The sequence below is a fragment of the Candidatus Poriferisodalis sp. genome (genome assembly GCF_965215815.1).
GTDB lineage: Bacteria > Actinomycetota > Acidimicrobiia > Acidimicrobiales > Poriferisodalaceae > Poriferisodalis.
In genome coordinates this window covers 2,413,802-2,644,487 of record NZ_CBDCEO010000013.1, presented here as the reverse complement: position 1 = coordinate 2,644,487, position 230,686 = coordinate 2,413,802, and the positions used below count along the sequence as shown (strand labels likewise).

The 230,686-nt window shown below is 65.7% G+C and carries 182 protein-coding genes, 1 tRNA gene, 1 other RNA gene and 1 pseudogene (2 of these 185 cut by a window edge); 86 read left to right on the top strand and 99 right to left on the bottom strand.

The annotated features are described in order from the left end of the window. The 11 genes from ACOOHB_RS21860 to ACOOHB_RS21810 all read right to left on the bottom strand — a co-directional run. On the bottom strand, nucleotides 1-603 hold the start of the coding sequence (locus ACOOHB_RS21860; RefSeq protein ID WP_420446891.1) for an acetate--CoA ligase family protein. It extends 1,671 nt beyond the left edge of the window; only the first 603 of its 2,274 coding nucleotides appear in the window; it begins with the start codon at nucleotides 601-603; the stop codon falls past the left edge of the window. Nucleotides 604-716: 113 nt separating this feature from the next. Next, nucleotides 717-1,883, bottom strand: coding sequence for an acyl-CoA dehydrogenase family protein (locus ACOOHB_RS21855; protein WP_420446890.1), 1,167 nt, complete (start codon nucleotides 1,881-1,883; stop codon nucleotides 717-719). A gap of 66 nt (nucleotides 1,884-1,949) precedes the next feature. Continuing rightward, the gene (locus ACOOHB_RS21850) at nucleotides 1,950-3,452 is read right to left on the bottom strand and encodes a 3-hydroxyacyl-CoA dehydrogenase NAD-binding domain-containing protein (RefSeq protein WP_420446889.1); all 1,503 of its coding nucleotides are present in this window, start codon (nucleotides 3,450-3,452) and stop codon (nucleotides 1,950-1,952) included. Between the two features lie 14 nt (nucleotides 3,453-3,466). Beyond that, nucleotides 3,467-4,747 (bottom strand): amidase, encoded by a 1,281-nt coding sequence (locus tag ACOOHB_RS21845; protein ID WP_420446956.1) that lies wholly within the window; start codon nucleotides 4,745-4,747, stop codon nucleotides 3,467-3,469. A gap of 54 nt (nucleotides 4,748-4,801) precedes the next feature. Then, complete coding sequence (locus tag ACOOHB_RS21840; RefSeq protein ID WP_420446888.1) at nucleotides 4,802-4,936, bottom strand: hypothetical protein; 135 nt, start codon at nucleotides 4,934-4,936, stop codon at nucleotides 4,802-4,804. Nucleotides 4,937-5,024: 88 nt separating this feature from the next. Further along, the gene (locus ACOOHB_RS21835) at nucleotides 5,025-5,789 is read right to left on the bottom strand and encodes a hypothetical protein (protein ID WP_420446887.1); all 765 of its coding nucleotides are present in this window, start codon (nucleotides 5,787-5,789) and stop codon (nucleotides 5,025-5,027) included. Beyond that, a complete protein-coding gene (locus ACOOHB_RS21830; protein WP_420446886.1) occupies nucleotides 5,758-9,216 on the bottom strand; it encodes a hypothetical protein in 3,459 nt (1,152 codons plus the stop codon). The genes ACOOHB_RS21835 and ACOOHB_RS21830 overlap by 32 nt, the downstream gene beginning before the upstream one ends. Next, nucleotides 9,213-10,466, bottom strand: coding sequence for an ATP-binding protein (locus ACOOHB_RS21825; RefSeq protein WP_420446885.1), 1,254 nt, complete (start codon nucleotides 10,464-10,466; stop codon nucleotides 9,213-9,215). Before ACOOHB_RS21825 ends, ACOOHB_RS21830 begins: the two co-directional genes overlap by 4 nt. A 119-nt stretch (nucleotides 10,467-10,585) precedes the next feature. Beyond that, nucleotides 10,586-10,987, bottom strand: coding sequence for a type II toxin-antitoxin system VapC family toxin (locus ACOOHB_RS21820; RefSeq protein WP_420446884.1), 402 nt, complete (start codon nucleotides 10,985-10,987; stop codon nucleotides 10,586-10,588). Beyond that, nucleotides 10,984-11,226, bottom strand: coding sequence for a FitA-like ribbon-helix-helix domain-containing protein (locus ACOOHB_RS21815; RefSeq protein WP_420446883.1), 243 nt, complete (start codon nucleotides 11,224-11,226; stop codon nucleotides 10,984-10,986). The genes ACOOHB_RS21820 and ACOOHB_RS21815 overlap by 4 nt, the downstream gene beginning before the upstream one ends. A 129-nt stretch (nucleotides 11,227-11,355) precedes the next feature. After that, entirely contained in the window at nucleotides 11,356-12,171 is an 816-nt protein-coding gene (locus ACOOHB_RS21810) for an enoyl-CoA hydratase-related protein (RefSeq protein WP_420446882.1), read from the bottom strand. Between the two features lie 187 nt (nucleotides 12,172-12,358). Between ACOOHB_RS21810 and ACOOHB_RS21805 the strand changes: the two genes are divergently transcribed. The 3 genes from ACOOHB_RS21805 to ACOOHB_RS21795 all read left to right on the top strand — a co-directional run bounded on the left by ACOOHB_RS21805 (nucleotide 12,359) and on the right by ACOOHB_RS21795 (nucleotide 14,566). Next, nucleotides 12,359-13,099 (top strand): dienelactone hydrolase family protein, encoded by a 741-nt coding sequence (locus ACOOHB_RS21805; RefSeq protein WP_420446881.1) that lies wholly within the window; start codon nucleotides 12,359-12,361, stop codon nucleotides 13,097-13,099. Between the two features lie 69 nt (nucleotides 13,100-13,168). After that, on the top strand, nucleotides 13,169-13,903 hold the full coding sequence (locus ACOOHB_RS21800) for an SCO6745 family protein (RefSeq protein ID WP_420446880.1): 735 nt from the start codon (nucleotides 13,169-13,171) through the stop codon (nucleotides 13,901-13,903). Between the two features lie 9 nt (nucleotides 13,904-13,912). Then, complete coding sequence (locus tag ACOOHB_RS21795) at nucleotides 13,913-14,566, top strand: nitroreductase family protein (protein WP_420446879.1); 654 nt, start codon at nucleotides 13,913-13,915, stop codon at nucleotides 14,564-14,566. Nucleotides 14,567-14,585: 19 nt separating this feature from the next. Here the strand turns inward: ACOOHB_RS21795 and ACOOHB_RS21790 are convergent, their stop codons facing one another. Then, entirely contained in the window at nucleotides 14,586-16,259 is a 1,674-nt protein-coding gene (locus tag ACOOHB_RS21790) for an L-histidine N(alpha)-methyltransferase (RefSeq protein WP_420446878.1), read from the bottom strand. Between the two features lie 312 nt (nucleotides 16,260-16,571). Between ACOOHB_RS21790 and ACOOHB_RS21785 the strand changes: the two genes are divergently transcribed. Continuing rightward, on the top strand, nucleotides 16,572-20,030 hold the full coding sequence (locus tag ACOOHB_RS21785; protein ID WP_420446877.1) for a carboxyl transferase domain-containing protein: 3,459 nt from the start codon (nucleotides 16,572-16,574) through the stop codon (nucleotides 20,028-20,030). 43 nt (nucleotides 20,031-20,073) lie between these two features. On the opposite strand, the gene ACOOHB_RS21780 is transcribed toward ACOOHB_RS21785, so the two are convergent. From ACOOHB_RS21780 to ACOOHB_RS21765, 4 genes are all read right to left on the bottom strand, one after another. Next, on the bottom strand, nucleotides 20,074-22,647 hold the full coding sequence (locus tag ACOOHB_RS21780; protein ID WP_420446876.1) for a CaiB/BaiF CoA transferase family protein: 2,574 nt from the start codon (nucleotides 22,645-22,647) through the stop codon (nucleotides 20,074-20,076). A gap of 77 nt (nucleotides 22,648-22,724) precedes the next feature. After that, a complete protein-coding gene (locus ACOOHB_RS21775) occupies nucleotides 22,725-25,280 on the bottom strand; it encodes a CaiB/BaiF CoA transferase family protein (protein WP_420446875.1) in 2,556 nt (851 codons plus the stop codon). Nucleotides 25,281-25,365: 85 nt separating this feature from the next. Then, the gene (locus ACOOHB_RS21770; protein ID WP_420446874.1) at nucleotides 25,366-26,307 is read right to left on the bottom strand and encodes a hypothetical protein; all 942 of its coding nucleotides are present in this window, start codon (nucleotides 26,305-26,307) and stop codon (nucleotides 25,366-25,368) included. 9 nt (nucleotides 26,308-26,316) lie between these two features. Continuing rightward, nucleotides 26,317-26,835: a hypothetical protein gene (locus ACOOHB_RS21765; RefSeq protein ID WP_420446873.1), complete on the bottom strand. Its 519-nt coding sequence runs from the start codon at nucleotides 26,833-26,835 to the stop codon at nucleotides 26,317-26,319. 585 nt (nucleotides 26,836-27,420) lie between these two features. Here ACOOHB_RS21765 and ACOOHB_RS21760 point away from each other — a divergent pair. Further along, on the top strand, nucleotides 27,421-29,412 hold the full coding sequence (locus tag ACOOHB_RS21760) for a polysaccharide deacetylase family protein (RefSeq protein WP_420446872.1): 1,992 nt from the start codon (nucleotides 27,421-27,423) through the stop codon (nucleotides 29,410-29,412). A gap of 170 nt (nucleotides 29,413-29,582) precedes the next feature. Here ACOOHB_RS21760 and ACOOHB_RS21755 read toward each other — a convergent pair whose 3' ends face one another. Continuing rightward, nucleotides 29,583-30,938 carry an LLM class flavin-dependent oxidoreductase gene (locus tag ACOOHB_RS21755; RefSeq protein ID WP_420446871.1) on the bottom strand — a complete coding sequence of 452 codons (1,356 nt, stop codon included), beginning with the start codon at nucleotides 30,936-30,938 and terminating at the stop codon, nucleotides 29,583-29,585. A 67-nt stretch (nucleotides 30,939-31,005) separates the two neighbouring features. Here ACOOHB_RS21755 and ACOOHB_RS21750 point away from each other — a divergent pair, with 67 nt between their 5' ends. Together ACOOHB_RS21750 and ACOOHB_RS21745 are read left to right on the top strand one after the other, a co-directional pair. Continuing rightward, complete coding sequence (locus ACOOHB_RS21750; protein WP_420446870.1) at nucleotides 31,006-31,773, top strand: NUDIX hydrolase; 768 nt, start codon at nucleotides 31,006-31,008, stop codon at nucleotides 31,771-31,773. 215 nt (nucleotides 31,774-31,988) lie between these two features. Then, the gene (locus ACOOHB_RS21745; RefSeq protein WP_420446869.1) at nucleotides 31,989-35,489 is read left to right on the top strand and encodes a cadherin domain-containing protein; all 3,501 of its coding nucleotides are present in this window, start codon (nucleotides 31,989-31,991) and stop codon (nucleotides 35,487-35,489) included. A 160-nt stretch (nucleotides 35,490-35,649) separates the two neighbouring features. Here the strand turns inward: ACOOHB_RS21745 and ACOOHB_RS21740 are convergent, their stop codons facing one another. Both ACOOHB_RS21740 and ACOOHB_RS21735 read right to left on the bottom strand, forming a co-directional pair. Continuing rightward, nucleotides 35,650-36,966, bottom strand: coding sequence for an NAD(P)/FAD-dependent oxidoreductase (locus ACOOHB_RS21740; protein WP_420446868.1), 1,317 nt, complete (start codon nucleotides 36,964-36,966; stop codon nucleotides 35,650-35,652). A gap of 72 nt (nucleotides 36,967-37,038) precedes the next feature. Next, the gene (locus ACOOHB_RS21735; protein ID WP_420446867.1) at nucleotides 37,039-38,487 is read right to left on the bottom strand and encodes an aminopeptidase P N-terminal domain-containing protein; all 1,449 of its coding nucleotides are present in this window, start codon (nucleotides 38,485-38,487) and stop codon (nucleotides 37,039-37,041) included. A gap of 59 nt (nucleotides 38,488-38,546) precedes the next feature. Between ACOOHB_RS21735 and ACOOHB_RS21730 the strand changes: the two genes are divergently transcribed. After that, on the top strand, nucleotides 38,547-40,082 hold the full coding sequence (locus tag ACOOHB_RS21730; RefSeq protein WP_420446866.1) for an acyl-CoA carboxylase subunit beta: 1,536 nt from the start codon (nucleotides 38,547-38,549) through the stop codon (nucleotides 40,080-40,082). Between the two features lie 7 nt (nucleotides 40,083-40,089). Here ACOOHB_RS21730 and ACOOHB_RS21725 read toward each other — a convergent pair whose 3' ends face one another. The 8 genes from ACOOHB_RS21725 to ACOOHB_RS21690 all read right to left on the bottom strand — a co-directional run bounded on the left by ACOOHB_RS21725 (nucleotide 40,090) and on the right by ACOOHB_RS21690 (nucleotide 49,059). Next, complete coding sequence (locus ACOOHB_RS21725) at nucleotides 40,090-41,913, bottom strand: alpha-E domain-containing protein (RefSeq protein ID WP_420446865.1); 1,824 nt, start codon at nucleotides 41,911-41,913, stop codon at nucleotides 40,090-40,092. Then, a complete protein-coding gene (locus ACOOHB_RS21720) occupies nucleotides 41,910-43,397 on the bottom strand; it encodes a circularly permuted type 2 ATP-grasp protein (protein ID WP_420446864.1) in 1,488 nt (495 codons plus the stop codon). Before ACOOHB_RS21720 ends, ACOOHB_RS21725 begins: the two co-directional genes overlap by 4 nt. Nucleotides 43,398-43,456: 59 nt before the next feature. Continuing rightward, a complete protein-coding gene (locus ACOOHB_RS21715; RefSeq protein WP_420446863.1) occupies nucleotides 43,457-44,404 on the bottom strand; it encodes a Gfo/Idh/MocA family oxidoreductase in 948 nt (315 codons plus the stop codon). Nucleotides 44,405-44,424: 20 nt separating this feature from the next. Further along, complete coding sequence (locus ACOOHB_RS21710) at nucleotides 44,425-45,303, bottom strand: amidohydrolase family protein (protein ID WP_420446862.1); 879 nt, start codon at nucleotides 45,301-45,303, stop codon at nucleotides 44,425-44,427. Beyond that, a complete protein-coding gene (locus tag ACOOHB_RS21705) occupies nucleotides 45,303-46,379 on the bottom strand; it encodes a 4-oxalomesaconate tautomerase (protein WP_420446861.1) in 1,077 nt (358 codons plus the stop codon). The genes ACOOHB_RS21710 and ACOOHB_RS21705 overlap by 1 nt, the downstream gene beginning before the upstream one ends. Nucleotides 46,380-46,403: 24 nt before the next feature. Next, the gene (locus ACOOHB_RS21700) at nucleotides 46,404-47,231 is read right to left on the bottom strand and encodes an MBL fold metallo-hydrolase (protein ID WP_420446860.1); all 828 of its coding nucleotides are present in this window, start codon (nucleotides 47,229-47,231) and stop codon (nucleotides 46,404-46,406) included. A 104-nt stretch (nucleotides 47,232-47,335) separates the two neighbouring features. Next, on the bottom strand, nucleotides 47,336-48,019 hold the full coding sequence (locus tag ACOOHB_RS21695; RefSeq protein WP_420446859.1) for a 4-carboxy-4-hydroxy-2-oxoadipate aldolase/oxaloacetate decarboxylase: 684 nt from the start codon (nucleotides 48,017-48,019) through the stop codon (nucleotides 47,336-47,338). Continuing rightward, entirely contained in the window at nucleotides 48,019-49,059 is a 1,041-nt protein-coding gene (locus tag ACOOHB_RS21690) for an amidohydrolase family protein (RefSeq protein ID WP_420446858.1), read from the bottom strand. Before ACOOHB_RS21690 ends, ACOOHB_RS21695 begins: the two co-directional genes overlap by 1 nt. Nucleotides 49,060-49,213: 154 nt before the next feature. On the opposite strand from ACOOHB_RS21690, the gene ACOOHB_RS21685 reads away from it, so the two are divergent. Beyond that, entirely contained in the window at nucleotides 49,214-50,938 is a 1,725-nt protein-coding gene (locus ACOOHB_RS21685) for a thiamine pyrophosphate-requiring protein (protein ID WP_420446857.1), read from the top strand. A 41-nt stretch (nucleotides 50,939-50,979) separates the two neighbouring features. Here ACOOHB_RS21685 and ACOOHB_RS21680 read toward each other — a convergent pair whose 3' ends face one another. Together ACOOHB_RS21680 and ACOOHB_RS21675 are read right to left on the bottom strand one after the other, a co-directional pair. Then, nucleotides 50,980-51,252, bottom strand: a complete 273-nt coding sequence (locus ACOOHB_RS21680; protein ID WP_420446856.1) for a ribbon-helix-helix protein, CopG family — start codon at nucleotides 51,250-51,252, stop codon at nucleotides 50,980-50,982. Continuing rightward, complete coding sequence (locus ACOOHB_RS21675) at nucleotides 51,249-51,512, bottom strand: hypothetical protein (RefSeq protein WP_420446855.1); 264 nt, start codon at nucleotides 51,510-51,512, stop codon at nucleotides 51,249-51,251. Before ACOOHB_RS21675 ends, ACOOHB_RS21680 begins: the two co-directional genes overlap by 4 nt. A gap of 105 nt (nucleotides 51,513-51,617) precedes the next feature. Between ACOOHB_RS21675 and ACOOHB_RS21670 the strand changes: the two genes are divergently transcribed. Then, a complete protein-coding gene (locus ACOOHB_RS21670) occupies nucleotides 51,618-52,481 on the top strand; it encodes an alpha/beta fold hydrolase (protein WP_420446854.1) in 864 nt (287 codons plus the stop codon). Between the two features lie 18 nt (nucleotides 52,482-52,499). Here ACOOHB_RS21670 and ACOOHB_RS21665 read toward each other — a convergent pair. After that, nucleotides 52,500-52,573: transfer RNA gene (locus tag ACOOHB_RS21665), tRNA-Val, on the bottom strand. 67 nt (nucleotides 52,574-52,640) lie between these two features. On the opposite strand from ACOOHB_RS21665, the gene ACOOHB_RS21660 reads away from it, so the two are divergent. Continuing rightward, nucleotides 52,641-53,951 carry a cytochrome P450 gene (locus ACOOHB_RS21660; protein WP_420446853.1) on the top strand — a complete coding sequence of 437 codons (1,311 nt, stop codon included), beginning with the start codon at nucleotides 52,641-52,643 and terminating at the stop codon, nucleotides 53,949-53,951. Nucleotides 53,952-53,971: 20 nt separating this feature from the next. On the opposite strand, the gene ACOOHB_RS21655 is transcribed toward ACOOHB_RS21660, so the two are convergent. Genes ACOOHB_RS21655 through ACOOHB_RS21640 form a run of 4 tightly spaced genes read right to left on the bottom strand, consistent with a single transcriptional unit; the run spans nucleotide 53,972 to nucleotide 57,452 of the window. Next, entirely contained in the window at nucleotides 53,972-55,756 is a 1,785-nt protein-coding gene (locus ACOOHB_RS21655) for a CotH kinase family protein (protein WP_420446852.1), read from the bottom strand. A 50-nt stretch (nucleotides 55,757-55,806) separates the two neighbouring features. Continuing rightward, nucleotides 55,807-56,961, bottom strand: coding sequence for a 4-oxalomesaconate tautomerase (locus ACOOHB_RS21650; RefSeq protein WP_420446851.1), 1,155 nt, complete (start codon nucleotides 56,959-56,961; stop codon nucleotides 55,807-55,809). Between the two features lie 60 nt (nucleotides 56,962-57,021). Then, nucleotides 57,022-57,252 (bottom strand): type II toxin-antitoxin system HicB family antitoxin, encoded by a 231-nt coding sequence (locus tag ACOOHB_RS21645; RefSeq protein WP_420446850.1) that lies wholly within the window; start codon nucleotides 57,250-57,252, stop codon nucleotides 57,022-57,024. Beyond that, a complete protein-coding gene (locus tag ACOOHB_RS21640) occupies nucleotides 57,249-57,452 on the bottom strand; it encodes a type II toxin-antitoxin system HicA family toxin (RefSeq protein ID WP_420446849.1) in 204 nt (67 codons plus the stop codon). Before ACOOHB_RS21640 ends, ACOOHB_RS21645 begins: the two co-directional genes overlap by 4 nt. Before the next feature lie 98 nt (nucleotides 57,453-57,550). Between ACOOHB_RS21640 and ACOOHB_RS21635 the strand changes: the two genes are divergently transcribed. The 4 genes from ACOOHB_RS21635 to ACOOHB_RS21620 are packed head-to-tail and all read left to right on the top strand — an operon-like array spanning nucleotide 57,551 to nucleotide 61,880. Further along, nucleotides 57,551-58,603 (top strand): LLM class F420-dependent oxidoreductase, encoded by a 1,053-nt coding sequence (locus ACOOHB_RS21635; RefSeq protein WP_420446848.1) that lies wholly within the window; start codon nucleotides 57,551-57,553, stop codon nucleotides 58,601-58,603. A 13-nt stretch (nucleotides 58,604-58,616) separates the two neighbouring features. Then, on the top strand, nucleotides 58,617-59,375 hold the full coding sequence (locus ACOOHB_RS21630; protein WP_420446847.1) for an SDR family NAD(P)-dependent oxidoreductase: 759 nt from the start codon (nucleotides 58,617-58,619) through the stop codon (nucleotides 59,373-59,375). 48 nt (nucleotides 59,376-59,423) lie between these two features. Then, complete coding sequence (locus ACOOHB_RS21625; RefSeq protein WP_420446846.1) at nucleotides 59,424-61,010, top strand: sulfatase; 1,587 nt, start codon at nucleotides 59,424-59,426, stop codon at nucleotides 61,008-61,010. A 24-nt stretch (nucleotides 61,011-61,034) separates the two neighbouring features. Beyond that, the gene (locus ACOOHB_RS21620; RefSeq protein ID WP_420446845.1) at nucleotides 61,035-61,880 is read left to right on the top strand and encodes a VOC family protein; all 846 of its coding nucleotides are present in this window, start codon (nucleotides 61,035-61,037) and stop codon (nucleotides 61,878-61,880) included. On the opposite strand, the gene ACOOHB_RS21615 is transcribed toward ACOOHB_RS21620, so the two are convergent. After that, nucleotides 61,881-62,630: a J domain-containing protein gene (locus ACOOHB_RS21615; protein ID WP_420446844.1), complete on the bottom strand. Its 750-nt coding sequence runs from the start codon at nucleotides 62,628-62,630 to the stop codon at nucleotides 61,881-61,883. Nucleotides 62,631-62,782: 152 nt separating this feature from the next. On the opposite strand from ACOOHB_RS21615, the gene ACOOHB_RS21610 reads away from it, so the two are divergent. The 3 genes from ACOOHB_RS21610 (at nucleotide 62,783) to ACOOHB_RS21600 (ending at nucleotide 68,048) form a co-directional block, all read left to right on the top strand. After that, complete coding sequence (locus ACOOHB_RS21610) at nucleotides 62,783-64,270, top strand: acetyl-CoA acetyltransferase (RefSeq protein ID WP_420446843.1); 1,488 nt, start codon at nucleotides 62,783-62,785, stop codon at nucleotides 64,268-64,270. A gap of 160 nt (nucleotides 64,271-64,430) precedes the next feature. Next, the gene (ppk1, locus tag ACOOHB_RS21605; protein WP_420446842.1) at nucleotides 64,431-66,533 is read left to right on the top strand and encodes a polyphosphate kinase 1; all 2,103 of its coding nucleotides are present in this window, start codon (nucleotides 64,431-64,433) and stop codon (nucleotides 66,531-66,533) included. A 180-nt stretch (nucleotides 66,534-66,713) separates the two neighbouring features. After that, nucleotides 66,714-68,048 carry an IS1380 family transposase gene (locus tag ACOOHB_RS21600; RefSeq protein ID WP_420446841.1) on the top strand — a complete coding sequence of 445 codons (1,335 nt, stop codon included), beginning with the start codon at nucleotides 66,714-66,716 and terminating at the stop codon, nucleotides 68,046-68,048. Between the two features lie 273 nt (nucleotides 68,049-68,321). On the opposite strand, the gene ACOOHB_RS21595 is transcribed toward ACOOHB_RS21600, so the two are convergent. After that, nucleotides 68,322-68,906 carry a hypothetical protein gene (locus tag ACOOHB_RS21595; RefSeq protein ID WP_420446840.1) on the bottom strand — a complete coding sequence of 195 codons (585 nt, stop codon included), beginning with the start codon at nucleotides 68,904-68,906 and terminating at the stop codon, nucleotides 68,322-68,324. 243 nt (nucleotides 68,907-69,149) lie between these two features. Between ACOOHB_RS21595 and ACOOHB_RS21590 the strand changes: the two genes are divergently transcribed. After that, nucleotides 69,150-70,886 (top strand): cell wall-binding repeat-containing protein, encoded by a 1,737-nt coding sequence (locus ACOOHB_RS21590; protein WP_420446839.1) that lies wholly within the window; start codon nucleotides 69,150-69,152, stop codon nucleotides 70,884-70,886. Nucleotides 70,887-71,355: 469 nt separating this feature from the next. Here the strand turns inward: ACOOHB_RS21590 and ACOOHB_RS21585 are convergent, their stop codons facing one another. Further along, nucleotides 71,356-73,029 (bottom strand): hypothetical protein, encoded by a 1,674-nt coding sequence (locus ACOOHB_RS21585; protein WP_420446838.1) that lies wholly within the window; start codon nucleotides 73,027-73,029, stop codon nucleotides 71,356-71,358. A gap of 482 nt (nucleotides 73,030-73,511) precedes the next feature. Then, a complete protein-coding gene (locus tag ACOOHB_RS21580; RefSeq protein WP_420446837.1) occupies nucleotides 73,512-74,219 on the bottom strand; it encodes a transposase family protein in 708 nt (235 codons plus the stop codon). Nucleotides 74,220-74,346: 127 nt separating this feature from the next. On the opposite strand from ACOOHB_RS21580, the gene ACOOHB_RS21575 reads away from it, so the two are divergent. Both ACOOHB_RS21575 and ACOOHB_RS21570 read left to right on the top strand, forming a co-directional pair. Then, on the top strand, nucleotides 74,347-76,995 hold the full coding sequence (locus ACOOHB_RS21575) for a cadherin-like beta sandwich domain-containing protein (RefSeq protein ID WP_420446836.1): 2,649 nt from the start codon (nucleotides 74,347-74,349) through the stop codon (nucleotides 76,993-76,995). Beyond that, nucleotides 76,947-78,188 (top strand): PPC domain-containing protein, encoded by a 1,242-nt coding sequence (locus ACOOHB_RS21570; RefSeq protein WP_420446835.1) that lies wholly within the window; start codon nucleotides 76,947-76,949, stop codon nucleotides 78,186-78,188. The genes ACOOHB_RS21575 and ACOOHB_RS21570 overlap by 49 nt, the downstream gene beginning before the upstream one ends. Nucleotides 78,189-78,418: 230 nt before the next feature. Here the strand turns inward: ACOOHB_RS21570 and ACOOHB_RS21565 are convergent, their stop codons facing one another. Beyond that, nucleotides 78,419-79,714 carry a fibronectin type III domain-containing protein gene (locus ACOOHB_RS21565; protein ID WP_420446834.1) on the bottom strand — a complete coding sequence of 432 codons (1,296 nt, stop codon included), beginning with the start codon at nucleotides 79,712-79,714 and terminating at the stop codon, nucleotides 78,419-78,421. A 164-nt stretch (nucleotides 79,715-79,878) separates the two neighbouring features. On the opposite strand from ACOOHB_RS21565, the gene ACOOHB_RS21560 reads away from it, so the two are divergent. The 4 genes and pseudogenes from ACOOHB_RS21560 (at nucleotide 79,879) to ACOOHB_RS21545 (ending at nucleotide 83,025) form a co-directional block, all read left to right on the top strand. Beyond that, nucleotides 79,879-80,040: a hypothetical protein gene (locus ACOOHB_RS21560; RefSeq protein WP_420446833.1), complete on the top strand. Its 162-nt coding sequence runs from the start codon at nucleotides 79,879-79,881 to the stop codon at nucleotides 80,038-80,040. A 215-nt stretch (nucleotides 80,041-80,255) separates the two neighbouring features. Beyond that, complete coding sequence (locus tag ACOOHB_RS21555; RefSeq protein WP_420446832.1) at nucleotides 80,256-81,449, top strand: ISL3 family transposase; 1,194 nt, start codon at nucleotides 80,256-80,258, stop codon at nucleotides 81,447-81,449. A 187-nt stretch (nucleotides 81,450-81,636) separates the two neighbouring features. Beyond that, entirely contained in the window at nucleotides 81,637-81,960 is a 324-nt protein-coding gene (locus ACOOHB_RS21550; RefSeq protein ID WP_420446831.1) for a hypothetical protein, read from the top strand. Between the two features lie 151 nt (nucleotides 81,961-82,111). Next, a pseudogene (locus ACOOHB_RS21545) lies at nucleotides 82,112-83,025 on the top strand (IS481 family transposase). 18 nt (nucleotides 83,026-83,043) lie between these two features. On the opposite strand, the gene ACOOHB_RS21540 reads toward ACOOHB_RS21545, so the two are convergent. The 4 genes from ACOOHB_RS21540 to ACOOHB_RS21525 form a co-directional block, all read right to left on the bottom strand. Continuing rightward, nucleotides 83,044-83,952 (bottom strand): IS982 family transposase, encoded by a 909-nt coding sequence (locus tag ACOOHB_RS21540; protein ID WP_420446830.1) that lies wholly within the window; start codon nucleotides 83,950-83,952, stop codon nucleotides 83,044-83,046. 180 nt (nucleotides 83,953-84,132) lie between these two features. Then, nucleotides 84,133-85,362, bottom strand: a complete 1,230-nt coding sequence (locus tag ACOOHB_RS21535) for a pentapeptide repeat-containing protein (protein WP_420446829.1) — start codon at nucleotides 85,360-85,362, stop codon at nucleotides 84,133-84,135. Nucleotides 85,363-85,505: 143 nt separating this feature from the next. Continuing rightward, nucleotides 85,506-85,922, bottom strand: a complete 417-nt coding sequence (locus ACOOHB_RS21530; RefSeq protein ID WP_420446828.1) for a twitching motility protein PilT — start codon at nucleotides 85,920-85,922, stop codon at nucleotides 85,506-85,508. Next, nucleotides 85,919-86,368, bottom strand: coding sequence for a hypothetical protein (locus ACOOHB_RS21525; RefSeq protein WP_420446827.1), 450 nt, complete (start codon nucleotides 86,366-86,368; stop codon nucleotides 85,919-85,921). The genes ACOOHB_RS21530 and ACOOHB_RS21525 overlap by 4 nt, the downstream gene beginning before the upstream one ends. Nucleotides 86,369-86,828: 460 nt before the next feature. Here ACOOHB_RS21525 and ACOOHB_RS21520 point away from each other — a divergent pair, with 460 nt between their 5' ends. The 4 genes from ACOOHB_RS21520 (at nucleotide 86,829) to ACOOHB_RS21505 (ending at nucleotide 92,746) form a co-directional block, all read left to right on the top strand. Next, complete coding sequence (locus ACOOHB_RS21520; RefSeq protein ID WP_420446826.1) at nucleotides 86,829-88,178, top strand: IS1380 family transposase; 1,350 nt, start codon at nucleotides 86,829-86,831, stop codon at nucleotides 88,176-88,178. Nucleotides 88,179-88,602: 424 nt separating this feature from the next. After that, on the top strand, nucleotides 88,603-90,318 hold the full coding sequence (leuA, locus tag ACOOHB_RS21515; protein ID WP_420446825.1) for a 2-isopropylmalate synthase: 1,716 nt from the start codon (nucleotides 88,603-88,605) through the stop codon (nucleotides 90,316-90,318). A gap of 74 nt (nucleotides 90,319-90,392) precedes the next feature. Continuing rightward, on the top strand, nucleotides 90,393-91,064 hold the full coding sequence (locus tag ACOOHB_RS21510) for an alpha/beta fold hydrolase (protein WP_420446955.1): 672 nt from the start codon (nucleotides 90,393-90,395) through the stop codon (nucleotides 91,062-91,064). After that, nucleotides 91,061-92,746 carry a Mur ligase family protein gene (locus ACOOHB_RS21505; protein WP_420446824.1) on the top strand — a complete coding sequence of 562 codons (1,686 nt, stop codon included), beginning with the start codon at nucleotides 91,061-91,063 and terminating at the stop codon, nucleotides 92,744-92,746. The genes ACOOHB_RS21510 and ACOOHB_RS21505 overlap by 4 nt, the downstream gene beginning before the upstream one ends. Before the next feature lie 91 nt (nucleotides 92,747-92,837). On the opposite strand, the gene ACOOHB_RS21500 is transcribed toward ACOOHB_RS21505, so the two are convergent. After that, nucleotides 92,838-99,782: a cadherin domain-containing protein gene (locus ACOOHB_RS21500; RefSeq protein ID WP_420446823.1), complete on the bottom strand. Its 6,945-nt coding sequence runs from the start codon at nucleotides 99,780-99,782 to the stop codon at nucleotides 92,838-92,840. 308 nt (nucleotides 99,783-100,090) lie between these two features. On the opposite strand from ACOOHB_RS21500, the gene ACOOHB_RS21495 reads away from it, so the two are divergent. The 8 genes from ACOOHB_RS21495 to ACOOHB_RS21460 all read left to right on the top strand — a co-directional run bounded on the left by ACOOHB_RS21495 (nucleotide 100,091) and on the right by ACOOHB_RS21460 (nucleotide 111,355). Continuing rightward, complete coding sequence (locus ACOOHB_RS21495) at nucleotides 100,091-101,215, top strand: D-alanine--D-alanine ligase family protein (protein ID WP_420446822.1); 1,125 nt, start codon at nucleotides 100,091-100,093, stop codon at nucleotides 101,213-101,215. Between the two features lie 2 nt (nucleotides 101,216-101,217). Then, the gene (locus tag ACOOHB_RS21490) at nucleotides 101,218-102,213 is read left to right on the top strand and encodes a hypothetical protein (protein WP_420446821.1); all 996 of its coding nucleotides are present in this window, start codon (nucleotides 101,218-101,220) and stop codon (nucleotides 102,211-102,213) included. Between the two features lie 64 nt (nucleotides 102,214-102,277). Next, nucleotides 102,278-104,674, top strand: coding sequence for an HAD-IB family hydrolase (locus ACOOHB_RS21485; RefSeq protein ID WP_420446820.1), 2,397 nt, complete (start codon nucleotides 102,278-102,280; stop codon nucleotides 104,672-104,674). Beyond that, on the top strand, nucleotides 104,671-106,260 hold the full coding sequence (locus ACOOHB_RS21480) for a lactate racemase domain-containing protein (RefSeq protein ID WP_420446819.1): 1,590 nt from the start codon (nucleotides 104,671-104,673) through the stop codon (nucleotides 106,258-106,260). The genes ACOOHB_RS21485 and ACOOHB_RS21480 overlap by 4 nt, the downstream gene beginning before the upstream one ends. A gap of 91 nt (nucleotides 106,261-106,351) precedes the next feature. After that, nucleotides 106,352-107,338: a lysophospholipid acyltransferase family protein gene (locus ACOOHB_RS21475; RefSeq protein WP_420446818.1), complete on the top strand. Its 987-nt coding sequence runs from the start codon at nucleotides 106,352-106,354 to the stop codon at nucleotides 107,336-107,338. 66 nt (nucleotides 107,339-107,404) lie between these two features. Next, nucleotides 107,405-109,309: an ABC transporter ATP-binding protein gene (locus ACOOHB_RS21470; protein WP_420446954.1), complete on the top strand. Its 1,905-nt coding sequence runs from the start codon at nucleotides 107,405-107,407 to the stop codon at nucleotides 109,307-109,309. Continuing rightward, entirely contained in the window at nucleotides 109,299-110,186 is an 888-nt protein-coding gene (locus ACOOHB_RS21465; RefSeq protein WP_420446817.1) for a M15 family metallopeptidase, read from the top strand. The genes ACOOHB_RS21470 and ACOOHB_RS21465 overlap by 11 nt, the downstream gene beginning before the upstream one ends. Before the next feature lie 80 nt (nucleotides 110,187-110,266). Continuing rightward, nucleotides 110,267-111,355 (top strand): class I SAM-dependent methyltransferase, encoded by a 1,089-nt coding sequence (locus tag ACOOHB_RS21460; protein WP_420446816.1) that lies wholly within the window; start codon nucleotides 110,267-110,269, stop codon nucleotides 111,353-111,355. On the opposite strand, the gene ACOOHB_RS21455 is transcribed toward ACOOHB_RS21460, so the two are convergent. Then, nucleotides 111,337-113,124, bottom strand: a complete 1,788-nt coding sequence (locus tag ACOOHB_RS21455; protein ID WP_420446815.1) for a solute carrier family 23 protein — start codon at nucleotides 113,122-113,124, stop codon at nucleotides 111,337-111,339. The genes ACOOHB_RS21460 and ACOOHB_RS21455 overlap by 19 nt on opposite strands. A 181-nt stretch (nucleotides 113,125-113,305) precedes the next feature. Between ACOOHB_RS21455 and ACOOHB_RS21450 the strand changes: the two genes are divergently transcribed. From ACOOHB_RS21450 to ACOOHB_RS21435, 4 genes are all read left to right on the top strand, one after another. Continuing rightward, complete coding sequence (locus ACOOHB_RS21450; protein WP_420446814.1) at nucleotides 113,306-115,585, top strand: aconitate hydratase; 2,280 nt, start codon at nucleotides 113,306-113,308, stop codon at nucleotides 115,583-115,585. Nucleotides 115,586-115,940: 355 nt separating this feature from the next. Continuing rightward, nucleotides 115,941-116,858 (top strand): LysR family transcriptional regulator, encoded by a 918-nt coding sequence (locus tag ACOOHB_RS21445; protein WP_420446813.1) that lies wholly within the window; start codon nucleotides 115,941-115,943, stop codon nucleotides 116,856-116,858. Between the two features lie 63 nt (nucleotides 116,859-116,921). Beyond that, nucleotides 116,922-118,259, top strand: coding sequence for an acyl-CoA carboxylase subunit beta (locus tag ACOOHB_RS21440; protein ID WP_420446812.1), 1,338 nt, complete (start codon nucleotides 116,922-116,924; stop codon nucleotides 118,257-118,259). A gap of 85 nt (nucleotides 118,260-118,344) precedes the next feature. Next, a complete protein-coding gene (locus tag ACOOHB_RS21435) occupies nucleotides 118,345-119,616 on the top strand; it encodes a citrate synthase (protein WP_420446811.1) in 1,272 nt (423 codons plus the stop codon). 33 nt (nucleotides 119,617-119,649) lie between these two features. Here the strand turns inward: ACOOHB_RS21435 and ACOOHB_RS21430 are convergent, their stop codons facing one another. Then, nucleotides 119,650-120,633 carry an NAD(P)H-quinone oxidoreductase gene (locus ACOOHB_RS21430; RefSeq protein WP_420446810.1) on the bottom strand — a complete coding sequence of 328 codons (984 nt, stop codon included), beginning with the start codon at nucleotides 120,631-120,633 and terminating at the stop codon, nucleotides 119,650-119,652. Between the two features lie 41 nt (nucleotides 120,634-120,674). Here ACOOHB_RS21430 and ACOOHB_RS21425 point away from each other — a divergent pair, with 41 nt between their 5' ends. Both ACOOHB_RS21425 and ACOOHB_RS21420 read left to right on the top strand, forming a co-directional pair. Then, entirely contained in the window at nucleotides 120,675-121,466 is a 792-nt protein-coding gene (locus ACOOHB_RS21425) for a tyrosine-protein phosphatase (RefSeq protein ID WP_420446809.1), read from the top strand. A gap of 54 nt (nucleotides 121,467-121,520) precedes the next feature. Further along, nucleotides 121,521-122,363, top strand: a complete 843-nt coding sequence (locus ACOOHB_RS21420; RefSeq protein ID WP_420446808.1) for an acyl-CoA dehydrogenase family protein — start codon at nucleotides 121,521-121,523, stop codon at nucleotides 122,361-122,363. A gap of 14 nt (nucleotides 122,364-122,377) precedes the next feature. Here ACOOHB_RS21420 and ACOOHB_RS21415 read toward each other — a convergent pair whose 3' ends face one another. Continuing rightward, complete coding sequence (locus tag ACOOHB_RS21415; protein WP_420446807.1) at nucleotides 122,378-123,253, bottom strand: MBL fold metallo-hydrolase; 876 nt, start codon at nucleotides 123,251-123,253, stop codon at nucleotides 122,378-122,380. A 195-nt stretch (nucleotides 123,254-123,448) separates the two neighbouring features. Between ACOOHB_RS21415 and ACOOHB_RS21410 the strand changes: the two genes are divergently transcribed. Beyond that, nucleotides 123,449-123,895, top strand: a complete 447-nt coding sequence (locus tag ACOOHB_RS21410) for a PGPGW domain-containing protein (protein WP_420446806.1) — start codon at nucleotides 123,449-123,451, stop codon at nucleotides 123,893-123,895. Between the two features lie 114 nt (nucleotides 123,896-124,009). Here the strand turns inward: ACOOHB_RS21410 and ACOOHB_RS21405 are convergent, their stop codons facing one another. Then, nucleotides 124,010-125,659, bottom strand: a complete 1,650-nt coding sequence (locus ACOOHB_RS21405; protein WP_420446805.1) for a fumarate hydratase — start codon at nucleotides 125,657-125,659, stop codon at nucleotides 124,010-124,012. Nucleotides 125,660-125,722: 63 nt separating this feature from the next. On the opposite strand from ACOOHB_RS21405, the gene ACOOHB_RS21400 reads away from it, so the two are divergent. The 3 genes from ACOOHB_RS21400 to ACOOHB_RS21390 all read left to right on the top strand — a co-directional run bounded on the left by ACOOHB_RS21400 (nucleotide 125,723) and on the right by ACOOHB_RS21390 (nucleotide 128,843). Continuing rightward, nucleotides 125,723-126,112 carry a VOC family protein gene (locus ACOOHB_RS21400; protein WP_420446804.1) on the top strand — a complete coding sequence of 130 codons (390 nt, stop codon included), beginning with the start codon at nucleotides 125,723-125,725 and terminating at the stop codon, nucleotides 126,110-126,112. A gap of 83 nt (nucleotides 126,113-126,195) precedes the next feature. After that, on the top strand, nucleotides 126,196-127,569 hold the full coding sequence (locus ACOOHB_RS21395) for a replication-associated recombination protein A (protein WP_420446803.1): 1,374 nt from the start codon (nucleotides 126,196-126,198) through the stop codon (nucleotides 127,567-127,569). Nucleotides 127,570-127,664: 95 nt separating this feature from the next. Next, on the top strand, nucleotides 127,665-128,843 hold the full coding sequence (locus ACOOHB_RS21390) for a phytanoyl-CoA dioxygenase family protein (RefSeq protein ID WP_420446802.1): 1,179 nt from the start codon (nucleotides 127,665-127,667) through the stop codon (nucleotides 128,841-128,843). A gap of 46 nt (nucleotides 128,844-128,889) precedes the next feature. On the opposite strand, the gene ACOOHB_RS21385 is transcribed toward ACOOHB_RS21390, so the two are convergent. Beyond that, entirely contained in the window at nucleotides 128,890-129,939 is a 1,050-nt protein-coding gene (locus tag ACOOHB_RS21385) for an ABC transporter ATP-binding protein (RefSeq protein ID WP_420446801.1), read from the bottom strand. Nucleotides 129,940-130,082: 143 nt separating this feature from the next. On the opposite strand from ACOOHB_RS21385, the gene ACOOHB_RS21380 reads away from it, so the two are divergent. Continuing rightward, on the top strand, nucleotides 130,083-130,847 hold the full coding sequence (locus tag ACOOHB_RS21380) for an SDR family NAD(P)-dependent oxidoreductase (RefSeq protein ID WP_420446800.1): 765 nt from the start codon (nucleotides 130,083-130,085) through the stop codon (nucleotides 130,845-130,847). Between the two features lie 22 nt (nucleotides 130,848-130,869). Here ACOOHB_RS21380 and ACOOHB_RS21375 read toward each other — a convergent pair whose 3' ends face one another. Continuing rightward, the gene (locus ACOOHB_RS21375; protein ID WP_420446799.1) at nucleotides 130,870-131,118 is read right to left on the bottom strand and encodes a hypothetical protein; all 249 of its coding nucleotides are present in this window, start codon (nucleotides 131,116-131,118) and stop codon (nucleotides 130,870-130,872) included. 33 nt (nucleotides 131,119-131,151) lie between these two features. After that, entirely contained in the window at nucleotides 131,152-132,048 is an 897-nt protein-coding gene (locus ACOOHB_RS21370) for a 50S ribosomal protein L11 methyltransferase (protein ID WP_420446798.1), read from the bottom strand. A gap of 104 nt (nucleotides 132,049-132,152) precedes the next feature. Between ACOOHB_RS21370 and ssrA the strand changes: the two genes are divergently transcribed. The 5 genes from ssrA to ACOOHB_RS21345 all read left to right on the top strand — a co-directional run bounded on the left by ssrA (nucleotide 132,153) and on the right by ACOOHB_RS21345 (nucleotide 140,773). Next, nucleotides 132,153-132,515: a transfer-messenger RNA gene (ssrA, locus tag ACOOHB_RS21365) on the top strand. 139 nt (nucleotides 132,516-132,654) lie between these two features. Then, the gene (locus ACOOHB_RS21360) at nucleotides 132,655-134,763 is read left to right on the top strand and encodes a type I restriction-modification system subunit M (RefSeq protein WP_420446797.1); all 2,109 of its coding nucleotides are present in this window, start codon (nucleotides 132,655-132,657) and stop codon (nucleotides 134,761-134,763) included. Continuing rightward, entirely contained in the window at nucleotides 134,760-136,103 is a 1,344-nt protein-coding gene (locus tag ACOOHB_RS21355; RefSeq protein ID WP_420446796.1) for a restriction endonuclease subunit S, read from the top strand. The genes ACOOHB_RS21360 and ACOOHB_RS21355 overlap by 4 nt, the downstream gene beginning before the upstream one ends. Beyond that, a complete protein-coding gene (locus ACOOHB_RS21350; protein ID WP_420446795.1) occupies nucleotides 136,103-139,180 on the top strand; it encodes a type I restriction endonuclease subunit R in 3,078 nt (1,025 codons plus the stop codon). Before ACOOHB_RS21355 ends, ACOOHB_RS21350 begins: the two co-directional genes overlap by 1 nt. Nucleotides 139,181-139,198: 18 nt before the next feature. Continuing rightward, nucleotides 139,199-140,773 carry an AAA family ATPase gene (locus ACOOHB_RS21345; RefSeq protein WP_420446794.1) on the top strand — a complete coding sequence of 525 codons (1,575 nt, stop codon included), beginning with the start codon at nucleotides 139,199-139,201 and terminating at the stop codon, nucleotides 140,771-140,773. 76 nt (nucleotides 140,774-140,849) lie between these two features. Here ACOOHB_RS21345 and ACOOHB_RS21340 read toward each other — a convergent pair whose 3' ends face one another. Beyond that, nucleotides 140,850-141,314, bottom strand: coding sequence for a hypothetical protein (locus tag ACOOHB_RS21340; protein ID WP_420446793.1), 465 nt, complete (start codon nucleotides 141,312-141,314; stop codon nucleotides 140,850-140,852). Nucleotides 141,315-141,385: 71 nt separating this feature from the next. After that, complete coding sequence (locus tag ACOOHB_RS21335; protein ID WP_420446792.1) at nucleotides 141,386-141,616, bottom strand: hypothetical protein; 231 nt, start codon at nucleotides 141,614-141,616, stop codon at nucleotides 141,386-141,388. A gap of 131 nt (nucleotides 141,617-141,747) precedes the next feature. Here ACOOHB_RS21335 and ACOOHB_RS21330 point away from each other — a divergent pair, with 131 nt between their 5' ends. Beyond that, complete coding sequence (locus tag ACOOHB_RS21330; protein WP_420446791.1) at nucleotides 141,748-143,049, top strand: helix-turn-helix domain-containing protein; 1,302 nt, start codon at nucleotides 141,748-141,750, stop codon at nucleotides 143,047-143,049. Between the two features lie 70 nt (nucleotides 143,050-143,119). On the opposite strand, the gene ACOOHB_RS21325 is transcribed toward ACOOHB_RS21330, so the two are convergent. After that, on the bottom strand, nucleotides 143,120-143,512 hold the full coding sequence (locus ACOOHB_RS21325; protein WP_420446790.1) for a hypothetical protein: 393 nt from the start codon (nucleotides 143,510-143,512) through the stop codon (nucleotides 143,120-143,122). Nucleotides 143,513-143,779: 267 nt separating this feature from the next. On the opposite strand from ACOOHB_RS21325, the gene ACOOHB_RS21320 reads away from it, so the two are divergent. The 5 genes from ACOOHB_RS21320 (at nucleotide 143,780) to ACOOHB_RS21300 (ending at nucleotide 146,957) form a co-directional block, all read left to right on the top strand. Beyond that, on the top strand, nucleotides 143,780-144,994 hold the full coding sequence (locus ACOOHB_RS21320) for a helix-turn-helix domain-containing protein (protein ID WP_420446789.1): 1,215 nt from the start codon (nucleotides 143,780-143,782) through the stop codon (nucleotides 144,992-144,994). A 476-nt stretch (nucleotides 144,995-145,470) separates the two neighbouring features. After that, nucleotides 145,471-145,650, top strand: coding sequence for a hypothetical protein (locus tag ACOOHB_RS21315; RefSeq protein ID WP_420446788.1), 180 nt, complete (start codon nucleotides 145,471-145,473; stop codon nucleotides 145,648-145,650). Nucleotides 145,651-145,928: 278 nt separating this feature from the next. Further along, nucleotides 145,929-146,450, top strand: coding sequence for a hypothetical protein (locus ACOOHB_RS21310; RefSeq protein WP_420446787.1), 522 nt, complete (start codon nucleotides 145,929-145,931; stop codon nucleotides 146,448-146,450). Next, nucleotides 146,447-146,812 (top strand): hypothetical protein, encoded by a 366-nt coding sequence (locus tag ACOOHB_RS21305; RefSeq protein ID WP_420446786.1) that lies wholly within the window; start codon nucleotides 146,447-146,449, stop codon nucleotides 146,810-146,812. The genes ACOOHB_RS21310 and ACOOHB_RS21305 overlap by 4 nt, the downstream gene beginning before the upstream one ends. Continuing rightward, nucleotides 146,802-146,957 (top strand): hypothetical protein, encoded by a 156-nt coding sequence (locus ACOOHB_RS21300; RefSeq protein ID WP_420446785.1) that lies wholly within the window; start codon nucleotides 146,802-146,804, stop codon nucleotides 146,955-146,957. The genes ACOOHB_RS21305 and ACOOHB_RS21300 overlap by 11 nt, the downstream gene beginning before the upstream one ends. 88 nt (nucleotides 146,958-147,045) lie before the next feature. Here ACOOHB_RS21300 and ACOOHB_RS21295 read toward each other — a convergent pair whose 3' ends face one another. Further along, the gene (locus tag ACOOHB_RS21295; RefSeq protein ID WP_420446784.1) at nucleotides 147,046-148,542 is read right to left on the bottom strand and encodes a hypothetical protein; all 1,497 of its coding nucleotides are present in this window, start codon (nucleotides 148,540-148,542) and stop codon (nucleotides 147,046-147,048) included. Between the two features lie 765 nt (nucleotides 148,543-149,307). Between ACOOHB_RS21295 and ACOOHB_RS21290 the strand changes: the two genes are divergently transcribed. After that, nucleotides 149,308-149,736 (top strand): hypothetical protein, encoded by a 429-nt coding sequence (locus tag ACOOHB_RS21290; RefSeq protein ID WP_420446783.1) that lies wholly within the window; start codon nucleotides 149,308-149,310, stop codon nucleotides 149,734-149,736. A 70-nt stretch (nucleotides 149,737-149,806) separates the two neighbouring features. Here the strand turns inward: ACOOHB_RS21290 and ACOOHB_RS21285 are convergent, their stop codons facing one another. Then, the gene (locus tag ACOOHB_RS21285) at nucleotides 149,807-151,153 is read right to left on the bottom strand and encodes an IS1380 family transposase (protein WP_420446782.1); all 1,347 of its coding nucleotides are present in this window, start codon (nucleotides 151,151-151,153) and stop codon (nucleotides 149,807-149,809) included. Nucleotides 151,154-151,968: 815 nt separating this feature from the next. On the opposite strand from ACOOHB_RS21285, the gene ACOOHB_RS21280 reads away from it, so the two are divergent. Then, entirely contained in the window at nucleotides 151,969-152,136 is a 168-nt protein-coding gene (locus ACOOHB_RS21280) for a hypothetical protein (protein WP_420446781.1), read from the top strand. 392 nt (nucleotides 152,137-152,528) lie between these two features. On the opposite strand, the gene ACOOHB_RS21275 is transcribed toward ACOOHB_RS21280, so the two are convergent. The 3 genes from ACOOHB_RS21275 to ACOOHB_RS21265 form a co-directional block, all read right to left on the bottom strand. Further along, nucleotides 152,529-152,912 (bottom strand): hypothetical protein, encoded by a 384-nt coding sequence (locus tag ACOOHB_RS21275; protein WP_420446780.1) that lies wholly within the window; start codon nucleotides 152,910-152,912, stop codon nucleotides 152,529-152,531. Between the two features lie 651 nt (nucleotides 152,913-153,563). After that, nucleotides 153,564-153,854, bottom strand: coding sequence for a helix-turn-helix domain-containing protein (locus tag ACOOHB_RS21270; RefSeq protein WP_420446779.1), 291 nt, complete (start codon nucleotides 153,852-153,854; stop codon nucleotides 153,564-153,566). Nucleotides 153,855-153,902: 48 nt separating this feature from the next. Then, nucleotides 153,903-154,079 (bottom strand): hypothetical protein, encoded by a 177-nt coding sequence (locus ACOOHB_RS21265; RefSeq protein WP_420446778.1) that lies wholly within the window; start codon nucleotides 154,077-154,079, stop codon nucleotides 153,903-153,905. 109 nt (nucleotides 154,080-154,188) lie between these two features. Between ACOOHB_RS21265 and ACOOHB_RS21260 the strand changes: the two genes are divergently transcribed. After that, on the top strand, nucleotides 154,189-154,743 hold the full coding sequence (locus ACOOHB_RS21260; protein ID WP_420446777.1) for a hypothetical protein: 555 nt from the start codon (nucleotides 154,189-154,191) through the stop codon (nucleotides 154,741-154,743). A gap of 81 nt (nucleotides 154,744-154,824) precedes the next feature. Here ACOOHB_RS21260 and ACOOHB_RS21255 read toward each other — a convergent pair whose 3' ends face one another. Both ACOOHB_RS21255 and ACOOHB_RS21250 read right to left on the bottom strand, forming a co-directional pair. Then, a complete protein-coding gene (locus tag ACOOHB_RS21255; protein WP_420446776.1) occupies nucleotides 154,825-155,931 on the bottom strand; it encodes a hypothetical protein in 1,107 nt (368 codons plus the stop codon). A 2-nt stretch (nucleotides 155,932-155,933) separates the two neighbouring features. Continuing rightward, nucleotides 155,934-156,863: a DNA-methyltransferase gene (locus tag ACOOHB_RS21250; protein ID WP_420446775.1), complete on the bottom strand. Its 930-nt coding sequence runs from the start codon at nucleotides 156,861-156,863 to the stop codon at nucleotides 155,934-155,936. 198 nt (nucleotides 156,864-157,061) lie between these two features. On the opposite strand from ACOOHB_RS21250, the gene ACOOHB_RS21245 reads away from it, so the two are divergent. Beyond that, nucleotides 157,062-157,487 (top strand): PPOX class F420-dependent oxidoreductase, encoded by a 426-nt coding sequence (locus ACOOHB_RS21245; RefSeq protein ID WP_420446774.1) that lies wholly within the window; start codon nucleotides 157,062-157,064, stop codon nucleotides 157,485-157,487. A gap of 104 nt (nucleotides 157,488-157,591) precedes the next feature. Here the strand turns inward: ACOOHB_RS21245 and ACOOHB_RS21240 are convergent, their stop codons facing one another. The 4 genes from ACOOHB_RS21240 to ACOOHB_RS21225 all read right to left on the bottom strand — a co-directional run bounded on the left by ACOOHB_RS21240 (nucleotide 157,592) and on the right by ACOOHB_RS21225 (nucleotide 160,162). Then, a complete protein-coding gene (locus ACOOHB_RS21240) occupies nucleotides 157,592-158,485 on the bottom strand; it encodes an alpha/beta fold hydrolase (protein ID WP_420446773.1) in 894 nt (297 codons plus the stop codon). Between the two features lie 43 nt (nucleotides 158,486-158,528). Next, entirely contained in the window at nucleotides 158,529-158,654 is a 126-nt protein-coding gene (locus ACOOHB_RS21235; protein ID WP_420446772.1) for a hypothetical protein, read from the bottom strand. Between the two features lie 155 nt (nucleotides 158,655-158,809). Continuing rightward, nucleotides 158,810-159,634: a hypothetical protein gene (locus ACOOHB_RS21230; protein ID WP_420446771.1), complete on the bottom strand. Its 825-nt coding sequence runs from the start codon at nucleotides 159,632-159,634 to the stop codon at nucleotides 158,810-158,812. A 75-nt stretch (nucleotides 159,635-159,709) separates the two neighbouring features. Then, complete coding sequence (locus ACOOHB_RS21225; protein WP_420446770.1) at nucleotides 159,710-160,162, bottom strand: SRPBCC family protein; 453 nt, start codon at nucleotides 160,160-160,162, stop codon at nucleotides 159,710-159,712. 133 nt (nucleotides 160,163-160,295) lie between these two features. Between ACOOHB_RS21225 and ACOOHB_RS21220 the strand changes: the two genes are divergently transcribed. Next, entirely contained in the window at nucleotides 160,296-160,541 is a 246-nt protein-coding gene (locus ACOOHB_RS21220; protein WP_420446769.1) for a hypothetical protein, read from the top strand. Here ACOOHB_RS21220 and ACOOHB_RS21215 read toward each other — a convergent pair. After that, a complete protein-coding gene (locus ACOOHB_RS21215; RefSeq protein WP_420446768.1) occupies nucleotides 160,538-162,373 on the bottom strand; it encodes an HNH endonuclease in 1,836 nt (611 codons plus the stop codon). The genes ACOOHB_RS21220 and ACOOHB_RS21215 overlap by 4 nt on opposite strands. A gap of 21 nt (nucleotides 162,374-162,394) precedes the next feature. Here ACOOHB_RS21215 and ACOOHB_RS21210 point away from each other — a divergent pair, with 21 nt between their 5' ends. Next, nucleotides 162,395-162,763, top strand: coding sequence for an aromatic-ring-hydroxylating dioxygenase subunit beta (locus tag ACOOHB_RS21210; protein WP_420446767.1), 369 nt, complete (start codon nucleotides 162,395-162,397; stop codon nucleotides 162,761-162,763). 21 nt (nucleotides 162,764-162,784) lie between these two features. Here ACOOHB_RS21210 and ACOOHB_RS21205 read toward each other — a convergent pair whose 3' ends face one another. Continuing rightward, nucleotides 162,785-174,628, bottom strand: a complete 11,844-nt coding sequence (locus tag ACOOHB_RS21205) for a choice-of-anchor R domain-containing protein (protein ID WP_420446766.1) — start codon at nucleotides 174,626-174,628, stop codon at nucleotides 162,785-162,787. A 168-nt stretch (nucleotides 174,629-174,796) separates the two neighbouring features. Between ACOOHB_RS21205 and ACOOHB_RS21200 the strand changes: the two genes are divergently transcribed. Both ACOOHB_RS21200 and ACOOHB_RS21195 read left to right on the top strand, forming a co-directional pair. Beyond that, nucleotides 174,797-175,075: a hypothetical protein gene (locus ACOOHB_RS21200; RefSeq protein WP_420446765.1), complete on the top strand. Its 279-nt coding sequence runs from the start codon at nucleotides 174,797-174,799 to the stop codon at nucleotides 175,073-175,075. A gap of 217 nt (nucleotides 175,076-175,292) precedes the next feature. Next, a complete protein-coding gene (locus tag ACOOHB_RS21195; protein ID WP_420446764.1) occupies nucleotides 175,293-175,634 on the top strand; it encodes a hypothetical protein in 342 nt (113 codons plus the stop codon). A 46-nt stretch (nucleotides 175,635-175,680) separates the two neighbouring features. Here the strand turns inward: ACOOHB_RS21195 and ACOOHB_RS21190 are convergent, their stop codons facing one another. The 4 genes from ACOOHB_RS21190 to ACOOHB_RS21175 form a co-directional block, all read right to left on the bottom strand. Further along, nucleotides 175,681-176,022, bottom strand: coding sequence for a hypothetical protein (locus ACOOHB_RS21190; protein WP_420446763.1), 342 nt, complete (start codon nucleotides 176,020-176,022; stop codon nucleotides 175,681-175,683). Nucleotides 176,023-176,262: 240 nt separating this feature from the next. Beyond that, a complete protein-coding gene (locus ACOOHB_RS21185) occupies nucleotides 176,263-176,673 on the bottom strand; it encodes a type II toxin-antitoxin system VapC family toxin (RefSeq protein WP_420446762.1) in 411 nt (136 codons plus the stop codon). A gap of 3 nt (nucleotides 176,674-176,676) precedes the next feature. Then, on the bottom strand, nucleotides 176,677-176,979 hold the full coding sequence (locus ACOOHB_RS21180) for a type II toxin-antitoxin system Phd/YefM family antitoxin (protein WP_420446761.1): 303 nt from the start codon (nucleotides 176,977-176,979) through the stop codon (nucleotides 176,677-176,679). A gap of 36 nt (nucleotides 176,980-177,015) precedes the next feature. Next, nucleotides 177,016-177,291, bottom strand: a complete 276-nt coding sequence (locus tag ACOOHB_RS21175) for a hypothetical protein (RefSeq protein WP_420446760.1) — start codon at nucleotides 177,289-177,291, stop codon at nucleotides 177,016-177,018. A 314-nt stretch (nucleotides 177,292-177,605) separates the two neighbouring features. Here ACOOHB_RS21175 and ACOOHB_RS21170 point away from each other — a divergent pair, with 314 nt between their 5' ends. From ACOOHB_RS21170 to ACOOHB_RS21145, 6 genes are all read left to right on the top strand, one after another. After that, nucleotides 177,606-178,550, top strand: coding sequence for an ABC transporter permease (locus ACOOHB_RS21170; RefSeq protein ID WP_420446759.1), 945 nt, complete (start codon nucleotides 177,606-177,608; stop codon nucleotides 178,548-178,550). A 182-nt stretch (nucleotides 178,551-178,732) separates the two neighbouring features. Beyond that, nucleotides 178,733-179,524: an ABC transporter permease gene (locus tag ACOOHB_RS21165; RefSeq protein WP_420446758.1), complete on the top strand. Its 792-nt coding sequence runs from the start codon at nucleotides 178,733-178,735 to the stop codon at nucleotides 179,522-179,524. Further along, the gene (locus tag ACOOHB_RS21160) at nucleotides 179,521-181,617 is read left to right on the top strand and encodes a dipeptide ABC transporter ATP-binding protein (RefSeq protein WP_420446757.1); all 2,097 of its coding nucleotides are present in this window, start codon (nucleotides 179,521-179,523) and stop codon (nucleotides 181,615-181,617) included. The genes ACOOHB_RS21165 and ACOOHB_RS21160 overlap by 4 nt, the downstream gene beginning before the upstream one ends. After that, nucleotides 181,614-183,002 carry a transaminase gene (locus ACOOHB_RS21155; RefSeq protein ID WP_420446756.1) on the top strand — a complete coding sequence of 463 codons (1,389 nt, stop codon included), beginning with the start codon at nucleotides 181,614-181,616 and terminating at the stop codon, nucleotides 183,000-183,002. The genes ACOOHB_RS21160 and ACOOHB_RS21155 overlap by 4 nt, the downstream gene beginning before the upstream one ends. Nucleotides 183,003-183,205: 203 nt before the next feature. Continuing rightward, nucleotides 183,206-184,819, top strand: a complete 1,614-nt coding sequence (locus ACOOHB_RS21150) for an ABC transporter substrate-binding protein (protein ID WP_420446755.1) — start codon at nucleotides 183,206-183,208, stop codon at nucleotides 184,817-184,819. A gap of 231 nt (nucleotides 184,820-185,050) precedes the next feature. After that, nucleotides 185,051-185,503, top strand: a complete 453-nt coding sequence (locus ACOOHB_RS21145; protein WP_420446754.1) for a nitroreductase/quinone reductase family protein — start codon at nucleotides 185,051-185,053, stop codon at nucleotides 185,501-185,503. A gap of 30 nt (nucleotides 185,504-185,533) precedes the next feature. On the opposite strand, the gene ACOOHB_RS21140 is transcribed toward ACOOHB_RS21145, so the two are convergent. Together ACOOHB_RS21140 and ACOOHB_RS21135 are read right to left on the bottom strand one after the other, a co-directional pair. Then, nucleotides 185,534-185,851 carry a formate/nitrite transporter family protein gene (locus tag ACOOHB_RS21140; RefSeq protein ID WP_420446753.1) on the bottom strand — a complete coding sequence of 106 codons (318 nt, stop codon included), beginning with the start codon at nucleotides 185,849-185,851 and terminating at the stop codon, nucleotides 185,534-185,536. A 68-nt stretch (nucleotides 185,852-185,919) separates the two neighbouring features. Beyond that, nucleotides 185,920-187,236, bottom strand: coding sequence for a CynX/NimT family MFS transporter (locus tag ACOOHB_RS21135; protein WP_420446752.1), 1,317 nt, complete (start codon nucleotides 187,234-187,236; stop codon nucleotides 185,920-185,922). A gap of 149 nt (nucleotides 187,237-187,385) precedes the next feature. Between ACOOHB_RS21135 and ACOOHB_RS21130 the strand changes: the two genes are divergently transcribed. Beyond that, nucleotides 187,386-188,000 carry a PQ-loop domain-containing transporter gene (locus ACOOHB_RS21130; protein WP_420446751.1) on the top strand — a complete coding sequence of 205 codons (615 nt, stop codon included), beginning with the start codon at nucleotides 187,386-187,388 and terminating at the stop codon, nucleotides 187,998-188,000. 22 nt (nucleotides 188,001-188,022) lie between these two features. Here the strand turns inward: ACOOHB_RS21130 and ACOOHB_RS21125 are convergent, their stop codons facing one another. Then, on the bottom strand, nucleotides 188,023-188,490 hold the full coding sequence (locus tag ACOOHB_RS21125) for a hypothetical protein (protein ID WP_420446750.1): 468 nt from the start codon (nucleotides 188,488-188,490) through the stop codon (nucleotides 188,023-188,025). Between the two features lie 206 nt (nucleotides 188,491-188,696). Here ACOOHB_RS21125 and ACOOHB_RS21120 point away from each other — a divergent pair, with 206 nt between their 5' ends. Then, complete coding sequence (locus ACOOHB_RS21120; RefSeq protein ID WP_420446749.1) at nucleotides 188,697-189,761, top strand: cell wall-binding repeat-containing protein; 1,065 nt, start codon at nucleotides 188,697-188,699, stop codon at nucleotides 189,759-189,761. A gap of 37 nt (nucleotides 189,762-189,798) precedes the next feature. Here ACOOHB_RS21120 and ACOOHB_RS21115 read toward each other — a convergent pair whose 3' ends face one another. From ACOOHB_RS21115 to ACOOHB_RS21100, 4 genes are all read right to left on the bottom strand, one after another. Further along, the gene (locus ACOOHB_RS21115) at nucleotides 189,799-190,935 is read right to left on the bottom strand and encodes a Fic family protein (protein ID WP_420446748.1); all 1,137 of its coding nucleotides are present in this window, start codon (nucleotides 190,933-190,935) and stop codon (nucleotides 189,799-189,801) included. Between the two features lie 827 nt (nucleotides 190,936-191,762). After that, nucleotides 191,763-192,122 carry a type II toxin-antitoxin system PemK/MazF family toxin gene (locus ACOOHB_RS21110; protein WP_420446747.1) on the bottom strand — a complete coding sequence of 120 codons (360 nt, stop codon included), beginning with the start codon at nucleotides 192,120-192,122 and terminating at the stop codon, nucleotides 191,763-191,765. After that, nucleotides 192,122-192,355, bottom strand: coding sequence for a ChpI protein (locus tag ACOOHB_RS21105; protein WP_420446746.1), 234 nt, complete (start codon nucleotides 192,353-192,355; stop codon nucleotides 192,122-192,124). Before ACOOHB_RS21105 ends, ACOOHB_RS21110 begins: the two co-directional genes overlap by 1 nt. A 53-nt stretch (nucleotides 192,356-192,408) precedes the next feature. Continuing rightward, nucleotides 192,409-192,663, bottom strand: a complete 255-nt coding sequence (locus tag ACOOHB_RS21100) for a hypothetical protein (protein ID WP_420446745.1) — start codon at nucleotides 192,661-192,663, stop codon at nucleotides 192,409-192,411. Nucleotides 192,664-192,784: 121 nt separating this feature from the next. On the opposite strand from ACOOHB_RS21100, the gene ACOOHB_RS21095 reads away from it, so the two are divergent. Further along, nucleotides 192,785-193,606: an indole-3-glycerol phosphate synthase TrpC gene (locus tag ACOOHB_RS21095; protein WP_420446744.1), complete on the top strand. Its 822-nt coding sequence runs from the start codon at nucleotides 192,785-192,787 to the stop codon at nucleotides 193,604-193,606. 11 nt (nucleotides 193,607-193,617) lie between these two features. Here ACOOHB_RS21095 and ACOOHB_RS21090 read toward each other — a convergent pair whose 3' ends face one another. Together ACOOHB_RS21090 and ACOOHB_RS21085 are read right to left on the bottom strand one after the other, a co-directional pair. Continuing rightward, the gene (locus tag ACOOHB_RS21090; RefSeq protein ID WP_420446743.1) at nucleotides 193,618-193,842 is read right to left on the bottom strand and encodes a peroxiredoxin family protein; all 225 of its coding nucleotides are present in this window, start codon (nucleotides 193,840-193,842) and stop codon (nucleotides 193,618-193,620) included. A 69-nt stretch (nucleotides 193,843-193,911) separates the two neighbouring features. Then, a complete protein-coding gene (locus ACOOHB_RS21085; protein ID WP_420446742.1) occupies nucleotides 193,912-194,640 on the bottom strand; it encodes a hypothetical protein in 729 nt (242 codons plus the stop codon). 64 nt (nucleotides 194,641-194,704) lie between these two features. On the opposite strand from ACOOHB_RS21085, the gene ACOOHB_RS21080 reads away from it, so the two are divergent. From ACOOHB_RS21080 to ACOOHB_RS21055, 6 genes are all read left to right on the top strand, one after another. Further along, nucleotides 194,705-195,187, top strand: coding sequence for a 2'-5' RNA ligase family protein (locus ACOOHB_RS21080; RefSeq protein ID WP_420446741.1), 483 nt, complete (start codon nucleotides 194,705-194,707; stop codon nucleotides 195,185-195,187). Between the two features lie 145 nt (nucleotides 195,188-195,332). Beyond that, nucleotides 195,333-195,833, top strand: a complete 501-nt coding sequence (locus ACOOHB_RS21075) for a VOC family protein (protein WP_420446740.1) — start codon at nucleotides 195,333-195,335, stop codon at nucleotides 195,831-195,833. A gap of 18 nt (nucleotides 195,834-195,851) precedes the next feature. Next, a complete protein-coding gene (locus ACOOHB_RS21070) occupies nucleotides 195,852-196,976 on the top strand; it encodes an alpha/beta hydrolase family protein (RefSeq protein WP_420446739.1) in 1,125 nt (374 codons plus the stop codon). A 266-nt stretch (nucleotides 196,977-197,242) separates the two neighbouring features. After that, a complete protein-coding gene (locus ACOOHB_RS21065; RefSeq protein WP_420446738.1) occupies nucleotides 197,243-198,775 on the top strand; it encodes a DUF222 domain-containing protein in 1,533 nt (510 codons plus the stop codon). Between the two features lie 63 nt (nucleotides 198,776-198,838). Continuing rightward, on the top strand, nucleotides 198,839-199,627 hold the full coding sequence (locus ACOOHB_RS21060; protein ID WP_420446737.1) for a dienelactone hydrolase family protein: 789 nt from the start codon (nucleotides 198,839-198,841) through the stop codon (nucleotides 199,625-199,627). Nucleotides 199,628-199,651: 24 nt separating this feature from the next. After that, nucleotides 199,652-200,776, top strand: coding sequence for an acyl-CoA dehydrogenase family protein (locus ACOOHB_RS21055; RefSeq protein WP_420446736.1), 1,125 nt, complete (start codon nucleotides 199,652-199,654; stop codon nucleotides 200,774-200,776). Nucleotides 200,777-200,819: 43 nt separating this feature from the next. Here the strand turns inward: ACOOHB_RS21055 and ACOOHB_RS21050 are convergent, their stop codons facing one another. Continuing rightward, on the bottom strand, nucleotides 200,820-201,155 hold the full coding sequence (locus ACOOHB_RS21050) for a metallopeptidase family protein (protein WP_420446953.1): 336 nt from the start codon (nucleotides 201,153-201,155) through the stop codon (nucleotides 200,820-200,822). Nucleotides 201,156-201,296: 141 nt separating this feature from the next. Between ACOOHB_RS21050 and ACOOHB_RS21045 the strand changes: the two genes are divergently transcribed. Next, entirely contained in the window at nucleotides 201,297-201,908 is a 612-nt protein-coding gene (locus ACOOHB_RS21045; protein ID WP_420446735.1) for an EthD domain-containing protein, read from the top strand. A 66-nt stretch (nucleotides 201,909-201,974) separates the two neighbouring features. Continuing rightward, nucleotides 201,975-203,273 (top strand): MFS transporter, encoded by a 1,299-nt coding sequence (locus ACOOHB_RS21040; RefSeq protein WP_420446734.1) that lies wholly within the window; start codon nucleotides 201,975-201,977, stop codon nucleotides 203,271-203,273. Between the two features lie 5 nt (nucleotides 203,274-203,278). Here ACOOHB_RS21040 and ACOOHB_RS21035 read toward each other — a convergent pair whose 3' ends face one another. The 13 genes from ACOOHB_RS21035 to manB all read right to left on the bottom strand — a co-directional run bounded on the left by ACOOHB_RS21035 (nucleotide 203,279) and on the right by manB (nucleotide 216,321). Beyond that, a complete protein-coding gene (locus ACOOHB_RS21035; protein WP_420446733.1) occupies nucleotides 203,279-203,629 on the bottom strand; it encodes a CoA transferase in 351 nt (116 codons plus the stop codon). 65 nt (nucleotides 203,630-203,694) lie between these two features. After that, entirely contained in the window at nucleotides 203,695-203,907 is a 213-nt protein-coding gene (locus ACOOHB_RS21030; protein ID WP_420446732.1) for a hypothetical protein, read from the bottom strand. 27 nt (nucleotides 203,908-203,934) lie between these two features. After that, on the bottom strand, nucleotides 203,935-204,834 hold the full coding sequence (locus ACOOHB_RS21025; protein WP_420446731.1) for a crotonase/enoyl-CoA hydratase family protein: 900 nt from the start codon (nucleotides 204,832-204,834) through the stop codon (nucleotides 203,935-203,937). Between the two features lie 95 nt (nucleotides 204,835-204,929). Beyond that, a complete protein-coding gene (locus ACOOHB_RS21020) occupies nucleotides 204,930-205,823 on the bottom strand; it encodes a cell division protein FtsX (RefSeq protein ID WP_420446730.1) in 894 nt (297 codons plus the stop codon). After that, nucleotides 205,820-206,554, bottom strand: coding sequence for a cell division ATP-binding protein FtsE (gene ftsE / locus ACOOHB_RS21015; protein ID WP_420446729.1), 735 nt, complete (start codon nucleotides 206,552-206,554; stop codon nucleotides 205,820-205,822). The genes ACOOHB_RS21020 and ftsE overlap by 4 nt, the downstream gene beginning before the upstream one ends. Before the next feature lie 116 nt (nucleotides 206,555-206,670). After that, the gene (gene prfB / locus ACOOHB_RS21010) at nucleotides 206,671-207,792 is read right to left on the bottom strand and encodes a peptide chain release factor 2 (RefSeq protein ID WP_420446952.1); all 1,122 of its coding nucleotides are present in this window, start codon (nucleotides 207,790-207,792) and stop codon (nucleotides 206,671-206,673) included. A gap of 21 nt (nucleotides 207,793-207,813) precedes the next feature. Further along, the gene (gene secA, locus ACOOHB_RS21005; RefSeq protein ID WP_420446728.1) at nucleotides 207,814-210,600 is read right to left on the bottom strand and encodes a preprotein translocase subunit SecA; all 2,787 of its coding nucleotides are present in this window, start codon (nucleotides 210,598-210,600) and stop codon (nucleotides 207,814-207,816) included. A gap of 92 nt (nucleotides 210,601-210,692) precedes the next feature. Then, the gene (gene hpf, locus ACOOHB_RS21000) at nucleotides 210,693-211,355 is read right to left on the bottom strand and encodes a ribosome hibernation-promoting factor, HPF/YfiA family (protein ID WP_420446727.1); all 663 of its coding nucleotides are present in this window, start codon (nucleotides 211,353-211,355) and stop codon (nucleotides 210,693-210,695) included. Nucleotide 211,356: 1 nt separating this feature from the next. Next, nucleotides 211,357-212,001 (bottom strand): ComF family protein, encoded by a 645-nt coding sequence (locus ACOOHB_RS20995; protein WP_420446726.1) that lies wholly within the window; start codon nucleotides 211,999-212,001, stop codon nucleotides 211,357-211,359. 50 nt (nucleotides 212,002-212,051) lie between these two features. Then, nucleotides 212,052-213,518 carry an adenosylhomocysteinase gene (gene ahcY, locus ACOOHB_RS20990; RefSeq protein ID WP_420446725.1) on the bottom strand — a complete coding sequence of 489 codons (1,467 nt, stop codon included), beginning with the start codon at nucleotides 213,516-213,518 and terminating at the stop codon, nucleotides 212,052-212,054. A gap of 13 nt (nucleotides 213,519-213,531) precedes the next feature. Continuing rightward, a complete protein-coding gene (locus ACOOHB_RS20985; protein WP_420446724.1) occupies nucleotides 213,532-214,617 on the bottom strand; it encodes an SIS domain-containing protein in 1,086 nt (361 codons plus the stop codon). Nucleotides 214,618-214,663: 46 nt separating this feature from the next. Continuing rightward, complete coding sequence (locus ACOOHB_RS20980; protein ID WP_420446723.1) at nucleotides 214,664-214,900, bottom strand: Trm112 family protein; 237 nt, start codon at nucleotides 214,898-214,900, stop codon at nucleotides 214,664-214,666. A 62-nt stretch (nucleotides 214,901-214,962) separates the two neighbouring features. Continuing rightward, the gene (manB, locus tag ACOOHB_RS20975; protein WP_420446722.1) at nucleotides 214,963-216,321 is read right to left on the bottom strand and encodes a phosphomannomutase/phosphoglucomutase; all 1,359 of its coding nucleotides are present in this window, start codon (nucleotides 216,319-216,321) and stop codon (nucleotides 214,963-214,965) included. A gap of 215 nt (nucleotides 216,322-216,536) precedes the next feature. Here manB and ACOOHB_RS20970 point away from each other — a divergent pair, with 215 nt between their 5' ends. Beyond that, on the top strand, nucleotides 216,537-218,144 hold the full coding sequence (locus ACOOHB_RS20970; protein ID WP_420446721.1) for a KamA family radical SAM protein: 1,608 nt from the start codon (nucleotides 216,537-216,539) through the stop codon (nucleotides 218,142-218,144). 5 nt (nucleotides 218,145-218,149) lie between these two features. Here the strand turns inward: ACOOHB_RS20970 and ACOOHB_RS20965 are convergent, their stop codons facing one another. Further along, nucleotides 218,150-221,503 carry a glycosyltransferase gene (locus ACOOHB_RS20965; RefSeq protein WP_420446720.1) on the bottom strand — a complete coding sequence of 1,118 codons (3,354 nt, stop codon included), beginning with the start codon at nucleotides 221,501-221,503 and terminating at the stop codon, nucleotides 218,150-218,152. Nucleotides 221,504-221,604: 101 nt separating this feature from the next. On the opposite strand from ACOOHB_RS20965, the gene ftsH reads away from it, so the two are divergent. After that, nucleotides 221,605-223,692 (top strand): ATP-dependent zinc metalloprotease FtsH, encoded by a 2,088-nt coding sequence (gene ftsH / locus ACOOHB_RS20960; protein ID WP_420446719.1) that lies wholly within the window; start codon nucleotides 221,605-221,607, stop codon nucleotides 223,690-223,692. Here ftsH and ACOOHB_RS20955 read toward each other — a convergent pair. The 4 genes in view from ACOOHB_RS20955 to ACOOHB_RS20940 are tightly spaced (at most 26 nt apart) and all read right to left on the bottom strand, a layout consistent with a single transcriptional unit that may run on beyond the window. Continuing rightward, complete coding sequence (locus ACOOHB_RS20955; RefSeq protein WP_420446718.1) at nucleotides 223,689-224,132, bottom strand: hypothetical protein; 444 nt, start codon at nucleotides 224,130-224,132, stop codon at nucleotides 223,689-223,691. The genes ftsH and ACOOHB_RS20955 overlap by 4 nt on opposite strands. A gap of 7 nt (nucleotides 224,133-224,139) precedes the next feature. Next, complete coding sequence (locus tag ACOOHB_RS20950; RefSeq protein ID WP_420446717.1) at nucleotides 224,140-225,831, bottom strand: hypothetical protein; 1,692 nt, start codon at nucleotides 225,829-225,831, stop codon at nucleotides 224,140-224,142. Further along, nucleotides 225,828-229,064, bottom strand: coding sequence for a hypothetical protein (locus ACOOHB_RS20945; RefSeq protein WP_420446716.1), 3,237 nt, complete (start codon nucleotides 229,062-229,064; stop codon nucleotides 225,828-225,830). The genes ACOOHB_RS20950 and ACOOHB_RS20945 overlap by 4 nt, the downstream gene beginning before the upstream one ends. Nucleotides 229,065-229,090: 26 nt before the next feature. Continuing rightward, nucleotides 229,091-230,686, bottom strand: partial view of a SpoIID/LytB domain-containing protein gene (locus ACOOHB_RS20940; protein WP_420446715.1) — the 3' portion only. Its footprint extends 570 nt past the window's final position; only the last 1,596 of its 2,166 coding nucleotides appear in the window; the start codon falls outside the window, past its right edge; it ends in the stop codon at nucleotides 229,091-229,093.

Here is a 230,686-nt window from a genome sequence, read left to right as displayed (position 1 = left end):
GGTGACGGCCGGATCGGCCACCAACGTCTCGGTTGACTCGGCCAGGCCCACATCGGCCTGGTTGCCCAGTGCCAGCACATGGGCGACCGCAAGGCCACGCCGCGCCATCGTGAGGTTCACCGCGACGTTGCCGCTCTGGCTGACTAAGGCGACGCCGCGCTCGCACCGGGCCAGCCCGTGCACGTCGGGCCACAGCGCAGCGCCGGTGACCGCCGACAGCGTGCCGTAGCAGTTGGGGCCTACCAGCGGCATGCCAGCGGCAGCTTCGACCAGTTCGCGTTGTGCCGCCGCTCCGGTGTCGCCGGTTTCGGCAAAGCCCGAGGCGTAGCACACGGCCGCGCCTGTCCCTGCGGCGGCCAGCTCTCGCACGACGTCTGTGGCGGTGTCGCGGGCCACGGCCACGAAGGCAGCGTCAGCGACACCGGGCAACTCGGCGACCGACCCAACCGTGAGTGCGCCGCGCAGCTCGCGGCGGGGATTGATCCCCCACATCTCGCCGTCGAAGCCGAACGAACGGCTGGCTTCGATGGCCAATTCGGCCGCGGCTCCGCCGATGAATGCCAGCGACCGCGGTCGCAGCAGCCGGTCGAGCCGTTCGCTCACCGCTTGCTCACTGCCCGCATTCGGTCCGCAGGCCAAGTACTCACCGCCCGCATTCTGTCCCTATTCCGCCCGCCCAGCGGACGCATTCCGCCCGCCGGCCGCTCGGCCACGGTTCAGGAGCCCAGCGGGCGCAGCATGTCGCGGGACACGATGTGTCGCTGGATCTCGCTGGTCCCGTCCCAGATCCGATCGACGCGAGCGTCGCGCCAGATGCGCTCCAGCGGCAGCTCGTCCATCAAGCCCATGCCGCCGAGGATCTGGATCGCCTCATCAGAGACGAACTGCAACATCTCGGTGGCCGACAGCTTGGCCATTGCGGCGTCGGCGTCGGTCATCTCGCCTCTCGCCGACAGCCAGGCGGCCCGGTAGGTCATGAGCTCGGCCTCGGCCAAGCGCAGACGCATGTCCGCGAGCTTGAACGACACCCCCTGGAAGCGGCCGATGCGCTGCCCGAACTGCTTCCGGTTGGCGGCCCAGTCCAGCGCAACTGCGAGTGCTCGGTCGGCTCGCCCCAAACACGTGGACGCCACCTGCAGGCGAGTACTGCCGAGCCATTCGTTGGCAACGTCGAAGCCCCGATGCTCGGAGCCCAGCAGGTTGGCTGCGGGCACCCGGGCGTCATCGAAGTTCAAGATGAGGTTGTGGTAGCCCCGATTGGACACGCTGTTGTAGCCCGGCAACCGTTCCACGCCAGGAGTGTCGAAGTCCACCAGCAGCGACGAGATCAGCTTGCGGGGCGCACGACCATCTGCTCCGGCCTCGGTGCCGGTGGCCGCGAACAGGATCACGTAGTCCGCCAAGTCGGCGTGGCTGATGAAGTGCTTGGTGCCGTTCACCACGTAGTCGTCGCCTCGGCGCTCGGCCCGGCAGGTCATGCCCCGCAGGTCGGAGCCGGCGCCCGGTTCGCTCATCGCCAGGCATTCCACCCGCTCGCCGCGCACGGTCGGCAGCAGGTATTCCTCCACCTGGTCTCCGGCGCAGGCCCGCAGGATGTTCGACGGTCGCGCCACGATGTACTGCAGCGCGTAGCCGGTCCAGCCGAAGACCCGCTCGGCCATGGACAACGTCAGGTCGTCCAGTCCCCCGCCACCTAGCTCTTCGGGCATGTTGCCCGCATAGATGCCGGCCGCAAGGGACCGTTCGCGAATCTGCTGCACCAGCTCGGGCCGCACCTGTCCGGTGCGTTCCACCTCGTCCTCATGCGGCGCCAGCTCGCGGTTCACGAAGGCGCGCACGGTGTCGACCACCATCTGCTGGTCGTCGTCGATGGAGAAATCCAAGGGGTGCTCCTGTTGTCGTGGTCGTGCCGGCGTGGTTTGGGTCTCAGGGTGGCGCGTGCTTGGGCGTCAACCGGCGGGAATGGACATGCGCCGGCCTGCCTGAGGCGGCGCGGCCATCGGGGCGTGGGCGGCGGTGATGGCGGCAACAGCCGCTGCTGGGCCCGCCAGCGCGGGCACCGCGCGCCCGGCCTCGGTGTTCACATGCAAGAGCATCTGCTCTGTCGTGCACAGCAGCTCGTCACTGTGGCCTCGGTACATGGCATGGAAGATATGGAGCCGCTTCGCATCGCTGCCCAGCACCTGAGTGGTCACCCGCAACGGCTCGCCCAGGGAGGCCTCGCGCAGGTAGTTGATGTGGGTTTCGGCCGTGTAGTACGAGTGGCCGGCCGCGCGATAGTCCTCGTCGATGCCCAGGTAGCGAAACAGCATGTCCGACGCCCAGCCGAAGGCGGTGAGGAACGCCGCTTCGGTCATGTGGCCGTTGTAGTCCACCCAGTCCGGCTCGACGACGGTCGAGTACAGCTCGAGCGGAGCGGCGACATGCGCGCCCGGCGTCCAGGGTTCGTCGGTGACGCCGGCTTCGAGGATGCGGGCTTCGCGCTCTGCCACGAGGCGGCCGGCGCCGATGTCGCTGGGGCGCAGCGCCCGCATCACCGACAGCAGGCAGTCGTCGCGCAGCTGCTCCAGCTCGGCGATGGACCGTCCGGCGGCCTGGGCCTCACAACCGCTCTCCATCGCCGCCACCAGCTCGGGGGTCAATTCGGGCGCCTCCAGATGGGTCCACGGCAGCTTCAGCGCCGGTCCGAACTGGCGGAGCATGTGGCCCATGCCGCCCTCGCCGCCGGCTAGGTGGAATGTCAGGTTGGTGCCCATCGCGGCCCACCGCAGGCCGGGCCCGTAAGTGATGGCGTCGTCCAGCTCGGCGGTGGTGGCCACGCCGTCATTCACCAAGTGCAGCACCTCTCGCCACAGCGCCTCCTGGAGGCGGTCCGACAGGTAGCCCTCGATCTCGTTGCGCACGACAAGCGGGTGCATGACCAGGTCGTGGTAGTGCGCGACTGCGGCGTCCACCACGGCGGGGCTGGTGGCGTCGCCTGGCACCACCTCCACCAGTGGCAGCAGGTACACCGGGTTGAACGGATGGCCAATGATGATGCGCTCGCTGTGTCGGCAGCCGTCGGCGAGGCGTGACGGCAACAGCCCTGAAGAACTGCTGGCGATCACGGTGTCAGGCGCAGCGGCTGCGGCAAGGCGGCGAAGCAGAGGGAGCTTTACCGACTCTGCCTCGGGGGCGCTCTCCTGCACCCAGTCGGAGGCGGCCGCCATCTCCTCAGCAGAGTCGGCCCAGCCCAGACGGTCCGGGTCGGCGCCGGGAAACAGCCCGAGGCGCGTCGCCGAGGGCCAAGCTCGCTCCACGGCTTCCCGCAGCCGGGACTCAGCGCCGTCGGCCGGATCCCAGGCGATCACGTCGTGACCCCGGGCGAGCACACGCACCGCCCACCCCGCGCCGATGACGCCCGTTCCCGCCAGCCCAATCGTGCGGGCCGATCTGGTGGGCACAGCAGTCATGCTCTCGATCCCAATCAGGCGGTGACCGTGGGCCGGCGATGGCTCCAGGGGGCGGCTTGTTCCATCTGTGCGGCAACGCGCAGCAGTACATCTTCGCGGCCGGGTGCAGCCACTAGTTGCACGCCAATCGGCAAGCCCTCGGGCGACATGCCTTCGGGAGTTCCCAGCGGCAATGAGATGGCGGGCTGACCGGTGACGTTGAACTGGGGCAGATACGGCGTCACCCGTGCCAGTCGTCTGGTCAGGGTCCGTTCGTCGCCGTCGACGAGATAGCCGACGCGGGGCGGAACAATGCCCAGCGTGGGCGTCAACAGCAGGTCGAATCCGTCGCCATTGCCGGGTTCAGCGTTCCACCAGGTGACCATTTGGCGTGTGAAGTCGTGCAGTCGTTCCCGGCTGGTCATGTAGTCGGGGGCGCTGATCTTGGCGCCGCGTTGGTAGTTGATCCACGCAACTGGCTCGACATCGCCTTCGGCCCAGGGGCGACCGAGTACACCTTCGTAGGAGCGCAGGGTTGCGGTCGCACTGGTGCGGATAACCCGGATGTAGTCGTACATGTAGTCGTTGGCGGCCATCGGTTCGGGCAGTCCCGCCTCGACTCGATGCCCGAGACTGTCGAGAATGCCTGCGGCGACCTCGGCTGCCCGGGTGCACAGCGGATCGGTTTCGGCAAATGGGAGCGTCGAGCTGACCCCGATGCGCAGCTGGCCGGGACCCTGGCCGACCTCGGCGACGTATCCGGCGGCAGGCGCAGGATGCGCGGGCACGTAGGGGTCGCCCGGTTCAGGTCCTGCGAGCACGTCGAGCGCCAAGGCGGCATCACGCACGGTGAGAGCTACAGCGCCGTCGGTGGTGCCGCCGCCCCAACCCTCGCCCGACGGCGCGCCCGAGATCCGACCCCGCGAGGGCTTGAGACCGACGAGCCCATTGGCGCTGGCCGGGATCCGGATGGAACCGCCCCCGTCGCTGGCATGCGCGATGCGCACGATGCCTGCCGCCACCGCTGCAGCTGCGCCACCGCTCGAGCCCAACACCGTGTGATCGGTATTCCACGGGTTGCGACAAGGTCCATACAGCGCTGTCTCCGCCGCTGCGGGGCACTGCCCGCCGCCGAGTTCGGGACTGTGCGAGTGGCCGATGCTGATCGCGCCTGCTTCAGCCCAGCGGCGTGCCACTGCACCGGTCTCGCTGTAGCGGTAGTCGAGCTCGGCCAACCGGCGGTTGCCCTGATAACCCGGTTCGCCCTCGGCAGGGCAGAACAGGTCTTTGAGCGCAATCGGCACGCCGGCGAGCAGTCCTGTCGATGGGGCCGCTGGCAGACGAACTCGGCCGCCCGCTCTCGTGCAGAGTCAAAGGTTGGCTCGACGATCGCATTGATCGTCGGGTTCACCTGCTTCACAGCGTGCGATCGCCTCATCGACCACCGAGGCAGCGTCGATCTCGCCGGCTCGCACCTGTTCCACCAGCGCCGTCGCATCGTTCATACTCGCCCCTGTCGCTGTGGTACTACCGCTCGCTGTGCCAGCCCGCAGCCCCGCCGTCAACGGCGCAGTCTCGCGCAACAGGGCGGCTTCATGGCTTGGTCACATCGAGCACGACGACGCCGATCCTTCGACGCTGCTCGTGGCTCAATGACTCATTGAGCCTGCATGCCAACTCGCCGGGAGTCCCGGGTCGGTCGCCATCGGTGGGGTGACCCCGGTACCCATCGATGTCTGAGCCGAACCAGAGCACCAGGTAGATGCCGTGCCCGCCGGTGTCAGGGTCGATCGTGTACTTGGCGATGAGCTGTTCCTCGATGGCAGTCCACAGGTCTTGATGGGAGTTCTTCTTGATCTCGACAGGAACGTTGTAGTTCTTGAACGAGACACGAACGTCGGCCCGACGGTCGGCGGCATACTGCCCCTCGGGCTGGGCATCGACGCCGTCGGGTAGCCGAGACCGCAGCATTCGCAAGAGAACGTCGCGGCAGGTTTCCTCATGCCGAGGTGTGGATGGACGCTGGCTCCGCTCGTCTTCCCAGAAGTCCCGCCAAGGATCGGAGTTGTCGCCGCGGATGTAGGTGTCCAAGCCGGTCAGATGGTCGCAGAGCAGGGCGTGCAAGTCGGCAACGTTGGCCGGAGGACCGTCGCGCAGCAGTCCAATGACGTCGGCGACATCCATCGGCGAATAGGACGCGTCTCGTCGCAATCGGTGCTGTTTATCGCGGGCGAATTCCAGCGATTCGTGCCAAGCGCTCAGCCTCTCGTCTGCGATGAGGGCATCGAGGGCAGCGCTCGCTTCTTCGACTGGTTGCCCGCCGAGTTCATCGATCCACCGACGGGCGAGGTCCGACATCCTCTTCGGCTGGACCGATGCTGACAACCTCGCCGCTCCTCCATTCCCGCGGCGGGAAGGTACGACCGATCACGCTCACCAACGTGCGGAGCGTTGGGATTGGCTCACTGCCGAGCAACCGATCGACGAACCCGCTGCCTCCATGGAATCTGGCGCACAGGAATGCAGCCAGATGCGGTGGACGCTTCTCGTTGGCGTCGATGAACTCGTCGAGCGCTCCCAGCGCGTCGCCACCGCGCATGATCGCATCTAGGGCAAGCCACCGGACCCGCTGTCCGTCGGTCATGCTCGTCGCTCGGAGCTTCTGAGCGACCAATTGCCGCAGCGTTGCCGTGTCGGGGTGCTCCGAGACGCTGTGCAAGAGCCTGTCCACTACCGGCAATTGGGCGACCGGTAATCGGACGGAGATCGATTTCAGCAATCGCAGTCGAAAGACGTTCAACTCGTCATCGAGGCCCTCGACCTCGTCCAGCCAGTTCAGCATCGAGAGATGGGTCTCGCCATTCTTGAGTGCGGCGACCGCGGCGTGATGGCACACATCAAGGACGAGCCCCGGATTCTGCTTCAACCACTGCACGGGCCACAGCGGTCGTTGTTGCTGATCCAAGAGCGTCGTCGCGTAGATCGCGACGGCGCTGCGGCGCGGATCGTCTGCCAAGCATGAGGGATCGAGGATCCCCTCAGCCTCACGAATGGCCAAGCCGGCGAGCACCGGATACGCAAGCCAGTGATGCTTCGACTCGGCAGCCAGCGCAGCCGTGCGCGCTGCGGATGGGACATCGGCGCGCATCGGTGCCTCCCGAAGTGCGCTCACGACTGCCTCGAGGATCTCGGCGTCATCGCCGATCAAGTCGGCGATCCTCTCGTCGGGTGTTGCATCCCTGCGCACCACTGGAACGCGGCCAAAATAGGCCATCGCCATTGCGTGCAGATTGGGCGCCGCGAGGGTGTTGGAGCGGAGTTCGTCGATGTGCTCTCGAAGGTGTACCGCCCAGTCGCGTTGCCGCTGCTGCCGGTCGCGTTCATGGTCCGCCCGAATCTTGTCGATCTCTTGTTGGTGCTGTCGGTCTGCCTCTCGGGCGTCGCGTCGCGTCGCGGGAGGGCTGATGAACTCGTCCAGATGGCGAAGCAGCGGTGGGCTGGATGTCAGCTCAGATCTCAGCCTTTCGATCACGGAATCTCTTGTGTCGCCGATCCAATGTCGGTGGCGGAGTGGCGTCTCAACGAAGGCACAGGCAAGGCCCCAATCGGTTGCTGCCCGCGCACGAGCCTGCTGCGCGCACCACTCAACAAAGTTCGGCGGAGCTGTGCTCAGCAGCAGATCTCCTAGGAAGTACTGCTCGTCGAGGCCTATCTCCTCGTTAACCGACCGAGCAATCCAGATGCTGATCAACTGGCGTGCTAGCGCTTGGTTGTCTGACAGCCATCCGAGCAGATCAGAGTTCTCATCGGTGCTGATGGTTCGCCGCTCGTAAGTGACCGCAACCGCGGCGACCCAGCGATAGAGCCGCTCAACCTCGATCTGGTGCCCGATCTCATGCAGTGCACGAGTAAGCAACTTCCAAGGCAGTTCTTCCGCAAACGCACTAGCCAAGATTGGCCACAGGCGCTCCGCGTCGTCGGCGAAGCCGTCAAGCAGATTCGCCAGCTCATCGACGGGGGTCTCATCGCACAATACGTTTCGCCAGAAACCCCAGCTCTCTCCGCTGAAGGATCCGCGGTGCAAGAGGGGCGCGTATGCCCAGATTTCACTCGGCGCGATCGCCCTCAGATACAGAAGGCGCAGCAGTGCGCCCCCGATCTTGTCGTCCGGGTCGGCGAATCTCCTCTCGCGAACGGCGTCGAGAGCGACACCCAGAGTCGTCGCCACCTCCGAGGCGGAGGGCTCGATTCTTGCAAACGCAAGCAACGCGGCGAGCCGGACATCGGGCTGAGTCGTCATATCAAGGGCCAGTTGGGCGATGCGGGGGGCGAGGCTGGACAGCTGGTCCAGCCAGGCGTCTTCAGCCTCAAACAGCGAGCGAAGCAGCAGCTCAAGGACGTGGCTAGGCATGGTGCCCCGCTGTGCCGCGCCGAGGTATTCCTCCAATGCATCGGCGATGTCCGGCTTGCACAGGCTGCGGAAGCTCCACGCCGTCATATCGCGAAATCGATGCTCAGCTGTGTCAAACCATGCCACGCCCCAGAGGTCCTCCGGTCGCGCTTGAGCGGCGAGACAATCCAGGAACTCGCGCCGGTCGTCGGCCGGCCATTCGGCGATGTCACCATAAATGGCTGCGCCTACGGGGTCACTGGCGATGAACTCACGCCGGGCTTCACCCGAGACAGTGCCCAGCCACGCCGCGAGGCCTCTGAGATCGGTCACGATGCGGTCGTCGAAGCGACTCGTCATGGCGATACGCAGACGACTCATCGAAATGCTTCCGGATTCGATGAGGTCTGCTATGTGTGCCGCTGCGAGATATTCGGTGATCTGACGGTGTTGCGGTAGGAGGCACAGATCGCCGCCTGATGCAAACAGATTGGTGGCGAAGACGTCTCGCACATCGAGATCGGGTCGCTGGACTGCGGCGGCGATGTCTGCGGCGACCTCGGCAACGGGAATGGACTCGCTGGTCACTGCTGCGGGCAGGAGCACGTACCCGTCCTTTCCAGCCAATAGCTGAATCGCGCACAGACGACCTGCCGCGACCAATGTCAGCTCCGGCGGGTGAACGTGCGCCGAGCGAGGATGCTCCGGGTTGGGTTCCTGCGCGAGCATCCGGCAGGAACGCTCGAAAGCCTCACGACGTGTTGAGGGCCAGCCGTCGTTGCCGGTGGACTTGATGAGCAACTTCAGTGTCAAGGGGTTGTCGAGCATCGGCCCCAGGCCCAGCGACTCTGCCTTAAGAATGAAGGCGACGGGATCGCCGCTTGGAATCCGCGCCTTCAGGTACTGGCGAACATCGGAGCGATTCAGTGCTTCGAGACGCAACGTAGTGATCTCGCCGTCGGGCGATGCCTCAGTGAGCGGGCGTCGATCGACAGAACCGAGCCAGTCGGCTGCACGGCACGAGATACGGAATCTCGGCCGTCCGAGAGCATCCAGCCTCGACTGAATCTCGTCGAGCGCAGTCGTGGCGTCGCGACCGCCGGTCCGGGTCTCATCAAGCCCGTCGATGAACAGCACCTTGTCTCGCCACTCGGGATGATTGGCGATATGGACCTTCGCGAACCGGCGTGCCGAGATCCGCTCGGCACTGGTGCCCAAGGCCCGGCGTTCTTGCTCGAACTCAGTCGTCTTGCCGGCGCCAGGTTCACCGATAAGCACGTAAGCCGGCACATCGCGGTACGAGCTCAGCGGTTGGGATTCCGCGATGGCGGCACTGTCCCACTCGTCTGTGGCGACCTCGGTGCAGGTGCGCGGAATCAGGCTGCTCGCCGTCATGACGAATCCAGCCAATGGTCGGCAGGCTTCAACAGAAAGTCTTCGAACGGCACTCCGTGATCGCCGACCAATACCGTCGGCAGCGCACCAAAGCGGCGCTCGAACACGGATGCCCCCGGTGACCTCGGCATCGAGCGGCCCGACTTGACTTCGATGCCGACGACCCGTGGTCCGCGCTGCAAAACGAAATCGACCTCGCTGCCACGGTCGCGCCAGTAGCGCACCGCTGTGCGGGAAGACGCAGTGTTCAACAGATGCGCACCGACAGCGCTTTCGCAGAGACGGCCCCAGAAAGTTCGGTCAGATCGGGCTTCCTCGAACGAGTACCGCGCGATTGACGACATCAGCGCCGTATTGAGCACGTTGAGCTTCGGACTCGAACTTCGGCGGATGATCGGCCGCTCCGTGTGCTTGGCGAGGCCGACGAGCAAGCCAGCCGCCCCGAGTAAGTCCAGGTACCGCGCGAGCGTTGTGGTGTTCCCGGCGTCCTGCAGCGGACCGAGCATCTTGTTGAACGAGAGTTCCTGGCCCGAGTACAGCGCGCCGAGTTCGAGGAGTCGAGCGAGCAGTACCGGCTTGTCCACTCGGGTCATGGCGAGCACATCTCGTTCGATGTTGGGCTGGACGAGCGACGCCAGTACGTACCTGCTCCAGCGATCGACATCGCCGATGAGCGGTGCGGTGCCCGGATAACCCCCGAAGAACACAAACTCGTCAACCGAGAATCCGAAGGCCGCAGCCATCTCCGCGAACGACCAATGTGTCACGGCGATCATCTCGAAGCGGCCTGCGAGGCTCTCGGTGAGGCCCGATTGCATGAGCAACGGCGCCGACCCGAGAATGACGACATGCAGCGGGCACCCCTTTGCGCGATCCGCGTCCCAGAGTCCCTTCACGATTTCGGACCAGCGCGGAATCTTCTGAATCTCGTCAAGAACCAGTACTGCGCCGTTGGGTGACTCCCACGCGGACTGCCTGCTTTCTTCCCAAGTACGCAACAACCATTGGGCGTCACGCGGTTCGGATGAGAAGTCGGGGATCGCGAGCCGAGGCGTGGAGGTGAGCGCCGATGAGCGATCAGGTTCGTCAACTGCTTCGTACCGTCGCACGAGCGTTGATTGGGCGAGCGCCTGTCGCACGATCGTCGTCTTGCCAGACTGTCGCGGCCCGAAGACCGCGATCAGTCGGCTCGGCACCTCGGAGAGACGTTCGAGCAAGACCGTGACGTAGGAGCGTTGATACTCAGCCACAAGAGCAGCCTAGCGGAGAGTTTTTACTCTATTGAGTAATTTTACTCAGATGCATAAGCTGCCGGCGTGGCACTTGCTCCCGAACCTGAACCTTGCCCGCAGTCTCGCGCAGCACCAGATCAGGTTGATGCGTCAAATAGCTCCACGTCGCACTCGATGCCCGGCGCGCGGGCGAGGTGCGCATCGCTCGTCAGCAACGTTGCCCCGGCCTGCTCGGCCAGTGCCACGTACGACGCGTCGTAGGCGGTCAAGTTGTTGCGTAACTCCCAGCAACGAGCGATCAGCGGGGCGTGGCCAATGCGCCTGATTCTCAGACCTGCCAGATGCCGTAAACCACGGCGCGCCTCAGCTTCGGAAATCGCGCTTCGGAGGTGCATCTGACGGAGCGCGGAAGTGACTTCGAGGTCGAGCATCTGAGGTGCAAGTGCGGGCTCAAGTGAAATGCGACGCAGGGCACGATTCGCAAGCTCGCCGACGGCCCCCACCGCCGTCACGGCGACGCTGGCGTCGACAACGATCAATGCGACTCACGATCGGCGCGGATGATCTCGACAACCATGTCCATATCCAGCTCGTTCTCGCCGTACACCAAGGCGTCGACACGTTTGCGTGCGAGCAATTCCTCGATGCTCGCCATCTCGGCCTCGCGGCAGACGGCGTCAAGCATGTACTGCTGCAGCGACTGACCGGTTGTAGCTGCTCGTCGCTTCAGCTTGTCGTGCACCTCATCGGGCACATGCTTGATCTGAATCGTCGCCATGTGTTCATTCTAGCGCCATTATGGCGCTAGTAGCGCCGAAATAGTGCCAGTACGCTGTTGAACGGCCCCTCACTTGGGGAATCCAGCGCTGCAAGGAGCTCGGCGCTGCTAGGTCGCTTTGGGCCCGGTTCAGCGGCCTTGCCAGTTGGGCTGGCGCTTCTCGGCAAACGCTCGTGGGCCCTCCTTGACGTCCTCGCTGGCCATCAGACGGGCGACTGCCGGGTACGGGTGGTGGAACGCTTCGCCCAGCGGCAGGTCAAGCCCGCGCATCGCGGCTTGCTTGGTGGCCTGGATGGACAGCGGCGCGCACCGCATGATGTCGTCGATGAGCCGGTCGGTTGCGGCGTCGAGTTCGTCGTAGGGCACGACATCGTTCACGATGCCCAGTTCCATCGCCCGCTGCGCACTCATCGTGCGTCCAGTCAGCAGGAATTCCATTGCCAGCTTGAGCGGGATCTGGCGCGGCAGGCGGTGCACTCCCCCGCCGCCTGCGTACAGGCCACGCAGCGGCTCGGTCAGCCCGAATTGGGCGTGGTCGGCGGCCACCACAAGATCGCACGCCATCGCCACTTCGAACCCGCCGCCGAGCGCCACGCCGTTCACCTGGGCAATCAGCGGCTTGGGATAGTCGAAGCGCTCAATGAGGCGGGTCACCTGGCTCATCAGCTCGCGGTCGGCGGCCTGGGTCGCCTCGTCGGACTGGCGAACCATCGACAGGTGCTTGAGATCACGCCCAGCGCAGAAGGCCTGCCGGCCGACCCCGGTGATGACCATCAGCCACACGTCCTCGTCGGCTGCGGCGTGATCCAGGATGTCGGACCACTCCTTGTGGGCTGGCGTGTTGATGGCGTTGCGCACCTCGGGTCTGTTGATGGTGATGCGCGCCACACGCGGCCTGATCTCCTCATAAGCGAAATATTGCGGTTCGGTGCCCAATGCCTTCATGGCCCGGGATCGTATGCCGCGGGTTCATTGCGGGCCGCAGCCGGGCACCACACCGCGGACATCGCAACTGTGAGATTCGTCCGACCGCCGGGGCAGCGTTGCCGCCGCGCACGCACTACACAAGGGACCGCACACGAGCCACCGCTGTGCGGCGCCACGCCGCGATGCCGATGCCGAGGAGGCAGGAATGTTCGAAGACCACGTGTCGATTGACACCGGCGAAGGCGAGATGAGCACCTTCGTCGTGCATCCCGAGCCGAGCGAGCGCCGGCCGGGGCCGTTCCCCACCGTGCTGTTCTTGATGGACGCACCGGGCAAGCGAGAGGAATTGCACCACATGGCTCGGCGCATCGCGAGTGTCGGGTACTACGTGCTGCTGCCGAACCTGTACTACCGCGACGTTCCCGGCTTCGTCGTGCAGCGGGACGATCCCGCCAGCCGCCAGTTCATGTTCGAGTTGATGACCAACCTGTCCAACGCCATGGTCTCCCGTGACGCGGCGGCGCTGCTGCGCCACGCCGACGCCGACCCGGCTGCCAGCACCGAGCGGGTCGGCACCACCGGTTACTGCATGACCGGGCCGATGGCGATCTGGCTGGCCGCCGACTACCCCGATCAGATCACCGCGGCTGCCTCGATCCACGGCGTGCGGCTGGCGGTGGACGCCAGCGACTCGCCTCACCTGCGGGCGCCCGACATCCGCGGAGAGGTGCTGGTGATGTCAGCCGAACACGACGACTACGTCGACCGGGCTCACTTCGACCGGCTGTGCAAGGCCTTCGCCGACGCTGGCACCGATGCACAGACCTACTGGGTGGACGGCACGCACCACGGATTCGTGTTTCCGCAGCGGCCCGTGTACGACCAGCCGGCCGCCGAGCGTCACTGGGAGCTGCTGCTGGACATGTTCGCCCGCCGCCTGCACTGAGGGGGCGGTGCAGCACGGCTGAGGCAGCCCTGGAGCAAGACCGGGGGCGCAGTGCCACACTGTCGCTCCATGGAAACACTTGATCTCGTCCGCACCGTCTCGCCGCCCATCGCCGCACTGGGCTCGAGCTTCTATTTCGATCCCGGCACGCTTGCGCGGGGCAAGGAAGCAGGCCTCGACGGCTTCCGCCTGTATTTCCTGGGCCGTGGCGGCGTGCTCGGCGATGTCGAGGCCGAAGTCGTGCACAGCGCGTTCGGCTATTTCAACTTCGGTCTGGCTTCCAAGATCTGGAACTCCGCCAAGGAAGTGATGCCAGCGCGTGAGGCCGGGACGCTCTACATGGAGTGCGCCGGAGCCTTCGGTGCCTCCAAGCTCGGTGACGTCGAGGGCCTTGACCCCTTCAACGCTGCCGCCGACAAGGTGATCGCTGCGGGCTTGGCGAATTGTGCAGGCCAGGCCCTGTTCGCCGGCACGGCAGCAGAACCCCGCAACGATGACACTGCTGCGCGCGCGTTCCAGAACGTGGCCGTCCTGCGCGAGTTGCGGGGAAGCCTGCACTTGGTGGCGGTCGTGGCGTCGGGTCTGAGCCCCGAGACAGCTCACCGGATCCGCCGCCCCGACGACGTGGCGATGTTCGGCTGGACCGACGATGTCGAGGTAACTGACGACGATCGGGCTCGCTGGGAAGCCGCTGAGGCACTCACCGACGAGCTGTTGGCGCCGATCTATGGGGTGCTCGACGGCGCCGAAGCCACGGCGCTCACCGACGGCGTCGCCACCATCGAAGCCGCTCTCGCCAGCTAGCGCTGACCGATGACGCTGTCTCTCAGCGCTGACGAGGTGCTGGCCACCACGCGGGCCGTGCGGCGGCGACTGGACTTCGACCGCCCCGTCGACCCCGCAACCCTGCGGGAATGCCTCGAACTGGCGCTCCAAGCTCCCACCGGATCGCTGCGCCAGGACTGGCACTTCGTCGTTTCGACCGACCCGGAGCAGTGCCGTGCCGTCGGGACGATCTACCAAGAGGTCTGGTTGGGCCGGATCGACGACAACTACCTGGCCAAAGCCGCGGCCGCCGAGACTGACCCAGCGGCACGAGCCGACTGGGTCCGGATGATGGACTCGGCCCGCTACCTCGCAGAGAACTTCCCACGCACACCGGCCATCTTCATCCCGTGCATCGAAGGCCGCCTCGACGGCGCGCCCGCGGGGCTGCAAGCGCTGCGCTGGGGTTCGGTCATCCAGGGCGCCTGGAGCTTCTGCCTCGCGGCGCGCAACCGAGGCCTGGGCACCTGCTGGACCACGGTGCACCTGGCCCGCGAGCAGGAAGTCGCCGAGATCTTGGGCATCCCCTACGACGACGTCCAGCAGGTGGCGCTGCTGCCGGTCGCGCACACCATCGGCACCGACTTCAAGCCCGGCCGCCGCAAGCCGTTCGACCAATTCGTCCACGTCAACGGCTGGTAGCCGGCGACAGGCCGACCGGTCAGGCTCGTCGGACGCGGCGAGCAAGGGTGAGGGCGTAGTCGCCGTCGTCATCGGTCCACATTCGCTGAACGACCAGGCCCACAGCGTCGAGTTCGGCGCGCACTCGCTCAGGGCGGAATTTGGCGCTTAGTTCCGTGCGCATCCGCTCCCTTCTCGCGAAGTCGACGGTCATCTCAAGGGCCGGGATGTGCACTCGTTGGGCCCGGGTGGAATGCAAGCGCATCTCGATCCACTCATTGCCGGCATCGAACACTGCCTCGTGCTCGAAAGCGTCGAGGTCGAAGTCCGCGCCGAGCCTGCGATTGAGCACCGAGAGCACGTTGAGGTTGAACTGCGCCGTGACGCCCGCCGCGTCGTCGTAGGCGGCTACAAGACGATCGGCGTCTTTGACGAGGTCGGTGCCCAGCAGGAACGTGTCACCGGTCTGCATCGCGCCGACGACGCCATGCACCCGCAGACGCGGGTACGCCTGGACCAGTTCCGTTGCTGCGTTGCGCAACGTCGCTGCGCTGTTGTCGAACGGCACGTACCGGCGGAGCTGGCCGGCGGTCGCGAACGCATCGAGCAGGATGCGCGTCTTCGTTGAAGTACCGGATCCGAGCTCCGCGAGACAGTCGGCTCCCGAAGCCGTCACGATGGCATCGGCTTCCCGTTCGAGGATCTCCCGCTCGCGGCGGGTCGGGTAGTACTCGTCGAGACGGGTGATCTGGTCGAACAGTTCGCTGCCGCGCTCGTCGTAGAACCACTTCGGCGGCAGCTCCTTGGGGCTCGACGACAGTCCCACGGAGACATCCGCACGCAGTTCCCGATCTGCCCATCCGGCATCGAGCCAGTTGTCGATCACGGGCTCCACGGCCGCGGGCGCGGCCGCGTCTTGGTGCGTCATCAGGCGTCGGCGGCGAGACGCAGGCCCGAGAAGTGCCAGCGGGTGTGGGGGTGGAAGAAGTTGCGATACGTGGGACGTCCATTCCCAGACATCGCCGTACATCTGCTGGAGTTCGACCGGCTCATTGCCAAGGGCCGTCGTGGGACTCTTGGCCGGCACGGGATGCAGACCGGCGCAGCTGCCGATGTTCCCCTTCCGGGGCAAACCCACCGCAGCGTGCTCCCATTCGAACTCGGTGGGCAGCCGGGCGCCAGCCCAGCGGGCGAACGCGTCGGCCTCGTAGTACGACAGATGGCACACCGGCTCGTCGGGCGCAACGGCCTTGAGGCCCTCGAGCGTGAACACCTGCCAGCCGTCGTCGGCGAGATGCCAGTACGACGGTGCCTCCCAGCCGTGGGCCAACCGCTGGCCCCAGCCGTCGGCAAGCCACAGCGTCGACGTCTCGTAGCCGCCGTCGGCAATGAACTCCAGCCACTGCGCGCACGTGACCGGGCACTCGGCCAGCCGGAATGGCTCGGTCAGCACTCGGTGGCGAGGCCCCTCGTTGTCGAACGCGAAGCCACAGTCATCGTGGCCGACAGCGACTTCCCCGCCATCGAAGCTGGCCCAGCGGGTTTCGCCCACGCACTTCACGGCGCTTGCGTCGGCGCGGGTGCGTGCGGCGGGTGCCGCCTCGCCTGGCGCGCGATACGCAGGCCACAGGGCCGGGTTGCACGACAGCACGTGCTTGATGTCCATGAGGATCAGCTCTTGGTGCTGCTGCTCGTGATGCAGGCCCAGGGTCACCAGGCGGTGAGCAAGTCGGTGTGCGCCCGAACCGAGCGGTACGCCTGCAACAGGCTCGCGGAGGAGTCGCTGGTCATAGTTGTCGCCATAAGGCGCCGCGCAGGGTACCCGCGGCCCATGAATTCGTCGCATTTATGTGATGGACAGCACTTCATGTTTCGTGCTGTGCGACAGCCGGAATTCGCATAGGCCACGCGTCCGCGTGACGCTCAATCGACGCGACCGAGGCAGTCTGCGGTAAACACGCGCAGCGACATTTGTGCGCTCGGATTGCCGCGGCCACGCGGTGGACGGCCACCACGGCTGGCAATGATGACTGCGAACACGGAGACAGCACCGATGGGCCTGAAGAAGCTGTTGATTGCAAACCGGGGGGAAATCGCCGTGCGGGTGGCGCGCGGCGCCGCCGAGCTGGGCATCGGCACCGTTGCGGTCTCGGGCGCAGATGATGCTGCTTCGCTGCATACCCGCGTCGCAGACGAGGCCGTCACGCTCGAAGGCCGCGGCGTAGCCCCGTACCTCGACGTCGACCAAGTTGTCGGCGCGGCGGTGGCGGCAGGCTGCGACGCAATCCATCCCGGCTACGGCTTCCTGGCGGAGAATCCAGCGCTCGCCGAGGCCTGCGAAGCGGCGGGCGTGGTGTTCGTCGGCCCGACGGCGGGCCAACTCGCCCTGTTCGGCGACAAGGTGGCTGCCCGGCGGCTTGCCGAGCAGCACCGAGTGCCCCTCGTGCCGGCCACGAACGGTGCGACCTCGCTCGACGAAGCCGCTGCATTCTTCGCCGAGCACGGTCCGATGATGATCAAGGCCATTGCGGGCGGTGGAGGCCGCGGTATGCGGCCGGTCCTGGGGCCCGATGAGCTCGAAGCCGCCTACGAGCGCTGCATCAGCGAGGCGACTGCGGCGTTCGGCCTCGGCGACGTGTACGTCGAACGGCTCATCGAGCGTGCCCGTCACATCGAAGTGCAGATCATCGGAGACGGCGCGGTGGTATCGCACCTCGGCGAGCGTGAGTGCACGCTGCAGCGCCAGAACCAGAAGATCGTCGAGATCGCGCCCTCCCCCAGCCTGCCGCCGTCCGTGCGCCAGCGCGTCTGCGATGCAGCGGTGGCGATGGCCTCCGGAACGGGATATCGCAGCCTGGGCACTTGGGAGTTTCTGGTCGACGCGGACAATCCCGACACGGTCGCGTTCATCGAGGTGAATGCTCGGATCCAGGTAGAGCACACCGTCACCGAGGAGGTGACGGGTGTCGACCTCGTGGCAGCTCAGCTCCGGATCGCCGGCGGAGCGACGCTGGCCGACGTGGGCCTGGCACAGACCGACATCGGGGCCCCGCTCGGACACGCCATCCAGTGCCGCGTCAACACCGAAACGATGATTGACGACGGCACGGCCCGGCCCAGTGGCGGCACGCTGACGGCGTTCGAGCCGCCCACCGGACCGGGCATCCGCACCGACACCTACGGCTTTGTGGGCTACGGCACGAATCCGAGTTTCGACTCATTGCTCGCCAAAGTGATCGGCCACAGCCGCAGCAGTGACTACGCCGACGCGGTCCGGCGCACCCGGCGAGCGCTCAGTGAGTTCCGCATCGACGGCGTCGCGACCAACTTGAGTTTCCTGGCCGCGCTCATGGACCGGCCAGAGGTCAGCGCCAACGACATCACCACCCGATTCGTCACCGACCACGCGGCCGAGCTGTGCGCCGCCGCCGCTGACGTCGCGTCGCTTTGGGCGCCCGCAGCGTCGAGTGCTGTCGCTGGCGCGGGCGGACTTGCAGGGGCGCGTGTCGACGACGATCCCTTGGCCGTGCTGAATTACGGCGACATTGACGGCGCCGCCGGTGACCGCGCCGCATCCGACGCAGTGCGCGCACAGGCGATGGCCGGTGCTACTGCGTCGTTGCACGGTGCGCCGGTGGCGACGATCACCGGTCCCGACGGCAGCGTCGGCGTGCCCGCTCCGCTGCAAGGCACCATCGTCTCGATCTCTGTGGCCGAGGGCGAGGCGGTTGCCGCGGGCCAACAGGTCGCGGTGATGGAGGCGATGAAGATGGAGCACGTCGTCACCTCCACGGTCACCGGAGTCGTACGGATGCTGGGAGTTGCCGCGGGCGACATCGTCTATGAGGGGCACTCGCTGCTGTTCGTCGAGGAAGCCGATGTGGACGTCGCGCTCACCGAGGCGGCCGCAGCGGTCGACTTGGACTTCATCCGGCCTGACCTGGCCGAAGTCATGGGCCGACGGGCCATGGGCTTCGACGAGAGCAGGCCCGAGGCGGTCGCGAAACGTCACGGCCGCGGCCACCGCACTGCGCGTGAGAACGTCGCCGACCTCGTCGATCCCGGCACCTTCGTGGAGTACAGCCCGCTGATGGTTGCCGCGCAGCGCAAGCGCCGCTCCATGGAGGACCTGATCGCCAACACCCAGGGCGACGGCATGGTCGCGGGCATCGCCAGCGTCAACGGCGACCTTTTCGGCGTGGAGAACTCCCAGACGATGGTGATGTCGTATGACTACATGGTGCTCGCCGGCACCCAGGGTGGGCAGAACCACCGCAAGAAGGACCGCATGTTCGAGCTCGCGGCGCAGAATCGGCTGCCGGTCGTGCTGCTGGCAGAGGGCGGCGGCGGACGGCCCGGCGACACCGACGGCATCGGCGGCTCAGGCCTCGACTGCTGGGCTTTCAACTACTTCGCCCAGCTCAGCGGCCTCGTTCCGCTGGTGGGCATCACCAATGGCCGCTGCTTCGCGGGAAACGCTGTGCTGCTGGGCTGCTGCGACGTCATCATCGCCACCGAGGGCTCGAACATCGGCGTCGGCGGCCCCGCCATGATCGAGGGCGGCGGCTTGGGCGTTTTCCGCCCCGAGGAAGTCGGTCCGGTCGACGTGCAGTGGTCCAACGGCGTCATCGATGTGCTCGTGCGGGACGAGGAAGAGGCCATGGCGGCGGCCAAGCAGTACCTGTCGTACTTCCAGGGCCCGATCGACGCGTGGGAATGCCACGACCAGCGCGAGCTGCGACATGTCATTCCTGAGAATCGGCTGCGCGCCTACGACGTGCGCGAGGTCATCACCAAGCTCTGCGACATCGGCTCGGTGATGGAGATCCGACGTGGCTGGGGCCCAGGCTGCGTCACGGCGCTGGCGCGCATCGAGGGACGGCCCGTGGGCGTGGTCGCCAACAACAACCACCACCTCGGCGGCGCTGTGGACGCTGACACAGGCGACAAAGCCTCTCGGTTCATCCAGCTGTGCGACGCGCACGACATCCCGCTGCTGTTCCTGTGCGACACGCCCGGGATCATGGTCGGCCCTCAAGCCGAGTACGACGCAACCGTCCGCCACGCAGCGCGCATGTTCGTGACCGCGGCCAACGTGGATGTGCCGTTCATGACCATCGTGCTTCGCAAGGGCTACGGCCTGGGCGCGCAGGCCATGGCAGGCGGCAGTTTCAAGGCGCCGACATTCACTGTGGCGTGGCCGACCGGCGAATTCGGCGGCATGGGTCTCGAGGGCTTCGTCAAGCTCGGTTATCGCAGGGAGCTCGAGGCCATCGAGGATCCCGAAGAGCGCAAGGCCGACTACGAGAAGCGAGTGGCCCGGCTGTACGAGCACGGCAAGGCGGTCAACACCGCCACATTCTTCGAAGTCGACGACGTCATCGATCCCGCCGAGAGCCGCGATTGGGTCCGCATGGCCCTGCTCTCAGCGCCGAAGCCGGCGCCACGCACCGGCAAGAAGCGCCCGATGGTCGACACCTGGTAACTCCTCGTCGCGTGCCGACTCGGGCCGGCGAACACGTAGCCGATCAGGCAAGCAGTTCGGCGACAGCGAGATCGGCGATTCGGTCGCTGTCGTAGCCCAGCACCTCGGTGAGGATGTCGAAGGTGTGCTCGCCAAGGGTCGGACCGCCGTAGGTGACTTGCGCCGGGGTTCGCGACAGCACGAAGCGTGAGCCGTCGACGATGGTGGTGCCCTGCTTGGCGTGGCCCACCTCGACGTGCTGGCCCCGGTGGATGACTTGCGGGTCGGCGGTGTACTCGGGCGAGTTCTGCACGATGTGCGACGCCACGCCGACGTCCTGCAAGCGGTACATCAGCGCCATGCCGTCCTGAGGGCGAGTCCACGCCGAGATCACTGCGTCGAGCTCGTCGTGGCGTTCGTGACGTTGTGCAAGCGTCAGTTCTGCAAGGTCGCCACGGCCCATCTGCGCCACGAGCGACTGCCACCGGGTGTCGTCGACGCATGAGATGGCGATCCAGTTGTCGTCCCAATTCTTGTCATCGACGTCGCCAGCAAGTCCGCCCGAGGCGGTCTGGTACACGCCTTGCGGGGCGATGTGGCGGTCGCGATTGCCGACCCGTTCGGCCACACGGCCGTTGACCGTGCGGTCGAGCACCGCGGGGGCCATCAGGTGCAGCGCCGACTCAGCCTGGGAGAAGTCGATGTACTGGCCTTCTCCGGTCCGCCGCCGATGTTCGAGCGCTCCCATCACCGCAGCCACCAGCCATCTGGGCGAGGTGTAGTCGGTGTAGGCGCCGAACGGCCCACACGGGGCGCGATCGGGCCAGCCGACCGGGTAGAAGAACCCCGAGATCGCGGCCGCCATCGTGCCGAAGCCCGCCAACATCGCCAACGGACCGGTCTGGCCCATCAGACAGCTCGACGCCATGATCACGTCCGGCCGGCGCTCGCGCACCTGGGGCCAGCTCATCCCCCAGCCCGCCATCGCCTTGGGTGAGAACGACTCCAAGATCACGTCGGCCCAGTCGATGAGATCCCAGATCACGTCCAGCGCCGCTGGCTGCGACATGTCCAGGCAGATGCCGCGCTTGCCGGCGTTCATGTTGTTGTAGAGCGCTGAGTACTCGGGGTCTCCGATGTCGTCGCGGAACGGCTGTAGCGAGCGAGCCACTTCGAGTCGGGTCTCGGACTCGACGCGGATGATGTCAGCGCCATAGTCCGCAAGCACACGCGCCGCTGCCGGTCCGGCCATCGCCCACATGAAGTCGAGCACTTTGACGTTCTCAAGAGGCCGTGCCGTCGACGGGACCGGGCGAGTCACGTCGGCGGCCGTGGCCTCGACGCGGGTGACCTTCGGTTCGGGCGCAACCTCGGCGAGAACTTCGTCGGTGTGCTCGCCCAGCCGGGGCGGGGGGCCGAGTGGTGGCAACGGGGCAGCGCTGAACTTGGCGTACTGGCCGGGGTATGTGACCTCCAGCGCACCCGAATCGCCGAGATCGTGCGTGACCGTCTCCCAGTAGTCGCGGGCGGCCAACTGATGGGAGTCGACGACTTCGTCGGCAGTCCACACCGGTGTGATCAGCACCCGGCGAGTCATCGCTGCGTCAAGCAGCTCAGCTTTGGTCTTCGTGGCGAAGAACTCGGCCAGGATGCCTTTGAGCCGCTCGTATTCCGAGACCGGTTCGCGCCCGTCGAGCAGCATCATGGCGTACTCGGTCCAGTTCTTGTCCCGGGTGGCCTCGTCGCAGAAGCCCTCGGAGTACACCCAGTCCATGAGGCTCTGGGTGAATGCTCGAAATCCTGGCCCGAACAGGAACGTCACCGAGGCGTGCCCGTCTGCGCACGGCCACATGAGCTGGATCTGCAGACCCTCGACAATGACGCCGCCGGCGCTGCGGACGGGTGGCGTCGCGCCGATCGGCGTCGAGAGCGCGTAGGACTGGCAGGCCTGGTTCATGCTCTGCACAGCCGACATGTCCACGTGCTGCCCGAGACCTGAACGGGTCTGGCGCTCCCACAGGGCGATGAGCGCAGCCCCGGCGGCTTCTGAAGCAGCGTTGTGGAACGCCTGGGGGTACAGCCCGCCGGTGCGCAGCGGCGGCCGGTCGACATCGCCGGTCATCGCCATGTTGACCGCCGCCGCCTGCAACGTGAGATCCGATGCCGCCCAGCCAGCCTTGGGGCCGTCGCCGCCGAACGGCGTGATCGACACGTACACCAGCTCGGGGTTGATGTCGGCGAGAGCGTCGTAGCCGAGGCCGCAGCGATCCATCGCACCCGGGCCGGCTGATTCGATCAGGATGTCGGCCGCAGCGGCCAACCCCCGCAGTCGGTCGGCGCCTTCGTCGCTGCTCAGGTCAAGCACCACGCTGCGCTTGCCTCGGTTGTACGCCCAGTGATGCAGCGACCGCTCGGAATCTTCGACATCGCCGGCGAAGGGGCCCAAACGGCGTGCGGCTGAGCCTTCGGGCGGTTCGATCGCGATGACGTCCGCACCCATCTGAGCGAGGATCGCCCCGGTGAGGTGCCCTCGCTCGTCGGTGAGATCGAGGACGCGAAACGGGCTCAGCATCGAAACGGCGTCGGCTTCCTCATCGGCTGCGTGTGCGGACGGAGAGGTGCTGTCGGCATCGGGCATCCGCACATTTCAGCACTTGCGGCGGCGTCCGTCCGCTGTCGCGGCGCCCCCCAGCGCTTCAGCCTCGGCGCGGTGGCCTACTCCAAGAGCTCAGCCACGGCCAGTTCGGCGATGCGGTCACCGTCGTAGGCGAGCGTCTCGGTCAGCACCTCGAAGCTGTGCTCGCCGAGTGTCGGACCGCCATAGGTCACCGACGCCGGCGTGCGAGACAGCACAAAGCGGCTGTTCTCGACTGTCGTCGTGCCCTGCTTGGCGTGTCCCACCTCGACGAGGTGCTGGCGGTGCACAATTTGCGGATCAATCGTGAACTCGGGCGAGTTCTGCACGATGTGGGAGGCGACTCCTGCTGCTTGCAGCTCGGCCATCAGCTCATAGCCGTCGCGGCCCCGGGTCCACGCCGAGATGATCTCGTCGAGCTCGTCGTGGCGCCCATGGCGCTCGGTTGCGTTCAGCGAGGCCAAGTCGCTGCGGCCCATCGCCCCCGCCAAGGCCGCCCATTGGCCGTCGTTCACACACGAGATCGCGATCCAGTTGTCGTCGTAGTCGTCTCCTGAGGGTCCGCCCGCTGCGGTCTGGTACGCCCCCTGCGGAGCGATCTCCACGTCCCGGTTGCCCGCCGACTCCCAAATGCGCCCATTGGTGGTGCACTCAAGCAACGCCGGCGCCATCAAGTGCAGCGCCGCCTCGGCCTGCGACATATCCACGTACTGTCCCTGGCCGGTCTGGCGTTTGTGCTCCAGCGCCGCCATCACCGCAGCCACCAGCCAGCGTGGCGAGGTGTAGTCGGTGTAGGCAGCGAACGGCCCAGCCGGCGCCCGGTCGGGCCACCCAACCGGGTAGAAGAATCCCGAGATCGCCGCGGCCATGGTGCCAAAACCGGCCAGCTTCGACAACGGCCCGGTCTGGCCCATCAGACAGCTCGACGCCATCACCACGTCGGGCCGTCGCTGGTGAATCTGGGACCAGCCCATGCCCCATCCGGCCATGGCCTTGGGCGAAAACGACTCCAAGATCACATCGGCCCAGTCGATGAGATCCCAGATGACCTCGAGCGCTTCAGGCTTGGACATGTCCAGCGCCAAGCCGCGCTTTCCTGCGTTCAGGTTGCTGAACAGGCCAGCACCGTCCGGATCGCCGACATCGTTGTGGAACGGCTGGATCGAACGCACTGCATCGAGCTTGTTGGCCGACTCGACACGGATGATGTCGGCGCCGTAGTCGGCCAGGACTCTGGATGCCGCCGGGCCCGCCATCGCCCACATGAAGTCGAGAATCTTGACACCCTTGAGCGGCGGCGATGTGATCGATGCGGCATCGGCGACGTCACGCACCGAGACCGGGACGGTCGGCGTTCGGGCGGCACTCGCTGCGTCAAGCTCGGCCAGAACTTCGACGGTATGCTCGCCGAGTTTCGGGGGGCGGCCCAGTCTCGCGAGCGGGGTCTCGGAAAATTTCGCGAAGGCACCCGGATAGCGCACCGCTGCTGGATCGAATGAGCCCGCTCCGGCGTCGGACACGATGTCGCTGTGGTCGACGTCCTCCCAGTACTGGCGAAACGCCAGCTGCTCGCTGTCGCACACCTCGCCCGTTGTCCACACCGGGGTGATGAGCACCCGCCGGTTCATGGCGGCGTCCAGCAAGTCAGCCTTCGTCTTGGTGGCGAAGAAGTCGGTGAGGATGCCCTTGATTCGTTCGTATTCCGAGACGGGTTCGCGGCCGTCGAGCAGCATCATGGCGTACTCGGCCCAGTCCTTGTCCCGAGTGGCCTCGTCGCAGAATCCTTCCTCGTACACCCATGCCATGAGGTTCCGGGTGAAGGCGCTGAATCCGGGCCCGAACAGGAACGTGACTGAGGCATGGCCGTCGGCGCACGGCCACATGAGCTGGATATCGATCCCCTGCAGGCTTGCGCCGCCCGCGATCCGCTGGGTCACGGAGGCGTTGAGCGACGTGTTGAGCGTCGACGACATGCATGCCTGGCTCATCGACTGCTGAGCGGACATGTCGGCGTGCTGGCCGAGCCCCGAGCGGGTCTGGCGATCCCACAACGCGATGAGTGCTGCGCCGGCCCCCTCGGAGGCCGCATTGTGCATCGCCTGCGGGAGCGTGCCGCCGGCCCGCAACGGAGACCTGTCCTTGTCGCCGGTGATGGCCATGTTCACCGCTGAGGCCTGCAACGCCAGATCTGACGCGGCCCAGTTGGCCTTCGGCCCATCGCTGCCGAATGGCGTGATCGAGACATGGATCAGGGCGGGGTTCAGCTCCGCGAGCACGTCGCGGCCCAGACCCATGGCCTCCGCCTGGCCAGGCTCGAACGACTCGAACACGACGTCCGCACCCGCGATGAGCGCCTTGGCGCGCTCGACACCCTCCGGGGTGCCGAGGTCCAGCACCACACTGCGCTTGCCGCGGTTGTAGGCCCAGTGGTGCAGCGAGCGCTCGGGGCCTTCGACATCGCCGGCAAAGGGACCGAGCCGCCGGGCCGACGTGCCTTCGGGCGGCTCAATCGCGATCACGTCGGCGCCCATCTGGGCCCAGATCGCCCCGGCCAGATGGCCCCGCTCGTCGGTCAGGTCAATGACCCGGTAGTCGGCCAGCACGCCGGGCAGCACCATGTTCGTTTCCGCGCTCATGACCACATTTCAGCACGCTCACCGAGGGCCATTTGCCGGGGAGTGCAACACCTCGCTCCGGCGCGGAACGATCAGCCCTGAAGCATCAACCGTGGTCGCCGTCGGTCGCGCCCCCATCTGACGAGAGCGCGCTGACGAGGTCCCCGTACATGATCACGTGCGCGACGGTCACGATGCCGACGGTCACCGGCCAAACCAGGACGACCACGATCGCCAACGAATACGCAAACGAGAGCGGGCTCGCTATCACCACGAGGAAGACAACTGCCGCGAAGACCATGCGCACGACGTCGAACAGCATCACACGGCCCCATGTCGCCAGCTTGTCGCGCCCCAAGAGCCGGTTCCACCGACGCAACGACGGCAGTCCCGGCTCCACGTAGACCATGACCCACAAGATTGTCAGCAGGGGGGCAATGACGACGGAAACGACGAGCGTGACGAGATCCCACACGGCGCCAAGCGGGTCTGCGACCACACTGAGTCCCAGCCCGACGAGGAACAGGACCGCTTGAACGACGACGAGCGAGACATTGATGAGCAGCAGTGCAGGCAGCCGACTCAGCGCGATGCTCACAGCGGTGCTGCCGCCGGCATCGATGCCCGACAGTTCTTGGCGCGCAATCTGGGCGCTCACAGCGGCTTGGAGAATGCTGACGAAGCTGGCTATGAGCGCCACAAGCAACAGACCCGCCGCCTGCGGAGTGAAGGCAAATTCGAACGACGCCATCCATGCGTCGATCTCCGCAGTCGTCTCGATCTCGCCGCCGAAGAGGGCGTCGAGCTTCGCCCAGAATTGGCCATCGAACAGTTCGTCCGCGCCCACGTACGCGCTCACGAAGGCGACGAGCCACAAAGCCGAACCAAGCGTCCCGGCTACAGCCAGGTCGCGCCAGCGCTTGCCAACGACCCTGAAGGTGCCAGCCCACAGTGCTCCCATGGGGCGGTGCGCATCACGCCGCCGGCCACCGCGCCCTGACTCGGAGGGCGGTGGGATCGGGCGCGGCCGCATGTCGTCATCAGCCACGGCGGAATGCTACGTCGACCGCCGCAAGGGAAGGTCGTCGCTGGCTTCGCAATCCTCCTCCAGAGCCGCCTCGCCAACGGAGACCGGGTCTGCGGCGGCGACCCCCGCCAGGTCGACGTACAGGAGCGTGAACGCAGTCGTCAGGAGCGTGGTGGTCACGACAACGGTGACGACGCCGAAGCCAAACCAGGCGAACGTTGTGATCTTGAGCATGAAAATCGCCAATGCCGCCCGGAAAGCAACCCGGACAAATTGCCACAACAGCACCCGACCCAACGTGGCGGCGCGCTGACCGTGCACTAGCTGCCGCGCGCGGCGGAACTTCGGCCGCCGGTCCTCGACCTTGATCGCTGTGAAATAGACGTTGGTCTGCGGGGCGGCATAGGCGACGACCCCTGCTCCGAGTTGCGCCCATGACAACAACCCCAGCAGGTCTCGTTCGAAGAGGTACATCGGCAACAGCCAGACCAACAACGGCCCGAAGACGATCGCCACGAGCGCGCCGTAAACGAGATTGACGGTGATCACCCTCGGAAGTCTGCGCACTGCCAGGGCGCAGGGCCGGGCCGGGTTTGGACGTCCCGTCACGCTCTCGTTGCACGACGAGATGAACCACGGCAGTGCTGAAGAGGTAGCTGCCGATCCCCATCACCACGAAGGAGAACGTGCTCGCCGATGCGAGCCGCCATCCGAGTTCAGTGCTGCGGTTGTCATCGAAGAAGGGCCCGTACGCCCAGCGATACACGAGCCACACGGGCGTCAGGGCCACTAGGGCAGGCAGTGCCACAACGATGACGTTGCGCCAGTGCCGCAGGGCGAATCGGAACGTATCGCCGATGAGGGCCCCAATGGGTCGGAGCGTTCCGGGTTCGGGCTCGGCGGGCTCGTCGGGATTGGCGGAATTGGCGGAATTGGTCCAGAAGAACGGTTCAGGCGGATCGACGGGCGGATCTTCGGCCTTCTCGACTGGGTCGACGGGCTCGGCCCTTGGGATCTGGCGAATGACCTGCGGCGTCTCCGACTGAGGTGGTCGCCCAACAGGCACGATTCGAAGCTACTTGCGGCCGTCGGGCAACAGCGGTCCGGCTGGGAACGCTGTTCTAGCGTCGGCGCATGGACAACACGGCATCTGGCCTGATCGCACCACTGCCCGGAAGCTTGCCTCCGCACCGGGTGACGTACCTGCCGATCGTGGACCGGCCACGGATTCGCTGGCCGAACGACGCTCGTGTGGCGCTGTGGATCGCGCCGAACGTCGAGCACTACGAGTACCTGCCGCCGCGCGACCCGCAACGCAACACGTGGACGCGGTCACCGCATCCCGACGTGCAGGGGTATGGCTATCGGGACTACGGCAATCGGGTCGGCTTCTGGAGAATGCTTGACGTGCTCGACCGCTACGGCGTGGTTGCCACTGCCTCGACGAACCTGGCCGTGTTCGACCACTACCCCGAAGTGGGCGCGGCCATGGTGGAACGCGGGTGGGAAATCATGTCCCACGGCATCTACAACACCCGCTACATCTCCTCGATCGACGAAACCGCCGAGCAGGCCTTCTACATCGAGTGCATTGAGGCACTGCGCAGCCACGCCGGCCAGCAGCTGCGAGGCATGCTCGGCCCGGCGGTGTCGAACACGGCCCTGACCCCGGATCTCATGGCCGAAGCGGGGTTGATCTACCACGCCGACTGGTTCCACGACGATCAGCCGGTGCCTCTGGCGACCCGCAGTGGTCAGCGGCTCGTGTCGGTGCCGTACTCGATGGAGCTGAACGATGTGCCGGTGTTCACCCAGCACTACGACACTGACGACTTCGTGGTCATGGCGCGAGCCCAGCTCGATGTGCTGCGCCGCGAAGCCGACGACGATGCCGGCGGACGGGTGATGTGCGTGGCGCTCCATCCCTACCTGATGGGCATGCCGCACCGGGCCGACGGGCTTGCGGCGATGCTCGAGTACCTGATGGGCCACGACGACGTGTGGCAGACCACTGCCAGCCAGATTGCGCAGCACTTCATCGACCATCACTACGACAACTTCGCCGCCCACGAGCCCGATCCTCCCGAGCCGCAGCCGTCGCGACCGCGCGTCGCGGCGGCCTCAGCCTCGGGCCCACGCCCCGCAGCGGCGCTGCAAGCCCCCTTCGAGTTCGGCCCCGCCAATCACCAGCACGGCATGGACCACCCCTACTACGACTGGTCGCCGCTGCCGAGCCGTGCCTCCTTCGGGTGGCCGAACCAGAGCCCCCTTGCCGTCGGCGCGGTCATCGTTCTCGAACACGTCGAGTGGGAGTCACCGCCAGACGCCTACTCGCTGCGCCGTCGCAGCGGCGGGCTCGCACGCCTGCCCGCTCCCGACTACCCCCAGCTCACGATCCGCGAGTACGGCCACAGGGTCGGAATCTTCCGCCTGCTCGACGTGCTCGAACGCCACGGCATCGCCGCAACTGTCGCGATCGACGCGTTGACCGCCGAGCACTACGGCTGGCTGACGTCCCACCTGGTCGAACGGGGCTGCGAGATCGCTGGGCGGGGCATCGCAGCCACCCGGCTCATCACCTCGAAGAACTCCGAGGCCGACGAGCGAGCCGCCATCGCACAATGCCTCGACGCCATCGAGGCTGCGACCGGGACTCGGCCTACTACCTGGTTCTCCGCCGAAGGCGTCGAGTCGTTCCGCACCCCGGCCCTGCTGGCCGAGGCCGGCATTGACACTGTGCTCGACTGGCCCAACGACGAGCAGCCATATCTCATGACCACCGACGGTGTCTTGGCCGGGGCTGACCGATCGCCCGGAACGGCGCCGATGGTGTCACTGCCGCTGTTCCTCGAAGCCGACGACGAGTTCGCTTTGTGGCACCGCCGGGCATCACTGGACAGCTGGCGCGGGATCATCGCCGGAGCTGCAGCGCGCATGCACCGTGACGGCGCTGAGCACCCCGCCGGCGGCCGACTGCTGATGCTGACGCTGCGACCCTGGCTCGCGGGCCAACCGTTCCGGACGCCAACGCTTGAGGCAGCGCTTGACCAGGTAGCCACGCTCGGCAACATCCACACCGCAACCGCAACCGAGTTGGCCGCACACACCCGGACGATCTTCCGCTGAGCGGCCGCGCCGATTGGTGACGTCTCGAAACGCCGCGGTCACGATTCATTGCGCAAATTTGCCGTCTGTGGCGGCATTTCTGCGCAAAGTCCAAGCCATCGGCGTTCGTTGCGCAAATCTGCTGTCTGTGGCCGCATTTCTGCGCAAAGTCGAGGCCGTCGGGGCGGCGCCTACGCCAAGCGCCAAGCGCCTGGCTCGGGGACACTTAGGCCGAGGTGGTCCCGCAGCGTGGTGCCTTGGTACTCGGTGCGGAAGAGGCCGCGGCGCTGCAGTTCGGGCACAACCAGCTCGACAAAGTCCTCGAAGGCCCCCGGCATATGCGTGCCGGCTATCACGAACCCGTCCACCGCGCGTTCGGTGAACCATTCCTCGAAGTAGTCAGCCAGCTCCATGGGGCCTCCGACCGTGGGATGCGCCAACCGACCCCGCCCCGACACCTGCACGAAGTCGCGCACCGTGGGATTGGCCCGTCCGGTGATCGCCAACACCTGGTTACGGATGCCCTGGATGCCGGTCATCGCGTCGAGATCGTCGCCGGACAGCGGCTCGTCCAGGTCGCGGCTGGCGAAGTCGAAGTTCAGTCCCTCCGAGAGCAGCGACAGGTCGTCCACCAGCGTCGGCAGCTCGTCGTAGGCGGCACGGCGGTCTTCGGCCTCGGCCATCGTGCGGCCCACAACTGGGAACGTCAGGTTCGTGATCTTCACCTGGTCGGGATCTCTCCCCAAGGCCTCGATCTGCGACTTCACCGAGGCGTAGTGCGTGGTAGCTGCATCCAGCCGCACGTGAGTCACGAACAGCAGCTCGCCCCAGCGGGCGGCGAAGGTAGTGCCCCGACCGCTCTGGCCGGCCTGGATGACCACCGGGTGGCCTTGCGGCGTCCGCGGCACCGTGAACGGCCCCCGCGACGAGAACCAGCGTCCCTGGTGGTCAAGCCGGTGCACCCGGTCGCCGTGCGCATACAGCCCTGCCGAACGGTCCGCTGCGATGGCGTCGGCTTCCCAGGTGTCCCAATGGCCGTGCACCACCTCCATGAACTCGTCGGCGCGGTCGTAGCGCTCATCGTGCGCCGGCGCTTGGGCCAGGCCCATGTTGCGCGCTTCGTTGTCGTTCACCGACGTGACTACGTTCCACGCAGCGCGCCCGCCGGTGAGGTGGTCGAGCGTGGCAAACACCCGGGCCACGTGGAAGGGCTCGTAGTAGGTCGTCGAGTACGTCGCTCCCAGACCGAGCTGGTTGGTGGCCATGCCCATCGCCGTCAGCACCGTGACCGGGTCGAGCTTGACGCAGCGGATGCCCGCCTCGACGGTGTGCCGATGGTCGCCGCCGAACATGTCCGGCATCGCGAGCCGGTCGTCGAAGAAACCGAGGTCGAAGCGGCCTGCTTCGAGCACTTCGCCGATGTGTCGGTAGTAATCGAAGCTGGTCACGTCATGGCGAGCCTCGGGATGCCGCCAAGCCGCAGGGATCGTTGTGCAGTTCTGCGCCTGCAGGAAGCCCACCAACACAATCTGGCGTTGCGCGTTCACGCCTAGCGATCGTAGAGAGTCCCGCTCACCGGCGGGCCGGGTCGGCGGGATGCCAGACTCTCCGGCTATGCCGACTGAGCCCACGGCTGAAGAGATCGCGCACGATGACACGCTCCGGGATCGGCTGACGGCGAACCTGGCTCGTCACGACGTGCTCCAGCACCCCGGTGAGGGGCGCAAGCACGCAGCCGTGGCGGTGATCGTGCTCGACAGTGACGCCGAGCAGCATGGCGCCGATCCGGTCATGGGCGGCATCAACGCCGAGCAGCGTCGCGAGATGCTCGCCGACATCCCCGGCGCGGAGAACGACCCCACGCTCACCGGCGATGTAGAGGGAACTGCGGGGGGCGCTGCGGTGCTGCTCACGAGGCGGGGCTCGCACCTGCGCGGCCATGGCGGCCAGTGGGCGCTGCCCGGTGGGCGAGTCGATGACGGCGAGACGGCACTCGAAGCTGCCATGCGCGAAGCCGCCGAGGAAGTCGGGTTGGAGCTCACGAGCACCGATCTGCTGGGCCGCCTCGATGACTACCCCACCCGCTCTGGCTATGTCATCAGCCCCTTCGTGTTCTGGCTGTCGGACGGCCGTGATCCGGTAGCGAACCCCGCCGAGGTGGCGTCGGTCCACCGGGTCTCGATGCGCGAGCTGACCCGCGATGACTCGCCGCGATTCGTGAGCATCCCCGAGAGCGACCGCCCCGTCGTCCAGATCCCCATCGGCGGTGATCTGATCCACGCACCGACCGGCGCCGTGCTCTACCAGTTCCGAGCTGTCGCCTACGACGGCCTCAACATCCGGGTCGACGAGCTCGAGCAGCCAGTGTTCGCTTGGCGTTAGTCAAGCGGACCATCAGACCCAGTGCTTGGCGTTAGTCGGCCGTGGTCCTGTCCCGGACCGCCCGTCGGCTTCAAATAACAGGAAATTCAGTGACATAAGCCATCAATTGGCCGATTTGTTACCGAAATTTCGCCGAATTCATAGCTCTCCTGAACATGGAACGAAACCGTTGTGTGGGACGTTTCATTACAGAACCATTACAGGAGGACTGCAAAATGAAGACAAGGAGGTCTTCGGCAAGCCGATTGCTCGCCGGTGCGAGCGCTCTGCTGCTGGTGCTCTTTCTTCCCTCGGCCCCCGCGGAGGCAGCCGACAACGTAGCCCGGCAAGAGGTGGTCCCCACCGTCACCATCACGGCTGGAGCGACCACTCACAACGAACCCGACGGCCCCATGAGCTTCACGCTCCACGCCAGCCCGGCCCCGGCGACCAATCTCGAGGTGAAGCTCGGCTCCCGCCAGACCGGAGTGGTGTTCACCGACGCCATCGAGCGGTCCTTCACCGAGACGATCCCCGCTGGCGAGCCGTCCTACGACTTCGATTTCATCGTCGTGAACGACCTCGTCGTCGAGCCCGAGGGCACCGTCACGATCACCGTGGCCGACAGCGAAGTGCACTACGAAGTGGGCACACCTTCGGAAGCTGTGACGACGTTGGTCGACGACGACGTGCCAATCACGGTTTCCTGGGATTCATCAACCGTGCACGTCAACGAGGACGCCGGCACGGTCACGGTTCCGTTCTTCATACGGGTACACGACGGCAAGCCGCCTGGGACCTTCAAGAGTGCTGACGGGGTCCACGAGGGTGTGGCGTTCGTGCTCACGACAGCTTCGGTGACAGCCGATGCGACCATGGATTTCGTCTATCAGTCCTACTTCTATATCTGGGACGTCGGTTCGTTCACCGTGGACGCCTCTGGTGATTACACGCTGAGCGACCAGATCGAGATCGAGATCATCGACGACACCGAGGACGAACCGGGTGAGACGTTCGTCTTGTACTTCGAGTCCCCCCTGCCGGCTCCGCTCGACGTCGGCGACACGGTGATCCCCACCGACCGCAAGACGATCGTCATCGCCGACGACGACGGCGTCAACAACGCACCCGAGTTCACTGCCACCGCCGAGCAGATCTCGGTCTCTGAAGACATCGAGGCGGGAACCTTGATCGGCGTTTCGTTTGAGGCCACCGACTTCGACGGTCATGAGGTGACGTTCGGGGTCGTCGGCGACAGCTTGCCGTTCGAAATCGACGCCGAGACCGACACTCTCAGGGTCACAGGAGCGCTCGACTTCGAGACACAGGCCGAGTACACGTTCGCCGTCGCTGCCTCCGACGTCATCGGCGGCTCGAGCGAGACGAACGTCACGGTGACCGTCACCAATGTGGACGAACCCGGCGTGGTGAAGCTCGCACCGATGACCCCCGAAGAGGGCGCGATGGTCGAGGCGACCCTGTCCGACGTCGACGGGCCCGTCGATGACATGACATGGGAATGGTCACAGGGCGAGGCCCCGGACGGAGGCTTCGACCCCATCGACGGCCAGACCGACGATCACTACATGCCGACCCCCGACGACGTCGGGATGTACCTGCGAGCCACGGCGACCTACACCGACGGTGAAGGCGCAGGCAAGAGCGCCGACGCGACAACGTCGGAGCCGGTGGCGGCCCGCCAAGAAGTCAGTCCGGAGGTCACGATTCGCGCCCTCACCGAGTCAGTTGACGAGAGTGACAGAACGGTCTCAGTCGAATTGAGCATCACTCGCCCGCTCGACGACGATCTGCGGGTGGAGTTGGAGATCACTGATCCCGACAATGAGCTGCTGCACCGAAACGGCGACCCGCTCGTCGTCAGAATTCGAGCGGGCAGCACGAGTCAGACCGCAATCGTCTACATCAACAATGACTCGATCGTCGAGAACGACGGATCAGTGTTGTTCACGATTGTCCTGCCCGAAGATGCTCAGGGCAATACCGCCTACGCGATCGGAAGCCCCGACACCGCGACCGTGGCCATGCACGACGACGACACGAAGGTCACGGTCCTGTACACGGAGAACCCGTTCATTGTGGCTGAAGAAGCAGGCACCGTTGAGCTGCCGATCACGGTGCGGGTCGACGGCAACCAACCGCCAGGCACCTATGAGCTCGGGGGGATCCACTACGAGGGGCAGGCACTCGCGTTCACGGCGACGCCAGGTACGGCGACGAACCCGGCTGATTTCGAACCGCCGCCGGCCTTCATCGATCTAGAACTCGGGAGCTTCGTCCTGCAGGAGTCGGGGAGTTACGAGGCGTCTGGTGTCGCAACGGTGACCATCCTCGACGATGACCTGGTCGAGGAAGGCGAGTCATTCTCCATCGAAGTGGGTCCCGGTCCTGGTGTAAGACCCGAGGTGACGCTGCCAGCACAAGCACTGGACGTTGTGATCGAGGACGACGACGGCACGACCGACCCGCCGGATCCACCGCGGCCTCCCTGGCCGCCACCGGACTTTTGCCCGACGAATCCCGACACCGTTGCGGACACCTCGACTCCGCTCAGCATGGAGGTTGGCGGCAGCGTCGAGGCCGATTTCTGTAGCAAGGACGATGCCGACTGGGTGCAAGTCTTCCTGGAGGCCGGGCAGGCCTACCGCATCGAAGGCACGTTCAACGGTCCCGACCGGGAGACGTCCATCTTCATCGGCAGCATGCGCGAATCTGACGGTTCGCTGATCACCGGATCCCACTCGTTCGACGGCAACCCTTACGGCACCTCGAACACGGCTGGCTACATCAACTTCCGGCCCACCGCGACCGGCATCCACTTCATCGTGGCGGGCGACCCGAACTGGTGGAATTTCACCAACGCCACAGCCCCGTTGCCCTGGCATCTCGAAATCCACGAGATCGATCTGTCGCCCGACGACGTTCCCGGCGTGACCGAGCTGACGCTCGAGTTCAACAACTACGGGTACTTCGTAGACGAGTTCGAAGGCACGGTCGACACCCACGGCGATCGCGACACCTTCGCTATCGACGTCGAGGCCGGCCACCGCTACTTCGTCGAGATGCGGAACCGGAACGGCTCGGGCATCTTCAACTGCATCCACGGCATCGCATCGGCGGAGACACCTGACCAGCCTGGGGCCAACTCGCGCGAGTGCTGGCACCGGGTGGGCTGGAAAGCCAGCCGTTGGATCATCCCCGATGCCGACGGTCGCAAGCTGATCACGGTGGGTTCCGACAACGGAACCGGCGACTACCTGCTGCGTGTCCGGGACTACAGCGCCGTGCCGCCGGGCGTCTGGGACACCCCGCTGCCCCACGGCGATCTCGCCCAGGACACGTCAACCACCGGACTTGTGTACGTCAACGACTCCTGGGTGAACGGCACAGCAGTGCGAGGCGAGATCGACCTCGCAGGTGACAAGGACTGGTTCCAGGTAGAGCTCGAAGGCGGGCGCCGCTACCAGATCGACATACGCGGCGAGGGCAGCGGCGTGGGCACGCTGCGGAACTCCTTTATGTGGATCCACGACGCCTCGGGCCAGCGCATCGTCTTCGCCAGCGGCGGCGGCTCCTACCTCGAAACCCGGCTGGTCTGGACGCCCCCCAGCACAGGCACGTACTTCATCGGGGTGGCCGGATCGAGCTACGAGATCGGCACCTACGACCTGTCCGTCATCGATTTCGAGGATCTCTACACGACACATCGCCCTAGCTAGGCACATTCGGCGCCGGCCCTGCACAGGCAGTCCCCATTAAGTGCAGGGCCGGCGCCTCCCGCTGTCAGCCGAGCACCTTCACATGCGTGCTCGGTACTAGCCGAGCACCTTCACATGCGTGCTCGGTACTAGCCGAGCACCTTCACATGCGTGCTCGGTACTAGCCGAGCACCGACATCGACGAACCGTGGAGTTCGCGGCGGCGCGAGAACGTTCCCATGTCGATGTCAAAGCCGGTGTACTTTCCGGTCACGACCACCGGGTCGGCGTCATGGTCGTGTCCAGCTTCGACCGCGCCGATCAACTCGGCCATGCAGTGACCCGCCACTGCGGCGTTCTTGAACTGGTTGCCGCTGGTGCCGATGGCCACATAGAAGCCGTCGAGCGACGTGCGGTCATAGATCGGAATCCAGTCGTCGGTCACGTCGTACACACCGACGATGCCCCGCGGCTGGCGAGGCAGGCCGAGCTCGGGCATGCGGCGGGCAAACCGCAGGACGTGGGTCTCCCACTGCTCGCGGGTGAGGTCCTGCGAGCAGTCGTCGATCTCGTCGGTGCCGAGCCACTCGAAGTCCGTCGCGTCCAGCTCGAGCGAGCCGATGAGCATGTTGTTACCCACCTCGGGCCGCACGTAGCAGCCGCAGTCAACATCGGCCATGACCGCTCCGTCATGCTCGAAGTCCACGCCCGACGGCGGAGGCACGTGGTACACCTCCTTGCGCAGCGGCCGCGTGCTGATCGACATGTCTTCAACGACACCAGCAAGCCGGTTGATGGCGCTGCTGTGCGGTCCGGCGACATTCACCACAACCGGCGCCAGCACTTCAGTGCCGTCGGCCAGCACAACGCCCTCGGCCCAGCCAGCGCCTGCGATTCCGGTCACCGTCACGCCAAAGCGGAATTCGGCGCCGGCTAACTCCGCCGCCAGCCGCAGGTTGTGCGCCGCGAGCTGCGGGTCGCCGATGTAGCCGCCTTCGGGCGACCACAACGCACCCCGCAGTTGCGAGGTCGGCTCGGCCCAGAAGTCAGGGTCGTCGAGCTGACGAGGCGGACCGAAGCGGGATAGGTCGAGCCCGCCGAGCCGGGCAACGGTCTCGTCACAGTCCCAGATCTCATATGGAACGCCGAGTGCATCGAAATGCGGCACCGGCAGCAGCTGATGTTCGGCGTCGCTGAGCAACGTCACCATCCCGCACTGCGAGAACGAGGCGAAACCGGCCTCGTCGCAGGTCCCGATGTGCTGGCGCCACCGCTGCCAGTACTGCAACCCCTCGTAGGCCATGGCCACGCCAGCCCGGGTCGAGTAGGTGAATCTCACGATGGCAGACGAGGCGCTGGTGGAGCCCTGACCGGCACCGCGATGGCGGTCGACGCCCAGCACATGCCAGCCTCGCCGTGCCAACTCACAGGTGATCGAGGTGCCGATGACGCCCGCTCCGATGACGATGGCGTCGTAGCTCTGCTCGCTCCGACTCACGCCGCCCTGCCTGCCGTCGCACGAATCCGGTAGCACTGCGGGGGCACTCTCGAGCGTCGCACACCCGCCCTTTCAGCCGATGCGGATCGGCTTGGCGATGGCAGCAGTCAGCACCTCTGGATCGCCATCGGTCACCAGCACGTCGTCCTCGATGCGGATGCCGCCGAAACCCCGCAGCTCATCGACCCGCTCCCATACGACGCTCTCGGCGAACTTCTCACGCCGAGCCGGGTCGCCCAGCAGCGCATCGATGAAGTAGAGGCCGGGCTCGACGGTCGTGATCATGCCGGGCTCGAGACCCCGGTCGGTGCGCAGGTACCGCAATTGGGGGTCGTCGCTGCGCTCGTGGCCCGGCGGGAAACCGCTGGCGTCGTGCACCGACAGGCCCAGCAGGTGGCCCAACCCGTGGGGGAAGAACAGCGCCACAGCGCCCGAGGTCACCAACTCGGCTGCCTCGCCCTTGAGCAACCCCATCTCGATAAGGCCAGCCCCCAAGATGCGGGCAGCGGCGATATGCACTTCGCGCCACTGGATGCCGGGGCGACACATATCGATCGTCTGCTGCTGGGCGCTGAGCACCAGCTTCCACAGGTACTCCTGCTCATCGGTCGGGTCGGCGCCCACGACCATCGTGCGGGTCACGTCGCTGGCGTAGCCGCCGAATTGGGCGCCAGCATCGATGAGCAGCAGGTCGCCTGACTCCACGACGCGGGTCGCGGGGCGAAGTGGGTCGTCGCCCGCGAAGACATAGTGCAGGTAAGCGCCGTGGGCACCCGATGCCACGATGCTGTCGTAGGCCACTCGGGGCGCTCCCGCAGCGAAGAATTGGGATTCCATCCCGATCTGGATCTGTCGTTCGGTCATGCCGGGGACGGCGTTGCGGTACACCCACTCAAAGCCGGCAGCGCTGGCTGCTGCGGCTCGCCGGATGTCGTCGAGCTCGGCTTCGTCCTTGGTCATGCGTTCGAGCGCGACGGCAGCGCTCAGCCGCAACACCGTTGCGGGGGGCGACGGGTCGGACTGATCGTCCGCCGCAGTGCCTTGCTCGGCCGGGCCGGTTGACGTTGCCTCTTCCGTGGACTTGGCCTCATCCGTGGACGTTGCCTCTTCCGTGGACTCAGCCTCGACATTCGAGGCCGCAGGCAACACCTCGGGCATCGCAGCACCAGCGCCCAATTCGATGACGGTCCGGTCGCTGCGCTGCGCCAGCCAGTCCTCCAGCTCGTCGAGCGGCCGCCCGACGGGCGTCGGCGGCTGTTCCCACACGAGCCGTGCAGGACTGAAGCGGGGGCCGAACAACTCCCACTCCCCAGCCGCGGCGTCGAAGGCCAGCGTCGTGCCGGGAGAACCCACCGCCGTCAGGTAGGACACATCGGGATGCGGCAGGAATGCGAAGTGCTGATCGGTGCCCGACCAGCTCGCCGGCTCACCCGCACGAAGGAGCACGACCTCGTCGGTCAGCTCCCAGCGCTTGGCCACTCGCGCCCGCCTGTGTGCCAGCGCTTCGTCAGAAGGCTTCACGCGGCGCACCCTAACGCCGCGAGTGCGCCCTCCCCGCGCGATCCCTAGGTTCTTGCCGTGTGACCGAAGAAGCCCCACTGGAACCTGATATCTCGCCGCTGCTCGCCAAGGCCCTCGCCGCCCACGACGCCACGCTTGACGAAACTCGCCCCACCGCAGTGGCTCGCCAACACGCTCGTGGCCGCTGGACTGCCCGCGAGCGGATCGCCGCACTCTTCGACCCCGGAACGTTCGTCGAGTACGGGCAACTCGCTCAGCCACAGCGTCGCTCGCTCGGCGACGCTCCCGCGGACGGCCTGGTGACGGGCGTCGGGCTCGTCGAGGGCGTTTCTGTGTGTGCCTTCACCTACGACTACACGGTGATGGGCGGCAGCCAGAGTCCCCGCAACCACCGCAAGATGGACCGGATGATGGAAGTGGCCGAGCGGAATCGCTGGCCGATCATCTTCTGGTCTGAAGGCGGCGGGGCCCGTGCCAGTGAGTTGCACTACGACGGCGGCATGGTGACCACGTTCGTGCAGCTGGCGCGGCTGTCGGGGTTGGTGCCGATCGTCACCATCCTGTCGGGACCGAGCTTCGCCGGCCAGGCCAACATCGCCGGCACCTCCGATGTCATCATCGCCACCAAGGACTCGACACTGGGACTGTCGGGACCCCCGCTCGTGATGTCGGCGACCGGCGAGATGCTTACGCCCGAAGAGCTCGGGCCGATGTCGATGCATGAGCGAATCGGCACCGTCGAACTCGTCGTCCCCGACGAAGCTGCTGCACTTGACGCTGCGCGGACGTACTTGTCGTACTTCACCGGAATTGCTGCACCGTCGACGATGACTGCACCTGACCAAACGCCGCTGCGCACGATGGTGCCCGAAAATCCCCGGCGCGCATACGACGTGCGAAAGATTGTGGCAACGCTGGCCGACGAGGGCTCGGTCATGGAGCTGCGGCCGACATTCGGCCGCTGCCTTTCGACATCGCTGTGCCGCATCGAAGGGCACGTCGTGGGCGTGCTTGCGAACAACCCGATGTTCGGTGCAGGTGCCATCGACGCCGAGGGCTCGGCGAAGTTCTCCCGCCACGTCGAACTGTGCAATGCCTACGACATCCCGCTGTTGTTCGTGTGCGACACGCCCGGCTTCATGATCGGCACTGCAGCTGAGGCGACTGCTCTGGTGCGCCACAGCGCTCGGACGCTGATGGCGCTGAGCGCAGCCGACGTGCCAATCCTGACCGTGATCCTGCGCAAGGCCTACGGGCTCGGGTACTACGCCATGGGCTCAGACGCGCTGGCGCCCGACATGATCGTGGGGTGGCCGACCGCCGAGTTCGGTGGCATGGGCCTCGAAGGGGCCGTGAACATCGTCTACCGAGACGAACTCTCCTCGGCACCCGACGACGCAGCGCGCCGGGAGATCCGGGAGCAACGGGTCGCGGAGTGGAAGGAGCGCAATACCGGGCTGGAGTTCGCCAGGGCGTTCCTGCTCGACGACATCATCGACCCGGCCGACACACGGGACCTGGTCGCACGGCTGCTCGCAACCCTGCCAGCACCACAGCCGCGCACCGGGCGCAAGCACCCGATCGATCCCTGGTAACCGCGCTCTACTGCTGCTGTTGATGTTGTTGCGTGGCCTGCTGCCGGCCAACGACATTGGCAGGAGAACTGACTGCGACGCTGGACCGGCGGCGGATCGGCTCGGTCACCATGGATATCGGAGCGGTCGGCTGAGCGATGATCACCTCAGCGTCAACCTCGGCGTCAGCCGAGCCGTGAAAGACGCCACGCACCGGCGGGACATCGTTGTAGTCGCGTCCATGACCGATTATCACGTGGCGCTCGCCGACCGATCCGCCATTGGTGGGATCGAGCGCATACCAGCCAGAACCGGGCACAACGGCCTCGATCCAGGCGTGCGTCTGCACAGACACCGCTGCCGGCCCTGGCTCATTTGAACTCAATACGCCGTCCACATCATCGGCGGAACCTGCCGCTTCGAATTCCTCGGCCCACCCCGCCGGTACAGCCGAAACCTCGTCGGCGCCAGTCCAGTCAAGCTGCGTCTCGTCGAGCGCGAACAGGTAGCCGGACACATAGCGGGCAGGGATGCCGACGCAGCGCAACATGCCCACGGCCAGGTGGGCAAAGTCCTGGCACACACCCCGACCGCCGTCGATCAACTCCTCCAACGTCACCCCGATCGAGGTCGAGCCGTGTTCGTAGGTCAGCACGGTGGGCACCGCCTGAATGATCGCGAGCACCTGCTCACGCACCTCATCGGCAGCCGAGCCGATCGCCCACGAGGCCACCTCGTTGATGAGGTCTCCCCACTGCACATGTTGCGAAGGCGCCAAGTACTCCACGTGTTCGTTGAGGAACTGCTGATCTCTGAGTCGCTCGCAGCTCACCGGCTCAGGCGTGGCCTCGATCGCCGTCGTCTCCACCGACGCCTCAGCCACCACCAGCAGCTCTTCGTGCGGCCCACGCACCCCGAGATGGTCCACCGTGGTGCCGAAATAGTCGCGAGTCGCAAGCGTGGCCAACGCCGTACCCAACTGGGCCAACTCGGTCTCGGGCTCTTCGGCCAGCGACCCGTCGAGTTCGCCGTATTCCAGGTGCGCTCGCAGTGCCCCAGCGCGGCGACGCGGCGTCGCAACCGCACCTGCTGCCGCCGCCAGATCCTCGAGTCGCTGCTCCACCCGCCCCAGACACCACAGCACCGATCGGGGCAGATTGGAGTGCTGGAGCAGGAATCTCGCCACCGCAGCCCAGCTCGGCGAGTGGCCGATCTCGCGGTGGGCCGCCTGCAGCGAATGAGTGAACGCCAGCAGCCGGTTGCCGTCGAACACGTCGCCGCCGGTCCCCAGGCCCGACTTCAGCAACTCGACCGTCAAGATCGAGCGCTCGAGCAGCCGGCCCACCTCCATGAAGGCATAGCCCTCGTCTCGCATCATCGACTCAGTCATCACGCCGCTCAGCGAACGGCATCCGCGCCGGGCGGTGATGACCGACATCCTCGACACCTCGCCGCCGGTCTGCTCCCGTGTTCCGGCGCTGACCGCTTTGGCGCTCTGCATGAGGATGTGCAGGCTGTTGGCCTCCTCCCACAGCTCCACCGGAATGCGGTCGCGCACAATGCGCAGGTTCTCGCGCACGGCCCCCACAGATGACACCACCGAGCCGGGATGCGAGTCATCGGAAACCAGGAAATCCATAACGGCGTATGGCCCGGTGCTGACCCGGGCGGCCACGAATTCCTCCTGCAGCCCGAGCGCCTGCACCAGCCGGCGAGACGCCAGCCGGGCCTCGGTGGGCTGGCGGTGCATGACCGCGTTGGCCTCCACCCACACACACCGGGCAATGGTGTCTGCCCGCTCCAGGTAGCGGCCCGCCCACAGCATCGAGTCGGCATGGCGCGCCAGGATCATGCGCCCGGCTCCTGCGGAAGCGATGCGTTCGCCACTGCGCCAGGCGCCAGCACCCACGTGTCCTTCGAGCCGCCCCCTTGGGAAGAATTCACGATCAGCGAACCCTTCCGCATCGCCACCCGCGTGAGCCCGCCGGGAAAAACCCGCGTCCGCTCGCCGGTGATCACAAACGGCCGCAGATCAAGGTGGCGCGACTCCAGCTCGTCGTCGCACATCGTGGCCAGCGTCGAGAGCTCCACCACTTTCTGCACAACCCAATTGCGTGGGTCACGCTCGATCTCGGCCTGGGCATCCGCCAGCTCGGAGTCGGTGGCGTTGCGCCCGATGATGATGCCGTCGCCGCCCGACTCCCCCACCGGTTTGATGACCAGTTCATCCAAGCGTTCAAACGCTGCCGCTCGCTGGTCGGGCTCCCACATCACGTAGGTCTCGACGTTGGGCAGGATCGGCTCCTCGCCCAAGTAGTAGCGAATCAGATCAGTCACGTAGGGGTGGATCGCCTTGTCGTCGGCGACGCCGTTGCCCACCGCATTGCACACCGTCACTGTGCCCGCACGGATAGCGCCGAGCAGCCCCGGCACGCCCAGCGTCGAATCGGGCCGGAACGCAACCGGGTCCAAGAAGTCATCGTCAATGCGCCGGTAGATCACGTCGACCGGCACCAAGCCCTCGATGGTGCGCAGGTAGACGACATGCTCATCCACCACCAGGTCAGGACCTTCCACCAGCTCGACGCCCATCTCACGGGCCAGGAACGCATGCTCGAAGTACGCGGAGTTGTAGATCCCCGGTGTCAGGATCACGATGAGCGGCTTGTCGCCGGCCCCAGTGGGCGCCACCGACTCCAGCGCCGTGCGCAGCATCCGGCCGTACTGACCTACTGGCTCGACCGTGTGGTTCTCCCACAGGCGGGGGAACGCCTTGGTCATCGCCGCTCGGTTCTCGATGACGTAGCTGATCCCGCTGGGGTTGCGCAGGTTGTCCTCCAGCACCCGGTACTGGCCCTCAACGTCACGAACGAGGTCGATGCCGGCGATCACGCAGTGGGCATCGTGGGGCACGCTGATCCCGAACGCGTTGCGTTCGAACCCCGCCGACGACCGCACGAGCCAGGCAGGCACGATGCCGTCGGCCATGGCCGCTCCCTCGCCGGTGTAGACGTCGGCAAGGAACCGGTTCAGCGCCGTGACCCGCTGGGCCAGCCCCTTCTCGATCTCCTGCCATTCAGCCGCTGCAATCAGCCGCGGGAACAGGTCCATCGGCCAGGTCCGCTCGGTGCCCTTTGAATCGCCGTAGACCGTGAACGTGATGCCTTGGCGGCGGAACTCCTCCTCGATGATGCGTTCCCGGCGCCGCAGCTCGGCCGCGTCCATGCCCGAGAAGCGCTCCACGATCGCTTGGTACAGCGGCCTGATCGTGCCATCGCGCTCGAACGCCTCGTCATAGGCGAGCGCCTCGGCATCAGGTCTGTGCAGCTCCGCCATGGCTCATTTGATAGCGCGTCCAACTATGGACTTGTGTCAATTGCGGCCGCATCCGCCTTCTAGGCAGGGACGGCCAGCGTTTGCTCCAGCATGTCGATCGTTTGCATGGCCCCGAGGCACTGGCTGACCGAAGCGTTGGGCTCGCGGCCCTCGAGCACCGCCGAGATGAACTCTCGGTCCTGCAATTCGATGCCGTCGTTGGAGACTGCCACCCCCGAGAGATCCACCGGATTGTCGTAGCCGTCGACAAGGTCGTCGTAGCGAGCGACGTAGGTGCCGTTGTCGCAGATATATCGAAAGAACGTGCCGAGGGGTCCGTTGTTGTTGAACGACAGCGACAGTGTGCACAGAGCGCCCGACGGGACGTTCATGCCGATCGTCATGTCCATTGCGATGCCCAGCTCAGGGTGCAGCGGGCCTTGCTGCGCCCATCCGGCAGCTATCGGCTCCCCCGTCTGGTAGCCGAACAAGTCGACGGTGTGGCACGAATGGTGCCACAGCAGGTGATCGGTCCACGTGCGGGGCTTGCCCATCGCGTTTCGATTCTCGCGCCTGAAGAAGAACGTCTCGACAACGAGGTGTTGCAGCTTCAACTCACCAGTGGCGATGCGCTCGTGGATCCACTGGTGACTGGGATTGAAGCGACGGGTGTGGCACACCATTGCGGTGAGGCCCGTCTGGTGCTGAACTTGCACCAACCCTTCGCTGTCGGCAAGATTGTCGGCCATCGGTATCTCGACCAGCACGTGCTTGCCCGCCCGCATGGTCTCGATGGCCTGGGCAGCGTGCAGCGGCGTCGGCGTGGCCAGAATCACGGCATCGGCGTCGAGCGTGAGGGCCTGAGACAAATCTGTGGTCCAGCGGTCAATCTCGAACTCGTCAGCAAACGCCTCGGTGTCTTCTGCTCCGCCTCCCGACAGAGCCACTACCTCAACATCGTCGATCCGACGCAATGCCGCAATGTGCCTGCGTCCGATGGCTCCCTCTCCAGCAAGGATGATCTTCACGGCAGTCCTTTTGGCGACTCTCAACCACAGCCGAAGTCGTACAGCGTCTCGGGATTGGCGACCAGAATCTGGCGGCGAACGCCCTCGTCAGGGGCGAATGATGCGAGCACATCGACGAGGTCGCCGTCGTCAGGCATGTGGCGCACGTTCGGATGCGGCCAGTCCGTGCCCCACAAGATGCGATCGGGTGCCGCGGCAATGAGCGCCTGGGCATAGGGAACGACGTCGTCGTAGGGCGGCCCGCCATCCGCGGTGAGCCGCTCCGCGCCCGACACCTTGACCCAAGCCCGCTCGTCGCGCATCAACTCGAGCAGGGCCCCAAATGGCTCCTGGTCGAGCCCGGCGTTGGCGTCGATGCGGGCCATGTGGTCGATGACATACGGGCACGGCATGCGGTCGAGCAACTCTGCGTACTTCGGCAGGTCCTTCGCATCGAAGTGCAAGACGATGTGCCACCCGAAAGGTTGTACCCGGTTCACGAGACGCCAGAAGACCTCAAGTTCGGGGGCGCCACCAAGGTGGGCCACGAAGTTGAAGCGGGTCCCACGCACGCCCGCGTCGTGCAGTGCGCCGATGTCGGCCTCGCTGAACGACTCGTCGATCATTGCGACGCCCGCGTAGCGGCCCTTGCCCCGCACAAGCGCGTCCACCATCGCGGCGTTGTCGGTGCCGTGGCAGCTGGCCTGCACGAACACCGCCCGCGAGAGCCCCAGCCGCTCCTGCAGCACCTCGAAGTCGTCGATACCGGCATCGGGCGGGGTGTAGGTGGCCTCGGGCGCGAAAGGGAACCGATGCGCTGGCCCGAAGACATGGCAGTGCGCATCGGTCGTGCCGGGCGGAGGCGCGAACGCCGTCGGCGGGTGCGGCGAAGGATGCGGCGGCGAGATCGTGCGTTCCATCACTGAGCAGTTCTCGGGAACACCACACCGTCGAACAGCTTGCGGGCCGTGCGGACGATCCCAGAGCGCCCCACGACTGGGCCCTGCGGACCCTCGGCGATCTTCACCCGTGCGGCGAAAATGCCCGTCGGGTGCTCGACTTCCACGAGGTCAGGGTCGGCACCCGGCCGCAGCAACTCCGAACCGGCACCACCGGGCAATCGCAGTGCCGTGGCCACGCTGACCGCGCCGAGCACGCCGATGGCGTCGTGACAACGGTGCGGAATGAACGTCCGCGTGCAGATGTTCCCACCTGCGCGGGGGGCCGACACCAACGTCATCTTGGGCACCGTCGTGCCGCTCACATCTCCGAGCTTCATCAATTTGCCGGCCTGGCGACGGATGCTCTCGAGCCGTTCCCGGAACGGCTGGTTTGCCTCCAGCGCGGCCGGCGCCTCATCGCCGGTGATTTCAAGATCAGCTGCCCGCAACACCACGGTCGGCATGCCGTTGTCCACGCAGGTCACTTCGACGCCGTCGATCATGTCGGCGGCCGCTCCGGTCGGCAGCAGTGCACCGCATGTCGAACCGGCAGTATCTGCGAAGTCCAGGCGAACCTCCGCTGAGGTGCCCGGAACTCCCGAGATCGCCGTATCGCCCTCATAATTCGGCAGGCCGCTGTCCAGCGGGAACGTCGCCGTGGCAACAGCATCGCTGTTGAGCATGCGAATGCGGACCTGTGCCTGCGTGCCCTTAGTCGCGACGAGGCCACGCTCAAGGGCGAACTGCCCTACGCCCGCCAGCAAGTTGCCGCAATTCTGCTGGTCGCTGACCGAGCCATCTTCCACGACTACCTGCAAGAACAGGTAGTCCACGTCGGCTTCGGGATCGTCCGAAGGCGACACCACGGCCACCTTGGACGTCAGTGGGTGCGCCCCGCCGATGCCGTCAATCTGGCGCGGGTCGGGCGAGCCCATGACCCGCGCTAGCAGCGAGTCTCGTTCATCGGGATCTTCGGGCAGCTCGTCAGCCACGAAGTAGGCACCCTTGGACGTGCCGCCCCGCATGACCATGCACCGCACGCCTCCCGGTGCCATCTCGTGAGTGTTGCGGCTCAAGGTTCAAGCCTCAGAGCCGGAATCAGCCGAGACCCGCCGCTCGATACGAGGCGTCGAGCCGGCTTCAAGCACCACCTTGTCGAGGTCATCGGCCACCAACAGCTCGCCGGTGAAGCCCCCAGCACGAATGACGTCGGTGAAATCCTGTTCGTCGACCTCGATTCCCGGCGCCGGGATCAAGTGGGTGAGCACCAGCGCTGGAACTCCGAGCTCTGCTGCCTGTACCCCGATGAGCCGTGTGTCCGCGTGGTAGTCGAGGATGAAGTGTCGAATCGGCGATCCCTGTTCGATCACCGGAAACAGCATCGCCTCATAGATGAGCACGTCTGCGCCCCCAGCCAGGGCAGCCATCTCGTCGCAGACGAGCGTGTCACCGCTCACCACCACATCGCCGCTCCGCCACACCTCAGTGGGCGACGTCGGCGCATCGAATGCGATCACCTCCACATCTGCAGTCGTGGCACGGCGGGAATGATCGCGACGGACGGCGAGGTCATGGCGCCACGGATGGAGCATTTCGCTCACGTAGTCGACCGCGGGCCCTTCGGGCACCACAATCGGCAGCGGTATGAAATCGTCGTGACGAGCCATGACCCAGCGGCTCAGGGCCACGTCGGCCAGCCCGGTCAGATGGTCACTGTGGTGGTGGGTCACGAAGACCGCGCTGAGGTGGGGAAGCCACACGCCTGCGCCAGCGAGGCGCTGCACCGTCGAGCGGCCTGCGTCGAACAGCAGCGTCAGGTCGCCGTGGCGCACCAGCAGGCTCGGTCTTGCACGGCGGGGGTCGGGTACCGGGTACCCCGTTCCGGTGATGATGACCTCAGTCGTCATGACCCCTCCCGAGCTCCCCAGCGTGACCGTAGTGCCGCTTCACAACCGTCAATCCGTGCGCCCAAATGGCGGGACCAACTCATCCGAACCGTCGCTGCGCTTACTCAATCGACCCACTCCACACCGAGTTCCGCCAGTTTTTGGCGCAGCCCGTACATGTCGAGCCCCAACTCGCCCGCTTGCAGGCGAGCCCGGCTGCCCTCTTCGTTGGCGAGCCGGGCGTTCGACTGGTCAAGTGCCCAGGCGGCCTCGGCCCGTGGCACTGCCACGACACCGTCGTCGTCGGCGCAAATGACGTCGCCCGGGTTGATGATGACGCCGTCGATGCTGATAGGGACATTGACCGAACCGGGGGTGTTCTTGACCGTGCCCTCGCAGGACACGTGGCGGGTCCATACGGCGAAACCCATGGCCCGCAGATCCATCGTGTCGCGGACCCCGGCGTCCATTACCAGGCCAACGACGCCACGAGCCATCAGCGAGGAAGCCAGCAGGTCGCCGAACATACCGTGTGTGGACGGCGCTGTGTTGGTGACCACCAAGATGTCGCTCGGCTGGCAGACCTCCACGGCTGCGTGGATCATCATGTTGTCGCCCGGATGGGACAGCACTGTGACGGCCGAGCCGCCAACCTTCGTGCCCTGCCCGATGGGCCGAAGCTCGGGTCCCAGGTAGCCGCGGCGGCCGATGGCCTCGTGCACGGTGGCCGTGCCGGCCGCGCCCAGGCCTGCAATGACCTCTGTGTCGGCGCGCTCAATTGTGCGGACAATCACATGTCGGGCAACCATCAGCCCTCCTGCTCTGCTCGTTGGAGTTGGAGCGCGCCGGCTAAGCGTGGATACACCCGGAAGGCATTCTCCCTGAAGATCAAGCGTCGGGCGTCGTCGCCGATATCCGCTGCGTCGATGTAGCGCTTCGTGTCGTCAAAGTTGAACCCAGTGGTCGGGTCGATGCCCCGCACGGCCCCCACCATCTCGGACGCGAACAGGATGTTCTGCGGCGGGATGACCTCCACCAAGACGTCGATGCCGGGCTGGTGATACACGCAGGTGTCGAAGAACACGTTGCCCAGCAGCGACTCATCGAGTGGCCGCAGTCCCATGTCTTGGGCCATGCCTCGGAACCGGCCCCAGTGATAGGGCACCGCTCCCCCGCCGTGAGGGATCACGAACCTCAGGTCGGGATGGTCGGCGAACAGGTCGGACATCATCATCTGGACGAACGCCGTCGTGTCGGCTCCGAGATAGTGCGAACTGGTGGCGTGAAAGTTTGGGTTGCAGGTGCCGCTGACGTGGATCATTCCCGGCACGTCGAGCTCTGCCATGGCTTCCCACAGGGGCCACCAGTAAGGGTCGCCCAGCGGCGGGCCGGTCCAGAAACCACCGGAGGGATCGGGATTGACGTTGCAGCCGATGAAGCCCATCTCTTCGACACATCGCCGCAGCTCGCGCACCGAGCTGTCGATCGGAACACCGGGTGACTGAGGCAGCTGGCAGACCGGTACGAAGTTCTCAGGAATTAGATCGCAGACCCGGCGGATGAGTTCGTTGCAGTGCTCGGACCAGAAGCGCGAGGTGTGCTCGTTGCCTTCATGGTGGCCCATCGCTGAGGCCCGTGGCGAGAAGATGGTGATGTCCGAGCCACGCTCGCGTTGCAGGCGCAACTGGTTCTGCTCGATGCTCTCGCGAATCTCGTCGTCGCTGATGTCGAGCACACCCTTCGCGCCGACGTGGGCCGGGTCGACATCGAAGGCGGCGCGCTGGGCGGCGCGGTACCCGCCAAGTTGTGGAGGGGCCGTGGTGTAGTGGCCATGGCAGTCGATGATCACCCTGGCCTCCCCGGCCCGGTTCTGGCAGCGCTCCGGCAGCACGCTCCGGGGGCGACTTCAGTCGCTGACAAGATCGTAGGCGAGCCGTCAGGTCGGCCCCCCGGGATGCCGCTCATGGTCGTAGCCGGTGCGAATCTGCGAGGCTGTGCACGCCATGACGCCCGGCCAGCCACGCCAGCCCTGCACCGTCGCCGGGGCCTTCCTGGCGACTCTGGCGGACCGAGGCGTGGAGTGGGTGTTCGGCAATGCCGGCACCGACTTCGCACCGATCATCGAGGCCCTGGCCGCGAACGCCGACGGCTCGCTGGCGATGCCGCAGACGATGGAAGTCCTCCACGAGACCGTCGCGGTATCGATGGCGCACGGCTACTGGCTCATGACCGGCCGCCCCCAGTGCGTGATGGTGCACGTCAACGTGGGTGTAGCGAATTCCTTGATGGGGCTGATGAACGCCTCGAGGGGTCGGGTGCCGCTGCTGTTCGCCTCGGGCCGGACACCGATTACCGAGCAGGGGCGACTCGGCAGCCGCAACGCCCCGATCCATTGGGGTCAAGAAATGTTCGACCAGGGGGGCATCGTCCGCGAGTTCGTCAAGTGGGACAACGAGCTGCGAGCGGGCGAGCAGGTGGTCGACCAGGTCGACCGTGCACTGGCCATCGCTCAGGCGCAGCCCTGCGGTCCCGTGTACCTGAGCCTGCCCCGCGAAGTGCTGGCAGAGTCACTCCCCCCGGGCACGGCGCTCGGCCCCAACAGCGTGGAGGTTCCAGCCCCACCACATCCCGATCCAGCCGCCGTGGAGGCTGCGGTGGGATTGATTGCGGAGGCTGAGGCGCCGCTGATCATCACTTCGGGCGGAGGGCCCGACCTGTTCGACGTGCTCGGACCGGTAGCTGAGCGATTCGCCATTCCCGTGGTGCAGTACTGGCGGACGAGCGTGGCGATCTCCACCGAGCACCCGATGTACGCAGGCGAGAACCCCGCCGAGCTGCTGAGTCGGTCTGATTGCGTGGTGACGCTCGACTCGATGGTCCCGTGGGTGCCCGGCGGGATGCGGCCGCCCGACGGCGCCCGGATGATCCAGATCGGCCCCGATCCGCTGTTTGCAGGCACACCAGTGCGGTCGTTTCCCAGTGACGTGACGATCACGTCGACGGCATCGACCGGGCTGGGCGCAATCGCCGCCGGTCTCGACGCCATCGGTTTGGCAAGCGCCGCTCACACGCTGGCCCGGCGCACCGCACTGGCTGACGATCTGGACGCCCGACGTCAGCGTGAGGTTGCCGCTGGACACGAGCCCGGCGGTCAGGTGATGTCTCCGGAATTCATGAGCCTCACGCTCAGCGAGGTCATCGGCAGCGATGCGGCGGTCGTCAACGAGCTGGGCCTGGCACCCGCTGTCATGTCTTTCACGGGCCCTCACAGCTTCTTCGGGCCCACTGTCTCAACTGGTCTGGGATGGGGCGGCGGAACGGCGCTCGGCGCCAAGCTGGCCGACCCGGATCGGCTGGTGGTGTGGGCGACGGGCGACGGCTCGTACGTGTTCTCGAACCCGATGGCAGTCCACCACGCCGCTGCCTCACAGGGTCTCGGACTGCTCACGTTGGTCGCCGACAACCGGGTCTGGAACGCAGTGCGGCGCTCGACGCTTGCGGTGTATCCCGAGGGCGCAGCGGCGAGATCGGCCCGTATGCCGCTCAGCGCACTAGATCCCGCACCGGACTACCCCAAGATCGTCGAGGCGTACGGCGGCCACGGCCAGCACGTCGAGGACCCCGACGAACTGCGGCCGGCCCTGGAACGAGCCATCGAGATCTGCAGCACCGGCCGTCAAGCCCTCATATCAGTCCACGTGTCCTACCCCGACGCAGCCATCCACTAAACCGGCGGCACTACGAGGTTGCCCGCGTTGAGGGACGATGCCTAGGTGACGGCGAGGTAGTGCCGCAGCGCCTTCCGGATGATGTCGCTCGTCGTCGTTCCCGCCGATTGGGCCGCCCGCGTGACGCGGTCCCGAAGTTCGGGGTCGATGCGCACCGGAACAACATCAGCTGGCGCTGAGCCCAGGGGTGGTCGACCACGCCGACGGATCTTCAGCGCTTCGACGTCATAGTTCGTCGCCTCGACCTCATCGGCGAGCGCGTCGAGTTCGCCGTCGGCGAGGGCTCGCCCCGTCTTGGTCCGTCGAGCGGTCACGAGTCGTTCTCGTTCGGAGCCGGGAGTAGGTCGTAGAACGACGGCCGCAGTGGCATGGCGTGGATCACCAGCTCAACTTCGTCGTCGAGCTCGAGCCAGACGACTTCCAGGAGATTGCCCGCGGGGTCTGGGCCAATCCCAAGCACCTTCGGCGGGTCTGCTCCAGGTTCGAGGTCAATGACCGTGAGTGCATTGCGTATTGCATGGAAAATCGCCTGCTCGTCGAGTCCGTGCCTATGCGCCGAGCTGTGGAATTGCACAGCAGCTTAACGTATTACGAAATACTCGCGAGTCTGCTGACAATTTCTCGACCCCAGCGTTGCGGCATGCTGTGCGCCAATCCGGCGGCGGAAGAGGCAAGGACCATGGCAGATCCCACAGCAGTCCGCAACACAGTTATCGAGGCGAACGGACTTCGATTCACCGCGGACGTGGCGGGCCCGGCCGGAGGCCCCTCAGTCCTGCTGTTGCATGGCTTTCCTCAGACTCGCCACACCTGGCGTGCCGAAATGACCGCACTTGCGGCGGCCGGGTACCGGGCATGCGCTCCCGATCAGCGGGGCTACTCCCCGGGCGCGCGTCCCGACGGCGTCGACAACTACCGCGTCGAACTGCTGGTCGCCGATGCGCTGGGGATCGCCGACAGCTTGGGCGCTGATCGATTTCACATCGTCGGGCACGACTGGGGAGGCGCTCTGGCGTGGTTCATCGCAGCGCATCTTCCCGAGCGGATCATCTCGCTGACCGTCATCTCACGGCCCCATCCCGCGGCGTTCATGGCAGCCATGCGTGACGACCCCGATCAGCCTCATCGTTCCCGCCATCACCCGGCGTTCCAGCGCCCCGAGGCAACCGATGCGCTGCTGGTTGACAACGCCGGAGCACTGCGGCGTGCGATGGCTCGCACCGCCGTTCCCGAGGCCGACATCGACGCCTACCTGGGCACGCTCTCCGACCGCGACGCACTCGATGCGGCGGTCAACTGGTACCGGGCCATGGGCCAGTCGAGCATCCAGTCCGCGAACACGCCGGCGATCAGTGTTCCAACGATGTTCGTGTGGGGGAACCAAGACGCCACTGTCGGTCGCATGGCCGCAGAGAACACCGCCGACTACGTGACGGGTCCGTACCGCTTCGCCGAGCTGCCCGGCGTCAACCACTTCGTCACCGACGAGGCTCCCGGCGCATTCACCGAGCTGCTGCTCGATCACCTCGCCCAGCAGAGCTGAGCGAGCGGCGCAAGGGAGTGGGCGATACTGGACTCGAACCAGTGACCTCTGCCGTGTGAAGGCAGCGCTCTAACCATCTGAGCCAATCGCCCGTGGGCCGACGATGATAGGCGTTGCCGGAACCGGCGAGCGCACGACGGTCGACAGAGAGGCAGCCACGTGAGCACGGATTCGTACCACACCGCACCAGATCGCTTGGCTCCCCCACCGCCGGGCTGCCCGGTGCACGAGAGCTGGTCGCCGCTCAGCGATGAGTACCTGGCCGATCCGTACCCCATCGCCAACCAGCTGCGTGAAGACCACCCGGTCTTCTACGCCGCCGAGATGGGTCACGTGGTGGTGACGCGCATGGCCGACATCGAGGCCGTGTTCATGGACCCCGTCACCTACGCCTCATCCAATGTGCAGGACCCCATCTTCCCACTGGCTTCGGAGGCGGCCGAAGTGCTGTCCGCCCCGGATTACAACCCTCAGGCGGTCATGTCGAACCGGGCTGAGCCCGACCATGGGCGTATCCGCGTCCACACCCGAGGCGGGTTCTCGGTGCGTCGGCTGCGAACGCTCGAGGACTACATGCGCTCGCGGGCCACCGAGTTGATCGAGGCGATGCTGGCTGGCGAACGGCCGGCCGACTATGTGACCGCAGTGGCGTTCCCGCTGCCGGCGGAGATCGTGTTCCGGTTCATCGGATTCCCGCCCGAAGACGACCTGATGCTCAAGTCGTGGTGCGTGAACCGCAAGGCGTTCGCCTGGGGCAAGCCCACACCCGACGAGCAGGCCCAGATGGCCGAGGGAATGCTCGCCTATTGGCGCTATTGCAGAGAATTCGTGGCCGAGCGACATCGCAATCGCACTGACGACTTCTGCTCGGAACTGCTCGACGACCACGACGCCGACCCGGACCCCGAAGGCGGCACCGGCCTCGCCTACCGAGAGGTCGAGTCGATCATCTACGGGATCTCGTTCGCCGGCCACGACCCGGTCACGAATCTGCTGTGCAACACGCTGCGGTGCCTGCTGCCACGGCGCGGCCAGTGGGACGCTCTGTGCGCGGTCCCGTCGCTCATTCCCACGGCGGTCGAGGAAACCCTGCGATTCGACTCCAGCCAGGTCGCCTGGCGCCGGGTGACCACATGCGACACCGAGCTTGGCGGAGTGCAGTTGCCGAAGGGCACGCGGGTCTTCCTGAATTTCGCAGCGGCGAACCGCGAGCCGTGTGCGTTCGCCGACACCGACAGCTTCGATGTCAACGACTACGACTTCAACAGGCCCGACCCTCACCGCCACATCAGCTTCGGCAAGGGCATTCACTTCTGCCTGGGGGCGAACCTGGCCCGCATGGAGGCGCGGATCGCGCTGGAGATCCTGACCCAGCGGGTGCCGTCGCTGCGGCTGCCGCCACAGGACTACTGGACCTTCCCGAACATCACCTTCCGCGGCCCCGAGGAACTCTGGCTCGACTGGGACTGAAATCAGCCAGCATCGGACCATCACTGTTGGTTGGCGGTGCCCGAGTCGTCCGGGGCGCCGCCACCGCTGGGAGAAAGGGAATACCCGTACACGCCGGAGAAGGTGCCGGCGATGGCGGCGCCGGGTGTCGGCCCCGCCGCCGAAAGTTGAAGCGTGCCCTCTGTGAAGGGCGAGAACTCCTCCGGCTCCGACGCTCCGGGCGGGATGGACCATATTCCTCCCGCGATGGCGTCTGCGCCAATGACAAGCGTGGCTCCCGCCGCCAACAGGTCTATGTCCACAGCCAGTGTCATCCCGGAGACGGAGCCGTCGTCGTTGAGTTTCGCTGCGACTATGGACGCGAGCTTGTCAACTTCCGGAAGCAGGACGCTCTCCTGCGGGCTGGAGTAACCGGAAAAGACTCCCATGCTCTCAGTCGATTCCTCGGACCCGTTCAGCGACAGGTTGTCGATGGTCCCGTTCGCGAGGGGGTTGGGACTCAGGTTGCTTCCCCAGGTCGTCTGGAAGGTGATCTGGAGGGTTCCTGACCCGGCGGAAGGCGGGACGGATGCCTCCGGCTCGGGCCAGTCGGGCGGCGCGGGGGTCAGGTCTGCGAGGATTTCGCCTCTTCGCTTCAGGATGAATTTGCGCACCCGGTCGGTGTCGGCGGCGGCGGCCTGCGTTGCGGATGGGAGGCCGTGCTGCTGCACGATGGCGGCCATGTCGTCCACTGCAGCCAGTAGCTCGTCCTCGGCCCAGACGGTGTCCAGGATCTCGGTCAGTCGGGCGGCGTACTTGACCCGCCAGTCAGGGTCGTTGTACAGCCGGTTCGGGATGGCGGTGAGAGCCAGCACCGACGGGGGCGGGTTGGCGATGTTGTCGAAGGGATTGGGGTCGTCCTTCAAGTGGAAGGTGTCGTCGGTGCCCCACGGTATGAACAAGAAGGGGCCGTTGGGCTCACGGTAGAAGTGATAGTTGTTGCGGTCGCCGGCGTACCCGTCCCAATGCCCCACCAGCACCTCCGTTGCCCAGCACGAGAGGAACCGGTCGAGGTCCACGATCTCGCCCAGCGCCTCCAGGCCGGCGTCTGCGGGGTCCCCCACCGCCGCCACCACGGCGTCTATGTCGGACCAGTCGGCGGCGTCTTCGTTGGTCTTCTTCTCTATGGTGCCGCGGTAGTCCGGTGTGAAGTCGCTGACCGTGCCCTCGTACAGGTTGCCCGCCGCGCTCTCGAAGTGGCGTGACAGGAACGGGGCCTTGATTTCCTCGACGTGGACGTAGAGCCCCAGATCCTTCCCGTTGACCGACACGGTGGCGAAGTTGCAGCGCGGCGCGGGACTTCCGGCGGCGGCGAAGACCCGGTACGACAGGCAGGTGTTGACCATGGAGGGGTCCTGGACGCTGTTGTTCAGGGTCATCCGCTCCATGACGCCGCCGAGCGACTGGTCGTCCACGTACTTGTCGAAGCGGAGCTTGAGGGCCGGCTTGGTGTCGCTCTGGGAGCCGAGGAACCCCTTCTTGCGCACGCCGACGTCGGCGTGGGTCTCGCCGTCCACGGTCACTGTGGCGGAGAACCAGTCATAGATGTCGGCAAAGGGCCGGGACAGGCCGTATTCGGCGATTTCTGCGATCACGTCGGAGAACGTCCGGGTCTGGTGGCGCAGGGTGTCCCAATCCTCGCCAGCGATCTCGATAGTGATGTCCAGCACGCGCTCGAGGGCGAAGTAAGCATCGCTGGGGTGGGCTTCGGCGTCATCGGTCTCGCCTGCGCAACCGGCCACAATGATCGCTGTTACTGCCAGCACAGTTGCAAGGATCCTGCGCACGGCCACAGGCTATGGGAGCTACCCCGGCAGGATCGAGGGTTGGGTTGGTCTCAGGCGGGCCACACGTCGCCGGGCACGTAGACCATGCCAGCCATGATCTTGCGGGCCGTGCGGGTGACGCCTCCTGAGGCAATCCGCACGCTGTCATCACGGCGCTCGGCTTCGAGCAACACAGCCAGCGAGCCGCTCGAATGCTCGATCACGACATCGGTGAGGGCTCCCGACCCACCTGGTCGGTCGATCGGCAGGGCTGCGAGCGACGCTGCGACAGTGCCGGGCATCACCGAGGCCGCCGCCACGCAGATCGCGCCGGAAACCGCATGGGTCGGGTGGCACTGCGTCGGTGTGAAGTAGCGAGAGGCGATGGTGCCGCCGTGGCGCGGCTCCGACAGCATCCCGAACTTGGGCACGACGCTTTCGGACACGTCGCCGAGACCCATTCGGGCACCGGCCTCACGGCGAATGGACTCCATCACAGCCATGAAGGCGTTGTCGGACTCCAACTCGTCCGGTGTCTCTCCACCGGTGCAGCCAAGATCCGGTGCCCGTGCCAGCACCATCGGCATCGCGATGTCGATCAGAGTGACCTCGACCTCGGTGTCGCAGTCGGTGCGTCGACCAGCGACCGCCACCACCTCGCTCTTGCGCCCTGTCGGCAGCATCGAGCCGGTGACCGAGCCTTCGATGTCACGGAATCGCAGCTCGATCGGCGCCGCCGTACCGTCGACCCCGTCGATGGCGCAGTCGCCGTCGTAGGTCACCTTGCCTCCCGGCGTCTGGCAGACGACGTCGATGAAGGTGTCGGTATTCACGTTGCGAACGATCAACGACGTGCTCGGATCTCCCGCTGAAACCAGCCCGTGCTCGATGGCGAACGGGCCCACGCCGGCCAGCATGTTCCCGCAGGTCGGCTTGGTGTCCACGGTGCCCCAGACGGGGTCGACCTGGGCGAACAGATAGTCCACGTCTGCGTCGGGATGATCCGACGGGCCGACGACTGCGACCTTGCTGGTCACGGTCGTGCCGCCCCCGAGCCCGTCGATCTGCCGCCCTTGCGGCGAGCCCATGGCTGCCAGCAGGACTGCATTGCGCGTCGCCGGGTCAGCCGGCAGGTCGTCAGCGAGGAAATACGGCCCGCGAGACGTACCGCCCCGCATCAGCACACACGGGACGGATCTCTGCGCCTCCCGCTGCTCGGCCGTCATCTCCGCAGCCTGCCACCGTTGGGGCGTCGGACTCGTACGTGGGGAGTGAACCCTGGCGTGTCAGCCGATGCTCGCTGGAACCTCGACCTCGATCGCAGACGAGATCGACTCGGGGATATCGTCACCGTCCTCGCGCATCCATTCGAGGTGGTACGTGAGTGCCTCTTGCATCATCTTCGTGGTTTCCTCGAAGGTCTCTCCCACTGCGATGCAGCCGGGGACATCTGGCACATACGCCGAATAGCCAGTGGTGCTCCGCTCCACGATCGCGGTGTAGGTCAAGGTGCTCATTGGAACCGCCCCCTTTCCAGTCCGGCCTGTTTCATGATGTTCTTCCACGTCCCCGGCGGGAGTTCACGGCTGGGCTTCCCGGCGATGGTCACCTTACCCGGCTTGTCGGAATGCACGTAGTGACGATGGCTGCCGCGAGCGTTCTTGAGACGCCAACCATCAGCCGTGACGATCCGTATCGCTTCTCGCACCGTCGGCATCCAGAGGAATCTAAGTTTTCATTAATTTTCAATCTATTTCATTTCCACACGCAAGCACCGGGACACATCAGCGGGCGGTGCCTGCCAAGCTGGGCGGCGTGAAACTTGCAACTGGCGCCGGCTACTGGTCGGCAGGACCCCCGCCCGACGCACTTGAGACGCTGCAGCTCGCTGATCGTCTGGGCTTTCATTCGTTCTGGACGGCCGAGGCGTACGGCTCGGACTGCCTGACACCGCTGGCGTGGTGGGGCAGCCACACTGAACGCATCGGCCTGGGCACCGGGATCGTGCAGATCTCGGCGCGTACGCCCGCAGCCACGGCCATGGCGGCCATCACGATGGACCACCTCAGCGGCGGCCGATTCATCTTGGGGCTCGGGGTGAGCGGTCCGCAGGTGGTGGAGGGCTGGTACGGCCAGCCCTACCCGCGCCCGCTGGCTCGCACCCGTGAGTACATCGAGATCATCCGGGCGATCCTCGAGCGTGACAAGCCTGTCAGCTTCAGCGGCGACCACTACCAGATGCCGTATCCGGGCGGCATGGGCCTCGGCAAGGCGCTCAAGTCGACCGTGCACCCGCTGCGGCCCGACCTGCCGATCTACCTCGGCGCGGAGGGGCCCCGCAACGTGGCACTGGCCGGCGAGCTGTGCGATGGCTGGCTGCCCATCTTCTTCGCCCCCAAGGACAACCAGTTCTACGTGGACGCCCTCAATTCGGGCTTCGCCGCAGCCGGCAAGCCGCAGATCGGCACCGACGGCCGCATTCCCGCGGATGCCGATTTCGAGGTCGTGTGCATGGTCAGCGTGGTGCCCGATGACGATGTCGAGCGGGCCGCCGACCGGGTGCGCCCGATGCTGGCGCTGTACATGGGCGGCATGGGCGCCCGCAATGCCAACTTCCACTACGACGTGTTCTGCCGGATGGGCTACCAGCACATCGCCGACGAAGTTCAGGATCTATATCTCGACGGCCGCAAGTCCGAAGCTGCGGCAGCGATCCCTGTCGAGTTGGTCGAAGAGGTCGCGCTCATCGGGCCGATGGACAAGATCGCCCGTGACCTGCGCCGCTGGGACGACACCGTGGTGACAACCCTGCAAATCTCCGGCCCGCCGCAGCTCCTGGAAGCAATGGCAGAGCTGGTCGCCGACTGAAAGGAATCGACTCATGGACTTGACAGGGAAACTGGCCGTCGTCACAGGCGGTTCGGGCGACATCGGGCGTGCGATCTGCGAGGCGCTGGCCGCTGCGGGCTCAGACGTGATCGTGACCTACTTGGGCGATCTGGAGCGAGCAGAAGCCAGCGCGGAGATCGTGCGCGCAGCCGGCCGCACCGCCAGCGTGCTGCAGCTCGACCAGCGCGACGAAGCCTCGATCGACATCGCTGCCGCCGCCGTGGCCGAGCACGATCGTTGCGACGTGCTGGTCAACAACGCAGCGTGGAACATCGGCATCCCGTTCAGGAATCTGGGGACACTCGACTCCGAAACCTGGGATCGAGTGCAGGAGACCAACCTGCGCGGGCCGTTCCTGCTGACTCGGGCACTGGCAGAACTGCTGCAAGCCGGCGGCGGCGGGCGCGTCGTGAACATCGCTTCGGTGGGGGGTTTGTTGCCTGGCTCGAGCAGCATCGCTTACAGCTGCTCGAAGGCGGCCCTCATCCACCTGACCCACTGCCTAGCGGTTGCGTTGTCGCCCACGGTCTCCGTCAACTGCGTGGCGCCAGGCCTCGTGGAGGGCACTCGCATGGCGGCACGGCTGCCCGATGAGATCTCTGAAGGCGCCCGGCGGGCGTCTGTGCTGGGCCAAGTGGGCAGCCCGATCGACATTGCCAACGCCGCCGTGATGCTGTGCGAAGCCGACTCCATCACCGGCCAGACCGTGGTGGTGGACGGCGGCAACCCCGGCGCTATGAACTTCGGCTGAGCGAGTCCAGCAACCCCAGCTCACCCAGCTCATCGAGAGGAGCCCGCCATGGCCTCGGCAGGAAACGGCGCATCGTCACAGCCCAACGTGCTGTTCATCATCACCGACCAGCAGCGGGCAGATCACACCGGCTTCGGCGGAAACGACGTGGTCCGCACCCCCCACCTTGATGCGCTGGCCGCACGGGGCATGGTCTTCGACAACGCCTGGGTGGCAAACCCGGTCTGCATGCCGAACCGCTCCACGATCATGACCGGACGGATGCCCAGCGCCCATGGCGTGGTCTTCAACGACCGATCGCTCGAACCCGGCGCCAACACTCATGTGCGGCAGTTCCGCGCAGCGGGCTACCGCACTGCGCTCATCGGCAAGTCGCACCTGCAGCACGGCATGTCCCGCAACGCCGTGTTCCCGTCGAATCAAGCATCCGGTGCGGTCGACGGGTACTGGCCGGCGGGCTGGGACACGCTCGAAGACGCTGAGCGCTATCTGGAAGGTGCACCCGAATTCCCCGACAGTTTCTACGGATTCGAACACGTCGAGCTGGCGATCGACCACGGTGCACGGGTCAGCGGGCATCACCTGTTGTGGGCGCTGGATCGCGGCGGCCGGTTGGAAGACCTGATGGTGCCGATGACAGACGAGTCACCCGCACGGCGCCGCTCCAAGCGCTGGTGGCAGGTGTACGAACCTCCCTATGGCGCCGAGTTTCACTCCAGCACGTTCGTGACCGAGCGCACCATCGCCTTCATCGAAGATGCCGCCAGACGGGGCGGGCCCTGGCTGGCATGGGCCTCGTTCCCCGACCCGCACCACCCGATGTCGCCCCCCGGCGAGTGGTTCGATCGGCACAGCCCCGACGACATGCAACTGCCCGCGACGGTCGACGACCCGCTCGAAGCGGCACCCCACTACGTGCAGGCCGTCAGCCAGATCCACCCGAGCAGTCAGCGCAACTGGGTCACGCCGTGCGGTGTGGCCGGCGACCACCAGCTTGTGCGAGAGGCCATGGCCGCCACCTACGGGATGATCGAGATGATCGACGACGGCATCGGCCAGATACTGGCCACGCTCGACCGTGCGGGCCAGGCCGACAACACGATCATCGTGTTCACGAGCGATCACGGCGACATGATGGGCGACCACAGCCTGATGCTGAAGGGCTTCCTGCACTACCGCGGCACGCTGACGGTTCCGATGGTGGTCGTCGACCCGCGGCGCGGCCCTGGGCGCACCGATTCGCTGGCCGGAAGCATCGATCTGGGTCCGACGCTGCTCGAACTCGCCGACGTGCGTGGCTACGACGGCATCGGCGGCCGCAGCCTGGTGCCGGTGCTCGATGATGCTGGCGCGAGCGTCCGTGACGAGGTGCTCATCGAAGACGACTTCCCCGGGGCGCTCGTCATGAACCTTCCGATCCCATCCAAGACCCGGACGCTCGTCACTGCTGACCTGCGGCTGACACGCCACAGCGACGGCTCCGAACAGCTGTTCGACATGGCGACCGATCCTGACGAGGTGGCGCCGCTGCGCCGCACCGACCCGACCCGGCGCGCCGAGATGTACGAGCGGTTGGCCACAGCCATGATGGAAGCCGACGACCTCGCCCGCGGCATGCCGCTGAGTGCCGCCTGACCCTGCCGCGTAGCCTCACCCGACATGCCGACAGACAAGCTCGTCATGGACCACGTTGCGGTGGTCAGCGACCGTGCCTGGGACAACGTGATCCGCTACGGCCGCGACCTCGGCGGTCGTTGGATCGGCGGCCCCGACAACGACCCTGCGGCCCAAGCCGGCGACGACTTCTACTTCTGCCAGATCTCGTTCAACGGCGGCACGAGAATCGAGATCCTCGAGCCGATCGAGCATGAAGGCAGCGATTTCCTCCGTCGCTTCCTGGCCCGCAACGGCCCCGGCCCGCACCACTTCACCTTCAAGACGCCCGACTTCGACGACACCATCGGCGCCCTGTCCGACGCCGGATACAACGTGATCGGCATCAACGACGAAAACCCGCTGTGGAAGGAAGCCTTCCTGCATCCCAAGGACAGCTGGGGCATTGTCATCCAGATCGCCTGGGACGACGGCGGCGGCTGGGATGACGCCCCGCCCCTTCCGCCCACCCACCACGAACAGCCCACGGCGCTCGCTTCGGTCATTCACCTAGCGGCCGATGTGCAGGCCGCTGCAGCGATGTTCGAAGGGCCGCTCGGAATGGAACGGGTGGACGAATGGAAGGACCCCAATATCGGTGTGGGGGTCGAGTTGCGCTCAGGGCCATGGAACCTGCAACTCATCCAGCCGGCCGAGCCGACCATGGCACATTGGATGGGCAACCGATCAGGCCGGCTTCAGCTGCTGCACTTCCAGCTCGACGACCCCGGCTTGGTCCCCGGCGCACGCCGCGTCAAGGTGTGCGGACGCGGTGAGCCTCAGGACGCGATGTTCGAAGTGCCCCCCGAGCACAACCTCGGCGTCCGCCTCCTGCTTACCGAACCAGCCTGATCACGGGCTCGTCGTAGGCGGCTGCCAGCGGTCGACTGGCACGAGGCAGAGGCGCCGGCCGGCGATCGGGGCCTCATGCACTACGGCATCGGGATGGCGACATCGGTCACCGGGTGACATCGTGATGATCTGGTCGAGCACACCGTCGTTCTGGGACCAATCGCACGCGACCGTTCGCAGCGTTCCATTGGGGGCCGTCCAGAAGCACTCTCCGACCTCGAGGACTGCAGCCGAGGTTTGCTCTCTGTCGCTGCCGGCGGACATGTAGGCGCTCGCCACGAAGATCACGATGCCGAGGGTGGCCGCCACAGCCCACGGCAGCACGCGCACCACGATGGCGGCACCGCGATGGCTGACGACAAAGCCGCCGGGTCCGCCGGGTTCGGTCGTCGTGCCCGTGCGTTCGTGCGCCCAAGGATCTTCGAGGTCAGCATCAGACGCCGGTGTACTGCCAGGTTGCGGGGCACTACTGGCGCCCTGGGCCGCAGCGGCAGCTTCGGCCGCGGGCTGAGCGAGTTCGGTGCGCTCGGAGTCGTAGGTGCGTCGCGACGCATCGGTGCCGAGCACGCGCCACGCTTCGTTCACTGCGCGCATTCGACGATCGGAACGCTCGCCCTGCGCCTGGGGAACCTGGCCACGTTGATCGGGATGATTGGCCCTTGCGGCCCGAATCCATGCGCGCCGGATCTCTGCTGTATCGGCGTCCGGGCGCACACCCAACGTCGCGTAGTGATCGGGCAACTGGGCCACCGTCGGCCTCCCGACTGCGACGCTACATCCGCGCACGAGCGGCCATGCCGCTGCGGTTGCGGTTGCGTAGCCCGCCGCCGGAATCCCTCACCGGATGTGGTCGGGCGCGGCTCGCTACTGTGCGATGCCACGTAAACGCAAGGCGGTACAAAATGTCGGACATCGGATCACGCACCCCCGTCCTGGTCGGTGCCGGGCAGTTCATTCAGCGCCCAGAGAACCCCGTCGAGGCGCTGGAGCCCGTGGCGATGATGGGCGAGGCGCTCGCCAACGCGGCCCAGGACGCCGGCGCTCCGGGACTGCCTGCGCGCGCTTCGCACACTTGGGTCATCAAGGGTGCGTGGCCCTACCCGGATCCAGCGGCTCTGCTCAACCAACGATTCGGCGCGGCCGGCAAGACCGGGCTGTCGACTGACGGGGGCAACACGCCGCAATCGCTGGTGAACCTGGCCTGCAATCGCATTGCGGCGGGCGAAGCCGACGTCGTGCTGATCGCCGGCGCGGAGGGCATCTGGAGCCGTCGTCGGGCACGCCGTGCGGACCAGCGGATTCCCTACACCGACCAGACCGGCGCCGTGCCCGGCGAAGTGCTGGGCCGCGACGTCATCATGAACAACAAGGTCGAGGTCGAACGGGGATTCAGGGATCCCATCAACCTCTACCCCGTCTTCGAATCTGCGTTCCGAGCCTCACGCGGCGAGACCATGGAGGGGCATCGGGACCGGGTCGCGGCGATGTGGGAGAAGTTCAACCAGGCGGCGGTAGCCAACCCGTACTCGTGGATCCGCACTCCGATGACCGCTGAGGAGATCCGCAATCCGAGCCCCACCAACCGGTTCGTGGGCTTCCCCTACACCAAGTCCATGAATTCCAACTGGGACCTCGACCTCGCCGCTGCGCTCATCGTGTGTTCTGCCGAGGCCGCGACGGCAGCCGGAGTGCCGACCGACCGCTGGCTGTTCCCCCACGCAGGAACCGATGCCCGCGACACCGACTACGTGTCGAACCGCGGCGACCTGCACAGCTCCCCCGCCATCCGCGTCGCCGGACGCCGAGTCATGGAGCTGGCCGGTGTCGGCGTCGATGACATCGACCACGTCGATCTGTACTCGTGCTTCCCCTCCGCAGTGCAGATCTCTGCCACCGAGCTCGGCCTCGGTCTTGACCGAGACCTGACACTCACCGGCGGGCTCACCTTCGCCGGCGGTCCGCTCAACAACTACGTCACCCACTCCATCGCCACGATGGCGGGCGTCCTGCGGGACAACCCCGGAACCTTCGGGCTGTGCTCGGCGAACGGCGGCTACCTCACCAAGCACGCATTCGGCATCTACTCCACGGAGCCCCCCGCGGACGGATTCCGCCACCAGAACTGCCAAGACGAGATCGACCGGTTCCCGTCTGTCGAGCTCGACGCCAACTACACCGGCAGCGCAACCGTGGAGGCCTACACGGTGATGCACGGCCGGACTGGACCTACCGGAGTTGGGCCCGAGGTAGCGCTGGCTGCGGTGCGCACGCCGAACGGCCGGCAGTGGGCCCGCAGCACCGACCCCGAGCTCATGGCCGAGATGACCAGAACCGAGCACATCGGAACCGGCGTCGTGGTCAACGAGGACTTCGAGTTCGCACCGGCCTGAGCCAGCCGTTGTCCACAGGGCCGGTCCACTCACTGCCCACACGTTTTCCACAACCGAACAACCCACTGGCGCAAGCGCCGATGCTTGCGTACTCTCACGGGCGCAGGGCGTACTGCCCCCGCCGCGCCCTGTTCCGGACGCACTGGGGGCGTGAGTCGTCATGTCCGCCGCCAGCGGGACCCGATCCTGCAAGCGCTACCTCAATCGAGAGCTCTCCTGGCTGGACTTCAACTACCGCGTCTTGGCACTTGCTTGCGACAGCGATCTGCCGCTGCTCGAGCGCATCAAGTTCGCGGCCATCCATGCGTCAAACCTCGATGAGTTCTTTCAGGTGCGGGTTCCGACGGTGCTCGACTCGATCGACGCTGGAGTGCGACGCGCAGGCCCGGACGGGCTGACTCCGCAAGCCCAGCTCAAGGGCATTCGCGCCGGTGCCGCCGAGCAACTCCGGGATGCCTCGGCCTTGTTCGAGGACGAACTGCGGCCGGCGCTCGCAGCCGAAGGGATCGAGTTTGTCGAGCCCGACGACCTCGACGACACCAACCGCGCGTGGGTCGCTCAGCTCTTCGGCGAGCAGGTCTTTCCGGTCCTGACACCGCTCGCCGTCGACCCTGCACATCCATTTCCTTACATCTCAGACCTGTCGTTGAACCTCGCCGTGTTCGTGGAGCACTCCCGTAGCAAACCGTCGTTCGCCCGGGTGAAGGTGCCGCCGATCCTGCCTCGCTTTCTGGCCCTGCCAGACGGGCACCGCTTCATCACGCTGGAGTCGGTCATCGCCGGGCACCTAGGCGACTTGTTCCCCGGCGTGAAGGTGCTCAGCCACAGCATGTTCCGTGTCACCCGCGACGCCGACCTCGACATCGACGACACCGAGACCGATGATCTGCTCAAGCACATGGAACTCGAGCTGCGCCAGCGGCGCTTCGGCGGAGCGGTGCGGCTTGAAGCTGCGCCCGACCTGAGCGGGGCTGCATTGGAAATGCTGACCCGCGAGCTCAAGCTGACCTACGACGACGTCTACACCTCGAAGGGGCTGCTCGGCCTTTCAAACCTGTTCGAGTTGTACGGGATCGAGCGCGACGATCTGAAGACGCCCACGCACAACCCGCGCACCCCGCTGCCGCTGCGCGCACCGAGCGAGGCACCGCCACTGCTGGGGGTGGGCAATGGGGGCCGGCGTGGGGCGGCGCCCGAACCAGAGGTCGGAGTCGACTTCTTCGACGTCCTCAAGCGCCAGGACGTCCTGGTGCATCTGCCGTACGAGTCGTTCGACACCAGCCTCAACGCCTTCATCCGCCAGGCGGCCGTCGACCCCGATGTGCTCGCCATGAAGATGACCATGTACCGGACCTCGGAGCGGACCCGGCTGGTCGACTCGCTCATCCGGGCTGCGGAACGCGGCAAGCAGGTCGTGGTCGTCGTCGAACTCAAAGCACGCTTCGACGAGCACGCGAACATCGAGTGGGCACGGATTCTGGAACGCGCTGGCGTCCATGTCGCCTATGGGGTCGTGGGACTGAAGACCCACTGCAAGCTGGCGATGGTGGTGCGGCGCGAGGCCCGAGGCATTGCTCACTACTGCTTCATCGGCACCGGCAACTTCAACGCCGACACAGCCCTCATCTATGAGGACTTCGGGCTGCTGACCTCCGATGCCGACTTTGCCGCCGATGTCGCAGGACTGTTCAATTCGCTCACCGGCTACAGCCGCAAGACCGACTACCACAAGCTTGCCGTGGCGCCGCACAGCCTCGGCCAGTCGCTCGTGAAGCACATTGCGGCCGAGGCCGCGGAGCCCGATGGCCACATCGTCATGAAGATGAACGCCATCGTGGACAACGAGGTGATCGAAGCGCTCTACGGAGCGTCACAGCAGGGCTGCCGCATCGACCTGATCGTGCGAGGCATCTGCTGCCTGGTTCCGGGCGTGGCCGGCATGAGCGAGAACATTTCCGTGCGCAGCGTCGTCGGCCGCTTCCTGGAGCACAGCCGCGTGTACCGGTTCGGAAGTCCCGCCCGCGGCCACACGATCCTGCTGGGATCAGCCGACGCCATGCCTCGAAACCTTCGCTATCGCGTGGAAGCGCTGGCGCCGGTGGAGTCGCCCGCGATGGCCGCTGAGCTGACCGAGCTCACCGATATGTACCTCGACGACGGCATCGCTCACTGGGAGCTCAGCAGTGACGGCGAGTGGGTCCAGTACCACGGCACGGACTTGCACGAATTGATGCTGGCGCGCCATGCCGATCGTCGCAGCTAGCGCGTGAGGTGCTGGGCGACGACAGTTGCAGGCGCATCTCTCTAGCCCTGATTATTCACGAGTCGGGCGGACTGGTTTGTCTGGGTCCGCGGAAAAGCCCCTCTGACCTGCGACGATACGTGTCTGCAATGAACGCATCCGCGAGTTCAGGGGGGCATCTCCGAGGTGAAACTTAGCAGTGTGACAAACGCGCGTCTGGCAGGCGGCGGGGACCGTGTCGTGTGGGGCGCGGGGTTGTTCGCTCTGGGCGGGTTCGCGGACCGTGTCGGGCTGACCGAGGCGCTGTCGGCCGCGGTTCCCCCACGCGGCGAGCGCGCCCCGGTTCATGACCGGGGCCGGGTGCTGGTCCATGCGTTGTTGATGCTGGCCGGCGGCGGTGAGGCGTGCACCGACATCGAGCATCTGCGTGCTCAGCGGGAGCTGTTCGGCGACGTCGCGTCGGACTCGACGCTGTACCGCACCCTCACGGGCCTGGGCGCGAGCGGCGCCGCGGCGCTTTTGGGCGCGGCCGCAGCGGTGCGCGAGCCGTTGTGGGCCTCCGCCGACCGCAGCAGGCCGCTGGTGGTCGACATCGACTCGACATTGGTGGAGGTCCACTCGGAGAACAAGGCCGGAGCTGCGCCGCATTACAAGGGCGGGTTCGGGTTCCATCCGATGATCTGCTCCACCGCGCAGGGGGAGCCGCTGTGGCTAAAGCAGCGGCCGGGCAACGCCGCCGCGAACCACATCGGCGATCATCTCGAAGTGCTCGACGCCGCGGTGGCGATGCTGCCCGCGCCTGACGCCGCAGGGCACCGCGAAGGCGACGACCCCGACCTCGTGGAGCGTCCGCTGGTGGTGCGCATCGACACCGGGGGATGCTCAGCGAAACTCGCCGAAGGGCTGCGGGACCGCAGCATCGGCTATGCGATCTCGGCGCGGTCCGCCCCAGCCATCCAAGCCGCGATCCGCGGCGCCTTGGGCGAGCCGGGCCGCTGGCACAACGCCCCAAAGCGCCCCGATCAGCGCAAACGGCGCGGCGCTCAGGTCGCGGAGCTCACCGATCTGGCGGACCTGTCGGGCTGGCCCGAGCGCACCCGGCTCGTGGTGCGCCGCGAGCCGCTGCACCCCGGAGCGCAGCGCAGCCTGTTCCCCAGCGAGAACTTCCGCTACTGGGGGTTCTACACCGACCAGACCGGCCACCCCGCACAGCTGGACAAGCTGATGCGCTCACACGCCGACATCGAGGACGCCGTGCGCCGGCTCAAAGACAGCGGCCTTGCGCGCATGCCGTTCACCGACTGGCACGCGAACAGCACCTGGGCCGCCATGTGCATGACCGGCCTCGCGCTCGTGGGATGGTTCCAAACAGCCTGCCTCACCGGCGCGCTCGCCAAAGCGGCCCCCAAACGGCTCCGCTGGCAGCTATGGCACCTTCCCGCCCTGGTGTGCCACAGCGCACGGCGCGTCCTATTGCGGCTGCCCGAACAGCACCCCGGCGCCCGAGCACTGCTCACCATCGCCCACCCCCGCTGAACCCCCCAGCCGACCAGTTCCGCGCCACGCCCGCCGCAGCGGGACAGCCCCACCACGCCCGCACCCCCACCCGGTCCCGCCCGCGCACCAAAACCGAGCCCAACCGCTCCCCCCCGACGGCCCCGCCGACACCCAAACAGCCCCACACCGCCAAACAAGGCCCACAACACGCCAAAAAGACGACCAGCAGAATTCTCATGAATAATCAGGGCTAGCTATCGCTTCTGGTTGAGTTCCATGAGCGCGGCGAGCGCCTTGTCGTCGGCGCGCAGATCAACAATCTTCTCCCGTGGAGAGCGTCAACCCCGGGTTCAGTGCGCACGTCTCCGCCAACGTCGGGTATGTCGCCCCGCAGTCCACCGTGCCGCCCGGCACACAGTGGTCCCTGTGCCACCGATTGAACGCGGCGGCTTGCTGTGCGTAGGTTTGATCCCTGTTGACGACTTGCTGCCACGCCGTTGATGAGTCCACTGCCGCTTGTATCGCGCTGTCAAGCTCAGTGGCAGTGCGACGGCACACCAGGGAAGCGTTGGCAATGCGGGCACGAGGCTTCGTCATGGCCACGTCATTGATGTTGCGGTACTCGTCGTCGTCGCGTGCCCACACGTCGTTCTCATATTGGAACTTGTCCGTGCTCCCCTCTGGACTGATGGTCTCCCACTCCAGCTCGGAGCCGCCTTTCCAGTGCTTGAACTGGTACCGCTCGATACCATCGAGGCACACCTTTTGGACCAGCGGGGTCACCGGGTTCTCGTCATGTGGAGGGTTCGTGACGGCTCCCGCGGGCATCGTCAGAAGTGTCGTCAGCAGTGCCGCACTCAGGGCGGTGAAGGCCCCTCCTCGTCGCGGTCTCATCATGTGGGTCTCCTTTGTCCCAACCTGCGCATCTCGACGCATGGGACTCTCCTAATGCGATAATAATACATATTACTGATACGGCTTCGCGAGCTGACCCTAATTTTGATGAGTCTGGTGGGTTTGGGTGTGTGAGTTCGTGGAAAAGTCTCTCTGATCAGCACCGATGCGTGTTGTCGAGGCACGCGGCATGAATCGGCCATCACGCCTCCACCGAACCCGAGGACCCCCAGAGAGAAAGCACCGATGAATATCCCGATCACACGGACAACCGCGCTCCTCGCAGCTGTTGCCGCGGTCGCGCTGGCAGTCGCCGTCGCGCCCGCGGTCGCCTCAGCACAAACTGTCGAAGGTGTGTCGTCTGATTCGGTTACCCGGTTGTGGGGCCAGGACAGATACGCGACTTCGCTGGCTGTGGCCAAAGAAGTCGCTACGGATGCCGGCGGCAAGCTGAGTACCGCTGTTGTCGTGTCAGGCCGCTCATGGACCGACGCTGTGACCGCAGCGCCTCTGGCTGGCTCGCTGGGCGCCCCGGTGCTGCTCACCGACCGCGGCGGCGTCAGCGACGACATCAAGGACTTCTTGGAGACCGCAGGCGTGTCCCGCATCGTGGCCATCGGCTCCACGAGCACCATCAGCGACGCCGCGCTCGGCGGCCTTGGCTCCATCGACCCCGATATCGAGCGAGTCGCCGCGTCGGATGCGTCATCGACGTCAGTCGCGGTCGCAAAGAAGCTGGGCGCGGTCGGCACGATGCCCGGCGGCTATGGGCGTGTGGTGATCCTCGCGTCAAGCGCCGAGTTCGCCGACGCGCTCGTGGCTGGTGCGTTCGGTGCCTATGGCAGCCACCCGATTCTGCTCACTGCGCCTGACGACCTGGATGACGGCGTCGCCGATTTCATCGCTGGGAACGCTGATCATGTGATCATCATGGGCGGCACAGCAGCGATCGCCGCCAGCGTCGAGCAGGAACTGCTTGACGCCGGCAAAACCACCCTGCGGCTCGGCGGCACGACCCGCATCGAGACAGCGACAGCAGCAGCTGAGTTCATTGACGGCCTCTACGGCGACTCTCCGCGCTGTTTTGATCGCAAGACTGCCGGTCTCGTGATGGCGTGGGTGCCGTTCGACGCGTTGAGCGCCGCCCCTCTGCTTGCTCGCAAGTGTGCGCCGATGATTCTCACAGCCAGCAGTGAAATGCTCCCCGCCGCCGAAGAGTCCCTTCGCCGAACCGAGCACCTCTATGTGTTCGGCGGAACCGCAGCAATCACAGAAGACGCCGTCAACGGCTGGACGCCAAAACCAGCCGCCTTCGAGTTCCGCCGCTGGGACCACCAAGCCCTGATCGACCTGCCGCTGTGGGCGCACTGCCCTCCAGAAGTGTGGCCGTCGTCTCTCACTGGTCTGCTCGATGGATATGACATCACATGGGCACGCTGGGACACTGCGGCGACCGAGGCGGACGGACGGATGATCGCTACCGGCTGGATGACCGATGAGCAGATCGGACGCTGGCTTCCCGGAAGCGGCATCACCGCAGAACAGGCCCAAGCCAACCTCGCCTATGTCGAGCAGACTGACTCGGTGACCTTCTGGGACGGCCATGTGACACCGCACAGCCAGGGCACGCCCGATGTGCTGCCGGACCTCGGCAACGCATTGCGCGACCGCAACCTGACAAGGAACACATTCGCCGCACAGCTCGCCGCGACGCGCTTCGGGGTCGACGGCAGCGGTACGTGGCCACGTGACGTACGCGTTGGGTATCTGCTGACCGACTGGGTGCGATTCCGCTATGCACAGCCGCCGACCACGATGGAACCGGTCGCGTGGCCGCTCCGCTCGCTGTTCGAGGCACGCGAGTCCACATGGGCCGGCGAAGCACTGACCGCCATGTGCGCTTCAGACGAGACGCCGCCAGTGATGCTGCGAACACAGCATCCGATCGGACGCGTGCTGCGCTCGCTGGCATGCGCCGAATAACGAAAAGAGACACAACAGACACAACACAATCCGCCTCCACCAACTCCAAGGCACCCCAGAGCCTCCACGAAACAGTGAAGATGTGCGCGGGGAGTGGGCCGTCCGTTGAGAGGACTCAGGTCGTGTGGCCCGTACAGACGCGCGATGCGTTCCCGGCTGGTCTCGCGGCGGGGTTTGTGGTAGCGCAGCGCCCAGTCAGCCATGATCAGTCAAGCGGTGCGATCCGCCAGCCGGCGCCCGCGCTCGCTGCACAGGTGCTTGTCGCCGGTTCCCAGACACCAATGCTGGGTCATGATGCGCTGAACTTGCGGGCACGTGCTGGTGACGTGGTGGACCAGGCCGGCACACGAATGAAACGGCTCGGCCTTGCTTCGGGGACTGGGGGTCGGCTGCCGCCCGTTTGAGGCAACAGCGATCAGCAGGGAGCCTCGCTGACAACGCGCGCCAGCCGACCGACGTCCAAGCGGGGCTACTCCTGGGTCACGCTCAGGGTGTAACTGCCTGTGCAGCCATGAAGGCCGCTGCAGCCGTCCGTGCCTGCTACCGAGATGTAGTGAATCGATGTCGATCTCGCTGTGTAGGTCCCGCCGCCTTTCTGGAACAGAAATCCGTTGCGGTACACGCCGTCGATCAACACATTCGTCCCGCTCTCCAGTTGCAGCTTGTAGGTCCGATTAACGGTGAGCATGACTTCGAACCAGTCACGGTCGCAGGTGTCCCCGTCCAGCTTGATGCCGTCACCGGTTTCCCTGTGGCAGCTGTAGCCGTGATGATCGCCCATGTAGCCCGGCTCACGGGAGGAGTAGCCGTCGGGGCCACCAGTGTCACCGGCGTTGTACCAACTCGGAGTCGAATCAATCACGCCCGACACAGAGCCGCCCACAACCACGGTGCCCGTGGTGGAAGCGTCCGCCGCGTAGTCGTCGTAGAACGGGGCAGACGCCTCGGTCACTGTCAGGCGCCAGTCGCCCAGCCTCTGATACCATCCGCCGCGGCTGCCGACCACGATGTAGTGCTCTTCGGTCTTGGTCGCGGTGTAGATGACCCGCGCCGCGTTGCCGGGACCGGAGTCGTAATCGAAGAAGCCGTCGTAAGACGCCCCGAAGAAGGTGGTGCAGACCGGTGGGTCCGGTGGAGTATTTGTATAATCACACCGGCCGGTTCGCGTGATCGGGCCGGACACGTCCCAGATGTCCACGATCCACGGGTCGATGCCCGGGTATCCGACGGACCGAACGTCGATCTGGTACGACGTCCCGCTCTCCATCGGCACGAACACCCCGCCAGTGTCAGTGGGGCTCAGGATGGTCCCCGTCGCAGTCTCCCCGACGGCCACGGCAGGTTCGAGGTCAGCATTGCGCAGGTCCGACACGAGCACCGTCTTCGTCTCTGTGGAGAAAGTCGACGACATGGTGGTCTTCACGTAGTGGAAGCCCGTCGTCGACGCCCTGAAGACGAGCGACGCATCCTGGCTGCCCAGTCCTGTGCCTGCGTTTGCTCTCGTTTCTGTAATCTCTAGGTCGTCCGGTCCGCATACGAAATTGATCCTCACCGTGCCGGTTCCATTCGCGTCATAGTAGATCTGATAATTGACATTGGCCGTGAGCGTGACCTTCACCCAGTTCTGGCCGTTGCTGAGGTCCTTCGCCGTTCCGGGCGTGATATCGACGAGGTTCGCAGCAGGGGTACACGTATCGCCTGCCCCCTTCTCGGTAGCGAGTTCTTTCTCGGGGACTTGGGTGATGGTGCTCGGCGTGGGTCTCAGAGGAGGGGGTTCGTCGAGCATCAGCTTGGCGACCTGTGAGCGTCGGCTTGTCAGCGAGTCGCGTACCGCAGCGATCTTGTAGCGCCGGTCGCCTGCGGTCAGGTCGGTGTCGGTCCATTCGTTCAGTTCGCCGTCAACCGTGGCGATCACCGTGTGGGCTGTTTCCGCGGGACGGATCCTGCGCAGCACCTGCCAAGAGTCCATCGCGTCGTGTGGGGCATCCCAGCTAAGCAGCACACCCCCGTCGCCGAGGACGGCGCTCAGGCCGGTCGGCCGGTCCGGCGCGACGGTTGTCGCGGATGCCTGGGTGGTGACACCGGCGACAAGTGCGCCGGCGAGCAGCGCAGCCACCCATGCGCGGTCGCGTCTTTTGAACATATGTCGTTCTTTCTTTCAGGCACGAGCGGCTGGTTTTGCCCGTACGCACATTGCGGCATCCTGTTGCAGCGCACCCACAGTGTCAATAGCAACGCCTACTATTCGTCTTGGCCTGCACGGCCGCGTAGCGGCACACAGCGCAACCACCACCGAAGCCCAGTCGGCGGTCACAGCTCGCCGGTTGCACCGCGACGGGCGACCTGTCCCACTGGGGGCTCGTCACGTCGGGTCACGACATCCCCCAGCACACCGATACCGAAGCACTACCGCACGCACAAGCACGTCCGATGCGGCGAGGCACTGCGGGACGGACCTGGGATCGTCGGTGGGATCGCAACCGAGATCGCCGACGAACGTGGGCTGCCGCGGGACTGGCTCCAACAACTCGGTCGCCTCGCGGGGCCGCCAGAAGACGCGCCCGAACGCGGAAACCCAAAGTACAAGCACGCGAAGAAGCTCTAGGAGCCGCGAACACGCGGTCGCTACGGTGCCTGTGTGGCTGAGAGATCGTCAACGCACAACCGATTCAAGGTCGAATTCCCGGCAGACGGCTCCGAGCCGTCGGAGACGACGACCTTCACGGCTTTGCACCATCGGGGCCCTTGGGCGGCCAGGAACGCGCTGAGCGCCTGGGTGTCGCGGTGGGGCACCATGGCGAGCACCTCGCCGGTGTCGCCGTTGACGATCACCGTCACGCAGCGGTGCCGCTTGCGGATCGAGGTCCCCTCCACCCCCAGCACCCGGCATCTTTGGCGGCGGCGGTGCTCGCCGACCAGCCCCGCCCATGCGACCACCAGCGCGTTCACCAGCTTCCAGCTCACCTGGTGGCGTTTGGCTGCCGCGTTGACCGTCATCGCACGGGCGTCTTTGACCAGCCGGCGCGCCAGACGCGCCGTGACGCGGCCCTCGAACCCCTGATGGCCCTCACTGAAACGGCTGCCGCACGGCTCGCACACCAGCCGCCGCCGCTCCCAGATCAGCGTCACCGGCCGCCCCGACACCTCCAAGTCGCGGATCTTGTTGTCACGGCGGTCATGAACCTTCCCGCTCGGGACCCCGCAATCGGGGCATCTGGGGCGGCGCACCGTCGAGCACACCCGCACCACCAGCTGCTCCGGCGCGTCGACGACGACCCCCTCCACTTTGATGCGCCACAGCCACAGCCGCACCGACATAACATCACTCGCCATCGAGGCCCTCCAGGGTTCGGCGTCTCCAAACACCGATCCCCCCACGGCCTCGACCCCTACAAACGGACCCTCAACCCAACCTCATCCCAACAAAAGACGAAGGGCCAAGCGTTCTGAGCGTGCGCTGGTGCGTTATGAGACGCCCGAGCCCGAGCCTGAGCCGGTGCTGCGCGCTGTTGAGCCTGAGCCTGAGCCTGCGGTTGCTGATGTGGTGTTGTTGTCGGGTGTGTTGTCGGTGGGGTCTCAGGGTGGTGTGAGTCCGGCGATGTCGGGGTTCTCGTCGTGGGCGCGGGCGGGTTCGTTGTCGCCGCGGTCGTTCTCGGTGGATGGTTCTGCTGTTCGGGTGTTGGTGCTGGTGGAGCACGCCGGGGGTGTGTTCCTGGCAATGGATCAGGCGATGGGCACCGATTTCGTGCTTGATGTGGGCGGCTGGGAGTTTGTGGGGTCGCAGAGTCTGGTGCCGGCGTTGGCGGTGCGGGGCGCGTATTGGTGGCATTCTGGGGGCTTGTCGTGGTCCGACGGCGACACGGTGGACGTGGAGCTGCGCGTCGCGGCGGACGCGGTGCCGATCGGTGTGCGCGGTGCGGCGCCGTTGTGGGCCTATTTCGACCGTGTGCCCGACACCCATGACGGCACCGACGCGTTCGGTGTGCGGTTGAGGTTCGGCGAGGACGTCGACACCGACGCTGCCGCGTTGAGCGACAGCGTGATCGTCGCAGCGGGCGGCACGATTACCGCAGTGGAATCCGCGGCTGGTTCGACACGCAACTGGACGGTCACGATCCAGCCTGACGGGGACAGCGATGTCGCCGTGTCGGTCGGGAGCAGCCTTTCGTGTGCTGATGCCGCAGCGGTGTGCACCGCCGACGGTCGCACTTTGGCTGCGGACATCTCGGTGAAGGTTGCGGGCCCGGCGGCGTCGGTGTCGCTGAGCTCGTTGACGCTGGTCGGTGCGCTGCTCGACCCGGCGTTCGATCCCGAGGTCACGCTGTACACAGCACAAGCCGACGTCGGCGTGTCGCAGGTCACCGTCGCGGCCGTGGCGCGTGACGCCGCTGCGTCGGTGGACATATTGCCCGCCGATGCCGATCCCGACACCGCAGGTCATCAGATCGCAGTCACCGAAGGGGCCCAGACCGCTGCGGCAGTGACGGTCACCGCAGCCGACGGCGACAGCTTGCGCCGTTATTGGATCGTGCTCGACGGTCCGCCTGAAGCGGGCGGTTCTGACGTTCAGGAGGTTCCCGGTCTCACGGGGCTGGCTTTGGACGGGCTGGCCACGTTGGGGTTCACGCCAGGCGTGCACCGTTACGAGGCCGCCAAGACGGCCGGGGTGTCGGTTGTGACGGTGGTCGCGTCCTCGGACGATTCCGATGCCACCGTCGAGGTGCTGGCGGTGCGCAGCGACGACTCTCCGCTGGTGATCGACACCGACGATGCCGACCCCGACACCGCCGGTCATCAGGTCGCCCTGTCGGAGGCGGGCGAGACGTTGGCGCTGGTGCTGGTCACCTCCGCCGACGCGAAACGCCAGGACATCTATGTGGTGCTCGTCCGCCAGCCCGCCGCACAGCAGCCCGCAGCGCCGGGAACACCGGTGACGAAGAACACGTTGGCGTCGGGCCTGCTGCGCGGCCTCGCCAATAGCGGCGCACCCGGTGCTGTGCTGCGCGACACCGAGGGGCCGACGCTGACGGCGTTGAGCCTCGGCGGGATCGCGCTGATACCGCAGTTCGCGGCCGCCACCACCAGCTACACCGCCACCGTCGACGCGGACACCGACCAGGTCACCGTCACCGCTACCCCAACAGGAACAGCGTCGGTGATGCTCACCCCCGCAGACGCCGACCCGAACACTGCGGGCTGGCAGGTGGCGCTGCCCGCGGCGGATCCCGGCGGGGCCCCCGCCCAGACCACCGTCGCCGTCATCGTCGCCTCTGCTGATGGCATGGCGGTCAACACCTATCTCATCACCGTCACCCGCGAGGCGCCCCCATCGAACAACACCCCGTTGGACACCCTCGAGGGAGACAATGACCTCCCGGCCGATCACACCACGACTGGAGTGGTGGCGCTTGGCGGCTCGGTCACCGGAACCGTCGATTCCGCGAGCGATATCGACTGGTGGGCGATACCGGCCGATTTGCACGGACATCTGCTGTTCGATCTCGAGGGAGTCGACACCGGTCGCGGCTCGCTGGAGGATCCCTGGATATACGGCATCTTCAGCGCAGGAAACAGCAATCCCTGGTCATCGCGAGGAAGCGGGGATGCGGGGGTCGGCCGCAACTCCCAGGTGTCACGCGAGTTCCATCGCAACTCCCGCTACAGCTTCTTCGTGGCGGTCAGGGGACACGGGAGAGGGACGAACACGGGGACCTACACGCTGACCGTGACTGACATCACGAACATCGAGGACGACTACGCGGCCGACACCACCACGACCGGAACGGTTCAGGTCGGCGACTCGGCTCGCGGACTGGTGCAAGGGCCCTCCGACAGGGACTGGTTCGGCGTCGTGCTCACCGCGGCCCGGACGTACCGTTTCGATCTGGGAGGCGAGACCAACGGTGGAGGGACGTTGTTCGACCCGCACCTGTTCGGCATCCACGACGCTGGCGGAACGCTCATCGACGGCACGGCGGACGCGGACTCCGGCACTTACTACAACAGCCGAGTGTTGTTCACTCCGACCTCCACGGGTGCCCACTACGTGGCGGCGGCTTCGTGGCGAAAGGCTCAACCATCTACCCCGGGACCTACACGCTGGCGGTGACCGACGTGACGGACATCCCGGACTCCCACAGTGCCGACACCGAAACCAGCGGAACGATAGAGCTGGATACAGCTGCAACGGGCGAGATCGACTACAAGGGCGACAGTGACTGGTTCAAGGTGACCCTCGAGGCGGGCACGCCCTATCAGGTCGACGTGAAGGGTGCCGACACCGGTGACGGGACCCTGCCTGATCCCCATCTGCAAGGGATCCGCGACGCGGACGGGGCCAAGCTGAGCGGCACCGCCGACTACAACCGCGGTGCGGGACGCAACGCAAGGACGGTGTACAGACCGCCTGCGAGCGGCACCTACTACGTGGCGGTCGCAGGATTTCAATCAGTTGGGCAGACAACGGCCGGGCGACATCGGGAGCAGCTCGGCACCTACACGGTGACGGTCGCCGACGTGACCGACGGCGTGCCCGCCGACACCACCACGGCGGCGACCGTGACGGTCGGCGCGTCGATGAGGGGAACCGTCGACTACCGCGGCGACGTCGACTGGGTGGCTGTTTCCCTCACCGCCGATGAGGTCTACCGGATAGAGCTCGACGGAATCAGCCTTCCGGATCCGAAAATCCACGGAGTCCGCAACGCCGACGGCGACCGCCTGGACGGAACCACCGACGACGACAGCGGCCGCGGCGACGACAGCGGCCGCGGCGACGACAGTCGGGTGGACTTCACTCCCGGAACTACCGGGACCTACTACGTGGCGGCCGGAGGAAGCCCCAATGCCACCGGCATCTACACGGCCCCCACCGGCACCTACAGGCTCACTGTCTCAGAGATCACCGACGGAGTCCCCGACGACTACCCGGCGGACACCTCGACTACCGGTGTCGTCGAGGTCGGCGGCTCGCTGCGCGGCGAGTTCGAGACCTCCGACGACGAGGACTGGTTCGCCGTCACCCTCCAAGCAGGCACCAGCTACGAGTTCAACGTGAACGGCATGTACGCCGGTGACACCTTGTATGGTCTCGGAACCGTGCTCGATCCCGACATCGGCGGTTTGTACCGACAGGACGGAACACTGATCCCGGGTACCGCACGGTCTTCCAATTGGTGGAACTTCGGGGAACGTCTGGAGTTCTCCCCCGACGTCTCCGGCCCGTACTACCTAGCCACAAAGACCGGGAGTGCAGGCGAACTCGAAGGCACCTACACCGTGTCAGTGAACGAACAGCAGTAGGGAAGTCGCGGGCGGGCACGCAGTTCGCCGCCTCGCCCGTGCCCAGAGATGGTGCGTTGCGCCGTGCTCGGCCATCGTATGTCCGTGTCGTGAGTCGAGGAGGGTCAGGTCCGGCGGAGCGGATCGTCGGCGGTCAGCAAGTCGACTGTCCAGCAGGGGCGAAGTCTGCGATCTGACGCTTGACACAAGACGTCAGATCGCAGACACCCCGCAGACTGCTAGTTGGCGATTTAGTAGCGGGTGATCAGAGTCTCGCCGGCGTCGACAGTATGAACCCTGAAGCCACGCTGCCACACATGCTTAGACCAGTTGCTCCAGCCTGCGCGATTGCGTAGTCGGACCCGCATCCTCACGCCGTCGCCCTGGTGTTCGAACGATTCGAAGTTCAACGTGAACTTGTGCGCGGAGTCTGTCCCATCATCGAAAAACTCCGGTGTCACCCATGCGCTCCATCCGTCATTGATACCGATCAGATTACCGTCATCGTCGTAGCCGTCCGACGGGTGGGTGATTCCATCGCGTCTGGAAACCTCCACCTCATACTCGGTCTGGCACGCAGCACGCGTCCACTTGGCGGTCAGCTGTTGGCTTCCGAGCGAGCCCTCATGGTCTTCGCTCAAGCTGGGGCTGTATGGCCTGTGTCGCTGAGACGTAATCGAGAACTTCTTCTTCCACGGCCCAGATGTGCCGTCGAAGAAGTTCGCCCAGACACGGATTGCCCAATCGGTGCACGGCGGTTGATCCTCAAGGATCGTGTAGCGGTGCCGGCCATGTTGATTACAGTGCGTGCCCAGATCGGTCCACGAACTCCAGCTGTCGTCGATTCGTTGTTGCCGCTCGACGGTGTAGCTCTCGACTGTATCCACGCTGACGGTTATCGGCGAGATCCACTCCAGGTAGTCGTCTCTTTGCAACCCGCCGGAGCCCAAGACGTAGAGCTTGAAGTCTTTCACTTGGCTTCTGTCGCCCCCTTGCCTGTCGATGGGGTCCGGGCGGCTGCACACCGCGGCGGCGGGAAGGTTGACGGCCTGTTGTTGCTGCGATATGACCGGTTCTGGCTCCGGCGGGCTGACGTATTCCAAGCTGGTACCGATCACTTCGCCCGGTTCCTCTGCACTCGCAGCCTGGCCAATAGCTTCAGCAGTATTCGACCGGCGGCTCCTGCCGTCGTTCCGCAAGGCCTTCACCCGGTACTCGTAGCGAGTTCCGTCGCCGTTCGCAGTCAGATCGGTGTAGGTCGTGTCGGTGGATCCGGTGTCGGTTGAGATCGTCGTGAACCTGCTTTCACCTTCATCAGGAAGTCGACGCCTGATCCAGTAGCCGGTCACCGTCGCGGCATCCGATTCGGGTGCGTCCCATGCCAACGTCACGGCCCCGGGACTTGCGGTCGCGACCAGATTCAGGGGAGGGGAGCCGCCCGCTGCCGAGGCGGAGGCCATCGGCAGCAGTGTCGCTGCGAGAACGAGGGCGCTTGCGACAGCCACCAGCGGCCGCCATGTTCGCCTCTTCACCTTCGTTAAGTCCATCAAAGGTCCTTGTCAATCAAGATCAGATACGTCTGGTAGCGCCCATGAGCGCAATTCATAACTCTAGCAATGATTGTTGATGTTGGGTAGTAATTACTATTCGCATCATGCGGAGTGCCGGAGTCTGGGGCTGAGCCCACACAATGCTGGACCCGGAGCGCTCGATGCGGGACAGCGACGGCACGCTGATTTCGCACACCTCGGCTGAGGGTCGCGGCGGGGACGCCGAGCTGTGGTTCGATCCACCCGTGTCGGGCAAGTACTTCATCTCTGCTGAGCGTGCGTGGACGGGCACGCACGTGCTGAGCGTCAACACGGCCCAATAGGCGTACGCGTCCGGGGCCGCTCGTGAGGCGGCGATGTCCGCGTGGTGGTGGGTTGTGCCGCGCGGTGGTGTTTGGGGTTGCAGGTTGAGTAGTGGTGTGCACTATTGTTGGCCCTTCGTCTTTTGTTGGGATGAGGTTGGGTTGAGGGTCCGTTTGTAGGGGTCGAGGCCGTGGGGGGATCGGTGTTTGGAGACGCCGAACCCTGGAGGGCCTCGATGGCGAGTGATGTTATGTCGGTGCGGCTGTGGCTGTGGCGCATCAAAGTGGAGGGGGTCGTCGTCGACGCGCCGGAGCAGCTGGTGGTGCGGGTGTGCTCGACGGTGCGCCGCCCCAGATGCCCCGATTGCGGGGTCCCGAGCGGGAAGGTTCATGACCGCCGTGACAACAAGATCCGCGACTTGGAGGTGTCGGGGCGGCCGGTGACGCTGATCTGGGAGCGGCGGCGGCTGGTGTGCGAGCCGTGCGGCAGCCGTTTCAGTGAGGGCCATCAGGGGTTCGAGGGCCGCGTCACGGCGCGTCTGGCGCGCCGGCTGGTCAAAGACGCCCGTGCGATGACGGTCAACGCGGCAGCCAAACGCCACCAGGTGAGCTGGAAGCTGGTGAACGCGCTGGTGGTCGCATGGGCGGGGCTGGTCGGCGAGCACCGCCGCCGCCAAAGATGCCGGGTGCTGGGGGTGGAGGGGACCTCGATCCGCAAGCGGCACCGCTGCGTGACGGTGATCGTCAACGGCGACACCGGCGAGGTGCTCGCCATGGTGCCCCACCGCGACACCCAGGCGCTCAGCGCGTTCCTGGCCGCCCAAGGGCCCCGATGGTGCAAAGCCGTGAAGGTCGTCGTCTCCGACGGCTCCAAGGCGTACAAGGCCGCGATCGATAAGCGGCTCGGCCACGCCCGCCATGTGCTGGACCGGTACCGGGTCATCAGATGGTTCGCGGCGGGGCTCACCGCGGTGCGCCGCGACGTGCAGCGCCGCCCCGAGGGCTCAGTGCCCGCGTTCGACCGCGACGTGTTCAGGTCCAGGTTCTTGCTGATGCGCCGACCCGACAAGCTCGCAGCGGCCGAACAGGCACGCCTCGACGCGTTGTTCGCCGCCCATCCGCGGCTCAACCCAGCCCCGGAAGCGCTCGGCGAGCTGCACAACCTCTATCTCGCCGACGACCGCAAGGGCGCCCTCGAGGCGCTCGACCGGTTCGCTGACATCTACCGCACCGGCGACATCCCCGAGTTCAGCAGCATCGTCGACACGTTCTTGGCGTGGCACAACCAGATACTCGACTGGCACCACGCCGGGCGGCCCCCCAACGGCCGCATCGAAAGCACCAACAACCTGCTCCAAGTCCTGCGACGCCGAGCCCACGGCTTCACCAACTACGCCAACTTCGAAGCCCGCGGACTCCTCCTAACATGAACCCCGCCGAACCCAGCAGCCCGAATCCCAAAAAAAGACGAAGGCTCAGGAGTTTCCGGCGACCGACACTCACTGGACGGATACATATCTCTCCACGGGCACGATCGACGGTCAGATCCTATACGCGGTCTTGATTCCCGCTTCGCGCCGAACTGAAGTGTTGAAGCGAGAGAACTGGGAAGGACATGTGCACGGCGGCATGCCCGAATTCTCTAAGTGCGGCAACGACATTGAGTACTCTCGACACGGCAGCGAACGCGGAGGCGCGCTACCGATCGTGATCGTGCGCAGCAACAATGGGATTGGGCCACCCATCCTGCCCGAGATCGTTCAGGAATTCCGTCACCTCATGGACCTGCGCCCAAATGCCGACCATACGGAGTTCTACAAGCCGAATCAGGACGGTTCGCTCGATCCCGCCGCGAAAATCTCCGAGTCAAACGCCAAGATACGAACCAAGTATCTACGGCAATACCAAGCCGCTAGATGTAATGTCCATGGACCTTGTTGACGGTTCTGGTGCTGTGACAGGTTGAGCCTCCGTGGCAGTGTGGGACTTGTCGGAATCCCAGGCTGCGAACGAAGGCTCAGTATCGGAGGGTAGTCCGATCAGGGTTCGTGGGGCTCCGCGGCCAGCGCTGTCGGTTCGTTCGAGGCTGGTGATGGTCGAGCGGGTTGCTGCCGGCCAGTCGGCGGCGGCGGCGCAGATGGGCTGTTCGCGCCAGACCGTGCACAAGTGGTGCAAGCGTTTCGACGCTGAGGGCGTGGCGGGTCTGGAGGACCGTTCCAGCCGGCCTGCGAGCTCGCCGGCGAGGGTCCCCGCACGTGTCGAGAACAGGATCTGTGCGTTGCGTCGGCGCCGCCGGTGGGGTCCGGTGCGGCTGGCGGCCGCGACTGGGGTGCCGGCTTCGACGGTGCATCGGGTGCTGTGCCGGCATGGCCTGAACCGGCTCGCGTGGATCGATCGGCCTACCGGGGAGCGGGTGCGCCGCTATGAGAAGGCTCATGCGGGCGAGCTGGTGCACATCGACGTCAAAAAGGTCGCCAAAGTGCCGCCCGGCGGAGGGTGGCGCGTCCACGGCCGCGGCTCGGCGGCCGCCAAACGGAACAACAGGCGCCGAAAGCGCCTCGGATACACCTATCTCCATGTCGCCGTGGACGACCACTCCCGCCTCGCCTACATCGAGGCGCACGACAACCAGAACGCCCAGACCGCCGCAGCGTTCTATCGACGCTGCCGGGACACTGGTTCGACCGCCTCAACGTCGCCGTCGACGCCGTCATGACCGACAACGCCAAGAACTTCACCTCCACGGCGTTCGCCGACGCGCTCGCCGAACGCCACGTCACCCACCGCCGCACACGCCCGTACCGGCCCCAAACCAACGGCAAAGCAGAACGGCTCAACCGCACCCTCGCTGACGAGCTCCTCTACAACTACAAATTCCGCTCAGAACCCGACCGCCGACACCGGCTCCAGGCCTGGGTGCACACCTACAATCTCCACCGGCACCACACCGCCATAGGCGGACCACCCGCCAGCCGCGTCAACAACCTCTGTGGGCATTACACCTAGATGATTAGTTCCAAGGGGTTAGTGGTCGTAGGAGGTGAGTGAGCGTGCTGGTCGGCTGTGTCGGTGGGTCTCGTTGTGCCAGATGGCGGCGGTGAGGGCGAGGAGCCGTGTGAGGACGCGCACGGCGACGCCGGAGCGGGTGCGTCCTTTGTGGCGTTCGAGGCTGAGCTGGCCTTTGAGGGTCTGGTTGATCGATTCGATGATCTGGCGCAGGGGCCGCAGGAATCTGGCGCCGGGCCGTGGGGGTTCGGATCGGGTGGCAGGGCGCAGCACGGTGATGCCGGCGTCGTTGAGGTCGGCTTCGAACGCAGCAGAGCGGTAGCGGTTGTCGGCGATGAGGGTCTGGCCGGGCCGGGCGATCCCGGCCGCGGCGATCATGGCCGCGCAGACGTCGCGTTCGTCGGCTTTCGCGCCGGCGAGAGCGAACGCGACCGGCAGCCCCGACGGGGTGGCCACAAGATGCAGCCGCAGACCCCAGAAGTACCGCGAATGCGACGCGCACCAGCCGTATTGGGCACATCCCGCGAGGTCAGAGCGCTTTTGGGTCTCGCGGCTGGTGCCGCACTCGACCGGCGTGGAATCGACCAGCCACACGTCGTCGTGCCACGACTCGCACTCGCGTGCGAGACACTCCCTCACCCGAGCGATCATCTCGCCGCTGCGCCGCAGCCGCTTGTTGTAGCCGTCGCGGTTGGGCAGATAGGGGAACCACGGCCCCAGATGCGCTTTCGCGTAGCGCACGAACTGCGACTCGTTGTCATAGCCCAGCAGCGCCGAGATCACCGCCAGGGTGACCAGCTCCGCGTCCGACAGCTTCGGGGCGAACCCCACCACAGGCCGCTCGGGAGCCCACCCAGGGTTCTGCGCCAACAGGTCATCGATCCTCACATACAGTGCGGTCGCGAGGGTGTCCAAGTCCGGGTTCATGCTCCGGTCCTCCAAGATCGAGGTCTTGTTTCACACCCCGAGCTTGGACACCCTCACCCCACAACAGGTGGACCCGACCCCTTGGAACTAATCATCTAGCAGCGATCGGGCTGCTCCCTTTGGTCCGGAGCGTGGAGCCTTGGCACGGGACCGCAGTACTGCCACGATGCGCCGGAATGCTCATGTTGGACCTGACCGTGGGTTCCAGATCAGGCCGCTGCTCTCGTCGAGCTTGGGTGGGTTGTCGGGGTCCGCTCGGGCTTGGTCCAGCTGGATTTGAGTCAGGCCTGTGGGTGGCTGGCTGTGAGTGGCGTTCTCGCCTTTTGATCCTGTCAGGTCTGTCCCGGAGAGATTCAAGTGGTACATCTTGGTGCCGTTCAGTTTGGCGGAAGACAGCGACGCGTTGGACATGTCAGCTTCCGCCAGCTCTGAATTCGAGAAGTCGACGCCGACCAGTGTGGTCTCCGACAGGTCGACGTCGGGGAGATTCGCTTCGGACATGTCCGCTCCTTGAAGGTTTGCGCCGGTGAGCTTCGCGGAGAGCATCAAGGTGCCCGAGAGGTTGACGCGCATCATGTACGTCATGTTGCTCTGTAGAGCGTCGCTGGCTTCGAAGAAGCCGTCGCTTTGGGCGAGTAGCTCTTCGATCTCCACTCCTCGCAGTACCCACGGGCTGGAGAAGTCGGCGTCCTGCAGCATGCATCCGGACAGATCCGCACCCACCAGGTTCGCTCCCCAGAACCGGCCGTCCCGCATGTCGAACCCGGAGAGATTGCCATTTCGAAGCTCCAGCCTCACGAGATGCGCTCCTCGGAGGTCCGGCCTGTAGTCGGCATCGGCTTCCAGCTGGATGCGTTCCGCTGTGCGGCTGCCGATCACCTCCATGGCAGCTTGCACATCCGGGCGGAGCCTCAGACCGCACGGGTCGTCGTCTGGGACCTCATCGAGGCGGGCCTCGGGCGGCGGGAACCTCACGAACGCGCACAGCAGCTTCATGGACCGGATGTGCAGCAATTCGGGGTTCTGCGCGGTCAGATCTTGGAGTTCGTAGATGGCACCCAAGCGAGCCGAAACGCTGCCGCTGCTGAGACGCTGGCTGGCGTCTGCGTACCGGTTGTGGAGCCGGTCAGCCTCGTGCTCTTGCTCGGTGTGGCGGAGAGCATCCTGCGCAGTCTGAAGGTTGCCTTCGGAAGCCTCCGCTTGTCGCTGCGCCACCTTGATGCGCTTCCAAGTGAGGATGAACGCGACAAGCGAGAGCGGAATCAAGCCGACATTGCGAATCGTGGCGCTGTTCGTCTCGCCTCCGTTCACCTGACCAAGCCAGACCCAACGGATCACACCCACAGCAAGGACTACGGCGACCACCCCGAACAGCCACCACTCCCAGTTCTTGCGGATCGAGTTCCACATAGCCCCTGCCATCTCGTCCGGACACGGATTCTCTCGACAGCATGGCCGAGACGCCGATCACAATGGACGATCAGGACACGATCCGCCGGCCCGTGCTCTGTCGGTCCGGTGGAGCGGCCTGGGGGAACTTGCCGACGGGTGGGCTATGTCGCGCGGATCGCTATGTCGTTCTTGACCAAGCCGGGGATCAGTTCGGCCGCCGCTTTCAGGTCCGAAATGTCGCCAGAGTCGGAGGTGTAGATCTCGACATCCTCGAAGTTCGTCGCAACGACGGCTGTCGCCATGACTGTTGCGTCCACAGCGCCGCTGGCGTCGCTGATCGCCAGCAGTAACCCGGCGAGCTGCGCGATTTCCTCGCTCAAGGGAACGGTTCTGCAGCGCTTGAGCGCCACATTCAGCAGTGCCTGACTGCTGCGGTCGCGGCAGACCTCCACGAGAACCCCTGCGGGTACTTGAAAGTTGACCGCCTCGCCATTTTGTGGCTTGACGAGCGCCCACATGTCCCGGTCGTCACGTTCGAGCGCGATGAGTGCTCCCGAGTCCAGCACGCTGATGGTCACGCCTTGCGCCGATCACGCGCCCTGCTCAACTCCTTCTCGGTGAATCTGCCGTGCTCCTGCTCCCATTCCCCGACGATCCGAGCGAAATGCTCCGCGTCTTGCTGCCGTCGTGACTCGTCGTGGAACCATTCCCCATGAGCCTCGACGTATGCATCGGCCGCACGGCGAGCAATCTCCGCGAGCTCGGCGTCATTGAATCCCGCAAGCTTCTCAGAGTCGTTGTCAGCGCGGCTCGGCGACGCGAGCGAAGCCGCGTCTCTCGCTGCTTCTGGGGATGCGTCCGAAGCGTCGCTGATCTTGAACTCGGACCTCCATTTGCGAATGGTCGCCTCAGTTGCGCCGGTTTGTTTCGCAACAGCGGCGATTGACGTCTTCTTGCTCTCTATCGCCCAGTACTGGCGTTCAGGCTTGCTGTGACGCTTAGTCTTCCGGTGCCTTCTGGCCACGTCGGATTCTGCTTTCGAATGTCGCCGTTGCTCGACAGGCGAGGCACGCCTACACCCTAGAGCAGACCTAGGTGGACGCCTCGACCGGGCGCTTCGCAACTGTCCCCATCTAGCTTTCGCGACTTGGCGCACGCCAGCACGAGCCGCCGCGACGACGGCCCAGCACTGGCGCTTCAATTCGGTGATGGACACACCAATGAATCCCATGATTGGAACATAGGAAGCATCAATTCGGAATGTCCTGCAATCGGTGCTGAATGCCGACAGCGCCTGCATCGCTAGCGTTCCTGCCCGATGAACACCACCGACAGTGGCGCCGACGACCTCACCCAAGCATTAGCCCTGATTATTCACGAGTCGGGCGGACTGGGTTGTCTGGGTCCGCGGAAAGGCCCCTCTGACCTGCGACGATGCGTGTCTGCAATGAACGCATCCGCGAGTTCAGGGGGGCATCTCCGAGGTGAAACTTAGCAGTGTCACAAACGCGCGTCTGGCAGGCGGCGGGGATCGTGTGGTGTGGGGTGTGGGGCTGTTCGCTTTGGGCGGTTTCGCGGACCGTGTCGGGCTGACCGAGGCGCTGTCGGGTGCGGTGCCGCGTCGGGGCGAGCGGGCCCCGGTTCATGACCGGGGCGCGGTGCTGGTCCATGCGTTGTTGATGCTGGCCGGCGGCGGGGAGGCGTGCACCGACATCGAGCATCTGCGTGCTCAGCGGGAGCTGTTCGGCGACGTGGCGTCGGACTCGACGCTGTACCGCACGGTCACGGGCCTGGGCGAGGGCGGCGCCGCGGCGCTGTTGGGCGCGGCCGCAGCGGTGCGCGAGCTGTTGTGGGCCGACCGTGACCGCAGCGCGCCGCTGGTGGTCGATGTCGACTCGACGCTGGTGGAGGTCCACTCGGAGAACAAGGCGGGAGCTGCGCCGCATTACAAGGGCGGGTTCGGGTTCCATCCGATGGTGTGCTCCACTGCGGACGGGGAGCCTCTGTGGATCACCCAGCGGCCCGGCAACGCCGCCGCGAACGACATCGCCGATCATCTCGAGGTGATCGACGCCGCTGTGGCGACGTTGCCCGAGCCCGACGCCGTGGGCCACCGCGAAGGCGACGGCGACAGCCTCGTGGAACGCCCGCTGGTGGTGCGCATCGACGCCGCGGGCTGCTCGCCCAGACTCGCCGCGGCACTGCGGGACCGCAACATCGGCTATGCGGTGTCAGCTCGGTCGGCTCCGGGCGTCCAAGCAGCGATCCGCGGCGGCCTGGGCGACCCGGACCGCTGGCACAACGCCCCAAAGCGGCCCGGCCAGCGCAAGCGGCGCGGTGCTCAGGTCACCGACCTCACCGACCTCGCGGACCTGTCGGGCTGGCCCGGCCGCACCCGGCTGATCGTGCGCCGCGAGCCGCGCCACCCCGGAGCGCAGCGCAGCCTGTTCCCCAGCGAGAACTTCCGATACTGGGGATTCCTCACCGACCAGCCCGGCAGCGCCGTGCAACTGGATCGGCTGATGCGCAGCCACGCCGACGTCGAGAACGCCGTGTGCCGGCTCAAAGACAGCGGCCTGACGCGCATGCCGTTCACCGACTGGCACGCGAACAGCGCCTGGGCCGCCATGTGCATGATCGGCCTCGCGCTCGTCGGCTGGTTCCAGAACGCCTGCCTCACCGGGGCGCTGCGCCGCGCGGCCCCCAAACGGCTCCGCTGGGAGCTGTGGCACCTCCCCGCGCTCGTGTGCCGCACCGCCAGACGCGTCCTTTTGCGCCTGCCCGAACGGCACCCCGGCGCCAAAGCGCTCCTCGCCATCGCCCACCCCCGCTGACCCCCCAGCCAACCGGTCCCGCGCGACGCCTGCCCCCGGGGGGACAGCCCCGCCACGCCCCCAGCGCCGCCCAGCGCCGCCTGAGCGCCACAACCGGGGCCATCGGCTCCCCTGCGACGCTCCCGCCGACGCCCCAACAGCCCCACACCACCAAACCGGGCGCAAAGCACACCGAAAATACGACCAACAGAATTCTCATGAATAATCAGGGCTAGTGCAGGTTGGTAGAATGGTTTCCGTGATTCGCGTCTCGACTCACACCACGCTGCATTCCGCAACCGGGCTGCTCCTTCTTACCTAGGCGGGGACCGCACAGGTCCTCGCCCAACCTCCTGCGCCTTCGGGCCAGGAGGTTTTTTCGTGGCCCAAACCCGTTCCGCACCAACTTCCACCGAACCCACCCCCGCCGACTCAGGAGATTCCGATGGCAGACGTCAAGCGCATCAGCGCTCAGCAGCCGAGTCCGATGCCGTACCAGAAGTACGGCACCTACGCCTACGCCGCGCACCTCGGTGACCGCACGTGGCCGGACAAGCTCATCGCCGAGGCACCGCTGTGGTGCTCAGTGGACCTGCGCGACGGCAACCAGGCCCTCATCGACCCGATGGACGTCCCGCGCAAGCGCCAGATGTTCGAGGTACTGGTCGAGATGGGGTTCAAGGAAATCGAGGTCGGTTTCCCCTCGGCCTCGGGGCCGGATTTCGAATTCTGCCGCATGCTGGTCGAAGAGGACCTGGTGCCCGACGACGTCTGGATCCAGGTGCTCACCCAGAGCCGCCCCGAGCTGATCGAGCGGACCTATGAGTCGATAGCGGGCGCGAACAAGTCCATCGTCCACCTGTACAACCCGACGTCGGAGCTGCAGCGCCGGGTTGTCTACCGGCTGGACACCGAGGGCATCCGCGACATCGCTGTCACCGGCACACGATTGTGCAAGGAGCTGGCGCGCCAGCACGAAGGCGGGGCGATCCGCTTCGAGTACTCGCCTGAGTCATTCACCGGCACCGAGATCGACTATGCGCTCGAGGTGTGCAATGCGGTGAGCGCCGAATGGGGCGCCACCGTCGACGACCCGATCATCCTGAATCTGCCTGCGACCGTCGAGATGGCGACGCCGAACACCTACGGCGACCTCATCGAGTACTTCCATCGCAATGTGGACAGTCGCGAGGCCGTCGTGCTGTCGCTGCATCCTCACAACGACCGGGGCTGCGGCGTGGCGGCAGCGGAGTTCGGCGTCATGGCGGGTGCCGACCGGGTCGAGGGCACCCTGTTCGGCAACGGCGAGCGCACCGGCAACGTCGACATCATCACGCTCGCGATGAACCTGTTCAGCCAGGGCGTCGATCCCGAGTTGGACATCAGCCACATCGACCACCTGCGCCGGATCGCGGAGTACTGCAACCAGCTGCCGGTGCATCCTCGCCATCCCTACGGTGGCGATCTCGTCTACACCGCATTCAGCGGCAGCCACCAGGACGCCATCAAGAAGGGCTTCGAAGCGCTGCCCGACGACTACGGCTACTGGGAGGTGCCGTACCTGCCTATCGACCCTGCGCATGTGGGACGCACCTACCAGGACGTCATCCGCGTGAACAGCCAGTCGGGCAAGGGCGGCGTGGCCTACGTGATGAAGAACAGCTTCGGACTGGACCTGCCGCGGCGACTCCAGATCGAGTTCAGCGGCCTGATCCAGGCGATCACCGATGAGGGCGGAGAGATCCTGCCCGAGGCCATCAAGAAGACCTTCGACGAGGCCTACCTGCACGCCGAGTCGCCGTACACCTACGTCGGCCACCGCAGCCACTTCGACTCGGAGTCCTCGGACGAATCCGAGGTAGAGGCCACCATCAAGGGACCTGACGGAGAAGTACGTGCGAAGGGGCGCGGCAACGGCCCCCTGTCAGCGTTCAAGAGCGCCCTGGCAGATGCGCTGGGTGTCGACGTCAGCCTCGTCGACTACCACGAGCACGCCGTCGGCGCCGGTGCTGACGCCACGGCTGCGGCCTACGTCGAGATCGAGACCTCGTCGCGTGCCGTGTACTGGGGCGTCGGGCTGCATCCGAACATCGTGACGGCCAGCTTCCGGGCCCTGCTGTCGGCGATCAACCGGTCGCACGAAGAGTCTGTCGCCCGCTGAGCCCGCTGGTCAGCTTCGGCGGCGGCGCCCTCTTCGGCAGTCGCGTCGGTGACCGGCCTGCTGCCGTGCTCGCAATGCACGGCTGGGGCCGAACTCATCGAGACCTGCTCGAATGCCTGGCCGGCAGCGATGCAATCGCACTCGACCTGCCCGGCTTCGGGGCCAGCCCCGCACCATCGGCAGCGGGAGGCGCAGCTGCGTATGCCGACGCCGTCGAGCCCGTGCTGGACGAATGCGCATCGCAGGTGGTCGTGCTTGGACACAGTTTCGGCGGCCGGGTAGCGGTGGAGCTGGCTGCTCGCCGGCCCGATGCCGTCGCCTCGTTGGTGCTGTGCGGGGTGCCGCTGCTGCGACGCACCGACCGCCCCACACCACGACCTGCACTGCGCTTCCGCCTCGCTCACCGGTTGCATCGCTGCGGTCTGCTCGCCGAAGGCACGATGGAGCGCATGCGCCAGCGATACGGCAGCGCCGACTACCGAGCCGCGAACGGCATCATGCGTGAAGTGCTCGTCACCGTCGTCAACGAAACATACGAAAGCCAGCTCAGCCGCATCGCACAGCCCGTCGAGCTCGTTTGGGGTCGCCATGACGAACCCGTCCCAGTCGAGATCGCGCGGCGGGCCGCCGGAATGCTCGCCGACGCCCGCCTGACCGTTCTGGACGGCGTAGGTCACCTTGTGCCCACCGAGGCGCCGGCTGCGTTGGCAGCGGCCGTGCGCCGACAACTCGCGCACCTCCCATGAACCAGATCGTGCTGTGGACCTCAGTGTTGGCCGGTGTGGTTGCGGCTTCCCGCTGGCTGCGTGTCGCCCAGCGTGAGCACTACGGCGTGGGGCGAACATCGCGCTTTGCCCGGCGCTGGTGGCTGCTCGACCGGAACAACCGTGTGCTGGCGCTTGGCGCGGCCGTCGGAGTGGTGCTGAGCGGCGCCTTCTGGTGGGCGCCGGTGATCACCGCGGTCGCCGTGGCCGTCGGACCCCAGGGTCTTGAGATCCGCGGGCGCACCAGCCCACTGGCGTGGACTCGGCGATTGGCCACCGCGGCGACGACGCTGGCGCTGCTGTGGCTTGTGCTGGTCGGCGTGGGCCTGTTGGTGGGGCTGGCGGCACCGGTCGTGGCAGTGCTGCTGTTCGGCATGCCGCTGTGGGTGGACATCTCGCTTGCGGTCCTGGCGCCGCTCGAGGCCCTGCTGTCCCGTCGCTGGGTGCACCGCGCCCAGCAGCGGCTGGACCACATCGATCCGGTGCGAGTGGCGGTGACGGGTTCATACGGCAAGACCACCATCAAGGGCTACCTGCGCCAACTGGTCGAAGGAACCCGATCGGTGGTGGCGACGCCGGCCAGCTTCAACAACACGGCGGGCGTGTGTCGCAGCGTCAACGAGCACCTGATGCCGGGCTCAGAGGTATTCGTCGCCGAGATGGGCACGTTCGGGCCCGGCGAGATTGCCGCCATGACCCGCTGGGTGCGGCCCTCGGTGTCGATATTGGCCTCGATCGGTCCTGTGCACCTTGAGCGCTTCGGCAGTCTCGATCGCATCGTGGCGGCCAAAGCGGAGATCTTTGCTACGAGCCGCACAGCGATTCTCAACATCGACGCGTACGGCCTGCGAGCAGAAGCCGACCGGCTGGCCGCCTCGGGCCTGCGGGTCATTCGCTGCTCGACGCAGGATCCCAGCGCGGACGTGACGGTACTGCCAGCCGACGCCCCGCCCAATGTGCCTGCAGGGACGACCCGTCCAGCCCAGACGGCCCCCGACGATGCCGGCGGCGTCGGGTTCGACGTGACCTTCAATGAGGCCGTTGTGCCGCGCCGCATCACGGTGTTCGGACGCGAGATCACCGTCAGGCCGCTCGGCGACGCCGCGCCGGCGAACGTGGCGTGCGCTGTGGCTGCGGCGTCGGTGCTGGGCGTTTCGGACGCCGACATCGCCAGCCGCCTTTGCGACCTGCCGACTCCCGAGCACCGTCGCAGTAGCGGACGCAGTCCCGGAGGCGTCATCGTCATCGACGACACCTACAACTCCAATCCCGCCGGTGCGCGGGCCGCGCTGGGAAAGCTGGCGAACACCGAAGCCGGCCGGCGTGTGGTGGTCACCCCCGGCATGGTCGAACTCGGCCGCAGCCAAGCACATGAGAATCGCCTGCTCGGCGAGCACGCTGCCCAGGTTGCCGACGACGTTCTCATCGTCGGGCGCACCAACCGGACTGCGCTGCTGGGCGGTGCAGCCGGCTGGGACAACGCCACAGCACGACGAGCGACCCGAGGCCGGAATGCGCGCAGCCTGGTTCACGACCGCACTGCGGGCCGCGCCACGGTCCGTTGCATGGCCAACCGCGACGAAGCGGTGCGCTGGGTGCGCGCACACCTGCGTGACGGAGACGCCGTCCTCTACGAGAACGACCTCCCCGACCACTACCCCTAGCGCCCGGTCTCTTCTGAGCCAACAGCAGGTCGGGGTCAGCACGGCTGCCCGGTGGTGCGGGTGCCGTGTCCGCCATGGTGCGGACGCACTTCTAGCCGCGGGGAAGGATGCTGCGGGCAACGTTGACAGAGGTGTGGATTCGGCTCTGGCCGCTGGTGCGTCGGGTTTGGGCGCCGGCTGGCAGCACAGCGGTGATCTCACTTTGTACTGGGCTGGGGACTGCATCGGTTCCGCCGATGATGCGGACCAGTCCCGGCTGGGTGGTTCTGAGCAGCTCTTGGGTCTCGGTCGGCAGGGTGTCGGGCGCGGTGTACGCGATGAGAGCGCCTGGGGTGCGTGCTGAGAGTGCGGCTGCGATGCCGATGTCGGGCGGGCTCCAGCCGTTGGCCACGATGACGACTCGTTCGCCGGCGGGCACTGGCGAAGAACGCTGATCGAGGTACCGGGCGGCGAGCTGAGCCGTGTGACTGCGCGAGGCGCCGCTGATCCGTTCCAGGCTGGCGCCAGCAGCTGTTTCGCGGATCTCGTCCTCCACTGCCTGGGACACCGCGGCCGTGCCGCCCACGATCACGATGCTGCGCGGGGACATGTCGGCGATGAGCTGGCGGGATTCCTCGGGGAGCTCTCCGGCTTGTGTGTATATGACTGCCGAATGCTCCAGTCGTGCTGCCAGCATTGCTGCTGTGCCGATGTCGGGCGGGCTCCATCCGTTGGCGATGATGAGCGTGGCGCGTTGCCCGCTCGCCGCTTCGAGAGCCAGACGCGCTGCGTGTGCTGCTGTGTCTGTGCGCGTGCTGCCGGCGACTCGCTTGATGTCGGCGAACGGCTCGGCGGTGGCGAGCGAGGCGCTCACATCGACAGAGATCGCGGCCTCGCCGCCGATGAGCACGATGAGGTGCACCGTACGGGCACCCAACAGCGACGTGACCGCTGATGGGAGTTCGTCGCCTTCGGTGTAGACGACCGCACTGCCATGCGTACGCGCCGCGAACGCTGCGGCAACACCCACATCTGCTGGGCTCCAGCCGTTCGCGATGAATAGCGTCGTGCCCTCCACGCCGTCAACACCGCCGCCCCTTGCACCGGAGGGGCTGCGGCTGCTGACGGGTTGGGGTCGCTGTGCGCTGGCCGCCGTGACGGTCACCGTCACGTCGAGATGGCTGGTGTGGATCCCGTCTGCGGCTTCCACAGTGACCTGGTAGTCGTTGTCGCCGTCACTGTCGGCGGGTGCGTCAAGGTCGGGCGGGCTGGTGAACCTGAGCGCGCCGCCGTCGATGGAGAACAGGTGCTCGTCAGCGCCGTCGAGGCTCCAGCTGACGGTGACTTTCTCGGGATCGGTTGCGGTGTAGGACGCGACGGCCCGGCGCTGCTGGGGGACGCTCACCGTGTCTGGGCCGACGAGCAGAGGCGGCTCGTTGACGCCCGCCACATTCACGGCCACGTCCAGCGTCCCTTCGAGCCCGCCGCTGTCGACGGCCGTGACCACGATGTCGTAACCGTTGTCAGCGCCCCGATCCGCGGGCCTGTCATGGTCGGGCGGCGTCTCGAAGCGCAGCACACCGCCGTCGATGGAGAACCAGCGTCGATCTGGGCCGTCGAGTTCCCAGCTCACGGAGTCGCCGTCGTCGGGATCGCTCGCGGTGAACGTCGCTACATCGCCGGTGCCGTTCTCCTCGTAGCTCGCGATCTGCACACCGGACACCTCCGGCGCCTCGTTCGCGTCCCACACCTCGACCTCGACCTGCGTCGTGGTCGCGGCGCCTGATGGGTCCGCCGCTGTGACGGTCAGCGTGTGGCTGCCGGCGGTCTCATGGTCCAGTACAGCGGTGGTGAGCAACTGGCCTGTCGCGGGCACGATCTCGAACGGGGTCCCGTCAGGGGAGTCAATCGAGTAGGTGAGGGTGTCACCTTCGGGGTCAGTCGCCGTAACGGCATCGCCAACCTGGCTGCCAACGGCCGCTTCCTCGGCCACACGACGCGTAACAGTCCCGCCGCCGGCGAACGCCGGCGACTGATTCATCACCGGGGCGGCAATTACCCGATGCTGCGACTCGGCCAGTGCCTGCTTGTCAGACCCATGCCCGTCGCGGTAGGACGCCTGCGCCCGCAGGTACCGGCCGACATCGCTGGCGGCCGGGGTGTACTCACGCGACACTTCACCGTCGATGGGACTCCAGGAGACCTTGTCCGGCGACGCCTGCCATTGCCAGCTCACCGACGACACAACGACCTCGTCGGGATCCGACAGTTCCGCCCCCAGGGACTCCCCCTCTTGGGGTTGCACCGCCGACAGTGACACCGTCCCCGGCTCTTCTTCGTTGCCGACCCTCACCGCCACGGGCAGCGTCGCGGTGAGCTGGCCGTCAGATGCCACCACCACAACCTCATAGACGCTGTCGCCGTCCGCGTCGGCCCTGGCCTCGAAATCGGGCGGGCTCTTGAAGCTCAGACGGCCATCGACGACATCGAACGCGCCCATATCGTCACCCAGCAACGACCACCCCACCGACTCGCCCTCAGGCTCAACCGCGGTGTAAGCAGCAATGACGCCCGAACGGCCTTCTGCGAAGTCAGCCGTACCCGGCCCGTCGATCTCGGGCGCCTCGTTCACGTTCGTGACGTTCACCTGCACGTCCAGCGTCCCGGTCAACTCGTCATCGGCGACCTGCACCACAAGCCCATAGACGTGCCGGCCTTGTGAATCCGATCTGGCCTCGAAGTCCGGAGGCGCCAAGAACCTCAGCACACCTCCGTCGATCGAGAACAGATCCTCATCGGAGCCCGGACCCGACAGCGACCAGGTCGCCGTGTCGCCGCTGTCGGGGTCGTCAGCCTCGAACACGCCCAGAGCCCTCGAAGCGTTCTCCTCGATGCTCAGCACAGTGCTGCCGGACACCACCGGCGCCTCGTTCACGTCGTCGACCTCGATCACCACGGTGGTCGTGCCGCTGACACCCGACGGATTCGTGGCCGTTACCGTCACCATGTATCGGTCCCTGGCCTCATAATCGAGGAGTGCGAGGGTGCGCAGCTGTCCCGTTCCCGTCACGATCCCGAACGACGACCCGTCGACGCCGTCCAGCGTGTAGGTCAGCGAGGCGCCGTCGGGGTCAGTGGCCGCAACCGGATCGCCGATGCTCCGCCCAGAGGGGGTGTTCTCATCCACGCTGCGGGTCCCGCTCTCGTCGGCCGAGAATTGCGGGGTGCCGGCAATGACATAAGAAGCGGGCACCTCCGACAGCGTCCGCCCATCAGCGGTGCACACCCCGCCCGAACCGCAAGCCTGGCTCTCGACCAGACCGAACGTGATCGCGCCGTACCCCGCGGGCGTCAGCGTGAAGATGTAGGCATTGGCCACCTCGCCGTGCACGCGATGGGGGCTCACGCTCGTGACGGTCGCCCCCACCACGCTGACCGACGCTGTAGCAGCCGCTGGGTCCACCACAGGCTGATTGAACGCCACCACCACCTTCGGCCGGTCCGCGGGGCCCAGCGACGCCAACGATGTGTGGCTGCTGGCCGGGAACTCCGCCGCCAGCAGCTGTGGCTCGGCGAACAGCGCCACCGGATGGAGCGGAATGGCGCGAACGTGAAGTCGTGGGTGGTCGGGATCGCGGAGTGAGAACTTCTCTTCGCCGGTGTCCGGATCGACTTGGGTCACCGCTTCGACGGGCAGCGAGTCGGGCGTCGCGTTCCGGGGATGGGGGCGGCCCCAGCTGACCAGCCAGTCCCCGTTGTCGAGAGGCTCGACTTGGCCGTGGAAATACCCAAGGTATTGGTCGGCGCCGCGAAGCGAGTGATCGCGCAAGAAGACCGCTTCGCGGTTCTCCAGATCGAGGGCGTACTCCACGGCGCGGCTGTACTCGCCGCTTACGCGTCCCACTGCCTCACCCGTCCAAGGGTTCATCAAGCACGCTGTGCCGTTGTCGAAGAGCATGAGATTGCCGTTGGGCAGCACCTGCGCCGCGTGCTCCCCGCAGAACTGGCCAGCGGGATCACCGAAGATGTCCATTGGCGCCGGGCCGATGTTGCGCTCCTCCCACTGCGCGGCAGTCAGGTTGGTGCGACCCAACCTCCACACAACCTTGTGGTTCTCCGTGTGGTCCGGATCGATGGCCAGCACCTGCGAGCACCCCCGGAACGAGGCGAAAATGAGCCCGTCGAGCATCTGCAGCGAGTTCAGGTGGGCGTAGCCGTCCGGGAAGCGTTCCTGGGAACAGTCCTCGAGGGGCATGTTCCCCCAGGTGTTCCACGTGAACAATGCCTGCCCCGCCGCCGTGACAATCTGCAGGGCCGAGTCCTTGATGGTCTGGGGCTGGACCGCGTCGACGTCAGGGTGGTCGAACGGCAGATCGCTGAGGTCGCGCTCGGCCGGCTCGTAGGCCATGAGCAGGTAGTTCCCGTTCTCCAGGATGCGGAGGTCGTGGACATCGGTCGTAACCAGCGGGGCTTCGGTCGTCGCAGTGTCGAACGATTCCAGGTCCTGGTTCAGAATCACCCATTCTCGAGCGCCTGTGATGTTCTTTATGTAGGCGTATCGATACTCGGGTTCGTGCCCTTGCTGCTGGTCGGCGACGTCAACCCGGCCGACGCGGAAGTACACCCAGACCGGGTGCCCTACGTCTCGATGAAACCTGGGTACGGCGTTGTTGTCGAGCATTGCCACGGTGGAGGTGTGGTCCCCCAGTTTGAGCAGGATGAGATCCTCGAGGATCCCAGTGGCGCCCGAGGTCTTGGCCGCCTCCATTAGCCACAGCTCCGGGATAAGGCAGTGCACGACATAGGTCGTGGCCGCGCCATCGGCACCGGAGAGAGCGATGTGCACATCGCTCTCTGCGGCGACCGTCACCGCCGTCCCGGTTCCGCTTGCGGTCTGCACGCCATTGACGGCCAGCCGGACGCCGGACGCCGCTGTCGGTGTCACGGTCATCGTGTCACCGGCTTCGGTGCATCCGATGGCGTAGTGGAGGATGTCCGCGCCAAATGCTGGGGACAGGGCGCGGGCGGGGTTTGCCGACGAGTCGTTCGTGGAAACCGACAGACCGCTCAGCAGGCTCGCCGTGACCACTTCGTAGGTCAGCGCAGCGGCGGATTTACCTGTGCCTTGGCCGTCCTCATAGGTCGCCGTTACTCGCAGGAACGTCCCGGTGTCGGCGGCTGTGGGGGTGTAGGTGCTTGATGTCGCTCCGGCGATGACCGCCCAGGCGTTGGGGCGTATCGACCGCTCCCAAGCATAGACCGGCGTTCCGGTCACGCCCTCGGGGTCGCTCAAGGTCGTGGTCACTGCGGTTCCGAGCCGGGGGCGGGTGGAGGACAGGATGAGCGTCCCGGCCTCGTCCGCGTCGGTGACGGTGACCGACACGTCCTTCGTCACGCTGGTGCTCGATCCCGCCATCGAGGCGGTGACGGTCACGGTGTATTCGTTGTCTAGGTCTGTGTCGGCTGGAGACTCGTAGTCAGGCGGTTTCGGGAAGAGGTTCGGGGAGACCGGGTCGATGTGGAACCTGAGCGCGCCGCCGGGGTCGTCGATGCTGAAGTGGGCCGCGTCGTCTCCCGACAGCGACCACACGATGCCGTCGCGGTCCTGCGGCGACGATGCGGTGTAGCTGGCCGCCCGGCCGGGCCCGTTCTCTGGGTGGGTGACGCTCGCTGGCCCTGTCACCGCTGAGTGCAGCTCGGCGACGTTGGCCACCTCGATGGTCACCACGATGGACGTGGCGCCATCGGAGTCCGTGGCGGTGACGGTCACCTCGTAGCTGGGCTGGGTCTCGTAGTCGAGGGCGGCCTTGGTTTGAAGCTGGCCCGTCGACGCGTCGATATCGAAGGACGAGGCGTCGGTGCCGCTGAGTGCGTAGGTGACGGTGCCGCTGGTGTCGGTGACGGCTACCGGCGCGCCGATACCGGTTCCTGTTGCGGTGTTCTCGGCCACGGTGCGTGTCGTGGCCACCGACTCCAGCTCGAAGCTCAGGGTCGCGATCGGCTCGGTGGTGAACAGTCCGGTGCCGCGGATGCTCTCGATGACTCCCAGCGGGCTGGTCGCGACACTGGGGCTGAGTGAGAAGTCGGTCCCCTCTTCGGTGCCGGCATCCCACGGATAGAGATTCACTTCGTGCGAGCGCAGCCAGCGACCCTCGCTGTCGAGCAGCGGCAGCCCTGACACGCCCACGAACCAGTCGTGGCTTGGGGCGATCATCGTGACCAGCGTGACCCGTGGATGCTCAGTCGTGAGCGTGGCCGTCAGGCTCTTCGAGCTTGTGGCAGAGATGGAATCGGTGTCGCCGATCAGGGTGCTGAGCGCGTCCGGCTCGGCAGCCACGACCTCATCACGCAGGTCTGTCCAGCCTCCCACCTCTGCCATGGCCTCGACCCCTGCGCTGGACGTCTCGCCGCTTTCGAGAAAACTCACCGCCGAGTTGTGGACCCCGCCGATCAGGCGCGAGAAGTGCGCGCCTGCGGGGACGCCTCCTGGAGTGACGGTGTTCGTCCATGCGCCCCGAAACGTCACCGCATAGGTGGCAGTCGACACGAACGCAGCGGCCGGATCGCTCGCCGTCGCGCTCAGCGACGTGTCCTGGCCGGTCCGCGTGATCGTCACGACGTAGGTCTCGGTCGTGGTGGTATCCGCTGCCGTCACCTTCGCCTTGACGACGTTCTCGCCCACCGAGAGGTCCACCTGCTGCCCGTCTGCGGTGTCGGCGTCGGTGAGCGGCAGGTCGCTGGCGTCGAGGTACGCCACGGTGGCGGCGGGATCGTTCTTGGTCACGGTGACGGTGACACGCGACACGCCATAGCCCACACCGGCCGTGTACATCGTCGTAGTGCTGGCGAAATCCGGCGACAGCCTTCCTTCGCTCAGCGACAAAGCGCTCAGCGAAGCGTCATCATTCGGCGGGGTCTGCGCCGAAGCAGGCGACACCAAACCCCACAACACCACCGACAGCACCAACAGGGCCAGCCCCCGGGCAATCCCCCCCCCTGAATCGGCGAGCGCGATATGCCCGAAAGCACCGCGTCCACAAATTCGGCGAAGAGCCATCTCCAACCACACGCACGACCACTACCCGCGAACCTGCTCTGTCTCCCAGTCGCGACCTGCAAGCCAACGCAGCCAACGACACCTCACTCAAGCGGCAGCAATTTAGCGCATGTATTTATGATGTTAGAACATGCCGCCAACAGCACCCGTACACGGCCCAAAGCAGACTCTGGGGGCTGCATGACGGCGGCGATGAGGCAAGCAAGCGCTGAGCCTCACCACGGCAAACGGGCGACACACCCCAGACTGTGTTCCCATGAGAACATGGCCCATATGGCCGAGCGGCTGAGAACTTGGTGGGCGCGCCCATGACCCGTCCAGGCGTCTGCTTCGGCGGCCCGTCGCCCGAACACGACATCTCCATCCTCACCGGACTCCAGGCTGTGCACGCGCTCGCCGAAGCGGGACGCGACCCGGTGGCGCTGTATTGGTCGCCGATCGGCACGTGGCACGAAGTGCCGCCCGATCTCGAGGCCTCAGCCTTCGCTGACGGGCTGCCGCGTTCGGCAACCGAGGTTGAGCTGGCAGGCCGTCCCGGAGGCGGTTTCGTGCGAGCCGACCGGCGGCGCCGGCCAGTGCCGGTCGATGTGGTGATCAACTGCTGCCACGGAGGCCCTGGCGAGGACGGCGGCTTGCCGGCCCTGTTCGACCTGGCGGGATTGGCGTACACCGGCCCGGGGCAGCGCAGCGCAGCCATCTCCATGGACAAGCTGGCCTTCAGCGCCACCACAGAAGCTGCGGGGCTGCGGACGCTGCCGCTGTGGCTGCTGACCCCTGAGATGCCCGATACCGCCGCGCCCGCAGAGCTGGCAGACGGCCCGCTCATCGTCAAGCCGCGCTTCGGCGGATCCTCGATCGGGATCGAGATCGTCGCCGACCTCGCGACTGCGCGAGCGCTGGCACAGTCGTCCCCGCTGCTGCGCGACGGCGCTGTCGTGCAGCGCTACCTCACCGACATCATCGATCTCAACATTTCGGTCCGTACCTGGCCCAAGCTGCGGCTGAGCGCCGTGGAGCGGCCGCTTCGCTCAGACACCACGATCTACACCTACGCCGAGAAGTACCTGACCGGTGGCGGCGGGATGGCGACAGCGCCACGGGAGCTGCCCGCCACGCTGCCGGCGACCATCGAGTCGACGCTGCGTGCGGCGGCAGTCGAGGTGAGCCGCCTCGTCATGGCCCGTTCGGTGATGCGCATCGATTTCCTGTGGGATGGCGGCGACGATCCCGATGGGCTGTGGGTGAATGAGATCAACCCGATTCCTGGCTCGCTGAGCTGGTACTTCTGGTCCGGTGAGGGCGACAGCCTCATCGAGTTGCTCGACGATCTGATCGCCGAGGCGCTCGACGGGCCTACCCGTCACTTCGTCACGCAAGGGGCCGACGGCACGGCCCTCCGCTCCGTGGGGACCATCGCCGCGAAGCTGGCGTAGCGATGCCTTTTCGGGTGCTGGCGGCTTGCGCTACAGCGACGCTGCTGGTGCTGAGTTGCAGCACCCCGGACGCATCGGATCCCGCCCGCGATGCTCGCGGCGGAACCGGCCTCAACGCGTGCGAACGCTCGCGCCTGGCTTCAGCCCTCGGCGTGACTGAGCTGTCTCTGCCGCTCGATCCCATCGACGCGCCGCTTGCAGACATCGCCAGAGACATCTGCGCACTCGACAGCAGCGATCCGGGATCGACGGCGCCGGCAGACACGCGGGTGCTCTCTCCCAGGGAACAGCGCGACGCAGCACTGCCCGCTGCGCTCGTGCGTGCCCCCGCGCTGTTCGACCCCGACAACACGCCGCCCGGCAACGATCCGTCGCTCGACGAATTGTGGATCGCATGCGGGGAGGGTGCCGCCAGCGCCTGCAACGCTCTGTTGTACGAATCACCTGCCGGCAGCGACTACGAGGCGTTCGCGTTCAGTTGCGGAGGGCGCGAGAACCTGCACTGCAGCGTGCTGCTCGGCGAGACGGGCGCGGACGCTGGGCTGTTGGGCATCGAATTCGGACCCGAGTCTCCGGCTCCAGGCAACATCTCCGAACTGGACGGCTGGTGGGAGGCGTGCGGCGACGCAAGCAGCCGTGCGTGTGCGCAGCTGGTGCTGTCGGCGCCGGGCGGATCGGTCTACGCCAGCTTCGGCTGGACGTGCGGCGGCCGCACCACCCGCGACTGCGCCTCGCTGGTGGGCGATGACGGCTCGCCGCCCGCGCTCGCCGGCCGGTCTCCGAAGGATTCACCTCCGGGCCACGACGACTACCTGGACCAGCTGTGGGAGCGCTGCGGCGCTACCGAAGCAACTGCGTGCCGCGATCTGGCCACCTTCGGACCGCCGGGAAGCGACTACGAGCGGTACGCATTGTCGTGCGGCTGGCGGGCAGTGAGAGCCTGCGCTCGGCTGTTCGCTGAGTTGAACGCTGAGTCCTCTGTTGAGCCATCCGCATGAGCAGAGTGGGCAGATTGCGTCTGCGTGCACGTATCTGCGCTCCGATGGGGCTAGACAACACGTCGTGATCGCCGACGCGTTGACCGGAAAGCGCATCGCCATCACCGGTGCAACTGGATTCTTGGGCACTGCTCTCGTCGAACGGCTGCTGCGCTCGGTCCCCGACTGCGAGCTGGTGCTGTTGGTGCGGCCAGGCCGCCGTACCGACGTGAACCGCCGTGTCCAGCGGGAGGTCCTCCGCAACGACGCCTTCGAGCGGCTGCGCAGCGCATGGGGCAGCGACTTCGACGAAATCTGCGCCCGCCGCATCACGGTCGTGTCCGGTGACGTGAGCGTCGATGGCCTCGCCTTGGCCGATGGGGGCCGCGAGTTGCTGTGCGACTGCGATGTCATCATCCACGCGGCCGCCTCCGTCAGCTTCGACAGCCCGCTCGACTCGTCAATCGAGATCAATCTGCTGGGCCCGAACCGCCTGCTCGAAGCCTGCCAGCAGCAAGGCACCGCACCGCATTTCATCGCGGTGTCGACGTGTTACGTCGCCGGGAACCGGCGGGGCTCTGCAGCCGAGGTCTTCCTGGCCGACACGCCATTCTCGCTGGACGTGGACTGGCGCGCGGAAGTGTCTGCAGCCCGGCGCACCCGTGCCGACCTCGACGCGTCCAGTCGCACTCCGGACCGCCTGCGTCGCTTCCATCGCAACGCCAGAGATGAGCTCGGCGCCGCTGGCCTGCCGCTGCTCGCCGCCAAGACCGAACAGCTGCGCAAGGAGTGGGTGGACACCGAGATGGTCACCGCGGGCCGCAGCCGAGCCTCCTCGCTGGGATGGCCTGACGTCTACACGTACTCCAAGGCGCTCGGCGAGCAGGCCCTGGTGGAACTGCGAGGCGACGTGCCTATCTCCATCGTGCGCCCATCCATCATCGAATCCGCCTTCTCCGAGCCCTCACCGGGCTGGATCCGCGGCTTCCGCATGGCGGAGCCGCTCTTCGTGTCGTTCGCGAAGGGAGAGCTCGACACCTTCCCGGGCTACCCAGAGGGCGTGATCGACGTCATCCCGGTCGACATGGTTGCGGCGGCGATCATCGCCGTGGCCGCCCGTGGACCGGTGCCCGAGCCAGAGATCTTCCAGGTGGCCTCGGGCGCCGTGAACCCCCTGCGCTTCAAGGTGCTGACCGAAACGACCATGCAATGGTTCCAAGACCATCCGGTCTATGACTCCAAGGGTCATCCCACCGCCAGCACGCAATGGCGCTTCGCCGGCGCAAGCGGATTGGACGAGCAGCTCAATCGTGCGATGTCGCTGTTCAACACAGCCGAGAAGATGGTGCATCGCCTGCCGATGCGGGGCCGCAACGACTTCACCATCCGGCTCGCACAGCGGCGCGCCAGCCTCGAGCAGATCCGCGACTACGTCTTGCTCTACGGCGCCTATGGCAAGTGCGAAGCGCTCTACGAAATAGAGCGCACCACCGAGCTGTGGGAATCACTGCAACCCGCGGACCGCGACAAGTTCGGCTTCGACCCCCGGGTCATCGACTGGCCCACCTACATCGCTGATGTGCATCTGCCGACCGTCATCGCCCAGGCACGTGTCAAAACCACCCCCCAACCCCGCACCGGGCCGAGCCGCAACGAGCGCCTGCGCACCGCAGTGCTGGACCCGGCCCGCCATTTCGCAGCGTTCGACCTCGAGAACACCCTGATCGCCAGCAACGTGGTGGAGACCTACGCCTGGCTCGCCACCCGGAGGCTCGACTCCGCGGCGCGCCTGCGCTTCACCATGCGCACCCTGGCTGAGACGCCCGGTCTGTGGCGGCGGGACCGTCGCGACCGCACCGACTTCCTCCGCTACTTCTACCGGCGCTACAAGGGCGCACCGGTGGGCCAGCTCGATGCCGACGCAGCCGAGATGCTCAGCCACCTGTTCATGACGAAGGCGTTCCCGGCAGGGCTGCGTCGAGTGCGTGCGCACAAGGCGGCGGGGCATCGCACGGTGCTCATCACCGGTGCGCTCGAGTTGGCGGTCCAGCCCCTGGCGCCGCTGTTCGACCACATCATCGCTGCGCGCATCGACAGCCGTGACGGGCGCTATACCGGCGAGATGATCGATGTCCCGCCCACCGGCGAGGTGCGCGCCCAGATGATGGTCGACTGGGCTTCGGAGGAGGGATTCGACCTCGACCAGGGCGTGGCGTATGCCGATGCAGCCTCGGACATGCCCATGCTGGAAGCCGTGGGCTATCCCGTGGCGGTCAATCCCGAGACTCGGCTGGTCACCATTGCTGACAAGCGGGGCTGGCTGTGCGAGAACTGGGAACGCTCGCCGGGAGGCCCCCGGCCGCTGCTGCCGATTGCGCCGCCGTTCAAAGTGCGCGCCAGCACGGACCGCTTGGACCGAACGCACCGGACACGCCGTGCCCGCACCGCAGTCGCGCACGGGCAAGAAGGGTCTTGGCGGTGACCGCACGCAAGGGTCTCGTTCTCGACGTGGACCGCACGACCCCGCCGATCCTGTTCCACCACGGAGAGGGCCTGCGCTTGGAGAAGCTGCCCGTCGGCAGCCGGGTCGTGTACCCCAACGAGCCGCTGGAAGCCATACGCGATCCCGAGCGTGCCATCGCCGAGGCCTTGGCGAACCCGCTCGGCGACCGCGATCCGCTGGCCGCCTACATGCATCCGGGCATGAAGCTGACCATCGCCTTCGACGATGTCTCGCTGCCGCTGCCCCCGATGGCCGCTCCCGACATCCGTGGCCGGATCATCGAGCAGGTGCTGGACCTGGCGGCCTCTGCCGGCGTCGACGACGTCGAACTCATTGCCGCGCTTGCGTTGCATCGCCGCATGACCGAGGCCGAGCTGCGCCACGCCGTCGGCGACCGGGTGTATGACGCCTTCGCCCCCCACGGCCAGCTCTACAACTTCGACGCCGAGGATCCCGACGCGCTCACCCACCTGGGAACAACCGACGCTGGGGAGGAGGTGGTGCTCTCCAAGCGAGCCGTCGAGTCGGACCTGCTGGTGTACGTGAACATCAACTTGGTCTCGATGGACGGCGGCCACAAGAGCGTCGCCACCGGGCTGTCGCCCTACGCGGCGCTGCGCCACCACCACAACGTGCACACGATGCGGCACTCGACCTCGTTCATGGATCCCGAGCACTCCGAGCTGCACACGCGCAACTGGCGCCAAGGTCGGCTGCTGGCCGAAGCCGGCGTGAAGGTGTTCCAGATCGAGACGACGCTCAACAACGACACGTTCCCTTCGCAGTACGGCTTCCTGCAGCGGCGCGAATGGGAGATGTCGCCTCGGGACCGCATGATGCTGATGGGCACCAAGACGGCGCTGGATCTCATGTCCCGCCGCCAGGCTCGGCGAATCTTCCACAGCATCCGGGCGCCCTATGGGCTCACCTCGATACAGGCCGGCGAGGTCGAAGCGGTCCACCGCCAGACGCTGGAGAACGTCTACCGGCAGCACCTCGTGCGGGTGGAGGGCCAGACCGACGTGCTCACGATGGGGCTGCCATACCTGTGCCCCTACAACGTCGACTCCATCATGAACCCGATCCTGGTGGCGTGCTTGGGGCTCGGCTACTTCTTCAACCTGTACCGGGGCAAACCGCTCGTCCGCCAAGGCGGAGTGGTGATCATGACGCACCCCACATCGTGGGAGTTCCATCCGGTGCACCATCCCAGCTACATCGATTTCTTCGAAGAGGTGCTGGCCGACACCACCGATCCCGAGATCATCGAGCATCGCTACGAGAAGCGCTATGCCGAAGACGAGTGGTACCGGCACCTGTATCGGACGTCGTACGCCTACCACGGCGTGCATCCGTTCTACATGTGGTACTGGTGCGCGCACGCGCTGGAGCACCTGGGCGGGGTGATCATCGTCGGCGGCGACAAGGCTGCTACCCAACGCCTGGGTTTCCGTTCAGCATCGACGCTGAACGATGCACTGGAAATGGCGACCGACGTGGTCGGGCGTGACCCGTCGATCACCCATATTCATAATCCGCCCATGCTGATGGCCGACGTAGTCTGAGTTCTCGGGGACGTGTAGCGATGAGGCAGGGGACACCGGTGTTGGTGCGACGACGGGATTGCCGCCGCAGTGCGGGGCAGGGCGTGCAGCAATGAGCGACCCCAACCGTCGCGCCGCCGTGTCGCACCTCGGAGCCAAGCGTGCGCAGGCCAAGAAGGCCTCGGTGACCCGTGTCGTGCGCGGCACAGAGTTCCCGCTGCGAGCTGCTGCAACTCCCATGGGCGAGACCCCGCTGCCGGCCAATGTGGGAGCGAACTACAACACCGACTGGGCTCGGCGCTTCCCAGCTCGCGTGGCTCGGCGGGTGGCGCGCGACACGGTGGCGCGAGCAATGGTGCGCTACTACGCCCAGCCGACGATCAAGGGCGTCGACCGGCTCAGCGAACTGGACGGGCCGGCAGTGTTTGCCGCCAACCACCAAAGCCACGCCGACACCGCAGTGATCATCACCTCGATTCCCGAGCCGTGGTGCAACAGGCTGGTGGTGGGTGCTGCGGCCGACTATTTCTTCGGGAACCGAGCCACCTCGGCAATCTCTGCGTTGTTCGTCGGTGCCATCCCCATCGAGCGGACCGCTCTCAACCGCCGCACGATCGACAAGGCAGTGACGCTGCTGCGCAGCGGCTGGAGCCTGGTGATCTACCCCGAAGGCGGTCGCTCCCGTGACGGCTGGGGCCAGCAGTTCCGACCGGGTGCAGCGTTCTTGGCCAAACAAGCCGGCGTGCCCGTAGTGCCCGTGCACATCCGGGGCACCTTCGACATCTTGCGAAAGGGCCGAGCGTGGCCCAGGCGTGCTCGCTCGGTGATCAACTTCGGCCGCCCGCTGGACTTCGGCGAGGACGAGAACAACCGCCGATTCACGCGACGGCTGCAGGCCGCCGTGGAGGGATTGGCGGACGAAACCGCGACCGGCAACTGGTTCGCGGCGCGCCGACGCCTCCACAGCGCCGACAGCCCCGGCATCGAGGGCCCCTCGGCATCGGCGTGGCGCCGCCGCTGGGCGCTCACCGAGCCCCCGCCAACCGATGGTGAGCCCGCAGACTCGGCGGAATCGAAGCGTCGCTGGCCTTACGTCTAGGCCGACAAAGACCGCACTGCCGCTGCGGTTCGGGGAGCGCCTCGTATCGTTCGATCCATGCAGTCGATGGCATCGGCACACGCCGCGATGGGACACGACCCAACCGGCGTCGAAGGACGTCACCTAGCGCCGGGCACCGTTCGCCGGGCGGCAGCCTTGGCACACCCGTACCGGTCGGCGCTGACGGGGGTCCTGATTGCTCAACTGCTCGGCGCGCTGGCGTTCGTGGTGCCGCCGATCCTGTTCGGGCGCATCATCGACGACGCCATCCCGACCGGAGATCGGTGGCAGCTCAATGTGCTGGCCGCGATCATCTTGGCCTCGGCATTCACCGAGGCGGGCCTGTCGTTCATCGAGCGCTGGTGGTCGGCGCGTATTGGCGAGGGCCTCATCTTCGACCTGCGAGTGAGCCTGTACGACCACGTGCAGCGGATGCCGGTGGCGTTCTTCACCCACGTGCAGACCGGATCGCTGATCAGTCGTATGAACAACGACGTCATCGGCGCGCAGAGGGCCTTCACCGGCACGCTCAGCTCGGTCGTGTCCAACACCATCGTGCTGTCGACGACGCTCGTCGCGATGATGGCGCTGGAGTGGCGGTTGACGCTGCTCGCACTGGCGCTGCTGCCGGTGTTCATCTTGCCCACCAAGCGAGTCGGCCGGCGGTTGCAAACACTGACCCGGCAAAGCATGCAGCACAACGCCACGATGAACACGGTGATGACCGAGCGCTTGAACGTGGCCGGCGCGCTGCTTGTCAAGCTGTTCGGGCGTCATGACGTCGAGCGGGCCGGGTTCAGCCGCACGGCCCGGACCGTGCGCGACATAGGTGTGCGCAGCGCGCTGTACGGGCGGGCGTTCTTCATCGGCCTCAGCCTGGTGGGCGCCGTGGGGGCGGCGATGCTGTATTGGGTGGGTGCGCACCTGGTGATCTCCGGTGCGCTCACCATCGGAACGCTGGTGGCGCTGGGGCTGATGGTGGTGCGGATCTACATGCCGCTGACCGGCCTGACGAATGCCCGTGTGGACGTGATGACTGCGCTGGTCTCGTTTGAGCGGGTCTTCGACGTGCTGGACCTGCCGAACCCGATCGCAGACCGCCCCGATGCCGTCAAACTCGGCGCAGTGGAGGGGCGGATCGAGCTGCGGGACGTGACGTTCACCTATCCCCCTGCCGACAGCAGCGTTCTTGCCGAACTGGGCGGCGTGGTGACGCCGCCCGAGCAACCCAATGGCGTGACAGCGGCGCCCTCGAGCGTTGCTCGGGCCGGACCGGTGCTCGAAGGCGTGTCCGCAGTCATCGAACCGGGCCAGACGGTCGCGCTCGTCGGGCCGTCGGGCGCAGGCAAGACGACGCTCGCTGCGCTCGTAGTCCGCCTGTACGACATCGACAGCGGCGCGTTGCTCATCGACGGGCACGACGTGCGCGAGGTCACGACGGAGTCTTTGCGGTCCAACATCGGCGTCGTCTCGCAGGACCCGCACCTGTTCCACGACACCATCGCCGCCAACCTGCGCTACGCCCAGCCCGGGGCCACCGACGCCGAGCTGTTTGAGGCGTGCCGGGCCGCACACATCGACGAGCTCATCCTGAGCCTGCCCGACGGCTGGAACACCGTCGTGGGCGAGCGCGGCTACCGGCTGTCGGGCGGCGAGAAGCAGCGTCTGGCCATAGCCCGGGTGCTGTTGAAGCGCCCCGCCATCGTGGTGCTCGACGAGGCCACCAGTCACCTCGACAGCGAGAATGAATCCTTGGTGCAAAGCGCGCTCGCGACAGCGCTCGCCGGCCGCACTGCGGTGGTCATCGCTCACCGGCTTTCGACCATCACCGACGCCGACCAGATCCTGGTGCTCGATCGTGGGCGCCTCGTCGAGCAGGGTCGCCATCTCGATCTGCTCGCCGCAAATGGTCTCTACGCCGATCTGTACCGCACGCTTGTGGGTACCGATGAGCCTGCTGGTGTCACCTGAGATTCTTGCCCGACGCTGGCGACGCTGCTGCTGGGCCATTGCAGCTCTGACCTTCGGTCTGACGACCCTCGTTTCCCCGAGCGCGCTTGGGGCCGCAGTCGCCGAGCCCCAAGCCTGGGTCGACGAACCGATCACCGGGCCATGGGCACCCCCGCCACCCGTCGACGAACCCAAGTCGCGTTGGCAGGAGCCGGTGCCTGCGGGCGTCCATTCGCTGTCGTTCCCGTACTTCACGGGGCCGGAGTTCAACCAGCTGTTCAACACCGCAGCGCTGCCGAACCTGTCGTCGACCTACAGCGCACCGACGATCACCGACTCGGCGGAGATGGACGAACACATACGAGCCAGCGCCGAAGACCGTGGCTACCAGCGCCGACCCTTGCCGGCGAACTACGCGCTGATGCGTCTCGTCGATGACGGCCTGGCGCTGCAACGCCCCGCAGCGGCGGCATGGCTGGCCTTGGCGCAAGACGCTGCCGCGCACGGTTACGAGCTGGAATTGAACTCCGCCTACCGGGGGCACCGGTACCAGCGAGAGGTGTTCTTGCGGCCCTACGAGGCGCCGTATGGGATCGACGATCTTTCCGAGCGCCTGACGATGTCGGCGCCGCCGGGCTACTCCAAGCACCACACGGGGTACGCGATCGACATCGGCCAGCGTGGGTATTACAACTTTGGGCGAACGCCCGCCTACAAGTGGCTGTCAGCCGACAACTTCGCGAACGCCAAGAAGCACGGTTGGATCCCGAGCTACCCGCCTGATGGCGGCCAGCAAGGCCCGGTGCCCGAGCCGTGGGAGTTCACCTACGTCGGGCGGGAAGCGATCCTGTGCTTCCACCAACCCTCCGCCGGTGACGACCCCCTCTGCCGCCGCTGAGGGCGTACAGGCTCCAGCGACGGGTGCAAGGGGCGTGCTTCCGAGGGAACCGCGTCCGGGGCGCGGGTAGCGTCTCGCAGATGGCTGAGGCAATCGCGAGTGAGCGGCGTGAGATCGATCCGGACCGGCTGGGCAAGTTCGCCTTCCAGGTGTGGTCCTACAAGATGGGCGAAATGGTGTCGTCGATGCTGCACATCGGCGACGAACTCGGGCTCTTCGGGGCGCTGGCCGACACTCAGCCAGCCACGAGTCACGATGTCGCCGAGGCGACCGGACTCAACGAGCGGCTGGTGCGAGAGTGGCTGTACGGCGTCGCAGCGGCCCGCCTCATCACGCACAACGACGGCGCATTCTCGTTGTCGCCCGAGGCCGAAGCACTGCTGGTCGACGAAGAGGGCTCATTGCACTTCGCCATGGGTGCATTCCGTGGCGGCTTGGGCGACACGGCGCTAGACCTCATCATCGAGTCGTTCCGCACGGGAATTGGCATGACCTACGAGCAGCAGGGACCCCGGGCGGCTGCCGGCCTGGCCCGCACCACCGGCCCGTTCAGCCGTCAGAATCTCACCTCGGCCATCCTGACGGGTCTTGACGGCGTCGTCGCAAAGCTCGAACGCGGCGCCAAGGTGCTCGATGTGGGCTGCGGCGCCGGTGTCTCGGCATGTTTGATCGCCGAGAAATGGCCGAACACCGAAGTGGTCGGCTTCGACCCATCCGCCATTGCCGTCGAACAGGCCCGAGAGCGCGCCGAGGAGGCCGGTCTCGAGAACGCGACGTTCGTGGAGGCGGGAGCGGCCGACGCCCCCGACACCGGCGACTTCGACCTGGCGCTGACGTTCGACTGCCTGCACGACATGCCCCGGCCCGACGTCGCGCTCGAGGCGATCCGGGCCGCGCTCGCGCCCGACGGCACGCTGCTCATCAAGGACATTCGCTCCAGGGGCGACTTCTCCCAAGACCAGCGCAACCCGATGCTGGCCATGTTCTATGGGTTCTCGATCACCAGCTGCCTCCAGTCGGCGCTCAGCGAGCCCGACGGCATGGGACTGGGCACGCTGGGCCTCTATCCGGACAAGGCGCGTGAGCTGACGGCGGCCGCTGGGTTCACACGCTTCGAACAGCACGACTTCAGCGACGCCGCCAACCTTTACTACGAAGTGAGGCCCTGAGGTTCTCTCGATTCGGGTCGGTGGCGGGAACTGCCGATCGGCACCATCGCGGTGAGGATCTCGGCCTCCAGGTATTGCCGGTGGCTGACGTCGCTCGCGTAGTGCCGCAACAGCCGCAGCGCGGCGTCACGCTCGATCGTGGTCTCCATGATCTCGGCTTCGGGCTCGGCGAGCAGCGCGATGCGTTCCTCGAGGTTCTGCCCTTCGTTCGGCGCGCTCAAGAACTCCAGCATTGTCCCGGAACGGTCCATCCTCATGGTCACCCGCACTCGCCGCCGGGTCGTCGCCAAACCTGAAGAAGCCTGCTCGCTGAGGACTGCGAGCGCTTCCTCTGCTGCAGCTTCGAGTCTCGCCACGCTCTCGGCATCGCGCCGCCGCCTGGCCGCAAAGTTGGCCACGAACTGCGTCAGCTCAGCCGTGCTGCGGGCACTGATCTCGATTTCGAGACTCGCACGACGTCCGACGAAGCTGTTCGCTACTGCCGCGATGACCAACACCAAGCTCCCAGCCGTGAGGCCGTTCTGAGTCACGGCGTCCCCCACGGCCCCCGCAGGCAGCGACAGCACACCGAATTCGACGCAGAGTCCCACGACGATGGGTGCCACCATCACCAAGGCCTCTCGAAGGCTGCGCAAGCGTTGCACCGAGCCGATCACCACCCGCAGGACCAGGGGAACCAGTGCGACGATGACGTAGGCGGCCAAGATCGGGCGCGGCACAGCCACCGCTATGGCTCTCAGCTTGGGAACAAATGCAGCGAGCAGAAAGAAGCAGCCCGCGAGAGCGCCCATGCGGCGCGACGCGCACCGCGTTTGGTGAATGAACGCGGGCCCGACGCCCGCGATCGTCACCGGCAAAGCGCCTCCGGCACCCGCGAGCATCGTCCCGAGGCCCGTGCGCCAGTTGGCACGCTGGACCTCTCTGAAATCCAGAGTGCGTCGGGTCCGCCACGAGACCATCTGGGTATTCGACGAGATGCCCTGCATGCGAACGAGGATTGCGAACGACACGATGAGGAACGACGGCAGCATCGACAAGAACGTCTCGTAGTCGATGTCCCAGCCCGGGCTGGCGCCGACATCGCCGAACCCGAGCCACTCAGCGTCAGCCACGAGATCGAAGTCGTAGGCACCGAGGGCGGCTGCCACGCCAAGTCCAACTGCCAATCCCATCGCCGGGGCCCAGATGCGCCACGACCTCGGTCCCCAGATCGCTATGAGCACGATCGTCGCAGCGGTCCCGACAATGCTGACCGGCACGAACCAATCGAGTCGCTGCTCCATCGAGCTTCCGGCATCTGCGAGCACCGGCACCAAAGAGGCGAATGCCAGGATCAAGACCGTGCCGCGCACCTGCGGCGTCACCAGCCGACGCAGGTACGACAGCCTCAGGCCGATCGCAACCTGGAACAGTCCCGAGACGACGACCAGCGCTGCCAGCGTGGCGGGCCCGCCGCTCGCCAGCGCCAGGATGCAGAACGGCAGGCTGACCAAGTCGACGGTGGCCACGTAGAGACCGTCGCTGCGCAGGCGCCCGAGGCGCACCGTCAGAAACAGCGTCGTGACACCGCACACGACCATGGAGACGACGACTGCGCGTGCAGCGACCGCGTGTGTCTCGCCGGCGAGCTGGCTCACCAGCGCCGGCAGGATTGCCAACGGAACGACCATCAGCAACGACAGCTGGACGGCGACACCCGCGGCAATCCGACCGGTCGGCGTTTCATCCGGTTCATAGGTCGGTGCCAGCGGGGCACCACCCGCAGTCACATGAGGACCTTAGTAATGAATGAAATTCATTGCCGAGGCTGCCCTGCTGCAATGGACTCTTTGGCCCAGGAGGTCACGACAGGGTGAACCTCTTAGATTGTTGCCTTGGCCGGCGGGCAACGCGTCCCGCTGCAGATGCGTACACCTGCCGGCAATTCCGCCTGCGAACGGGGAGTTGTCCATGGCTGTTCACGCGAGTACTCCGATCGAGTTGATCGAAGAGGTGTACGCCGGCCTGGCAGATGCCGTGTCATTCGGGCGTGAGCGCCTGGGGCGCGCGCTCACACTGTCAGAGAAGATCCTCATCGCGCACCTGTCGAGCCGTGAGCAGTCCCTTGAGCGCGCCGTCTCCTATGTCGACCTGGAGCCGGATCGTGTCGCCATGCAGGACGCCACCGCGCAGATGGCGTGGCTGCAATTCATGACCGCGGGACTGGACGAGGTCGCGGTGCCCACCACGACACACTGCGACCACCTGATCCAGGCTCGCGAGGACGGCAAGCGCGACCTGCTGGCGGCCACAGAGAACAACGAAGAGGTGTACGACTTCCTCGAAAGCGTCAGTGCCCGCTACGGCGCGGGGTTCTGGAAGCCCGGCAGCGGCATCATCCACCAGGTCGTGCTGGAGCAGTACGCCTTCCCCGGCGGGATGATGATCGGCACCGACAGCCACACCCCCAACGCGGGCGGGCTGGGCATGATCGCGGTGGGCGTCGGCGGCGCGGATGCAGTGGACGTGATGACCGGATTCGCCTGGAACGTGCGCTGGCCCAAGGTGATCGGCGTGAAGCTCACCGGCGAGCTGTCGGGCTGGAGCGCGCCCAAAGACGTGATCTTGAAGGTGGCCGAGATCCTCACGGTGTCAGGCGGCACCGGAGCCATCGTGGAGTACTTCGGGCCCGGAGCCGAGTCGCTGAGCGCAACCGGCAAAGGGACTATCTGCAACATGGGTGCCGAGATCGGCGCCACCACGTCGCTGTTCGGCTACGACGCTGCGATGTCCCGTTACCTGGCAGCAACCGGGCGCGAGGCGGTCGCCGCCGCGGCCGATGCGGTCGCCGAGCACCTGCGCCCCGATGACGCCGCCATGGCCGATCCGGAGGCCCATTACGACCAGGTCATCGAGATCGACCTGTCCCAGCTTCGCCCTCACATCAACGGCCCCCACACGCCCGATCTCGCCCGCGAGGTGTCCGCGCTAGGCGCGGAGGCCCGCACCCAGGGCTGGCCGCTCGACATCAGCGCAGCGCTCATCGGCAGCTGCACCAACTCGAGCTACGAGGACATCACCCGGGCGGCCTCTATCGCCCGTGACGCCGCGGCGAAGGGCTTGCGGGCACGGACACAGCTGCTCGTGACCCCCGGTTCAGAACAGGTGCGCGCCACCATCGAGCGTGACGGCCTGCTTGCCGACTTCGAAGCGCTGGGCGCCACCGTGCTGGCCAATGCCTGCGGACCCTGCATCGGCCAGTGGGACCGCTCCGGCGACGAGAACTATGTCCCGGGCAAAGCCAATGTGATCGTCACCTCCTACAACCGCAATTTCCCCAAGCGCAACGACGGTGACGCAGCGACGTTGGCGTTCGTGACCTCGCCCGAGACCGTCATGGCGCTGGCGCTGGCGGGAACGCTCGACTTCGACCCGGTCAACGGCGTGCTGCACACCGATTCCGGCGAGCCGGTCTCGCTGCCGACTCCGGTGGGCGTCGAACTGCCGCCTGCCGGCTTCGACCCTGGCGAGAGCGGCTTTGTGGCACCGCCCACGGATCGGGGCGGCGTGGATGTGCGCGTCTCGCCGAGCTCGGATCGCCTGCAGGTGCTGGCGCCGTTCGAGGCGTGGGATGGCAACGACTACGAAGACCTGCCCGTGCTGGTCAAGGCTCAGGGCAAGTTCACCACCGACCACATCTCGATGGCCGGTCCTTGGCTTCGCTACCGGGGTCACCTCGAGAACATCTCGGGGAACCTGTACCTGGGCGCAGTGAATGCCTTCGAGGGTTACGAAGTGGGCCACGGCAAGAATCAGCTGACGGGCGAGACGCAGCCGTATCCCGAGATCGCGAAGGCGTACCACGATGCCGGCGTGAACTGGGTGGTGATCGGCGACGAGAACATGGGCGAAGGATCGAGCCGCGAGCACGCCGCCATGGAGCCTCGCTTCCGGGGCGCTCTCGTTGCGCTGTGCCGAAGTTTCGCCCGCATCCACGAGACCAACCTGAAGAAGCAGGGCATGCTGCCGCTCACGTTCGCCGATCCGGCCGACTACGACCGCATCGGCCCCGACGACCGGATCTCGGTGCGGGGCCTTGCCGACCTGGCGCCGGGACGGACCGTCACGGTCGAGGTGCGCAAGCCGTCGGGCGAGACAATCTCATTCGACACCGACCACACCTTCAGTGCCGAACAGGTGAAGTGGTTCAAGGCCGGCTCGGCGCTCAACATCATCCGGGCCTCGCTCTAGTCGGGCTCGGCACCGCCGGCTGGGCACCTCCGGCTGGGCACTGCTGGATCGGCACGGCTGCAGCACTTTTCGGCCCCGGCGCGAGGAAGCCGGCCCGGGGGGCGGGCCGGCTTCTTCGCTGAGGTCTCTGGGCGTGGGTAACGCTTGGACCTGTTGCCGGTCGGAGCGGGGGCTTCCGATCCGGCGCTCGCCCGCCGGGTGGGGGGGACACCGTGCGGCGGTGCGATATGTCGAGCGATTTGGTGTAACCGCTCAAGAACAAATTAGCTCTGGCTTCATTATCTGGCCAGCAGTTAGCACAGATAGTTTCAATCTCTTTGAGAGATGGTCAGCCGCGGCGCGCTAGCGTGGCCGAATGGACCTGAAGTACCTCGATGCGCTGTCTGCAGTTGCTGCTCATGGCCGCTTCTCGGCAGCCGCACGTGCGCTGCACACCGTGCAGTCCAACGTGTCGAGCCATATTGCGAAACTGGAGGAAGAGTTGGGCGCGGTGCTCGTGGATCGAGCAGTCGGGTCCTTGACGCCCGAGGGCGAGGTGGTGCTGGCGCGCATCAAGCGCATCAACGGCGAGATTGCCTCCATGCGAGCCGACGTGGCGTCGATGACGTCCCATGTCACCGGCGACGTCCATCTCGGCATCATCGGGACCCCCGGCAGGTGGCTGTTGCCGCCCTTTCTGGACGAGTTGCGCCGGCGCCACCCTGATGTCGACGCCACGGTGGTCGATTCCACCACGCTTGCGCTGACACGCCTGCTCGAAGGCGGCGAACTCGACCTCGCCGTGGTGAATGCCCCGGTCGACCACGAGGAGTTGGTCACCACGCCTCTGTTCACCGAGGAATTCGTCGTCATCGCTCCCACTGGGCACGCGCTGGCGGCGCTCGGCGACCGCGAAGTGGGCTTCGTAGAACTCGAACAGCACGAGATGCTGCTCGGTCCGCCCGGTTCTGCAATGCGGATGCTCATCGACTCGGTCGCGGCTCGGCACGGTGTCACGCTGCGGACATTGGCGCAGCTCGACGGCATTCGGCTGACCGCCACACTGGCGTTTCAGGGCTACGGACCGGCCATCGTGCCCATCACCTCGATTCCGGTCTGGACCGATCGAGGCGACTGGAGCGTGCTCACCGTTGCAGGCCTGCCTCCCCGCCAGGTCGCGCTGGCCATCCGCCGCCGCGGCATGCTCTCGGCGCCGGCGGCGGCAGCCCGCGATGTGCTCCGCTCGGTGATGCGCAGCGTGTCCCGTCGCATCCCTGGCGTCACTGCTGCGTGAGCCTTGCGGCGGCCGGCCAGCCTGATTCATGACACAGTCCGGTGGGGGCATAGCCTCACGACAGTGGACCTGCAGCTGCGCGCCGGCGCAAGTGGACATGTCACCGCCGGCATCGTCGCCCTCGGCGGGCGCGCAGCCATCCTCATCTCCGCCGACAGTCCCCACCGGCGAGGCGCCCTCGCACCTGCCGACAGCGAGACCATCGTCGCCGGCCTTCAAACGGCGCTCGCCAAGCGCCTGCCTGTGGTCCTCATGCTGTCCTCCAGCGGAGCCGACGCGAACCACGGCGTCGCTGCGTTGCACGGCTGGGGCGAGGCCGCACGGGTCCTCGTGCGGTGCTCGGGCGTGGTCCCGATCCTGGCCGGAGTCACCGGACAGGCCATCTCGGGCATCGCGCTGCTGATCGGGCTGTCCGACATCGTCGTGATGTCCGAGGATGCGTACGCCTTCGTGAGCGGCCCGGTCCCGGTGCGCGAGATGACCGGTGTGGCGATCGGGCCTGACGAGCTGGGGGGCGCCTCGATCCATGCCAGTGCTTCAGGGACAGCATCGGCAGTCACCTCGGCCGGCAACGTGCTCGAGGTGCTGACCGAGATGCTGGGCTACCTGCCATTGCACTGCGACGAGTTGCCGCCGCTCATAGAGACCAGCGACCCGCGCGACCGGCTGACACCCGAAGCAGGCGACCTGCTGCCTTCGGTGCCGACGGGCGCCTACGACGTCCGCGACATCATCGCCGAACTCATCGACGACGGCTGCTTCGTCGAGTTGAGGGCGGCCTGGGCGCCGAACTTGGTGACGGGCTTCGCTTCGATGGGTGGCTACGCCGTGGGCGTGCTGGCGAACCAGCCGATGAGCATCGCGGGAACGCTGGACATTGCCGCAAGCCAGAAAGGCGCCCGCTTCGTCAACTTCTGCGACGCCTTCGGCCTGCCGCTCGTCACCTTGGTGGACACGCCGGGCTTCTACCCCGGCAAGGACCTCGAGTGGCGCGGGATGATCCGCCACGGCGCCCAACTGGCCTTCGCCTATGCCCGGGCCACCGTGCCGCGCGTCGCTGTCGTGCTGCGCAAGTCGTACGGCGGCGCATACATCGTCATGGACTCCAAGACGATGGGCAACGACGTGTACCTGGCGTGGCCGACCGCCGAACTCGCCGTGATGGGTGCGTCCCAAGCGGCCCAGATCCTTCGCCGAGGCGCAGATGAGGGCGAGGTCGCCGAATACGTCTCCGATTATGAGGACACGTATCTGAACCCGTATGTCGCCGCCGAGCGGGGTTATGTCGACAGCGTCATCGACCCCGCGGTCACACGCCGGGAGCTCATCGACACGCTCGACATGCTGGCCACCAAGCGCGAACGGCTTCGCTATCGCCGCCACGACAACTCTCCGCTGTGAGCCTGCCGACCGGATTCGTGCAGCCGTTGGAATCGCAGAAAGGCCTCCAATTGGGTACATTCGGCGAGGCGAACGAGGGGGACTGATGGCAGAGGACAGCTTCACGATCACCGACAACCGCTCGGGACAGTCGGTGACCGTTCCCGTGGTCAACGGCACGATCTCCGCCGCCGCGTTGCGCGGGCTGGACAGGGGTCTGTGGTTCTACGACCCGGCCTACCTCTCGACAGCCAACTGCGACTCCAAGATCACCTTCATCGACGGGGACGAGGGAATCCTGCGCTACCGGGGCTACCCCATCGAGCAGCTGGCCGAGAAATCCAGCTTCCTCGAGGTTGCCTACTTGATCATTCACGGCGAGCTTCCCACCGAGGCCGAGGCAGCCGAGTGGATCCACCACATCACGTTCCACACCTACGTGCACGAGGACATCACGCGCTTCATCAAGGGCTTCCGCTACGACGCCCACCCCATGGGCACCCTGGTGTCCACGATCGCCGCGCTGTCCACGTTCTACCCCGAGGCGAAGGACATCGACGATCCCTACACACGGCTGGTGCAGATCATCCGGCTGATGGCCAAGATGCCGACGATGGCGGCGTTCACCTACCGCAACCGGATGGGGCTGCCCTACGAGTACCCGGTGAATCACCTGAGCTACACGGCCAACTTCCTGCGGATGATGTGGAGCGTGGCCGACCCCGACTACGAACCCGACCCGACGCTGACGCGGGCGCTGGACGTGCTGTTCATCCTGCATGCCGACCACGAGCAGAACTGCTCCACCACCACGATGCGCACGGTCGGCTCGAGCCGTGCCGATCCGTACTCGGCGGTGGCAGCGGCCACCTGCGGCCTGTACGGGCCGCTGCACGGCGGCGCAAACGAGCAGGTCATCCGGATGCTGCACGAGATCGGCGACTTCGACAACGTGGCGTCCTACGTCGAGCGGGCGAAGTCCGGTGAGGTGCTGCTGCAGGGCTTCGGCCACCGCGTCTACAAGAACTACGACCCGCGAGCAAAGATCATCAAGGAGACTGCCGACGCGGTGTTCAAGGTGACCGGGCTGAATCCGCTGCTGGACATCGCCATGAAGCTCGAGGAGGTCGCGCTCAGCGACTCGTACTTCAAGGACCGTCGGCTGTACCCGAACGTGGACTTCTACTCGGGACTCATCTATGAGGCGATGGGCTTCCCGATGGACATGTTCACGGTGCTGTTCGCCATCGGGCGCACGCCCGGCTGGCTGGCGCACTGGGTGGAGATGCTCGGCGATCCCGAGCAGAAGATCTACCGGCCCCGCCAGAAGTACACCGGTCTCGGCGAGCGCAACTATGTGCCGATCGAGGCCCGCTAGCCGTCTCGCGAGATGTGCAGCGCCTGATCGGCGCTAGCTCACATCCAGCAGGATCTTGCCGACGTTCGCGTTGGTTGCCATGTAGCTGTGGGCCTCGGCGATGTCGTCGAGGGCAAAGCGAGAGTCGATCACCGGCCGCAGCGAGCCGTCGTCGAATCGGGGCAGCAGCTCGGCGCAGAACCGCTGATTGGCATCGATCTTCTGCTCGATAGGCCGCGAGCGCAGCACGGTTCCGATGAGCGCCGCCCGCTTCGGCAGCAACGCGCCAAGACCGAACGTGGCCATCGGCGCCCCCATGACGCCGACTTGGATGATGCGGCCCTGGATGCGCACCGACGCGATGTTTCGGGCCAGGTAGTCGCCGCCGATCACGTCGAGGACCACGTCGACGCCGCGGCCGCCGGTCCACTCCTTGACTGCCTCGGCAAAGTCGGCCCCGGTGTAGTCGACGACGAGATCTGCCCCGAGGTCGGTGCACGCCGCCACCTTGGAGGTCGAGCAGGTGACCGCTATGCGGGCGCCGATGGCCTTGGCAATCTGGATGGCAGCGGTGCCCACGCCCGACGCTCCGGCGTGCACCAGCGCCGTGGCGCCCGAGGCCAGCCCGCCCTGAGTCATCAGCGCATCGTGAGCCGTCATGAACACTTCGGGAATGGCGGCGGCATCGCGCAGCGTCACCGAGGCGGGGATGCGTTGCAGCATGCGCTCATGGGTCACGACCTGCTCTGCTTTGGCGCCACCCGAGGTGATCCCCATGACCTCGTCGCCAACGGACCACCCGGTGACGCGCCCGCCCAGCTCCGCGATGGTCCCGGCGAATTCCAGGCCTGGAATCTCGATGTCGGGCTTGCGACCCGGAGCGGGGTAGAGGCCCATCCGTTGGAGAAGGTCGGCCCGGTTCATGGCCGAGCAGACCACGTCCACCAGCACTTCGTCGGGTCCGGGCACCGGCGCGGGCACGTCTCGCACCTCGAGCACATCGACACCGCCGTATTCGGGAATCACCACTGCACGCATGAGCGGCGACGGTAGTGCGCCGGTGGTTAGCCTGCGAGCCCGTGCGTACCGATGCCGTAGTGGTGCTGGAGGGTGCGAGGAACTGCCGCGATGTGGGCGGCTATCCCGCAGCGAGCGGTAGACGGGTGCGGACGGGGGCGTTGTTCCGCTCTGATCGGCTGAGCGCGCTGACCGACGACGACCTCTCCGAGTTGGGCAGCCGCGGCATCCGCACGGTGGTGGACTTCCGTGCGGGACCGGAGATCGAGCGGGACCGCTCTCGGCTGTGGCCCGGTGTCACCTCGCACATTTCCCTGCCGGTCGGCGACACGGTGGACGGCGACATCAGCTTGGTGGATCAGATCTTCGAAGGCCGGCTGCGGTCGGTCTCCGAGGGCGACATGGCCGAGCTCTATCTGAAGATGATCAGCACCTACGGCGAGCGGTTCGCTCAGTTCGTAACGATTGCGGCCGACGTGGACTATCTCCCGATGCTGTTCCACTGCACCGCCGGCAAGGACCGCAGCGGCATCGCATCGGCGCTGCTGCTGGAAGCGCTCGGTGTGAACCGTGAGGTAGTGCTCGACGACTACTGCCTGTCCAACGAGCTGCGGTCTCACCAGCGCATCAAGGAGCTGACGCCGCAATTCGCGCAGATCGGCATCCCGATCGACGACGTGCGGGCGATTCTCAGCGCTCCCCGTGGGGTGATGGCGTCAGTTCTGGCAGAGCTCGACGATCGGTTCGGGCGTGCGGGAAGCAATGGCAGGCGTGCAGGCGCCGAGGGGTATCTGCTGGCCCACGGTCTCGACCCCGCAGCACTCGAGATGCTCCGAGCGAACCTCCTGATCTGAGGCAACCAATCTGTGCACTGACCCTGGGGGTCGAGGCCATCTACTGTCCTGGCGGTGGATTACCGCTGGCCCCAAGAGCTGACAGATCTGGCTGATGAGGCGGCCGCGTGGGTGCGCGAAGCCACGGCAGACCTGTTCACGATCGACGATGGCTGGCTGGTCGGCTATTCCGATGAGTTCACGGCGCGGCTGGGAGATCGCGGCTGGATAGGGATGTGCTGGCCGACCTCGGCCGGGGGCGACGGGCGGCCCGAGGTCGAGCGGTTCGTGGTGACCGAGCAGCTCCTGCTGGGCGGTGCACCCATGGCCAGCTCGTTCTTTCCCGACCGCCAGATCGGCCCCGTGCTGCTCGCCTATGGCACGCCACAACAGCAGGCCAGGTTCCTGCCCGAGATGCGTGCGGGACGCTCTCGCTGGTGCATCGGGATGTCCGAGCCTGATGCGGGTTCCGACGTTGCCGCCATCGGGACCACAGCGGTGCGCGACGGCGACCGGTTCATCGTGAACGGCCAGAAGATCTGGACGAGCGGCGCAGCCACGGCCAACTGGTGCTACCTGATCTGCCGGACCGATCCCGATTCGCCGCCGCACAAGGGCATGAGCGAACTGATCGTGCCGATGGACAGCCCTGGCATCGAGGTACGGCCGATCCGGGATGCATCCGGCGATGCGCACTTCAACGAGGTGTTCTTCGACGAGGTGGCGGTGCCCGTCGAGAACCTGGTGGGCGAGCTGAACAACAGCTTCTCCCAGACGATGCGTGCGAACCGGGTGTCGCGCAACGTGACCTATGCGCCCGCCTACACGATCATGGGAGGCACCACTCAGATCCTGCGCAACATCATCGGCGAGCGCATTCTGCGACTGCCCCGCGAGCCCCGTGTGCCCCGCGGCTAGGGGCCGCGACCCGTCTAGGGGGCGAAGCGCCAAGTGCTGGGCTCGTCGGTTGCGGTGATGTGGCCGGCAGTGCGCCCGGCGAAGTGAGTGCCGATGACGAGCCGTCCGTCGGACCACCGGGGAAAGGCATCGAGCCGGGTTGCGGTTGAGGTGCCATCGGCGGAGTAATCGGCACTGGAGGCCAGGTCGGGATGGGCGAACTGGAGCGGGTGGTGGATCATGTCGCCCGTAATGACCGCCCGCTCTCCTGCCGAGGAGATGATCACGCTGGCGTGGCCCGGGGTGTGGCCGGGCGTCGATTCCAGCCAGACCTCGTCGTTGATCCGGTGGTCGGGAGCCACAAGTTCCGCGAGCTCAGCGTCCATGACCGGCTGCACCGAGTCCTCGAACACCGGGCCGTAATCCTGCGGCTCCGCTCGCCAGTAGTCGTATTCGGCCTGCACGAACAGGTACTTGGCGTTTCCGAAGGTCGGTACCCATGCGCCGTCGACAAGCCGGGTGTTCCAGCCGACGTGATCGACATGCAGATGGGTGCAGACAACGACGTCGATTGTCTCGGGTGGGAATCCCGCTGCGTCGAGGTCTTCGAGAAACGGGGTGGAGAGATTCTCGAACGGCGGCGCACCCGGGCGTGACTTGTCGTTGCCGACGCATGTGTCGACGATGATGCGCATGCCCGCCGATTCGATGACCAGCGAGTGCATCGACAGACGCATGCGGCCGTCGTCGGTGACGAAATCGGGGCGCAGCCAGTCGTAGTCGTCGATGAGGTCCTCAGCTCCGGGCAGCAGGATGCCGAAGGGCCAATGCACTTCGAGCTCGGCGATACGGGTGATGCGGGCATCACCTACGGTCCAGCTGATGGGGGTCGACTTGTCGACGGTGGGCATCGTCGGCTCTCCTGGTGGGGTTTGCGCGCGGTTTCGCGGGCGGGCACGCCACACTATTGCGACGCGATGCCCTGCCGCCGGGGACAAGCCAGTAATCGGACAACCATTTCAACTGTCCGAGAGGGCCGACTCGATCTGAACATGGACGACAATCAGACCCAGCGAACCGATGCCGGAACACCGGAAGCGGAGACCATGAACATCGACGCCTCACCCTCCGGCACCGCCGGACAGGGTTCCGAACGTGGCGAGCGCTTCCGCCACGCCGCGATCGAAGCCGAACTGGCAACCGGCGAGCGCGAGCCGACCCGGCAGAAGGCCTGGCAAAACTCGATCATCCGCCTGGCCCGGATTGGACTCGGACTTGGCGTCGTGGTGCTCGGCATCATCCTGATGCCGCTGCCTGGACCGGGAATGCTGGTGGTCGCCGTGGGTCTGGCGATCCTGGCCCGTGACGTGGCCTGGGCGGATCGCCTGTTGCGCAAGGTGCGCGAGCGTTTGCCATCGGACGCCGAGGGCAAGCTGCCTCGCTCGACCGTCATCACGATGATCCTTCTGGCATTGGCGGGCATCGCAGCATCAATCTGGTTCACGGTGGGCGATATCAACCCGATCGAAGTGGCGCTGTTCTGGCGCGACTGAGGAGACGCGAAGGCAGGTGCGCTCGCTGCAGAAGCTTCTATTGTCGCGAGCGGGGGCGAAGCCCCTTCGCTTCTATTGTCGCGAGCGGGGGCGAAGCCCCTTCGCTCGCACTAGTCACTGGATGTGCACTGGGGTGGAGACCTCGCTGAAGAAGTCGTTGCCCTTGTCGTCGATCACGATGAACGCGGGAAAGTTCTCCACCTCGATCTGCCAGACGGCTTCCATGCCCAGCTCGGGGTATTCGAGGACCTCGACCTTGCGGATCGAGTCCTTGGCAAGCCGAGCGGCTGGACCGCCGATGGAGCCGAGGTAGAAACCGCCGTAGCGGGCGCACGCCTCGGTGACCTGGCGGGACCGGTTGCCCTTGGCGAGCATGACGAGGCTGCCGCCGGCGGCCTGGAACTGCTCGACGTAGGAGTCCATGCGCCCGGCGGTGGTAGGACCGAACGAGCCTGAGGCGTAGCCCTCGGGAGTCTTGGCAGGCCCGGCGTAGTACACGGGAAGATCGCGCAGGTAGTCGGGCAGGCCGTCGCCGGCGTCGAGACGCTCCTTCAGCTTCACGTGGGCGATGTCGCGGGCAACCACCAGCGTGCCGGTCAGCGACAGCCGGGTCTTGACAGGGTGCTGGGTGAGCTGGTTGAGGATGGCGTCCATCGGCTGGCTCAAGTCGATCGGCACGACGGCGCTCGACAACTGCTGCTCCTCGGTGGCGGGCAGGAAGCGGGCCGGGTCGGTCTCGAGCTGTTCGAGGAAGATGCCGTCCGCGGTGATCCGCCCGAGCGCTTGACGGTCGGCGGAGCACGACACTGCGATCGCCACGGGGCAGCTGGCGCCGTGGCGGGGCAGGCGCACCACCCGCACGTCGTGGCAGAAGTACTTGCCGCCGAATTGCGCCCCGATGCCGAACTCGCGGGTGAGCTCCAGGATGCGCTGCTCCCACTCGAGGTCGCGGAAGCCGTGCCCGGCCTCGCTGCCCGCCGTGGGCAGGGTGTCGAGATACTTTGCCGAGGCGTACTTGGCGACCTTGACGGCGAACTCCGCCGACGTGCCGCCGATGACGACCGCAAGGTGGTACGGCGGGCAGGCGGAGGTGCCCAGCGTGCGCAGGGTGGTGTCAAGGAAGCGGGTGAGGCTCTCAGGATTGAGCAGCGCCTTGGTCTCCTGGAACAGGAAGCTCTTATTGGCCGAGCCTCCCCCCTTGGCCATGAAGACCAGCTCGTATTCGTCTCCCGGCGAGGCGTAGATCTCGATCTGGGCGGGCAGATTGTTGCCGGTGTTGATCTCGGTGAACATGTCGAGCGGGGCGAGCTGCGAGTAACGCAGGTTTGACGTCAGGTAGGTGTCAGCCACTCCTTGGGAGATGGCCTCGGCGTCGTCGAAGTCCGGGTCGTCGTCGGTGCCGGTGAGCACACGTTCGCCCTTGTGGCCCCAGATGATCGCCGTGCCGGTGTCCTGGCAGCTGGGCAGCACTCCCCCAGCGGCAATGTTGGCGTTCTTGAGCAGTTCGAGGGCCACGAACCGGTCGTTGTCCGACGCTTCAGGATCGTCGAGGATCGCAGCGAACGCTGCCAGGTGGTCGGTGCGAAACAAGTGAGCGATGTCGCGCATGGCCTCGGCTGTGAGCAGCCGCAGCGCCTCAGGTTCGACCTGCAGGAAACGTCGACCCGCAGCCGTGATGGTCGAGACGTGATCCGACGTGAGGTGCCGGTAGGTCACATCGGCGGGACCCGTGGGAAGCAGTTCCACGTGGGAGTACGTGCTCATCACTTCAGGCTAGGGAGGCGAGCACGCTGGCGAGCCACAGGCTCGCAACGCGAGAATGTGGCTGTGGCAAGCGTCGAGTCGATCAATGCGATCACCTTGCGGACCCCCGACATGTCGGCATCGGTCCGCTTCTATCTGGCCTTGGGCTTCCGGCTCAGCTACGGCGGCGACAATGCACCGTTCAGCACCCTGCGCAGCGGCGGGTGTTTCGTGAACCTGATCGCCGTGGACAGCCCGGCCGAGGCCGAGACCGGCTGGGGCCGGGCGATCTTCCACGTGGACGACGTCGACGAGCTCTACCAGCAAGCGCTCGACGCAGGCCTGGAACCGCAGGCCCCGCCGCGCGATGCGCCCTGGGGCGAGCGCATGTTTCCGATCTCCGATCCCGCCGGGCACGACCTGAGCTTCGCCAAGCGCATCCGCTCCTACGAGGTCGACCACCCGGAATTCTGATCACGACGTCTGGAGACAATTCGCAGACGCTGCGCACCTGCCCGATGTGCCGGCGCACGGGAGCCGCGGCGTACCGTCAAGGCGTGAGCGAGGGGCTGTTCGAGGCTGGGGGCAGGGAGCGCCTGGCCCGCCAAGCCCCGCTCGCGGCCCGGCTGCGACCCGCAACGCTCGACGAAATCGTGGGTCAGGACCACCTGCTCGCTCCTGGCCGGCCGCTGCGGGAGCTGATCGAGGCCGATCGCCTGTCGTCGGTAATCCTGTGGGGACCTCCCGGCACCGGCAAGACCACGCTGGCACGCGTGGTCGCCTCCAGCACTGCCAAAGAGTTCTGCGAGCTGTCGGCCGTCAGCGCCACCGTCAAGGACGTCCGCGAGATCATTGCCGAGGCCCGGCTGCGAATCGGGGAGCTCGGCAGGGGCACGATCCTCTTCTTGGACGAGGTGCACCGGTTCAACAAGGCCCAGCAGGACGCGCTGCTGCCTGCGGTCGAGGACGGCCTGATCGTGCTGATCGGCGCCACCACCGAGAACCCTCACTTCGAGGTGAACCCGCCGCTGCTGTCCCGCTCGACGCTGTTCCGCCTGGTGCCGCTTGACGACGTTGCGCTGCGAACGCTGATCGGCAGGGCTCTGGCTGCGGAGGGCGCGACCGCCGACGATGACGCCGTCGACCACATTGCGGCCCGCAGCGGCGGCGACGGCCGCCACGCCCTCACCAGCACCGAGGTTGCCGTGGCTCTCGCGTCCCGCCGTCAAGCCGCCGTGGCCGCCGGCTCCGCCGACACGCCTGTGGCCGGCACACCTCCAGCCGACCCGGCACACGCAACGTCACACCTGCGCGTCACCCTCGGCGACGCAGAGCACGCAGTCGACGCCAAGGCCGTCCGCTATGGCGCCGACGGCCACTACGACACCATCAGCGCATTCATCAAGTCGCTGCGCGGCTCGGATCCCGACGCAGGCCTGTACTGGCTGGCCCGCATGCTCGATGCCGGCGAGGACGCCCGGTTCATCGCCCGCCGCATGGTGATCCTGGCGTCGGAGGACATCGGAATGGCCGACAGCACGGCCCTGCTGGTTGCCGAAGCCGCTGCTCGAGCGGTCGAGTACGTCGGACTGCCCGAAGCTCAGCTGAATCTGGCACACGCCGTCGTGCGTCTGGCCACAGCCCCCAAGTCGAACCGGGTCACCGTGGCACTTAGCCGAGCGAAGGCCGACGCTCGAACCGCAGGCGCGGGCGAGGTGCCCATCCACCTGCGCGACGCCCACTATCAGGGCGCCGCATCGCTCGGCCACGGAGACGGCTACCAGTACCCGCACGACGATCCGAGCGGCTGGGTGCCCCAGCAGTACCGGCCCGACGAAGTCGCGGCCAACGTCTACTGGGAACCCTCCGAACACGGCCGCGAACGCGAGCTGCGCCGGCCCGAGCCAACGGATCCAGACCCCGGCACCTAGGACCAACCCCGGTAGGAGGCCCACGGGCCGTGGTTGAATGACTCAGACGGCGGGGGCACGACAACATGCCCCTGACCCTTGTGCGGGGGTGTGACATGAGCGCAGGTGCAGCAACGCTGGGACTGGCCGAGGTGCCCATCGTCAGCTACGGCGACGTCGAGAACGAGATGGTCGCCTACCGGGCCGCGGGCACCGAGCGAGCCATGCAGCTCGGCAATCGCGGGCCGATCCGCTTCACCGACGACGGTCAGCTGCATCCCGAGATCGTCGAGGCGTACTCGCGCTGCGGCTTCTACATCTTCACTGGGGTGCTCGGCCCTGACGAGCTGGCCGACATCGAGGCCGACGTCATCGACATGCTGGACCGCTGCCCTACCGCGCCCGACGCGACCACCGACCGTCACGGCCGTCCCGCGCTCGGCACCGGCCACCAGAGCCGCGCCGTCTCACTCGTCCGCCCGCTGACCGACCCCTACGGCGGCACCGACGTGGCTCACGGGCGTCATCCCTTCAAGATGATTGAGCCTGCCGCCCCCGACGGAGCGCCTGAGTGGGTGGTGCAGATCATCAGCGGCTCGCTGCAATTCTCCGAAGCCTGCTTGCGGGTGTACGCGCACCCTGGCCTGCTCGGCGTCGCGCAGGCGCTGAACGGAACCGACTTCACGCCGTTCAACGAGGTCGTGTGGATCAAGCAGCCCGGCCTCGGCGGCTCGGTGGCGTGGCATCAGGACGGCTGGACCCATTGGGACCACCCCGAACTTGACGAGGGCACCCACGGCTTCAACTTCATGGCCCAGCTCTACGGCTGCGATGCCACGAACGGCCTGTGGGTGGTGCCGGGCTCGCATCGCACGGGCAAGTTGGACGTCAAGGCCATGTGCCTGGCCACCGGCTCGGATCGGCTCGGTGACGCGGTCCCGATGGTGTGCGACCCAGGCGACGTCGCGATCACCAGCCGTCAGGCCATTCACGGCTCGTTCGCGAACACCTCCGAACGGCCGCGGATCACCATCAACTTCGGCTTCCACCGTCGCCGCTCAGTGCACGGGGTGCGCAGCGGCGGCGTCCACAACCCGATCTCGCTCTATGACGACGCGTACATCGCCGAGCGGTCCCGGGTGATCGGCTGGGCGATCGACGCCCGAGCCAAGCGCTTCGGGGACGAGACGCCGTTCGTCTATGCGCCCAACGTGGGCCGCGAGCACGAATTCGTGTGGGATGACGCCGCTCGTGAGGCCATCAAGGACTACAACCTGAAGGACCTCGGCATCTAGCCACTGGCCCGAACCGGCCGCGGCGGTTTGTTGCAGCGAGCTGAGCTCAGCCCTCGAGCGGGATGACCGCGCTGGATCCGATGCGCAGCGTCACGCTGGTACCAACGATCGGGCCAAGAGGTGTGATGGCATCCAGCGTCGTCGTCGTCGCGCCCATGTCCGCTTCGAGTCGCAGCTCGTAGCGATCACCCCGGAATCGGCGCCGGACTACGACGGCCGGCAGCTGCACAACTCGACCGTCGCTGGTGTCGAACCCGTCGTCATCGACAGCGGCAACCTCGATGCGGTCGGCACGCAAGACGAAGGCCTGGCCTCGACCGGCAGCGTCGGCCAGCACCGGCGGCACTTCGTCGTCGAACACATTGGTGTGGCCGAGGAACCGGGCAACCGGCGCCGTGCGAGGATCGGTCCACACCTCTTCGGGAGTGCCGATGCGCATCAGCCGCCCGGTCGCCATCACGGCGATGCGGTCTGCCAGGGCAAACGCCTCGTGATGGTCGTGGGTGACGTGCACGGCGGTGACGCCCACCTGATCGAGCACCGGCCGCAGCTCATTGATGAGCCGCTCACGCAGCAACCGATCCAGCGAACCGAATGGCTCGTCGAGCAACAGCACCCTCGGTTCGGGGGCGAGCGCCCGTGCCAGTGAGACTCGCTGGGCCTCGCCGCCGGACAACGTCGCCACTTCGCGGCCTTCGAAACCCGCCAAGCCGACCAGCTCGAGCACTTCGGCAACCCGTCGGCGCCGTTCGGCAAACGGCACCTTGGCCATGCGCAGCCCGAACGCCACGTTGCCTTCGACGTCGTAGTGGGGGAACAGCACCTCGTCTTGGAACATCAGGCCGATGCCGCGCTGGTCGGGGCGCTGGCCGGTCAGGTCCCGGCCGTCGAGTTCGATCCGCCCGGCATCGAGCGGCTGCAGGCCCGCAGCAGCGCGCAGCAGCGTGGTCTTGCCGCAGCCCGACGGGCCGAGCAGCACCACCATTTCGCCGTCCCCGACTGCCAGGTCCACCCCGTCGAGCGCCTTCGTTCCGTCGAAGTGAACGTGGGCGCCCGTGATGCGCAGCGTCCCGCCGCCAGCTCCCGTTGTGGCCACGACCCTGACGCTACGCACTCCGCAGGGGTCGCCGATCCGGATTTTCTGCAGGCGTCCAGCCGGCCGCGATGTGTGCGTGAGCGGGCGAAGGCGATCCTGACGCAGACTGAGGGCGACGGGACGTGCGACGAGAGGATCGAGGCATGGCGGATCGGCTGAGCGGACGAACAGCGCTGGTGACCGGGGCGAGCCGGGGTATCGGCGAGCACTGCGCCCGGGCTCTGGCAGCCGACGGGGCACGGGTCGCGCTGGCAGCACGTGCGACTGATGATCTCGAGCGGGTCGCTGCCGAGCTGCCGCACGACCCGGTGGTGATCCGCAGCGACCTGAGCGAAGTTGGCGCCTCAGCGGAGTTGGCTGCTGCAGCGGTCGAAGCGCTCGGCGGCGTCGACATCCTGGTCAACAACGCCGGCCGAGGCGAGTTGCGTGAACCCGGCGGCGACCAGGCCGTGCTGCAGCTGAACTACCTTGCGCCGCTCGAGACCACCCGGGCACTCGCCCGCCAGATGGGCAAGCGAGGACATGGCTCGGTCATTCACATGTCGTCGATTGCCGGTTCGGTCGGCGTGAGCGAACTGCCCACCTACGGGGCAACGAAGGCTGCCCTCGACTCGCTCACCCGCTCGCAAGCGGCCACCTACGGCCGCTTCGGCATCCGGGTGAACGCCGTGGCCCCGGGCCTCATCATCACCGAGATGTGGGAGGCCGGCCGCGAGATCCCCGGCCTTGCCGACGGCCTCGAACGCCACATCGCGCTCGGCCGCTGGGGCGTGCCCGAAGAAATTGCCGACGTGGTCGCCTTCCTCGCCAGCGACCAGGCCCGCTACATCACCGGCCAGACCATCACCGTCGACGGCGGCTACCAAGGCGTCACCGCCTGGTCGAACTACCCCGCCCCGTGCGCCTGACAGCGCGCGCTGCTGCGGTAACTCACAAGCCCTTGTCGGCGTAGTGCCTGTCGATCGCCTCACCAATCATCTGATGCTTGTTCGCCCGGATGTTGGAACCGCCGTCGTCGAACAACCCAAAGAGGGCCGTGATGCTCTGCGCAGGGGCAGCCTCTTCCAAGTCACGGTCAACGAGCCGGCGAATGTACTCCGACAGCGAGATTCCATGCTGTGCTGCCTTGCGCTTGGCGAGGGCGTGCTGGTTGTCGGTCAAGACGATCATGGTGCGCATAGTCTCACCTCAGCATATGTGGCAGAGCATAATTTATGCCGCCACCTCGCCTGATCGGATGCCAGCCAGGGAGATCCAGTCGTCCAACCGGATTGGGTTGGCAAGTTCGATGCCGTGCGGGCGGTATGCCGCTGCCACGGTCGACGCTTGTGCAGCAGAGATGCCGCTCAGTGCAAGATGACCTCCAGGCGCGACACGCGCCGCGATCTCGTGCGCAAGGTCGATCAGAACATTGGCGGTGATGTTGGCCACCACGTAGTCGAAGGTCCCCAGATCGGTGTCTCCGACCGCAGCAGTACTGAAGCGAGCCGTCGCTTCAAGCCCATTGCGACGGGCATTGGCCTGAGCAGCCGCCGCTGCGGCGGGCTCGATGTCGACGCCCACCGCTTCGGCAGCACCAAGGCGTGCAGCGACCAGCGCCAGCACCCCGCTGCCGCATCCGACATCCAGGACCCGTTCGCCGCCGGCTGCCTTACTCGACAGCCATGTGGCCAGCAGCCGGGTGGACGGATGCGTTCCGGCACCGAACGCTCTGCCGGTGTCGATTTCGACAACTGCCGGCGAGTCGGCTTCCGCCCAGGGAAAGCACACCGCCAAGTGCTCTCCTACTGCCACATACCGGTTCCGGTTGAGCCAGCCGATTGCCTGCGCCTCGTCCGCCGGTCCGAGCACTGCAGCATGGCCATCAGCACGCAGCAACGCCACGACCTCGCGGGCGGTCTGATCGTCGGCCACTCGAACCCGGCTCACCCATCGGCCGCGGCCCAGCAGCTCATGTGACACAGCCAGCGCAACCGCGCCCAGCACCGGCGGCAAGCTCGGCGGGAGCGGCGCAGGTCGCCCCAGCGGCACCGAGTTGGCCAGCACCACGCACGCGCCGCCGACACCAACATCGCCGCACCCCGAGTTGCGTCGGGACCCTTCGCTCACACCAGCATTGTCGCCACCAACCAGTGCTCACGCTGCGTACGGCCTGTCACATGCCATCGCTAGGGTGGTGTCTTGCCCAGGGAGAAGGTCTCCCGCTACTACATGGGGGTGATCGGTTTCGACTTTGACGGTTGAAGTGAGAGAAGCGAGCCGTGGTCTCCGGATCCACGTTAAAGAGCCGGAAAACTTACAAACGCCAACGTCGAACGCGACGATCTGGTGCTCGCAGCCTGAACTTAGGTTGTGAGTTCGGCCCGACTGCCCCTGTCCTGCGGGCGTCGGTGCCATCATCTGCAGGGCTAGCCCGCCACCCGTGCCGACGGGGTGACGGGGACTCTCACAGACGGCTAAGGCGACTGCCAGGGTGTCGCTGCCCTCAGTTACCCGACAATCTCACAGCGACTGCGCTCGGAGAAGACTTGCCGAAACGTTGAAGGACGCGGGTTCGATTCCCGCCACCTCCACCTCTGATGTGTCGCCACAACAAGCGCCTCGTGGTCACGGCACCGACGTCGACCAAGAACTTCGCTGCCCAACCCGGTCGGCGTATCGTGCGACGTTGCCGCTTCTAGTACGGCGTCACGCGGTCGGCGTGAGGGGGACACGGTGAACGCACAGACCCACGGCGAGCTTGCGAACTTCATCTGGGACATCTGCAATCTGCTGCGCGGCCCCTACAAGCGCAACGAGTACCGCAAGGTGATCCTGCCCCTCACGGTGCTGCGCCGTTTCGACTGCGTGCTCGCGGACACCAAGGACGATGTGCTCGCTGCGGCCAGAGTGCACGCCCGCCAGTCCGAGAACGTGCGCCACCAGCTTCTCTCGGCGGCGGCGAAGCGGCCGTTCTACAACACCTCCCTGTTCGATTTCGCCCGTCTGCTCGATGACCCCGACCAGATCGCGGCGAACCTCAACGCGTACATCGCGGCGTACTCGCCGAACGTGCGCGACATCATGGCCAGCTTCGACTTCGGCGCCCAGATCGACCGCCTCGCCGAGCGTCAGCGCCTGTTCCGAGTCATCCAGCGCTTTTCGAATCTCGACCTGTCGCCCCAGCGTGTGGACAACATGCAGATGGGTTATGTGTTCGAGGAGTTGATCCGCATCGGCGCGGAGCAGTCCAATGAGGAAGCCGGGGAGCACTTCACGCCCCGCGAGGTCATCCGGCTCATGGTCAGCCTGCTGCTGTCGCCCGAGCCTGACCTGGGCAAGGCTCACATCGTCAAGACCATCTATGACCCCGCGTGCGGCACAGGCGGCATGCTGAGCGTCGCCGAGGACTTCCTGCGCAGCCACAACGCCGATGCCAGGCCGCATCTGTTCGGCCAGGACATCAACAATGAGTCATGGGCAGTGTGCCGCTCGGACATGCTCATCAAGGGCGAGAACGCCGACAACATCAGGCTGGGCGACTCGTTCACCGACGACGGCTACAAGCACAAGTCAGACGACACCCGGTGGACGTTCGACTACATGCTGGCCAACCCGCCGTTCGGGGTCGAGTGGAAACAGCAGCAGCAGACCATCAAGAACGAACGCGACACGCTCGGCTACCAGGGCCGCTTCGGCGCGGGGCTGCCGCGCATCAACGACGGCTCGCTGCTGTTCCTCCAGCACATGCTGTCCAAGACGGCGCCCGTCGCCGCCGACGGCACCGGCGGCAGCCGCATCGCGATCGTGTTCAACGGGTCGCCGCTGTTCACCGGCGACGCAGGCGGCGGCGAGAGCAATATCCGCCAGTGGATCATCGAGAACGACTGGCTGGAGACGATCATCGCCCTGCCCGACCAGCTCTTCTACAACACCGGCATCTCCACCTACATCTGGATACTCGCCAACCGCAAAGAAGCGCACCGCCGCGGCAAGGTCCAACTCATCGACGCCCGCGAGTTCTACGTCAAGATGCGCCGCAGCCTCGGCAACAAGCGCAACGAACTCTCGGCCGACCAGATCGACGACCTGACCCGCATCCACGGCAGCTTCACCGACGGCGAAACCCGCGACCTCACCAACGAGGACCCCATCACGCACGAGCCGCGCACTCGACCCCGCGTTGTCAGCAAGATTTTCGACAACGAGGACTTCGGGTACCGCAAGATCACCGTCGAGCGGCCACTGCGGCTCAACTTCGCCGCGACGCCCGAGCGCATCGCCTGCATCGAGGATGAGAGAACGTTCTTGAACCTTGCCAAGAGCAAGAAGAGCGCCGGGGCGGCTCACGACACCGAAGTGGCCGAGGGCAAGGCCCGCCAGCAAGTCTTGCGAGACACGCTCGCAACCCTCGCCGGCAACACCGACGGCGAGATCATCGGAAACCGTGACGAGTTCACCGCACGGCTGCGAGCCGCCGCCGAAGCACACAGCGTCAAGATGTCTGCACCCGAGCGCAATGCCGTCCTCGCGGCACTCAGCGAACGCGACCCCGACGCCGACATCTGCGAGGACCGCAACGGCAACCACGAACCCGACACCGGGCTGCGCGACACCGAGAACGTTCCTCTCGGCGAGGACATCGACGCCTACATGGAACGTGAAGTCCACCCGCACGTCCCCGACGCCTGGGTCGACCACGACAAGACCAAGACCGGCTACGAAGTCCCCCTCAACAGGCACTTCTACGTCTACGAACCGCCCCGCCCACTCGAAGTCATCGAAGCCGACCTCAAGACGCTCGAAACCGAGATCGGGCAACTGCTCGCGGAGGTGACGGCGTGAGGCCGCCATATCCCGATTACACCGAGTCGGAAATGGAGTCGATCGGCGCGATCCCGTCTCACTGGGAGACGCGGCGTCTTAGGACACTGGCTGCCTACCGCACAAGCAGTGTGGACAAGAAATCCGCTCCTGACGAGGCAGCGGTTCGTCTCTGCAATTACACCGACGTGTACTACCGAGAGCGAATCCTCGCCGGTGACGACAATTTCATGCACGCGACGGCCTCCGCCCAAGAGATCGACCAGTTTGGTCTGGAAATCGGCGATGTGCTGATAACGAAGGATTCGGAAGACTGGTCTGACATCGCCGTCCCTGCGGTTGTCGAGGAGACTGCCAACGACTTCGTGTGCGGTTATCACCTCGGCATTATCCGTCCGGGTAGTCACCTCGAACCGGCGTTTCTGTTTCGCGCGCTGCAGTCGCAGAGCGTGAATGTCCAACTCCAGACGGCAGCCACAGGGGTAACCCGATTCGGGGTTACCCGAGGGGGTGTCGGACGCACGGTTGTCCCTCTGCCTCCCATGGATGAGCAACGTTCAATCTCAGCTTTCCTCGACTCCGAAACCGCCCGCATCGACAAGCTGATCACGAAGCAGGAGTCGCTGATCGAGCGGCTCGACGAGTATCGGATCGCGTTGATCACGAGAGTGGTGACCAAGGGGCTGCCGCCCGAGGCTGCGGAGGCCGCTGGGCTGGACCCGGCGCCGGCGCTGAAGGACTCGGGGGTGGAGTGGCTCGGGGAGGTGCCGGAGCATTGGACCGTCAAGCGACTAGCGCTTGTAGTCGAGTGCCTGGACGGCAAACGCGTACCGCTGAATTCTGAACAGCGTTCCTACCGTCAAGGCACGTTTCCATACTGGGGGGCCAACGGCGTACTCGACCACCTCGACGACTGGCTATTCGATGAGCCTCTGGTCCTCCTAGGCGAGGATGGAGCACCATTCTTCTCACTCAACAAGCGGATCGCATTCGCTGTGTCCGGACGAATATGGGTCAACAACCATGCACACGTCCTCCGACCAGTGGGAATACAACAGGACTTCCTGGCCCACCTGCTCAACATCACTGATTACGCCGCGTTCATTGACGGCTCCACACGCGACAAGCTCACGCAGGGCGACATGAACGACATCCCTGTGCTGGTGCCTTCCGAACGAGAACAGACACTCATCGTCGACTACTTGAGTAGGCAACTAGGTCAAGTGGATGGGCTGCGAGATCGGATACACAGTTCGATTGAGCGCCTTGGGGAGTACCGCACGGCGCTGGTATCAGCGGCGGTGACGGGCAAGATCGATGTGCGCGACGTGGCTTTGGCTGGTTCTGGGGGTGGTGGGTGATGTCGGTGCAGACATCAGAGCATGCGTTCGAGTCGTCGGTGGAGTCGATGCTGGCTGACGTGGGCTGGGTGTCGGTAAAGCCGGATGAGTGGGATGTGGATCGGGCATTGTTCCCGGCTCGTGTGATCTCGTTCGTGCGGGCGACGCAGCCGGAGTTGTGGGAGCAGGCCGAGAAGTCCCAGGGCGCTGAGCTTGAGCCGCGGCTGCTGGAGCGGCTGTGCAAGGAATTGGACTTGAAGGGCACCTTGGAGGTGCTGCGTCACGGGTTCAAGTTCGTGGGCAAGACGTTCCGGCTGGCGTACTTCAAGCCCGCGCACGGCCTGAACCCCGATGCGTTGGCGCTGTTCGGCGCCAACGAGTTGTCGGTGACGCGTCAGGCTCGTTGTCATCCGGGCAAGAACGACACGGTTGACCTGCTGTTCGCGCTCAACGGTGTGCCGGTGGCGACGTGCGAACTGAAGAATCCGATGACCGGCCAGACGTGGCAGCACGCCATCAGCCAGTACAAGACCGATCGTGAGCCGGGTGCGCCGTTGTTCCGGTTCGGCAAGCGGGCGCTGGTGCATTTCGCGGCAGACCCTGACGAGGTGCACATGACGACGCGGCTCGCGAAGGGCGATACGCGGTTCTTGCCGTTCAACCGGGGCAGCCATCCCGGTGAGGTTCAGTGCGGTGCGGGCAATCCTGCTCATCCGTTGGGGCCTCGGACGGGTTATTTCTGGTCTGAGGTGCTGGAGCGGGACCGGTTCTTGGAGATTCTCGGCTCGTTCATGTTCACCGAGCGCCGCGAGGAGAAGGTCGTCGATTCCAAGGGAACGCGCACGGTGCGGCGCGAGACGCTGGTCTTTCCCCGCTATCACCAACTGGACTCGGTGAGCCTGATGGTGGAGACCGCCCGCGCCGAAGGGGCGGGCAGCAACTATCTGGTGCAGCATTCGGCGGGCAGCGGCAAGACGAACAGCATCTCGTGGCTGTCGCATCGCCTGTCGAGTTTGCATACCGCCGCTGATGACAAGGTGTTCGACTGTGTCGTGGTGATCACCGACCGGCGTGTGCTCGATGCGCAGTTGCAGGACGCGATCCGCCAGATCGAGCACACCGAAGGGGTCGTGCAAGCCATCGACGAGGACTCCCAGCAGCTTGCCAAAGCGCTCACCGACGACACCAAGATCGTCATCACGACGTTGCAGAAGTTCCCGTTTGTGATGGGCGGTCTGATGCGAATCGCCGGCGCGGACTCTGCCACGGCGAGCGAGGCTGAGAGCGCTCAGGTGGCGGAGTGGGCGCGGGGGCTGGCGTCGCGGCGTTACGCGATCATCGTGGACGAGGCGCATTCGAGCCAGACCGGCGACACCGCCCACCAGATGAAGGCGCTGCTGGGTGTAGGGGCGCTCGCGGGCGGCGACGACCCGCAGGACTGGCAGGACGGGCTGAACGCGGTGGTGGAGTCACGCGGCCCGCAGGAGAACCTGAGTTTCTTCGCGTTCACTGCCACGCCGAAGGGCAAGACGATCGAGCTGTTCGGGCGTCCCGGACCGGACGGCAAGCCGGTGCCGTTCCACACCTACAGCATGCGCCAAGCCATCGAAGAGGGATTCATTCTCGACATGCTTGCCAACTACACCGACTACGACACCTATTTCAGTCTGGTCAGCACCGCGGAGGAGGACCCCGAGTTCCCCAAGCGTCGCACCGCGACGAAGCTGTCGAAGTTCGTGACCCTCCATGAGCACAACCTGACCCAGAAGACCGAGATCATCGTCGAGCACTTCAGAAACCAGGTCATGCACGCCATGGGCGGCAAGGCCAAGGCGATGGTGGTGGCTGGGTCGCGGCTGCACGCAGTGCGCTACATGAACCACTTCACCAGCTACATCGAAGAGCACGGCTATGACGACGTGCGTCCCTTGGTGGCGTTCAGCGGCACTGTCACCGACCCCGACGACGGCGCGGAGTACACCGAGCCGAAAATGAACATCGACGTCGTGTCGGGCAAGCCGATCAGCGAGGCCGCGCTGGCCGGGCGGTTCGGCTCGCCGGACTATCAGATACTGCTCGTGGCCGAGAAGTACCAGACCGGGTTCGACCAGCCGCTGCTGCAGGCCATGTACGTGGACAAGCCCCTCTCAGGGGTGCATGCGGTGCAGACCCTCTCGCGGCTCAACCGCATCGCCGCGGGCAAGCAGCCCCCGTTCGTGCTCGACTTCGTGAACTCGCCCACCGACATCGCCGCTGCGTTCGCCCCCTATTTCGACGTGGCCGAGTTGCGCGAGCAGTCCGACCCCTACCAACTCGACAGCCTCGCCTACGAACTCAACCAGGCCAACGTGTACCAGCAGTCCGAGGTGGACGACTTCGCGTCGGTGTTCTACCTGCCCGCCCACAAGCAGCAGCCGACCGATCACGCCCGCCTCGAAGCCGCCCTGCAGCCCGCACGGGACCGCTTCGCCGCCCTCGACGACGAAGAAGCTCAGGAAGCGTTCCGGGACCGGCTCACCGCCTACGTGCGCCTGTACACGTTCCTGAGCCAGATCATCCCCTACGCCGACTGCGACCTCGAACGGCTCTACTCCTATGGCCGCATGCTGCTGCCGCGGCTGGCTACCCCGGACGGCGGCGACCCCATCGATCTCGGCGGCGACGTCGAACTGGAGTACTACCGCATCCAGAAAATCTCCAGCGGAGCCATCAGCCTCGACGGAGACGACGCCACCGTCACCAGCCCCACCGCAGTCGGCACCGGCACCGCCGAGGAGGAAACCGAGCCGCTGTCGCAGATCATCGAGCGCCTCAACCACCTCTTCGGCACGAACTTCGACGACAGCGACCGCCTGTTCCTCGAAGCGGTCCACAACGACGCCATGCAAGAAGACGACATGCTCGTCACAGCACGAGCCAACGACTTCGACAAATTCTTCTTGGCACAGCGCGCACGTCTGCGAGAACTCATGCTCGAACGCCTCGCAGAGAACGAAGCGCTCGTCAACAAGTGCCACAACGACGGCGACATCGGCGACGTCGTGGACTACGGAATGATGCAGGCGATATTCGGCAGTGCCAATGCCGAAGAGCGCTGAGATAACCAGGGAACAGCAATGACGCGATCGCTCTCGATTCCCACCGGCCAAGGCCAGTCTGTTGACATCAGCCTGGACTCGGAGAACAACGCCCTGTTCGTCCTCGGCGCCAATGGGTCAGGCAAGTCAGCATTGCTGCATTGGCTCTACGGGGAGCATCAGCGTAAGCACCCTGATGGTTCGTATGCGGTGCGACTGATCAAGGCGCACCGCATGACAAGTCTCGGCACCAACCGAGTCGATGTCAGCGCTAGTGCATTCGAGACTCAACTGCAGCAAGCCCATCAGGACGACAGCGCCGCGTATGGACGCTACTGGGATCGACGCGTCCCGAATCGCGCCCAGAGCATCATTTATGAACTGCTGCGTGAAGAAGTCGGGCAGCTTGCACGAATCGGACGAAAGGCCCGGAATGCACGTGTGGGCAGGACAGACTTCGCTGCGGTCGAGCAGGCCGTTGACCAAAGCACCAGTCCGATCGAGGTCATCAATGGTTTGTTCCAATCAGCAGGTCTGGAAATCCAAGTAGAGATTCCTGAGAGTGACCCGGATGCGCTCGTGGCGCGTCGCCGCAATTCGGACACCCCATACGGAATCGAGCAACTGTCGGACGGGGAGCGCAGCGCTCTTCTGCTGGCTGCACAGATTCTGAGCGCACCCGCTGGCACTCTGTTCTTGATCGATGAACCGGAGCGACATCTGCACCGTTCGATTGCAGGCCCGCTCTTGTCAGGCATCTTCGCTGCGAGGCGAGATTGCGAGTTCGTCGTGGCAACCCACGAAATCTCGCTGCCGCACGATTGCCAGGAAGCTCATGTGTTGCTGCTGCGTGGTTGGGAGCCTCAAGGCAACGGCCCTCAAACCTGGGATGCCGACCTCGTGGCCCCCGATGCAGACATCGACGACGACATCAAACTCGACATCTGGGGCGCCCGCCGACATCTCGTGTACGTCGAAGGAAAACCGCACAGCTTGGACAAGCGCGTCTACGAGACGCTATTCCCGCAGGCGACCTTCGTCGCCCGCGACGGTTGGCAGCAGGTCGTCGCAGCCGTCAGCGCAGCACATGCGTCACGCGACCTGCACTGGCTGCAAGTGCACGGACTGATCGACCGAGACCGGCACGAAGACGACACGCTCGATGAAGGAGCGCGTCAAGTTGTATGCATGCTCGGGTGCTACGCGATCGAGTCGATCTACTACTGCGCCGAAGCGCAGCACAGCGTCGGTGTTGCGCTCGCACGGGATGCAGGCGAGAGGATCGAGGATCGACTCGCTGCGGCACGAGAAGCGGTCCTTGCGGAGGCGCACACACTTGCAAGAATCGAACACGTAGACCCTGAGCGCCTGCGCTGCGATATCGAGTCCGAGGCTGCCGATGCGATCATCGCGAACTACCCCATCAGCAAGAGCGTCATCCCTGACCGAATAGCGCAGAGCCTCGGATTCCGCGGCAGGAAGGCATACGAGCAAGCGGTCAGGATTGCGCTCCGCGGTGACGAGGCGCTGAGAGGCCATGTGGCGGCAATGTGCGCCGAGTTGGGCGACGCCCTTGGACAAGCTGATCAGGAGTCGCAATCGGACGCCGCATGACGTGGAGGCTCTGCGGTCGGCTCGGACATCACGAGAGACATCGCCGACAGCGGCGAGACTCGACAGTCATGAGGTTCTATCTCAGATTGAACCAGCGCATCACACGCCGTGTGGTCCAGTAGGCACTTTGGGCCTTGGCAATACTGCTCTGTTGCTGCTGCTGACGCTGATTTCGTGGGTGTTGTTCTGAGGCTCTTTCGGACTCATAATCTGCCAACATTTGGTCGATTTCCTTGATCTTCGCGGAATAGTCGGCAATTGCTCCTTCTATCTCATCAAGACCATCGAAGAACTCGATACATGTTCGACACCGAGAGAGAAAGATCTCGTTCGCCCTAAGCCCGGCAACGTATGCCTCTCGTGCACGTAGCGCGTTGGCTGCTGTGGGACGCGCATTGAATGCAAACAGCCTCTTGACGATGCGCTTGCTTGTCGATGGAAGGGCGTTGGAAATCTCAACGCCTGCCTCGTGACACCGCACCTCACGCGGCGCATTTTCTGCACAGACGCACGGCAAAGCCAATCCTGGGTCTTGGCTCACATCAGTTCTCCCTGGTCCGCGAGAATGTATGCCATGTTGACGATGCACGCCGCTTCGCCACGCACTCGGCCTTAGCCTTGATCGCCGGCGCGGTCACCGTCGACACGCACCAGTGGCGTCGAGGCATCTTCGTCGCACTGACCTCGCTGTCCGGTGAGCACGATGTCCAGATTCTCTGGGTGCGTGAGCCAGGAGGCGGGGAGGAGGCTCGGAGTCATCAGCAGCCACGGGCGCGTAGAGATGGATTGGGTACGGGCTTGTTCGGAGGCGCTGGCGTGGATGTCCACGGCCGGGGTCTGCACCGAATGTCGATTGTGCGCTTCCAGGAGTGTTCGGCGGGCGCAGCGTGCCACAGGAGGCTGCTGGATATGTTGGTTCAGCGGCACCATGAGGGACTCGTGTGCCGGTGGAGACCTTGATGCAGCGTGGACCGTTGAGCGATGTACAGCTCGTAGCGCTGGTAGAAGACATCCGAGACGGCTCATGCGCCGCGGAGACGGACGCGGTGGAATGGAAAAGTACCCTCGACTTCACCAAGGCTGACAGTCGCTTCGCCTTGCCAAAGAACGTCCTCGGCATGGCGAACCGGCTTCCTGCGATCGCACGCCGTGACTTCGGCGGATTCGGGTACATCCTCGTTGGCGTAGAGGCAGGGTCGATACCAGGTGTGCCGCCAGTGGATGCGGCTCAGATTCATGACTGGATCGATCCATACGTCGGAGCGACCGGTCCGGTTTGGCAGCCCCGATTCGTGACGGTCGACACCAAGACGATCTTGGTCATCGAAGTTGAACCGCCACGACCAGGAGACCGCATCCAAGCCCTTCGCAAAGAATGCGCCAATTCGCTCAAGGGCACGGTTTTCGTCAGGAAGAACGGCAAGACTCACCAAGCTGACGATCAAGACATCGCCAACCTGGAGCAGCGCTCCAAGGGCGCTCGACTCGAACTCGATCTGCAGCCAATCGGACCGCCCCAGATGACGTGGTTCGACCGCAGCTTGATCGAGAGGGAGATCGCGCAGGTGGCGGCCGACTCTCGACATCAGCAAATCAGACGAGCGCAGCCCCGTAGCGGACGGAGCGACCCTTCAAACACCCTAGAGATTCTTGACCGGTTGGCGGAGAAGGCCTTTTTCGGCGAAGAAACGCGGTCAATGGAGTCATACGTCTCACAGGTCGAGGAGTGGCACTCAAAATGGGGCGAGATCGCACCGCGGCACTGGGTGGAGAACTACATGCTCGCCGGTCATGGTGTGTATTCGTTGCAGTTGGACAACCTGACTGAGGAGAATTTTGGAGACGTCGAATTGCGACTGCGGATCGAGAGGGCGTGGGTGAACGACGAAGTTCCTTCCGAGGCGGTCGAACTGCCTGCGAAACCCAAGCCGTTCGGAATGAGTGGCGGGCTGAGCAGCCTCGCGAACATCAACTTGGACTTTCCGATTCTAGGAGCAGGTGTCCATTCGCCGTACGACCTTCCGACGATCTTTGCCACCAATCATGAAGGCGGCGCAGAGGTGGTATGGAAGGTCGGTCACCTGCGACCCGAAGAAGCCATATCGTCTGACGCGATAGCGATTCTGGTGGACACCCAACAAGAATCCAGCCACCTCACAATCCAGTGGCAGGCGACTTCAACGAGCGTCAACGGCGTCCTCCGAGGTGAACTGGAGATTCCGCTCGCCGAGCGCCAGATCGATTTGCACGACATCGAGCACGACCTCGGAAGTTGAGGTCAAGGTAACCCGGACCTTTTCCCACCGAAGCGGCTAGCGGACATGGTGCGCCACGAGCGCTCTGCCTCTACTGCCCTCGTGTGATCCCGGCTCGTGCGAGCATGTCCGCGGCAACGCCGAATTCACGCCAAGTGGCATACGCGATGCCTTTGCGCGTGCCGTATGCAACGGCGTGGGTGATGAATCCTGCTTCGACCACTGTCATGTCCGGTTCGTCGGCGAGGGCAACAAGCTGCGCGTCGATGTCTCTGCGGTCCTGCATCAACTCCAGCCGCCTGATCGGCTTGAGGTCGCCAGCGGCAAGTTGGCTGTCGATGGCAGCGCGGCGCTCTGTCAGTTTCTCCGGACTGGCCTGGCGATCTCGCTTGGCAAGGTTCGATTCCAGCTCTTCGAGAAGGTCCCGCACCGCTGCCGCCTCGACCCGCCCCGCAGCGATCATCGCGTTGTGCTCATTGGACATGGTTCGTTCTGCCAGGCGGACAGTCGGGCAGCGCCCAGGCGTGGCCCATCGCGGTTCTCGGTGGGCCGGTCAATACGCAGCCCTGCTGAAGGCATGTTCCTGCGCGTGCCGCGCACAGGGCGTGGAAGCGGGCGCAGCTTCCAAGTTCTCGCCGCTACGACGCTTGAGCAGTATCGTCGGCCGAGATCTGTTTCTCGTTACGACTTGGAGGCGGGCAGAGTGACAATGTGGTTACCGCGGACCCTTCATGACCTGTTGGGAGGCGATTTGGGGCAGGTCGAATGGGCGATGCTGCAATCGTTGGTCGGCTTGTCCGAGAACGAGGAGCTTGAATTCAAGAGCCAAATGTGGCCGAGAAACAGGAATGAAGAACTAGCGAGAGATATCGCGCAATTCGCCGGCAATAGGGGAGGCTTGATCATTGTCGGAGCACGCGAAGCTGATGGGAAACTGGAAGAACTCATTCCATTGCAGATATCAGAGAGTGATGAACTCCGGATTCAGCAGATTGTGGACTCGCGTATCTCGCCGCGCCCTACAATACATATGAGGCGGGTTGCAGCAAACAGCCAGAACGCTGCGACTGCTGGGCACATCTTGCTGATTTCAGTTCCCGATAGTCGCCTCAAACCGCATGCAGTGCAAGAGGGAAATCGCCTCAGCTATCCCATACGCACCGGAAGCCAGAAACGCTACCTTTCCGAACCGGAGGTAGCTGACCACTATGTCCTGAGACTCAAGAATCACGAGGAGACCCAAAGAAACCTTGATGCACTCTTGGAGTCCGCCACCTCCGAGATCAGCAAACCTGAGTCGCCTCGTACAGCATTGGTGTGCGCTGCAGTGCCTGAGCAGCCAGGACAGAGTGAATTGCGGTCCGACACAGCCCGCAAGATTCAGGCGTACACGCTGGCATCGTTCGTGCCCCAGGCTGAATGGAATCTATCGACTGCTCGCACCGATTTTCGTTCGGTTTGTTTCGGACCTGAGACAGGTTCTCTCGTATCCCTCAAGTTCTGCGTCGACGGCAGCGGCTTTGCCTTAGAACCCCTGGATTCTGACGAGAGCGACGATCTATACGCTGAACGTGTAGCGATATCTGCGCTGAACTGTCTGTCCTTGTTTGGCCGACATGCCGTCGAAAGCGAAGCTGCAGGCTCTCTGTCGGTTGCTTTCCGCATTGTTGGCGAGCCGGGGCGCGAGGTGGGATTGCGAATCGCCGCGACTTTCGGCGGCCGCCGTTGGCGAACGACGCGGCTGCCGACAGTAACTGCACGGCGAGACTTCAGTGCGGAAGCACTCGCTGCTGGTGGCAGGGAACTGCTAAATGCATGGGAGCAGGTCGCCACCGATCTGATGTCGCCGTTTGACTTCGCAAGCCCAATACCGCGGAATGATGCGGGCGAGTTGAACCTCAATTCCTATCTCCGCCATTGGCGAGGCGATTTTGAGCGGCTTCGCATACCTGCCGAGCGCGCATAGGGTACGATCCCACAGCTTGCTGGCAATCAAGAATGGCTGCTGACCTTGAGAGCAAACGCGAGAGTGTGCCCCACCCAAGTGGGGATGAGTCGTCCCCCGTCGAAGTCGAACTTTCGCAGCACCCCTGTGTGCCCGACGCATTTGGGGATGAGTCCAGGGAGCGCAGCGGCCCTGCGACGGGCTCCATGCATACCGCACGCAAGTGGGGGTGAATCGATCCCGCTAGAGCCGCGCTGCATTTGACGGTCACGCGGAGCCGGCCCTCAGCACCCTGAGTCCATGGGGCTTGCGACAGCGGACGGCACGGCTGAACCGGCTCAACACCGACCGTCGCATCTCGGCACGCGGGACACGGCCGAGCTGCAGGCTGACAGCGCGGTGGGCGAGGGCGCCTCACCATCTTGCTCATGCCGACCGCCCTGCGGCTGTGAGCAGTGCTGCCGATGTTGTGAGTCATGCCATGGCGAGGCTGCGCAGTGAGCGCGGAGAGCGCTGAGGGCGAGGCGGCAGAGCGGCAGTCCGAGCGGCAGGGCATGGAGCTTGCCGGCCCGGCCCGGATAGGCGAGCAGGCCGAGACGCTGCGGTACGGGGCGTGGCTGGCCGACGTCGAGCCGGAGGTCCGTGCGTGGCTGGCAGAGCAACGGGAGGCATCGTGATGGCAATACGACCGATGGCGCGGCACGGCAAATCTGGGCAGTTGTGCGCCTATGGGGGCTGCGGCGCATACGCGAACCCCTTGGGATCGGGGGTGCGGCACGAAGATGGCTGCCTAGCCGCAATGCACGGGATACCCGGGGACACATGGACGTGCTCCGCCAAACACCTCTGCGAACGGCACCAAGCGAAGGCGGTCCGCAAGGGGTGGTGCATATGCAGGCGTCTGGAGGCGGAAAGGGGGAAGCGGGCACAACTCCGCGCAGTGCAAGGCGGCACAATGAGCGCCAAGACGCGGGCCGCCGTCTGGGCACTGGCCCTGGCCGCCTGCCTGGCATTCGCTGTCCCTGTCGCTGCGCAGAGCGGCGAGGCGGCAGAGCAGTCGTCTCGGCGGTGCAAGGACGGGGAGCTGCCTGAGCTGTGCTACGAGAGGATATGGCAGGAGACCGCTCTGCTGTGCGAGCAGGGAGACGGGCTGTGTCTGCGGGCTGTTGCTCTGAGAAAGCAGGCCGCCGAGCTGAGCAGGGCTGTGGCAGAAGCGCCGCCGGGCAGCCGCCCGGTTCTGTACGAGCAGGTCCGGGCGATCTACGAGCAGGTCCGGGCGGTCTACGAGCCGGACGAGATAGCGGAATACTGCGGCGACGGCTGGTGTTATGTGAGCGTGCCCTGGGGGTATTTCGACGCGACTGATCCGAATTCGTGGCGGCCCGGTGTGATGCGTTTCCCGGCGGCGGCGGGTTGGCCCGACTGCGCCAGATCGTGGGGCGCGTATCTGTGTGTCCCTGTGGCGGCCCGGCCGTGAGCGCCGAGGCCAAAGCCGCAGCGGGAGCCTGGGCACTGGCATTCGTCGCCTGCCTGGCATTCGTCGTGCCGGCCGCTGCACAGGGATGGGGAGACCTGGACCCTGAAGAAATACCCCAATGGCAGCAGGCCCAGCGGCCCGTCATAGCGCCCGGAGCGTGGGAGGCGGCCCCGCCCGGCCCGAATGACCTCTGCGTCTTGCATGAGTCGATCGAATGCGCCCGCTACATCACTATGGACCCGCACAACCCCGGGCACTACCTCTGCGCCCCGTCGCCGCCGTGGCTGTACATCGACCCAATCACGGGCCGATGGGCGGGCACCGAGCCGCCCGGATGGGACGACTGCCGACATGACCGGTGAGGGCCGGCAGACGCAGCGCCGAAGCGGACAGCAGGGCATGATGCCGACCGGCGACGTCGTTGTTGCCGCTGCGTACGGGTGGCCCGCTGACATCAGCGACGAAGACACCCTCGCCGCACTCATCGAACTCAACCAGAAGCGCTAGCGCGTCCTGATCTCGTAGCAGTCCGCCGAGTTGAGACGACCATCGAAGCGTGCGGCGTTTGACGCCTACGGCTAGACCATGCATGTTCTCATGCCCACAAGTCGAGAATCCAGCGCACCCCGGGAATCAGCACGACGGTTACGCCCACAACGGTCATCGCTGCTACTGCGATCGTGAATCTCTTGATTGATTTCTGCAGTCGTACATTCTCGCTTGCGCCGATCAGGGTGCCGATTTGCGTGGCGCGTTCTCGGGTGGCTAGTTCGAATTGCTGAAGCCAAGAAGCCTTGTCATGGATGTCCTCATGCCGACGATCGGCCATTGAGATGGACTCTTCACCTTGTCCTGGCTCCACGGGGATGAATGTGGGCACGCTGTCACGGAACAGCCGCCGGGCACCGGCATGTTCAGTCAGTTCAACCGCGACAGCAGCCACATCGGCCGCACCGAGCATCTCGTTCTCGATGTCATCCAGTGCAGCCACGGCCCGGTCCCGTGACTTGATTTCCTGCAATTGAGTGTTGCGTGCTTTGACCATTTGGGTCGTGCATTCGTCAATCAGCACAGTGATGGCCCAAGCCAAGACGACCTCTCCTGCCGCCAACTCGACGTATTGGACGCGAGCGGACCTGCTCGATTCTGAATCCTCGCCCATCGCGGCTGTCAGTTCGTCTTCTCGGACCGCCATGACAGCGTGATACCGAGACCCGAAAATGGTTCCAAACCGCAGTCCAGCGGTGTCAGCGCTCTTCCACGCATACCAGCCGATGTCGATTCCGAGCAGCCCCATGAAGTGGCCCATCAGACCTTCACGCTCAACATGCGCCGGGAACGGCACAGCCTGACGTGTCGTGATGAGTTCACAGGTTGGCATCGTGCCTTGCCGCGTTCCCGACGAGAAGACTCCCGGGAACTGATCCCCGAACCAGTCAGTTATCGCCGCCGAGCGTTCATCTCTCAGCCGTTTCAGATCATCCCGTTTCTGGTTCGCCGGGTCATAGACGGTGTAGCCCTGACCTTTCGGAATCAGGCTTGATTCACGATCCCTTTGCAGTAGTTCGTGAATGGATTTTGAGTGCTCGTCAGTCAGCACAAAAGCCACTACTAGCGCTGTCAACGAATCACTTACAGAGTGCAGCTTCGCCACGGCGTACCGAAAATACTCCGGCATCGGTACTTTATATTGAGCGCCGACGGCATAGATCATCTGCTCGGTCGGAGCGAAAGGGTCCAAGTACAGCCACCCGCCGCTAAACCGGGAGGGGTGCAGACTGTGCAGCCATTCGGCAGGATCGCTGCGCGACGACAAGCCTCGCTGGAGCATGTCATGCGCGAGCCGCTCGAATGACGATACGAGGCCGTCGAAATGTGACGGCGTGTAGAATTCGACGCCCCACACGCAATGGAGGTCAACCCGCTCGCCTTCGGGTACTGAAGATGATTCGTTCCACTTCGGGTCGTTAGCGCGCCAACGTTCCACGTCGGCTTCGTGCCCACTCGCGTCAGGCTCGGTCAGTGGCTTCTTGCGGGAAATGAGTCTCTTGAGTCGTCCTTCACGAGTTGGAGGCTCGTCGCTCGTGCTCATCGGTGGTGTCAGTTCCGTTCGCAGGACTCAGCCCGACAAGCCGTCAGGGCGAACGAGACGCTACCCGCGCGTCGAGAGATGCCTGCGGCAGCGTCGAAGCAAGCCGCGGTGAGGCCCGGCACCCTTTCGGCAAGGCGCAATTCCTGGGTCTGGCTGGCAGATTCCTGCCTCGGCGGCCGGTCCGGACCTGACACACAATGCCAACCGTGCCGGGGCGTTCGTGGGGGCTTGATCCCGTCGTACGGCTGTCGGGTCGCCCGGTGCACAACCGGCCACCCGCGGCATCGGCGACGGGACCGCTGCGGCGGCACTGGCACCGAGCCGCCCGGATGGGACGACTGCCGTCATGACCGCAGAGCGACGCCATGACAGGGCATCCTCCCGATATGAAGCGACGACGGTTCTGCGGAGGCACGACACGCAAAGGCAGGCCCTGCATGCGCATGCTGAAGGCCGGGCAGAAGCGCTGCGGGAAATGCCGCCCGCCGCTGCGCAGAGCGACGCCATAACGGGGCAGACGGGGGTGGCTGCGACTGGCAGGGCAAGTCAGAAGCGGATACGACCAGCAAGAAGGCGGCCATGGCGGCAGCCATCTGGACCGGACGGGCTGCGAAGGCGTGTCCTCGGTGTATCCGTCGCGTGAGCCTGCCGGCGCCCGCAGCCAGGGCTACTGCCGCCTGCCCCGGCCCGCAGTTCCTCAGCGTCAACCCCCGTGACCCTCAGGCCCTATGGACGATCTGATTCGTCCCTTCGTAGGGTGCGCGCATGGACGAAGCTCTGGCTGAACTCAACGGCCGTCTAGCGGGACGAGGCATCCATGCCCGCGTCTATGTGCATGACGGCATGACCGCTGTGATGATCCATCGTGACGGAGACACGGCTGCCACGGTCGATGAGGCGCTCGAAGATGGACCGGATGTCGTCGGGGAGCTGGCCGCTCAGATCGCGGCGGAGAGGGACCTGCCTGAAGACTGGCTGAGCCGACTCGGAGCTGAGCCACCGAGAGCGAACGCGCGTCGCCGCCTGACGATTTGCGAGCGCTCTCTGCAGTTAGCCCTGATTGTTCATGAGAATGCCTTATCGGCGTTTTGGGTTGTGTTTTCGGTGTGCGGGGCGGGTTTGTCGGCTTGGCGGGACCCGGTGGGTGTTGTTTGGCGCTGCTGGGGTGGTCGTGGGGCCGGTGTTGGACCCTGACATGGGTGTGGGGGCGCGGCGGGCCGGCCGCTGGGTGAGCGGCGCTGTTGGCGGCTGGGGTGCGGGGTGCTCAGTTGGGGTGCTGGGCGGCGAGCAGGGCTTTGGCGCCGGGGTGTGCTGTGGGGAGCCGGAGCTTGACGCGTCGGCCGGTTTCGCATACGAGCGCGGGCAGGTGCCACAGCGTCCAGCGGAGCCGTTTGGGTGCTGCGCGTTTGAGCGGTCCGGTGAGGCAGTGTGTCTGGAACCAGTGCACGAGCGCTGCGCTGATGGTGCACAGCGCTGTCCATGCGCAGTTGGCGTCCCAGGCGTTGAAGGGCATGCGCGCCAGCCCGGAGTCCTTGAGACGGGCGACGGCGTCTTCGACGTCGGCGTGCTTTCTCATGAGCTTGTCGAGCCGCGCGGGGCTGGCTGTGGCGTCGGTGAGGAATCCCCAGTAGCGGAAGTTCTCCGACGCGAACAGGCTGCGCTGCGCGCCCGGGTGCAGCGGTTCGCGTCGGATGATCAGCCGTGTCCCCTCGGGCCAGCCCGAGGTGTCCACCAGATCGGTCAGCTCCGCGACGTGGGCTTTGGAGCGGCGCTGTTTGGGGTTCGCCACCGCGGCGGTCCAGCGTCGGGGATCGCAGCGGGCAGCCGCGATCGCGGCGTCGATGCCCGCGGTGGCCCGAGCGGACATGAAGAACGTGATGTTGCGGTCCCGGCATGCTGCTGCGATGCGCGCCGAGCAGCCCCCGGCGTCGACCCGCAGCACCATCTCGCGTCCCCCCAGCGCCGCGTCGTCGCCTGCGCGGTGGCCTGCCGCGTCGGCGTCGGGCAGCACCGATATCGCAGCGTCGAGCACTTCTATGTGATCGGCGATGTCGTTCGCGGCGGCGTTGCCCGGGCGCAGCTTCGTCCACAGCGGCTCCCCGTCCGCAGTCGAGCACATCATCGGATGGAATCCGTACCCGCCCTTGTAATGGGGCGCGGCGCCCTGCTTGTTCTCCGAGTGGACCTCCACCAGCGTCGAGTCGATGTCGAGCACCAACGGACCCGAGCCGCGGCGCTTCGACCACGCCTCGGCGCGTGCGATCGCCGCGGCCCCCCACAACGCGCCCAGCGCCGAGCCGTCGATGCCGCGCAGCGCCCGATACAGCGTCGAGTGCGACCCCACCGGCCCGAACAGGTCCCGCTGAGACCGCAGATGCTCGATATCTGTGCACGCCTCCCCGCCGCCGGCCAGCACCAACAACAGATGCACCAACAACACGCCCCGGTCATGAACCGGGGCCCGCTCGCCGCGCCACCGCACCGCCGCCGACAGCGCCCCGGTCAGCCCGACGCGGTCCGCGAAACCGCCCAAAGCGAACAGCCCCGCACCCCACACCACCCGATCCCCGCCGCCTGCCAGACGCGCGTTCGCCACACTGCTAAGTTTCACCTCGGAGATGCCCCCCTGAACTGCCGATCACGTGCTTCGACAACACGCATCGTCGCAGATCAGAGGGGCTTTTCCGCGGACTCACACACCCAAGCCCACCAGACTCATGAACAATCAGGGTTAGTGCTTGGCGCGGCGGCACGACTCGCCGAACGATGTGTGCGAGTTGCACGCGCGCCTCATGCGACCAGGCCCAAGAAGCGTCTTGCGCTTGCCGGCATCCGAACAGCGAGACTCTTCGTCAAGGGGCTTCGGTACCTCTCGTCGAGCAGAATGAGCCGCGGCACGGATTGCTGCGACGCATTTGTCGCGGGCTGTTGGGAGAATGGTCGCGATGGCATCAGGCATCGTTGACCTGGATTCCTTGGTGCGACAGCGTTCGCCGAAGCCGTCGCCGAGCGAATCATGAATGCAGCCCGAGCAGCAGGCCTGGACGACAACGGCACCATCGCGGCGGCGCATGTCGACGTTGCGGGACCGATGGACGATCTCAGCGATGCCTGAGTCCGTTTTCTGAGGGAGTGTCGGCTCGGCGCAATTCCCTGCGTCTTCGCTGGATGATCGGGAATTCGCGTATCCGTCCCCTGCAACACCTCGGCGACCGACATCGCCATGGCGACAGCCCGGTTCCCTCGATGCGGCAGCGGCGGGTCATCAGGGGCAGATAACCAAACTGCGACGCCTGCCATTTTTGTTATCGCGCCGATAGCAAAAATGCCATTTATGTTGTGGGGCCAGTAGCAAGACTGCTGCGCTGTGTCGAGCGGGGGTCAGCCCCATGCCGGGACAGCCGATCCGTGTATTACAATGACCCCATGACAGTGATCGACGGCACCGTCTCGACTGCTACCCAAGCCATCGCGACCAGCGACGCGCAACAACTCGAAGACGAGATACGTCGCCACGAACGCGACGGCACACCGCTGCCCACAGTGCCCAGAAGCGACGTCGAAGCCTGCTTTCCTGACCGGCCCGCTGACTGACGGTGGACGACGGCTGGGAGTGGACTCCCGGGTCCCTCGACAGCTTCCGATCCCTCGGCGCACATGAGTCCACAATTGTGCGGGACTGTGCATGGAAGATCGTGAATCGGGTGATGCGTCACTCGCGGGGAAGCTGGCCCGGTCAGCCGGTGAACGGCATTTCAGCCGAGGAAGGCGGTCTGCATGTGCGAGAAGAACAACAAGGACCGTTGACCATCAGGTTCAGAGTCGTGCCGGATAGCTACGCGGTGCAGTTCCGCCAAGCACTGCTCGCGGACTAAGAACGGCGGACTGTGTAATGGGGCGTACTCGGCCCTGAAGGACCGAGCTTGCGCGGCTCGATCCTTGGTCACGCACCACACAGCGCTGCTGGCCGCCAAGCCGGCCTCCGCTCAGCTTGGCAAGTTGGGAATCGACGCAGCGGTCGGGATCGCATACGCGACGTAGAAGCAGACCTGCGCGGGCACGCAGAGCACGGCGACCACGACCACGGACCGCCGGCGGAACAGGAACGAAAGCCCCAGCGTCGCGGCGATCGTCACGGCGACCACGATCCATCCCGCCGAGTACCGCTGCTGGCACGGCGCGTCCCAGTCGGCACCGCAGAACGCGCTCGTAAATCCGGCACCGCCGGGAAACCACATCAGGAACAGCGCACCCAGCGCCCAGGCCGACAGGCCCCCTGCAGCCCCGATGCGTTCAGCGGGCCGCTCGGCGTGCGGCGGAGGCGGCGGGGCCGGACGAGGCCGCGTCGTCTTGCTGGACTTGCGCGCCACTAGGAGGGCTTACTGGCGGTCGGCGGCGAATCGGCTCGATGCATCTCCAGCATAGCAATACCACTCAAGGCGTGGAGGCCGAAGCGCAGGAGCCGAGCAGTTCACTGGGACGACGCAATCCCCGGATCACCTTGTCCCCGACAGCGTTTCGGCAGCGATCCCGACCGGCCAAGCAGCCGATCCGACCCCTCCATGCCCGCAAACAAGTCAAACCGAAACGCATTCGGGACTCATGGCGCCTGACCGGCTTGAACGCGGCCTGACCTGCGCAGACGCGAGATTTGAGGCCTCGGAGCGGGCTTTCGCCTCAATGACGAAACGCATTCGCGAACACGAATGTGGGGCCGAAAGCCGATGCGGCACCACCAGTGCCTGCCAGCGTTTCGGATCAGCGACTCAAACTGGAGCCGCCGCACACAACTCACCACTGACCTGCACAGATGCCGGATTCGACCGAACCGCCTCGTATCAGGGTCAGAACGCGAATGTGGAGCACCCACCCGTCCTAATGTGGAGCCTCAAATCCGGCGGTCACGAAACAGCCTGTGACCTGCGAGTCCGCCTACTTGCGAGCTATCATCCCCGTGATGCTTCGTTTCATCGGTGCGGCGCACGCTGCCAATGCAGCAGAGGCTGTAGGCCGCGAACGGGTCAAGCTGGGGCGCGCGCTACGAGGCGCAGGTCGGCTTCAAGTGCGTCTGCGATCCGCTGCAGAGTGCGTGCCGTCGGACTGGTCGAGCCGCGCTCGATCCGGCTGATGTCCGCTTGGCTCATGTTGCAGCGTCGAGCCAGCTGGGCTTGGGTAAGACCGTGCTTCTCGCGCAGGTCCATGACTTGAAGCGCAATCTTGTATGCCTGCGCGAAGATCTCGCCTTGCGCCACGGCATCTGAACCAAGGCGTGCTCGACGCGATTCGACCGCCTCGTCGTATGTGGGTGGCATCAGCGACCCCCTCCTCGCGAACCAATATAGGAAATTCGCCATATTGTGTCAATCACGGAGTCGCCGTTCTCGGCGTTGGCGCTCCTTGAACTGCGTCAGCAGCTTCCGCGCGTTGTTGATCTCGCGTTGCTGACGCTTCGCCTTCGGGAATCGGCCCTTGTCGAAGCCACCCAGCAGCAAGACGATCTTCTCGCCGTGGAAGTGAATAAAGACCCGCAACAGCACGGGTTGCTTCTTCGCACACGCACAAGCCGAACTGCCCGTCAAGCGTGTCTGGTCCCTGGTCGAAGACTGATAGCCGCCGAGCAGGTCCGTGCGATTACGGTCGCCGGCTATGTCACCGGACCGATTGAGCCTCGATGCGTTCCGCCGCTGGGTGCTCGGCGACCTCGTCGACAATCGCAACCGCGGGCTGTTCGCGGAGTGGCTCGTCGGCATGGCGCTGGGCGTGATCGACGAGACAATGTCCCGCCAAGAATGGGACGCCTACGACCTGCAGTACCGGAACAAGAAGATCGAAGTCAAGGCGGCGGGTCGTAGCCAGAGCTGGAACCCCAACCATTCAGCACGAACCAGCTTCGGCATCGCGCAGAAGAAGATGTCATGGTCGGCCGCCACCGACACCTTCACACATCACGACCAGCCCCAACGCTTCGCCGACGTGTACGTGTTCTGTATGCACGAGCCTGTACCCGCGGACAACGCGAAGGTCGCCGATCCCGCCTACTGGCAGCTCTGGGTTGTTGCAACCAAGGTTCTCGACCAGGAACTGGGCTCGCAGAAATCTCTCGGCATCAACCGTCTCAACCAACTCGCCACGCCCGTGCCGTGGCGTGGCATTCGAGAAGCGGTCGATGCGGGGCTGGGTGAGGCTCACGACCACGAGTGAGCAGATCCGTCGGCGATTTTGCCTCTTTCTGTCGTTTTGAGAGCAACAACCGCCAACGCCGTAGCGCTGGTCACAATCGCGCTAGTCCGCAATGAGTGCCTGTATCTCGGGCAGTTCGAGAATCTGTTCGATCGTCGACAACGTGTAAGTACGGCCTTGCGTCGCCAAGACGACATCGCAGAGCGCAGCTGGGCGTTCGGTCCACCCCTTGCCGTCGATCAACGCGCACGCTCTCAGCCCACGTTCGTTAGCAGCCGTCACCAGGGTTCGGATTCGCGCAGCCTTGTCGCGGGCAGTGCCGCCGTCTTCGGCCACCTTGGATTCGACAACAAGCGTTGGGGAGTCATCCGGGATGATGAAATCTGGTCCCGGCTTGAGACCGAATCGAGCTGCAGTCTCCGCGGCGCCGGCCGCCCCGCGCCTTGTTCGGTGGTACGGCACACCGCGCGTATCCAGCAAGTCTTGGAGCGGAATCTCCAGGACGGCATCTCCCTTGACTTCGGAATACGCGTCCTGCACTTGTCGCCAGACTCCGCCGACGTACCGCTGGAAGAGCAGCGTTGAGTACGCGACGCCACCGGTGTGGTCACACACGCTCTGCCATCCGCTGAGCGTGTCGCGCTTGTCGAGCTTGGAATGGAAGTACATCGCTACCCGTGGCGGAACAGGCAGCAGGTCGCGGTTCATCATTGCCAGCACCGCGCCCGCAATCGACCCGACGATTCGTTGCCTCTTTGCCGTCGGGCGTTCCGGTGAAGCGCTGCGCTCGAGACTCTTGAGCGATCCGCCGGCAACGTTCGACTCGGGATCGTGAAGACGGATGGCAACCGCCAGCTCGTTGTGCGTCAGCCCAAGGATCATGCGCAGCGGGGCCAATGCCGCTGGGCACTCAAGAAGCGTCGCTTTGAGCGATGCCTCGTCGACGTGGGCGAAGTTCTCAGTGCCCGCCGCGAGTGCTGCGTACGCCTCGTCGAAGGCGTCTTCGGCGAACATCGAATCGCCTCTCGGAACGAGATGAAACGAGGGACTGACATGCGTGAGGTAGCCCTGCGTCAAGAGGTCGCGCGAAGCCTCGGCATCTTCTCCATGCTTAGCGAGCGTCACACCGACGGCTTGCAGGCGCGCTACCGGGCTCGGATCCGAGCCCGCTGCGCGAAGTATCCGTTCTTCGGAGTCCGAGAGCGCCATGCTCAAACCGCGAGCCGCAGTTCGCCCGGCTCAGACTCGCATTGATCGCTCGCGACGCGCTGCGCCGACACCTCGACGTACTCGCGGTGCAGCTCGACCCCGCCTGCGAGACGGCCATGGCGTCGCGCTACGACGACAGTGGTCCCCGAGCCCGCGAATGGATCCACGATGAGGCCCCCATGCGGGCAAGCGGCCCGGACGAAGAACGCAGCGAGCCCCTCCGGCATCACTGCCGTGTGCTGGCCCGCAGGACCCCAGTGCTGGTTGTACGCCTGGCTGGCCTCAATTACGTTGCCCGGGTCGGCGCCGCCCTTGTCATAGGTGAACCGTCGGTCGCGGCCGAACCCAGCCTCGGTGTTTCGCCGGCCGTTCTGGTCGCGACGACGGCGGGCAATTTCTTGCTCGCTCGCCCGGTACGGCACACGGATGGCATCGAGGTCGAAATACGGCTGGCTGCCCTTGGCGAAGTGATACACGTACTCAAAGCTGTCCTTCGTTCGCGGCCCGAACCGCCCCGGAATCGCGTTTGGCTTCGACCAGATGTAGGTCTCGAGCCAGCGCCAGCCCATCCGCTGAAGCTCGAGCACCAACTCGTAGACGTACGGATGCCGCTGACCTCTGAGCGCCCCGCTCGCAGCCACGCGGTTCTTGATGTTGAGCACGAACGAGCCGGATTCCGCGGTCGCGTTCAGCATCGCTTCAGCAAACGGGACGAACCACTCCACATAGTGATCCGGATGAATCTCGGAATAGCGCCGTGCGTTCGCGTAGGGGGGCGAGGTGAAGAAGAGATCGACGGATCCAGCCGGAAGGCACACGAGCCAATCGGCAGCATCGCCCCACACGACTCCTTCCTCGACTAGGCGCGCCAATGCGATATCGGGATCACGGGGGGCAGCTGGGACTGCGCCCGGAGTGTCGTCGCCTGTCACATGGCCGACAGTAGTGACCCCCAGTGACACCAACAGCGACCTCTGTGACACGTACGTGGGCGAGGCTCACCGCAAGTGTGAAGAACCCACCCTTCTGGATGTGGAGCCTCAATTCTGACAGTCGCAAAGAAGGCTGTGATCAGCGAGAATGACTACCGGCGAACTATCAACCCGTTTCGCTGCACGAAGGGAAACACCATGCGCCCCATGAGCACCTCCGAGGCGCTGGAATTTCTGAGTGACGGCTTACGGACGGGCAAGCTCGCGTGGGTCGCAGCCGACGGTCGCCCCCATGTAGCGCCTGTCTGGTTCATCGTGGAGGACGGCGAGCTGCTCTTCGTAACTGGCACCCGCAGCGGCAAGGCCCTGGCCATGGCGCGCGAACCGCGCGTCTCGCTGGTCGTCGACACCGAAGCGCCGCCGTACGCGTTCGTGAAAGTGGACGGAGTCGTCGAGATCTCCCGAGACCTTGAGGAGCTACGGCGTGTGTCCACTCTCGCTGGTGCTCGCTACATGGGCGTGGATCAGGCCGAATCGTTCGGCGAGCGGAACTCGGGCCCCGGCGAATGCCTGGTGCGCCTGCGCCCGACCAGCATCGTCGGCATCGACGGCGTCGCCGACTGAGACTGACCTGCCCGAGGACATCTGACCCGCTCTTGTCGTCGGCGGTGCCTCCAAGCCCGCTGAGTCTCGAGGCGTTCCGAACCTTGGCGGAATGCTGATCCCGCTCAGGTCCTTGGTTGGGCGCCACCGAGCATCGAATGAGCGGGATCGGCGCGTGGATCGCGGCGTGTCCAACGCCCTGCCTCCACCGCGCTGAAGAAGTCCGCTGCCATCTGGTTGAACGCGCCGGGCTCCTCGAGGTTGATCCCATGGCCAGTACGTGGGCAGATCCACAGGCCCGCCCGCGGCAGAACCCTCTTGAGGAAGATGTTCGTCTCGATGACCGGGTCGTCCTCATCGCCGACGGCCAACAGAACGGGGACGTCGAGCTGGCGCAGCTCAGTTTCGAAGTCGTACAGCGAAGGGCGTCCGGCCTGGAAATTGCGCATCGTCAGCCCGGAGCCGATCGCCGAATGCTCGGACAAGTACTGCTTGAACTCCTCCCAGCCCCTCGGGTCCTTGTTCTGGAGCTGAACCCGGGTGGCGCCAAGGGCGATCCCGTCCGCGGCGGACTCCATTCCGTGCCTCATCATCGACTCGGCGGCCGCGCGGACCTCAGCCAAGAACGCCTCCCGGGTATCCCCGAATGCACCGGATCCGCCACTGGCAAACAGCAAGGACGTGACCCGCTCCGGATACCGCAAAGCAAACATCAGCCCCGTGTAGGCACCCATGCTGAGGCCGACGACGTGGGCGCGCTCGATTCCACAGCTGTCGAGAACCGCCCGCAAGTCCTCGCGTTCGCGCTCGAATGTGTATGCCGAATCGCTCTGCGGAACATCTGACGGCGGATATCCACGGGCGTTGTAGGCGACACATCGATGGCTCCGGCTGAACCGTCGAACCTGACCCTCCCACGTTCGGCAGTCAGCGGCGAACTCGTGCAACCAGACGATGGGATGCCCAGTGCCTGCTTCCTCCGCGTACAGCTCTGCTCCGTCACCTTGTACCAGTGGCATGCCGAAACCTCCGCTCGATTCGTAGGTCTAGGACCTCCTCTGCCTACTCGGCGGCGCAGTGTTGGCCCTGTACGCGCTCAGCAACCGCTGCCATGACCAGGTCGTGACGGTCACCGTCGGTCGGCCGGGTCGCGTCGGCCGCCAACAGACTCAACAGGAATCGATTCATAGCGCCCTCCCCCACGGACGGACAATATCCATGAGGCACAGAACCGCGCCAGCTACCTGCGTGGCGCGAGCGCCAAGGAGCTGCTGTTCAGGGATCGGGTGCAACTCCAGGACTTCGACGCCGACGGCCTGAAGATGCGCTCTGACGCGCCGAGTTCAGACCCGAGCTTCGGCCGCGTACGCCCTGTTGTACCGGTCGCGGCAGATGTAGAACTCATCGACGCTCTGAAAGGCGTCGTGCGCGATCAGCGTGTCCAGATTGCGCCGCACGAGACGGTCAGGTGCAACGCGGGTTGCCAGCACTTGAATCGCTCCGTACCCCACCGGGCCGGTTCCCTCTGCTGTGTCTCGTCCGTGCGTCACGCCGAGCAAGTACTCGATTTCGTCAAGCACAGCGTCGAACAAGGCGTCTTCCTGGGTCTTGGGGATGAACTCGTCGGTCATCGAACGCAGAGTCATCCACAGACGAAGCGAAGCTTGGATCGGAGCTTCTTCCGGTCTCTTGAGCTGATCGCAGTTGACCAGGTAGGTGACTCGCCCGACTCTGCCGTCCTCCTCGGCCCGTACCGTCCCGATGATCCTTGCGATGGGGTCGATCCGATCGGCAGCGGCGGCGCCGAAGGCGACTGCGTAGATCGCCAGCAGCGTGACGTGGTGCTTCAGGTTGATGGCGGTCCCGTGGTCAGAAGTGGCGTACGGAATCCGATTGGCCAGCAGGCGGACAGCGTGTGCCCACGCCTTGTCGTGGTCAGCGCAGTCGGAGTAGTACGAGCCGGCGACGAGCAGCTTGATCAGATTGGCAGAGGCATGCTCGTAGGCCCGCAGGCACTCGTCGTAGCCCTCGCAGTCGGCGTTCTGAATTGCGTCGATCGTTCGCATCGTCTCGTCGCTGATGGCGTCGTGGAGTTTGATGCGGCTCGCTGGATCGACGAGGAGGCTCTTGAGTTCGGCAAGAGTGAGCGTTTCAGGCTGTGATGTCACGCGACAAACAATACTTTGCCCCGTTTTTGTGCTGTTCCATCCGGCTTCCGTCAGTGACGTCGCCCCCCGACAGCACTAGTCCCCTTCGACCATGGCCTTCAAGAGGCTGAGTTGTTTGCCGTCGGAGAGTCGGACGGCGACACGAAGCAGGGGCGAAACCAAACTCCACCACAGCCCCGCGATCTGACAGTTTGCGACCAGCGTGACTCGAGTCGAGTCCTCTCCGAGCTCGTGGACTTCGTATGCGTAGTCCGCCGTCACGCCACCCTGGACCGATCGCAGCACGATGGACCGACCACTGTCACATTGGGCGATGGTGCTTGAGCGATCTGCGCCGCGAGCGCGGAATGTCAGCTTCGTCCCTTCGGCGGTTTCTCCCTCGGCAGTCATCGATTCGATTCCGGGCATCCACTGGTGGGCGTTCGACCAATCAGTGAGGGCCTCCCACACCTGTGCAGCGGGTCTGTGAATGACCTCTTCGACTGAGAACGCTTGCGCCATGACCTGCTCCTCGTTGCCCGTCTGCATCTGGCTGTATCTAACTCTGTGTCCTAAGCGTGCCGAGTGACCCTGTGTTGTGCGTCTGAGTTTGCCGCGGAGGGTCCACCGAGGAATGAACCAAGTCTGATCGTGTTCTCGCTGACGTGTGAAGGAGCATCAGATGACTGTCAGCGAGGGTCGGCGTCGACCGAAGAAGCTGTCCGCAGAGACGAAGTGGGAGATCTACTTGCAGGTCGCGGCCGCCTCGCTCACCGTGGTCCCCCCACGCACGAGCTGCATCCAGATCTCGTACTTCTCCTGCGGCGCCAAGAACCGCTTCCTCTTCACACCAGGCTCGGTACTCAACACGACTCCTCAAAGCTCGGCCGAGAACCCTCCCATGCTGGCTGAAACCAACCACCACTAGCGACACAAAGTCAGCCCCAACACAGGATCGCCGCGGGCTGCGGTGTTCGGTCGGTCTGTTGGGGGGTGGGGGCGGGGTTGGGTGGTCCATCTGTTGGGGGCGGGTCCTCGGCGGAGTTGCCGGTTGTTGTTGTGGAGGGTGTTGTGGCAGTCGTCGCAGAGGGCGGCGAGGTTGGTTTCGTCGGTGGTGCCGTTGTCGGCGTGCCATTCGTTGATGTGGTGGTATTCGCAGCGGTGCATGGGTTTGCGGCACAGCACGCAGCCGCGGTCGCGTATGGCGATGGCGAGCTGTTGTGGGGTGCTGGCGTGGCGGCGGCTGCGTCCGTGCCACAGCACTTGTCCGGGTCCGGCGAAGATGGCGCCGCTGATGCGGGTGTCGGGTGAGAGATCGTCGAGGATGGCTGGGGGGACCGGTCCTGCGCCGAGGGCTTCGCACAGCCCGTCGGGTCGGGTGCCGTCGATGACGCCGATGTCGGCGATGATCACGAGCTGGTTGGGTGCCTGAGCGGGCCGCCACCGCCCGATCGAACGACCCGGGGCGCAGTCACAGACTGTGTCGTTGCTGTCGCCGCCGGCGGTGTCGTGGCGGCCTGAGCCCGGCTCGGGGCCGCTGGGGGCGTGATGGTCGATGCGGCTGTCGTCGGCGGGCTCGGTGTCATCGCAACGGTGCGGCGTCTCGCCGGCGCTGTGCGGCGTGTCGCCGGAGCGGTTCGAGGTGTGGGCGGTGTGCGCTGCGGGGTGGGCGATGGTGGCGAGGGCGTTTCGGTCGGCGAGCATCTCGAAGATGGCGTCGGCGATGCGTTGGGGGTTGTCGCGGATCTCATCAGGTGTGCCGTCGCGTCCGCCGTCTGCGCGCCACAGGGCGTCGCAGTAGTTCTCGACTGCTTGTTGGACCAACGCGAAGCTGACCGGGTCCAGGCGGGCGTTGAGCACTCCCATGCCGGTGCTGTGGTCGATGAACAGCGCGGCGCTGCGCTGGCGGCGCTGACGGTCCAGCACCGAGCGCACCGTGTCAGGGTCATGGCGGGCCGCGAAGTCGCGCGCGTCGCGGCGCAGCACCTCGGGCGGGACCACCGCGGCGGCCTCGAGCAGCTCAACAGCGGTGTCGACCGCTTCGGGGCTGGTGTGGCGGGCGGCGTCGGCGAGCACCTCGGCATGCTCGGCTGTGAGCGCTCCTGTGGCGAGGCCGCGTGCAGTGTTGGGCATCTGGGCGACCTGATCGCTGGTCTGGGCGGTGCGCTTGGCGCTGCGGGCGCTCAACCGGGCGTGCTCGCGCAGCGCCGTGCGGCCTGATCCCTCCCGGTCGGCCTCCAACGCTGCGGTCGCGGCCAACAGCAATGCCTGAGCCGCCGAGCCCAGCCGTGCTGCCTCGGCCACGAACTGGGTGAGCGTGTCGGCCCCAGCACCTCCCAGCGGCACCCGCGCCGCCTCAGACACAGCACGACGAGCCCCCCGCAGCACCGACAACACCGACCCCACCGACGAACCCGGCCCAGCCCCTACCGGCTCGCTCCGCGGTCCGCACACGGTCCCGACCGGCTCGCTCCCAACCGGCACCGTCGGCCCAGCAGACGGCGACAGCACCGGCGCCGGGGACCCGTGGAGGCCGCTTGGCGGATCGGCCAACGAGACCGGTCCAGTCCCGACCGGCCCAGTCCCTACCGGCTCGCTCGGCGGCCCGCACACGGTCCCGACCGGCTCGCTCCCGACGGGTGCCGTCGGCCCAGCAGGCGGCGACAGCATCGGCGCCGGTGGCCCGGCGGGGCCGCTCGCCGGCATCGACTCCCCCAGCATCCCGCCTGCGGGATCGCTCCGAATTTCCGTTCGCTTCATGACAAGCACTGTAAACACACGGTGTTACATCAAAACTCCTGGCCAACTCTCGGCGCCCGCATCCGGCGGTTGGCAACCGGCGTTCACCACGCGCAGGATCCACCGTCGTCGATGCGCCGGGTCGTGTCCAACATCGAGATCCTGAGCGCCGACGCAGACGCAGACACCGACGGCGACACCGACGCCGACGCCCACGCCGACGAGTTCGAGGTCGGCAGCAACTTTGTGCTCTACGAGCACGCAGTCCAGGCAGCCGGGCACCTGCGCCTGTGGGCGGCACGGGCGACACACCGCCTGCGACGCACACCCGACGGCCTGCGCACGGCTGCCAAGAAAGTGGAACTGGTCAACTCCACATCGCCGCTGCCAAACCTGCCCTTCATCATCTGATGCAGCTTTGGTGGAATCGCGCTACAGCACGGGCACGGGCCATGTGGGCAGCAGAGGCTCCGGCTTGGGCACGGTCGGCCTTCGAGGCGTTGGCTCGGACGCTTGGTCGATCACCTCGATGGCGACCGTGATGGCGTCGGCTCCCCCGTCGCTGCCAAGCACGAGCACCACGACGTGGTAGAGGCGCTGCTGCTCGTAGTCCAGCACGACCCCGGTCCGCAACTGGCCGGTCTGCTCGTCGATCGTGAACGACCCCCGGTCACGGCCGGTGTCGGCGAGGTAGTAGCTCAGCTTCCCGCCGTGCGGGTCGGTCGCCTTCAGCGGAGTGCCCACCGCAGTCCCTGGTCTGCGGTTCTCGGACACCCTGCGCCTGGTCTCGGTGCCCTCGACGAGGTACGGGGCATCGGACTCCTGGTCGGTCACCTCGATAGCGACCTTGATGGCGTCGGTCTCCCCGTCGGCGCCAAGCACGAGCACCAACACGTTGTAGAGGCTCTGCTGCTCGTAGTCCAGCCGCACCTTGGTCCGCAACTGGCCGGTCCTGGCATCGATCGTGAACGACTCCTGGTCTGGGCCGGTGGAGGTGAGGTAGTAGGTGAGCTTGCCGCCGTCGGGGTCCCTGGCCGCGACCGGGTCGCCCACCGCAGTCCCCGGCTTCTTGTTCTCGGCCACGGTGCGGGTGGTCTGCGCGCCCTCGACCAGGTACGGGCCCTCGGACTCCTGGTCGATGACCTCGACGGCGACCCTGATGGTGTCGGCTTTCCCCTCGGGGTCAACCACGACCACCAACACGCTGTAGAGGCTCTGCTGCTCGTAGTCCAGCACGGCCTTGGTCCGCAACTGACCGGTTGCCTCTTCGATCGTGAACGACTCGGCGTCTGGACCGGTGTCGGCGAGGTAGTAGCTCAGCCTCCCGCCGTCGGGATCATTCGCCGCCACCGGAGCACCCACCGCAGTCCCCGGTTCCATGTTCTCCGCCACCGTGCGCGTGGTCTTCGGGCCCTCGACCAGATTCGGGTCGCGGCCTGTCGTGCCGCCACTGCTCCCGCCACCGCCGCCACGGCCACCGCCACCGCTACTGCCGCCGCCACCGCTGGTCCCGCCACCACCACTGCCGCTGCCACTGCCGCTATCGGTGATGCTGACGGTGACTTCGACCGTCGGCCCCGCGTTCACCCCGCTGGGCAGCGTCCCGAAGGCGAGCCCCACGCTCTCCCCGCTGTCGACCACGCTGTCCTGCGTCGCAGAGAACGTGAACGTCTTCGACGTCTCACCACTGGCGAACGTCACGCTCGCCGGGACGCCCGAATAATCGGCGGCATCCGCCCCGCCCCGGTTCGTCGCCGTCACCGGAATGACCACCGTGCGCTGCGGGTCCACGCTCAGGTTGACAGCAACCTCAACAGTGCCGCCCTCAACAACGGTGTAGGACGCCTGCCCGAAGGTCACCGCCACCGGCACCACGTCGTCGTCGGCCACCCGCACCAGCACGCTGCGAACTGGGGCGCCGCTGTAGCTGGTGTCGGTGGAGGTGACAGTGTGGGTCACGGTGGCTGTGTCGTCGCTCGAATCGGCGTCCTGCGCGGCGTTCACCACCACCGTCTTCGGCGAGCCCCAGTCGCTCGACGAGAACGTCAGACCGGCCGGGTCCGCAGTCACCTCGGCGTTGTCGGTGGGGTCGTTGACGGTCACGGTCACATCGGCGGTGGGCTGGCTGTCCAGCACAATGGTGTACATGCCCGAACCGCCCTCCGCGATGCTCACCAAGGCTCTGGAGACCGTCACTCCGGGCCCGTCGTCGTCGTCGATGCTGACAACGGCCCCTGCTCCCGCCAGCACCCCGCTCGGCAGGCTCGCGCCGAAGCCGAGCCGCACGCTCTCCCCGTCGTCGTCCACCACGTCCTGCGTCGCAGAGAACGTAAATGTCTTCGACGTCTCACCGCTCGCGAACGTCACGCTCGCCGGGACGCCCGAATAATCGGCGGCGTCCGCCCCGCCCTGGCTCGTCGCCGTGACCGGAATGACCACCGTGCGCTCGGGGTTCACGCTCAGGTTGACAGCAACCTCAACAGTGCCGCCCTCAGCCACCCCGTAGGACGCCTGACCGAACGACACCGTCACCAGCGGATCGTCGTCATCATCGATGCTGACAACGGCCCCCGCTCCCGCCAGCACCCCGCTCGGCAAGCTCGCGCCGAAGCCGAGCCGCACGCTCTCCCCGTCGTCGTCCACCACGTCCTGCGTCGCAGAGAACGTGAACATCTTCGACGTCTCACCACTCGCGAACGTCACGCTCGCCGGGACGCCCGAATAATCGGCGGCGTCCGCCCCGCCCTGGCTCGTCGCCGTGACCGGAATGACCACCGAGCGCACCGGGTCCACGCTCAGCGTCACCGCCACCGGCTGCGTCCCGCCCTCAGCAACCGTGTAGGACGCCTGCCCGAACGACACCGTCACCACGACCTCGGGATCGACCACCACCGGCGGCGGCTCGACTACCGCGAAGATCGGCGAGAGGCCGTAGAGGTAGTTCTGGCTTGCCTTCGGATCCGTTGAATCGTTCCGGTTCAAGGGGCCACCGGAACCGGCGTTGTTGAGCGCTCCAATCCCCGACTGCGTGGCTCCCAAAGCAATCGAGTTAGAGCCGTCCATCCCTTGTGTTCCGTCGGCTTCGCAGCCAACCCAGGCGACATAGTCGCTGGTGGTGTGGGGAATGGTGACGGACGTGCCCGACTCGTCCCTTACGGTCACCTCCTCGGCCCAGGTATTGTCGTAGAAGTCCGCGTAGCCGTCGGCCGCCTTCGCGCCCCCCAGCCAGTAGATCGGCACCCCCGTTCCCTGCGTTCCCGTGTTGGCGACCGCGTCCACCGCCGAGGTGCAGCCCACCGCACGGAACTGCGAGCCGTAGGCCTGGATGTCCGCGTGACCCGCAGCCGCCAGGTCCTGCACGAAGCCGTTGTACGCCGAGATGTCCGTGGATGAGGCGTTGCGCTCCGTGCTCGACAGGAACAGCAGCCGGAACCGGTCCCCAGCCTCCAGGCCCGAGGGTTTGAGGGCCCAGTCGAGAGGGACCACCCGCGACGGCGGCATGACAACGAAGATCGGGGAGAGGCCGTAGAGGTAGTTCAGGCTTGCCTTCGGATCCGTTGAATCGTTCCGGTTCAAGGGGCCACCGGAACCGGCGTTGTTGAGCGCTCCAATCCCCGACTGCGTGGCTCCCAAAGCAATCGAGTTAGAGCCGTCCATCCCTTGTGTTCCGTCGGCTTCGCAGCCAACCCAGGCGACATAGTCGCTGGTGGTGTGGGGAATGGTGACGGACGTGCCCGACTCGTCCCTCACGGTCACCTCCTCGTCCCAGGAGCCGTCGTAGAAGTCCGCGTAGCCGTCGGCCGCCTTCGCTCCCCCCAGCCAATAGATCGGGACCCCCGTTCCCGTCGTCCCGGTGTTGTCGACCGCGTCCACCGCCGAGGTGCAGCCCACTGCCCGGAACTGCGAGCCGTAGGCCTGGATGTCGGTATGACCCGCCGCCGCCAAGTCCTGCACAAAGCCGTTGTACACCGAGATGCCCGTGGATGAGGCGTTGCGCTCCGTGCTCGACAGGAACAGCAGCCGGAACCGGTCCCCCGCCTCCAAACCCGAGGGTTTGAGCGCCCAGTCGATAGGGACCACCCGCGACGGCGGCATGACAACGAAGATCGGCGAGAGCCCGTAGAGGTGGTTCAGGGACGCCTTCGGGTCACTGCTATCGGCGAAATCCAAGGGGCCATTGTGAGCGGCCACTATGGAGTTGAGTTGTCCATACCCCGGGGTCGTGGTGCCCAAGGCAATCGAGCCATTGTTGTCCGTGTTCTCCGTGCCGTCGTGTTCGCAGCCGGACCAGGCGTTATACGTGCTGGAGTTAAAGGGAATGGTGACGGACGTGCCCGACTCGTTCCTCACGGTCACCTCCTCGTCCCACGAGCCGTCGTAGAAGTCCGCGTAGCCGTCGGCCGCCTTCGCGCCCCCCAGCCAGTAGATCGGGACCCCCGTTCCCGTCGTCCCGGTGTTGTCGACCGCGTCCACCGTCTCGGTACAGCCCACCGCCCGGAACTGCGAGCCGTAGGCCTGGATGTCGGTATGACCCGCCGCCGCCAAGTCCTGCACAAACTTGTTGTACCAATAAATGTCGTAGGCATTGCCGTTGCGCTCCGTGCTCGACAGGAACAGCAGCCGGAACCGATCCCCCGCCTCCAGACCCGAGGGAGCCAGGCCCCAGTCGACCGGGACTTCCAGGTCCGACCCGATTACCGGCGGCGGCTCGACCACTTCCGGCGGCGTGACTACCGCCGCGGCGACCACGAAGACCGGTGAGAGGCCGTAGAGGTGATTCACGCTCGCCTTCGGATCCCCTCCGCCGCCCGTGTTCAATGGGCCATAAATAGCGATGCTGTTGAGCTGCCCAGTCCCCGGCTTCGTGGTGCCCAGAGGATTCGGATCACCGCTGCCGTCCTCCCCTTCCGTGCCGTCGTGTTCGCAGCCACTCCAGGGGTCATACGTGCTGGAGACAAGAGGAACAGTGACCGACGTGCCCGACTCATTGCGAACGGTCACCTCCTCATCCCACGAACCGTCATAGAAATCCGCGTAACCGTCGGCCGCCTTGGCACCGCCCAGCCAATAGATCCGGACCCCCGTCCCGGTCGTCGCGGTGTTGTACCGCGCGTCCACGCCCGCTGTGCAGGCCACCGCCCGGAACTGCGAGCCGTACGCCTGGATGTCCGCATGACCCGCCCCCGCCAGACCCTGCACGAAACTGTTGTAGTCCGCGATGTCGGTGGACTCGGCGTTGCGCTGCGTGCTCGACAGGAACAGCAGCCGGAACCGGTCCCCAGCCTCCAGACCCGCGGGCTTGAGGCTCCAGTCCACAGGGACCTCCCCAGGCGCCAGATACGGCGGCGGCTCGACCACTTCCGGCGGCGTGACTACCGCCGCGGCGACCGCGAAGACCGGCGAGAGCCCGTAGAGGTGGTTCACGCTCGCCTTCGGGTCCTTGTTGTCATTCTCGTCCAAAGGCCCAGGTGAACTGCCCGCCGTGTAGTTGAGCGTTCCAACCCCGGGCTGCGTGGTGCCCAGAACAACCGAGCCAGAGGTGCCTACGTCGTCAATTCCTCCCGTCCCGTCGTGTTCGCAGCCGGTCCAGGCCGAATCCGTGCTGGCGTTGCTGGTAACGGTGACCGCCGTGCCCGACTCATTGCGAACGGTCACCTCCTCATCCCAGGAACCGTCATAGAAGTCCGCGTAGCCGTCGGCCGCCTTGGCACCGCCCAGCCAATAGATCCGGACCCCCGTCCCGGTCGTCGCGGTGTTGTACCGCGCGTCCACCGCAGAGGTGCAGGCCACCGCCCGGAACTGCGAGCCGTACGCCTGGATGTCCGCATGACCCGCCCCCGCCAGACCCTGCACGAAACCGTTGTAGTCCGCGATATCGGTGGACTCGCCATTGCGCATCGTGCTCGAAAGGAACAGCAACCGGAACCGGTCCCCAGCCTCCAGACCCGCGGGCTTGAGAGCCCAGTCCACGGCTACCTCCACCGGCGCCGCCGGCATGACCACGAAGACCGGCGAGAGCCCGTAGAGGTGGTTCACGCTCGCCTTCGGGTCCTTGTTGTCATTCTCGTCCAAAGGCCCAGGTGAACTGCCCGCCGTGTAGTTGAGCGTTCCAACCCCGGGCTGCGTGGTGCCCAGAACAATCGAGCCAGAGGTGCCTACGTCGTCAATTCCTCCCGTCCCGTCGTGTTCGCAGCCGGTCCAGGCCGAATCCGTGCTGGCGTTGCTGGTAACGGTGACCGCCGCTCCCGACTCATTGCGAACGGTCACCTCCTCATCCCAGGAACCGTCATAGAAATCCGCGTAGCCGTCGGCCGCCTTGGCACCGCCCAGCCAATAGATCCGGACCCCCGTCCCGGTCGTCGCGGTGTTGTACCGCGCGTCCACCGCCGCAGTGCAGGCAACCGCACGGAACTGCGAGCCGTAGTCCTGGATATCCGCATGACCCGCCCCCGCCAAACCCTGCACAAAACCGTTGTAGTCCGCGATATCGGTGGACTCGCCATTGCGCATCGTGCTCGAAAGGAACAGCAACCGGAACCGGTCCCCAGCCTCCAGACCCGCGGGCTTGAGAGCCCAGTCCACGGCTACCTCCACCGGCGCCGCCGGCATGACCACGAAGACCGGCGAGAGCCCGTAGAGGTGGTTCACGCTCGCCTTCGGGTCCTTGTTGTCATTCTCGTCCAAAGGCCCAGGTGAACTGCCCGCCGTGTAGTTGAGCGTTCCAACCCCGGGCTGCGTGGTGCCCAGAACAATCGAGCCAGAGGTGCCTACGTCGTCATGACCTCCCGTCCCGTCGTGTTCGCAGCCGGTCCAGGCCGAATCCGTGCTGGCGTTGCTGGTAACGGTGACCGCCGCTCCCGACTCATTGCGAACGGTCACCTCCTCATCCCAGGAACCGTCATAGAAGTCCGCGTAGCCGTCGGCCGCCTTGGCACCGCCCAGCCAATAGATCCGGACCCCCGTCCCCGTCGTCGCGGTGTTGTACCGCGCGTCCACCGCAGAGGTGCAGGCCACCGCCCGGAACTGCGAGCCGTACGCCTGGATGTCCGCATGACCCGCCCCCGCCAAACCCTGCACAAAACCGTTGTAGTCCGCGATATCGGTGGACTCGCCGTTGCGCTGCGTGCTCGACAGGAACAGCAGCCGGAACCGGTCCCCAGCCTCCAGACCCGCGGGCTTGAGGCTCCAGTCCACAGGGACCTCCCCAGGCGCCAGATACGGCGGCGGCTCGACTACTTCCGGCGGCGTGACATCTACCGCGGCGCCGTTGACCTCGATCAGGTGTGACTGATCGAGGCCCTTACTCCACGAATTGTCGCTGGCTATGTAGTGCAGGTCGTCCCAGACAGACCAGCCCGACGCGGCGCCGGCGTCCTCGTCGGGGCTGCTGGTTACCCGCCAGGAGATGGCGTCTGCGGTGCTGATCACCCGCTCGATGACCACGAAGTAGGTCCTGCTCGCCGCAAGCCTCGGGCACCCCGCTGCCGGCGCCTTAAACGTGTGCAACCCTTTCGAGGCGAAGCTCGTCGGGTCCCCCAGCGTGCACAGCGCACTGCCGGGATTGCCGTTGTCGTCCGTGTTCAGCGTTACCGTCAGGTGGTCGCCGGCTGTCGAGGTATCGGCGACATTGTGCAACCAGATGCCGATTGAGCCAAGCCCGTAGCCGCCGGCGTTGGCGCCGGCGGTGAATGCCTGGGCATGCGTGGTCGAGGTGCTGTCCAGCACGGAAAAAGCGGTGCCCCTCTGCCCGGTGTTCTTGACCAGGACCACCGTGTTCTCGTCGGTCACGACGACCGGAGGCCCGACCACTTCTGGAGGCTGGACCACTACCGGCGGCAGCTTGACGGCGTCTGACTTGCCGACCACCAGCAACGGCGAGAGCCCGTAGAGGGGCCGGATGTTGCTCCTCTTAAGAAAGGCGGCGTGCAGGGGGCCATCACTCGGCCCGTCGGCGCTAATCCGCCCGGCAACCGCATCGGTGGCGCCGTCGCCGCCCAGGGCGTAGGAAGTGCCGCCAGAAACGTGCTCTTGCCCGGCGTGAGTGCTCCCGGTCCACGGCCTGCCCTTAATAGTGGAGATGCTGCGGGCACTGCCGGACTCATCGGTGGGATTGGCCTCGTCGTCCCAGTCTCCGTCGTAGAAGTCGGCGTAGTCGTCGGCCACCTTGTTGCCGGCGAGCCAGTAGATGGGGACGCCCGTTCCTGTCGTCTCGGTGTTGTCGCGGGCGTCGTCGTCGGCCGTGCTGGCGACAGCGCGGAAGCCGTCGCTGTGGGCCTGGATGTCGGCGTGGCCGGCGGCGGCGGCGGTCTGCACGAAGGAGTTGTAGTCGGCGATGTCGGTGGAGGTGGCGTCGCGGGTGGTGCTGGAGAGGAACAGCAGCCGGAACCTGTCGCCGCCGCTGAGGCCCTCGGGAATGAGGGCCGAGTCGGCAGGGATCGCCAGGGCGTCGCCGACCACCAAGGGCAGGGAGAGGGCGTAGAAGGAGAGGCTGTCACCGATTTCGTTTGAGCTGCTGAGAAACAGGGGGTTGGGAACCACGTTGCCCACAGCTACGCCGGACGGGATGGGGACCGACCCGACTACGGCGCCGTCGATGCCGGACGTGCCGAGACCACTCGAATCAGCACCGAAGTTGTTGTTGGGGCCGACAGTTCCGTCGTCAGCGCTCCCGGTCCAAACCTGAGTAAGAGCTGAGCGCCCGACAATCGCCGAGCCGGACTCGTCGGTGGGATCCGTCTCGTCGTCCCAGCTGCCGTCGTAGAAGTCGGGATAGCCGTCGGCAAGCTTGTCGCCGCCGAGCCAGTAGATGGGGACGCCGGTGTCGGGGCTGGTGTAGGTGGTGACGGTGTTGTCGCGAGCGTCGACATCGGCAGTGCTGGCAACGGCGAAGAAGCCGTGGCTGTAGCCCCCGACGGCGGCATGGCCGCCGGCAGCCGCAGCCTGCACGAAAGAGTTGTAGTCGTCGATGTCGGCAGAGGTGGCGTCGCGGGTGGCCGAGGTGAGGAACAGCACCCGGAACTCATCGCCGATGCCCAGGCCCTCGGGAACGAAAGCCCAGTTGGCAGGGACCTCGGCAGGGGCGTCCACGGTCCAGAAGCGGTTGGTCACCGGCCGGTCGGTGAAGGAGTCCGCGTCGTTCAGCGCCAGATCCTCGACGCCGATGGAGTCGTCCCCGGTGGTGGGATCGGCGTAGATCACCGTCACCGCCTGGGTCGCGGAGGTGAGCGCCGTCGCCAGCGACAGCGTCACGACATTGCCCGACACGGTAGGTCTGCCGCTCACCGTCACCGCCGCGCCATCTGCCTTGACAATGAACAAGGGCGCCACCGATGATCCGTTGAGATCTTCGCTGAACGTCAGGAACACCTCTGTCCCGTCCAGAGACGTCACGGCACCCGACAGCGTCGGCCGAGCCCAATTGACCCGATGCCCGCTGTCGCTGGGCAACGGGACATAGCTGAAGCTGGCGTCCTCGCCGGTCGCGGCCACCGTGATGGTCCCTCCGTTGAGATCCACGTCATCGGTCGCAAGCGCAATGTCCCCCACCGAGATGCCGTCGGCATCGGATTCGTCCCCGGCCTCCACCGTGTAGGAGAACACCACATCCGCGCTCAGCGAGCGGACGGCGCCCCTGACCTCGATGAGGTAAGGCTGATTACCGGTGTGGCTCCACGCGCCGCTCGTCAGGAAAAGACCGGTATTCCCGATCAACCAGTCTGCCGCTCCGCCGGTGTCCGACTGGATGCTGCTAGTTACGTTCGAATTGAAAGAAGCTAAATCGAAATCCACCCGCTCGATGACCATGAAGTAGGTCGTGCTTGGCGCAAGTGTGGGGCAAGGGTCCGTGCCCCCCGTGGGCGGCGCATCAAACGTGTTCACCGCGTTCGAGGTGAAGCTCGCTGGGTTGCTCAGCGTGCAGAGCGCATCGCCGGGATCGCCATTGTCGTCCGCGTTCAGCGTTGCGGTCAGGTGGCTACTGAGGTCCAGCTTGCCGGATTCGGGGGTGATTTGTCTGAACCTGAAGCCGATGGAGCTCAGCGTGTAGCCGTTGACGCTGGCGCCGGTGGTGAACCCTTGGGCGCGCTTGGGGATGTTGCTCAACAAACCGTATCCGGTACTAGTTCGGTTCTGTCCGGTGTTCTTGACCAGGACCCCGGCCGGGACCGTCCCTGCGTACTCCGCCCACCGGTCGCCGCTGGTGTCGCCGTCTCCGAGCCCGAGCTTGAGCCGCGGCGTGCCGGTCACCTCCACCGCTGAGTCGAGCGTCGCGGTCACCTCGATCTTGTCGCCGGTCGCGTAGATCGCGTCCGTCCCCGGGTCCGAGGTGATCGCCACCGGCACGTCGTCGGCCGTGCTCACCGGGCCGACCTCGGGGCTGGTGCGGGGGTACTCCCTGTGGCCGGCGTCGTCGTCGAAGACGACCCGGACCTTGATGTTGTTGCCCGCGTCGTCGTCGGTCGGGGTGTAGGTGGAGCCGGTCGCGCCGTCGATCTCGGTCACCTTCGTGCCGTCGACGCGGAACCACTGGTAGTGAAAGACGGCGTCGTCGAGGCCATCTGCGTCGCTGATGCCCGACACGTCCGCCGTCAGCTCCACGCTCCTTTGAGGCACGCCGCTGATCGACGGCAACCCGGCCGCGGGCGTATTCGGATCCTGCCCGCCCGGCAGGTCATAGACGTAGAGCCTGTTATCGACTTCGTCAACCACCCAGAGGGCACGGCCGTCGAACCAGAGCCCGCGGGCGTCGGAGTTGGCGGAGCGGAGCGCGAGGTTCTTGGCGTCGTCCTGGGATTCGTCGGAATGCTTGAAGGCGTAGATCTTTTCGTCCTCGCTGTCGGTGACGAACATCGTGGTGCCGTTGGACCAGAGGCCCCGCGGCTGCGAGGCGTTGGTGGACCCGGTACCGGTGGACAGGTGGAGGGCATCCATGTCCTTGGCGGAATCGCGGGTCCCGTCCGAGCGCTTGTAGGCGTAAATCTTGTTGTTGGTGCCGGACCCGTCGTTGGCCACCCAGACGGTGTCGCCGTCGCACCACACACCGGTCGGGTCGCCGTTGCCCGATGCCAGCGAGATGTCCTTGGCCGCGTCTCGCGTCTGGTCCGACATCTTGTACGCGAAGACCTTGTCGTCTTGCGCGTCGGCTACGAACATGGTGGTTCGGTCGGAACAGATCCCGCGCACGTGTGTGTTGCCGGCCGCGTTCAGGGTGTCGAAGTCATTGGCGGTGTCCCGGGAGCCGTCGTTGCGGTTGTAGGCGTAGATCTTGTTGTTGGTGGTGAAGCTGTCGTTGGACACCCAGATGGTTTCGTCGGTGCCCCAGACGCCTTGGGGAAAATCGTTCAGGCGGTACAGGTCGACGAAGTCCGAGAAGCGGATGGTTCCGCTGAAGTCGACGCGTGCCTTGGTGGGCTGGGGAGGCCGGTAGGTGTGGATCTCTTGTTTGTCATTGCTGACGACGAAAAAAGTTACGCCGTTGGACCAGATGCCGTGCGGATCCGTGGTCTCGGAGCGCAGATCGAATTCGAGGTGCCCCTGCCTGGTGCCGTCGGACATGTCGATGGCATAGACCTTGTTGTGGCCTGGGCTTGTGACCCAGAGGATGTCCCCCTCGCGGTGGAGTCCCCGGACGCCACCGATGGGCATCGCAATGGCGCGCTCGGGGTCCGGGGTGCCGTATTCGTCGGCGACGGTATTGGGGTCGTCCACCAGGTGGAACGCATGGAGTTCGTTCGTCGAGTCGCTCAGATAGATGTGATCCCCGTAGACCACGCTGCCATAGCACAGGACGATCTCTCCAGCACCCGTGTCTGGGCTTCCACCGCTGCGATATGCGAAGTCCCTGGACGAGGCGCGCGTCCGGTCCGCCCGGTTCCAGGCCACCACCCCCGCCGCATTCGAGTCGAACAGCCCTCCCCCTGCGGAGAATTCGCACCCATAGAGGTAGTCATCGTCCGCTTCGAGACTGTGCACCTCATCTGAGGGGACATCGAAGTCCTTGTCCGCGTCGCGGGTCCCGTACTCGTCGGCTTCGGTGGTGGTGTCGTCCTTGAGGTGATAGGCGTGGATTTTCGGGTTCGGGCTGGTGTCCTGGGCGACCCACAGCGTCGTGCCGTCCGACCACAGGCCCCAAGGTTCTGAAACTGCCGAAATGCCGAAATTGGCGTAGACGGTCTGGTCGGACGCCTCCGGGCTCTGGGCCCCCACAGCCCTGGGGATGACCAGCACCGAGGGCAACAGCAGCGCAACAGCGAGGATCGCCGCTCCGACAAGCTTCAAAGAGAGCGGCGCACGACGCCGGGCCCGTCGCTGGGCCGGCCCCCTACGCGGTCCGCTGGACACACCAACACCAACACCAACCGACGCCCAGAGCACCAGGACTCACCAACGGGTCCCCCTCCGAGCCGCACAGCACTCAGACGCTGCCTTCAGCGAACTCAGCTAACAATGAGCACCTTGCATGTCAACGGAACGGAACCGTACCCCCCCCCCCCCCTGAAAGCAAGAGCCGGCCGTCACAGCATCGAACTGGCCAACGCGATCTTCGAGTATCTGGCGAACCGCGACGGCCACAACAAGCGGCTGCGGCGCAGCGCCGAGATGATCGCTCGTGTCATGGGATGGCCCGCACGCGAGTGCGAGTCGTGGCACGACGACGTGTGGCTGGTGGACTCCACCCCGGCGGGGCAGCCGACCAGCACGCTCACTCACCGCCTAGACCACTGACCCCTTGGAACTAATCATCTAGCGGCATGAATCCAACATTCGGACGAGATGCTTGCTCGATTCGTCATCGGGCAATGCCGCCCGGCGGCGCATATCGAGGTCCTGAAGCCACAGGGTGAGCGGCGATCGCCGAACTCTCGCGGCGGAACTTGCGGAGCTGGAGGCCGAGGGACGCCTCAGTGTGCGGGTAGGTACGAGCACCTTCAATTTCCGACGGGTGACGGAAACGGACGACTTGATCGGGGCCATTCAAGACTCAGTGCAGCACAAGCTGAAGCGCAACCAATGGACGACCAACGACCAATTGCGATGGCTGGTCGTGGTACTCGACAACGGTGAGCCGGCTACACAGCTCGCGGGAGCGTTCGAATTCCAGGACTGCCTACCGGACCTCGCAGCCATCGAGTTTCCCGGCATCGACGAAGTCTGGGTAATCGCATCAGCCGGCGGCAGGGTGCCGGTCCTCCGGCTCATCGGCGACGGGACTCGTTGGAGCTACTGCGCCGATGTCTTGGCTCATCGACCGCATTGGATACGCAGTCCGGCGACTTCGGCGTAAACGGCCGAAGCATCCGACTCAGTGTGAGCGAGCGGTTAGCGAAACATCAGGTCTCGATTCCTTTGTCCCACCCGAACCGCTGCCCGAGATCAGCCCCGACGACGTCGACTTCGATGATTTGGTCGACGACAGGCCATGCTTCGCCGGCTGAGGTCAGCAAGCCTCGATCACGGAGTCCTGACATGGCTACAGACACAGCGCTCGGGGCCCGCAGCAAGTAGCGCTCTACCTCACGGACACGGTGCTTGCGGTCTGGTGTGGACAAGCACGCGATCGCCACCTCTTTGGCGACTTGGCTGTCCAGCGCACCGCGTGGCCGCACCACGGCGGCACGACCCGAGCCCACAACTGCATCGATGACTATCGGCGGGGAGACGATGTGGAGCACCCCGCGGCGGCATGCTCACAGGCTGCCGAACGTTCTGTGTTCTCGTATACAAGAACACAGAACCGCGCCCACTGCCCGTGATCTCGGACACAAGACACGGAACAGACCCCGATAGCGCCGGTGTCGAACGGGCGTTGAACGGACGATGCAACACGGTTTCGACGAGGGTCTCTACTTGGGACAGGAGATTTTTGGGGTCGATCTCGCGAACAACTTCTGCAGCATCCCGTGGAGGCGGTTTCATCCCCAGCGTTCGACGTCCAGGTCCTCGAACGCCGCAAAATCCGATGTGTTTGCAGTGACGAGGATCAGCCCGTTGACAGCAGCGATGGCCGCTATTTGGCCGTCTACAAAGGGCGGCGTCGTGCCAGCAGCGGTCAGTCGGGCGCGCTCCCGAGCGTGCCAGTCGGCCGCCCGGCGGTCGTAATCCACCACTTCGAAGCGTTCGAGCACGACTTCGTCGATATAGCGCTCGATCGTTTCGCGCCGGCGCGATTGGGGAAGCCGACAGCAGCCAAATCGCATTTCGTGCCAGACCAGCGCCGGGATTGCGATCTCGCGGTCATGCTCACCAAGACGCCGCAGCACCTCGGCGTCCGGCTGCGGCCGCAACGGCTCAGACACGATGTTCGTGTCCAAGAGGTACCTCATCGCCTACAGCGGTACGTCGCGGCCGGGCACTGAATCCCGCAGATCTCCAAACAGCTCGCCGGGGTCGAGTTCCATCTCGGCAAGTCCGACGCTGTCGGAGAATGCTCGGTACGCATCGTCGAAACTTCGAGGGCCGTTGGTGAGCCGTTCAAATGCTTGGCAGCTGATCAGAACTGCCACGGGCTCGCCCCGGCGGGTCAACTCCACCGCCTTACCGCTCTCGGCCTCGCGGATGAGCGACGGCAGGTTGCGCCGCGCCTCAGCAATGGACTGTCGATCTGTGATCGTGATCGCCTTGATATACATCAGTATGTATATTACAGCCTGCGATCGGCATCGGCCTCAGTCTGAGCGATCTCGGTCTGCGGCCTTCTGCGGCCTTCCGGAACGGCGACCGCTCCGACGGGTCAGTGAGGCGGCAGCGAGACCTGTGCAGAACGGCACTATGAGGATGAAGATCCCGATGGAGAGGATGGAAAGCCAGCCCGCCACGACCAGCAACGCCGTCGCCACATAGAGCGCGATCACGCGTCGCTCCGGGAACACGATGGCCGCTGCGAGCGCGCCGAGCCCCCCGACGAGGGACCCAAAGAACACGATCGCCAAGAGTGTTGCCATTCGAACCTGACGCAGCGCTCAACGCACGAAGAACGCAAAGCCAGCGTACGCCTCGCACCCAGGGATTCGAACGAACCGAGCGGCCGTCTCGGCGGTCGTCGGTCCCGGTGCGGGTCGGGGTGGCGCGGAATTAGGAATCCGCAGCCAGGAAACCGGCATCAGGTCTCCAACTCACGAAAGACCCCGACGTACAACGAACTTGATCAGTTTCAGACGCTGTGCGCCCGTCATGCCCGCACTACGATACGAAACGCGGTGCCCACAGACAGCTGAACACGATTGGTCCCAAACGCTTCTGAGACGGTGCCGGACACATGGTTCGCTTTCTGACGCTGCGCTTCGCTTTGATCGTGGTCACCCTCTTGGTGGTCTCGGTGGTCATTTTCGCGGTTTCGGAGGCCCTGCCGAGTGATGCCGCGGAAAGATTGATGGGGCAGTACGCCACGGAGCAGAACGTCAAGCACCTGCGCGAAGAGCTGGGATTAGATCGCTCCGCCCCTGAGCGATACGGAAAATGGATCTGGGGCGCAGTGCAAGGCGACCTGGGCACCTCCTTGATACAGCGACAGCCAATAACAGGCATTGTGGGTCATCGTCTCTTACCTTCGATATATCTTGCTGTATCTGCGTTGCTGATTGCGGTCCCATCGGCAGTGCTGGTGGGCATATGGGCCGGGGTGCGTCCCAACAGCAAGGGCGACCGCGCAGTGACCCTGATCGGCATGATCGGCATTTCGCTGCCCGAGTTCGTGACCGGGCTGTTCCTCACCATCATCGTCGCGTTAAAGCTTGGCTGGTTGCCTACTACCAGCGCCATACCCCGCGGCGAGACTCCGCTGACGAAGCCAGAAATCCTGATCTTGCCAACCCTCACCCTGACCATTGCGCTCTTTGCCTACATCATGCGTATGACGCGAGCCAGCGTGATCGAGACGATGGACAGCCACTACGTGCGGTCGGCGACCCTGAAGGGACTCTCGAGAAAAAGGGTCATATTCCGGCACGCCGTTCCCAACGCGATGCTGCCCACGATTACTGTCGTCGCAACCACCGTCGGATGGCTCCTGGGGGGCCTCATCATCGTCGAGAACGTCTTTGCTTATCCAGGCCTGGGTCAGCTGTTGTTGAATTCAATCCAGACCCGTGACGGTCCTCTGTTGCAGGCCTGCGCTCTCCTCATTGCAGTGGCGTATACCTTCAGCAACCTCTTTGCAGATATCAGCTATCGGATCCTAGATCCGCGCATACGGTTGACCTGATTGTGATGTGGCAGAACACGAGCGGGCAGCAAACTGAAGTGCCCGGCACCGTTCGGCACGCGCGATCGGCAATCGGTCGGGGGATCCGCACCTTCTTGCGACTTTCTCTCTCCACGACGGCTGGACGCATCGGATTGCCCATCGTCATATTCCATATATTGCTGGCGATTCTTGGCCCATTCGTGGCCCCATATTCGATTACCGAGTTTCATGTGCCTCCGGACTATCCCGCAACGCATCGCCTTGCGGGGCCGAGCTGGACGTATCTGTTCGGGAGCGACCATTTCGGGCGCGACGTCTTCAGCCGCGTGCTGTCCGGCGGGGGCTCTCTGATCCTCCTTTCTCTCGCTGGTGCGCTGCTGGGTCTGTTCTGGGGCACGTTGATCGGGATGAGCAGCGGCTACAAGGGCGGCCGCGTGGACCAAGTAGTGATGCGCGTCATGGACGGGATGATGGCGTTCCCGGCGCTGCTGCTGGCCCTGTTGATGCTGACAACACTGGGTGCTCGAGACGCCCCCTGGCGGTGGCTTGAGGCCTACTGGCAGGGCTCGCTGATCGTCGTCACCATCGGCCTCGTCTTCGCACCCTCAGCGGCGCGGGTCATGCGAAGCGTCACTCTGCAAGCCAAGAACCTGGAGTTCGTGATGAGCGCCCGCCTGCGGGGCGAGTCGGCGACCTACATCATCTTCAGGGAAATCATGCCTCATGCACTGCCGACGCTCGGCGTGGAGTTCGCGGTGCGGCTCAGCTACTCGATCTTGCTGGTGTCCTCCCTGGGGTTCCTGGGTCTGGGAGTCCAACCGCCTTCGCCGGATTGGGGCCTCATGATCGCGGAGGGCAGACAGTTCATCGGCAGCGCGCCATGGATCACGCTGGCGCCGGCAGGCGCGGTCGCCACGTTGGTGGTGGGCGTCAATCTGCTGACCGATGGCATCAAGCACGCCCGCGGGATGCCCCGAGAGGTCGTCGGATGAGCAGCAACGCACTCGGTGGAGCGCCGTTGCTCCAGGTGGAGCAACTGGGCGTCACCTTCCTCACGCCGCGGGGCACCGTCCGGGCCGTGCGGGATGCATCGCTGAACGTGCGACGCGGTGAAGTCTTGGGACTCGCGGGAGAGTCGGGATCCGGCAAGTCGACCACTGCCTTCGCCGCCATGGGCTACCTGCCGGGCACGACACGGGTGAGCGGCCGAATTCTCTTCGAAGGTCGAGAAGTTGCGGACATGAACGCGGCAGAGCTGCGCCGCTTGCGGGGCAACCGCATCGCGATGGTGTATCAAGACCCCGCGACGTCGCTGAATCCGACCATGCGTGTTGGGCCGCAGGTCTCCGAGGTGCTGCGCGAACACCTGAACGCGGACGCCCGACAGAGTCGCCGCGCCACCATCGAGCTGTTCGAGAGCGTGCGGCTCGCCGAACCGGAGGCGGTTCTCCGACGGTATCCCCACGAGTTGAGCGGCGGCCAACAGCAGCGCGTGGTGATCGCCATGGCGCTGGCCTGCGAGCCGGATCTGCTGATCCTGGACGAGCCGACGACGGGGCTGGACGTCACCACGCAGGCCACGATCCTGGAGTTGATCGTCGATCTGAAGCACCGAATCAACGCGGGAATCCTGTATGTGACACACGACCTAGGAGTGATCGCAGCCGTCGCAGATCGAGTCGTGGTGATGTACGCCGGCGAGACGGTGGAAGAGGCCTCGGTGCGGCAACTGTTCAGAGATCCCAAGCATCCGTACACGACGGGGCTGCTGCACTGTGTGCCCAAGCCACCGACGGAAGACGGAGCGACCGTCGGGCTCACCCGGATCCCCGGTGCGGTGTTCCCGGCCAGCGAGCCGGCGCCGGACGCTTGTCTCTTCGTATCGCGGTGTCCCATGGCCACCGAGTCGTGCAGTCAGAAGGCTCCGCCGATGGCCGAACCGGTGGTCGGGCACTCGTCACGCTGCTTGTACCCGAATGACATCGCACCGGGAGTGTGGGGCGAGTTGGACACGAATGTGGAAACTGGGCGCGTCCAGCAAGAACCGGTTCTGAGGGCCAAGGATCTGCGCCGTTTCTACGGAAGCTGGGGCCGCAAGTACTGGATGTTCGGCCCACGGACTCGGCCGCCGGTCCGTGCCGTCACCGATGTGGACTTCAAGGTGGGACTGGGACGGACTCTGGGAATCGTGGGTGAGAGTGGCGCTGGCAAGAGCACCATTGCCCGGGTCATCGTCGGACTGGTGCCCCGTGACCAGGGACAGCTACGGCTCAAGGAAGAGGAACTGGCGCCCGAGGTTGACGACCGGACCGACGCTCAACGGGCGGCCATGCGCATGGTCTTTCAGAACCCGACGGCTTCCCTCAATCCGAGGCTTGCCGTTGGTCACGCCATTGTCCGGGCGCTGCGCAAGTTCTCAGGCTTGAACAAGCGGGAGAGTCAACAGCACGCCGAGGAGCTGTTGCAGGCAGTGGGCTTGGATCCGGCGTACTTGAACCGGCCTCCGAGGGAGCTCAGCGGGGGTGAACAACAGCGCGTGGCGCTCGCTGGGGCCTTCGCCGCCTCACCGGACATCATCGTTGCCGATGAGGCAGTCTCCGCCTTGGACGTGTCCGTCCAGGCGCAGGTGCTCAATCTGCTGCGGTCTCATCAGGAAGAGACCGACACGTCCTACGTGTTCATCACCCATGACTTGGCCGTGCTGCGCTATCTCTCCGACGAGATCTTGGTGCTGTACGCGGGCCACGTGGTCGAGTCAGGACAGGCCCACAAGGTGCTCGACACGCCGTCCCATCCCTATACCGAGGCACTGTTGTCAGCGGCACCAGTCCCTGATCCCGACGCGCAGCGGACGACGATCCGACTGCCGGGGTTCGTGCCCACGATGCGGGCCGAGTTTCAGGGTTGCGTCTTCGCCAGTCGCTGTCCTCGCAAGATCGGGGACGTTTGCGACGAGACAACACCGCCGGCACAGACGGCAGTCGGTGGAGATCATGTGCTGTATTGCCACATCCCGCTGGAGGAACTAGCCCATCTACAGGCAAATAGTTCTGTAGAACTCACAAAAACAGGAGGAGTCCCATGAACACAATCGACCCTCAGCGACTGAAGCTGTTGATGGAGCGCGAGCAGCAAAGCTATCTAGCTAGCCACCCGAAATCAGTGGCCTTGTATGAGAGAGCAAAGAACTCGCTCTTGGGAGGAGTTCCGTTTTGCTTCATGAACGGTTTTATGGATCCGTCCTTTCCCTTGTTCATAGCGGAGGGCAGGGGAGCCTACGTGACCGATGTCGATGGCAATCGCTACCTCGACCTCCTTGCAGGTGACCTTGGAGCAATATTCGGGCATTCACCGCCGGCCGTTGCTGATGCGATAGCTCAACAAGCGCAGCGGGGCATTATGTTCACACTTCCCTCCGAAGACGCCATCTGGGTCGGCGAAGAATTGACACGTCGATACGGTCTGCCGTTATGGCAGATCCATATGTCAGCCAGCGATTCGGTCAGGGCCGCGATCAAGATTTCGCGCGAAGTCACCCAACGACACCTCACGCTCATGTTCAATGGCAGCTACCACGGCACCGTGGAAGAAACGTGTGTCGCGGTCGTGGACGGCAAGATGATTACTCATCCGAAGGCCGTCCACTTCGGCATAGGGATGCTTCCCGATCCCGAATCGAGGACCCGTGTCGTTGATCCTTACGACCTCGATGCAGTAGAGAAGGCATTGTCCCCACGGGACGTTGCCTGCGTCATTACCGAGCCAACGTTCTCTCAGGCTCTTCGTGGTCCCTTTGATCAGGACTTCCACGTCGCCCTCCGAGATCTGACGCGTCGCTATGGCACCAAGCTCATCATCGATGAGACGCATGGCATCGGCGCCGCCTGGGGAGGATGCACAGGTCTGTGGAATCTGGAGCCAGACATTTTTGTCGCAGGCAAAGGGATCGCCGGCGGCATGCCTGCCTCAGTCATGGGCCTCAGCCAGGAGGTCGCAGACAGCGTCATGCCGCTGTTCGAGAATTTCTTCGTCGCGGGCATCGGCAGCACCCTGTCGGGCAACGCGCTGGCTGTTGCGGCGCTGCGGGCGAATCTGGAGCATGTCATGACCGAGTCGGCCTACGAGCGGATGATGTCGGCCGGTGAGCGGATGGCCAAGGGCATGCAAGAAGTCGTCACGGCTGCTGACCTCCCGTGGAGAGTCAGCCGCTGGCTCGGCTATGGAGTGCGAGTCGGCTTCTCCTTGGAGAGGCCTCGTACGATGGCGGAGGCTCAGATCCGGGGCGACGAGCAAAGCTTCAGTATCCGCGGCGATGAACTCATACAATATTTCCATGCTTTTTATGTCAATCGCGGTATTATCATTCTCGCCATGGCACTCTCGGCCTTGAACTCTCCAGCGGTTACAGATGACGACGTCGACTACTACGTCGGCGTGTTTGGTGAGTGCGTGAATGAATTAATCGGATAGTGCGTCACTCTCAACGGTGCGTTTGACAGCGCCCTCAAGGGGTAGTAGGCATCATCAACGATTGTCATTAACTAAATGATGATTGTTGTTTATTTGTTTTTTCAATATAAGTATGCACCGATGTACTGGGCATACCAACAAAATACTTAGATTCCGCTGCCGGAATCCCTTCGACAGTGGGGTAGTTCGAGGGGTGAACCGACATGCGAGCATCAAACCGACGATTCCTGAACTTGGGCGTACCGCTGATAGCGCTAGCGCTTGTCGCTGGGGCCTGCACCGGCACCAGCGATACCGGCGATGACGCCGCGGCACCGGCGACGACCGCCGCCGCAGCTGCTGCGCCCGAGACCACCGCCCCGCCCGACGAGGGGGGGCCGAAGTACGGCGGCACGCTGCGGGTCGCGCTGGTCGCGGACACGCACACGCTGGACCCAGCCATCTCGGTATCCGCGGTGACCACCGCTGTTACCCAGCACACCTATGACAACTTGCTCATGATCCAGCCGGATCTCACGATGAAGCCGGAGCTGGCCACTTCGTGGGAGGCCAACGACGACCTCACATCCTACACCTTCTACCTTCGGGAGGGGGTGACGTTCCACAACGGGAAGGACTTCAGTGCGGAGGACGTCGTCTTCACGTTCGACCGTCTGCTGGATCCCGAGCTTGACTCACCGCTGCGGGCCATTCTCAACATCATCACGGACATCGTCGTCCTCGACGACTTCACCGTCCGCTTTGACCTCGATGGCCCCAACGGGTACTTCCCGAGCTACCTGCAGAAGTCTGAGGCACGGATACTTCCCGCCAACCTAGATCTCGCCGACTTGGTCTTGGGAGCGGTCGGCACGGGGCCCTTCATTCTTGACGAGCACCTGCCGGGTGAACGCATCACGATGGTGCGGAACCCCAACTACTGGGAAGAGGGCAAGCCCTATGTGGATGAGATTGTCTTTCTGAACATCCCCGAGCCCGCAGGTCGGGTAGCGGCACTCCTGGCCGGCGACGTGGACCTGATTCAACACGGCATGGCCCCCTTGAGCGTCCCTGAAATCGACGCCCATCCCGACACCCACGTGTTGGTGCTGGAAGGCTGGGGCTGGCTGGGGCTGGCCATGGACAACGCCAGGCCACCCTTCGACAACAAGCTGCTCCGGCAGGCCTTCCAGGCAGCGATGGACCGGGAGCTTGTCAACCAGGTGGCGCTGCTGGGCTTGGGAGCGCCCGGTTACGACCACCCGATCGGCACCAGCAACGCCGTCTTCGCGTCGCAATATGCGCCCCCGCCCTATGACCCAGAACTGGCCAAGTCACTGCTGGCGGAGGCCGGGTACCCAGACGGAATCGACATCGACCTGCACACGGCCGATATCACGACAGGGGCGATGGACATCGCGGTGGCATTCAAAGAGAGTGCTGCACCCGCGGGCATCCGGGTCAACGTCGTGGTCAATCCCTCGGCCGGGTTCTGGGACACGGTGTGGCAGAACGAGACGTTGACGATCGACGCCTGGAGGGGCGCCGATCCGGACCAAGCTCTGAGCGAGCAGTTCCACAGCGCATCGCCGTACAACGCGCCGCACTACGTCAACCCGGAGGTTGACGCGCTGATCGAATTGGCAAAGGGGCAAGATCTCGCGGGCCAGCAGGAGAGCTACGCGGAGGTCCAGCGGATCCTGATCGAGGACGTGCCGGCGATCGTCGCGGCATTCCGGCCGGAATTGATCGCCGTGCAGAATTATGTCCAAGGCGTGAGCCCGCATCCGTTGAGCTGGCCGCTCTTCCAGGATGCCTGGCTGGACTTGGATAACTGATATCGATAACTGATACCGGCAGGTGAGCTGGCCGCGACTGGTCGCGGCCGGCTCACCTCTTGCCGCCATCCACACGAACGCACCGCAGCTACGCCTGCCCAGGACGGTCGCAGTCACGTGTGACCAGCACCGAATCGGCGTGTCGCAGCCGGCGCCCGTGGGTCCAGCAGGCTCTGTCTGCGCTGGGAAGATAGACACTGGCGAAGCTGCCACGCAGGGCTGGAGGCAAGGTTGCCGGTATCTGATTTCGCGTTCAGGGCGGCCAACTGGCTGAACCGCACGGCGATCCGGCTCAGCGGCGGCCGTGTCGGCTGGATTCACAAGGGCACGCCCATCATCGAGGTGACCACTACGGGCCGCCGCAGCGGTGAGCCACGCTCGGCGCTGCTGTCCGTGGTCGCCCAACCAGGTGATGCCTTCGCCGTCATCGGTTCCCGTGGAGGTGACACGAAGCACCCAGCGTGGTTCCTGAACATGCGCGATAACCCGGCGGTCACGGTTCGCAACCGCGACGGCACCCAGCAGATGACAGCCCGGCTCGCCGAGGGCGACGAACGCGCAGCGCTGTGGGCGCAGATCGCCGCCAAGGACGACCACTACGTCCGATTCCAGCGCAAGACCGACCGCCAGTTCCCCATCGTCCTGCTCGAACCCGCTGACGAAGGCCCGGCCGACGGCACCTAGCGGCACCTCGGGGCGAGATCGTCGACAGGATCAGCCGACGATCGGGATCTTGCGCAGGTGCACGAACCAGTTGGCCAGCGACACCGCGGCGCCGGCGACGAATGCGGAGATGGGCAGCACCACCGCAATCGCGCCGACGAAGTTGCCCAGGTACACCGAGATCCAGTTGCGGATGAGTTGGCGGACCGTGATCTGGTGATCGAGCAATCCGATGACCATCAGCTTGTTGCCGGTGAAGAGTTCCGCGCCTGTGATCACCACCAAGAACAGGCCCGTCGACAAGCCGAGGCCCATCAGGAGCCGTGTGGGGCCGATGCCGAGGTTCGACGACATCGTCGACGAACTCAAGAAGGCGTTCAACTGCCCCTGACGACGACCCGCATCCCAACGGCGAGGAGCGCCTGGCTACTCAATCCTCAGCGGTTCGCAGTGGCCTTCGCCGGTGCGACGTCGAAGGTCATGTCGATCATGCGCCAGTCGGCAGGCGGAGCGGCAGCAACCGCATGAACCGGCATCGGCTGGAAAGCGGGTCTTGTGTGCCGGGGAAGCCAGAGTGACGCAAACATGCCGACCACCCCCAATGCTGCTGACAGCAGGAACACCAGTGTGAACGACCCCGTGGCGTCGGCGATGAAGCCGCCGAGCTGAGGCGAGATCATCTGGGCGATGCCGAAGGAGAACGTTGTGGCGGCGAACGAGGGCCCGTAGTCGTCGGTTGTGGTGTTCGTAACGACGTAGACGGTCAGCACGCTCGGCATCGCCGCGAACAGCAACCCGATCGCTACCGCCAAGACCAACGTCGGCACGAACCATCCCGGCAGGATCAGCGTGGTGACGACCGCCCAGCCGGCAAACGAGATCACCAGTGTCCGGCGCGCTCCGATGCGTTCTCCGAGCGCGATGAACAGCGGACCGCCGAAGATCATCGCCAACCCGACCAGGGTGAAGGCCAGCGACGCCTGCGAACTCGTCCAGCCGTTGTCGTCCTCCAACCGGGTCGTCAGGAACGCAATGACCAGCAGGTACAGCAGCCCGAAGACCGTAAATGAGCACACCAGCGGCACCCAGCCGCGCATGCGCCGCAAGGCGCTGAACCCGCCGAGGCCGGACTTGGACGCCAAGCGCTCCTGGCGGTGGCCGATGAGCAGCAGCACCGCTGCGGCAACGACCGCTCCGATCAGGAGCTGCACCAAGTACACGTTCCGCCAGGACGCATCGCCCATGGTCGAACGGACGAAGCCGGAAAGCTGGCCGGCGAAGACAACGCCGAGGCCCATGCCCGCGCCGAGGAACCCGATTGCGAGTGGGCGCTTGTCCGGAGCGATCGCGTCGGCCGTGACGACCGGGGCGGGGATCCACGTCAAGGCCCCGCCCAGACCCATCGAGAACAGCCCTGCCCCCAGCACCAATGGACCCGGGGCGATGGCCGCCAGCGCCTGACCGATGATCGCGAGCACGATTCCGACACGCATCATCGAGAGCAGGCGGAATCGGCTCGAGGCCGCTGCGACGATCAGACTGCCCACCAAGTACGCCGCCATGTTCACGGTGGCCAGCGAGCCGGCGACGGTGTTCGACAGGCCGAAATCGTCACGGACTGCGGGAAGCAGCACCCCGTAGGTGAACCGCCCGAACGACTGAGCGATTGCGGCCACCAGTGCCATCAGGACCACCGCGGCCAGGCCCGTCAGCCTGCGACGCTGAGGTCTCAGGTCGCCGTTGCCAGTGGTCACGAGTGTCTATGCAACTAGCAAACGGTCTCTTCCGCACTAGTGGGATGGCGCGGGGGCTGCGACACTCAGGGGATGGTGACCGGTCTCGCGGCTCGTTGGGTGCTGCAATCGCTGCCTGGCCAACGCGGTGTCCTTCGTCGAGTCCTGTTGTGACCCAGGAACAATTCGCCATTGCCGTGGGTGTCGTCGCCACATTGGTGACGTTCGTCCAGGTCGTGCCCCAGGTCGTGCGCCTCGTGCGGATCGGTCGGACCGAAGGCACCTCGCCGGCCTGGGCAGCGGTCGGCATGGTCATCAACATTGGATGGCTCGCGTATGTGATCGCGGAGGAGTTCTGGATCACTATTCCCGCCGTCGGGGCTGCGGTCATCAGCTTCGGCGTGGTGCTGTTGCTGCTGTATCGCAACGGCGCCAAGGTGCGAGCCGGCGTGCTCTACGGCTTGGTCGTCAGCGTGGGATGCGTGGCGCTCCAGCTCGTGGCGGGCTGGACCGTCTTGGGCACGGTCCTGGGACTGTCGAACGGGCTGTATCTGGGGCCCCCGGTGGTTGCGGCCTGGAGGTCGCATGCACCGGTGGGCATCTCACCGCTCACTTGGGTGCTCACTGGCGGGGAAGGCATCTTGTGGGGCTTCTACGGCGTGCTCGTTGCAGCGGGGCCGATCATGGTCTACGGCTCGACCGCATTCCTGCTTTCAGCACTCATTTTGTTGCGGTTGTGGATCACTCGCCACCAGATCCGCTCTGTCCTCGCGGAACCATCCTGATCGGGCCGCTGTTGGCCCCGAATCAGGCGGGAATCGGGCAAGCGCTGACGCGATAGGTGCGCAAGCGCTTGCGCAGCGTCCACAGCAGAAGGCCGAGAGCGATCAGGCCAACGACCGGCTGCACCGGGGCCCACCATGCCAAGGCGCCCGAGACGCCCACGAGGGCGACGATTGCCTGGTTGCACACTGGACAGCCGACGGCGAGGAATGACACGAACCCGCCCCAGAGGGTGGCGGTGCCCTGTCGCTCCACGGCCGTGTCGGTGCTGGCTTCGCTGCTGGGCGCAGGGCGGATAGCCAGTATCAACCCGATCAAGGCCGAGGTGGCTGCCAGGATCACGTAGTCGAGCCAGCGAACGGCAACGGGTCGACCGAAGATCGGCGTGTCGATCAGGTCCGAGGGCACCCCGATGAGTACCGCTGCAATGCCGCCATAGGTAAGAGCCCGTGGCCATACCGTCCGAGGCAGCTCACGGAGATCTTTCAGCACCGCGGCGAAGCTACCGCGCACCTTGCAGCGTCGAGACGCGCCGATCCCCCACCGGGATCCGTTGTGGCTGTGGAAGTATCCTGCTTGTGGCACAGCGTCCAGACAATTCGGGCTTGCCGCCCCGCCGCGCAAGTCGCCGCGGAATGATGCCCAGTCGCAGCCAGCGGATGATCCGGTGCGCTGTTGCCGCTGCTCTCGTCGGGGCAATGACGGTGGGAGTCACGGCATCCCCGCTCGGCGCTGCCGAGGACACGGCCGTCGAGACGGCCTTGGCCAAGGTGAACGTCGTTCGCTATGGAGGTGCCGACCGCTTCGAGACGTCGGTGCTGACGACCAAGGCGTTCTCGGACTTCAAAGGCGACCTCATCGTTTCAGTGATGATGGTGTCGGGCTTCAAGTGGCACGACGCCGTCGTGACCGCACCATTCGACACGCCGGTGATCTTGACACGCCGGAACGCCGTGCCCCCGAAGACCATGGAGTACCTGAGGCGCTTCACATCGCCTTCAAACGGAGCGCCCTTCGTCACGCTCATCAGCACGAACGCAATATCGCCTGCCGTCGACGACCAGCTTGCCAAAGCCGGTATGGAGGTATTCCGCATCGATGGCAGCGATCAATTTCTGACCAGCGTGGCGGTGGCGGAGCGTCTCGGGGGCTTGTCTCAATTTCGCGGTGTGCGGACAGTCATCTTGGCGAGCGGCCAGGTGTTCGCAGATGCGCTCGTCGCCGGACGCCTAGCCTCCTACGACCACTTGCCGATCCTGCTGAACCCACCACACGCCCTGCACTCGAAGATCCGAGAATTCCTCAGTTCTTACGATGTCGAACAGGTCATCCTCATGGGCGGCGCGGCAGCGCTCTCGCAAGACGTCGAGGACTCGATTCGCGAGCTCGACATCCGGACCTTGAGAGTCGCCGGCCAAACGCGGTTCGAGACTGCCGTCGAGGTCGCTCGCATCACTGGGTTGAATTCCTGCCACATCCACGGGGGGAGTCTCGCTGTAGGCCTCACTCGAGCATGGGTGCCGTACGACGCCTTCAGCGCTACTCCCATGCTGGCCCGTTACGGCGCGCCTCTGCTGCTCACCGCCCCCGACGAGTTGCCCCCAGCAACGATGGCCTATCTCGACGAGGCCCGCGCAGCTCAGGCCAAGTGCGGCGACGAACCACTGATGCTCATCGTGATCGGCGGGGAAGCCGCCGTCTCCCAGGAGGCCATCGACGCCTACCTGCAACGAGGCGAAGAGATCGTCACCACGGACGAATAGTCGTGAGCTCGGTCAGTCGTTGAACAGAGGGGCGAGATCACGGCGACCATGCCTCGAGCAGGTCGGTGGCAGCGAACCATCGGCGGCGGCGGCCGATGCTCCCGGCATCCACGTCGATCGGCGAGAGCACGCCGCGATGCGCCAAGGAATCAAGGGCCGAGCGGCCCGATCGTTCGCTGACATCAAGCAGTTCAGCGACGTCGGCCGCACAGAGCACTGGGTATCCAGGCAGCAATGGCAGCAGCGCCAATGCAGAGCTGTCGGCCCGAAGACCTGCGACGGCGGCCGTCCAGCGCCGCCGCACCTCCTCGGTCTGGTGCACGATGTCCAAGGTCATACGGGCGGCGCGCTCAGCGACTTCTGCGAACCACCGGACCCACGGTCCGATCTGACCTTCTTCGAACAGACGCAGGCCCGACAAGTAGCCGCCGGGATCCCGAGCGATGGCGACGCTGACCGGCACAGTCGTGCGCTTGGCGATGCCAGCTCGTCGCAGCGTTCTGCTGACGAGTACCCGACCGAGCCGCCCATTGCCATCTCCGTAGGGATGGATGGCTTCGAATTGGGCGTGCACTAGAGCGGCTTGCGTGACCGCGTCGAGATCGGTTTCGGAGCGGTCTGCGAAACTCACGAGATCGTCGACGAGAGCCGGTATCTCCTGCGGAGGCGGTGGCACATAGGCGGCATCGAGCGGTGAGCGCCCTCCGACCCATCCGAGGGCAGGACGGAATGCCCCCAGCATCTCGGCCGGCAGGCTGCTGTGTCGCATCAGCTGCGCGTGCCAGTTGTGCAGGGTCTGAACGGTGAGTGGCTGATCTGCCATCTCTAGCGCCGCCCCGATGACCGTAAGGTTGTCCGCCACCCAGCCAGCCGGTCCAGCACCACCGACTCGTTCTGCGACAAGCACCGACTCCACCGGTTCGCGCAACCCCTCGATTCCCGAGGAAGCGATGCCCTCGTGGCGCAGCAACAAGCGTGCGAGAACTTCCCATGCAGCCGGGAGCTGACTGTCCGCAGATCGGAGCGCGGCGACAGCTCGCTCCGCAGCGCGAGCATCGGCTGTTCTCAGGGAGAAGTCGCGCTCCGCCAATGGCGCCGGTACCCACGCGTCAACCGGGCGGCCGTTCCACTCAACGGAGACATGTCTCCCGGCAGAGCCTTCCGAAACAATCATTCTTTCGGAAGGATAATGCCACAACCTTCCGAATAACTACGATTCCCGGCGCATGACGCGCTCGGTCCCATTGTCGGCACTCTCCGGAATTTCTTGCTGATCCGCTTCGACAAGGGACGAACGACGGAGAGCACGGACAGCAAGGCCGAGGTTGCCCATAGCTCTGCTTCTCGTTCCCCCCGAATACCCGATACCGAGAACAGCCGAGCCTGTCAATCTGCCCGCCGCCCGCTCGTTCAACAAGCCAGACCAGTATCGGGGCGACGACAACCACCACGAAGACGACGATGAGGGCATTGCCGCCGCGGAGGCTCCCCCGAATCTCCAGGCGCGCCTGCCTCGGCCATGCCACAGGGTCGCGAGAAAGCTCATGCCGGTCGTCAAACGCAAGAGGCGCAGGACGCGTGCGCTACGCAGCACACGCAACGGTCTCACGACCGGAATCAGCGCGAGCACCACGATCGCTGCATCGAACCAGTATCGACGGAGGTAACGCGCCGGGGCCATTTCCGTGAGGACGAGGCGGACACCGAGGTCAGCGGCGAAGAAGCCCCAGATTGCCCAGTTCACATTCTGAACCACAGCTCAGGCGGACGGACCGACACGGCTCTCCATGAGGAACAGCGGGGCGTGGGTGATTGTCCGGCCGCCTCGCCTGATTCTTGGATGTGATCAGAGGACTGGCTACGTCGGCCAGTCGAGCCGGCGGGTCGTGTTCGAATGACTCGTCAGTGACGGCCACCCATGAGTACCTACGGGGAGCGATGTCAAAGCGTGGCGTCGCCGATTCGTTTGGGGTCCATGGGGGGCCTTTCGGCGAGGCGACCTCACCGGCGCGCGAGGGGCGAAGTCAAACCGAGGACGAGACAGAGACCGTCTTCGATGCGTTCCATCGTGGCGGCACTGATGACACTGATCGGCTCGGACAGCTCTGCCTTGTCGATGGTGACCACCTGTGAGACGTTGACAACAGAATCGAGGGACAGTCCAGATTCGGATGCGGGCAGCCCCACGTTGCCGGGCGCGTCGGAGAGCCGGAGATTGCTTGTCACGGCAACGCCGATGACTGTCGCGATGCGGCTGCGATTGAAGTTGTCGTCGGAAACTATGACCACCGGGCGGCGAAGGCCGGGCTCCGATCCAGCGGGTTCACCAAGATCCGTCCAGCAGATGTGGCCGCGCTGCATCAACAATCGCCCGACAGCGCACGTGCCTGGGCTGCACGCAAGACCGGATCCAGCCTCGAGGGCTCATCGCTGTAGATGTCGTTGAGCCGCTCTGTCACCTCGTCGCGCGTGGCCTCTGTCAGCAAGCGTCTGAGCGCTCGCGTGTACAGGCTCGACCGAGAGCAGCGTTCCCGCGCTGCGAGTTCCTCGGCTGCCTGAAACACGTCGTCCGGGATCGACACGGCGATCTTCATGCGCGTAGTATAACCCGGTATTACCACAGCTTGAGCATCGAGAACGCACATGCTCAGCGCTCGAGTTCGCGGATGGCTTCGAGGAGGGTTGCTGTGTCACGCAACCAGCTCACGACTCGATCGACGCAGTCTGGGCGGGTCACGTCGAGCAGCAGGGCAGCTACCGCCACGGTGTCGCCCGTCTCGTCGTCGACGACCATCGTGGTAGTCGGCCGCAGGCGTGCGTCGGATGCGATGAGCACTCCTGCGGCACGCAACTCACGGCGCTGCAATTCACCGCCGTCATCATTCAAGAGCTCTTCATTCATCGAACTTGAATATATTTCAATGCTTGCCGGACGGCCAAACGATTTCTGTCGTACGGGCACTCAGGCCCGGCGAGAACCGCCACTTCGGGGACTCGCTGGCGGCGCACAGAGGCCCTAGTTCGTGTTGCGGCCCGTAGAGTCGCGGGCCAATCTCTTAGGCATTGCCGAGTCGCGGAGTGAGATCGTCCCTATGGCTGCTGACAACGCTGCTGTCGATGACGCCGAGGCGACTTCGGTGGCGGCCGGACATCGATTCGCCGCTGCGCTGCGGGAAGACGGGCTCTCGGTGATCGCCGAGATCAAGCGCCGCTCGCCGTCACGCGGGGAGTTGCGGGCCGACGCGGACGCCGCCGATCTTGCGTCCGAGTACAAGGCCGGCGGGGCGTCGTGTCTGTCGGTGCTGACCGAGAGCGATCGGTTCGGCGGCTCCCCCGAGGACTTGCAGGCCGCCAAGGCCGTCACCGGCCTCCCGGTACTGCGTAAGGACTTCCTGTGCACGCTCGACGATGTGCGCGACAGCCACGCGATGGGCGCCGACGCGATGCTCGTCATCCTCGCCGACATCGACCCGTCGCAGCTGCCGCCGATACAAGAGCTTGCGCTGTCGCTCGGCGTCGACGTGCTGACCGAGGTGCGTGACGCGGCGGAGTTCGAAGCAGCAGTCGGCCTCGGCGCCTACATGATCGCGATCAACCAGCGTGACAACCCCGAATCGACAAAGTTCACCGTGGACTACGACAAGGCAGTGCGGGTCAGCCGCTGCTTCGAGGGAATCGACGACGGGATCCTGCTTGTGGCGGCGTCAGGCATCGGCGTGCCGGGCGGAACGCCGATGAAGGCAATCTTCAACGCCGGCTACCACGCTGCCCTGATCGGCGAGGCGCTGGTCACCGCCGACGATCCACCGGAATTGCTGCGAGAACTGCTGGCCGACGCCGAATAACCAATCCCCGATCAGCCGGGGGTCAAGGCGTCTTGGACGATGTTGTCGGGTGGGACGCCGCCGCCGCGTTCCACGGTGCCGTCGGCACGGATCAGCAGCCAGCGGGGGTGATAGCTGACGCCGAGTTGCGCCGCCAAGTCGCCGTTCTCGTCGGGTAGGTGCGGCATGTTTCCGACGCCGTACGTGCTCACGAAACGCGACATGGCCGCTTTGGTGTCGCGCCCGGGAATGCCCACCAGGACGAGATTGTCTCCGTGCTGTGACTTCAGCGCTGCGACCGCAGGCGCTTCGCTCTGGCAGGTCGGTCACCAAGGCGCCCAGAACCACAGCAGCACGTCTCGACCGGCCACCGCGTCGACGTCGAATGTCGCACCGTCGAGCTGCGGCACGGCCAGCGCCAGCACCTGGGGCCGATCTTCGGTCGGCTCGGGTTCGGCGACGACGTCTTCGGGCTCGCCGCCGGTTTCTGCCTGGTCGTCCTCGTCGTCTTCGCTCTCTGGATCGGGTTCGGTGCCCTCCCCCGGCTCAGCGTCGGATGTTTCCGTTGATTCGCCTTCGGCCTCGTCGTGCCGATCGTCGGACTCGCCCTCGTCCTCTTCTTCCTGCCCCTCACCGTCATCGTCGGCGTCGCGGCCGTCCTCGCCCCGATCTTCATCCTCGTAGCCATCATCATCGTCCCGAGGACCGTCATCGTCGGCGTCGCGGCCGTCGCCGTCATAGTCATCGTCCCGAGGGCCGTCATCGTCGGCGTCGTCTTGCTCGTCCTCGTCGCCATCATCATCGTCGAGGTGACGATCATCCCCATCGTCTTCACCCGAATCATGGCCGTCGCCGTCGCCGTCGTCGTCGCCGTCAGAGTCGGGCGCCGAGGTGTCGCTGACCGGGGCTTCCGTGGTCGCTGCGGCCGGAGCGGCCGTGCCTTCGACCACTGCTTGCGGTGTCTCGTCACTGTCGCTGCTGCAGCCAGCCACGAGGCCCGCGCTCGCAAGGCAGCAGGCGAGGAGAGTTATCGCGCGTCGCAGGAGGCGGGCCACGGTTGCGAGCGTAACCCGCCGCCAGGCGGCCTCAGATGCCGCAACAGGCCACTAGTTTCACGCCGTGCCGCGCTTGTTCGTCGCCGTGTGGCCGCCCGAGTCTGTCGTCGACGAATTGGCTGGGCTTGCTCGACCGGCCGCTCCGGGAGTCAGCTGGACGAAGCCGCACCGTTTGCACATCACGTTGCGCTTCCTCGGCGAGTGCGACCAAGACGAGACGCGCAGCACCTTGGAATCGACGACGTTTCCCACCGCTCGGGTGACCATTGGTCCAGCTCCAGAACGACTGGGTCGTGGTGTACTCATGCTGCCTGCTGAGGGCGTCGACGAGCTGGCCGCCTCGGTCATCGACGGCACCCGGTTCATCGGCGACCCGCCGCCGGACCACCCCTTTGTGGGGCACCTGACTGTGGCACGGTTCCGGCGCCGCCCGCCGCCGGTGGACTGGCCACGGCTCCACGAAGCTTTCGACGTGAACCAGATCAGCCTCGTCGAATCGGCACCTTGGGGCGGCTACGTGGACGTCGCTACTTTCCCGCTTAAGTGACCCATACGGCTGCGGGCCGACTTGGCGATTTGGCCCGCCGGAATGTGACAGCCTGAAACCGCGCGGTCCGGCCAGGACGGTGTCCGCGCATCGACACGGCAGAACGCCATCGCTCGCAGAAGGGCCGGTCACAACAGGAGGAAACATGGGACTTCATCACGTCGCATACGCAACAAAGGACCTCGAGGCGACGCACCGCTTCTATGAGGAGCTCATGGGGTTCCCGCTGGTGCATGCCGAAAAGGACGAACGCCCGGCTCCCGACGGCGGTCCTACGGGCTGGATCAAGCACGTCTTCTATGACATCGGCGACGGGGAGTGCATTGCGTTCTTCCAGATCGCCAACATGGGCGAGCAGGCCGACTTCAGCACTGACCTCAGCAAGTCGGTGGGACTCCCGGTCTGGGTCAACCACGTCGCAGTGAGGGCCACACCGGAAATGCAAGAGACCGTCCGCAACCGCATGACCGGGGCCGGGATGAAGCCGCTCATGGACATCGACCATGGATGGTGCCAGTCGCTCTACTACCTCGACCCGAACGGCATCATGGTCGAGCTGTGCGCGGACACGACCGGCTTCGAACCCGACCCTGCGGGGGCACTGGCGGTGATGCGCGCTCCGGTGCCCACTGACGCCTCGGCCTGAACAGGGGCCGGCCAGCAGATGGGCATCACCCGTGAGTTCGTCGCGCTGCCGAGCGCTAGCACCCCCCGAGCCGGCGTCGGCGGGCATCCCTGCCAGGGCGTCTACTACCGACCCGAGGGCCACGAGCCTCGCACAGCACTGATCGCAACCCACTACAACATCGACTTCAGTGAGCACTACCTGGCCGAATACATCGCCGAGCGTGGCTTGGGCTTCCTCGGCTGGAACACCCGCTTCCGTGGTGCCGAGCCGTACTTCCTGGCCGATCTGGCCCTAGCGGACATCGACATCGGGATTCGATGGCTGCGCAGCCAAGGTGTCGACTGCGTCGTGCTGCTGGGCAACAGCGGCGGGGGCTCGCTCATGGCCACCTATCAAGCCCAGGCCACAGCACCCAATTTGGTTCCCGAGTACAGCCGGCGAAGTCTCAACCCGGCGATCGACGATCTGGCGGGCGGTGACCTCTACGTCTCCATCGTTGCGCACACCGGCCGCGCTGAAGTGCTGACGAACTGGATGGACCCATCGGTCACCGACGAGAACGATCCCCTCAGCGTCGACCCGAGCCTTGACCCCTTCGCTCCAGACCGGCAGCCCCCGTTCGATGCCGAGTTCATCGCCGCCTATCGAAGCGCACAACGTGCGCGTAACGACCGCATCACTGCGTGGTGCAAGAACGAGCTCGACCGACTGGCTGGCGCGGGACATCGCGAGCGCCTCTTCACGGTGCCGCGACTGTGGGCCGACCTGCGCATGCTCGACGGCTCGATTGACCCCAGCCAGCGAACCGTGCCCGGTTGCTACCTCGGCGATCCGCGCCGGGCCAACTACGGGATCTTCGGCGTCGGCACGGTCAGCTCACTGCGGACCTGGTTGTCGATGTGGAGCCTCAGCGACTCGCAGTGCAGCACCGACCAGGCGCAGCACATCACGCTGCCGGCGATCGTCATCGATGCTGATGCCGACACGGGCATCTTCACCTCCGACACGGCCAAGATCGTCGATGCGCTGCGCGGCCGACCGGGTGCGCCCGACGTGCCGGTGCACAGCGTCACCGGCGACCATTACCTGATCGAGCCCGCCGGTGCCCGAGCCGAAGCCGCCGATCTCATCACCGACTGGGTCCGCACCCACACCGCTTAGCAGGCTGCTGACGAAGTCGGTTTCGGTCAATCGACCAATCCGCTAACCAGCGGCCTTGCCTCCGCCAGCCCGCGATATCGGCACGTTTTTAGCACCCTGTGAGAGCGTGAGCGGATAGGTGGGTTGGGGGTTGGGGGTTGGGCATCGTGATCGGGGAGAGCATCCGAAAAACATGAAACATCACCAAACTGGCTGTCATGTAATTGTAATAAACAAAAGGAGTGTACAAGTGTTTGCATGTCGCATGCAGCCGGTAGAGGGAACGTATGTTCTCTCAAGTGCAGCGGGCGCTCGAACACCTCAGCACAGCCCTCGACAGCGTCGAGCAAGCGCCCACCTCCGAGCTGCGCCGGACGCTGGGGCTCGCCAAGGCGCTGCGCAGCCGCGTCGAGCTGCTCGAGACCAAGGCAGCGTCGCTGGTCGCCCGACGCGAACAGCACGGAGACGGCGGCGTCGGGCTGCTGAGCCAGCAAGGCGGACTGTCGCGCTCCGAGGCCGCCCGCAACGTCCGCACCGACGCCGAGCTCGCCGAGATCCCCGCTGTGCGCTCAGGGGTCGCCGAGGGCGAGATCAGCCTCGCGAACGCCGCCCGGCTCGCACACGCCGCCCGCAAGACCAGCCCCCAAACAGTCCAGCACGACGCCGAGATCGTCGAGCTAGCCAAGTCGCTTCCCGCAGACGAATTCGCCCAAGAAGCCCAACGCTGGACTGTGCGACACCAACGAGGCGAGGATCTCGCCGCGCAGCACCGCCGCAACCGCCGCAACCGCAACGTGCGATTCTGGAACGGCGACGACGGCTCGGTGCAGATGCGCGGCAGCTTCGACACCGAGATGGGCGCACGCATCCAAAGCGGTCTGCGCCACCAAGCCGAACAGCTCCGCCAAGCTGATCGCCGACGAGCACGCAACAACCAACGCCGCAACGCCACCGACGACGCGAACAGCACGGAAGTGCGCACCCGCGACCAGCGCATGGCCGACGCGCTCGACCAAGCCGTGACCGCAGCCGGCACCGCCACAGCGCCCGAACCCGCGAGCGGCCCAGCACTGCAACCCGTAGATAGCCCGGTGTCGCAGCCTGTCGGTGTCTTGGCGTCGGCGGGCGTCGGCTCGCCGGATCGCGACAGCGACACCGAGCGCGCCGCTGCGGAGCCCGCACCGGCGCGCACACCGCACCGCGCAGCCGCCCCACAGGTCATCGTCCGTGCCGACCTCGACACGCTGCTCGGTCGCAGCGGCGGCATCGCCGAGGTCGCCGGCACCGGACCCATACCCGCCAGCACGCTGCAGCGGATCCTGTGCAACTCCGACCTCTCGGTCGTGTTCTTCGGCGACAATTTCACACCGCTGTACGAGACCACAGCCGCCCGAGCACCCACCGCAGCGCAGCGCCGCGCCCTGATCGCCCGCGACGGGTCCTGCATCGGCTGTTCAGCGCCGCCAGGTGAGTGCGAAGCCCACCACATCATTCCTTGGAAACGCGGCGGCAAGACCCGTGTCGACAACCTTGTGCTGGTGTGCTGGTCCTGCCACGACCGCATCCACGATCACAACTGGCAAGTAGCTGTCCGAGACGGCCGCTACCGGATCGCGCCGCCCGACACCGCACACCGCCCCCCGCACACCGAGCACCGAACACCGAACACCGAACAGACCCCACCCCGACACCCAAACCCCAACACGCCGAGCCGCGAGCCACAGCGCTCACGCCCCCAACTGAAGCCCCCAGATGATGCCGGACGCCGCACCGCAGACAACAACCACGGCGACGCAACCCCAACCCCACCTATCCGCTGACGCTCTTAGGCTCGGCCCCCTTACGAGGGGCGATCGGCGGGCAGAAGGCCGAGCGATTGCCTCATGTCGCAACAGGACCAGCAGATGTCGCACCAGCTTTGCCCCACCACGGTTGTCGAGATTGACCTCGCGTCGGCCGACGGCACCATGAACTGCCACGTGATCACACCCGAGCGGGACGGGACGCTGCGAGCCGTGATCGTGTACATGCCGGCGTCGGGGATACGCCCCGAGCTGGTCGGCATTGCCGAGCGCATTGCCTCGATGGGCTACGTCGTCGTGCTGCCGAACTCCTTCTACCGGCTGGCCCGCCAGGTCGACATCGACGCCAATCGGCTCGGCGACGACGACTACCTGCCCGTGCGCGAGTTCATGATGGGACTCGCTGCAAACATCACGAATGCCCGCATCATCGCCGACACCGGCGTGATCCTGGAGTGGCTGATAGGCCACGATGGCATCGACGCCGGAACGGTCGGCGGTGTCGGCTATTGCATGGGCGGGAGGCTTGTGATGGCCTCTGCCGGGGCCTTTCCGGACCGCTTCGCCGCTGCAGCGTCGCTGTATGGGGCGGGCATTGTTACTGACGAGGACGACTCGCCGCACCTGAGGCTCAATGACGTGACAGGCGAGCTGTACTTCGGCATCGCCGAGAACGACATCTACGTCAGCGCCGAAGAGACCGCTGCGCTGAAGGCTCACCTGCCCAAGATCGATGTGCGGCACACCGTCGAGACCTATCCCGGCACCGAGCACGGCTTCGTCTTCGGGGAGCGCTATTGCTTCTCACCCGAGGGCGCCGAGTTGCACTACCAGCGGCTCGCAGATCTCTTCGCTCGCACGCTCGGCTGATTCCGGGTCCGGAGTTCCTCGCCGATGCCTGACTTCCTCGACACGGAGCACACCGAGGTCCTGCACACAGCCGAGCGTCTTGGCGACGAACTCGCTGCGCTCCCCGCACGCCTCGAGGCGGGAGACCTGGGTGCGGCAGTGCGGCAGGCATCGATGGCCGCAGGCGTGTTCGGCATGACCCAACCAGCGGCGTTCGGCGGCACCGAGGCGGGAATGCTGGCGCTCACGATCGTCCGGGACACGCTCGGCAGCCGCAACGTAAGCGACTTGCCAGGAATCTTCGGCCCGTCACCAGGCGTGCTCGCCGACGTCCGCGATCCGCTGCGCTCGCAATTCCTGCTGCCGTACCTGGCTGGAGAGCTGCGCAGCGGCTTCGGCTTCACCGAGCCCGCAGACGCCCCGCGCCACACCTGGGCAGTGCGTGACGGGGACGATCTGGTGATCAATGGCCAGAAGTCCTACGTGACCGGCGGCGGCGATGCCGACTTCATCAACGCGCTCGTCGAAGTCTCCGGGACCGGGCCAGCGATGGTGCTCATCGAAACTGACCGGCCAGGCGTGGTGCTCACACAACGGTTCGGGACGCTCGATGGCAGTCACCACGCCGCGTTCACATTCTCCGATGTTCGGGTGCCGGCAACTCATGTCATCGGTGAGGCCGGACGCGGTCTGGGACGGGCGCTGGATCAGATCAGCGCCACTCGCATGGCCATTGCCGCGGATTGCGTGGGTCAGTGCCGATTCGCGATCGAATTCGTCGAACGAACACTCAGCGAGCGGGCTGCCCGCAGCGGCGAGGCGAGCGGTGCTGCGCGGATCGGGACCGACGTCGAGCGGGTCGCCCTCGGCGACATGCGCATCGCGGCCTACGCCGCACGCAGCGCGCTGTATCGCACAGCGCGCTTGGTCGACGCCGGCGAGAACGCCGTCAATGAGGTGATGGCGGCCAAATCGCTCGCGACCGAGACGCTGAGCCGGGTCTGCGATGACGCGATTCAGCTCGTCGGCGGAACGGCGCTCGTCGACGGGCATCCCCTGGTGGAGATCCTGCGCCGGGTGCGGGCCCTGCGGCTCGCGGAGGGACCCACCGAGGTGCTTGCCGCAAACGTCGCGCGGGGCCGGCTGGATCTCGGCCTCGGCCGCATCTGAAGTCGCCAAGCGGGAGCGTTCGCGAGCACCGGCACCACCCAGGTCAGTCCCAGCCCAATTCGTGCAGCCTGTCGTCGTCGATGCCGAAGTGGTGCGCGATCTCATGCACGACCGTCACCAGCACCTCTTCGACGACCTCATCGGCCGTCTCGCACATCTCCAAGATCGGCAGACGGTAGATGACGATGCTGTCAGGCATGGCCAGCCCGCCATAGTCGTGGCGCTCCGTCAGCGGGATGCCCTCATAGACGCCGAGCAGGTCGGGATCGTCTCCCCGATCCTCCACGAAGATGGCGACGTTGTCCATGAGCGATCGCAGCGCGTCGGGAATGTCTTCGAGCGCTTCCTCCACTAGATCAGCGAATCTCGCCTCGTCCATCTCGAGCACGACCCCATCCTGCCGGACAAGTCGGCCCGAGCACGGGTTGCGCAGCGATTACGGGCAAATGCTGCGTTGCACAGCGATTACGGGCTAATGCTGCGTTGCGCAGCGATTACGGCCCAGCACTAGGTTGCAGGCGTGCTTGAGCTCGTCGTCACCGGCAACGATCCAGACGCCGCATCGGAGGTCGCGGCCCGCATCGGAGGCGTCTGCTACGCAGCCGACCCGGACGACCGCCGCAACTTCCCATTCCGCACGATGGTGCGGGCCATCACCGACACTCCCGACGTGCTCTCGCCAGCAGCAGGACACGGCACCTACTTGGCATTCTCACGCATCATCCGCGAGCGTCCCATCGGGGCCGATCCGGGCACTGCCTCGCTTGGCCTGACCGCGATATTTCCCATGGTCCACCACCCTGATCTGACTCATCGGGAGGGTGACAGCCACTGGCGCGACACCCACGCACCGCTGGCGTTGCAGCATCATCCGGGAATGTGGGACTACACCCAGCTCAGCGTCGTGGCCACGCTCAACGGCCCGTCCTTTGACGGCTTCGCCCTGGTCTCGTTCGCTTCGCTCACCGATTTGCGTGAGCGATTCTTCGGCGACGACCACGACCGGGAGGTCATACGCAACGACGTTGCGAAGTTCGCGGACATGCAGCGATCGCCCCGACGGGTGATCTCCACCGAGACGATCTACCGTCAGCGTCCCCCGCTGCCCGCTGTGACCTGGCCACACGACTGAACACCGCGGCGATGCACCAGCACCTTTCAACCCGCCCGCTGCGATGAGCCGCCCGGCGCACTGAGCATGAGTACCTCGACCCATGTCGATGGGTTCAGTCGCGCCCGCAAGCTCGCCACACTGCTCACGCTTGCCGCATCAGCGGCGGTGTCGCAGTCTTTCGGTCGCTTCACCTACTCGCTGCTCTACACCGATCTGCGGGACGGTTTCGGCCTGTCCAATACCGCCGCCGGCGCATTGGGTTCGCTGAACCTGCTGCTGTACGTGTTGGGCTCGCTGGTCGTAGCGCTGACCGTCGGACGCATGGGCCTGAGCGGGGCCGTGCGGATCGGCCTTGCGGGCAACGTGGTCGGCCTGGCGTTGCTGGCATGGAGTCCGAACGTCGGCGTTGCCGCCGCGGCACTCGCGCTGACGGGCTTTTGCGCTGCAGGCGTGTGGGTCGGCACGCCCGGTCTCGCTGCAGAGCTGTTGGGCCCGCTCAAGCGAGGTGCAGCAGCAGGCTGGATGACCGGCGGCGTCGGCAGCGGCATGGTCGCAGCGGCCGTCATCGATGGGCTGCTGAGCAATCCAGCCAGTACCAGCGCTGAAGCCGTGCTGAACGCAGCCGACCTCAGCCACCCGCGCAACGTCTACCGGATCGAGTTCGTGATTGGGGCAGTGGCGTTGGTAGCGCTGGTCGTAGCTGTTCGCAGGTGGACGCGTACGCCCGCTCGGACGGGGTTGTCTGGCGCCCGCGCTGCGCTCGCGAAAGTGCCCCAAGCCGCCAGGCTGATCACCTCCTACACCCTCCACGCCTTCGTCGTCACGACGGTGCTGACGTTCATCGTGAGTCATCTCGAGGGCTACTCAGACATCTTCAACTCCCGCAGCGCAACACTCGCCTTCTCCTCCATCGGCATCGGCAGCATCGCGGGTGGACCGATCTTCGGCCGCCTCGCAGATCGCCTGGGACGTCGTCGCACCGTCACGATCGGCTTCGCAGTGTCGACGGTCTCGATCATCACGATGACGGCGTACCCCGCGCTCGCACTCGGCGGACCGCCGCTTGCTGTCGTGTCGGCCTTCGTCTTCGGCACGGCGTTCACGGGCATCATCGCCTCGATCGCCGCCCGCGTCAGCGACAACCTCCAAGGCGACGAATTCGGCGCCGCCTACGGTCTCGCGACGATCGTGTTCGGACTGGGTCTTGCGGCGGGCCCGCAGATCGGGGGGCTGCTCGCCGACTGGTTCGACAGCTTCGGTCCCGCCTTCGGGCTCGCAGTCGCGGCCTGCATCGTGGGCATTGCGCTCACCGGCTGGGGCGACGATCCCGAACCGCATGCACCAGCGAGTCAGGCTGCTGGCCCCGGCACCCAGCCGACGTAACGGAGTCAGCCGATGACGCCCTCGGACCGCAGAGTCGCCAAGCGGGTGTCGCCGTAGCCGAGGATTTCGTCGGTGTGCTCGCCGTGCAGCGGCGCAGGTCGTGCCGGCCGAGACGGCGTCGCCGAGAAAAGGGCAGGCGGACGGGCCGTCCGAATACGCCCAGCAGTCGGATGCACCGACTCCACGACGATTCCCCGGTGGCGCACATGCGGATCGGAGATCACCTCGGTGCGGGTGTTGACCGGCCCGACGGTGATGACATCAGCACCCTGGTCGGCCAGGATCGATGTGCCGAACGGACCCGAGACCACCGCCGAAAGGTCAATGACCCGGATGCCGTGCAGGGGTCCAAGCACCGGCCCCGCATCGCGTCGGGATTGCCGTGAGGCGGCCTCCTCAGGCGGAACTGCGTTCGACGTCGCTAGTCCCACGTCTTGAGCACAGGCAGGGCCTCGTCGGCGAACAGCTCCATCGACGCCTTGGCATAGGCGTCGTAGCCCTCCGTCACCGCGAAGTGGTCGCCCATCACCTCGTAGTGCTCAAGCAGGCTGCCCAAGTAGGTGCCCATGTAGTGGTGGGCACGCTCTTGCGCTTGGGCCGCGTCGGGCATGCATAGGCAGAAGTCCGCTGTCATCAGCGCCGGGTCGACGAGCTGGCTGGACTAGCTGAACTCAGGCTCGTCCCACCAGGGAAAGAAGTCGGGAAGGTCTTCACTGGGGCGCAGCGAGAACTCCGGCGAACGTTTCTCGAGGAATGACACCACGCCCTCGTGCGCATCGGCGCCACGGCCGAGGTTGAAGATGCCCCGGGAATCGACTTTGTGCGCCTCCATCGGGTGGTCCGCTCCCAGCATTCGCCACATCATGTGACGGATCAGCGTCACCGAGATCGCGGAAGTGTTCTTGGCGATCTCTGCGGCGAGAGCCCGCGCTGCGGGCAGCAGGTCGTCGGGCTCGTGCAAGCTGCGCACCAGGCCGCCCGCAAGCGCCTCGTCGGCATCGAACACGCGGCCGCTGAAGCACCATTCCAGCGCCTTCGACACGCCCACGACGCGTGGCAAGAAGTAAGACGAGCACGCCTCGGGCACCAGACCCCGGCGGGAGAACACGAATCCGATGCGAGCCTTGGTGGACGCCAGCCGCACGTCCATTGGCAGCGTCATCGTGATGCCGACGCCCACGGCAGGACCGTTGATGGCAGCGATGAGCGGCTTGTTGAATTCGTACAGCCGCAACGTCAGCAAGCCGCCGCCGTCACGCATCCACGAGAGATCGTCGGCTGCGCGTCCCTCGATGGCACGCTCGGCCTTCTGCTCGTCGGTCTGGCGGTCATAGTCGAACGTGGCGGCGCCCGTGCCCAGGTCGGCTCCGGCGCAGTAGCCGCGGCCGGCGCCAGTGAAGATCACCGCTCGAACTTCGTCATCGGCATCCGCGAGATCGATTGCATCGAGCACATCGCGCTGCATCTGGCTGTTGAAGGCGTTCAGTCGCTCCGGCCGGTTGAGGGTGATGGTGGCGACGTGTTCGTCAACCTCGTACAGGATCGTCTCGAACTCCGGCATGGGGCCTCCCCGGGGTCGTAGCGCTTCATGTCCGCCGCCTGATGCCGCGGCCCCGGTGTTTCTACACGTCGAGCCGTCTCAAACGTCGAGCCGTCTCAAACGTCGAGGAAGCGACTCGCTGCAAAGGCAGAGCCGAGTATGCCCACGAGCACGCCGGCGATCACCGTGACGATCACCACGGTTGTGAACTGGTTGGACGTCACCACGAACGACCTGAAGAACGCCAGGATCTCCGAGCGGGAGAACAGCCCCTCGACATGACCGCGCAGTGCGCCTGCCGCAATCGCCCCGATGATGCCGCCGGCCAGGCCGTGCAGCATGCCTTCGAGCATGAACGGGAACCGGATGAAGCTGTTCGTGGCACCGACCAGCTTCATGACCTCGATCTCGCGGCGGCGGGCGAACATGGCCACCCGGATCGAGTTGAAGATGAGCATGACGCTGGCACCCGACAGCACGATCGACAGCAGCAGCACGATTCCCTGGAACGAGGTGAACCACGTCCGGATGGCGTCGACCTCTTCACGGCCGGTCTGGACCGACAGCACGCCAGGGCGCTGGCGGAACTGCGCAGCGAGGGACTCGATCAGCTCTGCCTCGACCGTACGGGGCACTACCCGGTAAGACGCGGGCAGCGCCTCGGGTGAAACCTGAGCCAGCAACTCGGGCTGGTCGGCCATCTGCTGGGACACGAGCGCGTAGGCCTTATCGGAGCTGAAGAACTCGATGCGGTCGATCTCAGGGTGCGACTGCAACTCGATGCCAAGTGCGTCGATCTGGGTGGGATCGATCTGCGGGTTCAAGAACACCTCGAATTGGACGCCGCCCTCCCAGCGGTCGAGCGCGTTTCCGCTGGCGTAGCCCGCCATGAGCCCCATGCCCACCAGCATCACGCCGACAGCCACCGTGAGAATCGCAGCGACCGTCAGCGTGAGATTGCGCCGGATGTTGGTCCAAGTCTCCCGCGCGAAGTAACGAATCCGGGTCACGGATCCACCCATTCGGGAGGTCGGGCGGCGACAGCCTCCAGCGACTCCGTCTCGCTGCCGTATGCGCCCCGCTGCTCGTCGCGCACCAGCTCGCCGTGCTGCAGCGCCACTACCCGGCGCCGCATGCGGTCCACGATCGTGCGGTCATGGGTGGCCATGACCACAGTTGTGCCGGTGCGATTGATCCGGTCCAGCAGCGAGGTGAGCTCGGTTGAGGTGTCGGGGTCGAGGTTCCCGGTGGGCTCGTCTGCGAGCAGGATGAGCGGCCGGTTCACGAACGCTCGGGCAATGCTCACGCGCTGCTGCTCGCCACCCGACAGCTCGTCGGGAAAACGCTTGTGCTTGTCCTCCAGCCCGACCAGCTCCAAGATGGCTGGGACCTGCGTGCGAATGACGCTCTCAGGACGTCCGATGACCTCGAGCGCGAACGCCACGTTCTCGTAGACGGTCTTGTTGGGCAACAGCTTGAAGTCCTGGAAGACCGATCCGATATTTCGCCGCAAGTAGGGCACGCGCCAGCTGGTCAGCTTCGACAGGTCCTTTCCGGCCACGTGGATATTGCCGTCGGTGACCTTCTCCTCACAGGTCATGAGGCGCAGCATCGTGGACTTGCCCGACCCGGACGGCCCCACCAGGAAGACAAATTCGCCCTTCTCGATATTGAGGGTTACGCGGTCGACCGCTCGCGTCTCGCCCTTGTAGATCTTCGTGACGTTGTCGAAGCGAATCATGCGCGCCTTCGGTCGTCGGGCCGGGTCCAGCCCGCCCGCATCACCAAACCGCTTCCCACGGTACGCCAGCGGCCCGCCGAGTCCCGGTCACTCCCCGGGCTCATCCATTCCGCCGGCTATGCGCCGCCGCCGGAGCCCCGCTGGGAGCGTTGCCAGCGCAGGTACGCCTCCATCAGGCCGTTCAGCTCGCCGTCGAGCACAGCATCCACATTGCCGATTTCCATGCCGGTCCGCAGGTCCTTGACCTGCTGGTAGGGGTGCAGCACGTACGAGCGGATCTGGCTGCCCCAGGCCACCTCGCGCTGCTCGCCTGCCAGCGCGGTCACCTCTGCCTCGCGCTCGGAACGCTGCAGGTCGGCGAGCTTGGCGGCCAGCATCTGCATCGCCCGGTCCTTGTTCTGGTGCTGGCTGCGCTCGTTCTGGCAAGCCACAACGATGCCCGAGGGCAGGTGCGTGATGCGCACCGCCGAGTCGGTGACGTTGACGTGCTGGCCGCCGGCCCCCGACGAGCGGTACGTGTCGATGCGCAGGTCGCCCTCGTCGATGGGAACCTCGTCGGAGACCTCGTCGAAGAACGGCACGACCCGCAGCGAGGCAAACGCCGTATGCCGCCGTGACTGTGCATCGAACGGCGAGATGCGAACCAACCGGTGCACGCCTCGCTCGGCTGCAAGAAAGCCGAAGGCGTGTCGCCCCTTCACGAGGAAGGTCGCAGAGCTGATCCCGGCCTCTCCCCCGTCGGTGGCCTCGGTCAGCTCGACGGAGAAGTCGTTGCGCTCGGCCCAACGCTGATACATGCGCAGCAGCATTTCGGCCCAGTCGCAAGCGTCAGTGCCTCCTGCGCCGGAATTGATCTCGCAGACCGCGTCGTTCTCGTCGTGCTCACCGCTGAACAGCGCCACCAGCTCGATGTCCGCGAGTCGGCGCTCTGCCGCTTCGACCGCTTCGTCGATCTCGGGCAACAGCTCGGCGTCGTCCTCTTCGGTCGCGAGCTCGGCGAGTGCCCCCGCATCGTCCACCTCGGCCCGCGTCCGCTCCCAGCGCTCGATGTCGTCACGCACTCGCGACAGCTGGGTGGTGACCGCTCGAGCGCGGTCAGGATCGTCCCACAGCGACGGTTCTGACGCCTTGGCCTCCAGCTCGCTCGCCACCAAACGCGCCTCGTCTATCCCCAGGTATTGATGTGCCTCGGCCACGCGCCGATCCAGGTCGGCCAGCGCGTCGGCATAGTCGGTCAATGTTCGGCTCACGGTGATGCCTCAGTGGCCGTGGCAGTGCTTGAGCTTGCGGCCCGATCCGCAATGGCAGGGATCGTTGCGTCCCAGCTTTTGCTCAGCCGACTTCACCACAGTGCCGGTGGCGGCCGCCGCAATGCGACGCGATTGCGACGGACCGCCGGCGCCTCGCGGCACTGACGTTGCGGAGACAGCGGCTTCTGCGCCGTTGCCGGCACCCACCGTCGAGGGCGTGAGATCCGGTGCCGAGTATCGAACGTCGGTGGTTTGCTGGGGGCCGCTGGGGGCCGCGGACGTCGCTGACCCTGGCGCCGAGGACGATCCGCTGGTGGCGGTCGCGACCTGCACGTGCATCACGTAGGTGACGAAGTCGCGGTAGACCCGCTCGAGCAGGCTGGCGAACATGTCGAAGCCCTCTCGCTGCCACTCCGCCACGGGGTCCTTCTGGCCGATCCCGCGCAGGTGAATGCCCTCACGCAGATGATCCATGTCTGCGAGGTGCTCCCGCCAACGCTGGTCGATGAGACGGAGCAGCACTTGCCGCTCCACCTCGCGCATCGCTTCGGATCCGATCTCGGCCTCTCGTGCGGTGTAGTGGTGCTCGCCGTCGGCGCACACCAGCTCGACCGCATCGGCGACCCCCCAGTCCCGCTGAGGTTCGCCCGACAACTCGGCAACCGTGAGCTCGGTTGGCCAGTAGGTGCCGATCGTGGCCAGCAGCCCGTCGAGATCCCATTCGGAAACGACATCGCCTGTGCAGTGATCCAGCACTGCAGCTTCCGCAGCGTCTTGCAGATAGCCCAGCGACTCGGCGCGCAGATCGTCGCCACCGAGGATCTGCTCCCGCCGCGCATATATCACCTTGCGCTGCTCGTTCATCACCTCGTCGTACTTGAGGACGTTTTTGCGGACTTCGGCGTTCTTCTGCTCAACGGTGTTCTGCGCTCGCTCAATGGCCTTGGTGACCATCTTCGCCTCAAGCGGCACATCGTCGGGCAACGTGCGATCCATCACCCAGTTCACCGCCCCGGTGGCGAACAGGCGCATCAAGTCGTCTTCCAGAGAGAGGTAGAAACGGCTCGCTCCCGCATCGCCCTGCCGCCCGGAACGGCCTCGCAGCTGATTGTCGATACGCCGTGACTCATGGCGCTCGGTCCCGAGCACGTAGAGGCCGCCCAGCTTGCGCACCTCGTCGCCTTCCGTCCGGCACTCGGGCTCGTAGCGCTCGACACGGGTTGCCAATTCCGCTGCGTTGTCCGGCTCGTCAGGATCGAGCTTCTCGCGCAGCAGGTCGCGGCGTGCCAGACCCTCAGGGTTGCCGCCGAGCAGGATGTCGACGCCGCGGCCGGCCATGTTCGTGGCCACGGTGACCGAGCCCAGCCGACCCGCCTGGGCGATGATCTCAGCCTCGCGCATGTGCTCCTTGGCGTTGAGCACGCTGTGGCCGATGCCCCGGCGATCGAGCGCGGCTGCCAGCTTCTCGGAATTCTCCACGCTGACGGTGCCGACAAGGGTCGGCTGGCCCGCGCGGATCCGTTCAACGATGTCGTCGACGACGGCCTCCAGCTTGGCGGCTTCGGTCTTGTAGATGAGGTCGCCCTGGTCGTCGCGCACCACGGGAAGGTGGGTCGGCACCGGGACCACGTCAAGTCCGTAGGTGTTGCTGAACTCGGCGGCTTCAGTGGCGGCCGTGCCCGTCATGCCGGCGAGCTTGTCGTAGAGGCGGAAGTAGTTCTGCAGCGTGATGGTGGCGAGCGTCTGGTTTTCCTCCTTGATCGCCACCCCCTCCATGGCCTCAACTGCCTGGTGAAGGCCCTCGCTCCAGCGCCGTCCCTCCAGGATGCGGCCCGTGAACTCGTCGACGATCTTCACCTCGCCATGAGAGACGACATAGTCGCGGTCTCGCCGGTAGAGCTCCTTGGCCCGCAGCGCGGCGTTCATCTGGTGAACCAGGTTGGCCGAGACCTCGTCGTACAGGTTGTCGATGTTGAGCGCCCGCTCGACCTTGGTGATGCCCGGTTCGAGCACTGCCACGTTGCGCTTGTCTTCTTCGACCTCGTAGTCGACGTCCCGGATCATCGTCGCTGCGATACGAGCGAACTGCTGGTAGAGCTTTGCGGCGTCCGCAACTCGGCCGCTGATGATGAGCGGCGTACGGGCCTCGTCGATGAGGATCGAGTCGACCTCGTCGACGATGCAGTAGTTGTGGCCGCGCTGGACTTGGGCGCTGCGAGTCGGCGCCATGTTGTCTCGCAGATAGTCGAAGCCGAACTCATTGTTGGTGCCGTAGGTGATGTCGGCGGCGTACTGGCGACGCTTGTGCACAGCGTCGTAGGGGCCGGGCACCACGAGCCCCACCTCCAGACCCAGGAAGCGGTGGATGCGGCCCATCCACTCGGCGTCGCGGGCGGCGAGGTAGTCGTTCACGGTGACGATGTGGACGCCCTTGCCGCTCAGCGCATTGAGGTACACCGGCAGCGTCGAGACGAGTGTCTTTCCCTCGCCTGTGCGCATCTCGGCCACCCAGCCGAAGTGCAGCGCCGCCCCGCCGATGAGCTGCACGTCGTAGTGGCGCTGGCCGATCACACGGCGTGCCGCCTCGCGCATGACTGCGAAGGCATCGACGAGGACGTCGTTGAGGTCGGCGCCTCGGTCGAGCTCAGCGCGAAACTCGCCCGTGCGAGCCCGCAACTCGTCATCGGAGAGCCGCTCCACCTCTGGCTCGACGACGTTGATTTCGGGGACCAACTCCTCCAACAGGCGCAGCTTCTTGCCTTCGCCGGCACGGAGCAAACGCTGAAACAGAGCCACGAGCGCAGGCTACCGCTGACCCCCGGCGCCAGAGCCGAGGATTAGGCGGCCAAGTTGGGTGGCGGAGGGGCGCTAGCGCAGCTCGGGATGGTTCAGGAGTCGATCTCGATGAGCCCTGCGTCTCCGTCCGAGCGCAGGTACACCACGCTGGGCTTGTCGCTGTCGACATTCACGAAAAGGAAGAACTCGTGGTCGAGCAGCTGCATCCGGGCGACGGCTTCGGCGGGATCCATCAACTCCAGCTCGAACGTCTTGCGGCGCACGATACGAGGGACCCATTCAGGGTCGTCGATGTCCGCCGCCTGCTCGGGAGCCGCAGCACCGTTGACCAGTTCGTTGTCGAGGCGAGCCAGCGGATGGTGGACCTCATCGCGTTGCAGGTTCGGGCGATGGCGCCGTACGACACGAGTCTTGAGCTTGCGCAACTGCTTGCCGAGCTTGCCGACCGCGAGGTCAACCGCCTGGTGCTGGTCAACGCCAGCCACTGAGGCGCGCACACGGTGTCCGTGGCCGAGCAGTGTGACCTCCACCTGCTCACGCTCGGCGATGCGCGGGTTCTTCTCTTCCCGGAACACCACCTCGGCCCGATCCAGGTCACCGACGAATCTGTCCAGCGCCCCGATCTTTCGCTCCACCGCAGCCCGCACATCGTCGGGAACCTGAACCTTGCGACCCGTGATGATGATCTGCATTGCCTCGGCTTTCTGGGCAGCTGCCCGGTGAGACGTTCCTGCCCGAAGTGAAGGGATTGCCATGTTAGGCAACAGACGCGGCACCGTCGTGACCCCGTCGAGCACACGCTGCCACGTGCACGGAGGCTGCGCCCGCATCCAACAACGCAGCGGTCGCGGCGCGCAGCGTCGCCCCGGTGGTGAGCACGTCATCGACAAGCAAGATCCGGCGCCCTGCGGCACGAACCCGTCCACTGAAACTGGGACCGTGGAGGCGTTCGGCTCTGCCGGCGCCCGACTGTGCCTTCGAGCCGATCCGCCGCAGCAACCGCGCTGGGCGCACACGCAACGCCTTGGCGGTTGTTCTCGCCAGCGTCTCAGCCTGATCAAAGCCGCGCGAGCGGCGGTGCGCTGCCGTCGTCGGCGCCCAGGTGACTGTGTCGATGCGCGCCGGCAGAGACGGCGCTGTGTCGATGCGCGCCGGCAGAGACGGCGCTGCGAGGTATGCGAGGGCGAGCGATTCTCCGAGCCATCGTGCGATGGCTCGCTCGCCCCGGTACTTGAGCGCATGGATGAACTCGCGACCGACGCCATCGTGCGAGAAGAGCAGGGCGACCGATTCAGCACCTGGTACCGACGCCGGCTCGGGATCGCTCAGTGCCTCGATGCACTCAGCGCACGGGCACCATCCCAATACGTGGCAGCCAGGACAGCGCACTTCGAACAGCACGACGCGGACCGTAGGTGCGCGGCCACCGGGTGCTGAAGCGAATTTGAACCTCAGTAGCGGTAACGGTCTGCCTTGTACGGGCCCTCAGGGTCGAGGCCGAGGTAGGAGGCCTGCACTGAGGTCAGGCGGGTGAGCTTGGCCCCGAGCTTGTCGAGGTGCAGACGCGCCACCTCCTCGTCGAGGTGCTTGGGCAGCACGTGGACGTCAACGTCAAGCTCGGATGCGTGCGCATGCAGTTCGAGCTGGGCGAGCACCTGGTTCGTGAAGCTCATCGACATCACGAAGCTGGGATGCCCGGTCGCACAGCCCAGGTTCACGAGCCGGCCTTCGGCCAGCACGATGACCGAATTTCCGGTCGGGAAGACGAACTCGTCCACCTGGGGCTTGATCGGGTTTCGCCGGACATCAGACATCGCCGCCAGGCCCGCCATGTCGATCTCGTTGTCGAAATGCCCGATGTTGGCCACGACGGCTTGGTGCTTCATTCGCGACATGTGCTCGGCGGAGATGATGTCGCGGTTGCCGGTCGCGGTGACGTAGATGTCGGCGATGCCGAGCACGTTTTCGAGCCGGTCGACTTCGAAACCCTCCATGGCGGCCTGCAACGCGTTGATGGGGTCGATCTCCGAGACGATGACCCGGCAGCCTTGGCCCCGAAGCGCCTGCGCACAGCCCTTGCCGACATCGCCGTAGCCCGCCACGAACGCCACCTTGCCGCCGAGCATTACGTCGGTTGCCCGGTTGATGCCGTCAATGAGCGAATGCCGACAGCCGTAGAGGTTGTCGAACTTGGACTTGGTGACCGAGTCGTTCACGCTGTACGCAGGGAAGGTCAGCTCGCCGCGGGCGGCCATGTCATAGAGCCGGTTCACGCCGGTGGTGGTCTCCTCTGAGACGCCGCGGATTCCCGCCGCGATCTCGGTCCACAGGCCGGACTCAGTATGGCGCAGCTCGCCAAGCAACTCATGCACCGCGACCTCGTCGGGAGAGGCCGCATCGGGACCGTCGGCCATCAGGACCGGGACTTCGCCCATGCTCTCGTAGCGGGCACCGAGGTGAACCATCAAAGTGGCATCGCCTCCGTCGTCGACGATCAGCGTGGGACCGGGACCATCCGGCCAGCGCAGCGCGCGGTAGTTGCAGCGCCAGTACTCACCGAGCGTCTCCCCCTTCCACGCGAAGACAGGCACACCCCGCGGATCGTCGAGCGTCCCGTCCCGCCCGACCACCACGGCTGCCGCCGCTTCGTCCTGGGTGGAGAAGATGTTGCACGAGGCCCAGCGCACCTGAGCGCCGAGATCTGCCAGCGTCTCGATGAGCACGGCGGTCTGCACGGTCATGTGCAATGAGCCGGTGATGCGGGCCCCTCGAAGCGGCTGCGCGTCGAAGTGCCGGGCGCGCAGCGCCATGAGCCCAGGCATCTCGACCTCAGCCAGCTCGATCTGCCGGCGGCCCGCTGCCGCCAAGGCGAGATCGGCGACCTCAAAGTCGGTCGTCGGCTGAGAAGTCACAGACATCGGATCACCTTGGTCACGGATGGCGAGCAGGATGCCCGGCGAGATACGTCTTGAGCTCAGTGAGCAGCGGGACAGGGCCGGGGTCGCGCTGAGCCGCCGCAGCGATGCGCAGGCTCAGGACATCGACCTGGTAAATGAGGTCGAACAGCTGCGCCATCGCGCCCTCGCCAGCGGCACGCAACTCTGCGTAGGGCACAGCGACGCGGGCGCCGTCCAAGATGCGGCGGGTGAAGTCGTAGCGGCGCCGGATTTGAGGATGTTCGAAATCGTGACGCAGCGCGATCACCGCCAAGGGCGAACCATCGATGAGACGGCCCGCCTGATCCCATCCGGCGAGCTCGTTGTGGCACAGCTCGGGCATCGCGCTGGCGTATGCCGGGATCTTGACGTTCTCATTGATCTGGGCCTTGGCGCGGCCCGCGGCGACGACCCCCAGTGCGCCCCCGCCGTAGAAGACCGGCAGCATCTCGCCGTTGCCGATCGCGCTGACGAACTCGTCAAGCGAATCGACCTCAGTGTCGGTGCTGTCTTGGCGCGAACGCAGCTGGGCAACGGTCGCGCCGACCCAGCCGGCAATACCCGACAGCAAACCAGCACGTTCGAGCGCCACGAGGGGCGCGACCGAAATGGCGCCGACTGCCGCTCTCGGCATCGGGATGCTGCTGTCCACTTCATAGAGCGGCGCACCCCAGTGGCGAGCCAGCTCGGCCAGCTGGCCGCCTGAGGTGACTGCGACAATTGAGGCGCCGGCGTCATGCGCGGCCGTGGCCGCTTCGAGGGTCTCTTCGGTGTTGCCGCTGAATGAGACCGCTATCGCCAGCGTTTGCGGGCCGACAAAGGCGGGACACTCGTACCCCTTGACAACGGTGACCGGCACACGCATGTGCGGCGCCGCGAGCGCCGAGGTGATGTCCCCGGCGACCCCCGAACCTCCCATGCCCATGGCGACGACATTGGTGATGGGGTCGCTCCCTGCTGGGCCCACCACGTCTACGGCGGCGGCCAGCGCGGCCTCGAGCTGCGCCGGCAGTGCATGGGTGGCGGCCGCCATCCCCATCGAGTCGGTGCCGGTTACCTCAAGCCCCGTCGACCGAGTCATCCCAAGAGCCTCCCCGCGCCAGGCGCTGACCGGTCTGCGTTGCGGGTCACTGTTCGAACGTCGGACTGAGTTCGCCGCTCGCGATGCGAGCGTCCAGCGCTGCGGCGGTGGCTGGATCTGCGTCGGAACCCTCGTCGATCAGCAACACGGGAATGCCGTTGTCGATGGAATAGGTCCGCCCCAAGCGCGGGTTGTAGAGCAGATCCTGCTCCGCCACGAAGTAGAGCGGTCCCTTGTCCTGCGGGCAAGCCAGGATTTCTGACAAGGCCGGATCAAGTCCCATGCGTACCTCTTGGACGCGGCCGGAGCCAGCCGTCCGACGTCGGTTGCGGATCCACGTGGCGATCATGCCAGCAGCGCTGAGATTTCGCTCACTCGTTCTGCCACAGCTTCGGCGTCGGGCGCTTCGAGATTCAGCCGGAGCAACGGCTCGGTATTGGACGGCCGCAAGTTGAACCACCAGTCGCCTGCGTCGACGGTGAGACCATCGAGGTGGTCCTGGGAGTACCTGGCAAAGCGCGTCGACACCCGGCGCAGCACCTCGTCAATATCGGCAACACGAGTGTTGATCTCGCCTGAGGACGCATACCGGTCCAAGGGCGCAAGCAGCTCCGACAACGGCACTGCTGCGGTGCTCAGCTGTTCGAGCGCGACCAGCGCAGCGATCAGACCTGAATCGGCACGGTAGTTGTCGGCGAAGTAGTAGTGGCCGCTGTGCTCGCCACCGAAGGCGGCACCGGTGCGCGCCATTTCTGCCTTGATGTAGCTGTGACCCACCCGGGTGCGCAGTGGCTGGCCGCCCGCTTCAGTGATGACCTCGGGCACGGCGCGGGAGCAGATCAGGTTGTGGAGAATCGGCCCCGGACCGCAGCGGCGCAGCATGGCTTGCGCAACCAGCGCAGTGAGCAGCGATCCGCTCACCGCACGGCCGCGTTCGTCGGTGAGAAAGACCCGGTCCGCATCGCCATCGAACGCAAGGCCGATATCGGCCCCAATCTCCAGCACGCGCTCGCTGAGATCGACGAGGTTCTCGGGCTGGATCGGGTCGGCCGGGTGGTTGGGAAAGGTGCCGTCGAGCTCGCCGTACATCAGCTCCCACTCGAACGGCAGCGGCCCGAAGACCGCCGGCAGCACGTAGCCCCCCATGCCGTTGGCCGTGTCGGCCACCACTCGCAAGGGGGCAAGCGACTCGACGTCGACGAACGAACGGACATGGATTGCGAACATGTCGAGCAGGTCACGCGAGTGGCGCTGGCCCCCGCCGGCAGTCGACGCAGCACCTTGTGCTGCCCGCTGAGCAATGTCGGCGAGACCGCTGCTGGCACCTACCGGTGCAGCGCCGGGTCCGCACAGCTTGACGCCGTTGTAGGCAGCCGGATTGTGCGACGCCGTCAGCATTGCTCCCGGCAGGTCCAGGTGGCCCGAAGCGAAATAGAGCAGGTCCGTCGAAGCCAGCCCGATGTCGATGACGTCGACCCCGGCTGCTTGCGCGCCGCTGGCGAACGCTTCCGCCAACGAGACACCGCTCGGACGCATGTCCCGCCCCAGTACGAGCTGTGTCGCACCCGACCACTCAGCGAAGGCGTAGCCAATGCCACGCGCCGCCGACGGACCCAGCTCGTCAGGACAAATGCCACGTATGTCATATGCCTTGACGATGCCCTCCAAGACATCGGCTGGCACCGGATCGATGCGTCCCGCCATATCGCTTCCAGAGCCTAAGCGGCGCGTCCCGAAGTGCTCTCTACGACCGTTGCAAGGCCTCAATATCTGCCGGTTTCCGTGGGGATGGAAACCTGAGTTGACTTAGCTTTGTCCCCCTTCGAATTACACATTTCCGCGCAGCAGTGCGCGGCCGTTTCCAGCAACCCCCTTGCAATTTGCACGCCCGTCTACCTAGGGTGGGAGCAGAGAGTGGGATGCGAACCTGCCTGAAGCAAGCGGACGAGGCGATGATGAAGAGTAAATACCAGCCAACAAAACGTGAACAATTGGTACTTGAAGAGGTCGAGAACCCTAGGTACGACCGTCAGATTGTCAATGGTCTTGACCCCTTTATGAGTGGCTCTGCGCCTGAAGATTTTCAAAATTTCTACACCGCCCAAGAGCTCGATGATTTACGCCAACTACGCGACACGGAACGCGATGTTGAAACACGAATGCCGGTCAAGATTACCCGGCACTATTTTGAAATGGCGAAGTCCAGTTCCGCACTGAAAAGGCTCGTCAAAGCATCCTCGGACGAGACTGTGGATCTTGAAGGTGATCCTGACCCCGCCAATCAACTTGATTACAGCCCCATCGAAGGCTTATTGCACAAGTATGAAATGGGATTGCTGTATGTTATTTCGACATGCTCAGCACATTGCAGGTTCTGCTATCGCGAGGAATTGATTGGGCGCAAAGAGATCGAGCGCTCTGACGGCACTGTCAAGAAGAAGGGACTCGCAAAAGTCGGCGAAGTCACTGACTACATCCGGACACACAATTCCGCTGTCGCAGCAAACGGAGGGACGCATCCGGAGACCGGTCGGCCCAAATTGCGTGAGATCCTCCTGTCGGGCGGTGACCCCATGGTGCTGCCGAATTCCAAACTCGCAGCGTGGTTCACAGCCTTGGCGGAAGCCGGTACCGAGGCCATCCGGATTGGTACCAAGGAATTGGCGTTCCATCCTGATCGTTTCGACGAGGCCTTCTTCGCGACGATCGACCGCTTCCATGAGGTCTACCCGGATGTCTCGATGCGGTTCATGATCCATTTCAACCATCCGGACGAGTTCCTTCTCAAGGACTCCGACGGGCAATACATCAGTGACGACAAGGGCATCTTGCAGTGGCGGCCAAACACCAAGCGCGCGATCCATGAACTGGCTGGCCGCGGCTGGATCAGCGTGGAGAATCAGACGCCGATCATTGCGGGCGTGAACGACGACGCCGGTGCGCTTCGAATCCTGCAGCGAACGCTCAAGAGCATCGGCGTCGAGAACCACTACTTCTTTTGCGGACGCAACATCGTCGCCTACAAGGCCTTCAACGTGCCGATCGAAACGGCGTGGCAACTCCTCAATGATTCTCAACGCGGATTGTCCGGCGTGGAGTCGCACGCGCGGCTCACGATCGTTCACTACAAAGGCAAGACAGAGGTTTCCGCGGTGACCGACGGTCCGATTGCGGGGCTGAGAGGTGCCGAGAACGGTGTCGTGATCTTCAAGGTGCTGCGCAATCCGGGCCAGGCTCCCGACCGGGGCAAGGTCACGATCGTCGGCCGCAACCCTGAGGCCCTGTGGTTCGACGACTACGAGGACCGCGTGCTCCTCGACGAGGCCGGACTGTTCAGCCAGCAGCGACCCAGCGCTGTCACCATCCCGCGCTCCCGATCACGGCACCATGGGGCGCCCAAGGGATGGACTCCCGGTCAAGCTCGGCCTGCACCGCTCGTGGCCGTCGCCTCGAGCACCGAGCGCCGGTCGCACACCAAGAGCCCGGCCAGCGGTCCAGCGCCTGCGGTAAGCGACAACGGGGCCTGAGCCGTTCACGCTGTCGCGTCGACGTCAACTGTCGTCAACGTCAACGCGTCATACTCCCCGGCCGCGGCGCGGTGGCGTATGCGCCAGATATCAGCCACCACCTTCAGTGACTGGGCGGCAAGTCGAACCGTGGTATCGGCTGAGTGATCGACAGCCACAGGCACCTCGGCGGCCACGAGGCCGAGGTGCTCGACGAGGTACAGCACCTCCACGTCGAAAGCGAACCCGTCGATGACAGAGCGGCTGAATATCTGCTGCGCCGCCTCCGCCGTGAAGCCTTTGAAGCCGCACTGCGTGTCGCGGTAGCGGCGCAGCAGCACCAGCCGGGTGAAGACATTGAACAGCCGGCTCGCGAGCGCTCTCGCGGGCGGTGCCGGACTGATGGTGCGCGCCTCGGCGTGACGGCGGTTGCCAAGCGCTACGTCCGCACCTGCGGTAAGTGCATCGATGAGGGAAGTGAGCTGGCCCGGCGGGTAGGCCAGGTCCGCATCGGTGAACAAGCGCAGCCGTCCGCTCGCTGCGAGCATCCCCATGCGCACTGCTGCGCCCTTTCCGCGGTTCGCCTCCGACGACACGACCACATCGGCTCCGGCTTGGCGAGCTGCCTCCGCGGTGCCGTCGGTCGAGCCGTCGTCCACGACGACGATCTCGAAACGACCATCCAGTGCTTCATTGCGGCGGAGGGTTGCGCTGATCTCCGTCACTGCCGCGCCGACGAGGTGTGCAGCTTGGTAGGCCGGCAGCACGACGGACACAGCGGGTGGTTCGTCAGGGGCGCCAACGGTGTCGCCGGTAGTTGGCACAGCTGTGGCGCTGGATTCCGCCTCGCTGCCAGCTGGTATTGGAGCGTCCAGCGGGGGTGTCCATGGATCCTCGTGGCGCGATCCCGGCCAGCGGCGACGGTCGAACCGTACCGGGGGCCGCACTGCGACGATCGCCAGCGCGATCGCCCCGAGCACTGTTGCCAGCCAGGCGAGGTATTCGACGGCCGTGGCGCCATAGGTGAGCTCAACGTGCTCATCGGTGGGAATCACCACCATCCAGTTGGGCGTCACGCGGTAGGGCCCGTCAGCGCCGCTCGCTGACCAGTTCGGAAAGTAGGACACCTTCACCAGCACCGGCACACCGGGCTGGTCCACCGAGAACGACAGCCAGTCACGCCCAGCTTTGATGTCGCTGACCTGTACTGGTGGCAGTGCGCGCCGTGATGCCGCGCTGAACCTCGCCAATGAGCCCGGCGTGCCGCTGTTGCCGCCAGACCCCAGCAGCGCCACCCGGGACCAATGCTGGGGCCCCTGTGGCGCGATCGGCACATCCCACGCCGTTGGGTCGTTCCACCAGATCGCGGCCGGGTCGGTCCAGGCTCGCCCGGCTTGGGACACATCAGGGGCGACTGCGGGCTCGAAGGACAGCGGAGACACCACGTCGCTGTCTGCGACGAGGTAAATCGACCATGGGCCTGTCGAGGCGATGTGCGCCAAGCCAGCGGATTGGCTCGCCGCTGCGGTCGCCTCGGAGCTGAACGACGCGTAATACCGAATACCCGACATCTGCAGGTGCGCAACTCCCAGAGCGAAGTCCAGGGCGTTGTAGGGAAGGCCGCGCATCGGACGCGACGGTGAGGCCGACAGCTCCGACTGCATGAGGAAATGGAACGGCACCGTCGGTGACGATTCGAAGTAGAGGCCCTCCATCGACGCGATGCAGCCGTCAGTCCAGTGCGGCAGCAGCATCGGGGCCATCGGAGTGCCATACGCACCCACGACGTCGCGGTCGTATTCCCACAGCAGTCGCCCGCAGCCGAAACGGTCGCCGACATCGCTCATTGCGGTGACGAACTCGTAGTACTCGGGGTACGACGGGCGTCCCTCGTAGCCGCGGAAGTTCCAGCGCGCCCAACCCGAGACGAAATTGCGGTCCTCTGCAGACACCGTGAGCGGACCCCAGCGGTAGTCCCCGTTGGCGTCGAGCCTGCCGCCCGGAACGTCGCCGAAGCGCAGCGCCAGCAGACCCACCGCCGCCACCAATGCGGCGACCGGCACCAGCATGCGCACCCGCCGCGCCGCTGGAGCCATCTGCTCGCCGCTGCGATGGGGACGGTCCGAGTCCCTACGAGTCAGCCCTTCGATAACGAGCCAGAGGCCGATCGCTGCCAGCACGTACACCGCCAAGTACCAGAAGGGCAGGATGCGCGCATTCCACAGCCGATGCTGAGGCCAATGGACAAATGCGAGGGCCATCGTGATGGCGATGGCCGTCCACATCAACGCTGGGCGGTACCAGCGCGCCAAACCGACCGCAGCGCCGATGCCTGCGAGCACGAGCAGCCAAGTGATGTTGTGATGGGTTCCGTCGCCGCTGATCTCGTCGGCAAAGAACAGATGCTCTCGTACGGAGGTGAGCCGCTCCCAGCCCATGTCGTTCAAGAAGGCCCGGCGGGCCGCGAACGGCACCGTCCAGAACGCCGACAGGAGCCCGCCGATGACGCCGATAGCGAGCGCATGGGTCGCCCGCCGCCATTCGAGAACCACCAGCGCCACGACGGCCGCAGCCGGCACGGCCAGCCGAGGCAGTGCAGCGTCGCTGAGATTCCACACAGCGGCCCACAACACGATCGCAGCGATCGACGCGCCCATCGCCCGCACTCGGCCGATGCGATCGGGCAGCGCATGCAGGCTGCGCACTGCGACCATCAAGATGGTTGCCGTGACGGCAAACGCCAGCGGGATGGGGTGGCACAGAGCCACGAACGCCAGGGCCAGGCTTGCCCGTGAGCGTCCGGTACCCCGCTCGAGCGAGCGCCAGAGCATGCCCAGGTAGACAAGCGTCGCCGACAACGCGATCGAGAACGCGAATTCCCCCGCCAGGGTCGACGCGGCGTTCCCGCCGTAAATCGTGAAATTCACGTCGAAGACGAATAGCATCAGGGCCACTGCAGCCAGTACCCGCAACGGACGTGCCCAGCCCGCCAGCAATCCCATCAGCCATGCGGCGGCCGGCATCGAGACAACACCGCTGATCGCAATGAGCTTGAACGCCACGCCGAAGGGCAACACCACATCTGCTGCCACGATCATCAGGTAGGGCAGCACCATGTAGAACTGCATGGCCGGCATGCCCGCGTACCACTCCGAAGTCCAGCCGCGCAGCGAACCCGCTGGCAGGAGTTCGTCGCGCAGGAACGCCGGGCCCCAAACGTGAGCGCCCATGTCCCCGCCGGTGGGAGTTGCCACAGACAGGACCCCGCCAGGGTCGAGCCACACAACAACGGCCGTGCAGCTCGCTAGGACTACTGCCGCTTCGATCCAGGCCAGCAGCACCGCCTCTGCGCGCGAGGGGCGCATGGTCAGTGCGGCCATCCGCGCAGGTTAGTGGTCTGGCCTGCGACCATCGTCAGCGCTGTGGGTCCGGTGGCACCGCGCGGCTACTGGTAGCCGGACCGCCGCCATAGCATGAACCCATGGCCTCTGAGGTGCCCTCGGGCGAGCGGCACTCCCGCGCGCGCAAGCAGCGCGCCAGCGAGCCGTCCGACGCACCGGGCGACGACGACTCGAACGAGCGCTCCCAGCACGCAAGCCCATCGTCATCAGAATCCGGAACCCGCCGACGCAACGAACGCTTCCCCCGCTGGTCGATCTGGCTGCTCGCCATGGTGCTGCTTTCGGTGATGTTCCTGCCGGGCATCCTGGGGAACGACGACAGCGAGCCCATCGACTACAGCGCTCTCATCGCGGAGGTGTCCGAGGGGAACGTCAGCAGTGTCACCGTCACCAACGGCACTGGCGAGATCACCGGCGAGCTCATCGATGGCACCAGGTTCTCTTCCGAGGGGCCTGTCGAACTCCCCGCAACCGATCTCGCCTTGCTGAGAGAACGTGGCGTCGCCATCGAGTTCCATACCGACAGGCCCAACCTGCTGGTCAGCCTGCTGCCGTTCCTGCTGCCATTCGGCCTGATCTTCCTGCTCTTTTGGTGGATGCAGCGACGTGCACAGGGGCAGATGTCGGGGATCATGTCGATCGGCCGCAGCAAGGCCAAGACCTACACCACGGAGCGTCCGTCGACGAAGTTCTCCGACGTCGCCGGCTACGTGGGCGTCAAGCAGGAGATCACCGAGGTGGTCGACTTCCTGAGCGCGCCCGAACGCTTCACCGCCATCGGTGCCAAGGTTCCCAAGGGCGTGCTGCTGGTGGGTCCGCCGGGCACCGGCAAGACGCTCATTGCCCGCGCTGTGGCCGGAGAAGCCGGTGTGCCGTTCCTGTCGGTTACGGGCTCGGACTTCATGGAGATGTTCGTGGGCGTCGGTGCCAGCCGCGTACGCGACCTGTTCCAGAGCGCCCGCAAGCTCGGGCGGGCGATCATCTTCATCGACGAGATCGACTCGATCGGCCGCAAGCGAGGCGCCGGTCTTGGCGGCGGGCACGACGAGCGTGAGCAGACGCTCAACCAGATGCTGGCCGAGATGGACGGCTTCGAAGAGAGCGGCGGCATCGTAATGATGGCCGCAACCAACCGGCCCGACATCTTGGATCCCGCGCTGCTGCGGCCGGGTCGGTTCGACCGCCAAGTCGTGGTGCCGCTGCCGGAGTACTCCGAACGGCTGGCCATCTTGGCGGTGCACTCCAAGGACAAGAAGACCGACGAGGACGTGCAGTTCGAGACCCTGGCGAAGGGCACTCCCGGCATGAGTGGCGCCGACCTGGCCAACTTGGTCAACGAGGCGGCCCTGCACGCCGTCCGGCGAGACTCTGAGTCGATCGCCCAGGTCGATTTTGAAGCGGCTCGAGACCGGGTGCTGATGGGCCAGCGTCGCGAGTCGGTGGCGCTGACGGAGCACGAGCGGGAGGTCACCGCCTATCACGAAGGCGGGCACGCGCTCATTGCCACGCTGTTCCCCCATGCCGATCCCGTCCACAAGGTGACGATCCTGCCGACAGGACAGGCGCTCGGCGTCACCATGCAGCTGCCCGAGGAACGCCACGCTTACAGCCAGAACTACATCGAGGACCGGCTGGCTGTGCTCTTTGGCGGACGCATGGCTGAGGAAACCGTCTTCGGCGTGACCTCGACCGGAGCCGCCAACGACCTGGTTCAAGGCACAGAGTTGGCTCGCAAGATGGTCTCGGAGTGGGGCATGAGCGACCGGGTGGGACCGATGGCCTGGGGATCGCACGCGCAGGTGTTCCTCGGCGAGAATCTCGTCTCGGGGCGCGACTACTCCGACGAGACCGCCCGGGTCATCGATGAGGAGGTCGAGCGAATCCTGCGGACCCAGCAAGATCGGGCTCGCCGCTCGCTCGTCGAGAACCGCCCGGCGCTGGACCGGATCGCCGCCGCCCTGCTCGAACACGAAACCATCACGGGCAAACAGATCGTGGCACTCGTTGCCGATCGGGATCCCGACGAGACGGCCTTGGCCGGCAATGGGCAACTCGACACTCCCGAGGGGTCCGACACAGACGACCCGCTCGTGACAGACGATGCGCAGGACGCGCCGACAATTCCCCTTATCGAGCGGGCTGCTCCCCCGCCGCAGGTGGCTGACTAGCCCGCTGACCAGCCCTCTGGGGGTTCGGAGCGGCGCACGACCTGTGCGAGCGCCGCGGTCAGCCCAGACAGATCCACACGGCCGACCCAGCCGTCGATGACCTGACCGTCAGCGTCGATGACCACCGTCGTGGGCACGGTGTCGATGCCGTGCTGGCGATGCAGTACCCGTTCAGCCCCGAATGGCACTTCCGCGACCAGCAGCCCAGCACCGGCGGGCCCCCGGACGACGGCCAGCGCTGCTGCACAGGTGCGGCATGTTTCCTCGGTGAAGACCACCAATGCCGGGCCGGAGGTGATGCCGACCGCCGTGAGATCGACAGCCGCGGGCAATTCCGATCTCGTCACTGACGTGGCCGCTGCGCCCCGGCGGCGCTGGGCCAGATAGGCCACCGCGAGCGCGACGACGACCAACACCGCTGCAATGGCGAGACGCTCCATCAGCGCTTCACCACCTCAGCGGATGGGCCACGCTCAACCCGATGCCGCCGATCCGTGATTGCCACAGCAACACAGCAAACGGCGTGTCGGACGCCAGGAGGCGGGTCGTGCCGCTGCCGAGCCGGTGCGTGACCACACCCGATGCTGGCACGTCGATGACGGCGACCGTCTCACCGTTCAGCGTTCCGACCACGACCCTGCGGTCGCTGCCCCCCTCGACCGCTGGATCGGCGTCGGGGTCAGCGCTTTGGGCGGCACTGGCCGCCGGATCGACCATGATCGTCAGAAACGCCTCGGCGCCGGGTTCGGGCCCGACGACGACCAACCACCGATCGCTCGTCTGGACGATGCCGGGCACGAAGGCCAAACCCGACTGCGCCCCCAGCACGGGCGGGCGGATCTCGACCACGGCCTCTGCGCCAACATCGTCAGATTCAGGGTCGCCGGTCTGCGTGCCGGCCGAAGCCGAATCGTCGGTCTGGGCGACCACCGTCGAGGATTCGCCGCCGGAAATCTCCGAGACAGACTCGGTGGCAGCGTCGAGGGGATCTGAAGCGCGCGCAATGTCGGTCAACGGGCTCGCTGCGATGCCGACCAGCGTCTCCGCCCACACAACGATGGGGACATCGTTCTGCGAGACAACGGAGATTCCGAATGGGAGACCCGGCGAAGCCAGGAGCGTGTCGAGTCCAGGTGCCAGTTCGCCGGGCGAGGAGATCGTCAACTCCGTGACATCGTGCGATGCCACGGCGAAGGCCACACGGTCACCAGCAAAGCCCTCAGCCACCACCGATGCGGCGACTTCTGCTACCTCATCGGAGGGATTGAAGACCCGTACCCACAGGTGTGTTTCATCGTCGATACCGGCCACCGGCACGAGCCAGCGCCCGCCGAGGTTCACCGAAGCCAGCTCCGCAGCAAATCCACGCCGGCCGATGCTCCCGTCGTAGGCCACGAAGGAATCAACTGCGACGCGACCTGTGCGGGCCCGCACCGATGCAGCCACAACATCCCTGCGACGTGCATGTTCGCCGACATCGACGACAACCGTGCTCCACGCGGGCACCACCACCCCGGTCAGCGCTGGTGCGACGAACGGTCCGAATTCCGCCTCCGAGGCAAATGTGACGTCGACGATTGCGTCCCGAGGCAGTGGATTCATGATTGCGAGCAGTCCAAGCGCATCGGTCTGGGTGTCTCCGACCGGGACGTACCAGTTCGGGGCCAGCACGCTTGAACAGCGAGCCTCATCCACCCCGAGCGGGGACACGAATCTCCGCGTCACTGCCAGACCGCCCACCGAGGCCTCCACCAGCGCCCCGATGACCTCGTCACGCGCATAGTCGGAGGTGTTCACGACTCCGGTGCTCTGCGGTGCGACTTCTGCCATCACGAATTGCCGGCCCGTCGTACGGCCGCGCAGCTCGACCGACACCGATGCCGTTGCACCGGTCATGTTCGTGAGCAGCACCTCTGTGGTGGTCTCGCCGAATCCCCGAACCGGGTCCCTCATGCCGACGACCGGGCAGAACCAGCTCGACGTCAATGCGTCAGGAGGCGGTACCACGACTCGCGTCAGCGCCTCACGCCCGTCGGCCGCGGCCGCCGGCGGGTCCCGATCAATACGCGCGTCGATCACCAAGGCCGCGGCGATCAGCAGCGGGATCACCAGCCGCGGCAGCCAGCGGAGGATCCTCATCGTCGTACCAGCCGGCTCAAGGAGGCAGTCACGCGATCGGCTAACGGCGTGGGTTGGCCGATCGCGACCCAGACCAACGCCAGCCAGATCAGCGCCTGGGCCGCCGTCCGGTGAGAGACGGCGACCGAGCGCTCATAGCTCAGCTCAGCCTGCCCAGCCTGAGGAGGATCGAAGCGCATCGCCCAACCCAGAGCCGGTGTCGGCTCCGTCCGTGTGTCCCCGATCTGGAGATACCAGCCCGGGTCGTAGGTCTCAGCCACCAGTACAGTGCCGGCGCCCACAGACCCGAATTGGCTCGTGGCCGACCGGTAGTCGGTGAGCACGCCGATGCCGTCGCTCAAATCGCTCACCACGAGGTCGACCGGATCAGTGGCGAAGCCGGCCGGGATCGGCTGTTCGAACTGCGATCGCGACGACCACCACGCCTCGTTGCGAAACACCTGCACCGATGGATCCGCCGCCAGGGGACGCAGATCGATCTGGGAAGCGAGCGCCTCAGAGATGGCCGATGACACCGGTCGGTCCCAACCATCGGAGTACGACGGGCCTGAGCGCTCTACCACCACCACGTACCTGATGCCGAAGGACCCCAGCAGCCTCCCCAACCGCAGCGTGTCGCCCGCCAGCCCGATCCGAACAGCTTCAAGCAGGCGCTCGGTGCCGGGTGCCTGCGGAGTCGCCCACGAGTGCCTCACGTCGGGGTACCCCCGTACCGAAGTTCCCGCTGCAAGTCCCTCCACGCCGAGATCGGTGCCACGTAACGGCAAGACCTCTGGAGCGCCGATCCAAAGGACTCGGTAGTCGGGGCCGACATCCCGGTCGTCGACCAGTCCCAACGGCACTCGGTGATCGAAACCCGGTGCTGACCAATTGCCGCCGACCGATGCCCACGCCGTCGGAAGCACCATGGCCCCGACAGCGATGCCGCACCCCAAGACCATCGCACTGCGAATCCGGGGCGGCGTGTCGCCGTCGGCGGCTGCGAGCGCCGCCGGACCCGACGTCGCCGCCCAGCACAGACCCACGGCCCCCAGCGCCAGAGATACCTCCGCCAGCGAGTGTCCCAACAACCTCTCGCCCACCAGGCCGTCGGCCCATCCTGTGACGATTGCCCACGCAAGGGCGAAGCCGGCAAGCCCTACCAGCCAGCCGCGCACCGCCCACCACAACCGAACGCCGCGTGCGATCAGGAGGGGCACAGCTGCAGCAGCCACCAGCCCCCAGTTGAGCGGCAACTTGCCGAGTGGACCGGTCTGGAATCGCAGCAGCTCAGGCAGCGATGACGGCGTCGAGGCCGTGCGACTGCCAAGTGAGGCATCGAGGTAGGCCTGCAATGAACCGAACTCGATCAGCCATGGCAGATGCGCAACGAAAGCGAGCGCCGCGGCGCCGACCACCTGCAGCAATCCGGCAAGCGGTGTACCGATCGGCTCACGGCTCGCCGTTCGCCTCATCAACTCCACAACGGCGAGGGCCAACGCCGCAGCCAGGGCCAGCACGACGATGAACGGCTCGAAGGCCGCTGCCACGGCCAAGAGCAACCCAAGCGATGCCACCCTGGCTGAGGTGCCGCGCCGGCTTCCGTCGCGGGGGGCCCTGGCGGGGGATGCACCGATCAGCCGGCTCACGAGCAACACAACCGCCGGTGCGGTCCCGTAGGCCAGCAAAACGTCCCAGCGACCACCGGCCAACGCGTTGTACGGCAGCGGGCAGGCGGCGTACAGCACCAGTGCGACCAACCGGCCATTGCGGCTCGGTGAGGATGCGCACAGTTTCCAAATGCCGACAAGGCCAGCCAAGACCAGGCCCCAGATGGCGATACCTCTCAACAGCCCCATGGCGCCCAGCGCGACGGTCCCGCCGAGGCCCAGCAAACCCATTGCCGGATGGCCGATGCCCGCGGCACCGACACCGCTGTCGCGCCAACCGTCGAGATACGCCCCGAGCATCGTGCCGGCGTCTGCGAACGCTGAGAACTGACCGAATGCGGGGATGCCTCCGCGCAGCAGGTGGCGGGAGCCGAAGACAATGGAGCCGAGCACGAGCAGCCAGACCACCCACACGGATCGGTGGGCGTTACGTCGCCATGTGCCCAAGATGCTCTCGTCGATGGTGGTTCGTGCAGCCAGACCTCCTTCGGGACTCAGTCGGTATCGGAGCCAGTCGGAGACTCGCACCGAACCGCCCTGCTGCAATCGACGCAGATCGGCGTCGCGTACCCGGCGGTAGCGCTTGGCGGCACCTCGCAGCGCGAATGTGCCTCCCAAGTGCTGCGCGTTCCACAACCAGGCCAGCGTCACATCTGCGGCCTGAGCGAACCTTCCGCGCAGCACCGATAACAGCACCTCACCCGCTGCGAGCATGGCCGCGAGCGCTGCAGCCGGCAGCAGGTGCACCCACCCGTAGCACTTTCCCAGAGTGCGAAGTCGAGCGCGGTGCTCATGCTGGCGGGCCGAGGGTCCGTGCGCGACGCGTACGGGTTCGGGGCGCAGCAGCCCAGTGGCGGCCGGTACGACACGGACGCGAGCACCGGACAGCTGAATCCGCCAACACAGGTCGACCACGGCGCCGTCGCCTTCGAGCGCAGGATCGAAGCCGCCGACGATGCGGAAGTAGTCCTCACGCACCAGGAGGGCGTCGGTTGGCGCGACGAACAGGTCGCGGGCCTCGTCATGCTGCTGTTGATCCAGCTCGTCTTCGCCGGTGACGGGAATTCGAACGCCGAGGCGGTCTGCTGTGCCGCCGAGATCGCGCAGCGTCACGGCGTCGTCGGCGTCCAGCAGCTTGGGACCGGCGATGCCGACGATTCTGCCTGGGGCATTCTCGGCATCGGAGATGAGGATGCTGATGGCGTCGGGTGCCAGCGCGACGCGATCGGACAGGTACAGGAGGTAGTCCGCTCCCCGAACCAGCGACGCGCCCCGGTTGTTGACGGCCCCGGGCCGCAGGCGCAGGTGTCCGCGGCCTCGATCCCTCTGCGACGACGTCCGATTCGCTACCGCGGCAGTCGGAAGCACCTCTCGTACCCGGTGAGCCTGTGCACCGCCTTCATCGCACAGCACGAGCACCGCAAGCCGCGGATAGTCCTGTGCAGCCAAGGCGCGCAGGGTGGCCTCGGTGTCGGACCATCGCGACCCCATCGTGACGATGGCGGCCACTGCTGGCGGAGGAGCCAGGGCGATTGGACCAGCCTCATCGGGGGTCGGCAGTCCCGTCGAGGTGGGCGAGCTCATGGCGATCTCACATCTCCCACGGTCGCTTACCGCACCGATTCGGCGGCAACGACACCGGAACCTGCCCGAGAGGTCCGGTAGTCCGGCGCGTCTCCGTAGTTGAAGCTGGTGCCGTCGCTCCACACCAGCCAGTAGCCGTCTCCCGTGGCTGTCGCGGCGATGGCGACCGTTCTCAGTCGGTTCTGACGGTCTGCTCGGTCGTCTCGGTGTTCGGCCGAGCCGATGGCGTGCACTGCGGTATCGGCCCCGGCGAGCCAATAGCCCTCGCCGTCGGGTTCGACGGTCAAGCCGACCGCGGTCTCGCCCGTCGGGAGCACTGGCCCGCAGCCGGCGTCGTACGCGTCGCCGAAGGCCAGCACGCGGCCGTCAGCGAGCGCCAGCCAGTAGCCGTCACCGGTCGGTGTGGCCTCGATGTCAACGACAGGCGATGCCAGTCTCAGATGGGCAATGGCGCCCCAGAACCCGGCAGCGCCGAACGCGAACACGGTGCCATCGCCGGTCGTGAGCCAGTAACCGCCGCCATTTGGGTGTGCTGCCATCGCTGCAACGGGCTGGGCGAGCTCGACGCCGACTGCATTGCCGTGATTGTCGGCGTCGCCAAAGGCTTGTACATCGCCGTTCGAGGTTGCGAGCCAATAGCCGCGACCCGATGCGGTAGCGGCCATCGCCACGAACCGTGTCGATTGGGATGTTTGGGTGCCGTCGCCGAAGTGAGCGGCGCTGCCGTCGGCAAACACCGTGCCATCGGACTTGAGTACCCACAGACCCGGGCCGCTCGCTCTGTCGGGGGGGTCGATGGGATCGGGAGGATCGACCGGTCCCGATTCACAGGGGGTGCTCGAATCGAACTGCGGAAAGCGGTACCAGTCCGACTTGAGCGAAAAGGCCCGGCGGAAGGGATCGCGGGCCCATCGACCCCATTGCCCGTCGGAGACACCGCTGTAGCTCTCGAAATCCTCGACGCCCTCGGTGCCTACCAGACGCAGACCGCGTGTACGACCGCCCCATGCGCCGTTTCCGTTGCGGTGCGTCACCTCAATGCAGCGCAACCTGCCGATGTTGGGAAACTTCGCCTCGATGTCAGCGCGTCGGATCCTGCTCTCCCATGCATGGTTCGGGTTGCCTTGTGTGGCATCGCCAAGGTCCTCCACACCCGGGAAATGCGAGCCCTCGTCGATTCCGGCAGTCCAGCCACCGCTAGAGGAATGGAACTCGGCGAACGCGATCCTGCCGTTCGAGTGGGTCAGAACTCTTCCAGCGGTATTGACAATTGCCGTGTTGGAGTGGATGTAGCGGGTGCCATGGTCGAGGCCCTGCCCGTTCTGTGCCGCACCTGCATAGACCTGACAGTTCCAGTAGTCGCAGGTGTCGGTGAACATGCCGCCGCGTTCGCGCGCAGCAGCGAGTGAGAGCACATACGACCGGGCCGCGATGGCTTGGGCTTCGAGCGCTGCGATGCCGCGCCCGTCGCCTGCTGCTCCCCACTCGGGGATGCTCTCGCGCGGCACGACGCCGCGCAGGTACTGCTCGAGCGGAACCCGGTTGACGGCGACCGGGCCGCTCTGATCGATCACAGCGAGCGTGCCGCGGTACGCGACGCGCATCGATTCCACGGCCGAGTC

Coding starts and splice junctions, on each gene's coding strand:
- hpf (WP_420446727.1), bottom strand. CDS start 211,355: ATGGCAATCCCTTCACTTCGGGCAGGAACGTCTCACCGGGCAGCTGCC.
- ACOOHB_RS21540 (WP_420446830.1), bottom strand. CDS start 83,952: ATGAACCCGGACTTGGACACCCTCGCGACCGCACTGTATGTGAGGATC.
- ACOOHB_RS21155 (WP_420446756.1), top strand. CDS start 181,614: ATGAACACAATCGACCCTCAGCGACTGAAGCTGTTGATGGAGCGCGAG.
- ACOOHB_RS21630 (WP_420446847.1), top strand. CDS start 58,617: ATGGACTTGACAGGGAAACTGGCCGTCGTCACAGGCGGTTCGGGCGAC.
- ACOOHB_RS21310 (WP_420446787.1), top strand. CDS start 145,929: ATGAGCGCCAAGACGCGGGCCGCCGTCTGGGCACTGGCCCTGGCCGCC.
- ACOOHB_RS21075 (WP_420446740.1), top strand. CDS start 195,333: ATGGGACTTCATCACGTCGCATACGCAACAAAGGACCTCGAGGCGACG.
- ACOOHB_RS21070 (WP_420446739.1), top strand. CDS start 195,852: ATGGGCATCACCCGTGAGTTCGTCGCGCTGCCGAGCGCTAGCACCCCC.
- ACOOHB_RS21750 (WP_420446870.1), top strand. CDS start 31,006: ATGCCGACTGAGCCCACGGCTGAAGAGATCGCGCACGATGACACGCTC.
- ACOOHB_RS21495 (WP_420446822.1), top strand. CDS start 100,091: ATGACCCGTCCAGGCGTCTGCTTCGGCGGCCCGTCGCCCGAACACGAC.
- ACOOHB_RS21405 (WP_420446805.1), bottom strand. CDS start 125,659: ATGAGCACGTACTCCCACGTGGAACTGCTTCCCACGGGTCCCGCCGAT.
- ACOOHB_RS21490 (WP_420446821.1), top strand. CDS start 101,218: ATGCCTTTTCGGGTGCTGGCGGCTTGCGCTACAGCGACGCTGCTGGTG.
- ACOOHB_RS21695 (WP_420446859.1), bottom strand. CDS start 48,019: ATGGTTGCCCGACATGTGATTGTCCGCACAATTGAGCGCGCCGACACA.
- ACOOHB_RS21150 (WP_420446755.1), top strand. CDS start 183,206: ATGCGAGCATCAAACCGACGATTCCTGAACTTGGGCGTACCGCTGATA.
- ACOOHB_RS20985 (WP_420446724.1), bottom strand. CDS start 214,617: ATGACTCGGTCGACGGGGCTTGAGGTAACCGGCACCGACTCGATGGGG.
- ACOOHB_RS21510 (WP_420446955.1), top strand. CDS start 90,393: ATGCACGGCTGGGGCCGAACTCATCGAGACCTGCTCGAATGCCTGGCC.
- ACOOHB_RS21560 (WP_420446833.1), top strand. CDS start 79,879: ATGCGGGACAGCGACGGCACGCTGATTTCGCACACCTCGGCTGAGGGT.
- ACOOHB_RS21565 (WP_420446834.1), bottom strand. CDS start 79,714: ATGGACTTAACGAAGGTGAAGAGGCGAACATGGCGGCCGCTGGTGGCT.
- ACOOHB_RS21780 (WP_420446876.1), bottom strand. CDS start 22,647: ATGCCCGATGCCGACAGCACCTCTCCGTCCGCACACGCAGCCGATGAG.
- ACOOHB_RS21555 (WP_420446832.1), top strand. CDS start 80,256: ATGGCGAGTGATGTTATGTCGGTGCGGCTGTGGCTGTGGCGCATCAAA.
- ACOOHB_RS21760 (WP_420446872.1), top strand. CDS start 27,421: ATGGACAACACGGCATCTGGCCTGATCGCACCACTGCCCGGAAGCTTG.
- ftsH (WP_420446719.1), top strand. CDS start 221,605: ATGGCCTCTGAGGTGCCCTCGGGCGAGCGGCACTCCCGCGCGCGCAAG.
- ACOOHB_RS21110 (WP_420446747.1), bottom strand. CDS start 192,122: ATGCAGCGCGGCCACATCTGCTGGACGGATCTTGGTGAACCCGCTGGA.
- ACOOHB_RS21325 (WP_420446790.1), bottom strand. CDS start 143,512: ATGTCCAATGAGCACAACGCGATGATCGCTGCGGGGCGGGTCGAGGCG.
- leuA (WP_420446825.1), top strand. CDS start 88,603: ATGGCAGACGTCAAGCGCATCAGCGCTCAGCAGCCGAGTCCGATGCCG.
- ACOOHB_RS21470 (WP_420446954.1), top strand. CDS start 107,405: ATGGCATCGGCACACGCCGCGATGGGACACGACCCAACCGGCGTCGAA.
- ACOOHB_RS21160 (WP_420446757.1), top strand. CDS start 179,521: ATGAGCAGCAACGCACTCGGTGGAGCGCCGTTGCTCCAGGTGGAGCAA.
- ACOOHB_RS21350 (WP_420446795.1), top strand. CDS start 136,103: ATGTCGGTGCAGACATCAGAGCATGCGTTCGAGTCGTCGGTGGAGTCG.
- ACOOHB_RS21430 (WP_420446810.1), bottom strand. CDS start 120,633: ATGCGTGCAGTGGTGATTCCCGAATACGGCGGTGTCGATGTGCTCGAG.
- ACOOHB_RS21390 (WP_420446802.1), top strand. CDS start 127,665: ATGAGCGCAGGTGCAGCAACGCTGGGACTGGCCGAGGTGCCCATCGTC.
- ACOOHB_RS21810 (WP_420446882.1), bottom strand. CDS start 12,171: ATGAAGGCATTGGGCACCGAACCGCAATATTTCGCTTATGAGGAGATC.
- manB (WP_420446722.1), bottom strand. CDS start 216,321: ATGGCGGGACGCATCGATCCGGTGCCAGCCGATGTCTTGGAGGGCATC.
- ACOOHB_RS21585 (WP_420446838.1), bottom strand. CDS start 73,029: ATGTTCAAAAGACGCGACCGCGCATGGGTGGCTGCGCTGCTCGCCGGC.
- ACOOHB_RS21200 (WP_420446765.1), top strand. CDS start 174,797: ATGAGCACCTTGCATGTCAACGGAACGGAACCGTACCCCCCCCCCCCC.
- ACOOHB_RS21055 (WP_420446736.1), top strand. CDS start 199,652: ATGCCTGACTTCCTCGACACGGAGCACACCGAGGTCCTGCACACAGCC.
- ACOOHB_RS21105 (WP_420446746.1), bottom strand. CDS start 192,355: ATGAAGATCGCCGTGTCGATCCCGGACGACGTGTTTCAGGCAGCCGAG.
- ACOOHB_RS21500 (WP_420446823.1), bottom strand. CDS start 99,782: ATGGCTCTTCGCCGAATTTGTGGACGCGGTGCTTTCGGGCATATCGCG.
- ACOOHB_RS21270 (WP_420446779.1), bottom strand. CDS start 153,854: ATGCCACCCACATACGACGAGGCGGTCGAATCGCGTCGAGCACGCCTT.
- ACOOHB_RS21295 (WP_420446784.1), bottom strand. CDS start 148,542: ATGAGCACGAGCGACGAGCCTCCAACTCGTGAAGGACGACTCAAGAGA.
- ACOOHB_RS21290 (WP_420446783.1), top strand. CDS start 149,308: ATGGACGAAGCTCTGGCTGAACTCAACGGCCGTCTAGCGGGACGAGGC.
- ACOOHB_RS20950 (WP_420446717.1), bottom strand. CDS start 225,831: ATGAGGATCCTCCGCTGGCTGCCGCGGCTGGTGATCCCGCTGCTGATC.
- ACOOHB_RS21840 (WP_420446888.1), bottom strand. CDS start 4,936: ATGAACGATGCGACGGCGCTGGTGGAACAGGTGCGAGCCGGCGAGATC.
- ACOOHB_RS21580 (WP_420446837.1), bottom strand. CDS start 74,219: ATGGCGAGTGATGTTATGTCGGTGCGGCTGTGGCTGTGGCGCATCAAA.
- ACOOHB_RS21460 (WP_420446816.1), top strand. CDS start 110,267: ATGGCTGAGGCAATCGCGAGTGAGCGGCGTGAGATCGATCCGGACCGG.
- ACOOHB_RS21645 (WP_420446850.1), bottom strand. CDS start 57,252: ATGAGCACCTTGACCTACACCGCGATCGTGGAGCGGAGCACCACTGGC.
- ACOOHB_RS21625 (WP_420446846.1), top strand. CDS start 59,424: ATGGCCTCGGCAGGAAACGGCGCATCGTCACAGCCCAACGTGCTGTTC.
- ACOOHB_RS21610 (WP_420446843.1), top strand. CDS start 62,783: ATGTCGGACATCGGATCACGCACCCCCGTCCTGGTCGGTGCCGGGCAG.
- ACOOHB_RS20970 (WP_420446721.1), top strand. CDS start 216,537: ATGCGAACCTGCCTGAAGCAAGCGGACGAGGCGATGATGAAGAGTAAA.
- ACOOHB_RS21065 (WP_420446738.1), top strand. CDS start 197,243: ATGTTCTCTCAAGTGCAGCGGGCGCTCGAACACCTCAGCACAGCCCTC.
- ACOOHB_RS21800 (WP_420446880.1), top strand. CDS start 13,169: ATGGAAACACTTGATCTCGTCCGCACCGTCTCGCCGCCCATCGCCGCA.
- ACOOHB_RS21225 (WP_420446770.1), bottom strand. CDS start 160,162: ATGCAGACGGGCAACGAGGAGCAGGTCATGGCGCAAGCGTTCTCAGTC.
- ACOOHB_RS21475 (WP_420446818.1), top strand. CDS start 106,352: ATGAGCGACCCCAACCGTCGCGCCGCCGTGTCGCACCTCGGAGCCAAG.
- ACOOHB_RS21705 (WP_420446861.1), bottom strand. CDS start 46,379: ATGGCACCGGGAGGCGTGCGGTGCATGGTCATGCGGGGCGGCACGTCC.
- ACOOHB_RS21040 (WP_420446734.1), top strand. CDS start 201,975: ATGAGTACCTCGACCCATGTCGATGGGTTCAGTCGCGCCCGCAAGCTC.
- ACOOHB_RS21410 (WP_420446806.1), top strand. CDS start 123,449: ATGAACATCGACGCCTCACCCTCCGGCACCGCCGGACAGGGTTCCGAA.
- ACOOHB_RS21345 (WP_420446794.1), top strand. CDS start 139,199: ATGACGCGATCGCTCTCGATTCCCACCGGCCAAGGCCAGTCTGTTGAC.
- ACOOHB_RS20955 (WP_420446718.1), bottom strand. CDS start 224,132: ATGGAGCGTCTCGCCATTGCAGCGGTGTTGGTCGTCGTCGCGCTCGCG.
- ACOOHB_RS21685 (WP_420446857.1), top strand. CDS start 49,214: ATGACGCCCGGCCAGCCACGCCAGCCCTGCACCGTCGCCGGGGCCTTC.
- ACOOHB_RS21170 (WP_420446759.1), top strand. CDS start 177,606: ATGGTTCGCTTTCTGACGCTGCGCTTCGCTTTGATCGTGGTCACCCTC.
- ACOOHB_RS21185 (WP_420446762.1), bottom strand. CDS start 176,673: ATGAGGTACCTCTTGGACACGAACATCGTGTCTGAGCCGTTGCGGCCG.
- ACOOHB_RS21435 (WP_420446811.1), top strand. CDS start 118,345: ATGGCAGAGGACAGCTTCACGATCACCGACAACCGCTCGGGACAGTCG.
- ACOOHB_RS21725 (WP_420446865.1), bottom strand. CDS start 41,913: ATGATCCTGGCGCGCCATGCCGACTCGATGCTGTGGGCGGGCCGCTAC.
- ACOOHB_RS21245 (WP_420446774.1), top strand. CDS start 157,062: ATGCGCCCCATGAGCACCTCCGAGGCGCTGGAATTTCTGAGTGACGGC.
- ACOOHB_RS21280 (WP_420446781.1), top strand. CDS start 151,969: ATGACAGTGATCGACGGCACCGTCTCGACTGCTACCCAAGCCATCGCG.
- ACOOHB_RS21795 (WP_420446879.1), top strand. CDS start 13,913: ATGACGCTGTCTCTCAGCGCTGACGAGGTGCTGGCCACCACGCGGGCC.
- ahcY (WP_420446725.1), bottom strand. CDS start 213,518: ATGTCTGTGACTTCTCAGCCGACGACCGACTTTGAGGTCGCCGATCTC.
- ACOOHB_RS21220 (WP_420446769.1), top strand. CDS start 160,296: ATGACTGTCAGCGAGGGTCGGCGTCGACCGAAGAAGCTGTCCGCAGAG.
- ACOOHB_RS21700 (WP_420446860.1), bottom strand. CDS start 47,231: ATGACGACTGAGGTCATCATCACCGGAACGGGGTACCCGGTACCCGAC.
- ACOOHB_RS21180 (WP_420446761.1), bottom strand. CDS start 176,979: ATGTATATCAAGGCGATCACGATCACAGATCGACAGTCCATTGCTGAG.
- ACOOHB_RS21590 (WP_420446839.1), top strand. CDS start 69,150: ATGAATATCCCGATCACACGGACAACCGCGCTCCTCGCAGCTGTTGCC.
- ACOOHB_RS20980 (WP_420446723.1), bottom strand. CDS start 214,900: ATGGGACTTGATCCGGCCTTGTCAGAAATCCTGGCTTGCCCGCAGGAC.
- ACOOHB_RS21710 (WP_420446862.1), bottom strand. CDS start 45,303: ATGGAACGCACGATCTCGCCGCCGCATCCTTCGCCGCACCCGCCGACG.
- ACOOHB_RS21785 (WP_420446877.1), top strand. CDS start 16,572: ATGACTGCGAACACGGAGACAGCACCGATGGGCCTGAAGAAGCTGTTG.
- ACOOHB_RS21175 (WP_420446760.1), bottom strand. CDS start 177,291: ATGGCAACACTCTTGGCGATCGTGTTCTTTGGGTCCCTCGTCGGGGGG.
- ACOOHB_RS21215 (WP_420446768.1), bottom strand. CDS start 162,373: ATGAAGCGAACGGAAATTCGGAGCGATCCCGCAGGCGGGATGCTGGGG.
- ACOOHB_RS21595 (WP_420446840.1), bottom strand. CDS start 68,906: ATGATGAGACCGCGACGAGGAGGGGCCTTCACCGCCCTGAGTGCGGCA.
- ppk1 (WP_420446842.1), top strand. CDS start 64,431: ATGTCCGCCGCCAGCGGGACCCGATCCTGCAAGCGCTACCTCAATCGA.
- ACOOHB_RS21850 (WP_420446889.1), bottom strand. CDS start 3,452: ATGACTGCTGTGCCCACCAGATCGGCCCGCACGATTGGGCTGGCGGGA.
- ACOOHB_RS21650 (WP_420446851.1), bottom strand. CDS start 56,961: ATGACGGCCGAGCAGCGGGAGGCGCAGAGATCCGTCCCGTGTGTGCTG.
- ACOOHB_RS21835 (WP_420446887.1), bottom strand. CDS start 5,789: ATGTCGGACCTCGCCCGTCGGTGGATCGATGAACTCGGCGGGCAACCA.
- ACOOHB_RS21255 (WP_420446776.1), bottom strand. CDS start 155,931: ATGGCGCTCTCGGACTCCGAAGAACGGATACTTCGCGCAGCGGGCTCG.
- ACOOHB_RS21640 (WP_420446849.1), bottom strand. CDS start 57,452: ATGCCGACGGTGCGAGAAGCGATACGGATCGTCACGGCTGATGGTTGG.
- ACOOHB_RS21745 (WP_420446869.1), top strand. CDS start 31,989: ATGAAGACAAGGAGGTCTTCGGCAAGCCGATTGCTCGCCGGTGCGAGC.
- ACOOHB_RS20945 (WP_420446716.1), bottom strand. CDS start 229,064: ATGAGCTCGCCCACCTCGACGGGACTGCCGACCCCCGATGAGGCTGGT.
- ACOOHB_RS21375 (WP_420446799.1), bottom strand. CDS start 131,118: ATGCGCACCATGATCGTCTTGACCGACAACCAGCACGCCCTCGCCAAG.
- ACOOHB_RS21260 (WP_420446777.1), top strand. CDS start 154,189: ATGTCACCGGACCGATTGAGCCTCGATGCGTTCCGCCGCTGGGTGCTC.
- ACOOHB_RS21100 (WP_420446745.1), bottom strand. CDS start 192,663: ATGAATGAAGAGCTCTTGAATGATGACGGCGGTGAATTGCAGCGCCGT.
- ACOOHB_RS21535 (WP_420446829.1), bottom strand. CDS start 85,362: ATGTGGAACTCGATCCGCAAGAACTGGGAGTGGTGGCTGTTCGGGGTG.
- ACOOHB_RS21815 (WP_420446883.1), bottom strand. CDS start 11,226: ATGGCGACGATTCAGATCAAGCATGTGCCCGATGAGGTGCACGACAAG.
- ACOOHB_RS21805 (WP_420446881.1), top strand. CDS start 12,359: ATGTTCGAAGACCACGTGTCGATTGACACCGGCGAAGGCGAGATGAGC.
- ACOOHB_RS21120 (WP_420446749.1), top strand. CDS start 188,697: ATGACGGTGGGAGTCACGGCATCCCCGCTCGGCGCTGCCGAGGACACG.
- ACOOHB_RS21300 (WP_420446785.1), top strand. CDS start 146,802: ATGACCGGTGAGGGCCGGCAGACGCAGCGCCGAAGCGGACAGCAGGGC.
- ACOOHB_RS20965 (WP_420446720.1), bottom strand. CDS start 221,503: ATGGCCGCACTGACCATGCGCCCCTCGCGCGCAGAGGCGGTGCTGCTG.
- ACOOHB_RS21450 (WP_420446814.1), top strand. CDS start 113,306: ATGGCTGTTCACGCGAGTACTCCGATCGAGTTGATCGAAGAGGTGTAC.
- ACOOHB_RS21030 (WP_420446732.1), bottom strand. CDS start 203,907: ATGACAGCGGACTTCTGCCTATGCATGCCCGACGCGGCCCAAGCGCAA.
- ACOOHB_RS21830 (WP_420446886.1), bottom strand. CDS start 9,216: ATGACGGCGAGCAGCCTGATTCCGCGCACCTGCACCGAGGTCGCCACA.
- ACOOHB_RS21380 (WP_420446800.1), top strand. CDS start 130,083: ATGGCGGATCGGCTGAGCGGACGAACAGCGCTGGTGACCGGGGCGAGC.
- ACOOHB_RS21025 (WP_420446731.1), bottom strand. CDS start 204,834: ATGCCGGAGTTCGAGACGATCCTGTACGAGGTTGACGAACACGTCGCC.
- ACOOHB_RS21115 (WP_420446748.1), bottom strand. CDS start 190,935: ATGATTGTTTCGGAAGGCTCTGCCGGGAGACATGTCTCCGTTGAGTGG.
- ACOOHB_RS21775 (WP_420446875.1), bottom strand. CDS start 25,280: ATGAGCGCGGAAACGAACATGGTGCTGCCCGGCGTGCTGGCCGACTAC.
- ACOOHB_RS21445 (WP_420446813.1), top strand. CDS start 115,941: ATGGACCTGAAGTACCTCGATGCGCTGTCTGCAGTTGCTGCTCATGGC.
- ACOOHB_RS21050 (WP_420446953.1), bottom strand. CDS start 201,155: ATGGACGAGGCGAGATTCGCTGATCTAGTGGAGGAAGCGCTCGAAGAC.
- ACOOHB_RS21240 (WP_420446773.1), bottom strand. CDS start 158,485: ATGCCACTGGTACAAGGTGACGGAGCAGAGCTGTACGCGGAGGAAGCA.
- ftsE (WP_420446729.1), bottom strand. CDS start 206,554: ATGATTCGCTTCGACAACGTCACGAAGATCTACAAGGGCGAGACGCGA.
- ACOOHB_RS21505 (WP_420446824.1), top strand. CDS start 91,061: ATGAACCAGATCGTGCTGTGGACCTCAGTGTTGGCCGGTGTGGTTGCG.
- ACOOHB_RS21720 (WP_420446864.1), bottom strand. CDS start 43,397: ATGGCGGAGCTGCACAGACCTGATGCCGAGGCGCTCGCCTATGACGAG.
- ACOOHB_RS21415 (WP_420446807.1), bottom strand. CDS start 123,253: ATGCCCACCGTCGACAAGTCGACCCCCATCAGCTGGACCGTAGGTGAT.
- ACOOHB_RS21620 (WP_420446845.1), top strand. CDS start 61,035: ATGCCGACAGACAAGCTCGTCATGGACCACGTTGCGGTGGTCAGCGAC.
- ACOOHB_RS21235 (WP_420446772.1), bottom strand. CDS start 158,654: ATGAATCGATTCCTGTTGAGTCTGTTGGCGGCCGACGCGACCCGGCCG.
- ACOOHB_RS21060 (WP_420446737.1), top strand. CDS start 198,839: ATGTCGCAACAGGACCAGCAGATGTCGCACCAGCTTTGCCCCACCACG.
- ACOOHB_RS21670 (WP_420446854.1), top strand. CDS start 51,618: ATGGCAGATCCCACAGCAGTCCGCAACACAGTTATCGAGGCGAACGGA.